174 protein-coding genes, 1 rRNA gene, 1 pseudogene and 2 other annotated features (1 of these 178 only partly in view) are annotated in these 163587 nt (G+C 40.0%); of the genes and pseudogenes, 58 read left to right on the plus strand and 118 right to left on the minus strand.

Going from position 1 to position 163587, the window contains the following annotated elements:
- The 5 genes from ABVF21_RS09760 to ABVF21_RS09780 form a co-directional block, all read right to left on the minus strand.
- A protein-coding gene (locus tag ABVF21_RS09760; RefSeq protein WP_303530210.1) for an SMP-30/gluconolactonase/LRE family protein crosses the window boundary here: on the minus strand, window positions 1-386 show its beginning. The gene continues 487 nt to the left of window position 1, outside the view; only the first 386 of its 873 coding nucleotides appear in the window; its start codon is at window positions 384-386; its stop codon lies off the left edge, out of view.
- A 102-nt stretch (window positions 387-488) separates the two neighbouring features.
- Window positions 489-2474: a hypothetical protein gene (locus ABVF21_RS09765; protein WP_371018127.1), complete on the minus strand. Its 1986-nt coding sequence runs from the start codon at window positions 2472-2474 to the stop codon at window positions 489-491.
- A 279-nt stretch (window positions 2475-2753) separates the two neighbouring features.
- Window positions 2754-4331, minus strand: coding sequence for a glycoside hydrolase family 32 protein (locus tag ABVF21_RS09770; protein WP_371018128.1), 1578 nt, complete (start codon window positions 4329-4331; stop codon window positions 2754-2756).
- Between the two features lie 97 nt (window positions 4332-4428).
- Complete coding sequence (locus ABVF21_RS09775; protein WP_303530214.1) at window positions 4429-5757, minus strand: glycoside hydrolase family 68 protein; 1329 nt, start codon at window positions 5755-5757, stop codon at window positions 4429-4431.
- A gap of 34 nt (window positions 5758-5791) precedes the next feature.
- Window positions 5792-7102, minus strand: a complete 1311-nt coding sequence (locus ABVF21_RS09780; RefSeq protein WP_371018129.1) for a glycoside hydrolase family 68 protein — start codon at window positions 7100-7102, stop codon at window positions 5792-5794.
- Window positions 7103-7501: 399 nt separating this feature from the next.
- Between ABVF21_RS09780 and ABVF21_RS09785 the strand changes: the two genes are divergently transcribed.
- The gene (locus ABVF21_RS09785; RefSeq protein WP_303530218.1) at window positions 7502-8851 is read left to right on the plus strand and encodes a dipeptidase; all 1350 of its coding nucleotides are present in this window, start codon (window positions 7502-7504) and stop codon (window positions 8849-8851) included.
- Window positions 8852-8899: 48 nt separating this feature from the next.
- Here the strand turns inward: ABVF21_RS09785 and ABVF21_RS09790 are convergent, their stop codons facing one another.
- From ABVF21_RS09790 to ABVF21_RS09805, 4 genes are all read right to left on the minus strand, one after another.
- Window positions 8900-9238 carry a hypothetical protein gene (locus ABVF21_RS09790; RefSeq protein ID WP_226616228.1) on the minus strand — a complete coding sequence of 113 codons (339 nt, stop codon included), beginning with the start codon at window positions 9236-9238 and terminating at the stop codon, window positions 8900-8902.
- A gap of 16 nt (window positions 9239-9254) precedes the next feature.
- Window positions 9255-9524 (minus strand): 30S ribosomal protein S14, encoded by a 270-nt coding sequence (gene rpsN, locus ABVF21_RS09795; RefSeq protein WP_303530219.1) that lies wholly within the window; start codon window positions 9522-9524, stop codon window positions 9255-9257.
- 242 nt (window positions 9525-9766) lie between these two features.
- A complete protein-coding gene (locus ABVF21_RS09800) occupies window positions 9767-10099 on the minus strand; it encodes a potassium channel family protein (protein ID WP_194220467.1) in 333 nt (110 codons plus the stop codon).
- Window positions 10100-10275: 176 nt separating this feature from the next.
- The gene (locus tag ABVF21_RS09805) at window positions 10276-11280 is read right to left on the minus strand and encodes an SDR family oxidoreductase (protein ID WP_371018130.1); all 1005 of its coding nucleotides are present in this window, start codon (window positions 11278-11280) and stop codon (window positions 10276-10278) included.
- Between the two features lie 175 nt (window positions 11281-11455).
- Between ABVF21_RS09805 and ABVF21_RS09810 the strand changes: the two genes are divergently transcribed.
- Entirely contained in the window at window positions 11456-11926 is a 471-nt protein-coding gene (locus tag ABVF21_RS09810; protein ID WP_303530224.1) for a nucleoside deaminase, read from the plus strand.
- A gap of 44 nt (window positions 11927-11970) precedes the next feature.
- On the opposite strand, the gene ABVF21_RS09815 is transcribed toward ABVF21_RS09810, so the two are convergent.
- The gene (locus ABVF21_RS09815; RefSeq protein WP_303530226.1) at window positions 11971-12177 is read right to left on the minus strand and encodes a DUF6007 family protein; all 207 of its coding nucleotides are present in this window, start codon (window positions 12175-12177) and stop codon (window positions 11971-11973) included.
- Window positions 12178-12367: 190 nt separating this feature from the next.
- On the opposite strand from ABVF21_RS09815, the gene ABVF21_RS09820 reads away from it, so the two are divergent.
- Both ABVF21_RS09820 and ABVF21_RS09825 read left to right on the plus strand, forming a co-directional pair.
- Window positions 12368-12655 carry a hypothetical protein gene (locus ABVF21_RS09820; protein ID WP_303530228.1) on the plus strand — a complete coding sequence of 96 codons (288 nt, stop codon included), beginning with the start codon at window positions 12368-12370 and terminating at the stop codon, window positions 12653-12655.
- A 272-nt stretch (window positions 12656-12927) separates the two neighbouring features.
- The gene (locus ABVF21_RS09825; protein ID WP_371018131.1) at window positions 12928-13053 is read left to right on the plus strand and encodes a hypothetical protein; all 126 of its coding nucleotides are present in this window, start codon (window positions 12928-12930) and stop codon (window positions 13051-13053) included.
- A gap of 113 nt (window positions 13054-13166) precedes the next feature.
- On the opposite strand, the gene ABVF21_RS09830 is transcribed toward ABVF21_RS09825, so the two are convergent.
- Entirely contained in the window at window positions 13167-14372 is a 1206-nt protein-coding gene (locus ABVF21_RS09830; RefSeq protein ID WP_303530232.1) for an MFS transporter, read from the minus strand.
- A 216-nt stretch (window positions 14373-14588) separates the two neighbouring features.
- Window positions 14589-15011 carry a flavoprotein gene (locus tag ABVF21_RS09835; RefSeq protein ID WP_303530233.1) on the minus strand — a complete coding sequence of 141 codons (423 nt, stop codon included), beginning with the start codon at window positions 15009-15011 and terminating at the stop codon, window positions 14589-14591.
- A 145-nt stretch (window positions 15012-15156) separates the two neighbouring features.
- Between ABVF21_RS09835 and ABVF21_RS09840 the strand changes: the two genes are divergently transcribed.
- Entirely contained in the window at window positions 15157-16731 is a 1575-nt protein-coding gene (locus ABVF21_RS09840; protein WP_194220458.1) for a peptide chain release factor 3, read from the plus strand.
- A 45-nt stretch (window positions 16732-16776) separates the two neighbouring features.
- Here the strand turns inward: ABVF21_RS09840 and ABVF21_RS09845 are convergent, their stop codons facing one another.
- Window positions 16777-17106, minus strand: coding sequence for a winged helix-turn-helix transcriptional regulator (locus tag ABVF21_RS09845; RefSeq protein WP_242057336.1), 330 nt, complete (start codon window positions 17104-17106; stop codon window positions 16777-16779).
- A 124-nt stretch (window positions 17107-17230) separates the two neighbouring features.
- Between ABVF21_RS09845 and ABVF21_RS09850 the strand changes: the two genes are divergently transcribed.
- Window positions 17231-18052 (plus strand): STAS domain-containing protein, encoded by an 822-nt coding sequence (locus ABVF21_RS09850; RefSeq protein WP_303530235.1) that lies wholly within the window; start codon window positions 17231-17233, stop codon window positions 18050-18052.
- Between the two features lie 81 nt (window positions 18053-18133).
- On the opposite strand, the gene ABVF21_RS09855 is transcribed toward ABVF21_RS09850, so the two are convergent.
- The gene (locus tag ABVF21_RS09855; protein WP_371018132.1) at window positions 18134-18832 is read right to left on the minus strand and encodes a Type 1 glutamine amidotransferase-like domain-containing protein; all 699 of its coding nucleotides are present in this window, start codon (window positions 18830-18832) and stop codon (window positions 18134-18136) included.
- Window positions 18833-18954: 122 nt separating this feature from the next.
- Window positions 18955-20472, minus strand: coding sequence for a BCCT family transporter (locus ABVF21_RS09860; RefSeq protein ID WP_194220455.1), 1518 nt, complete (start codon window positions 20470-20472; stop codon window positions 18955-18957).
- Between the two features lie 377 nt (window positions 20473-20849).
- On the opposite strand from ABVF21_RS09860, the gene ABVF21_RS09865 reads away from it, so the two are divergent.
- Window positions 20850-21053 (plus strand): hypothetical protein, encoded by a 204-nt coding sequence (locus tag ABVF21_RS09865; protein WP_194220454.1) that lies wholly within the window; start codon window positions 20850-20852, stop codon window positions 21051-21053.
- Window positions 21054-21062: 9 nt separating this feature from the next.
- On the plus strand, window positions 21063-21692 hold the full coding sequence (locus ABVF21_RS09870) for an STAS domain-containing protein (protein WP_242057335.1): 630 nt from the start codon (window positions 21063-21065) through the stop codon (window positions 21690-21692).
- Between the two features lie 247 nt (window positions 21693-21939).
- On the opposite strand, the gene ABVF21_RS09875 is transcribed toward ABVF21_RS09870, so the two are convergent.
- The gene (locus ABVF21_RS09875) at window positions 21940-24366 is read right to left on the minus strand and encodes an EAL domain-containing protein (protein WP_371018133.1); all 2427 of its coding nucleotides are present in this window, start codon (window positions 24364-24366) and stop codon (window positions 21940-21942) included.
- Between the two features lie 86 nt (window positions 24367-24452).
- Complete coding sequence (locus tag ABVF21_RS09880) at window positions 24453-25451, minus strand: tryptophan--tRNA ligase (RefSeq protein ID WP_194220452.1); 999 nt, start codon at window positions 25449-25451, stop codon at window positions 24453-24455.
- 46 nt (window positions 25452-25497) lie between these two features.
- Window positions 25498-25743, minus strand: a binding site (T-box leader).
- Between the two features lie 163 nt (window positions 25744-25906).
- Between ABVF21_RS09880 and ABVF21_RS09885 the strand changes: the two genes are divergently transcribed.
- Complete coding sequence (locus ABVF21_RS09885) at window positions 25907-26959, plus strand: fatty acid desaturase family protein (RefSeq protein ID WP_303530246.1); 1053 nt, start codon at window positions 25907-25909, stop codon at window positions 26957-26959.
- 130 nt (window positions 26960-27089) lie between these two features.
- Here ABVF21_RS09885 and ABVF21_RS09890 read toward each other — a convergent pair whose 3' ends face one another.
- Window positions 27090-27185: a YjcZ family sporulation protein gene (locus tag ABVF21_RS09890; RefSeq protein ID WP_142329528.1), complete on the minus strand. Its 96-nt coding sequence runs from the start codon at window positions 27183-27185 to the stop codon at window positions 27090-27092.
- A gap of 268 nt (window positions 27186-27453) precedes the next feature.
- On the opposite strand from ABVF21_RS09890, the gene ABVF21_RS09895 reads away from it, so the two are divergent.
- Genes ABVF21_RS09895 through arsC form a run of 3 tightly spaced genes read left to right on the plus strand, consistent with a single transcriptional unit; the run spans window position 27454 to window position 29554 of the window.
- Window positions 27454-27798 carry an ArsR/SmtB family transcription factor gene (locus ABVF21_RS09895; protein WP_194220450.1) on the plus strand — a complete coding sequence of 115 codons (345 nt, stop codon included), beginning with the start codon at window positions 27454-27456 and terminating at the stop codon, window positions 27796-27798.
- 13 nt (window positions 27799-27811) lie between these two features.
- Window positions 27812-29104, plus strand: a complete 1293-nt coding sequence (locus ABVF21_RS09900) for an arsenic transporter (protein ID WP_242057334.1) — start codon at window positions 27812-27814, stop codon at window positions 29102-29104.
- A gap of 27 nt (window positions 29105-29131) precedes the next feature.
- Window positions 29132-29554: an arsenate reductase (thioredoxin) gene (gene arsC / locus ABVF21_RS09905; protein WP_194220449.1), complete on the plus strand. Its 423-nt coding sequence runs from the start codon at window positions 29132-29134 to the stop codon at window positions 29552-29554.
- A gap of 153 nt (window positions 29555-29707) precedes the next feature.
- Here arsC and ABVF21_RS09910 read toward each other — a convergent pair whose 3' ends face one another.
- Both ABVF21_RS09910 and ABVF21_RS09915 read right to left on the minus strand, forming a co-directional pair.
- The gene (locus ABVF21_RS09910; protein ID WP_371018134.1) at window positions 29708-29992 is read right to left on the minus strand and encodes a putative quinol monooxygenase; all 285 of its coding nucleotides are present in this window, start codon (window positions 29990-29992) and stop codon (window positions 29708-29710) included.
- A gap of 79 nt (window positions 29993-30071) precedes the next feature.
- Complete coding sequence (locus tag ABVF21_RS09915; RefSeq protein WP_371018135.1) at window positions 30072-30368, minus strand: hypothetical protein; 297 nt, start codon at window positions 30366-30368, stop codon at window positions 30072-30074.
- A gap of 179 nt (window positions 30369-30547) precedes the next feature.
- Between ABVF21_RS09915 and ABVF21_RS09920 the strand changes: the two genes are divergently transcribed.
- Entirely contained in the window at window positions 30548-30847 is a 300-nt protein-coding gene (locus ABVF21_RS09920) for an MTH1187 family thiamine-binding protein (protein WP_194220447.1), read from the plus strand.
- A 44-nt stretch (window positions 30848-30891) separates the two neighbouring features.
- On the opposite strand, the gene ABVF21_RS09925 is transcribed toward ABVF21_RS09920, so the two are convergent.
- The 3 genes from ABVF21_RS09925 to ABVF21_RS09935 all read right to left on the minus strand — a co-directional run bounded on the left by ABVF21_RS09925 (window position 30892) and on the right by ABVF21_RS09935 (window position 33649).
- Window positions 30892-32019, minus strand: coding sequence for a M14 family metallopeptidase (locus ABVF21_RS09925; RefSeq protein WP_371018136.1), 1128 nt, complete (start codon window positions 32017-32019; stop codon window positions 30892-30894).
- Between the two features lie 173 nt (window positions 32020-32192).
- The gene (locus tag ABVF21_RS09930; RefSeq protein WP_194220445.1) at window positions 32193-32360 is read right to left on the minus strand and encodes a hypothetical protein; all 168 of its coding nucleotides are present in this window, start codon (window positions 32358-32360) and stop codon (window positions 32193-32195) included.
- A gap of 86 nt (window positions 32361-32446) precedes the next feature.
- The gene (locus ABVF21_RS09935; protein ID WP_371018137.1) at window positions 32447-33649 is read right to left on the minus strand and encodes an MFS transporter; all 1203 of its coding nucleotides are present in this window, start codon (window positions 33647-33649) and stop codon (window positions 32447-32449) included.
- 260 nt (window positions 33650-33909) lie between these two features.
- Between ABVF21_RS09935 and spxA the strand changes: the two genes are divergently transcribed.
- Window positions 33910-34305 (plus strand): transcriptional regulator SpxA, encoded by a 396-nt coding sequence (spxA, locus tag ABVF21_RS09940; protein ID WP_194220443.1) that lies wholly within the window; start codon window positions 33910-33912, stop codon window positions 34303-34305.
- 68 nt (window positions 34306-34373) lie between these two features.
- On the opposite strand, the gene lspA is transcribed toward spxA, so the two are convergent.
- On the minus strand, window positions 34374-34835 hold the full coding sequence (gene lspA / locus ABVF21_RS09945; RefSeq protein WP_303530487.1) for a signal peptidase II: 462 nt from the start codon (window positions 34833-34835) through the stop codon (window positions 34374-34376).
- A 165-nt stretch (window positions 34836-35000) separates the two neighbouring features.
- On the opposite strand from lspA, the gene ABVF21_RS09950 reads away from it, so the two are divergent.
- Window positions 35001-35417 (plus strand): universal stress protein, encoded by a 417-nt coding sequence (locus ABVF21_RS09950; protein ID WP_303530261.1) that lies wholly within the window; start codon window positions 35001-35003, stop codon window positions 35415-35417.
- Window positions 35418-35446: 29 nt separating this feature from the next.
- Here ABVF21_RS09950 and ABVF21_RS09955 read toward each other — a convergent pair whose 3' ends face one another.
- Together ABVF21_RS09955 and ABVF21_RS09960 are read right to left on the minus strand one after the other, a co-directional pair.
- Entirely contained in the window at window positions 35447-35854 is a 408-nt protein-coding gene (locus ABVF21_RS09955; protein ID WP_371018138.1) for an NUDIX hydrolase, read from the minus strand.
- A 21-nt stretch (window positions 35855-35875) separates the two neighbouring features.
- Window positions 35876-36028, minus strand: a complete 153-nt coding sequence (locus ABVF21_RS09960) for a hypothetical protein (RefSeq protein WP_371018139.1) — start codon at window positions 36026-36028, stop codon at window positions 35876-35878.
- 276 nt (window positions 36029-36304) lie between these two features.
- Between ABVF21_RS09960 and ABVF21_RS09965 the strand changes: the two genes are divergently transcribed.
- Window positions 36305-36967 carry a DUF4396 domain-containing protein gene (locus ABVF21_RS09965; RefSeq protein WP_371018140.1) on the plus strand — a complete coding sequence of 221 codons (663 nt, stop codon included), beginning with the start codon at window positions 36305-36307 and terminating at the stop codon, window positions 36965-36967.
- 17 nt (window positions 36968-36984) lie between these two features.
- On the opposite strand, the gene ABVF21_RS09970 is transcribed toward ABVF21_RS09965, so the two are convergent.
- Window positions 36985-37908, minus strand: coding sequence for an aminoglycoside phosphotransferase family protein (locus ABVF21_RS09970; protein ID WP_371018141.1), 924 nt, complete (start codon window positions 37906-37908; stop codon window positions 36985-36987).
- Between the two features lie 280 nt (window positions 37909-38188).
- Here ABVF21_RS09970 and ABVF21_RS09975 point away from each other — a divergent pair, with 280 nt between their 5' ends.
- Window positions 38189-39469 carry a histidine--tRNA ligase gene (locus ABVF21_RS09975; RefSeq protein WP_371018142.1) on the plus strand — a complete coding sequence of 427 codons (1281 nt, stop codon included), beginning with the start codon at window positions 38189-38191 and terminating at the stop codon, window positions 39467-39469.
- A 54-nt stretch (window positions 39470-39523) separates the two neighbouring features.
- Here ABVF21_RS09975 and ABVF21_RS09980 read toward each other — a convergent pair whose 3' ends face one another.
- The 4 genes from ABVF21_RS09980 to ABVF21_RS09995 form a co-directional block, all read right to left on the minus strand.
- Entirely contained in the window at window positions 39524-39940 is a 417-nt protein-coding gene (locus ABVF21_RS09980) for an NUDIX hydrolase (protein WP_308809525.1), read from the minus strand.
- Window positions 39941-40043: 103 nt separating this feature from the next.
- Window positions 40044-40823: a TerC family protein gene (locus ABVF21_RS09985; RefSeq protein ID WP_371018143.1), complete on the minus strand. Its 780-nt coding sequence runs from the start codon at window positions 40821-40823 to the stop codon at window positions 40044-40046.
- Between the two features lie 267 nt (window positions 40824-41090).
- A complete protein-coding gene (locus tag ABVF21_RS09990; RefSeq protein WP_303530271.1) occupies window positions 41091-41816 on the minus strand; it encodes a class I SAM-dependent DNA methyltransferase in 726 nt (241 codons plus the stop codon).
- 33 nt (window positions 41817-41849) lie between these two features.
- The gene (locus ABVF21_RS09995; protein WP_371018197.1) at window positions 41850-42629 is read right to left on the minus strand and encodes a class I SAM-dependent methyltransferase; all 780 of its coding nucleotides are present in this window, start codon (window positions 42627-42629) and stop codon (window positions 41850-41852) included.
- Between the two features lie 208 nt (window positions 42630-42837).
- On the opposite strand from ABVF21_RS09995, the gene ABVF21_RS10000 reads away from it, so the two are divergent.
- The 3 genes from ABVF21_RS10000 (at window position 42838) to ABVF21_RS10010 (ending at window position 44753) form a co-directional block, all read left to right on the plus strand.
- Window positions 42838-43377 carry a hypothetical protein gene (locus ABVF21_RS10000; RefSeq protein WP_303530273.1) on the plus strand — a complete coding sequence of 180 codons (540 nt, stop codon included), beginning with the start codon at window positions 42838-42840 and terminating at the stop codon, window positions 43375-43377.
- A 33-nt stretch (window positions 43378-43410) separates the two neighbouring features.
- Entirely contained in the window at window positions 43411-43869 is a 459-nt protein-coding gene (locus ABVF21_RS10005) for a spore coat protein (protein WP_371018144.1), read from the plus strand.
- A 257-nt stretch (window positions 43870-44126) separates the two neighbouring features.
- Complete coding sequence (locus ABVF21_RS10010) at window positions 44127-44753, plus strand: DUF2642 domain-containing protein (protein WP_371018198.1); 627 nt, start codon at window positions 44127-44129, stop codon at window positions 44751-44753.
- A gap of 105 nt (window positions 44754-44858) precedes the next feature.
- On the opposite strand, the gene ABVF21_RS10015 is transcribed toward ABVF21_RS10010, so the two are convergent.
- Window positions 44859-45179, minus strand: coding sequence for a YnfA family protein (locus ABVF21_RS10015; RefSeq protein WP_303530277.1), 321 nt, complete (start codon window positions 45177-45179; stop codon window positions 44859-44861).
- A 32-nt stretch (window positions 45180-45211) separates the two neighbouring features.
- A complete protein-coding gene (locus tag ABVF21_RS10020; RefSeq protein ID WP_371018145.1) occupies window positions 45212-45778 on the minus strand; it encodes a hypothetical protein in 567 nt (188 codons plus the stop codon).
- Window positions 45779-45994: 216 nt separating this feature from the next.
- Here ABVF21_RS10020 and ABVF21_RS10025 point away from each other — a divergent pair, with 216 nt between their 5' ends.
- Window positions 45995-47587, plus strand: a complete 1593-nt coding sequence (locus ABVF21_RS10025; protein WP_303530281.1) for an ATP-binding protein — start codon at window positions 45995-45997, stop codon at window positions 47585-47587.
- A gap of 290 nt (window positions 47588-47877) precedes the next feature.
- Here the strand turns inward: ABVF21_RS10025 and pruA are convergent, their stop codons facing one another.
- From pruA to ABVF21_RS10045, 4 genes are all read right to left on the minus strand, one after another.
- Window positions 47878-49425 (minus strand): L-glutamate gamma-semialdehyde dehydrogenase, encoded by a 1548-nt coding sequence (gene pruA, locus ABVF21_RS10030; RefSeq protein ID WP_194220430.1) that lies wholly within the window; start codon window positions 49423-49425, stop codon window positions 47878-47880.
- A gap of 30 nt (window positions 49426-49455) precedes the next feature.
- Complete coding sequence (locus tag ABVF21_RS10035) at window positions 49456-50373, minus strand: proline dehydrogenase (RefSeq protein ID WP_303530492.1); 918 nt, start codon at window positions 50371-50373, stop codon at window positions 49456-49458.
- A gap of 790 nt (window positions 50374-51163) precedes the next feature.
- The gene (locus ABVF21_RS10040; protein WP_371018147.1) at window positions 51164-52450 is read right to left on the minus strand and encodes a PucR family transcriptional regulator; all 1287 of its coding nucleotides are present in this window, start codon (window positions 52448-52450) and stop codon (window positions 51164-51166) included.
- Window positions 52451-52623: 173 nt separating this feature from the next.
- Window positions 52624-53415, minus strand: a complete 792-nt coding sequence (locus ABVF21_RS10045; RefSeq protein ID WP_303530287.1) for an SDR family oxidoreductase — start codon at window positions 53413-53415, stop codon at window positions 52624-52626.
- Between the two features lie 173 nt (window positions 53416-53588).
- Between ABVF21_RS10045 and ABVF21_RS10050 the strand changes: the two genes are divergently transcribed.
- From ABVF21_RS10050 to ABVF21_RS10060, 3 genes are read left to right on the plus strand one after another with little or no spacing between them, the layout of a single operon-like run.
- A complete protein-coding gene (locus tag ABVF21_RS10050) occupies window positions 53589-53954 on the plus strand; it encodes a hypothetical protein (RefSeq protein ID WP_303530289.1) in 366 nt (121 codons plus the stop codon).
- Window positions 53944-54480 (plus strand): RNA polymerase sigma factor, encoded by a 537-nt coding sequence (locus ABVF21_RS10055; RefSeq protein WP_303530291.1) that lies wholly within the window; start codon window positions 53944-53946, stop codon window positions 54478-54480. Before ABVF21_RS10050 ends, ABVF21_RS10055 begins: the two co-directional genes overlap by 11 nt.
- A complete protein-coding gene (locus ABVF21_RS10060; protein ID WP_371018148.1) occupies window positions 54464-54709 on the plus strand; it encodes a hypothetical protein in 246 nt (81 codons plus the stop codon). Before ABVF21_RS10055 ends, ABVF21_RS10060 begins: the two co-directional genes overlap by 17 nt.
- A gap of 99 nt (window positions 54710-54808) precedes the next feature.
- Here ABVF21_RS10060 and ABVF21_RS10065 read toward each other — a convergent pair whose 3' ends face one another.
- Both ABVF21_RS10065 and ABVF21_RS10070 read right to left on the minus strand, forming a co-directional pair.
- Window positions 54809-55573: an alpha/beta hydrolase gene (locus ABVF21_RS10065; protein WP_371018149.1), complete on the minus strand. Its 765-nt coding sequence runs from the start codon at window positions 55571-55573 to the stop codon at window positions 54809-54811.
- Between the two features lie 144 nt (window positions 55574-55717).
- The gene (locus tag ABVF21_RS10070) at window positions 55718-56320 is read right to left on the minus strand and encodes a TetR/AcrR family transcriptional regulator (protein WP_303530297.1); all 603 of its coding nucleotides are present in this window, start codon (window positions 56318-56320) and stop codon (window positions 55718-55720) included.
- 290 nt (window positions 56321-56610) lie between these two features.
- On the opposite strand from ABVF21_RS10070, the gene ABVF21_RS10075 reads away from it, so the two are divergent.
- Window positions 56611-57774: an MFS transporter gene (locus ABVF21_RS10075; protein ID WP_371018150.1), complete on the plus strand. Its 1164-nt coding sequence runs from the start codon at window positions 56611-56613 to the stop codon at window positions 57772-57774.
- A gap of 40 nt (window positions 57775-57814) precedes the next feature.
- On the opposite strand, the gene ABVF21_RS10080 is transcribed toward ABVF21_RS10075, so the two are convergent.
- Window positions 57815-59224: an MBL fold metallo-hydrolase gene (locus tag ABVF21_RS10080; RefSeq protein WP_371018152.1), complete on the minus strand. Its 1410-nt coding sequence runs from the start codon at window positions 59222-59224 to the stop codon at window positions 57815-57817.
- 545 nt (window positions 59225-59769) lie between these two features.
- On the opposite strand from ABVF21_RS10080, the gene ABVF21_RS10085 reads away from it, so the two are divergent.
- From ABVF21_RS10085 to ABVF21_RS10105, 5 genes are all read left to right on the plus strand, one after another.
- On the plus strand, window positions 59770-61164 hold the full coding sequence (locus tag ABVF21_RS10085) for a sodium:solute symporter family protein (protein ID WP_194220421.1): 1395 nt from the start codon (window positions 59770-59772) through the stop codon (window positions 61162-61164).
- 43 nt (window positions 61165-61207) lie between these two features.
- On the plus strand, window positions 61208-62308 hold the full coding sequence (locus ABVF21_RS10090) for a M24 family metallopeptidase (RefSeq protein ID WP_303530304.1): 1101 nt from the start codon (window positions 61208-61210) through the stop codon (window positions 62306-62308).
- 221 nt (window positions 62309-62529) lie between these two features.
- Window positions 62530-63009 carry a site-2 protease family protein gene (locus ABVF21_RS10095; protein WP_303530305.1) on the plus strand — a complete coding sequence of 160 codons (480 nt, stop codon included), beginning with the start codon at window positions 62530-62532 and terminating at the stop codon, window positions 63007-63009.
- A 307-nt stretch (window positions 63010-63316) separates the two neighbouring features.
- A complete protein-coding gene (locus ABVF21_RS10100; protein WP_371018153.1) occupies window positions 63317-63889 on the plus strand; it encodes a TetR/AcrR family transcriptional regulator in 573 nt (190 codons plus the stop codon).
- A gap of 73 nt (window positions 63890-63962) precedes the next feature.
- On the plus strand, window positions 63963-67130 hold the full coding sequence (locus ABVF21_RS10105) for a bifunctional cytochrome P450/NADPH--P450 reductase (protein ID WP_371018154.1): 3168 nt from the start codon (window positions 63963-63965) through the stop codon (window positions 67128-67130).
- 55 nt (window positions 67131-67185) lie between these two features.
- Here the strand turns inward: ABVF21_RS10105 and dhaM are convergent, their stop codons facing one another.
- From dhaM to ABVF21_RS10130, 5 genes are all read right to left on the minus strand, one after another.
- Entirely contained in the window at window positions 67186-67572 is a 387-nt protein-coding gene (gene dhaM, locus ABVF21_RS10110) for a dihydroxyacetone kinase phosphoryl donor subunit DhaM (RefSeq protein ID WP_371018155.1), read from the minus strand.
- Window positions 67572-68192, minus strand: coding sequence for a dihydroxyacetone kinase subunit DhaL (dhaL, locus tag ABVF21_RS10115; RefSeq protein ID WP_371018156.1), 621 nt, complete (start codon window positions 68190-68192; stop codon window positions 67572-67574). Before dhaL ends, dhaM begins: the two co-directional genes overlap by 1 nt.
- Before the next feature lie 12 nt (window positions 68193-68204).
- Window positions 68205-69203: a dihydroxyacetone kinase subunit DhaK gene (dhaK, locus tag ABVF21_RS10120; RefSeq protein WP_371018157.1), complete on the minus strand. Its 999-nt coding sequence runs from the start codon at window positions 69201-69203 to the stop codon at window positions 68205-68207.
- 127 nt (window positions 69204-69330) lie between these two features.
- A complete protein-coding gene (locus ABVF21_RS10125) occupies window positions 69331-69966 on the minus strand; it encodes a YczE/YyaS/YitT family protein (RefSeq protein ID WP_303530311.1) in 636 nt (211 codons plus the stop codon).
- A gap of 322 nt (window positions 69967-70288) precedes the next feature.
- A complete protein-coding gene (locus ABVF21_RS10130; protein WP_371018158.1) occupies window positions 70289-71101 on the minus strand; it encodes an STAS domain-containing protein in 813 nt (270 codons plus the stop codon).
- A gap of 478 nt (window positions 71102-71579) precedes the next feature.
- Here ABVF21_RS10130 and ABVF21_RS10135 point away from each other — a divergent pair, with 478 nt between their 5' ends.
- Complete coding sequence (locus tag ABVF21_RS10135; RefSeq protein ID WP_098442444.1) at window positions 71580-71780, plus strand: cold-shock protein; 201 nt, start codon at window positions 71580-71582, stop codon at window positions 71778-71780.
- Window positions 71781-71844: 64 nt separating this feature from the next.
- Here ABVF21_RS10135 and ABVF21_RS10140 read toward each other — a convergent pair whose 3' ends face one another.
- The 4 genes from ABVF21_RS10140 to ABVF21_RS10155 form a co-directional block, all read right to left on the minus strand.
- Window positions 71845-72210, minus strand: coding sequence for a cupin (locus tag ABVF21_RS10140; RefSeq protein ID WP_371018159.1), 366 nt, complete (start codon window positions 72208-72210; stop codon window positions 71845-71847).
- 238 nt (window positions 72211-72448) lie between these two features.
- Complete coding sequence (locus tag ABVF21_RS10145) at window positions 72449-73270, minus strand: hypothetical protein (protein WP_371018160.1); 822 nt, start codon at window positions 73268-73270, stop codon at window positions 72449-72451.
- Between the two features lie 213 nt (window positions 73271-73483).
- Complete coding sequence (locus ABVF21_RS10150; protein ID WP_303530320.1) at window positions 73484-75442, minus strand: LTA synthase family protein; 1959 nt, start codon at window positions 75440-75442, stop codon at window positions 73484-73486.
- 436 nt (window positions 75443-75878) lie between these two features.
- Complete coding sequence (locus ABVF21_RS10155; RefSeq protein WP_303530322.1) at window positions 75879-77351, minus strand: MDR family MFS transporter; 1473 nt, start codon at window positions 77349-77351, stop codon at window positions 75879-75881.
- A 327-nt stretch (window positions 77352-77678) separates the two neighbouring features.
- Here ABVF21_RS10155 and ABVF21_RS10160 point away from each other — a divergent pair, with 327 nt between their 5' ends.
- On the plus strand, window positions 77679-77987 hold the full coding sequence (locus ABVF21_RS10160) for a PadR family transcriptional regulator (protein WP_303530323.1): 309 nt from the start codon (window positions 77679-77681) through the stop codon (window positions 77985-77987).
- A 12-nt stretch (window positions 77988-77999) separates the two neighbouring features.
- Window positions 78000-79187 (plus strand): chromate efflux transporter, encoded by a 1188-nt coding sequence (gene chrA, locus ABVF21_RS10165; protein WP_371018161.1) that lies wholly within the window; start codon window positions 78000-78002, stop codon window positions 79185-79187.
- A 67-nt stretch (window positions 79188-79254) separates the two neighbouring features.
- On the opposite strand, the gene ABVF21_RS10170 is transcribed toward chrA, so the two are convergent.
- From ABVF21_RS10170 to ABVF21_RS10245, 16 genes are all read right to left on the minus strand, one after another.
- A complete protein-coding gene (locus ABVF21_RS10170; RefSeq protein WP_371018162.1) occupies window positions 79255-80469 on the minus strand; it encodes a protein phosphatase 2C domain-containing protein in 1215 nt (404 codons plus the stop codon).
- A 75-nt stretch (window positions 80470-80544) separates the two neighbouring features.
- Entirely contained in the window at window positions 80545-80730 is a 186-nt protein-coding gene (locus ABVF21_RS10175; protein WP_194220403.1) for a hypothetical protein, read from the minus strand.
- A 139-nt stretch (window positions 80731-80869) separates the two neighbouring features.
- Window positions 80870-81559 carry a Na-translocating system protein MpsC family protein gene (locus tag ABVF21_RS10180; protein ID WP_303530326.1) on the minus strand — a complete coding sequence of 230 codons (690 nt, stop codon included), beginning with the start codon at window positions 81557-81559 and terminating at the stop codon, window positions 80870-80872.
- A 142-nt stretch (window positions 81560-81701) separates the two neighbouring features.
- The gene (locus ABVF21_RS10185) at window positions 81702-82127 is read right to left on the minus strand and encodes an NUDIX hydrolase (RefSeq protein WP_303530327.1); all 426 of its coding nucleotides are present in this window, start codon (window positions 82125-82127) and stop codon (window positions 81702-81704) included.
- A gap of 6 nt (window positions 82128-82133) precedes the next feature.
- Window positions 82134-82325 (minus strand): hypothetical protein, encoded by a 192-nt coding sequence (locus ABVF21_RS10190; RefSeq protein ID WP_303530328.1) that lies wholly within the window; start codon window positions 82323-82325, stop codon window positions 82134-82136.
- A gap of 131 nt (window positions 82326-82456) precedes the next feature.
- Window positions 82457-83392 carry an aldo/keto reductase gene (locus ABVF21_RS10195; protein WP_303530329.1) on the minus strand — a complete coding sequence of 312 codons (936 nt, stop codon included), beginning with the start codon at window positions 83390-83392 and terminating at the stop codon, window positions 82457-82459.
- A gap of 64 nt (window positions 83393-83456) precedes the next feature.
- Entirely contained in the window at window positions 83457-84476 is a 1020-nt protein-coding gene (locus ABVF21_RS10200) for a phosphotransferase enzyme family protein (protein ID WP_303530330.1), read from the minus strand.
- Between the two features lie 99 nt (window positions 84477-84575).
- Complete coding sequence (rbsB, locus tag ABVF21_RS10205; protein ID WP_303530332.1) at window positions 84576-85499, minus strand: ribose ABC transporter substrate-binding protein RbsB; 924 nt, start codon at window positions 85497-85499, stop codon at window positions 84576-84578.
- A 10-nt stretch (window positions 85500-85509) separates the two neighbouring features.
- Window positions 85510-86463, minus strand: a complete 954-nt coding sequence (gene rbsC, locus ABVF21_RS10210; protein ID WP_303530334.1) for a ribose ABC transporter permease RbsC — start codon at window positions 86461-86463, stop codon at window positions 85510-85512.
- Window positions 86456-87946, minus strand: a complete 1491-nt coding sequence (locus tag ABVF21_RS10215; RefSeq protein WP_371018163.1) for a sugar ABC transporter ATP-binding protein — start codon at window positions 87944-87946, stop codon at window positions 86456-86458. The genes rbsC and ABVF21_RS10215 overlap by 8 nt, the downstream gene beginning before the upstream one ends.
- Before the next feature lie 14 nt (window positions 87947-87960).
- The gene (gene rbsD / locus ABVF21_RS10220) at window positions 87961-88353 is read right to left on the minus strand and encodes a D-ribose pyranase (RefSeq protein WP_303530338.1); all 393 of its coding nucleotides are present in this window, start codon (window positions 88351-88353) and stop codon (window positions 87961-87963) included.
- Window positions 88350-89240 (minus strand): ribokinase, encoded by an 891-nt coding sequence (rbsK, locus tag ABVF21_RS10225; RefSeq protein WP_303530339.1) that lies wholly within the window; start codon window positions 89238-89240, stop codon window positions 88350-88352. Before rbsK ends, rbsD begins: the two co-directional genes overlap by 4 nt.
- Window positions 89233-90222: a LacI family DNA-binding transcriptional regulator gene (locus ABVF21_RS10230; protein WP_303530340.1), complete on the minus strand. Its 990-nt coding sequence runs from the start codon at window positions 90220-90222 to the stop codon at window positions 89233-89235. Before ABVF21_RS10230 ends, rbsK begins: the two co-directional genes overlap by 8 nt.
- A gap of 79 nt (window positions 90223-90301) precedes the next feature.
- Window positions 90302-91126 carry an endonuclease VIII gene (nei, locus tag ABVF21_RS10235; protein ID WP_303530341.1) on the minus strand — a complete coding sequence of 275 codons (825 nt, stop codon included), beginning with the start codon at window positions 91124-91126 and terminating at the stop codon, window positions 90302-90304.
- A gap of 163 nt (window positions 91127-91289) precedes the next feature.
- On the minus strand, window positions 91290-92762 hold the full coding sequence (locus ABVF21_RS10240; RefSeq protein ID WP_303530342.1) for a potassium/proton antiporter: 1473 nt from the start codon (window positions 92760-92762) through the stop codon (window positions 91290-91292).
- Window positions 92763-92777: 15 nt separating this feature from the next.
- Window positions 92778-93335, minus strand: coding sequence for a tyrosine-type recombinase/integrase (locus ABVF21_RS10245; protein WP_303530344.1), 558 nt, complete (start codon window positions 93333-93335; stop codon window positions 92778-92780).
- 153 nt (window positions 93336-93488) lie between these two features.
- Between ABVF21_RS10245 and ABVF21_RS10250 the strand changes: the two genes are divergently transcribed.
- Both ABVF21_RS10250 and ABVF21_RS10255 read left to right on the plus strand, forming a co-directional pair.
- Window positions 93489-94061: a thioredoxin family protein gene (locus ABVF21_RS10250; protein ID WP_303530346.1), complete on the plus strand. Its 573-nt coding sequence runs from the start codon at window positions 93489-93491 to the stop codon at window positions 94059-94061.
- 180 nt (window positions 94062-94241) lie between these two features.
- The gene (locus ABVF21_RS10255) at window positions 94242-95051 is read left to right on the plus strand and encodes a ZIP family metal transporter (protein WP_303530347.1); all 810 of its coding nucleotides are present in this window, start codon (window positions 94242-94244) and stop codon (window positions 95049-95051) included.
- A gap of 83 nt (window positions 95052-95134) precedes the next feature.
- Here the strand turns inward: ABVF21_RS10255 and ABVF21_RS10260 are convergent, their stop codons facing one another.
- From ABVF21_RS10260 to ABVF21_RS10270, 3 genes are all read right to left on the minus strand, one after another.
- Window positions 95135-95488 carry a hypothetical protein gene (locus ABVF21_RS10260; protein WP_303530348.1) on the minus strand — a complete coding sequence of 118 codons (354 nt, stop codon included), beginning with the start codon at window positions 95486-95488 and terminating at the stop codon, window positions 95135-95137.
- A 138-nt stretch (window positions 95489-95626) separates the two neighbouring features.
- Entirely contained in the window at window positions 95627-97216 is a 1590-nt protein-coding gene (locus tag ABVF21_RS10265) for a BCCT family transporter (protein ID WP_303530350.1), read from the minus strand.
- A 198-nt stretch (window positions 97217-97414) separates the two neighbouring features.
- The gene (locus ABVF21_RS10270) at window positions 97415-97648 is read right to left on the minus strand and encodes a hypothetical protein (RefSeq protein ID WP_303530352.1); all 234 of its coding nucleotides are present in this window, start codon (window positions 97646-97648) and stop codon (window positions 97415-97417) included.
- Between the two features lie 248 nt (window positions 97649-97896).
- On the opposite strand from ABVF21_RS10270, the gene ABVF21_RS10275 reads away from it, so the two are divergent.
- Window positions 97897-98736, plus strand: coding sequence for a transporter substrate-binding domain-containing protein (locus tag ABVF21_RS10275; RefSeq protein WP_371018165.1), 840 nt, complete (start codon window positions 97897-97899; stop codon window positions 98734-98736).
- 80 nt (window positions 98737-98816) lie between these two features.
- Here ABVF21_RS10275 and ABVF21_RS10280 read toward each other — a convergent pair whose 3' ends face one another.
- On the minus strand, window positions 98817-99236 hold the full coding sequence (locus ABVF21_RS10280) for an organic hydroperoxide resistance protein (RefSeq protein ID WP_303530354.1): 420 nt from the start codon (window positions 99234-99236) through the stop codon (window positions 98817-98819).
- 175 nt (window positions 99237-99411) lie between these two features.
- Between ABVF21_RS10280 and ABVF21_RS10285 the strand changes: the two genes are divergently transcribed.
- Window positions 99412-99939 carry an isochorismatase family protein gene (locus ABVF21_RS10285; protein WP_371018166.1) on the plus strand — a complete coding sequence of 176 codons (528 nt, stop codon included), beginning with the start codon at window positions 99412-99414 and terminating at the stop codon, window positions 99937-99939.
- 4 nt (window positions 99940-99943) lie between these two features.
- Here ABVF21_RS10285 and ABVF21_RS10290 read toward each other — a convergent pair whose 3' ends face one another.
- Window positions 99944-100615: an HAD family hydrolase gene (locus ABVF21_RS10290; protein WP_371018167.1), complete on the minus strand. Its 672-nt coding sequence runs from the start codon at window positions 100613-100615 to the stop codon at window positions 99944-99946.
- A 124-nt stretch (window positions 100616-100739) separates the two neighbouring features.
- Here ABVF21_RS10290 and ABVF21_RS10295 point away from each other — a divergent pair, with 124 nt between their 5' ends.
- Together ABVF21_RS10295 and ABVF21_RS10300 are read left to right on the plus strand one after the other, a co-directional pair.
- Entirely contained in the window at window positions 100740-101546 is an 807-nt protein-coding gene (locus ABVF21_RS10295; RefSeq protein ID WP_303530358.1) for a GNAT family N-acetyltransferase, read from the plus strand.
- 240 nt (window positions 101547-101786) lie between these two features.
- Window positions 101787-102542 carry a FixH family protein gene (locus tag ABVF21_RS10300; protein WP_303530360.1) on the plus strand — a complete coding sequence of 252 codons (756 nt, stop codon included), beginning with the start codon at window positions 101787-101789 and terminating at the stop codon, window positions 102540-102542.
- A gap of 38 nt (window positions 102543-102580) precedes the next feature.
- On the opposite strand, the gene tyrS is transcribed toward ABVF21_RS10300, so the two are convergent.
- The 6 genes from tyrS to ABVF21_RS10330 form a co-directional block, all read right to left on the minus strand.
- A complete protein-coding gene (tyrS, locus tag ABVF21_RS10305) occupies window positions 102581-103828 on the minus strand; it encodes a tyrosine--tRNA ligase (RefSeq protein ID WP_303530362.1) in 1248 nt (415 codons plus the stop codon).
- Window positions 103829-103885: 57 nt separating this feature from the next.
- Window positions 103886-104109: a binding site (T-box leader), on the minus strand.
- A gap of 130 nt (window positions 104110-104239) precedes the next feature.
- The gene (gene hemH / locus ABVF21_RS10310) at window positions 104240-105175 is read right to left on the minus strand and encodes a ferrochelatase (RefSeq protein ID WP_371018168.1); all 936 of its coding nucleotides are present in this window, start codon (window positions 105173-105175) and stop codon (window positions 104240-104242) included.
- Window positions 105176-105551: 376 nt separating this feature from the next.
- Window positions 105552-105902: a hypothetical protein gene (locus ABVF21_RS10315; protein WP_194220377.1), complete on the minus strand. Its 351-nt coding sequence runs from the start codon at window positions 105900-105902 to the stop codon at window positions 105552-105554.
- Window positions 105903-105978: 76 nt separating this feature from the next.
- Window positions 105979-106353, minus strand: a complete 375-nt coding sequence (locus ABVF21_RS10320; protein ID WP_303530366.1) for a permease — start codon at window positions 106351-106353, stop codon at window positions 105979-105981.
- 2 nt (window positions 106354-106355) lie between these two features.
- Window positions 106356-106559 carry a helix-turn-helix transcriptional regulator gene (locus ABVF21_RS10325; RefSeq protein ID WP_371018169.1) on the minus strand — a complete coding sequence of 68 codons (204 nt, stop codon included), beginning with the start codon at window positions 106557-106559 and terminating at the stop codon, window positions 106356-106358.
- A gap of 369 nt (window positions 106560-106928) precedes the next feature.
- Window positions 106929-108107: an MFS transporter gene (locus ABVF21_RS10330; protein WP_371018170.1), complete on the minus strand. Its 1179-nt coding sequence runs from the start codon at window positions 108105-108107 to the stop codon at window positions 106929-106931.
- 434 nt (window positions 108108-108541) lie between these two features.
- On the opposite strand from ABVF21_RS10330, the gene ABVF21_RS10335 reads away from it, so the two are divergent.
- Genes ABVF21_RS10335 through ABVF21_RS10345 form a run of 3 tightly spaced genes read left to right on the plus strand, consistent with a single transcriptional unit; the run spans window position 108542 to window position 111336 of the window.
- On the plus strand, window positions 108542-109690 hold the full coding sequence (locus ABVF21_RS10335; protein WP_194220372.1) for an NAD-dependent epimerase/dehydratase family protein: 1149 nt from the start codon (window positions 108542-108544) through the stop codon (window positions 109688-109690).
- 31 nt (window positions 109691-109721) lie between these two features.
- Window positions 109722-110864 carry a glycosyltransferase family 4 protein gene (locus ABVF21_RS10340; protein ID WP_303530371.1) on the plus strand — a complete coding sequence of 381 codons (1143 nt, stop codon included), beginning with the start codon at window positions 109722-109724 and terminating at the stop codon, window positions 110862-110864.
- Between the two features lie 16 nt (window positions 110865-110880).
- Window positions 110881-111336 (plus strand): GtrA family protein, encoded by a 456-nt coding sequence (locus tag ABVF21_RS10345; protein WP_371018171.1) that lies wholly within the window; start codon window positions 110881-110883, stop codon window positions 111334-111336.
- A 36-nt stretch (window positions 111337-111372) separates the two neighbouring features.
- On the opposite strand, the gene ABVF21_RS10350 is transcribed toward ABVF21_RS10345, so the two are convergent.
- Complete coding sequence (locus tag ABVF21_RS10350) at window positions 111373-112197, minus strand: DUF368 domain-containing protein (protein WP_371018172.1); 825 nt, start codon at window positions 112195-112197, stop codon at window positions 111373-111375.
- Between the two features lie 242 nt (window positions 112198-112439).
- Here ABVF21_RS10350 and ABVF21_RS10355 point away from each other — a divergent pair, with 242 nt between their 5' ends.
- On the plus strand, window positions 112440-113327 hold the full coding sequence (locus tag ABVF21_RS10355; protein WP_371018173.1) for a DMT family transporter: 888 nt from the start codon (window positions 112440-112442) through the stop codon (window positions 113325-113327).
- 72 nt (window positions 113328-113399) lie between these two features.
- On the opposite strand, the pseudogene ABVF21_RS10360 reads toward ABVF21_RS10355, so the two are convergent.
- Window positions 113400-113896, minus strand: a pseudogene (locus ABVF21_RS10360) (NUDIX hydrolase).
- A gap of 209 nt (window positions 113897-114105) precedes the next feature.
- On the opposite strand from ABVF21_RS10360, the gene ABVF21_RS10365 reads away from it, so the two are divergent.
- Entirely contained in the window at window positions 114106-114699 is a 594-nt protein-coding gene (locus ABVF21_RS10365; RefSeq protein ID WP_371018174.1) for a hypothetical protein, read from the plus strand.
- 177 nt (window positions 114700-114876) lie between these two features.
- Here the strand turns inward: ABVF21_RS10365 and ABVF21_RS10370 are convergent, their stop codons facing one another.
- The 3 genes from ABVF21_RS10370 to fabG form a co-directional block, all read right to left on the minus strand.
- On the minus strand, window positions 114877-115158 hold the full coding sequence (locus ABVF21_RS10370) for a gamma-glutamylcyclotransferase family protein (protein ID WP_371018175.1): 282 nt from the start codon (window positions 115156-115158) through the stop codon (window positions 114877-114879).
- A gap of 71 nt (window positions 115159-115229) precedes the next feature.
- Window positions 115230-116951 (minus strand): pyruvate oxidase, encoded by a 1722-nt coding sequence (locus ABVF21_RS10375; protein WP_303530379.1) that lies wholly within the window; start codon window positions 116949-116951, stop codon window positions 115230-115232.
- Between the two features lie 111 nt (window positions 116952-117062).
- Complete coding sequence (fabG, locus tag ABVF21_RS10380) at window positions 117063-117824, minus strand: 3-oxoacyl-ACP reductase FabG (protein ID WP_303530380.1); 762 nt, start codon at window positions 117822-117824, stop codon at window positions 117063-117065.
- Window positions 117825-117972: 148 nt separating this feature from the next.
- Here fabG and ABVF21_RS10385 point away from each other — a divergent pair, with 148 nt between their 5' ends.
- The 3 genes from ABVF21_RS10385 (at window position 117973) to ABVF21_RS10395 (ending at window position 119891) form a co-directional block, all read left to right on the plus strand.
- On the plus strand, window positions 117973-118350 hold the full coding sequence (locus ABVF21_RS10385) for a thiol-disulfide oxidoreductase DCC family protein (protein WP_371018176.1): 378 nt from the start codon (window positions 117973-117975) through the stop codon (window positions 118348-118350).
- 77 nt (window positions 118351-118427) lie between these two features.
- The gene (locus ABVF21_RS10390) at window positions 118428-119045 is read left to right on the plus strand and encodes an NUDIX hydrolase (protein WP_371018177.1); all 618 of its coding nucleotides are present in this window, start codon (window positions 118428-118430) and stop codon (window positions 119043-119045) included.
- A gap of 21 nt (window positions 119046-119066) precedes the next feature.
- The gene (locus tag ABVF21_RS10395) at window positions 119067-119891 is read left to right on the plus strand and encodes an AraC family transcriptional regulator (protein WP_303530383.1); all 825 of its coding nucleotides are present in this window, start codon (window positions 119067-119069) and stop codon (window positions 119889-119891) included.
- Here ABVF21_RS10395 and ABVF21_RS10400 read toward each other — a convergent pair.
- From ABVF21_RS10400 to ABVF21_RS10415, 4 genes are all read right to left on the minus strand, one after another.
- Window positions 119808-121037: an MFS transporter gene (locus ABVF21_RS10400; protein WP_303530384.1), complete on the minus strand. Its 1230-nt coding sequence runs from the start codon at window positions 121035-121037 to the stop codon at window positions 119808-119810. The genes ABVF21_RS10395 and ABVF21_RS10400 overlap by 84 nt on opposite strands.
- Window positions 121038-121102: 65 nt before the next feature.
- Window positions 121103-121705: an SGNH/GDSL hydrolase family protein gene (locus tag ABVF21_RS10405; protein WP_303530385.1), complete on the minus strand. Its 603-nt coding sequence runs from the start codon at window positions 121703-121705 to the stop codon at window positions 121103-121105.
- Entirely contained in the window at window positions 121702-122079 is a 378-nt protein-coding gene (locus tag ABVF21_RS10410; protein WP_303530493.1) for a DUF4937 domain-containing protein, read from the minus strand. The genes ABVF21_RS10405 and ABVF21_RS10410 overlap by 4 nt, the downstream gene beginning before the upstream one ends.
- A complete protein-coding gene (locus ABVF21_RS10415) occupies window positions 122079-122654 on the minus strand; it encodes a DNA-3-methyladenine glycosylase I (RefSeq protein WP_303530387.1) in 576 nt (191 codons plus the stop codon). Before ABVF21_RS10415 ends, ABVF21_RS10410 begins: the two co-directional genes overlap by 1 nt.
- A gap of 112 nt (window positions 122655-122766) precedes the next feature.
- Here ABVF21_RS10415 and ABVF21_RS10420 point away from each other — a divergent pair, with 112 nt between their 5' ends.
- Entirely contained in the window at window positions 122767-123402 is a 636-nt protein-coding gene (locus ABVF21_RS10420) for an FMN-dependent NADH-azoreductase (RefSeq protein ID WP_283152915.1), read from the plus strand.
- Between the two features lie 71 nt (window positions 123403-123473).
- Here ABVF21_RS10420 and ABVF21_RS10425 read toward each other — a convergent pair whose 3' ends face one another.
- The 3 genes from ABVF21_RS10425 to ABVF21_RS10435 form a co-directional block, all read right to left on the minus strand.
- Window positions 123474-123629 (minus strand): hypothetical protein, encoded by a 156-nt coding sequence (locus ABVF21_RS10425; protein ID WP_194220355.1) that lies wholly within the window; start codon window positions 123627-123629, stop codon window positions 123474-123476.
- A gap of 66 nt (window positions 123630-123695) precedes the next feature.
- Window positions 123696-124193 (minus strand): GNAT family N-acetyltransferase, encoded by a 498-nt coding sequence (locus ABVF21_RS10430; protein WP_371018179.1) that lies wholly within the window; start codon window positions 124191-124193, stop codon window positions 123696-123698.
- An 87-nt stretch (window positions 124194-124280) separates the two neighbouring features.
- A complete protein-coding gene (locus ABVF21_RS10435) occupies window positions 124281-125060 on the minus strand; it encodes a hypothetical protein (protein ID WP_303530391.1) in 780 nt (259 codons plus the stop codon).
- Window positions 125061-125274: 214 nt separating this feature from the next.
- On the opposite strand from ABVF21_RS10435, the gene ABVF21_RS10440 reads away from it, so the two are divergent.
- Window positions 125275-125871: a DedA family protein gene (locus ABVF21_RS10440; protein WP_303530495.1), complete on the plus strand. Its 597-nt coding sequence runs from the start codon at window positions 125275-125277 to the stop codon at window positions 125869-125871.
- Window positions 125872-125979: 108 nt separating this feature from the next.
- On the opposite strand, the gene ABVF21_RS10445 is transcribed toward ABVF21_RS10440, so the two are convergent.
- Together ABVF21_RS10445 and ABVF21_RS10450 are read right to left on the minus strand one after the other, a co-directional pair.
- A complete protein-coding gene (locus tag ABVF21_RS10445) occupies window positions 125980-126387 on the minus strand; it encodes a GNAT family N-acetyltransferase (RefSeq protein ID WP_303530393.1) in 408 nt (135 codons plus the stop codon).
- Between the two features lie 11 nt (window positions 126388-126398).
- Window positions 126399-126887, minus strand: coding sequence for an NUDIX domain-containing protein (locus tag ABVF21_RS10450; RefSeq protein ID WP_242057330.1), 489 nt, complete (start codon window positions 126885-126887; stop codon window positions 126399-126401).
- A gap of 171 nt (window positions 126888-127058) precedes the next feature.
- Here ABVF21_RS10450 and ABVF21_RS10455 point away from each other — a divergent pair, with 171 nt between their 5' ends.
- Window positions 127059-127340 (plus strand): hypothetical protein, encoded by a 282-nt coding sequence (locus ABVF21_RS10455; RefSeq protein ID WP_194220351.1) that lies wholly within the window; start codon window positions 127059-127061, stop codon window positions 127338-127340.
- A gap of 69 nt (window positions 127341-127409) precedes the next feature.
- Here the strand turns inward: ABVF21_RS10455 and ABVF21_RS10460 are convergent, their stop codons facing one another.
- Entirely contained in the window at window positions 127410-129101 is a 1692-nt protein-coding gene (locus ABVF21_RS10460) for a M3 family oligoendopeptidase (RefSeq protein ID WP_303530396.1), read from the minus strand.
- 263 nt (window positions 129102-129364) lie between these two features.
- Window positions 129365-130096 carry an MOSC domain-containing protein gene (locus ABVF21_RS10465; protein WP_303530497.1) on the minus strand — a complete coding sequence of 244 codons (732 nt, stop codon included), beginning with the start codon at window positions 130094-130096 and terminating at the stop codon, window positions 129365-129367.
- 132 nt (window positions 130097-130228) lie between these two features.
- Between ABVF21_RS10465 and ABVF21_RS10470 the strand changes: the two genes are divergently transcribed.
- Complete coding sequence (locus tag ABVF21_RS10470; protein WP_098442379.1) at window positions 130229-130411, plus strand: hypothetical protein; 183 nt, start codon at window positions 130229-130231, stop codon at window positions 130409-130411.
- On the opposite strand, the gene abc-f (ABVF21_RS10475) is transcribed toward ABVF21_RS10470, so the two are convergent.
- Window positions 130408-132090: a ribosomal protection-like ABC-F family protein gene (abc-f, locus tag ABVF21_RS10475; protein WP_371018180.1), complete on the minus strand. Its 1683-nt coding sequence runs from the start codon at window positions 132088-132090 to the stop codon at window positions 130408-130410. The two genes, ABVF21_RS10470 and abc-f (ABVF21_RS10475), sit on opposite strands and share 4 nt — an antisense overlap.
- Before the next feature lie 553 nt (window positions 132091-132643).
- On the opposite strand from abc-f (ABVF21_RS10475), the gene ABVF21_RS10480 reads away from it, so the two are divergent.
- The gene (locus ABVF21_RS10480) at window positions 132644-134395 is read left to right on the plus strand and encodes an N-acetylmuramoyl-L-alanine amidase (RefSeq protein ID WP_371018181.1); all 1752 of its coding nucleotides are present in this window, start codon (window positions 132644-132646) and stop codon (window positions 134393-134395) included.
- 46 nt (window positions 134396-134441) lie between these two features.
- Here the strand turns inward: ABVF21_RS10480 and ABVF21_RS10485 are convergent, their stop codons facing one another.
- The 4 genes from ABVF21_RS10485 to ABVF21_RS10500 form a co-directional block, all read right to left on the minus strand.
- Entirely contained in the window at window positions 134442-134879 is a 438-nt protein-coding gene (locus tag ABVF21_RS10485) for an OsmC family protein (protein ID WP_303530401.1), read from the minus strand.
- Window positions 134872-135450, minus strand: a complete 579-nt coding sequence (locus tag ABVF21_RS10490; RefSeq protein WP_303530402.1) for a TetR/AcrR family transcriptional regulator — start codon at window positions 135448-135450, stop codon at window positions 134872-134874. Before ABVF21_RS10490 ends, ABVF21_RS10485 begins: the two co-directional genes overlap by 8 nt.
- A 79-nt stretch (window positions 135451-135529) precedes the next feature.
- Window positions 135530-136171 carry a DsbA family oxidoreductase gene (locus ABVF21_RS10495; protein WP_371018182.1) on the minus strand — a complete coding sequence of 214 codons (642 nt, stop codon included), beginning with the start codon at window positions 136169-136171 and terminating at the stop codon, window positions 135530-135532.
- Window positions 136172-136287: 116 nt separating this feature from the next.
- Window positions 136288-136788: a carboxymuconolactone decarboxylase family protein gene (locus ABVF21_RS10500; RefSeq protein ID WP_303530405.1), complete on the minus strand. Its 501-nt coding sequence runs from the start codon at window positions 136786-136788 to the stop codon at window positions 136288-136290.
- Between the two features lie 236 nt (window positions 136789-137024).
- Here ABVF21_RS10500 and ABVF21_RS10505 point away from each other — a divergent pair, with 236 nt between their 5' ends.
- On the plus strand, window positions 137025-138137 hold the full coding sequence (locus ABVF21_RS10505) for a diguanylate cyclase (RefSeq protein WP_371018183.1): 1113 nt from the start codon (window positions 137025-137027) through the stop codon (window positions 138135-138137).
- A 60-nt stretch (window positions 138138-138197) separates the two neighbouring features.
- Here the strand turns inward: ABVF21_RS10505 and coaW are convergent, their stop codons facing one another.
- The 8 genes from coaW to ABVF21_RS10545 all read right to left on the minus strand — a co-directional run bounded on the left by coaW (window position 138198) and on the right by ABVF21_RS10545 (window position 145420).
- A complete protein-coding gene (coaW, locus tag ABVF21_RS10510; protein ID WP_303530409.1) occupies window positions 138198-139004 on the minus strand; it encodes a type II pantothenate kinase in 807 nt (268 codons plus the stop codon).
- A gap of 137 nt (window positions 139005-139141) precedes the next feature.
- A complete protein-coding gene (locus ABVF21_RS10515; RefSeq protein WP_303530411.1) occupies window positions 139142-140983 on the minus strand; it encodes a PAS domain-containing sensor histidine kinase in 1842 nt (613 codons plus the stop codon).
- Between the two features lie 152 nt (window positions 140984-141135).
- Window positions 141136-141942, minus strand: coding sequence for an aminoglycoside N(3)-acetyltransferase (locus tag ABVF21_RS10520; protein ID WP_303530413.1), 807 nt, complete (start codon window positions 141940-141942; stop codon window positions 141136-141138).
- The gene (gene abc-f / locus ABVF21_RS10525) at window positions 141939-143795 is read right to left on the minus strand and encodes a ribosomal protection-like ABC-F family protein (RefSeq protein ID WP_425589852.1); all 1857 of its coding nucleotides are present in this window, start codon (window positions 143793-143795) and stop codon (window positions 141939-141941) included. The genes ABVF21_RS10520 and abc-f (ABVF21_RS10525) overlap by 4 nt, the downstream gene beginning before the upstream one ends.
- 200 nt (window positions 143796-143995) lie before the next feature.
- On the minus strand, window positions 143996-144124 hold the full coding sequence (locus tag ABVF21_RS10530; protein ID WP_303530417.1) for an RAxF-45 family protein: 129 nt from the start codon (window positions 144122-144124) through the stop codon (window positions 143996-143998).
- A 56-nt stretch (window positions 144125-144180) separates the two neighbouring features.
- Window positions 144181-144498 (minus strand): DMT family transporter, encoded by a 318-nt coding sequence (locus tag ABVF21_RS10535; RefSeq protein WP_303530418.1) that lies wholly within the window; start codon window positions 144496-144498, stop codon window positions 144181-144183.
- 12 nt (window positions 144499-144510) lie between these two features.
- The gene (locus tag ABVF21_RS10540) at window positions 144511-144834 is read right to left on the minus strand and encodes a DMT family transporter (protein ID WP_303530421.1); all 324 of its coding nucleotides are present in this window, start codon (window positions 144832-144834) and stop codon (window positions 144511-144513) included.
- A 1-nt stretch (window position 144835) separates the two neighbouring features.
- Entirely contained in the window at window positions 144836-145420 is a 585-nt protein-coding gene (locus tag ABVF21_RS10545; protein WP_303530423.1) for a TetR/AcrR family transcriptional regulator, read from the minus strand.
- A 699-nt stretch (window positions 145421-146119) separates the two neighbouring features.
- On the opposite strand from ABVF21_RS10545, the gene ABVF21_RS10550 reads away from it, so the two are divergent.
- Entirely contained in the window at window positions 146120-147277 is a 1158-nt protein-coding gene (locus ABVF21_RS10550; RefSeq protein WP_371018184.1) for a zinc-ribbon domain-containing protein, read from the plus strand.
- 22 nt (window positions 147278-147299) lie between these two features.
- Entirely contained in the window at window positions 147300-148463 is a 1164-nt protein-coding gene (locus tag ABVF21_RS10555; RefSeq protein WP_303530426.1) for a S1C family serine protease, read from the plus strand.
- A 59-nt stretch (window positions 148464-148522) separates the two neighbouring features.
- On the opposite strand, the gene ABVF21_RS10560 is transcribed toward ABVF21_RS10555, so the two are convergent.
- Window positions 148523-149353 (minus strand): SPL family radical SAM protein, encoded by an 831-nt coding sequence (locus ABVF21_RS10560; RefSeq protein WP_371018185.1) that lies wholly within the window; start codon window positions 149351-149353, stop codon window positions 148523-148525.
- 111 nt (window positions 149354-149464) lie between these two features.
- Here ABVF21_RS10560 and ABVF21_RS10565 point away from each other — a divergent pair, with 111 nt between their 5' ends.
- On the plus strand, window positions 149465-149866 hold the full coding sequence (locus ABVF21_RS10565) for a hypothetical protein (RefSeq protein WP_303530428.1): 402 nt from the start codon (window positions 149465-149467) through the stop codon (window positions 149864-149866).
- 140 nt (window positions 149867-150006) lie between these two features.
- Here ABVF21_RS10565 and ABVF21_RS10570 read toward each other — a convergent pair whose 3' ends face one another.
- Window positions 150007-150885 (minus strand): LysR family transcriptional regulator, encoded by an 879-nt coding sequence (locus ABVF21_RS10570; protein ID WP_303530429.1) that lies wholly within the window; start codon window positions 150883-150885, stop codon window positions 150007-150009.
- A gap of 115 nt (window positions 150886-151000) precedes the next feature.
- Here ABVF21_RS10570 and ABVF21_RS10575 point away from each other — a divergent pair, with 115 nt between their 5' ends.
- Window positions 151001-152086, plus strand: coding sequence for a citrate synthase/methylcitrate synthase (locus tag ABVF21_RS10575; RefSeq protein WP_303530430.1), 1086 nt, complete (start codon window positions 151001-151003; stop codon window positions 152084-152086).
- Between the two features lie 127 nt (window positions 152087-152213).
- Here the strand turns inward: ABVF21_RS10575 and queC are convergent, their stop codons facing one another.
- Genes queC through queD form a run of 3 tightly spaced genes read right to left on the minus strand, consistent with a single transcriptional unit; the run spans window position 152214 to window position 154087 of the window.
- Window positions 152214-152888 (minus strand): 7-cyano-7-deazaguanine synthase QueC, encoded by a 675-nt coding sequence (queC, locus tag ABVF21_RS10580; RefSeq protein ID WP_303530431.1) that lies wholly within the window; start codon window positions 152886-152888, stop codon window positions 152214-152216.
- 1 nt (window position 152889) lies between these two features.
- Window positions 152890-153618 carry a 7-carboxy-7-deazaguanine synthase QueE gene (locus tag ABVF21_RS10585; RefSeq protein ID WP_371018186.1) on the minus strand — a complete coding sequence of 243 codons (729 nt, stop codon included), beginning with the start codon at window positions 153616-153618 and terminating at the stop codon, window positions 152890-152892.
- Window positions 153611-154087, minus strand: a complete 477-nt coding sequence (gene queD, locus ABVF21_RS10590) for a 6-carboxytetrahydropterin synthase QueD (RefSeq protein WP_226616375.1) — start codon at window positions 154085-154087, stop codon at window positions 153611-153613. Before queD ends, ABVF21_RS10585 begins: the two co-directional genes overlap by 8 nt.
- Before the next feature lie 262 nt (window positions 154088-154349).
- Between queD and ABVF21_RS10595 the strand changes: the two genes are divergently transcribed.
- Entirely contained in the window at window positions 154350-154592 is a 243-nt protein-coding gene (locus tag ABVF21_RS10595; RefSeq protein WP_194220326.1) for a hypothetical protein, read from the plus strand.
- Window positions 154593-154629: 37 nt separating this feature from the next.
- On the opposite strand, the gene ABVF21_RS10600 is transcribed toward ABVF21_RS10595, so the two are convergent.
- The 8 genes from ABVF21_RS10600 to rrf all read right to left on the minus strand — a co-directional run bounded on the left by ABVF21_RS10600 (window position 154630) and on the right by rrf (window position 163579).
- A complete protein-coding gene (locus tag ABVF21_RS10600; protein ID WP_371018187.1) occupies window positions 154630-155811 on the minus strand; it encodes an aminotransferase in 1182 nt (393 codons plus the stop codon).
- The gene (locus ABVF21_RS10605; RefSeq protein ID WP_194222199.1) at window positions 155808-156308 is read right to left on the minus strand and encodes an Lrp/AsnC family transcriptional regulator; all 501 of its coding nucleotides are present in this window, start codon (window positions 156306-156308) and stop codon (window positions 155808-155810) included. The genes ABVF21_RS10600 and ABVF21_RS10605 overlap by 4 nt, the downstream gene beginning before the upstream one ends.
- Before the next feature lie 82 nt (window positions 156309-156390).
- Window positions 156391-157899: a histidine ammonia-lyase gene (gene hutH, locus ABVF21_RS10610; protein ID WP_303530438.1), complete on the minus strand. Its 1509-nt coding sequence runs from the start codon at window positions 157897-157899 to the stop codon at window positions 156391-156393.
- 136 nt (window positions 157900-158035) lie between these two features.
- Window positions 158036-159097: a Ger(x)C family spore germination protein gene (locus ABVF21_RS10615; protein ID WP_303530439.1), complete on the minus strand. Its 1062-nt coding sequence runs from the start codon at window positions 159095-159097 to the stop codon at window positions 158036-158038.
- A complete protein-coding gene (locus tag ABVF21_RS10620; protein ID WP_303530440.1) occupies window positions 159094-160185 on the minus strand; it encodes a GerAB/ArcD/ProY family transporter in 1092 nt (363 codons plus the stop codon). The genes ABVF21_RS10615 and ABVF21_RS10620 overlap by 4 nt, the downstream gene beginning before the upstream one ends.
- A gap of 12 nt (window positions 160186-160197) precedes the next feature.
- The gene (locus ABVF21_RS10625; protein WP_242057329.1) at window positions 160198-161688 is read right to left on the minus strand and encodes a spore germination protein; all 1491 of its coding nucleotides are present in this window, start codon (window positions 161686-161688) and stop codon (window positions 160198-160200) included.
- Between the two features lie 107 nt (window positions 161689-161795).
- Window positions 161796-163214, minus strand: a complete 1419-nt coding sequence (locus ABVF21_RS10630) for a cryptochrome/photolyase family protein (RefSeq protein ID WP_371018188.1) — start codon at window positions 163212-163214, stop codon at window positions 161796-161798.
- 248 nt (window positions 163215-163462) lie between these two features.
- Window positions 163463-163579: ribosomal RNA gene (gene rrf, locus ABVF21_RS10635) — 5S ribosomal RNA — on the minus strand.
- Window positions 163580-163587: the final 8 nt, after the last annotated feature.

Genomic DNA, 163587 nt, shown 5'->3' on the forward strand with positions numbered 1-163587 from the left:
AGGCAATAAAGCGCTCCTTCTCCTTTTAACCCTTCTAAGTGCATCGTCCCTGCCCAAAACCTGCCTGCAGGATCACACTTGCCATCATTAAATCGGTTATCTGGTAAATGACTTTCGGGATCGGTGATTGCTTCAACGCTCTCCGTAGAAAGGTTCATCGCATAAAAGCCACCGGCCATCGCCATCACAAGTCCGCCTGATTCACGTGGCGCGATTGTGCCAACCATTTGCTCCTGTTGCGTCTCAATATTGCCTGCGGTCATTGGATTGTAGGCGTGAACTTTTTTTCCTTCAATATCAACCCAATAAAGAAGCTGGCTTTGATCATCCCAGCAAGGACCTTCTCCAAGTATCGCGCGTGCATCAATCACTAGTTTTGCTTCCATTCTATGTACCTCCTAATTAGTGAATCATCTATTCTCTCTACTCTACCCCTTAATAAGAAAAGGGTCCACCTTCTATGTAGACGAAGGGAACCCATCAACTCTTTAAATTAAAAACGGATTCGTTAAATCTGCCCACTGGTATTTCTGTCCCCAGCTTTCTTTTGCGAGTGTTGTCACCCGATCAATTAATTCATCTGGAACGACTGCTAAATCGCCCATCTCATTCGGATTATAGTGATAGGCATAAACACGTGACAGGAATTGATCAAATGGAAGGCTCGCTTCCCCTTCCTCTTCACCGTGATTCCGAACCGTTGACTTAATGCCCTGCCCCCAATCTTGACCGCTATCATTGTTCGGATTATAGAAATAAACTCTCATTTCTCCTGATGAATCCGCAGCAATACGCTGGATCGAAATGGCATGCAATCCGAGTAAGTCTGCATTCGCCGTCGTAACGAAAATTCCGACCGGGTTTGGATAAATGAGCTGATGGCCTGCGTTGTAGTCTGGATGATGCGTCGCGTAAAAAAGCCTTGCAAACTGCTCATAATCTGACACGGCACCAGTAACTGGATTGATAACAGAAGAAAACTCTTTAGATATCCACTGACCGTAAAATTCTGGATTCACAAATTTATGACCATCTTCCCCACGAAAGGCACTGCGCTTCATCATTTCATCGTAAACGCGATCAAGATGCGGAACGAGTATAAGGGAAACGGCATCAAGCTCTTTATGAAGATCCGGAGCTAAACCTCCTAAGATGAGAGAAGAATTGATTTCAGCCCCTTCAAACGAAATATCAACCTCACCATCACGACACGCTCTTGCGACAAGTTCTAGTAGGAATCCAGGGTCATGCTGTGACCAAAGGCTGATTCCACGCGCAGATTGACATGTAGGATTCATCCCCTGCCCAATGCCAAGCGGTTGCCCAAGCACACTCAGTAGACCTGAAAGTAAAATTCCTACAGGCGTCACATCATCAGGATGATTCCGTGAAGCCATCAAATCCTTTTCTACTTCTGCTAGCATATCGATTTCAATGATCCTTTCAAGCCCTGGAATCACCGGAGGAGAAGATAAAACCCCACGCTCAAGCATGCGCGCAAGTCCATAGAGGGACTGAGCTGTGACAGGATAGATGGCTAGTAAAATGAGCTCTTTTACTAAAGAAAAATGCTCATTTAAATTAGCTTCACCTTTTTCAGTTAATCCAAGCGTGAGGACGAGTAGATGAGAAGCATCCTCCTCTGCAAGGGTACGAGCAAGTTGTGCGTGAATGGGAGAAACAAGACCTGTATCACGCATAACATCAGCGAACCGTTCCGCCTCTAACTCTTTCTCCATTTCAGATAACGCATTGAATTGATCGCGATAGTCCATGAAGTCTGGATAGGATTGACTCAGTTCCGTCGGAGCATGCACGCTATCAAGGTAGCGCTGAATGCTCGCGCGTCCTTCTGTGCTTAAGTCCTCTGAAGACAAGAGATTTTCAGCGTAACCGATCATTTCTTTAATTCGCTTTACCATGATCGGGCGCTGTGCGGTTAATCGATCAATTTCATCCACAAACGTAGCCGACAGCGAGCCGAGCGACATCTTTTCGGCTAGAAATTGAAAAAGGGACATGCCCCTCTTTTGTTCTTGACCCTGGTTGATTCTTGCTTCCTCCGTCTCAGCTGGGAAAATCATTTGAAGATTTAGCGCCATCACTTTGTTTAGAAAAGTGCGCGCCTGGTCGCTCGTAACATCTGGATGAGTATATTCCTCTTTCGCAATCGCAAGCATACGAAGCTCACTTAGTACTTCAAAGATCGAATAGTTTCCGTCTATTTTAAAAGATCCCCCTACTAGAGGCGGTTGTAATTTACGAGGTTCTTCCCATGGTCCACCTTCAAAAATGCCCGCCTGATCATAGTCACTAGCGAGTTGATAAAGGGATTCGAGATTATTCTGGTCAATGAGAACGGCAGCGTCTGATAATAGTTCTTCTAACACAACGGGATCCTGGCGATTTTCCTTGAATGACTGAAGAGTCCTGACAAACTTTTGCTGTTCTGAATTTGAAAATGATGTTTCCATTTCCATACATCCCCCATTATTTACAAGATAGCTATTTGTACCCCAATCCAGGAAAAGGAAACCACTTCTAAGGACCTATTTATTATCGATTAGCGAGCATTTCGCGGAATTATTAAGAATATCGCTGAATTATCACGTTTTTCGCGGAAAAAAATAAAATATCGCGGATATATTCCAGAATTCGCGGAAATAACGAGATTCACCTCTCAACAAGAAGTCTCCGATACGAAAAAGCGGTCATCTTTATCACAGATGACCGCTCTCAACATGTAACCTTTACTATTTCCCGCCCGTTTTCCACGAAGAATCAAGCTTATACACTTCCAAAGAATCAAGTGTCACTTTGCCATTCATCGCATAGATCTCAAAACCATCACTATCCTCAGGTGGGAAGATCCGATTTGTCATTACGCGCTTTCCATCGTTCGCAAACAATTCAACGGAAGAGCGATCAACAAAAAGATGGAGCTTCACTTTGCCATCTTCCGTTGGTTCTAGCGGTGCTCGATACACGCCAGGAAACTGTTCATGAAATCCTGTATCGCCACTATTTTGCCGATCAACAAACGCGAGATTATTCTTGGAGTCATAACCGACAATCGTTTCCTCTTCATCTCCCTTTCGAACGCGGAAACCGAATTCACCTGACGTGTCTAAATCAAATTCAGCGATCACCTCATACGTATCTGCTCCAAAATGATCGAGAGGAACCCTTCCTTCAATTTCCTCATTAGATAAATCCACTAGTTTCTCAGAACGGTTTGATTCAACGTCACCCGCTGGCTCTTGAATAAGACGCGTTTCACCATTCACATCTTTCAATGAAACTTCACGAGGAAGTGACATCGCACCTTTCCATGGATCCGTTGGCAAATCAGACGCATACATCCAATTGCTCATCCACGCCATCCAAATCGGATTGCCTTCATGATTGCTGAAGGCTTGAGCCGCATAGAAATCAGTTCCATAATCGACCCAGTTAATGTCTTCTTTTGCACCTTCTCTCGTGAACGTCTCTCCATCGAAATCACCGATAAAATACTGTCCACCGGATCCGCCGGCGATGCTGCCTGGATTCATATCCACCTGTAGCACCCATTTTTCATTCGACGAATCGCCATCGACAGGTAGTTTAAATAGCTCTGGCGTTTCCCAAACGCCACCCTGCGCTCCCTGATCGACACCAAATTCACTAAGCTGCTGCCAATCGATCAAATTATCCGAACCGTAAAAGATAACTTTATCTCCAGCAGCGAGAAGCATAATCCACTTTTCAGACTCCTCGTGCCAGATCACTTTTGGATCTCGAAAATCTTTGATTCCTGGATTTGGAAGTATAGGGTTACCACCGTACTTTTTCCATGTATCGCCACCATCTTCACTATAAGCAAGCGCCTGGGTTTGTTCTTCTCCAGCGATTGTATAGAACGCTACGAGACCCCCTTTTCCTTCTTCAAAAAGACCGCTCGTATTGTTCTCGTCATAGACAGCACCACCTGAGAAAATCATCCCCTGATCATCCGCCTTTAGCGCCATTGGCTTCTCTTCCCAATGATACAAATCGCTACTAACCGCATGGCCCCAGCCCATGTTGCCAAATTCATTTCCAGAAGGATTATGTTGATAAAATAAATGGTATTGTTCTTCAAAAAAGACCATTCCATTTGGATCATTCATCCAGTTTTGCATCGGCGTATAGTGAAATTGGGGTCGATACGATTGATTGTAGTCTTCTAGGATCCCCGCATCTTTTACTTCATCTTGTCTAGAAGATTCATTGTTTTCATTCAAGTTCATCATGAGTATAATCATGCCGATTACTAAAATAGCTCCGACAGCTAGCGACCATTTTCTCATCGTATCAAGCTCTCCTGTCCATCGTGTTTACGAATAAGGTATCTCTGAATAAAAAAGTAACTGCCGAAGTGTGTCCCCCGACAGTTACCATAAAAGATTATTTAAATACGCCAGCATCCATTTCTTTCACAATCTTCGTTTCATCATTATGAATGGAAAGTTTAAGAGATGGTGCTAGTGTGCCACCAAAGTGGTCAAATTGGTACTGCTCTGATTGCGCTCCAAGTTCATCGATCGTTAAGCCATTTAGATCATAGAAGTTCGCAAAGCTAACTACTGTGCCATTCGGCATAACCATCCATGAATATGTTTGATATGGTTCATTCTCTGGATTCGCTACAACAAGACCACTACCGTTAAGAGGTTCATAGTCTGCTGTTAGGGAGTTCGATACGAAGCCATAGAGACCATCTGGACCATTCGTTCCAGGAGCGAATTTGTTCTTGTGGGTATCAGTGAAAAGGTAATAGTTATTCCCTTTTGTCACGATATGCGGACGCTCAAGTTCCTGATTCAGGCTGTTCGCTTCCATCAACGGAGGCATGATTTCAAACTCAGTGTAGTCATCGTTCTCTGCTTTGGCGATCCCAATGCTACCGTTAAAGAGCTTTGATACTTCTGGTACTTCATCTACAGTAGCGAAGTCTTCAGAACCGATGTGCTCTTGTTCAACAGAACGTTCTGCAGGTGTACCACCAGAATTCCCTTCAAACAAAATGTAATCTTCACCTGTTTTAGGATCTTCGAAGAACCACGGATCGCGGAATGCATAAGCGATGTCTCCCTGCTTACTTTGTTCCATTGTCTGGTAGTATTCGCCATCCGGCTCAAGAATAACTTCATGATCAGACCAGTTTGTAAATTCGACTCCTTTTTTCGATGCACCCACATCAGCAGAAGCTTTTACAAGACGCTGTTCATAAGTCAATTGCTCTTCCCCTTTACGACCTGTTGCCGTATAGAAGAAATTGATTTCGCCGTCTTCAATCATGGCAGAACCTGCCCATTGACGTGAACCTAGTGCCTGTTCTTCATTGAAAACCGTTCCACCAAGCTCCCAGTCCTTACCGTTCTTTGAAACGAAATAGCGGATTTCAGCGATATCATGACGCTTACCAGGCAATACATCACTTGGTGCTGTCAGTGAGAAGATCACTTTATATCCGTTCACAGTTGCGATGGAGCCATCCTTTTTTCGAAGAGGCCACGTATCCCAGATATGATAATCTGGCGCAATTTGCTCAAGATCTTTTGTATTAATTTCAGGTGCTGTATTATCCTTGTTTTGCACAATCTTTGCTGCATCTTCTCTTGTCCAGTTCGACGTTTCGCTCTCAGCCGCAAAGCCTGTTGCCGGAGCAAAGCTTGAAAACAGGGTAGCGAATCCGAGTACGGAAGTCGCTACTGTTTTTGAAAACTTATTCATGTTTGTAAGTCTCCTTTAGTCTGGTTTCCCAGTTTTAGTGTGATGGCATGATTTGCCCTGGCTTAAGTGCGCCGTTTACTTTTGTTTCGTTACCATGGATCGAAAGTTTAAGCGTTGGTGCAAATGTACCGCCATATTGAAGCTCACCATTTTCATCACGATACTCATTGACAAAGCTAATAACTGTACCGTTCGGCATAACTGCATGAGAGTATGTCATGAAAGGGTCATCTTCAGGATTTGCTACAACAAGACCATTGCCGTTAAGTGGCTCGTAGTCACCGCGAAGAGAATCATTCGTAAAGCCATAAAGACCATCTGGACCAGTTAATCCAGGAGCAAATGTAAATTTATGTGTGATTGTAAAGAGATAGTACTCTCCACCTTTAACAAGAAGGTGTGGACGCTCAAGCTGCTGGTTAACACCGTTTGATTCAAGTAGTGGTGGAAGCAATTCAAAGTCTGTTAGATCTTCATTCTGTGCTTCAGCAATCCCAACGTTCCCGTTGTAATCTTCAGCGCCAGCTGGTACATCGTGCGTTTCACGGAAATCAGCATCACCAATGTTTTCTGGGTCTAGTGATTTGTCGTCTCCAGCTGTATTTCCTTCAAAGATTAAGTATTCTTTTCCTGTCTTAGGATCCTGGAAGAACCATGGGTCACGGAATGAATAAATGATATTACCAGTTTTTTGTTCTTGCGTTTCATAGTACTCACCGTCTGCTTCAGCAAGGATTTCGTGCTCACCAAAGTTGCTTAGCTCAACAGATTTGGATTTTTTATCTGCTTCGATATCAAAGGTTGTTTTCGCAAGACGTTGTTCAAATGTAGTTTGCTCTTCACCTTTACGACCTGAAGCTGTATAGAAAAGATGTACCTTACCATCATCATCCATCATCGCTGAACCAGCCCATTGACGAGAACCTAGGGCATCTTCGGAATCATAAGCGAGCCCGCCCATTTTCCAATCTTTCCCGTTCTTCGAGTAGAAGTAGCGAATTTGAGCTTCGTCATGTCGGCCACCCCATGTATATTCTCTAGATGCCGTAAGGGCAAAAACAACCTGATAACCTTTTACTTGAGCAATTGATCCATCACGGTTACGTAGCGGCCATGTATCCCAAACCCAATAGTCTGGAGCCACTTCCTCTACGTTGTCAATGTTAGGTGCAGTGTTATCTTTTGATAAGTCATAGTCTTGCGCATCTTGACGTGACCATACAGCTGTTTCAGCTTCATTTTCAGCTGCATTCGTTGTTAATGGCGTACCTGCAAATCCACTTACTAGCATAATTGTCGATAGTGCAATCCCCTTAAATACAGAAGACTTTTTCACGTTCCCCATCTGCCACACTCCTCAAAATATTAGTTGATTGTTTCGTTCGCCATAACTGTATGGAAAATATGTGAACACGTCAATAAGCTCGAAAAGTCACATTTCATACACAACTTTTGATACGTAAACCCTAATCCCTCAGAAAAGAAAGCGGTTTGCAATCGTAAATTAAAAAGGTTTCCAAACCGAAAATAAATAGTTCTTTCTTATCAGGAATCGATTCCACATGGAGGTATTTAGACTCATTCAATATGACAACTGATTAATATGAATGTAATATTCTTAATCTTATAATCAAGCCAACGTTATCATTTTACCTTTTTTATCCATTGTTATAATACACCCTGATGTGCAAATAAGCCACACTCGACTATAATAAGGACAACATAATAGAGGAGGAAAACCTATATGCAAAAAACCATCGAACAACATAAAAATACGTTCCTTAATGAACTAGAAGAGTTTCTAAAAATCCAAAGCATTTCAGCCTTGCCAGCCCATAAGTCAGACGTCCAAAAAGGGGCTAAGTGGGTCGCCAGTTCTTTAGAAAAAGCTGGTATGGAAAACATTGAAGTCATCGAAACAGACGGCCATCCGATCGTTTACGCCGACTGGCTTCATGCGGAAGGTCAACCGACGATTCTTATCTATGGCCATTATGATGTACAGCCCGCTGACCCACTCGATCTTTGGGAAACACCGCCATTTGAACCCGTTATTCGTGATAATAAGATCTATGCTCGCGGTGCAACAGATGACAAAGGACAGCTGTTTATTCATATCAAAGCGATGCAACTGTTGATGCAAGAAGATGGCAGGCTACCCGTCAATGTGAAGTTCTGTATAGAAGGTGAGGAAGAAATCGCAAGTCCACATCTTGGACCTTTTATTGAAGAAAACACTAATAAGCTCGCTGCTGACGCTGTTGTGATTTCAGATACTTCTTTTATAAAAGAAGGATTACCTGCCATTTGTACGTCTCTCCGCGGCGCCCTTGCGATGGAGGTGAAGGTAAAAACAGCGAATACTGATCTCCATTCAGGAGTTTATGGTGGCGGTGTTCCAAACGCGGTTCATTCCCTAGTTCGGCTACTCGATAGTCTTCATAACGAAGATGGATCCATTGCTGTAGATGGATTTTACGAAGGGGTACCAGAACTAACAGAAAAATTAAAAGAAGAGATTGCTCGTATTCCATCTGATGATGAAGCGATGAAGCAAGAGCTCGGACTAACTTCTTTATTTGGTGAGAAAGGATTCACCTTCAAGGAACGGACAGGCATTCGGCCGACGCTCGAATTGAATGGCATTTCAGGTGGCTACCAGGGTGATGGGATTAAGACGATTGTTCCATCAGAAGCAACTGGTAAAATTAGCTGTCGTCTCGTTGGTGATCAGGATCCCCAACATATCTATGATTTAATCGAAAAACACCTACTCGAGCATCAACCTGCTGGTACTACGATGACCGTAAATCAATTTATTCAAGCACGTCCAGTGTCGCTTGATTCAAATGATCCGATGATTCAAAAAGCGGCAGATGCTTATGAAAAAGTATACGGCGAGCGCGCTCTCTTCCCTAAAGAAGGTGGATCAATTCCAATCGTAGAAGTGTTCGCTCGCGTTCTCGAAGCACCCGTCGTCCTTATGGGCTTCGGCTTACCATCAGAAAACTTGCATGCTCCAAATGAACATTTTCACATTGAAAATTTCACAAAAGGAATTGAAACGGTTTGTACCTACTTCAAATCACTGTAGTTCCTAAAAAGACGAGAGGCGGCTCAATTGCGAGCCGCCTCTCTTCATTTAGAACGTGAGATAACCTTTTATGACCCTTTTTCCACTCGAAGGTTGCTCCAACCATTTCATACGCTGAAGCTTTTCATCCAATCTTGCGGCAATCTTCCATTCAATCCGATGCATCATTGTTCTCGCCTTATAAGCTGAGATATCAAACTGATTCGCTGCTTCATGATAAGGGGAATACTTTTTCAGAAGGTTAAGGTATTGATCTGGTGTAGCCGCTGATTGTATTAATCTTACTTCCAGTTCATCGATGAACTGATAGAGGGCTTTCTCCTTCTCAGGAAGCTTCGCCACGATATCACGAACGAGCATCTTCAACAAATGTTCATTGCACTCCATATCTTCCCCTACCCTTTTACCAGCTTGACTTCTTTACCCCAGGGATCTGCCCCTTATGAGCATATTCACGAAACGCAATTCTAGACATTTTAAATTTCCTTAAATATCCCTTAGGACGACCAGTCACTTCACACCGATTATTCAAGCGTGTTGGTGATGAATCACGTGGGAGCTTTCGTAACGCTTCAAAATCTCCTTTTGCCTTCAACTCTTGCCTTAGCTCAGCATACTTCATGACGATCTCCTGGCGCTTTTGTTCTTTTACTACCTTCGACTTCTTAGCCAACCTAATTCATCCCTTCATCTATTCTAATTTATGCTATTCGTTTTGGCACCGTGCATAGGGTACTTATCCACAACCTATACCGATAGCTTGCTTTTTACAAATCGTAAACGTTACGGTTTGTATTATATGCTTGTATTCGTTATAACGCAAGGGATGAAACTCCGCATCAAATGCGTCCTAATGAATAATAAAAAAGCCCAACTTCATTTCCAGTTGAGCCCTTTCTTTGTCATCACTACATATTAATCTTGTTTTCTTTTACTTCTCCCCATATGTAAAGCAAGCTTATTAATAAATCCAAGAATAAGACCAACTCCTGTGAACAAATAAATGATCGTGAAAATTTTCCCGAAATCGGTTTGTGGACTAAAATCCCCAAACCCTACAGTTGTTAGCGTGACAACACTAAAGTAAAGCGAATCTAACACGGACCAACTTTCAACAGTGTGATAGAAAATCGTTCCAGAGACGAGTGTAATCGTCGTAAGAAAGAAGAGAACTTGAAATTCTTTATCCTTAATCGCTTTCCATAATGCTGACAACATCCTCTTTAAAGTAAGAAGAAATGATATCATCTTGACCTCCTTCTGTTTCGTTGATAAAATCGAATGTTTTTCCCTCACATCGTTCAACTACATACAATAGATTATTCTAGCATAACAACAAAAACCTGACGGATCGCCGCCAGGCTCTGTCCTTTTCCCTCTATTCACTCAATCAGGTAAGATCGCTACATTTTCGAATGGCAACGTCATCGTGATTCCGCCATACGTAAAAGTGCTTTCTCCTTCTCTCTTGTAAGTCCAGCTTTTAGTGGGGTCTCGTCATTTCGAATGGGTAGCCAATTTAAAACATCGTGAATCGTTTCTTCAAGAGGGCGAAGGCTCAATCCTTCACGAAGCGCCCGATCAACATTCGTCTCAGCTGCACTCATTGATTCAGGAAGCCAGAGCGGTAATTCCGTCCACGGCGCTATTTCATTTTCAAGAAGAAATTCTTCGTTTACCCAACGAAAAACCGCATTACTTCCACTCGCCTTTTTACATGAGGCAAGCACTTCCCCCATTGTACTCATTCTTTCTCTCCCGGTCACATTGTACGCGCCCGCAACCCTTTGTTCCGTCATTCGCAATACCCAATCAGCAAGATCTCGCACATCTATGAATTGTACTGGACGCTCAGGATTTCCTGGCGCTAGAACTTCACCACCCTCGTGAATTCGCTTAACCCAGTAAGTAAAACGATCTGAATAATCGTACGGCCCTACAACGAGTCCAGGTCGAATATGAAGAACCCGACCATTCAAATTCTTTTCTGCAACAGCTTCACACTTCGCTTTTAGTGCACCATAATGCTCGTTGTAAATCGGTCCAGCTGTTCCTGCTGTGATACGTTCCGCTTCCGTATCTGAGATTTCCTGAAGAGGCGAACTTTCTGTACATGGCTTTTCTCCGAAATCTTGATAAGCTGAAACACTCGATATATATGTATAATGATTAACCCTATCTTGTAAAAGCTTCGTCGATTTATTCACTGTTCTCGGAATAAACCCTGACGTATCAATTACAGCATCCCACTTTCTTCCCGCTAAACTGGATAAATCTCCATCACGATCTCCGATAATCGTTTCAACTTCCGAAAATTGTTGCTTATTAGTCCCTCTATTAAATAGCGTAACCGTATGTCCCTTCTCTAAAGCTCTCTCTGTTACATATCTTCCAATAAAACGTGTTCCACCAAGGATTAATAGTTCCATTCTCATTCCCCCTTATTTTGGTAATTACATTAATCAAAAATCCCTCCTCCTCGCTCTTTAGTCGTTAAGAAAACACTTCGCCTTAACATCCCAATCTCCTGTATGGAAATTTATTAGATCTTATAGGGAATGCTGTGGAATATGTCTAATTATTAGGGTACAGGAGTGTGATGAAATGACAGAGAAAGATTGGTTAACACATGCAATCCAGCTAGCATCTAAAAGCGTAACTGAACATGACGGTGGGCCATTTGGTGCAATCGTCGTCAAAAATGGCGTTGTTATAGGCGAAGGATTTAATCAAGTGACAACGGATCATGATCCTACTGCCCATGCAGAAGTCGTTGCGATTCGAAACGCATGTCAAAAACTCGGGACGCATCAGCTTGAAGGCTGTGTCGTTTACGCAAGCTGCGAGCCCTGCCCGATGTGCCTTGGAGCGATCTACTGGTCTCGCCCAGACCGCGTATATTTTGCTGCATCGAGAAATGAAGCAGCCGACGCTGGGTTTGATGATGCCGTGATCTATAACGAAATTGAGAAAAAGCCTGAACAAAGAACCATTCCGTTTCACCATATTGAAATGGATGAGAAGAACGAACCTTTTCAAAGCTGGGAAAAGCATAAGAATCGAATAGACTACTAAAAAGAAGGATGTGCACGATGCGCATCCTCCTTTTTAGTAATTTATTATCTTCTCTTCACAAACCGCTGAACATACTTTGATATCGCAAACAGACCAATTGTACAACAAAAGAAAATGATTATGTTAATAAAGATGTCGATCAGTCCATCATCAGGCAGATAAGAAAACAACAAAATAGCTGGAAGAAACAATACTACTTCCCATATGGCAATGCCCTTTAATAAACCTCGTACATCCAACTGATGATTCATCTATCCTTTCACTTCCTTATAGACACAGTCATTCAATAATCCTTCCACTTCTTCATATCGAATACCTTTTCTTATCGCAATTAGATTGGAGAAATTTCAAATTCAAATGACGTTTTACTTGAAAATCATATTTGTACCCTTCCGTTCATAGCATAATGTTGTATCAAAATTCGCGAAGGAGGGGATTGAGATGTCTGAGGGAAATTCAACGAAAGAAGATAATATTGTGAAGAAGACATCAAAAACCGCAAGTGATCTTGTGAATAAATCCGCTGACACAGCGAACGATATTGTGAAGTCAGTTAGCGGAGAAGGCGGTCTTGTAGGAAAAGCTGCTGACGCTTCTACAGACTTTGTTAAGAATGTGAGTAAAGCAGGAAACAAAGTCGTTGGTAAATCTGTTGATACCGCCTCAAATGTATTTAAAGGAGCGTCTAAAAAAGTTTTCGGTAAGAAAAAAGACAAAGATAAAGAGTAAAAAATATAAACGAAAAGGACTCCGAGATTCGGAGTCCTTTTCGTTTATCTATCTTCTAGGGGATCTTAATCATTAGTGGCTGATTGGGGATTTTGACCAGTAATTAAATTACCGTCTACTTGCATGTGATCTGACCAGTTATCTTCTGTAACAAAATTACACGATATAACATAACCGCCCTAGAAAATAAGGCTAGCCAGTATACATTCACTCCCAAAACGTTAAAAGAAGCGTTTGAAGCTGGCGTTCAAGGAGAAGTTGACAACATAGCCATGTATGAGAAATTAGCGGATCTATCAGACCTGCCGCAGGATGTCCAAACCGTAATGACAAGGCTTGGTGATGCCTCAAAAAATCATCTTGCTGCGTTTCAAAATGGCTTTAGTCAGTATGAATGAATAAACGATCCCTACCACTACATTCGTGAAAGGGATCGCTTTGTTCAGCAACCGTTCAATTGTTTCTTCACTAACTTAGAATTAAACACTAAAGAACTTTCTACATCATCCTCCTATGCTTTTCTCTCCATAGCTCGTAGCCATCCTGTAAGCACGACCGCTCCGACAACCATAATTGCTCCAATCCAAGGCGTGTGAATTAGACCAATGGAATCAACGATGACGCCTCCAACAAATGAGCCAATCGCTATTCCAACGTTAAACGCAGCGATATTAAGTGCAGATGCCACGTTAACGGCAGATGGCACATATTTTTCAGCAAGATTCACTACAAGTACTTGCAAACCAGGAACATTCATAAAGGCAAACAAACCCATGAAGAAAATCGAAATGATGCCGGCCACTTTAAATGGAAGGGCTAACGTCATAATTAAGAGAATGATTGCTTGCATTACGAACATCCAAAACAGTGCTTTTAATGGGTTCTTATCCGACGCTTTCCCACCAATGACATTTCCAATCGCTACGGCAACACCATAAACGAGCAAAATCACACTAACAAATTTCACGCTAAGTCCTGTAACATCTTCAAGAAGTGGGGCTAAATACGTAAAGGCAACGAACGTACCACCGTAACCTAGTGCTGTAATCGCAAATGCTAAGAGTAATTTTCCATTCGTTAAGATCTTCACCTGTTCACTAAATTTCGCTGGCGGTGATTCTTTCAAATCTTTTGGCACGAGAATCGCACTTGCGATAATCCCAATCACACCAAGTAGGGCGACACCAAGGAACGTTGCTCTCCAACCAAAGGCTTGTCCAATAAATGTTCCAAGCGGAACCCCGGTTACGGTCGCGACAGTTAATCCTGTAAACATAAAGGCAATCGCACTTGCTCGCTTATTTTCTGGAACAAGGTCTGCCGCAATCGTTGATCCGATTGAGAAGAAAATCCCGTGTGAAAATGCTGTAATAAATCGGGCAACGAGTAGTAAACCGAATGATGTGGATATTCCAGCTACAAGGTTACCAATGATAAAAACGACCATTAATGACATGAGGAGCGTCTTCCGATTCATTTTTCCCGTTAAAGCAGTTAGAACCGGAGCACCAATTGCTACTCCGATGGCGTAACCTGAAATCAATAGGCCAGCAAGTGTAATCGAAATCGATAGGTCATCTGCAATAGAAGAAAGAAGGCCAACAGGAACAAATTCGGTTGTTCCAATTCCAAATGCACTAATCGCGAGCGCTAAAAGGGCAAGAGTACCACTGGATTTTTCTTTCGAATGTGACATTGTATGTGTTTGAGAACTCATAAAGCGAATTCCTCCTTGAAATTTTTTAAGTGCCAAGCAGAAAGACGTCTTCTCTCTCGGCTGTACAACTGATTATGCAGTCTTCCAAGCCGATATGTAAGTACGCACTTTACTGTAATATAGGTACCTTGAAGTGCCTAATGAGTCATAACAAGCTCTCTGCACAAAAAAATCCTGATAAACGGATCCGTTTATCAGGAGCTTCAAATGTATTAACTATTTTTCTTCCGTCTGAAACGCTGTGATGTGTTCAATCGGAACCCCAGCTTCAATGTAACTTCTCACAAGCTTCCAATTCCCTTGTACCCCTTTTCGAAAAGTATCAAAAAAGACACTCCCAGTTTCACTTTGTTTGCCATCTACCTCAATAGAAGCAAAAATAATTGCAAGCATTTCATTTCTTCGAACCGGTGTAACAGCGAGCTTCTTTAGTACCCATTTCGTTCCGTTTTTTTGAAAAGCCGAAAACGCTTGATCCCAGCCTTGAATCGATTCCTCATACCCAAAATCATATAGCTCAGATTGACTTGAGATTTCTCTCGCCTGATAAGTATCGCTTATTTTATACTTTATTTCATCTAACGAAGACTTCCGCCAGCTTGATAGAAAATCATCTAAATATTCTTCAAATCCACTCATATCGCTCATTCCCCTTTCGCTATTCATTTCGATCTATTTTCACCGAATCCTTTCTCACTATTTTCGTACCCTTCATGCAATAGGAACAACCGTAAGAATATGTTATATTACATAAGAAGTGATATTGAAAGGACTAATTGACATAATGAGTAACCATAAAGAATTACAAGAAGAAATAAAGAAGAGACGGACCTTTGCGATCATCTCTCACCCTGATGCTGGTAAAACGACTTTGACTGAAAAACTTTTGTTCCTTGGCGGCCAGATCCGTTCAACAGGAACAGTTAAATCAAGAAAATCTTCCAAGTACGCGACATCAGATTGGATGGAAATCGAGAAACAGCGTGGTATATCTGTTACATCGAGTGTGATGAATTTTAACTATAAGGGACATACGATTAACATTCTGGATACACCAGGACACGAAGATTTCAGTGAAGATACGTATCGTACGCTCCTAGCCGTAGACAGCGTTGTAATGATTATTGATGCTGCAAAAGGTGTTGAGTCTCAAACAAAGAAGCTTTTTAAAGTTGTTAGTGAGCATGGTATCCCCATCTTCACGTTCATTAACAAAATGGATCGTCAGGGCCGTGAACCTTTAGAACTACTTGAAGAAATTGAAGAAGTTCTTGGCATCGAGTCTTACCCTATGAACTGGCCAATCGGTATTGGTCAATCGTTCCAGGGCGTTTACGATCGTCATCAGAAAGCCGTTGAATTCTACGATACAGAAGGCGACAATAAACAGGCGATCCAAATCTCAGATTTAGATGATCCCGTCCTTAAAGAAAAAGCTGGCGAAGATCTTGTGAATCAACTTCAAGAAGACGTCTTGCTACTTGATGAAGCAGGTGCAACTTATAGTGAAGAAGCATTGCAATCAGGGAAGCAGACACCAGTATTTTTCGGAAGTGCGATTTCAAGCTTCGGCGTTCCAACTTTCTTAAATCACTTTCTTGAACTTGCTCCTTCCCCAGCTCCTCGTGAGAGTTCTGAAGGCGAAGTGAAGCCAGATGAAGAAACGTTCTCAGGCTTTATCTTTAAAATCCAGGCGAACATGAACCCTGCTCACCGTGACCGCGTTGCGTTTTTACGAATCGTATCGGGTACTTTTGAAAAAGGGATGGAAGCATGGCTTGAGCGCACAGGTAAAAGTTTGAAACTCTCTCAAGGTCAGCTTTTCTTTGCCTCCTCCCGAGGTAATGTTGAAAAAGCGTACCCTGGAGATATTGTCGGTCTTTATGATTCAGGAACATATCAAATTGGCGACACGCTCGTAGGCTCTAAAAACGTTTATTCGTTCGGAGCTCTACCAACCTTCCCACCTGAGCACTTTGCGAAAGTACGTGCCCAAAAAGCGATGAAGCAAAAACACTTCTACAAAGGTGTGCAACAGCTTTCTGAAGAAGGTGCAATTCAAGTTTATCGTACCGCTCACTGGGATGAAATTGTTATTGGCGTTGTCGGTCGTCTCCAATTTGAGATTTTTGAATACCGCATGAAAGGTGAGTACAATGTTGATATTCAGTTCGATACAATGCCTCACCAGCATGCACGTTGGATTGAAACGGATAACCCGGAAGATAAAGTAGATAGCGTTCGTAATATGCTTGTCTATGATCAGCTAAAACGCCCTGTTCTTCTATTCCAAAATGACTTTGCGCTAAGATGGTTCCAGGATAAAAATCCGGATATTCCATTAAGAGAATCAAGATAAGCCATAAGATACAAAAAAAAGGAGCGTGCATCTGCACACTCCTTTTTAGTTTGCAATCGTTTCTTCTGAACGAGTGCGATGGGTCTTTCCCCACTTCTCCATCTCGTGAAGCAGTGGTTCAAGTTCATAGCCATAAGACGTCAATGAGTATTCAACTTTGGGTGGGATATCATCTGATTCCTCACGATTCACTAACCCATCCACTTCAAGTTCTTTCAAATGTTTAATAAGCGTTTGATGAGGTATGCGCGGAATCACCTTTTTGATCTCGCTAAACCGAAGAGGCTTCTCCACTAATTCTAGCAGCAAAACAGCTTTCCACTTCCCACAGACAACATCAAGCGTCGTTTTCATATCTTCTACAGACCTGTTCAACTTAACCCTGCACCTCCAGGTATATAGTAATATACTTCTTCACAAAACAGTGCATTGTAGTAAGATAAGCATATAATAAATTTATTTTACCACAAGTATACCGTATTGCTAGAAGGGAGTTTCTATGTCCGAACAATATTCTCACTCTATCCATCGCTTAGGACAATCTATATTACAAAACATAGATGATATCACAGCCAACACTAGACATTTAATTGATATGAACACTCAATTACGGAGCCTACCAGGCAACTCTTATACTTTCACTGAACGCATTCTAGTTTCTCTAGGTGAGTCCATTGAAGCAGGAGAAATTTCTTATCCATCTGAAGATCTCCAAAGATTTGAAGAGGAAGAAAACTTCCCTGCTTATTTAGATACAATTTTAATGAGCATAACAGCAATGAAAAAGTCCTTATTGACTTACATGGAAGATCACCAACATACATTTTCTTTGACAGTGTCTGATGTTATTACTATATCGAAATTAATAGATCCCTTGATCGATCATTCGATTAACCTTTTTACCGAAAGCTACCTTGATAAAAAAACTCGTAGCCTTCAGAAACAGTATATTCAAGATGATGCACTAACTGTCCCAATCATTAAAATCTCCTCTAACGTAGCCATTTGCCCGATCATTGGTGAAATTGATGAACAACGCGCGAATCTCATTCTTGAACGCACGTTAATGGAATCAAGTGCGAAGAAAATCCGCTCGCTGATTCTTGATTTATCAGGCGTAGCCACACTTGATACGATGATGACCCAGCATCTCTTTAAAATCGTTGATTCTCTCGAAGTGATGGGTGTTGAAATTATTGTGACAGGTGTAAGTTCTGATGTTGCTATAGGTGTAGTATCACTAGGACTTGATTTGCAATCTCTGACTATCGAGCAGAACCTAGAAGGGGCATTAAAGTCACTAGGAATGTTGGAGCGTTAACCTCCAGCCTGTAAACAATCCAGAAAAGCCGCACCTCTATCCGTGAGATGCGGCTTTTCTAAGTACAATCGCCTTTTCTCATCATGACCGATCTGCACCAAGGTAGAGGGTTTCAATCTTTTCTTCAATGGACTCATTTTTATTAACCTTATATGCACTCGCTTCTTTTCTTGAACTAATAGCTACTTTAAGCGATTGGTCAAAAAAATGAGCGGCTACTCCATCATCAAGGGCGATTCCTGGTTGCATTTGCGCATTATCAATCATTTGATGATAGGCAGGTTTTCGTTCTTCTTCTCCATCAAAGTGGGGACAGCAACTCCCCTTTAGAAACCCAAGACACTTCAGTGACTCGAGCTTATCTCCATACGAATCCGTGAGTCCTTCTTCAAACCAACAGATTGCCCCTGCACTAATTCCAGCTAAAATGATGCCTTTCTCCCAGGCTTTCTTCAATATATGATCTAAGCCCCATTCTTTCCAGAGCACCATTAGGTTCTTGGTATTTCCACCACCAACGTATATTATGTCTTGATTTAATAGAAACTTTTCAATATTTTCACGCGGCTTAAATAGAGACAAATGAGAAGGAATACAGAGCTGATTTTCAAAGAAGGCATAGAATTTCGCTATGTATCCTTCCGCATCACCGCTTGCGGTTGGTATAAAACATATCTTAGGTTTCGTACACTTTGCTTGATTAAGAATGTATGTATCTAAGAGTGGGTTATCCTGTTCCATCGAAAACCCACCGCCTCCCATGGCTATAATTTGCTTCACGTTGTCTCTTCCTTTCCATACGAACGATAAGACTTACTGTGATCATTAATTCCCGATCCAATAGCTTTATTCCTGCAAAAAAAGCTGTGTACCATTCATCAGGTACACAGCTCTTCAACAAATTACACTGCTTTTTGCTGCATCTTTTCTCGTTTTCTCTTTGATAATACTTCCTTGCTTGCTGCTTTAAAGAAGGAATACCCCATAAGGAGGACAACGATTGAAAATGGCAATGCCGCAAGAATCAGCATATTTTGTAGTCCTTGCGTTCCACCGAAGTACACAATAATGGCAGCCATACCGGAAAGCGTTAAGCCCCAGACAATCTTAATCATCGCAGATGGGTTTAATGACCCCGTCGTACTCAGCATACCTAACACAAACGTTGCTGAATCTGCTGATGTAATGAAGAAGATAGCGATGACGAAAATCGTGATAAAAGACATCAGGGTCCCAAGAGGATACTCTTGTAAAACCGCAAATGTGGCTGTCTCAATCGAATAATCCGAAATCGTTGCAATTCCACTCTGCTGAAGATCGAGCGCCGAGACACCAAAGACTGCAAAGAAAATAAAGCAGACAATAGATGGAACAAATAAAACCCCAAGCATAAACTCTTTTATTGTTCGACCTCTTGAAATTCTCGCAATAAAAATCCCAACAAATGGAGACCAAGAAATCCACCAGGCCCAGTAGAAAATCGTCCAGCTATCGACCCATAAGCGTTGATCATTGTTAATCGGCTCAATGTGGAAACTCATATCAAAAAAGTTTGAGATATAACCGCCTAAAGAACCCGTAAACATGTTCATAATGTAAAGCGTTGGTCCTACAATTAGGAGGAGAATCATAAGGGCAAATCCTAGAAGCATATTAATGTTACTTAAATACTTAATCCCTCTTTTTAATCCTGACCATGCGGAGGCAATAAACAACGCTGTTGAAATAACAAGAATCAGCAGCTGTACAGAGAAGTTTGCTGGTGTGTTAAATAAAAATTTAAGACCCTGATTAATTTGTGCAGACCCGAAGCCTAGGGTAGCTGCAACTCCTACCACTGTAGCGACAACAGCAAGAGTATCGATCATGTACCCAAGCGTCCCCTGCATCCTCTTTTCTCCAAACAAAGGGGTTAGCGTAGCGCTAATTAATCCAGGATATCCTTTATGAAACTTAAAATATGCTAGCACGAGAGCAACGAGCGCGTAGACAGCCCATGCGTGTACACCCCAGTGAAAAAAAGAAAACTGTAGAGATTCCTCAATGGCTCTTTCTGTTCCTAATTCACCACTCGGGCTGCTTTTGAAGGCGTGAGAAATTGGTTCTGCAGTTGTCCAAAACACCATCCCCATTCCCATTCCAGCGCTAAACAACATAGCAAACCACGTTGGCAGGCTGAATTCTGGCTTGTCGTCTTTTCCACCGAGCTTAATATCTTTAAATCTAGAGAAAATCAAATAAATACAGAAGATTAGAATAGCCACAATAATTAGCAGATAGTACCACCCAAATCGACTAGATATGTATGTGGTTGCCGTAGATGTTACTTCCTGTAAATGCTCCGGCCAAATAGCTCCCCATAAAACAACGAGCAAACAGACAATAAGACTATACCAAAAAACTAGTGTAGCATTTTTCATTAACTCACCTCTCGTACTAATATTTACTATGTAAAAGTCCCTATCCTTCTAGAAAACTAAACGCTTTACCTTTATTGATAAAACCATTTAATAGGAGAATAAGACAATACGCATTTTGTTTCCATCTACTTAGATGTCGTGTTTTTTCTGCAATTTCCATGTCCCAATTTTACTGATACCCTAATCATCAAAATCTAATCCAGAAATTGTGAAATGAATGAAAATTTATTTCATATCTTCTATTCTTTCACCTCTATCGAATGTAATCTTTCAACTTACAATCATATTTCATAGTATTTTTTCTATCTATCAGCTTCATGTTAAGTTAGTATAGATATATAAGATTTTTTAGATGAATGAGAAAAGAGGTGTATGAAATGATTCATTCTAATATCCCTACCTATACTTCAATAGAAGATGCATCTCAAGATGTCTTAGAGGTTATGAGTAAATTCGTTGGCGTAAATACATTTTTTGTAGCCAAAAACGATAAGACTGATGTTGACATTATTTCCTCATTCAACCGTGATGAAATTATTCTGGAGTCAGGTTTTGAAACCTTATATCGAGATTCCTACTGACAATTCATCGTGAAAGGCGGTCGTGAACCCCTTATTATTGATGATTTAGCAACTCATGATTCAACCAAAGATATGGAAGTAACCAAAGATCTCGGTGGTGGCTCATTAATTGGGGTGCCCATTTATTATAGAAACGGAGATAACTACGGTACTTTATGTGGTCTTGATCTTAAACCATTTCACTACACCCAAGATCACGTTGATTTATTTAAAGCGATGGCCAACCTTCTTGGAAATGTCCTTGAATTAGAAAGAGCGAATACGGAAATCGAATCACTTTCTGTGCCCATCGTTCCCATTTCCGACGAAGTAGCCATTCTTCCGATCATCGGAGACGTTAATGAAGTTCGGACAGAGCGATTAATGGAACGCGCTCTCGCTGAGAGTGCAAAGAACAACCTTGATTACCTCATTTTCGATTTATCAGGTCTAGTTAAGATTCACAGCCAAAGTGCGACGAATCTTCTTAAAATAGGAGACTCTCTTAAGCTCGTCGGTGTCCAAATGATCGTAACAGGGATTCGGCCAGATCTCGCTATAAAAGCGGTTCAAGCTTCAAGTGACTTTGACCAAATTGTTGTAAAATCAAATCTTCAACAGGCTTTGCACTGGATCGGATATAGTTTAATCAAAACATAAAAACAAAGACTGCCAATTGGCAGTCTTTGTTTTTATGTTGATTTCCTTGAATAAGAAACTTCTTCAATCATTGTAAAATCATGCTGTAAACATTCTGAACATTTTCGGATGACTCCTCATTATTATAAAGCCCATATCTCCAGTATTCATGCCAATCGCCTGAGCCAAAAATCGAGAATCCACAGTAAAAGCTAAAATAAAAAGAAGTTTATCCACTTGTTGATAAACTTCCTGTTCGTTAAATCGATTAAGCTGGTGATGGTGCCAAGTTCAAATAGGTATCTTCAATTAGTTGAGGTGGAACCGGCTTGCTGTAGTAATAGCCCTGAATACTATCACAGCCTTTTGCGGATAGAAAATCAGCTTGTTCAATCGTTTCTACACCTTCTGCAATGACGTGCAGTTTTAATTGCTTGCTCATAGCAATAATCGCACTCGTAATCTGGTCAGACTTCACATTTTGCGTTAGCTCATCAATAAAGGACTTATCGATTTTTACTTGATTGATCGAAAAATCTTTAAGATAGCTTAACGAACTATGACCTGTGCCAAAATCATCTATTGAGATACTCACTCCAAGGTCGCGAAGGGATGTGATCATCCACGACGAGCGCGTGGAGTTTTCCATTGTCATACTCTCTGTTACTTCAAGCTCTAACAACGCTGGATCGAGAGAATACTTGTGTAGCGTTTCTTTAATCGTGGTAATTAGTTCATCACTTTGAAATTGCTTGGCAGAAAGATTAACTGAAACACGAAGCGGATAACCGCTCTCACACCATTTCTTCGCCTGTTCACAAGCCATATCAAGCACTTGACGACCAAGTTCGACGATAAGTCCCGTCTCTTCCGCCAGTGAGATGAATTCGCCCGGAAATCGTAGTTCTCCATTTCCAGATTTCCAGCGAACGAGAGCTTCGACACCTGAAAGTGAACCATCCGTACATTTCACCTGGGGTTGATAATGTAAAATGAATTCCTTGTTGATCAGACCTGTTCGAAGCGAACTTTCTTCTATTAATCTCAATTCACTTTTTTGTCCCATGGATGTTGAATAGAATTGGTATTTCTTGCGATTCCGGCCTTTTGCGGAATACATCGCAATATCGGCATGCTTCATCAATGATTCAACGTTTGTGCCGTCCCCAGGTGAAGCTGCTATGCCGATACTTGCCGAAGTGGACAGTTCGTGAGAGCTAACCTGAAACGGCTTTTCAAATGCTTCAATAATCTGATTTGCAAGCTCATCAGGATAGATATGTTTAAATCCATCGAGTACAATTACGAATTCATCCCCTCCAAGGCGCGCGAGAAAACCATATGGGTCCACGCATTTTTGCAGACGCTCGGATACTGCACAAAGAAAAAGATCACCTGCATTATGACCAAGAGCATCATTAATAACTTTAAAACGATCAAGATCCAGCATCATAACAGCTAGATCTGCTGGTCCATCTACTTTCCTAAGGCAGTTCTCTAGGTATTCAACAAATGAACGACGATTTGGTAATGACGTTAAGGCATCAAAATATGCCATCTGATGTGTTTTTTGCTCTGCTTTTCTTTGCTTCGTTATATCTTTTGTAATGGCGTAGATTCGATCAAGACGATCATTTAAATAAATGGGAACAAACGTCACATTTAAATCGTTAACTTCTCCGTCAAACGTAAAGACCTTTGTATTGAAACTGACAGCCTGCCTCGTTTCATGCACCGAAAGAAAATAGTGACTCACTCTCTCTAATTCTTCAATTTCGAAAAAATCCATTGGATTTACATGGCTTAATTCATCTTTTTTTACCCGAAATAGTTTTTCACCTGCAGGATTGAGCGAACGAATTTTCCCATCTACTGTCAAAGTGAGGATCGCATCAATGCTATATGTCAGCAGTGACCGTAAACGATAGTCATTCCCCTTCATCTCAATTGACTGTTTAATCAATTTTCGTTCAGTCACAACACCAAAAATTAAGATCGTTTGAACGCACAACGTACCTACGGCAATAGCAATGGAAAGAGCGGATGTATCTAGCCCCTCTAGAAGGGGTTGATGATGCGCCATGGCCATATAGAAGGTCGCGGCTTCTAGTCCAACATAATGCATCCCTGCAATGGCAATTCCCATAATACTTGCGCTGCCTAACTTTAGTAAAATTAAGTGACGATATTTTTTTGGTCTAGAAAGGGTAAAAGCTAATTTTAACGCTGTAAATGAAGCACCTATTGCGATAAGGGTTGAAAGAATGAGTAGCCATGGATTGTAAACGATAGTGACGTTCTCCATTGCTTCCATACCTATATAATGCATAGCGATAATAGCTCCAGACATAAAGACCGTTCCAACACCTAACCTTTTAATCGTTAGTTCCTTTCCTCCAACTGCGACAAGAGCAATAAAAGATCCAATGAAGGACGCGCAAATAGACAGAGCAACGAGTGGAACATCATAGGTCATTGGCATCGACATTGAAAAAGCAAGCATGCCGATAAAATGCATCGACCATATTCCAATTCCCATTGCGCCTGCCCCACCTATGACCCATACCCACTTGCGAATCCCTTTCGAATAGGAAACTCTACCTGCGAGATCTAGCGCACTATATGAAGCGAAGACGGCGATCACTACCGATAGTAAGACGATCCACCAATTATATTCTCCTGACATTTCAATCATAGTGTTTTGCCTCCGAAGTTATCATAAAAAATTTATATATGACCTTTATCGGCATATGAGAACAATACGTTAAGGTTTTTAGCATACTATCGTCGAATGCCTAGCTTGCTTTTCACATCTTTCAAAAACGGCTCCGCTTTAGCTCTTGCTTTCCTAGCGCCCTCTTCAAGAATTTGATTAAGCTCATCTCTATGAACCATATAGTAATGGTACTTCTCTCGAGGTTCAGCTAAGAAATCATCCATAACATGAAAAAGTTCTTTTTTCGCTTCCCCCCATCCGATCCCTTCTTTGAATTTTTTTCTCATTTCAATCGTTTCGGCATCACTAGCAAATTCTTTATAAAGTGCAAATACCGTTGATGTATCCGGATCCTTTGGTTCTGATGGGTCAGATGAATCCGTTGTAATGCGATTAATTAACTTTTTAAGCTGATCCGGCTCTTCAAACAATGGAATCGTATTGTGATAGCTTTTACTCATTTTTCTTCCGTCAAGTCCAGGAAGTACGGACGTGTTTTTATCGACAATATAGTCTGGCAACGTGAACGTTTCTCCAAATTGAAAATTAAAAGCAGCGGCTATATCCCTTGCGATTTCCACATGCTGAATCTGGTCCTTCCCTACAGGGACGAAATCGGTTTGAAACATAAGAATATCAGACGCCATTAAAATGGGATAAGTGAATACCCCCATATTCACCCCTTCATCCTCCTCTCGATTTCCCTCACGATTTTTCTCCACAATTGCTTTGTAGGCATGCGCCCGATTCATTAATCCTTTAGGGCTAAAACAAGCCAAAATCCACGATAATTCAAAGATTTCTGGTACATCCGATTGACGATAAAGAATCACCTTTGTTGGATCAAGTCCGAGTGCAAGCCACGTAGCTGCAATCCCATACGATAATTCTTCCATCTGCTGCTGATTTCGTATTTTCGTCAATCCGTGGTAATCTGCGACAAAATAAACAGGGTCAAGGTCCTCATTCTTCGCTTGTTTTAAAGCTGGTTTAATCGCTCCAATGTAATTTCCTAAATGAACTCTTCCAGTCGGCTTAATACCTGTTAAGATCGTCTTTTTCATATGGCCCTCCATCATTTTAGACAACACAAAAAGCCTCTCATCCTCTAAAAAGGACGAGAGACCCGTGGTGCCACCTTTGTTCGTTTACAAGCGTAAACGCGCTTACCCTTACAGAATGAAACCTATTTCAATAAGGTGTCTCTTGTATCGGTAAGACGTTCCGCCGAATCCTACTTTACTGTTCAGTTCGGTAGCTCAGAAGCCCATTCATCTGTTGCGCACACTGGTTTCCACCTACCACCAGCTCTCTAAAGTACGGCTCGAGACTACTCTTCTTCTTCATTGCCTGGTTATTTTTTCTTATTCTACCGTGACCCTTATTTGAAATCAATACATTTCCTGATTTTCATTTGAATATTTCTTCTGAATCAGGTACATGATTGACTTATATGCTTATTTCTTCACTTAAATAACATTTACTCTAAAGCATTCTCGCTTTTCGAAAGGAGATCATGATGAACGATCTACACTCATTCAGCTGGTATGCTGCTCGGATTAAGAAACACCTTCCACCTGAAGCATTTAAGCCTGTTCCAGTTCGACTCTTCGGGGGATTTATATATATCGTCATCACATTGACTTGTTTCTTGATCATTGCATCCAACCCATTACCTACCCTCATATCACTTGTCCTTTCATTTATTATTGGCGCTTGCTTTGCCGGACTTGGTTTTCTTGGCCATGAAATTCTACATGGAACCGTTGTAAGAAATGCCTTGCTCCGGGATATTCTAGGCGCAATTGCGTTCTGGCCATTAAGTACTGGCCCAAAACTTTGGAGAAAATGGCACAACCTAAATCACCACGTACATACTCAGCATGATACTAATGATCCAGATGCATGGCCGACCCTTGAACGTATTTCGAGAATGAAAATGTTCAAATGGATTTACGGACTCCCGTTATTTATCCGTTCGTTCTTTGCCTTTATTTCATTAACTGTTCAATTTACCGCCCATTCGATTAAAATGTTTTTTACTTATGTAAAAGAATTTGCGCCCAACAAGCAACGTGACGTTTTTCTACAAATGATTTTGCCCTGGGTAACATGGATCAGCCTTATCTTCGTGTTCGGGATAAGAAATTGGATATTTGCTTATTTCATTCCACTTCTTATCGCAAACTTCATTGTAATGGCATATATTTCAACAAATCACAGATTAAATCCATTAACACCTATTAATGATCCGCTTGCGAACAGTCTCACCGTTACAGTACCAAAAATAGTGGACATTCTTCATTTCAACTTCTCGTATCACACAGAACATCATCTGTTTCCTGGGATGAATCCGAAATATTATCCACTTGTGAAAGAGAAGATTAAAACAATGTGGCCAGATCGATACCACGAGATGCCAATGACAAGAGCCCTCATCACTCTCTGGCATACGCCTCGTGTTTATCATGAACAGACAAATTTAATTGATCCGAGAACGAGTGAGACCTACGGTTCACTAGGTAACAAGCTATACCCAAAATCCATTCTCCCGAAAAAGACAACTGATTAAATGAGCTTGTTCAATCTTTCTATACAAGAAAAGGCTGATTTAAAGTTAATCAGCCTTCTTGCGCATTTATTATTCAACCCGTGCTTCTTCAACAGAAATTCCCTGTTGAATACAGCTTATGTTCCGAGAATTAGTAGCCTCCTCCAACAAAAGCTGCACCTACGATGATAAGGAGAATAAACAGCACTACAATTAGAGCAAACCCACTGCCGTAACCGTATCCCATGGAGTATGACCTCCTTTCCATCTTGGATTACTTCATACTATGCAGCTTCCTTTTGAATGGATGGGCATTCGTTTAGTTTTATGGAGACTTTTCTAACCTTATCGTTCAACACAAGACAGTTGGCTATGATAAAGAATGCTAATCGAACAAGGATTTGGAAGCAACGATTACCACAAGCTCTTCCTCCGTTTTCTAAACTTCGTAACTTTTTTAAATGCGCTTGATTATATAAGTATATGCTTATATAATGATTTGTGGAGGTGAAGAAATGGAGAACACAATGATTGAAATCGATCAGGCTGCTTCTGTCCTTAAATTACTTGGTGATAAAACGCGCTTAACGATAGTTGGCCTTTTAAAAGATGGTGAATGCTGCGTCTGTGAGTTTGTAGAAGTATTGCAAATGAGCCAACCTTCTATCAGTCAGCACCTAAGAAAATTGAGAGACTCTGGTTTAGTGAAAGAACGCAAAAAGGGCCAGTGGGTATTCTATTCATTAAATGCAGATCATGAAGCCTTTATAGTGATTCAGAGTATTTTAACCTTCATTCCTGAACAAAAGGATAAACTGTATGAGCTAGAACAAAAAGGACTACGCATATGTTGCGATTAATGGAGGTATTAGATTGACAGTCACACTCGCTATTCTTATTTTCATCCTTACTTTAGTACTCGTTATTTGGCAACCTAAGAACCTGGGTATTGGCTGGTCTGCTTGTGGAGGCGCATTGCTTGCTTTATTAGTCGGTGTTGTAGATTTTCAAGATGTTATCACCGTAACAGGGATTGTATGGAATGCTACCTTTGCTTTTATTGCCATCATTCTAATCTCTCTTATTCTTGATGAGATTGGATTCTTTGAATGGGCGGCGCTTCACATGGCACGAATCGCCAAAGGAAACGGACTTCGCATGTTCATTTACGTCTCGTTACTCGGAGCTGTCGTTGCCGCTTTATTTGCAAATGACGGAGCTGCCCTTATTCTCACGCCAATTGTTCTTGCGATGGTACGTAACTTAAACTTTAAGGAAAAGATGATTTTCCCATTCATTATGGCAAGTGGATTTATTGCCGATACAACCTCACTTCCACTTGTTGTGAGTAACCTTGTGAATATCGTTTCCGCTGACTTCTTTGATATCGGATTTGTTGAGTACGCATCACGTATGATTGTTCCGAACTTATTTTCCTTAGGCGCAAGTATACTTGTCCTTTATCTGTTCTTCCGAAAAGATATTCCTGGAAATTATGATGTTAACCAGCTTCGCGTTCCACATGAAGCGATTAAAGACAGCAGAATGTTTAGGCTCTCCTGGTTTGTCCTTGCGATTCTCCTTGTCGGTTATTTCGCCAGTGAATTTATCGGAGTTCCCGTATCGATTATCGCAGGAATCGTCGCGATCTTCTTTCTACTAATGGGTAGACGCAGTAAAGCGGTTGAAACGATGAACGTCATCAAAGGGGCCCCATGGGCGATTGTTTTCTTCTCAATAGGAATGTATGTGGTCGTTTATGGCCTTCGTAACCAGGGACTAACAGATATTCTTGCAAATGTCATCCAATCAGTAGCAGATCAAGGTTTGCTCGTAGGAACCGTCTCGATGGGCTTCATCGCTGCAATCCTATCCTCAATTATGAATAACATGCCAACTGTTATGATTGATGCACTAGCGATTGAAGCAACATCAACGACCGGTACAATGCGCGAAGCCCTTATTTACGCGAATATTATTGGATCTGATTTAGGTCCAAAGATTACGCCAATTGGGTCACTTGCAACACTATTATGGCTTCACGTTCTCTCCCAAAAGGGTGTCAAAATATCGTGGGGATACTACTTTAAAATTGGTGTTATTTTAACAGTACCAACTCTACTCATTACGTTACTAGGCCTTTATTTCTGGCTACTAATCATCTAAATATTAATTTAAAAAGGAGAACAATATATGTCTAACAAAAAATCAATTTATTTCTTATGTACAGGTAATTCATGCAGAAGCCAAATGGCTGAAGGATTCGGTAAAAAACACTTAGGTGATGAATACGATGTTTATTCTGCGGGGATTGAAGCCCATGGTCTCAACCCTAATGCTGTTAAAGCAATGAAAGAGTCAGGGATCGACATTTCATCACAAACATCCGACATGATTGATATGGATCTTCTAAACAATGCGGATCTTGTAGTTACGCTTTGTGGTGATGCGAATGATAAATGCCCGAGAACACCAGCGCATGTAAAGCGTGAACATTGGGGATTTGATGACCCAGCTAAAGCAGAAGGCACAGAAGAAGAGAAATGGGCTTTCTTCCAGCGAGTACGTGATGAAATTGAAGAACGTATCGCACGTTTTGCAAAAGAAGGACGTTAATTTATTAGAAAAGCACCTCGGATTCGGGATCCGAGGTGCTTTTCTAATGCTATTATTATGGCTCATTCAGCGATTTTCGTCATTATTCCTACGAAAAACCAACTATATACGCGATATCTCAGTTATTTCCGCGGAAATGAAAAGGAGGATACTTTAAAGTTTCTTCATTTTATAAACTTCTCGGCTATTAATAAGGTCACCGATATCCTTGCGATACTTCTCATAATGCTCTGAGCTAATGTGCGTTTCAATCGCCTGTTGATTTTCCCACACTTCATAGATCACAAACGTTGTATCTTCTATAGATTGATGAACGTCATATTGAATATTCCCTTCTTCATTCCTTGAATCTCTCCGAACTTCTTGAAGGACACTTAAGACATTCTCTTCTTCACCTGTTTTAGGCTTTAAAATCGCCGTAACCGCAATTTGTTCCATAAGTTTACTACCTCCAATGCTTATTTAAGAATAGGATAAGCATAGTAGCTTCAACTTATTATAGCAATTGAGGTGCTTGTTATGATTTAAGAACCGGCTTTAAGATAGTGCGCTGAAGTGGAACTCCCCCCATGGTGACATTGCGTTCAATAAACACATATCTCTTTCCATCGATCTTGAATTTACGATTCCCTAAATACTCGACCTCTTTTCCTTGCCCACTCAACTCATTCTTAAGTGCCCTTACGTATTCATTGTAGTCAATATAGCGTTCATCTAGATCAATCTGGATATAATTTTTCCGATAGCCCATTAACCAATTGAATCCAGTTAAAGAGGCAACAAAAGCTACCAACATAAGAAAAAAGTTCATCATGCAGCATTCCTCCCGAGCTCTTTTCTATTTATACGAATGAGGTGTCTCTTTCGTTTCGTTTTTTTGAAAATAAAGGAAGTTTCATTAATTCTTTTACATCGTATCCTTCTATTAACGTTTGGATTAGAGAAAATCCGTCAATAGACTACTATGACTACAAGAGAAGGAGAAGATTAAGTATGGCACTATTAGAAATCAGTGTTACACCTGTAGGAACAAGTCAAACGAGCATGAATCATTTTGTAACAGAAGCTGTAAAGTTAGCTGAGAAAGAAGGATTCACTTACCATATTGGACCAACCTCTACTGTCTTTGAAGGAAACGTCGATGAACTCTTTGAATTAGCAAGAGACATTCATACAAGTGCTCTAGGAAAAGGTACAGATCGTGTTATCACAAATATTAAGATTGAACAAAGAGAAGACCGGCCTCTTTCAATTGATGGTCAAGTGAATGAAGTGCGAAGTTCAATTGGGTAATAACAAAAAGGAGGGAGCGAATCATTCGCTCCCTCCTTTTATTTCTAACTTAGAATTTCTTCTTTCTTTAAAACTCCCTCTATTCCATGGCGTGCCTCATTGACAACTGATTCTCTCCATTCGGAATCATCCGGGTAAAACATCGCTTCGAATTCTCCTAGAATCCATTGAATATCATCAACTGATTCTGCCCCTTCAAAATACAAATGATTTTCCAAAATAATCGTCATAAATTCGCGAATTTCAGCCTGTTTGTCTGTTCCAAACGTTCCGAACTCAAACAAAGCCGATAGAAGATATGTTTCTGGGTAAGCTTCTTCTTTTAATTTGTAGAAATGATTCGTAGAATCCCCTTTAACTTTTTCAGGAGTATACTTTTCGACGTTGTTAAGATTGTACGCTTCTTGTAACTCCTTCACGTCTCTTCCATCATTCTCTGAGATCACCATTGTTATTTCATTTGTTGGTCCAAGAGCTGTATGCCAATCCATGTGGACAACACCAGGATAAGTTCCTAACAACATTTCTTGTATATCCTTTAAGAAAAGAGCTGATTCTTCAGCTATTGAACCTCCGTAATAGACACCGCGCTCAAATTCAAATTGGCCCATTCCCTTTGCTTTTTTTAATCCTGCGTATCCTTCCTTTGCTAGCCCTTTAATCAACTGTGCATATAGCTTGTGCTTCTCTGCTTGCAAATCAGTGATTTTACCATTTGGAAGAAATAAGTCGCTTTCCTTAGCATAATTTTTATTCACGTCTCTACGAATTGAATTTTCGTCATAAAAGTAATTTCTGTTTAGATCAACATTATTTTCTGTAACCCGTCGAAAATGCCGCATACCCCACGGATTAAGGGCATGAATCAGGCAAATCCCTGTCGTTGAAGGATCGATTTGATCAAGATATTCTTCTACAAACATATGGATAACCGCTGCTCCAGCATAGCCTTCTATCCCGTGCTCGCCTGAAGTGAAGAATAAAACACGATCGTTTGATGTAAGGGCTTCAGAGTAAATCATATCGATTGTATTATCTTCTTCTTTCCCAATTGACTTTGTTGATAAGGTCGCGGAAGGCCATTTCTTTTGGATTTTCTCAAGGTGACTGCGAAATGTCTCACGTGACTGTTCGTAATTTTTAGCAAAATAGTGATCTGTTTGAAGTGTCATAACGAATAATCTCCTTTGCATTCTATTGTACCGTTGCTAAATTGGTTAACTAACCTTCTCATACCACTATCCGTAATTATCAAACTTCTAAGAGGTCAAACATCAGGAATCTTTCTACCTTTCCATTAAGCAAGATACAAAAAAAGATGAAAACTCGTTTCAGAGTCTCCATCTTATTTGTTCTTCTCGTATTTTGATACTTGATGCGATTGTTCATATTCAGCAAGCTCTAATTCTAAACGCTTTTGTGTACGCTTTTTATCAACGTTGAGAAATAGTGCTGCTACCGCTATAAAGCCTATACTTAACATTAAGAACTGTAGAATTAATTCTAATGACATTATTCATTCCCTCTTTCTATTTTTCCATTTATTCCTTACTTTTCGTTTTTCGTGGGGGTTATATATTTACCCTATATCTCACCACTCTAAACATCTGTGTTGGTTTCAGGCTTAATGGAAACAAAGCAAAGAAGGATTGCAATTGCTGTTACACCTGCTGAAGCATAGAAAACAACTTCATGAGACTGCTTCATAAGCAATGCATATATCGGTGGACCTGCCGCTACGCCAAGAAAGCGAGTCGAGCTATAAAGAGATGTAATTGTTCCACGTTCTTCTTTTTTTACACCTTCTGTGATAAGGGCATCAAGACAAGGTAGAGACATTCCAATCCCAACTCCACCCACAAATAAAATCAGTAACATCAACCAGAGTCGTTCCGTAAATGAGACGGTTAATGTCGATGCTGCCAGAATGAATAAACCAATGAAAATACACCATTTCATCGTTTTCTTATTCTCACCAATACGTTTTCCCGTCACATAGGAAGTTAATGAAAGAGCAACAAGCGGAATAGCAATAACCCCTCCTTTTTTTACACCTACAATTTGAAATTCATTTTCCAAAAACCCGGCAAGATAGAAGAGAATGCCAAAAAGAACAAACATAATCACGCCGCCAATTGCAAAAATCGCCGTTAGCCACTTTCCATCTTTTCGAAAAATGTTTTTTAAGCACGACAAAAAACAGGAAAAAGTTTGTGGTTCCTCTTTTTTTTCTGGTGACTTAACAAGGAATATGACAAGTAATATTGAAATAAGTGAGAAAACAGGTATGGACAAGAAAGGTAAGTACCAGAGAAAGGATGCCAGAAGAGCTCCAAGAATGGGACTCAGCACCTTCCCAACTGTATTTGAAGTTTCAATTAAGCCTAATCCCGCACTTACATCTTTATCATTTTTGAATAAATCTCCTACGAGAGGAAGAACAACAGGGGCTGCTCCAGAAGATCCGATCCCTTGAAGTACCCTTCCTATAAGAATCATGACGTATGGATTTTCTAGAGACCATGATGCCCAGCCTGTGACAAGCCCTCCTATCCCAGCGATAAACAAACTTGGGATGATCACTTTTTTTCTTCCGTATCGATCGGACAAATAACCGGCAATTGGAATTAATAAAATGGCTGCAATAGAATAAACCGTAATGATCATCGAAACCTTAAAGGATGTGATGCTGAGCTTCTTTTCAATTATAGGCAATACTGGAATGAGCATTGAGTTCCCTAGCGTCATCACAAGTGGAATTGAAGCAAGTGATATCAAATCCCACTTCTTTTTATCATCCATGAGCATCCTCCAATAAAACTTAACTTCTTACGTAGTTTGCCTGCTCTCGTTAGCGGGTATACCTTAGTAAAAGCTGGCTATTATTATTAATCATTTAGAAGAAATTCCCACTATTTAGATCGAATAACTTTGACCAAGAGGAATTTAACACATAGATAATCGTCGAAAATGTGTAACATAACTTACAGTCAGGCAACGACTTTTTTTAGTATACTTAACATGGAGATGAACCATGTAAAATCCATTTGGAGGTCAAACATATGATTACACTTTACACATCACCAAGCTGTACTTCGTGCAGAAAGGCAAAAGCGTGGCTGGAAGAGCACAACCTTCCTTATGAACAGCGCAACATGTTCGCAAAGCCGCTCACAGAAGATGAGATTAAAGCTATAATTCGTATGACTGAAAAAGGAACCGAAGAAATCATCTCGAAGCGTTCAAAAGCCTTTGATGCGCTTGATAAAGAGGTTGATGAGCTTACACTTCAGGAACTATACAGCTTGATTAAAGAAAATCCCGGCATTTTAAAACGCCCGATTTTACTTGATACTAAACGACTTCAAGTAGGCTTCCACGAGGACGAAATTAGAAGCTTTCTCCCTAGAAAAGTTCGAGCTTTTCAACTTGAGCAAATTCTTCAAGAAGCAAAATAATAAATTGTCCCTTTAGAGTAAGTGAAACAAAAAGCGAGAGAGGCTTATCCTCTCTCGCTTTTGTTTGGCTATTTCTCCTGATCATCAAATCCTTGAATCGTAAATTTTTTCATAAAATAAAGAACGAGGATTAAAATAAAGCCATATCTGATCTCAGTATCAGCAAGATTAAAAATCCCTTCGCTCCAGCTCACTTTCATAAAATCAATCACATAACCATATTGAATACGATCAATTAAGTTCCCAAGTCCACCACTAATGAGTAAGCCAAAAGCTAGCTGCACAGCAAAGCGTTTTGGGGTGGCACGTATGTATCCATAAATAAGGAGAAGCACGATACTCGCTTGTAGAAAAATCAATAAACCTGTGTATCCTTCTAACAATCCTCTTGTAGCTCCGGTATTGTAATAAAGCTGAAAGGTTAAAAATCCATTGATTATGTCAATTTGTTCATTCAAGTTTAAAATCGAGTCAATCCATCGCTTTGTTACAAGATCCATAACAAGCAAAATGGTCACCATCGTGATCATCCGTTTCACCGCGTCCACATCCTTTTTAAATCTTCAACCATTATCCTTTATGACTGCCTTCTCTGACAATCAATTCGTCTTTTATGCTTGATTGACACACTTCTATACAGGGTAAGGACTTATAGAACCTAGTAACAAGTCAATTACTCTGGAGGTTTTGTAATAATGTATCAACAGATTTTACTTGCATCGGATGGATCCACAGATTCAGTAAAAGCAGCTGAAAAGGCTTTTGAATTAGCCAACCTAACAGGTGGACATGTTGAAATCGTATATGTCATTGATGGTGAAACATCTAAGCACGATGCGTTACGTCATGCTGATTCCTCCGGTCTTGATATGGAGAGAAGAGAGAAACTAAGCTCCACAGAAGCAATTGCTGAAGAAGCTAACGTTTCTTATGACGTGACTATTCTACATGGATCTCCTTCCACTACTCTTATTGATCATGCAAATGAAACGAAAAGTGATCTTGTTGTCATGGGCACAAGAGGACTTAATGTTCTTCAAGAAATGGTGATCGGCAGTGTAAGTCATCAAGTGATTCAAAAGGCAAACTGCCCTGTACTTGTTGTCAAATAATGAACGAAACATAGAAAAGACTCCTTAGCTTAAGGAGTCTTTTCGTATAAATAATTCGTTAAATATGCTGCGTCCTCAGGATAGGCATGTGAAATCCCCTCTACTTCATCAATCGTTTTCCATTCAATTTCTTTCACATCTTCTTCAGAATCGTCAAGAGAAAGCATGCCGTCTACCACATTTACTTCGTAATAATAGGTCGTCACATTCATTCCATTCACATCCTGATCTTTAACGAACAAAGGTTTCTCAATGGCTACTTGATACCCCGTCTCTTCCATCACTTCACGAACACAGCACATCTCAGGCGTCTCTCCTTTCTCGATCTCACCAGAAGGAACGGCCCATTCGTCACTTTCATTACGAATCATTAGTAAATCTCCCTGGTCATTGATACATACAGCAGCTGCTCCAAACCATTCCTGCATTCTACTCATCCTTTAGCTTCCATTATGCATTTAGGGGCTCGTTTGACTTTTAACGTGTTCTGAACTAGAAACCTGATGATTTGTTTCTTCAGGTGCTTTCATTCCATATTTTTTTTGGATGATATAACCAATCATTAGAATCGAAGCGATCAAACCCCAGAAAATCCAACCGATTAACGTCAATTTGTCCCCTCCTCCATTAAACTCTCTCATTATTCTACGATTCACGGCGTCTTATTGTTTCAAATAATTACTAAAAAGTGCCTATTTACTAGAAAAATTTATAAACTCTATAATGGGAATGTTGTAGCTAAAATCGAACACGAATACCCCATTGAACTCGCTCTCTTTCAAAAAGTGCGAGTCTTTTTATGATCATGGATCATTGGAGTTATCCGTTTACCGTATACCCCCAGAGGGTAACGGATATGTACATACTTATTTTCGAGGTGAGATGATTTGACTACTTTACAGCTTATATCCATTCTTGCACTATCAATTGGACTTCTTTCTTCCATCGTCATTCTCATTGACATCATTCGTCATCCTCAAATGATGAAAATCATGAATGTAGTCTGGCCAATAAATGGATGGTTTCTTGGACCTTTCGCTATCTTGGCCTATTTTAAATGGGGGCGTTTGAAAGCGAGGAATTTGGATTATGAAGACAATCGCGGAAACTCTGCCAAGGTGTTTATGTCCACAAGCCATTGCTCTGCCGGTTGTACACTTGGTGATGCGGTAGGCGTGCCGATCGTTGCCTTAACAAGTTTTGCGCTGCTTGGTTCCATTCTCTATACTCATTATCTTGTCGAGTTCATTCTTGCATACGGGTTTGGTATTCTATTTCAATTCTATGCCATTTACCCGATGAACAAAGAGAATGGTGCGTGGAATGCGATTAAAGAAGCTGCGAAAGCCGATACGCTTTCTTTGATCGCTTTTGAAGTTGGCATGTTTGGTTGGATGGCGATCGTTCATTTTGTTTTATTTACCGAGCCACCAAAACCCGACTCAGCTGTCTACTGGTTTATGATGCAAATTGCGATGATTCTTGGATTTGCGACAAGCTATCCTGCAAACTGGTGGTTAGTAAAGAAAGGTATAAAAGAAGCGATGTAACTGAAGAAAGTCAGGCCCTAGGCCTGGCTTTCTTCATACCATTTCGGAATTGTCCGCTCAAAGCCTTCATACATCTCCCATACATACTGAATGGCCTCTTTCGCTTGAGGAAGATCTTCTGGAAAGTAATCCGTTGCCCAATTCATATGGTAGATCAGAAGCTGAGCCATATGAACCGACCGGATTTTCCAAAACAGTTCAGGAACATGACCTTTGAAGTAACCATGAATAACCCCATTTGAGAAAGGAATACTTAAACGACTTGAGAATAATTCTAGCTTATCAAACTCCGAATAGGCCGTATTTACACCGCATCGATTAAAATCAATCACCCCAGCATATTTATTCTTATGGATAATCAAATTCCCTGCATGAAAGTCATGATGAGCAAAGACGAGCCTGCTTTCACCGATAAGGTGGATATTGTTTCTTACATAGTCAATGATCTTTCTACCAAATGGGATTGGTATATCAAGTCTAGAATACCGTTCTACCGCTTTCTCAAATTTCCCTTGAATAAAGGCCATATGTTCAGGCATTGACGCTTCAATTCGAAGTTGGTGCATATAATCGAGATCTAATCCTGCTTCGTAACCAGCAGCATACTGTTCCTCCGTTGTTAATTTCGCTAAAGCAGCTTCGCCATCTTGCCCTTCAAGAAAAGAACAAATCGTATAGCAGAAGTTCTCTTCAGGAACTTCACCGAACGCATATACTTCCTGACAGCGGACTCCAAGTTTCTTAAAAGCCTTCATCTTCTCAACCTTCTCTTGAACCCGCTCACGTAAATCCACCTCATATAATCGAAGCAATACGTCCTTTCCATTCCACTTTGTTACGTATTTCAAATCAAAAGAATACCCCTTAGTAATCTTTCTTAATGTAACATTCGATAGTTCAGGAATATGCGATATGACTTCCTCTTCCGTAAGACTTCTCAAACAATTCCCCACCTTTCTATAGGAAATATTATCCTATCAAATCTTCAAAAAAAAAGAAATATTGCCGAAATAGTTTTCATGTGCTACCATATTTTGAAATAAGAGGTGAGCGATATGAGACAATTATTCATCGTACAACTTCATCATCACAGCTAGCCTTGCTATCCGATTGCAAAATGATCGCGAATAGGAAGGCTATTACTCGTAACCGTATGAATTGAGAAGAACATTTCTCCAGTTCATGCGGTTTTTTGTATTCAAAAACGAAAGGATGAGGACTATGAAAAAGCTGAAAGGTCAGAATGTCAAAGGAACGATGGATTATTTACCTGAAGATGAAATCATACGGCGCAAAGTAAGAAGAACAATAGAAGACACATTTGTTCAATACAACTGTTCTCCACTTGAAACACCGATCCTTAACGATCGGAAATTGATGGCTTCAAAGTATGCGGGTGGCGATGAAATTTTAGAAGAAATGTACTCCCTCTCTGATCGTGGAGAGAGAGATCTCGCCCTTCGATACGATTTAACTATCCCATTCGCCAAAGTTGTTGCGATGAATCCAGCTTTACCTATGCCCTTCAAGCGTTATGAAATCGGAAAGGTGTTTCGAGATGGACCCGTTAAACCCGGGCGGTTTAGAGAATTCACTCAGTGCGATGTGGATATAACCGGCGTGAGTTCACAAATGGCCGAAGCAGAATTAATGGAGATGGCTCTCGATCTTTTCAATCAACTCGAACTTGATGTGACGATTCAGTATAACAACCGTAAACTGCTTGCAGGTATGCTAGAGTCGATCTCTATTCCTACACCTCGCTTAAATGATGTGATTCTCACGATGGATAAGCTCGAGAAAATTGGGATGGAAGGCGTTAAGCAAGAGCTCTTCCAAAAAGATATCTCCTCTAAAGCCATTAATAACGTTGAGCGCTATGCAAAAGAGTGGATCAATCAAGACCTCTCCTATTTTGAACAGTTCGCCTCTGTGAATTCAACTGTACGTGAGGGGTTAAATGAACTTAAAGAACTCACTTCTTACTTGGATGGACTTAACCTCGTTCAAAAATGTCAGTTCAATCCTTTCCTTGCAAGAGGGCTCGATATTTATACAGGGACGATTTATGAGATTTTCTTAAGTAACCAATCCATTACATCCAGCATTGGAAGCGGTGGTCGCTACGATAGTGCGATCGGAGGTTTACTCGGTAGTGAAGAGCCTTTTTCAACAGTTGGGATTTCATTCGGCCTAGATGTAATATTAACCGCATTGAAACAGAGTGGTACTTCACTTGTGACAAATGAAAAGCCTGAATATGTCATTATCCCTATTAGTGCCAAACGTGAAGCCTTGATCGTGGCGTCCGCTTATAGGAAATTAGGATGTCGGATCGAGGTGGATATGAGTGAGAAACGGATTGGTAAATCGATCGAACGCGCAAGTAAAAGAGGAATAGAAAAAGTGATTCTCGTTGGGGATAAGGAAGTTGAAAACAACGAAATTGTCGTAAAAATATTAGATCAAGGAACGGAGGAGCGTATTCCCTTCCAATTTTAAAACTGTTATAAATATAGCCTTAAGATCCCCCAAGGATCTTAAGGCTACTTGACATTATCCCTGTAAGACGTAAGGAATTGAAGTATGAAGTAAGCTCTCAATTCCCCCTTGATGATAAGGCATCCATTTGTCTGCTTCTTTTCTGTTCATCCACTTGACGTCCGCTATTGTTTCCGTATCTTGAATAGATAAATGTCCACGCGATATTTTTCCTTTAAATGTAAAGAAGTGGACATGGTAATTCGTCATAAACGCTTCATTAACACTCAATAAATTTTCTACTTCTACGGTTAATCCTGTTTCTTCTCTCATTTCGCGAATAGCAGCTTGTGCAAGGGTCTCTCCATCTTCCACCGACCCACCTGGTAATGACCAGTTATTATGTTTGATATTTTGAACCATTAACACTTGATCCTCTTTTTCGTTATAAAGTAGCGTATATACCACATCAACTCTTATTATTTTGAACACTCTCCCTTCTAATCAAAAATCAACAAAGCGCAAAACCATTTTTTACCTTTATAGTTTACCAGATCCCTTTCTCACAATGGGAAAAAGATTGAGATGCATGTTTTTACAGTGTTTCTCCCTTTAATGCTTCAGTTTTTTTCGAATTCGATAGAAACCAGCCACCGGCTGCAATCAAAAGTAACACCGTATAAAACGTTATTTTCCATCCTGGAGACTTAGCAAATGCTTCAGGGAGCACCCCTAAATCAGGATGCGAGAGTGTATATACTGATAGTTTAATTCCAACCCATCCTACAATCATAAACGCAGCAACCTCTAAACCTGGCCTTGCTTTTAATAGCTTCACGAAATAATTTGCTGCAAATCGCATTATGACTAATCCAATTAATCCACCAGCGAAAATAACAAGGAATTTCCCACCATCTATACCACCAATTTGCGGTAGAGGTGTATTCGGCAATGTGACGGCTAATGCAACGGCTGCTAAAATGGAATCTACGGCAAAAGCGATATCCGCTAGCTCTACCTTAAAAACAGTCCCCCAGAAGCCTGCCTTTTTCTTATTCTGTTTCTTTGGTGCTTCCTTACCTTTGTGAATCATCTGTTTTCGAACGATATGATTGATCGCAATAAACAAGAGGTAGAACGCACCGATCGCCTGAACTTGCCATACGTTGACTAGAAAAGAAATAGCAAATAATGAAGCAAATCGAAAAACAAATGCACCGGCAAGACCATAAAATAGAGCCTTTTGACGTTCCTCATCTGGTAAATGCTTCACTATAATCGCTAAGACAAGTGCATTATCTGCCGCAAGCAGCCCTTCAAGAGCAATCAGAAGCAGCAAAACCCATCCATATTCTAGTAACATTGAAGCATCCATCTATACATCCCCCTTTTTTCATCCATACTGCTTTGTTCTTCACAAAAAAAACCTTTGCCTAATTGGCAAAGGTTTTTGATGCAAATAAAGACCTCTACCGTAAAAGTAAAGGTCTTGCTAACAACACGAATGTTGCCAACAAAGCCGAGAGCAGTGAAGCTCTGGAATGACGACTTTGCTGTAAAAGCTACTCCCCTTTAGGAGTTGCAGTATGAAATTTTTATTATTTGAAATGATCATAATCTAATATTCTATCACTGTCAATTATTATTTTATACAAGAAAGTAGAAGAAATAGCGGAATGCGCTGTCTTCGTTCATACTCATCCTGATGTTGAAAGTTTTCTCGTTGCGGCGTTCCCTCTCTAAGACCTTGAATCGTAAAACCAGCTCGCTGCAGAAGTAAGAAGTACTCCTCAATCGTGCGATGATATTTCACAACGCTCTCTCCAATCCAGGGCTCTATTCTTCTCCCCGTCTGGAAATAATCATCTACAATCCAATCGGTTCTTTTACCTGTCATACTTTTGAAAGAAGCTGTCATAACCGGATGCAATACGCTAAATACAAATTCTCCACCAGGCTTTAACGTCTCGTATACTTTCTTAACAATGTGATCAAGGTCTTCTATGTAATGAAGAACTAATTGTGAAACGACACAATCGAAAGTCTCTAATGGATAAGCATACGACTCTAGATTTGACTGGACAACGCTCCCCTTCGTTCCCTTTAACTTCAATTCTGCTTGGTGACACATGTTTTGTGAACCATCAATCCCGACATATCGCTCGCACTGCTGCTTTAGTAATTCTTCTCCGAGCGAAGCATCTCCACAACCAAGATCAAGAATGGTCTTCTCCCGAACATCGCCTAGTAATGTCATAAGAGCAGGATACTCGATGACTTTATTCGGGCTTTCTTCCCTATGTCGTCTAGCCATATAGTTCTCAAAAAAATCGTGATCATCATAAACCCGCGAACCGCTATATTCCATTTTCAGTATCTCCTTTATGAATAAGTGACTAGTTCAACCTGTATTTTTTATCGCCTTTGTTGCTATAAAGGTTTTAATATATTGATCGATTAGGCGACTCCCTCCAAAATCATCTTCATAAAAACCGTTAATGACAAATCCTGCATCAATCTGTCCCTGTATTTGATCTTCCAGCGTATGTCCGAACTCTAGGGCCAAGTTACTCTCTTTGTATTTCTGAAGTTCGTCTTTCGTTAACATTTCAAGAGGAGAGTATGGGATGCTATTCTTCACATCGAGAATTCCTTTCTCCTCTTGCTCATCATCAAAAAGATACAATAGTGGATTCGTAAATCCTGAAATAAGTGTGCCCCCTTCCTTCAGTACTCTTGCCGCCTCCTTCCAGACAGGTAATACATTTTCAACAAATACATTTGAAACAGGATGCACAATCACATCAAATGACTCATTTTCTAAAAAGGATAAATCCGTCATGTCTCCTTTAACAACAGTTAACTGCAAGTTATCCCTTTCAGCTACAAATCTGTCCTGTTCTAGCTGTTTCTCAGAAAGATCAACAACAGTCACTTCCGCCCCTGCTGCTGCAAGAATAGGACCTTGTTGACCCCCACCAGATGCTAAGCAGAGAATGCGCAAGCCCTTCAGATCAGCTGGAAACCAATGACGTGGAACAGCTTTCTCCGTCGTAACAGTAATACGCCAATTTCCTTCCTTACTTTCTCTGATCATTTCTTGAGTGACTGGCTTTGTATAAACGACTTGATCTTCAACCTTTTGATCCCAAACTTTACTGTTATACTCATTTGTTTTCATTCTTTCCCCCCACTTAACTAAAATCACTCTCGTTCTCCTATTCTGCTCAACTGGCAAAAAACCTGCTTCTTATTTTCCAATGTTTAGGATTTTATCTAGGTGGACAAACACACATTTTCCAAATGATAGACAAATATACTGATCTTTGTCCCTCCGAGATACATACTATGCCATTACAAGCGTTTATATAAAAAGGAAGAAAGGATGCATGAATGTGCAAATGAACTTTTCACAACTTGAGAGCTATATCGGTAAGAATGTTCGAATTAACCGTGGAGGACCTGAAAGTCAGGAAGGAAAACTTCTTGAGCTTAAAGAGGATTTCTTAACATTGCTTGGACAAAAAAATACCGTTATCTTTTACCAGGGCACTCACATCAAAAGTGTCACAATTAACACGAAAGAGGAAGTAGAAGTTATTGTACCAATCGAAGAACCTGTTTTTGAATTTGTAAGTGGAGAAAGCTTCAGTGAAGTTCTTGATGAATTAGTCTTTAGTACGGTTCAAATTAATCGCGGTGGCCCTGAGAAAGTAGAAGGTGTTTTACTTGAAGTAAACGATGACCACATCATCGTAGGAAAGGAAGCAGAGTTGGTACACATCGCACTGTTTCATGTAAAAAGCGTTAGTAAGGTTGTTAAAATGACTGAACAAGAAGAGTCTAGTAACAATCAAGAAGACAATGCAAAAGAAAACCGAAGAGAAAACCTCTTTTCTAACTACTGGCAGCCTGTTTCAAAAAAATAAAAAGCGAATGCTTATGAAAGGTTAGGATATATGATGGCATATTTAAATAGCGATACGATCGCGCCATTGTTAGGTAAGCAAGTAAAAGTTAATCTAAAAGGCCCTGAAGCAAAAGTAGGCATTCTCTTTCATATTGCAACGGACCACTTTATGCTACAAACAGAGAAAGAAATGATTTATTACAATCTAGATCATGTTAAATCAGTTTCCGTTGATACAACAACTAATCCAGAAAGCATTGTAAATACGTTTCTTGATCCAATCCGAGGAAGCTCTATAACAGAAGTGTTAGGGGCGCTCCATTATAAATGGGTAAAGATTAATCGTGGCGGTCCAGAGCATGTTGAAGGTATTCTCATCAATGTAGCAAGCGACCATATTCTTCTATTAGTAAAAACTGAACTTGTTCGCATTACACTTTTCCATATTAAAAGCTTCAGTACTATCGAAACAATGATTAAGGAAGTTCCTGAAAAAATCGTCGAGGCTTAACTCGTATTCTTGAGAGGAAGAGAGAGCCATGATCGTCTATATCTCTCCTTACGCATTTCAAAAGTTAGTTCATGTGATGAGAAAATGACTCGCCTTTAATTTCATCGTTATCTACGCAGTCATCTTTCTCCTCACACTTATTTTTTTATGTAGATATGATCTCACTTGTTAATATGCCACAGCTGTTCTTCTCATTTGAAAGGAGGTTAATAGTGAGAAATTCATCAGATTTAACGAACGAAACCATTCGATTAAAAATGAACGGCACAAAAGACATTATCGGTGTGCTAATCGACTCTGGAAATGACATTCTTGTCTTATATAACGGCAAAGACTTCATCTATGTCTCTCAATACCATGTTCAGCATTATGATGTGTGTACGAAAGAAGATGAAAAAATTTCACTTCCAAAAGAGTCGCTATTTGAAGAACCTGAAACGTTAAATTCGATTTCGCTTCGTAAAGCACTCCAAGAATCAAAAGGAATGTTTACAGAGATTTATGTTACTGGCCATCACTCTCTTCATGGATACATCACAAGTATTATGAACGATTACGTTGTTTTCGAAAGTCCTATTCACAAAACGATGTATCTATCCATGAAACATCTAAAGTGGCTAATCCCTTATCAAGGTAACGAAAGACCATATCACTTAACGCAATCAGAATTCCCCGTTGTACCGATTGGACTCTCCTTATCACGCACATTAGAAGAGCAGCTAAAAAAAGTAACCAATCAAATAGTGATTTTCGATATATATGAAAATCAAAACAAAATAGGGAAATTAACAAGTATTCAGGAAAACCAGGTCACGTTAATGACGGCAAAAGAGGGTCAAGTTTTTATCAATTTCCACCATGTAAAATGCGTTCATTTCCCTTAAAGTCACGACTTCGATTCTCTCATTCCTTATAAAGGTGCTAGAATGCCAGTCTTACTCGTCCGTTCCATGAAAACGGGCTTTTTATTATGTTTTGATGAAATCCCCCTAGTTCCGCGGTAAGAGCATCACCGTTACACCTACTAAGCAAATGAACGCTCCAATTAAATCATAGCTATCAGGGACTTCCTTATCAATCCCCCATCCCCAAAGGACAGACATCACTATAAATACTCCACCATACGCCGCATAAACGCGACCGAACTCCGGATATACTTGCATAGTCGCAATCACCCCATAAAGAGCTAAAGAGATCCCACCAGCTAGTCCAAATATGCTCGAGTACCCTTCACGAAGCCAAAGCCAAATTAAATAACCACCTCCAATCTCTGCAAGCCCAGCTAAAATAAATAAGAGAATTGTTTTCATTTCACCTAACCTCCTTCACAATGCGATAAATGTTAAAAATACAAATCAAGCGCTAGTGTCATCCCGATCATCACTACCTTTTCTTCATAACTAAGATGACGAATATCAAGAAAATAATGATCTTCTTTTAAAAGATTATCTTTCATGGATTGATAAACAGCAGATCGTTTCTTAATCGTACCAACACACTTAACTGATTCATCGCTATACACAGAAAAATCTGTCGCACCAAACTTTCCAAGGGCTTTCAAAATGGCTCTACCCTTTTTGTCAAAAACCGTCATTTTGGGCGATTTTACTTTTACTTCAGGCTGGATCGTTCCAATCAATTCGCTTGCTGAATAAAGGAAGATGTCTTTGTAGTAACCGCGTGATTTATATAGAAGTAAATCTGGTTCGTTATCACAACGTATATGTACTTTACGACTAACAGCCTGGCGCAAGGTAAGAAACTTTAATAACCAATTCCATGGGCTCTTTGAAGGTATTTCTTCAATTGAACCTATTCCTTTTTTATTGCTCAATACAGTATACAATAGTCCCTTCCCCGTATGATGCGTCTCTTTTCTAACTTCGATTTCTTCTATATACTCGAGCACGATTTATCCTCCCACCTAAATGGCTTCATTATAATGTATCTGCGAATGCGATTACAATTTCCTTCAACCACATCAAGTAGAATCATGTATTACTAATGGTAAAAACTAACCAGCAGGGACCAAAGTATGATAATCTATAAAAAAATGATTCTATTAAATGTAATATAAAAATTTTTTACATAAAAACATCACTACTCCAGGAAAAGAGGATGCCTCATGACGCAACGTGAAATTCAAATCCAATATTCTAAAAACACATGCGAACATGTCTATCAATTGGATCCAAACTCAATTCCTGTTCTTCACGTTTTACTTTCAGAAGAAGAGTTAGCGCTTCGTTTACAAAATTACTCATGTTCCCTCTCCATCATACAAAAATTCATGAAAAAGCTCCTTAGCTTTTTATCTGACACTCCAACCGTCGTGGTAACAACTGATCACGAGGGCTATGTATTAGATTCATATGGCGATGAATCCTTCGAACAAATGACAGCGTCACTCGGCATTCAAAAAGGCGTTAAGTTTGATGAAGCAACGGCTGGTACGAACGCCATTACACTTGCCTTAAAATACCAAGAACCGATTCATCTCATTGGGGATGATCATTATCACTACTGCTTTGAAGATGTGGCTTGCTACTCAGCACCATTCGCTTATCATAATGGGGAAATTATCGGTACGATCTCCCTCATGACAACTAAGAAATATGCGTCTCAATTGCATCTAGGCTTGCTTTCATCTTCTATAGATACGATTGAACGGGAGATCCAGGTTAACAAGCAGAACGAACAGCTCCATCTCTATAATCAGATGCTTATGCGTGCCACTCCAATCGGGATTGTCATTTCTGATCAAGATGGACAAATAAAAGAATTCAATCGAAGCGCTGAAAAACTAACGGGACTTAACAAAACCAAAATGATTGGCTATCCAATTACCGACATCCCTACTCTTAAACCGTTTTTCGATCATGTGCTTTCGAAAAAAAAGGGCATCGAAGACATCGAAATCACTTTTTTCAAAACCGATGAACGTAAATGCTTACTCGATATTTTGCCTCTTTACGATCATAACCAACAGCTAAGCGGAGCTTTCGCTCAATTCCGAGATATGACTTCTTATTATCAACTACAAGAACAGGTCATTCAATCTGAGAAGCTTTCTGCAATCGGAAAACTAGGTGCTGGTTTTGCTCATGAAATCCGCAACCCACTTACATCAATCATTGGCTTCACACAACTTTTGGATGTAGATGAAGAACAAGCCAATTACATTAGTATCATTAGAACTGAACTCGAACGCATGAAAAATCTTGTGAATCAATTTGTTATGATGGGCAAACCGACGATCAGCAAGCGAACGCTCAACGAGTTAAATCCCCTTGTATTTGAAACGGTTGAATTAATGAAAAGCAATGCTCACTTACATAATGTCCAACTTGAATTCGATGCGAACACTGAGAATATTACGGTTTGTATGGATTCCTCACAAATCAAACAAGTGCTTATTAATTTTATCAAGAATGCGATCGAAGCTATGCCTGAAGGCGGGGAAATCTCGGTTCATTTAACAAAAAATGAGGAAAATGCTGTTATCTCTATTGAAGATGATGGCAAAGGAATGAGCGAAGAAGAAGTGAAACAGCTAGGCACCCCTTTCTTTAGTACGAAAAGAAGCGGGCTTGGGATTGGACTATCGATTTGCTTTGATATTATGGAGGCTCATAATGGAGAAATTTCCATTGATTCAGAAATAGGAAAAGGTACAAAAGCCAGGCTCATTCTCCCTTACCATAAAGGAGAGAACTGAGCTTCTCTTTTTTCCTTACATGCTCAACACACCGATAACGTAAGGAGTAAAATCCAAATCACTAGTGCGTCTACTCCATACTTTTCTCATGCTGTTAAGCTCTTGTCTTTTAGTTCTAACCCAGAAGGATAGAACAAGGATAATACCGATCGTGAAGACAATGTCATCCATAGTTTTCAAATAGATACACTCTCTTTTTCACCCACGTTTCACGTCCTAGCTATAACCAAACAAAGGCTGTTCCCCTCTGCTAGGGGGAACAGCCTTTGTAAACTAATCATGTTTCTTAATTAATACATTTCTGAGACAGTTTTTGCTTGCATGTGAAGTCCAAGATAATCCGGTCCACCTGCTTTTGAATCTGTACCAGACATTTTAAATCCTCCAAATGGGTGGTACCCAACAATCGCGCCCGTACAGTTACGGTTAAAGTATAGGTTACCTACGTGGAAGTCCATTTTCGCTTGCTCAATGTGTGCACGATTATTCGTGATCACAGCACCAGTTAAGCCGTACTCCGTATTATTCGCAATTTCAATCGCTTCATCGAAGTTATCTGCTTTCGTTAAGCAAACAACTGGCCCGAAAATTTCTTCCTGCTGCATGCGTGATTTCGGAGCAAGGTCTGCAAATACAGTTGGCTTGATGAAGAACCCTTTCGAATCATCGCCTTCTCCACCAGCAACGAGGCGGCCTTCTTCTTTCCCAATTTCAATGTAGCTCATGATTTTATCAAATGATGCCTGATCAATAACTGGTCCCATGTACACATCTGGACCTGTCGTTTCACCTAGTGTAAGCTCATTTGTTAATTCCACAACGCGATCACGAACCTGATCATATACCTCTTTCAAAATGACCGCACGGGAGCCTGCAGAACATTTCTGACCTGAGAAGCCAAATGCTGAGACAACGATTGCCTGTGCAGCAAGTTCAAGATCAGCATCCTTATCCACAACGATCGTATCTTTACCACCCATCTCAACAATCACTCGCTTCAAGTGTTGTTGACCTGGCTGTACTTTCGCAGCGCGCTCATAAATGCGTGTACCGACTTCACGAGAACCAGTAAATGTGATGATCGATGTTTTTGGATGATCAACGAGATAGTCACCCACTTCAGCTCCGCTACCTGGCACAAAGTTCAATACACCTTTAGGGAGCCCAGCTTCTTCAAGCACTTCAACAAACTTCGCTGCAACAACCGGTGTTGCACTTGCCGGCTTAAGAAGTACTGTGTTTCCTGTAACAAGTGGCGCTACTGCTGTCCCTGCCATAATCGCAAACGCAAAGTTCCATGGAGGGATAACAAGAGCAACTCCGCTTGGTGTATAAACGTAACGGTTTTGCTCACCAGGACGACTTTCAATCGCTTTTCCTTCCCCTAGCTCGATCATTTGACGAGCATAGTATTCCATGAAGTCGATTGCTTCTGCTGTATCAGCATCCGCTTCTTTCCACGGTTTACCTGCTTCATACACGAGGTAAGCAGAGAATTCATGTTTACGGCGACGGACAATCGCAGCTGCGCGGAATAGAAGTTCAGCACGAGAGCGAGCCGACCATTTTCTCCAGCCTTCAAATGCTTCATCTGCTGCTTGAATCGCGCGTTCCGCATGCTCTTTCGTTGCCTTTGATACGCGACCAACGATTTGTTCCTTGTTCGCAGGGTTAATGGAAACAATTTTATCTTCCGTGCTAACACGCTCACCATTGATGAGAAGATCATGGTCTTTTCCAAGTTCTTCTTTCACTAGTTTAAGAGCCTCTTCAAAAGCCTTTTTGTTTTCCTTAACAGTAAAATCAGTAAACGGTTCGTGTTTGTATGGTACTACCATGAGTAAATTCCCCTTTCAAATTTATGAAGTTTATTTTTTAAATAATCCATTGAAAGCAAAGGCGATGTTCGCAGGTCGTTCCGCCAACCGCCGCATAAAATACCCATACCAATCGTTCCCATAAGGTAGGTATACTCTTACCGCATAACCTTCAGCAAGAAGATCTAGCTGACTCTGGCTTCGCATGCCGTAAAGCATTTGAAACTCAAATTGATCTTTCGGAATATCATGTTCTTTCACGAATTCTTTCGTAAAGTTAATAATGGCATCATCATGACTAGCGATGGCTGTAAAATTCCCATTCAATAAATGTTTCTTTATCAGCAGCTTCAAGTTATGATCCACATCTGATTTCGCTGGAAAAGCAACTTTCGCGGCTTCCTTATACGCCCCTTTCACAAGACGTAAATTCGGCTTTACTTCATTTAAATCATCTAAATCTTGTTCAGATCGGTATAAATAGGACTGAACAACCGTTCCAATATTGTCGTACTTTCTCTTCAGGTCCTTATAAAGCTGAAGCGTTGCCTCTGTTCGTGTCGAATCTTCCATATCGATCGTGACGAATACATCATGCTTCACCGCTTCTTCCATAATCTCAATCATGTTACGCCATACAAGATCATGGCTAATATCAAGACCAAGTGAAGTGACTTTCAAAGACATCTGAGAATTTAGTTGATGAGCACTAATCATGCGGATTGAATTGATGCACTCCTGAGTTCGCTCCTTCGCTTCTATTTCAGAAGAAACAAATTCCCCAAGATGATCCACCGTTACCCGAAGCCCCTGACTATTCAAATTCTGAATAAGAGGCACCGCATGCTCAAAAGTCTCACCCCCAACAATCTTATCCGCCCCAAACTTACTACCCCATCGTTTGGCGAGCCGATCAAGCGAGGGCCTACTAGCGAGAAAAAGGAAAAAACTCTTGTTGATGGCTTCCAACTCTACCACGCTCCTTTTAACCCTATATCTCCAATCATTCATAAAGCTTACTCCAAAGAAAGTTTTTGTTTTCTTGTGAAAATTATATCGATTCCAACCCCCATCTGGCAACGTGGTCAAAACACAATAGTTTAGCAGAGATTTTGTGGTTTAAACACAATGAATAAAGCGGAGACGAGCGTTTAGAAACGGAGATATTGGAACTCTTGAACTAGAACACGCCCTTTGTGTTCTGGTGAAAGAGTGAAATATCGCAGTTTCTGCGAGTCGTAGCTGGATCTCAGGAAAAGCGGAGACGAGCGTTTAGAAACGGAGATATTGGAACTCTTGAACTAGAACACGCCCTTTGTGTTCTGGTGAAAGAGTGAAATATCGCAGTTTCTGCGAGTCGTAGCTGGATCTCAGGAAAAGCGAAGACGAGCGTTTAGAAACGGGGATATTGGAACTCTTGAACTAGAACACGCCCTTTGTGTTCTGGTGAAAGAGTGAAATATCGCAGTTTCTGCGAGTCGTAGCTGGATCTCGGGAAAAGCGAAAGTGGGCGTTTAGACACGACAGGCACTGGAGCCGTGAAAAGCGGAGCCCCCGTTTAGTGAGCGGAATTTCCGGTTTGGCCAATATATTTCCGATTTGGACAATATATCTCCATTTTGGCCAATAAACCACTCTCTCCCCCACGAAAACCAGCTATTGCGCCACACTTTCCAGCCCTAAACGACAGAAAAGAAGCTGCACAATGTGCAGCTTCATAGGTTAGTCAATAAACAAGCTCCCAGCCCAATCAAATAGGCTACTTCGCAGTACTTTTCTGTTCCTCTACGGCAGAAAGGTACCGATTATAGTAAGACGGTATGTTGTTTAGCAACAACAACTCGATATATATGTGACTTTTCATATTAAAATCATCAAAATCAATGTCGGTTAGATCCTGAATCTGCTTCATGCGATAGTTCAGCGTGTTTGGGTGGATAAACAGCTCAGCCGCGGTACTTTTCCCCTTACCGTTGTTCGATAAATACACTTCTAGCGTCTTTAACAGACTGGAATGACTAACTGAATCCTTTTCCATCAAGTTAAGCAAATTCTGATTAAAATAATGCTCTGTATTGTTTTTCTCATAAAGGGCAGCAAGATACCGGTAGACGCCAAGCTTTGAGAACTCACGTGGCATGACATCTGGCCTTGGACCAATGAAGTCAGCTGTCTCAATCACTTCTAATGCTTCCAAGAAGCTCTTCCTCATCTCAATGAGCTCCGTATATTCTTTCCCAATCCCAATCAAGAAGGAATAAAATTCTTCATGAGTTAACGCACTCTTTACATACTCTATAAGCTCTCGGCTATTTTCAATCGCTGAGACTTTTCTATTTTTATCACCTGAAATAACAGCAACGATTTGAAGCTCAGTTTTCAGAACTTGAATTTTATGCCTCTTAAAACGGGATAAAAGCTCAAGAACTTCATTTAACAAAGGCTCCTGAGTAGGCTCAGCAATGGACATGACAAGTACGGAAAAGCGCTCAGGTAATGGCAAGCTCGCCACCTGGGCTTTACGCCTCATTTGATTTTCACTTTCATATTCATGAAGGAGTACGTTCCAAAGCAATTTCTCCTGCTTCCCTTCATGTTCTTTCCCTTTTTGATAAGAATCATGAATAAGCTTTCCAATGTGAGGTGTGATTTCAGTAAGAAAAGCAACCTCTTCTTCCGTCAGAGGACTATTCGTTTCTTGCACCCAAAGATATCCCATTGTCCGCTCTTCATAAATGGCTTTCACAACAATACGTTGATAAAAACCAATTTCCTCAATTGGAGCAATCCGGATCGGAGCTTCGTTGTTCTCAAGCTGCTGAACGATCCCTTCTTTTTTCAAACGATCAATAATAAACACTGGACATTTCTTATAGAGAATCGTCTTTTGCTGCGTTTGATCAAAGCTCTCCGATGCCGTGCTATATGAAATGAGTTCAAAGTTTTTGTTTTCAATAATGACCGGCTTATTCGTTGCGACACTGATCATTTCAGTCGCTTTATGAATATCTGTCGCTTCAAGAATGCGCTCTTTTGCTTCTACCATTATTTAACCCTCCCCTGTACCGCCAATTACATTAAAACCAAAGGGTTTAGCAATACCAGAATTAGTAATTCTTCATCTCCTTCTATTATATCGGTTTCTTCCTAAAAGAAAAATGATTAGCGCAGATTCACAAAGAATAAAGAACGCACCAAATGGATGCGTTCTTCTTCCGTTTAAAGTGCTTTTACAAGTCCGCCGTCTACAACGAGCGATTGGCCTGTCATATACGTATTTGCTCCTGAAGCAAGAAAAACAACTGTTTTCGCAAATTCATCAGGCTCCCCATATCGTTTCATTGGGATTGATTGCTCCACCTGTCCTTTGAGATCAGTCACATCCATCCCTAACTGATCTGCCTTGATTTGATCCAACTGTTCAACTCGATCCGTCCCAATACGTCCAGGACCAACCGTATTCACAAGAATATTGTGCTCGGCATATTCTTGTGAAAGACTTTTTGCTAGCCCTACGATACCCGCACGAAATGTATTTGATAAGATCAAATTATCTAGCGATTGCTTTATAGAGGAAGAGGCAATATTAACGATCCGCCCCCAGCCCTGTTCTTCCATAAAAGGAATAGCGGCCCGTGACGTTCGAACGAAGCTTAATAAATTTAGTTCAAAAGCATTCTGCCAATCTTCATCGCTGAAGTCCTCAAACTTACCAGCTGGAGGCCCGCCTGCATTATTAATTAAGACATCTACACTACCGTATGTTTCAGCTGCAAACGTCATCAATCGATTGATCTCATCCGCTTTTGTAACATCACAAACTCGAAATGTGACCTGATCATTTCCCGTCTCTGCAATCATTTCTTCGCACGCTTTCTTAAGTTCTTCTTCACTTCGACTAGAAAGAATAACATTTGCGCCTTCTTTCACAAAAGCCAGTGCTGACGCTTTTCCTAGTCCTTTACTTGCCGCTGTTACAACTACTGTTTTTCCTTCTAGATTGAGATCCATCCCTAACTCACTCCATTTTGAAATGTCATTTTCTACTATTCTAACACTATGAAATCGATGAAGTTAGGCATACACCTTTTATGCCGGAAAATAAATCTCAACAAAAATGAACTTTATCATCCTAATAATTGTATAAATATGTGAAAATAAAGAAATGAGAGGTGTGGATAAACATGGCTATCGGTTGGGTAATGGGGTTAATCGCAGCTGGGGTACTTGGAACTCTGTTTGCCGTCTTAATTGCAACGCTTCAAAAACATGTTCACAAAACGAATGGGAGAATTGACTTTCAAAAAACAAATCTTTATTTCTACTGGTCACGCTGGGATTATGTCATGATTGCATCGTCCATTTACTCATTCCTATGCATTACTGGGCTATTTGTTTTTCTAATTAAAGGTGAGAATATCGAAAATCCATTTGTTCAGTTCTTTCTACATCAAACGTTTGTCTTTCCACTTATTACGTTTCTGTGGTTTATTTTTCGTCTGGCTTACACGTATAAAGGGATAAAAGAGCGCTGGCCGAATGAGTTTTAAGGAAAGTGGCGATTATTCCTTAGAAGCAACCGTATCTATGACATTTGAGACTATTTATCTTATATACAAAGACCCACTTTATCGATTTATCTATCGTTATACGCGGGATGAGCAGTTTAGTATCGACATTGTGCAGGATACATTCGTTAAATTCCATAAATACCAGGATCGCTTTGATGGTACAAGAGCATCGCTTAAAACGTATCTATTTAAAATCGGTTATCAGCTGATGATCAATAAAATTAAACGGAGAAAAAAGTGGCATTCACTCATTCCCTTTCTAGTCAAGGGAGAAGAAAGTTTCTCTAGTGATACTGTTGAGAAAATGACAATTCAGTGGGCTATTAAAGAACTTTCTGAAAAACATCGGTCGGTTATCCTTCTCATCTATTATCATGATATGACTCAAGAAGAAACCGCCAACGTTCTAGATATCCCCGTTGGAACCGTTAAATCAAGATTATCTAAAGCGATCAAACACTTAAGAGAATTATTGGAGGGGCAAAATGATGAAATCACACTATAAGCACGACCTACCTAAAGAACTCCGTGAACAGCTCGACCAGTACACTGTCGATGTTCCTCCTATCCCCTTTAAACAGAAGAAAAGCGATCGTCTAGCTGATTTTTTAGCTACGCCAGTACAAAACCCACTAGAAAATCACTCCATGACACCTGGTCTTTTACTAAAGATTCAATTAGCTCCTATCGTCGTAACCATTGCTTTATCGGCAGGTTTCTTAATCATTCTTTAGATATCAATTCGAAAGGGACCTTCTTTGAAGGTCCCTTTCCTTTACTTCAACAATTTCCGTCTTTTACTAATGAAGTGTTAGATATAACATTCATTCACTTTATCTCTCATTCATAAAAAAACTCATCAAATCAGCCGTTCTGGTACGAAATGATTCATAGTTATGCTCCCCATCCTTTATCAACTGAAATTGCACACATGAAGCTTTCTCCTCGAGCATTTGATATATTCGATCATTTGAATTCAGAAATGCTTTATCAATCCGCTCGTCTCCAGATTCCTTATCACCGCAATCCAAATAAATACAACTACGATCTGTTAGTTCAGACTCCAAGATAAATTTCTCCAACTCTTCTTGGTTTCGAAAAAAAGCGGAAGAGATGCCAGCTCCTTTACTGAAAACAGTAGGATAACGACAGAGGGCATATGTAGTAAGTAATCCCCCTAAAGAAATTCCCGCCATAAAATTTGTGTTTATAAGAGTTCGATATGTAGCGTCGATAGCTGGCTTTAAATCTTTTACGATATATTCGAGATACTCTCGACCCTTCGCTTCTACGATGTCACTTTTACCTGTTAGCTCTTCACTTAACTGGCCATGCTTCCATAAGCCATACTCTTCCATTCGTTTAGCTCCTGAATCAATAGCAACAACAATAAGCTGAAACTTTTTTTGCTCCAAATAGTTTAACAACCTCAGCGAACTTCCACCAACTGCATCCTGATCTTCAAATACGTTTTGTCCATCATGCATATAAAGAACCGGGTAGCTTCTATCTGTATGAGCGTACTCATGAGGCAAATAGACGCGAATGATCCTCTCTTCTTGAAACACCGGAATCCAATATTTACTTTTCACTAACATTTTTCATACACCCCCTCCGCTTCCTTTCCTTTTCTATCAAAATCTAACGGTTCCTCTATTAACACTAAAAAAGCTAGTCTCCTTTTCCAATTGGAAAAGGAGACTAGCTTTACCATGATGTTTAATTTGCTCAGGAAGGTACTCCTACTCTCGCTTCCTCACATGCATCTTCAAAATCCCAGTCGGCCCCTTTTGATTCAACTGAATCATTTGCTCAGCCATTTCTTCCGGTGTGTATGGCATCTCATTTTCTAGCCACCAGGAAATCATTCCTGTATACGCAGAAGCGATATAGCTTGCGATCACCTCACTTGGTAATGGCAAAGGTTCGAACCTCCCCTTTGCAATGCGGTTATCGTAGAAATCAAAAAAGAAGCTGCGCATATGATCCAGAAAATTTGGCATCCCTTTCTTGATTAACATCACGTGGAAAAACTTATCGTATTCGGCAATGCTCGAAAAGATGTGCTCTGCAATATATCGCTGCAATTCATCAATCGGCAAATTGCCAGGTGGAATGGTTAGTGCTTCACCAAACAGCTGACTCAGCATTTCATCAACCGTTTGCAACAGTAATTCTTCTTTATCCTGGTAATGCAAATAAAAGGTAGCTCGGTTAACCGTTGCTTCTGTTGTAATATCTGCAATAGTGATTTTCTCGTATTCTTTTACTGACATCAGGTGAATAAATGCATTCTGCAAAAGCTTTTTTGTTCGTGTTACCCGTGGATCCTCTTTCTCTCTCATGAAAAATCTCCTTCAAAATTAACTTTTTATCAACGTTTATATCACATGTGTTGTTTAGACTACATAACTCAATAACTTGATTATTGCTCATTTTCATCACTCTGTTACACTATTTTACGACACTTGTTGTATAAAGTGAAACTTCCATCAGAGGGGGTTTTTGCTTCTTCCCCTCTGATGGTTAGATGAACCAATCTGACCTTTAGGGGAAGTTGCCCCCCACCTTAAGGTGAGATAGATAACAACCGTTGTTCTTGTTATGAACGATTCGTAATAGGAGGTTAAGTTTAATGAATGAAAAGAAATTCACGAAAGCAAGATGGATAACGATCGCCGCCACCTTCCTTGCGTTTATGGGTATCGGGATTGTCGATCCGATTCTTCCAACGATCGCAGAGCAAATTGGAGCGAACCACTGGCAGGTTGAAATGCTGTTTACTGCTTACATTTTGACAATGGCGATTATGATGATTCCAGCCGGTATTTTTGCAAGTCGATTTGGTGATAAGCGCATGATGGTATTTGGTTTATTTATCGTTACGGTCTTTGCACTGCTTTGCGCTCTTTCAAATGGAATCGCTAGCCTATCTATTTTTAGAGCAGGTTGGGGATTTGGTAATTCTATGTTCTTCGCGACAGCTATGACGCTTTTAATCGCTTTATCTAAAGACCCGCAAAAAGCCGTTGGCTACTATGAGGCAGCTATTGGATTTGGAATGGCGGGCGGACCACTTGTAGGTGGTGTTCTTGGTGGTTATTCATGGAGATTCCCTTTCTTTGCAACGTCCATCTTAATTCTAGCTGCATTCTGCCTTGTTCTATTCTTTGTGTTTGAACCAAATGGCAAACAAAAACGCAAGCCTGTTGGAATGAGTGAGTTAAAAGGACTTTTCTCATACAAGCCATTCCTAACTTCCGCTCTTGCAGCAATGCTTTATTACTATGGATTTTTCGTAGTTCTGGCTTATACGCCACTAATTATCGGACTTAATGCGATTCAAATTGGATTTGTCTTCTTTGGCTGGGGATTAATGCTCGCTTATGGATCAGCCATATTAAGTCACCAGCTTGAGAAGAAGTTTCTACCTAAGAAGATTCTTCCGTATAGCTTATTGATTTTTGCTACCTTACTAGCCTTACTATTTGTTGTTCCATCAACACCTCTTCTGATTACTGTCGTGATCGTCTCAGGTCTTGCTTCCGGACTAAATAATGCGTTATTTACAAGCTACGTTATGGAGGTTTCTCCATATGAAAGAAGCATTACGTCAGGAGGATACAATTTCCTCCGCTGGCTCGGTGCGGCCATTGCTCCTGTTCTTTCCGGTTTGATTGGTCAAGGAGTATCAGCTCACGCACCGTTCCTCGTTGCAGCTGTCCTTAGTGCTGGAGGAATCGGATTAATGCTAATGAAGCCTAAGCCGGCTACGTTAGATACTGAAATGAGTGCATAAAAAAAGCGTAAAGCAGTGTCTGCTTTACGCTTTTTTTTGATTATTTTTCGATTTTATCTCCATCTTTTTCCCACGCAGCAAATCCACCGCTATAGTTTAAAATGTCCTTGAAACCGAGTGATTGTAGTAAGCTTGTTCCGATTGCTGAACGAGTACCAGACTGACAGTGAACGACGATTGTTTTATCTTCTGGAATGTCATTCGCCTGTTCTTCTAAATAGCCAAGCATGTGATGATTAGCTCCAGGAATATGGCCTGCGTTCCATTCATTTTCTTTTCGAATATCTACAACATAAACATCTTCTTTGTCATATACATCATTCAATTGTTCCGTTGAGATAAAGGAATATCCCTCTAGATCGTCCCACTGGGAAAGAAGTTCTGGACTTGCATAGCCACGTATATGGTCGATCCCAATCGAATGGAAGGCCTTCACAATCTCGCCTTTCTGCTCATCGTCTGCAATGAGGAGAAGATCGTGATCATAATCTAGAACCCAGCCTGACCAATTCGTAAAGGCTTTATTAAATGGAAGATTAATCGCTCCATCAATATGTCCTTCTGCAAAATCCTGTGCAGGACGTGTATCAACGATTGTTGTGTTGTCCTTCCGTGCAAGCGCACGGAACTCGTCAACATTCATAATCTTCTCGAGTTCTTCCCCTGATAACACGTTAGGTCCTTCTTTATTGACCTTTTTCATAACGGCAAAGTATGTTGGGGCTTCTGGCTGTTCATTTAATAGTTCTTTAACGAATTCCCCTTCGTTCTCTTCTTTCAAAGCCCAATTATTTCGGAGCTCATAGCCCACTGTTGATTGCGGCACAGCACCAAGAGATTTCCCACAAGCACTACCTGCACCGTGTCCTGGCCAAACCGTTAGATATTCTGGTAGCTCTTTAAATTTTTGAAGTGATTGGAACATCGCCTTCGCTCCAGTTTCCGCTGTGCCTACAGCACCTGCGGCTTTTTCAAGCAAATCCGGACGACCAATATCCCCAACAAAGACAAAGTCTCCTGTGAAAATGCCCATTGGTACTTCTGAGCCACCACCGCGATCAGTGAGTTCGAACGAAATACTTTCCGGGGTATGGCCTGGGGTATGCATCACGCGAAGTTCTACATTACCAACGCTAATAATTGAACCGTCCGTTACTAGTTCGACATTTAATCCTTCTAGATAACCGTATTTCCAGTCTTGATCTCCTTCATCTGATAAATATAATTTCACATCATGCTTTTCAGCTAATTGTCTCGCGCCTGATACAAAATCGGCGTGTATATGCGTTTCAGCTGCGGCCGCAAGATGAAACCCTTCTTTTTTCGCTGTTTCTAAATACGGTGTCACGTCACGCGCAGGGTCAATCACAAGCGCTTCACCAGTTCGTTGACAACCGATCATATAAGAATACTGTGCCAATTTCTCATCAAAGAAAGTACGTAAATACATGATTTAATCCTCCCGAAAACGTATTATTAATTACCCCACAGGGTATTTGATTTCATCATAAACTTTTTTAAACTTTTCATCAACCTTCTTGCTTTATACCCTGAATAACTAGTTCTCTAAAACATCATTTTCCCCTTCTAAAGAAAAAGAGAGTGCTCTTTATTATTTTCAATCTTGAACACAATAAATAGCTCTTAACAGAACGCCATTTTCTAGTGTTTACTTCAATTCACATGTTTATCGATCTTTAAATTGTTTAAATTATAGTAAAAATCCAAATAATAGCGCTTTTATTTAATCTACAAAGTTTTTCGATTCAGTACTATATAACTATTTTAATTGAATTATTTTCTACTAAATACAAATAATAACCAATAATACGCGAATAAAGTAGTGTGTATTTAGATTCTCATCCGTTATATTCCCAAAGTATTCCACATAGATTATTTCCCGCTTTTTTTATTACACAATTTGTTGTGATAGCATATTTAACGGTGCGCACCTAAGAAAAAACACAACTAAGACAAGGAAGTGACGTTTACGTAATGGAAATTACACACAATCCTAACCTTCTATGGTTTGTTATTGCTTATGGCATTCTCATGGTGGGACTTGGAATTTATTTCTCTAAAAAAGTGTCAAATAGTGAGGATTTTATTCTCGCTGGTAAAGGACTTGGTGCTCTAGTATTAACGGGTACACTGCTAGCAACTTGGACAGGTAGTGGAAGCATCTCAGGTGGCGAAACATCCATGGCCTACAGCTATGGCATTATTCCTGCGTTTCTTATGGCCATTCCAACGATAGTAGGTATCTTGATTCTTTATATCATTGCTCCAAGAATCCGAGCATTTGGGAAATATACAGTTTCTTCTATTCTTGAAGAAAAATACGGTTCATTCGCGAGGACGCTGGCAGGCATTATCATTATTCTTGCCTATGTAGGAATTGTTTCCTATCAAATGAAAGGGTTTGGTTTCATTCTGAATCTGACAACAGGTATTTCAGTTGAAACAGGTACTATTATCGGTGCCGCTCTTATCATCTTCCTAGCAACGATTGGTGGATTACGCTCGGTAGCTCCTACTGATGCTGTAAGTGCCATTTTGATGGTTGTAGGGCTAGGAATCACGTTACCAACCATATTTATTATTGCTGGTGGTTGGGACAGCATCCTGGCGAATGTACCAAAAGAACACTTAACATTTAGCGGTCAGTTATCGAACATTCAATTATTAGGTTATTTATTACCTTCTCTCTTTCTATTATTGGCTGACCAGAACATGTACCAACGGTTGGCTTCATCAAGTGGAGATCGTTCATCGAAAAAAGCTCAAATTGGTTGGCTTGTGGCGATGCTCCTGATTTCTCCAACAATTAGTTTAATCGCTTTTGCAGCACGTTCTATCTTCCCTGATATCGATCCAGGGATGGCACTGATGGCAACAACTGTCGTGATGCCAACGTTTGTCGGGGGAATTTTATTAACAGCAGCAACAGCATTTATCATCACTACAGGTAACTCTTACCTTCTTTCTGCCGCTACAAACGTCACGTATGATCTGTACGGAAAATATTTAAAAAAGGATGCGACTGATAAACAGTTGTTAGTCATGACCAAATGGTTCATCGTCATCCTCGGGGTTCTTGCTTATGTCATTATTAGCTTCTTCCCTACAGTATTATCTGTTCAAATGTATGCTTATACCGTTTACGGAGCTGGTATTACTCCTGCCGTATTAGCTGTCTTCTTCTGGAAACGAGTTAACCTTTATGGCGGTGTATCCTCTATGATCGCCGGTGTGGTGACAACGCTTGTTTGGGAAATCCCACTTGCAAAACCATTTGAACTAAATAGTGTTCTTTTCGCTGTTCCAGTAGCTGTTATCGTATTAATTGTCGTTACATTATTAACAACAAATAAAACAAAGTCTGTATAAATCAGTAGTCATATAAATTTTAAAGAACAGGTTGTGAGAAAAAATGAATCATCGTTTAGAGAACTTTTCGAATTGGCTAGAAGAAACTGGACAAACCTTTGCGTTTGTTCATTCTTCTTCCAATGTATTCTATCTTTCCAACTTTGAATGTGAACCACATGAACGACTATTAGGTTTATTTATTTTCCCGGATGCAGAGCCATTTCTAGTTTGTCCGGGAATGGAAGTATCTCAAGCAAGAGATGCAGGATGGAAACATGAGATTATCGGACATGGAGATGCCGATGATCCATGGGAATTTATCCATAATGCCTTGAAGAGTCGTGGTATTAAAGAAGCGAATCAGGTAGCTATAGAGAAAGAGACCCTCTCTTATGGACGCGCTGAACAAATTATGAAACGTTATCCATCTGTTTCATTTACAAGTGCTGAAGAGAAACTTCACGAACTACGTTTGATTAAAGATGAGCAAGAATTAGAGATCCTAAGAAGAGCTGCTGAACTAGCAGACTTCGGAGTTGAGACGGGAGTTAAAGCGCTCCAAGAAGGTTGTACTGAGATGGAAGTTCTTGCAACGATTGAGTACGAACTTAAGAAAAAAGGAATTCGTGAAATGTCCTTTTCAACAATGGTGCTTTTCGGTGAAAAAGCAGGACAGCCACACGGTAACCCTGGCGATCGTAAGCTAAAAAGAGGCGACCTTGTTTTATTCGACCTTGGTGTGGTGCTAGATGGTTATTGTTCAGACATTACGCGAACAGTTGCTTACAAAGAAGTGAATGAAAAGCAAAAAGAAATTTATGATGTCGTATTGAACGCGCAGCTTGAAACGCTCAATATCTCTCAACCTGGAACAAGACTTGGGGATCTTGATAAAACGGCGAGACGAATCATTGCAGACGCTGGATATGGAGACCAGTTCCCTCATCGCATCGGTCATGGAATTGGAATTGAAGTTCATGAATATCCATCTATGAGTGAAAACAACGACTCTCTTCTAGTTGAAGGAATGACATATACGATCGAACCAGGCATCTATGTACCTGAAGTAGGCGGAGTTCGAATTGAAGATGATGTTCTTGTTACGAAAACAGGGTATGAAACATTAACAAAGTATCCGAAAGAACTTCAAATTATTGAATAAGCTCCCAAGGAACGCCTTTCATAGGGCGTTCCTTTTTATATGATGAATTCCTTCTCGTACATATGATTGTTTTCTAACCTCCATCATTTACGTAAGCTAAACTTTTTGATAAATAGAACATCTTCTAATCGTGTTACAAACACATCAGATACGGGAACGCTCTTCTTACAGCACTTTATATTTGGTCATAACTCACCACAATACTACTTTGGAGGTTTTAAATGTTTACCTTAAGCGATATCCCAATGTTCTTCGTGAACTTTTTCATCATATTACCGATCATTACTCTACTACATGAAGCTGGTCACGTTCTTGTTGCAAGGATTTTCGGAGGAAAAATTAAATTCTGTATCGGCACTGGCAAGACCATTTTTAATATCGGACCTCTAGAAGTTAAAAAGAAGTACTTTATGGAAGGATGGTGTCAGTACGAGGACCTCACTTACAACAAGACATGGGCACACGTTGCCATCTATGCGGCAGGTAGTTTATTTAACATCATTGTCGTTCTTATTATGAACGCATTGATTTATGCGGAAGTCCTTCCAGTAGACCTATTCTTCTATCAATTCACTTACTTCTCCATCTACTTTATCTTCTTCTCTCTCATGCCTTATCGAAATGATTCTGGTAAACCAAGCGACGGCATGGCTATTATTGATGTACTTCGCTACGGAAAAGCAGAAGATCCAATCGATTGATCGATGACATAACTTTCATAGAAATAGCCACTTTTCGTCCGAAGAGTGGCTCTTTCTTTGACTTGAGAACCTTCCTTCTATGATGAGGGGCATTAAAGGAAAAATAATCCTCTTTAAATATCACATCATGATTTCAAAAGATTGTTTTTCCAATCATTTGCATATTCATGGGTTTTAAGACCCTTTAGTTAACAAGATCTTCAATCTTTTTAGGTCCTCTGCTTTATTGTTAAGCTTTTCCAATAGGTTTAAAATAGAAAGGGAATGAATGTTCATTCCGTATGTTGTGTAAGAAAGGGGGATGCTTGTGACGACCCAAAATAAACGGGAAAACATTATGACAAGCGCTCTTGCTTTATTTGCCGAGCGAGGTTTTGATGCGACTACCGTGCCAATGATTGCCACCTCAGCTAATGTGGGTGCTGGCACGATCTACCGTTATTTTGAGAATAAAGAGGTGCTCGTTAACACCCTTTTTCAAGATTATGTTCGAACATTTACAAAGACGATTGAGGATCAATTTCCTTATCATCAGTCCGTTCGTGATCAGTTTCATCATATATTTAAAGCCATGATTTTGTTTACAAATCAAAATGAACATGCGCTCTATTTTATTAAAAAGCATAGTGCCGCATACTTTCTAGACAGTCAAAGTCAGGAAGATTTCACACAGCTGCTTAATCTATTAAGAAGCTTCTTTGATATTGGTAAACAACAATCAGTAATTCGAAACCTGCCTTCTGAAGCCTTAATCGCCATCCTTTATGGAGCTTTTCTAGAACTTCAGAATCTTGTAAGAGCAGGTGAACTTCATCCCGACCCAGAGCTTCTTTCAGGTATTGAGAATAGCTTATGGGATTCCGTAAGATCACATTCGTGAAGAGCATTTGCTCTTCATAAAGCGAAATGAATGAACGTTCATTCCGCTAATTAACAGATGAGGTGATTTAAACATGACTACTAAGAAATCGTTCCCACACCCCCGAACATATGGACCTTTAGGAAGCATTCCTCTTATTGATAAAGAAAAACCTATTCAATCGTTTATGAGACTAGCAAAAGAATTTGGTCCAATCTACCAATTTCAATTTCCTGGCCGCACAAGTACATTCGTGTCCAGCGCAGATCTTGTCGCTGAAATTACCGATGAGAAGCGGTTTGACAAAAAAGTAGGACCCGCCCTCCAAAAAGTTCGTGCTTTCGGTGGAGATGGTCTATTTACAAGCGAAACGGAAGAACCAAATTGGAAAAAAGCCCATAATATTCTTCTACCAAGCTTTAGCCAACAGGCCATGAAAGGCTACCATAACAAAATGGTTGATATTGCTACACAGCTTATTCAAAAATGGGCACGATTAAATCCAGATGAAGAAGTCGATGTATCTGAAGACATGACTCGCTTAACGCTTGATACTATTGGTCTTTGTGGATTCGACTTTCGTTTTAATAGCTTCTACAGAGAGAATAATCATGAGTTTGTCGATGCTATGGTTCGTGCGCTAGATGAAGCAATGAATCAATCACAACGTCTCGGCGTTCAAGATAAGCTAATGGTAAGATCTAAAAAGCAATTTCGAGAAGACATTGACTATATGTTCAATCTTGTCGATGACTTAATCGCCGATCGTAAGAAAAACGGTGATCAGGGTGAAGATGATCTTCTATCTCATATGTTAAAAGGAAAAGACCCAGAGACAGGTGAACCTCTTGATGATAAAAACATTCGTTTCCAAATTATTACCTTTTTAATAGCTGGGCACGAAACTACCAGCGGTCTGCTTTCATTTACCCTTTACTATTTAATGAACAATCCTGACAAACTAGCCAAAGCACAGGAAGAAGTCGATCGCGTTGTTGGAGATGGCATTCCTGACTATAAGCAAGTGAAACAGCTTAAATATGTCCGAATGATTTTAAATGAAACGCTTCGGTTATGGCCAACGGCTCCCGCGTTTACTCTTTATGCGAAAGAAGACACCACGTTAAACGGTGAATATGATGTGAAAAAAGGGGATGATTTCACCCTTCTCCTACCAGAACTTCACCGTGATAAATCCATCTGGGGTGAAGATGTCGAATCATTTATTCCAGAGCGTTTTGAAGACCCATCTTCTATCCCGGCCCATGCTTTTAAACCATTTGGTAATGGACAGCGTGCTTGTATCGGACAACAGTTCTCTCTTCACGAATCTACGCTTTTGCTTGGTATGATCATCCAGAATTTCGAACTGATTGATCATGCAAATTATCAGCTAGATGTGAAAGAAACATTAACATTAAAACCTGACGGCATGAAAATGAAGGTGAAACCACGAAAAGAATCGATTTCTTTTGTAACTCAAGCTTCTGAGCCTGTTCAAAAAGATAAGAAAACTGCGCCAACACCCGTTGAAAATGCGCATGGCACTCCTCTTCTTGTCTTATATGGTTCAAACCTCGGATCAGCTGAAGGTATTGCACGTGACCTTGCTGAGACTGGTCGACAACAAGGCTTTAGCTCTCAAGTTGGACCACTGAACGATTATGTGAATGAACTTCCACAGGAAGGGGCTGTTCTGATTGTGTCTGCTTCCTATAACGGAAATCCTCCAGACAATGCGGATGAATTTGTACAGTGGCTCGATGAGATGGAAGATGGAGCAGTAAATGGTGTGCAATATGCTGTATTTGGTTGCGGTGACCGTAACTGGGCAAACACTTATCAACGTATCCCTTCTTTCATCGACGAGCAATTATCTCAAAAAGGTGCAAAGCGAATGGCTGAAACTGGATTTGGTGATGCAAGTGATGACTTTGAAGGCGATTATGAGAAATGGGAAGCAACGCTTTGGCCAAATCTCGCAGAAGCGATGAATATAGAATTAAATGAAAATAATGCAGAAAACAGCGCGATCTCTATGAGCTTCGTGAGTGGCGTAAGTGATACGCCTCTCGCTAGAACACATCATGCTTTCACTGCTATTATTAATCGAAATGTAGAATTACAGCATACAGAGAGCGGTAGAAGCACGCGTCACATTGAACTTATGCTTCCTGATGGCGCTTCATACCAGGAAGGTGATCATGTTGGTATACTTCCACAAAACAGTGATAACATGGTTAATCGCGTCCTCGAGCGCTTCTCTTTAAATGGTCATGATCACGTTCTACTGACTGGAGATTCTGGTAAAGCAGCGCATCTTCCTACTGACAAACCAGTGAAACTCCAGGAACTTCTTTCTTCTTATGTAGAGCTTCAAGAACCAGCAACCCGTTCTCAAATACGTGCGCTCGCTGCACATACAGTTTGCCCACCGCATGTTGTGGAGCTCGAGCAATTACTTGAAGATGACACATATAAAAAAGAAGTTCTTGAGAAACGCGTTACGATGCTTGAACTCGTTGAGGAGTACATGGCTTGTGAGATTCCATTTGAGCGATTCATTGCACTGCTTCCACCATTGAAAGCTCGCTACTACTCCATTTCTAGTTCTCCGCTTTACAAAGAGCGAGAAGCGAGCATGACTGTTAGTGTCGTTCGAGACACCGCATGGAATGGCAAAGGAGAGTACAAAGGTGTTGCCTCTAACTACCTGGCAACGCGTGAATTTGGTGACAAAGTGGCCTGCTTCATTAACACGCCACAGTCCAACTTCCAGCTTCCAGAAGATCCAGAAACGCCAATGGTCTTAATTGGACCTGGAACTGGCATTGCGCCATTTAGAGGGTTCATTCAAGCACGTCGCGAATTAAGCAAGCAGGGCGTCAAGCTTGGTGCTGCTCACCTCTACTTCGGCTGTCGTAATCCTGAACATGATTACTTATACCAGGAAGAGCTAGAGCAAGCTGAAAAAGATGGACTTGTTACCCTTCACACTGCTTTCTCTCGTTGCCCTGGAAAAGAAAAAACGTATGTTCAACACCTTGTATCCGATAACGCTACAGATGTTATCCCACTTCTAAAAGATGGTGGACGCTTGTACGTTTGCGGCGACGGTAGCCACATGGCTCCTGAAGTTGAACAAACGATGATCGCAAGCTATCAATCGATGTATGAAACAACTGAGCAAGAAGCAATTCAATGGCTAGAGGAACTTGAGCGAGACGGCCGATATGCGAAAGACGTATGGGCTGGCGCTTAAAATACAGAAAAACAGCGCATCCAGGCGGATGCGCTGTTTTTTTCAACTTCTCATTTCACTGCACTTTCTTCATATCTTTTGCATGAACTGCTGATTCCACCACTTCATCTAGTGACTTGCCAAATCCAGCTTCCATAACCGCACTATAGGCGCCCTCAATCAATGGCGCATCTGCAATCTTGACGGAATGAGCATCTTCTATTAACTCGACCGCCATCTCTGCATTCATGACTGAGCTTCCGAAATCCACGAGAATAACAACGCCATCCCCATGATCCGCCTTTTCAATAGAGGTTTGAATCTTAATAGCACTCGTTCCCATTTCACCATCATCTGTTCCTCCAGCATCGAGCACAGTAACTTCAGGCTGTGCTTCATCAAGCATCTTTTTCAATCCCTTTGAAATATCAGGACTATGTGATACCAGGACAAGACTGACCATTAAGCTTCACCGTCCTTATCGAGAACTGTCGCAAGGGATTCTATGAGATAATAAGAAGACTGCGCCCCCGCATCCTGTTTACCTTTTGATTTTTCTTTGTAGTAAGCCGCTCTGCCTTTCTTGGCTTCATACTCTTTTACATGCTCAAGCGCTGCCTTCGCCTTTTCGATCAAATGAGTAGGTGTAAGTTCATTTCCCTTCTCTTCCATTAACTCAATGACAGGTTCTAGTAAGTCGATCATCGTCTTCTCTTCACGCTCAGCCTTACCTCGTTTCTTCATTCCATTCACGCCAACTCGAAGACTTGAAGAAAGGTCGCTAAGCTGCACTTCTGTTCCTTCTAACTGATTTCCAGCTTTCATGAAAAGAGTGCCGTAAAGCGGTCCTGAAGCACCGCCTATCTTAGACAACAGACTCGTTCCAACAGCCTTCAGTACTTTCCCTGGTTCATCCGTCTCTTCATTCAGCTGTTCGACAGCCGCCTTAAAGCCTCTTATCATGTTAAGCCCATGATCTCCATCTCCAAGCACCTGGTCAAGATCAGTTAGCTCTTCTTTATTCGATTCTATCTTTTTAGCAGACTCTTTGATCCATTGTCTAGCCATCTCTGCTGTAAACATACATGATCCTCCTTAGTCGTTTATCGTCCATGCAATCGTCTGACATGGATTTGTCACGTATTTCTTTAGTTCATTCGTTAATTTTAGAACTGTTAAAGAAGCACCTGCCATTTCAAGGGCAGTCATATAGTTGCCAACTAACGTCAATTCCGATTTAATGCCTTTTTCCTTTAAGAGATCATGAATACGATTATTTAGAATGTACAGCTCCATTAAAGGAGTTGCTCCCATTCCGTTCACAATGACCGCTGTTTCATCGCCTTGTTTTAGTTGTAGTTCGGGTAGTACTTCTTCTACAAGACGCTCTGCCAATTCATCTGCCGAAACCAGTCCGATCGTTTCCATCCCAGGCTCACCATGAATACCAATCCCAAGCTCCATTTCATTTTCTTTAATATCAAATCCTGGATTTCCTGAGCCCGGAACCTGGGCCGGATGAAGCGCTGCCCCCATTGATCTAACGTTTTGAATCACTTCCTCAGCAAGCGCTTTCACTTCTTTCAGTGTTTTACCTTCTTGTGCAGCTGCCCCTGCAATCTTATGAACGAAAATAGTTCCTGCTACGCCTCTTCGACCTGTCGTATGAGTACTATCCTCTACCGCAACGTCATCATTAACAATCACCTGTTCGACATTTATGCCTTCGTCCTCCGCCATCTCGGCTGCCATTTCAAAGTTCATAACATCACCAGTGTAATTCTTTGTAATAAGGAGAACTCCAGCCCCCTGATCAACCGCCTTAATCGCTTCTAACATCTGATCTGGTGTAGGGGACGTAAACACTTCTCCACTAACAGCTGCATCAAGCATACCTTCTCCAACGAATCCCGCATGTGCAGGTTCATGTCCACTTCCTCCACCGCTAACAATACCTACTTTGTTATCCGAAAGATTTTTTCTGACGAGGACAGTTGTACCTTCCAGTCTTTGATAAGATTCGGGATGTGCTTTCACCATTCCGTCTAGCATTTGGCTTACAACGTCATCTGGTTGATTAATTATTTTCTTCATCAGTTTATCCCTCCCAGAATGGTTATACCCGTGTTTTAGATTTCGCAAAAGTCGAAATAAAAGGAAAGGCCTCTATCTATAAAAAAGACGCTTCTGTTTTTCACAAAAGCGCCTTTAACATATGATTTTATAAATATTCTTCATGTGGTGCTTGCGCTGGGTATAGCACGTAATACAGCGGATAAGCTCTTTCATACCAGAACTGAATGATTGGGCCAAGCAAAAATACAAGTGCAATGGTCCCAACGCCGACAGGACCTCCGATCATTAGAGCAAGCGAAGCCATAACAACGGCGACAATTGTCTGTCCCATTTGTAAGCTAAGATTAAATCTAGAGCTAATAACGAGAAATAGCTGATCAAACGGTGCACGTGGAAACTGTGGCAATATATAGATGGCCACTCCTAGCCCAATCGCTCCCATCCCTGCAATAAGAATCGCTATTTTTGCCATCAGCGGTGCTGATGCTAACTGAACGGATGAAAATACAATCTCTAACCAGAAATCCAAAATAAAACTTTCTAAAATAATTGGTAGGATCGCTCCATACTCTGGCTTTTGTTTCATTAAATTCCCATTTAGGAATATAACCAGTATTTGAAATAAACCATACCAGAAACCAACAGTTAACCCAGCTAAATCGGAAAGACCTATAAAGAACGAAGTCCAAAATCCTGCGCCAAGCGTTGCATGAATAACTAGTGCAACACCAAAGAAGTTAATAAACATACCTAGAAGATAAACCGTAATTCGATAAACCATTACGACCTCCTCCCTTCCACTAAAAATAAAGAAAATCTGATAGCATGACGCTTAGAGAAAGCATCTTAATTCCCTCTTCTGACTGGCTAAGCCAATCAGGCGTTGCATACCGCCTGTCCTTTGAGACGACATGTTCATACTTTTTGGAAGAGAGGATCTTACTAAGATTTTTCGAGACCATTTTATTAGCGATTGACTTCAACGTCAATCGCTTTTACTTTAAAAAAACATTCCAATTTTTTCGTTAGTTACAAAAAAATACTGCCCGTATTGGACAGCATTACATTATGGATTATTTTAGTATGATCTTGCTCATCTATTCTTAAAAAATATGCTTGGCTAGAGCCTGTTTTAACGTACTGTGAGTTTGGATAGAAGAAAAATCGATTCCGAGATGGATCATTGTTTGAGCGACTTCTGGTCTTATACCTGCTAAAATCCCCTTGACTCCTAGAAGTTCAAGTGAATAAATAATGTTAAAGATGTTATTTGCGACCATTGTATCCACGATGGTTACGCCAGAAAGATCAATAAATAAATGCGTTAATCGTTTTTCCGTTGATTCTCTTAGAGCTGTTTCCATCAGAAGACTCGCACGATGTGTATCAATATCGCCAACAATTGGTAATACTGCAACACCATCAAGAATCGGAACAACCGGTACAGAAAGCTCAAGAAAAACTTCCTGTGCATGGCTAAGCGTACTCTTAAATGATGCCACGTATGCTGTGCTATAGGCATAAACAGCATGATCAAGCAAGCTATCTATGATTTTCCCTACTCTAAAAACACTTTGGACAGTATGATTCGCTTCGATCGTAACAAGTTCAACCACCGCCCAAATAGCCTGTCGAACTTCTGAAGTATTTTTTAGTGACTGATCTAACTCAGAGCCGTATTGAACGGCAAGCTCCCCTGTTTCTCTTCCCCACTTTGTTAAACGCGGCATTGTTGTTTCTAAACCACTTAGAATCGCATCAGCGCAAAGCTGAACAAGCTCAGTATGTAATTGCAATGCTTCTGCGTTATCAGCTCCTGGCTTAAGTAAGCCTTTGGCAATATCTAACTTTCTTGCTTCTAGCTGCTTCCCAATCATTTGAACTTCCTGTTCAATGATCGATTCTTGAACTGGCATATTTTAACCTCCGATAATAAATCGAATTTCTTCTTTATAATAGATGAACCTATTTCATTTTACATTAAAAACTTCATTCCATCTTCATTAATCTTTAAGGGTACGATCAATATTCACAGTTGATTGGAGTTTCTTTTAAAACCCGTGACAATTAATTGCTTCACACAAATAATTTTCAAATGGGGATTTCCATCAAATCTTCAATGCTAGAACGACACTAACCCCCTGTTTAATCACTGTTTTTCAATACCTACAAGTATTCAAACTTATTGATACGAACCTTTGTATGGAAGTTAAAAAGAACGATTTTTCAGAAGAGGTTTGCTTTTTTTGGGAGACGTGTTATACTAAGGTTAATTATTGTTGTTCGGTACTGATTATTAAAGAGCAGGCTACTTTAGGAAGTACTTACATCTCAAATGATTATGTAGAGCAGTAATAGTAATATTTGTGCAAAATGCACTTGGAGGATACACACATGAACAAAGGTACAGTAAAATGGTTTAACGCAGAAAAAGGTTTTGGCTTCATCGAAGTTGAAGGCGGAGACGACGTATTCGTACATTTCTCAGCTATTCAAGGCGAAGGTTTCAAAACTCTTGAAGAAGGTCAAACAGTTACTTTTGACACTGAGCAAGGTAACCGCGGACCACAAGCTACTAACGTAGTTAAAGCGTAAATCATATAGAAAAAGCTCTTCCCCGGTGGAAGAGCTTTTTTATTATCTTTTTTGTTGTTCTTCCTTACGCTTCCGGTTGCTCCATCTCCTTCATAAATAACTCTGGATCCACTTCTCCTTCAATCGCAATGGCAGTCAATCCGTTCTCTGATGTGGTCTCATGCCATTCATCTTTATTCCAAAAAACAGCATCTCCTTCTCGTACTTTTATTAACTCATCCTCCTCTCCTCTCACAATACCTTCCCCTTTGATAATTAACAATAATTGAGGCGTCACAGCTTGATGGAACCCTATTATGCCTTCTTTGTCTAAATACATAACTCCAATATGTACACTTCCATCTGTTTGTGAAATTCGGGACATAATGAAGTTTGATCCGAACTTCGTTATTTCTTTTCCTGCCGATTTCCCAAAATGATAAATTTTCATATGCGCTACCTCCTCATATAGACCTAGCACCTTCATTTTCTCTACAGTAGCTTTGAAGGATTGTTCTATATTACCATAGTAATGTTTCATTTCCACTTATTCCTATTTCGAAACCTTCTTAGATTACTCATTTCCCTCCTCAATCAGTCATTCTTCTAACCGTATTCGATTTATAATGAGATTTCCCTGCTAATTTGTTTTCACAAAAGAAACCCTCCTTTATAAGGAGGGTTTCTCTTCACGTATGAAACAGTTTACCTTCAAGCGCTTTTATATATCGAGTCGCGGATAGCTGAACAGATTGATCAGCATTGAATTTCACACTACGATGAAACGCATTGTATAGTCGATCATATTTTAGCAAATTCACCTTTCGCGCCATCTCTTCCACCTTTGATGCAGGCAATGGGATTAGATTTGGATAGCTATACATAAAGCTTACCCACTCCTGATCAGCTACAACTTGTATAATGTCACCTGTTAATAGCAAGCCCCTTCCTTCATTACCTTCTGGTACATGAAGAACTGCTCCTCCTTGGAAATGGCCGCCAAGGCGATAAATTGTTAAATTGGACGTTAGCTTTAATTCCTCCCCACTCCAAAAACGAATCATTTCAGACTCTCTCATCACCCACTCAGAGTCATCTTCATGAATGTAAATGGGAACGTTAAAGGCTTCAGCCCATTCGACTTGCGCAGAGTAATAATGGGGATGCGAAAGAGCAATTGCATCTAAGCCACCAATATCATTGATCTTTTGGATAGTATCCGCATCAATGTAAGAAATGCAATCCCAAAGCAGATTAAAATCTTTACTCTGAATGTGGTAAGCTGTTTGTCCAATCCCAAAGGTAGGTGCTGTCGTCACACTATGTAGTCCTTTTTCTTCCTCAATGATCTGGTTTTGGAATTGAGCTGCTTGCATTTCCTCCAGCGTTGTCCACTCTTGCCCTTCAGGGTTAACGTATTGCCTTTCTTCTTTACATATGAGGCATGTATCTGGATTCTTTTCCATCAGCTCATATTGCGTCCCACAAGTGATACAGATCGGTCGCTTCATTCCTATCTCCCTCTTTCCAAAGATTGATATCTATATGGAAATGATAACCTACTTAAAGAAACAAAAACTCTAGCTATTTACTTATTTTCATCTACAACTTTAGATGGAGATAGGCTATGTTTAACTTGAATAAGCCAAAATTGTGATTCACCAGCATGCACTAATCTTGCATATAAAAAAGCAACCCGCCACATTAGGCAGGTTGCTTTGCGATTATTTCTGTTCTTTTTCTTGAGCTGGATCTTCTTGTACTGGTTCCATTTGATCCACAGTATAGTTGTAATCGTTACGATCAACAGGAGTGAAGCCTTCAGGTTCATAGAAACGAAGTAGGTCACCATAGACGACTTTGTCTGATAGTTCCAGTGACTCTTCGACAAACTGTCCTGCCTGCTCACATGCCTCTGCGTCTACTTTTTCTCCTGTAGGATTCGCATAGCACTTCTCGTTGACAGATGTTACTTCTGGTGTTACAAAATCGCCATTTCGGAAAGGTACAATCTCACGGTGATCTTCTGACAGAAGATCAGATCCAAATGAGATGAAATCATCTGTTTCAACACCTAATAGGTGAAGAACGGTATCACGAACGTCCATATGACCACCATATTCATGTACTTGCTTTCCTTCTACACCAGGGGCCGTAATGAAAAGAGGGACTCGCTGTAATTGAGCATTTTCATATGCGCCAACCTCTTCTCCCATTACTTCTGACATTGCCGTATTATGGTTATTAGAAATACCATAATGGTCACCATACATGACGATCATTGTATTATCGTACAGACCTGATTCTTTCAGATCATTAAAGAATTGTTCAATCGACTCATCCATATATTTTGCTGTTTGGAAATAGCCATTTACGACTGAGTCATTTGTTTCAGGTGTTGGGAAATCCACATCACCTTCGTCCATTGTAAACGGAAAGTGGTTTGATAAAGTAAGCATTTTCGCTTCAAACGGTTGTTCTAGACTTTCAAGATATGGAATGGATTGTTCAAAGAACGGCTTATCTTTAAGACCATAGTTATGAACATCTTCTTCATTCATATCGTAATAACTTGAATCAAAGAATTTCTGAATACCAAATGACTTATACATTTCATCACGGTTCCAGAATGTTTTCCCATTACCGTGTAGGGAAGCTGTTGAGTAGCCTTTTTGTTCAAGAATCGCAGGCTGTGCCTGGTAAGTGTTACGCGCTTTTTCCATAGCTACAGATCCACTTGGTAATGGATAAAGAGAATTCGCCATCATAAATTCTGCATCAGACGTTTTCCCCTGCCCAACCTGGTGGAAGAAATTATCAAAATAGAACGTATTCTGATCTTCAATAAGACTATTTAAGAATGGTGTTACTTCTTGACCATCAATTTCTTTCCCGATCACGAAGTTTTGAAGTGATTCTAATGAAATGTAAATCACATTCATCCCTTCAGCCTTACCGAAATACTCAGGGTTTGGTTCTGTACGGTTTGCCTCTACGAAGTTTCTTACATCTGTTAAATCATCGCTACTTGCGAAAGCACTCTGAGAGCTTGATTTAACAGTCGTAACGACGTCAAAAATTTGATAATTAAATTGTCCAAGGTACTTTACAATGTACGTGCGGTCAAAAGCACGCGTTAGAAGTTCAGGACGATCGGCTTCAGCAAGCCCAAGGTTCACTGTAAAAAACACAGCTGCTGACGCGAATACAAGCGCGATTTTTTTCTTCTTCATTGCTACTTGTGGTTTGATAACTTTAAACAAAATCAAGCTAAGGATAATCAATGTATCAATAAAATAGAAAGCATCTGAGAACTGCATTAAAGCAAAAGCACTATCTTTTAATTCACCTGCATCGTTTGTATGCATCACAGTCGGTAGTGTAATAAAGTCATTAAAGAATCGGTAGTACACAACGTTTGCATAAAGAATAAATGAAAGTACAAAATCAATAATGAGGATCGCCCATGCTCGTTTACGTCCTTTAAAGAACAGCGCAAATCCAAAGAATAGAAGTAATGAACTAATTGGGTTTAAGACTAATAGGAACGATTGCATACCATTTTGAATTCCAAGATCAAATTCAGTCTGATAGACAGTGTACATTTTTAACCAGAATAATAGAATCACGCCAAAGAACAATGTCCATGGCTTATTAATCTGACTGCTTAGTTTATTTCGCATGTCAGTTGAAGACCTCCTTATATGTGATACAAATAACTTTTTTATCTATTTTAATTGTAAATTTGTAAATTCTTTTTAAATCCTAATACTTGAGTATAATACTCCCTAGAAAATTTAATGTCAACTTCCACTACAGGAGAGCATAAATCATTGTCTTTCTATGAAAACGTTCTTTTAACACATTAGTAAAGTTATTTTGCGAATCGTAACCCTACTGTTAAAGATTAGAGAAAATAAGGGAAAATACATACATTATTTGGAATTTAAATGAAAGATATCTCCATTAATTTCCCTCTCTTTCTTATACCCATTTTTTTCACCAACATCTTTTCAATTATATTACATTTAACTTTTTCTCGAAAAAGCATAAAGTAGGATATTTCGTTACAGAGTTGTGACAAATAAAAAAAGCGTCCCATTAAAGAGACGCTTTTTCTTATTCATTCACAGCTCGACCTGTTTGATCTTCAGGTAGTGCTTTTCGAATAAAGAGTGACACAAGAAAACCAACTATAGCAAACCCAAATGCTACAAGGTAGACAAGCTCAACTCCTGATACGAGAGATTCGCTAATCGTCTGTGCGTTTGCTGGATTTGAAGCATTATTAAGATATGTTTGTTGTCGTGTTGTCATGATACTAATGAAAACAGAAACACCGATCGCTCCTGAAACAGGTTGGAGCGTGTTCATAATGGCTGTGCCATGCGGATAAAGTTTTTTCGGAAGACCGTTTAATCCATTCGTTTGAGCTGGCATCATGATCGCTGAAATGGATAGCATTAATAACATGTAAGTTACAACGATTAACGCAATCGATGTATTGATCCCTACTTTACTAAATGTAAACATGACTCCTACCAAAACAAAAGCTGCTGGAATGATGAGTTTTCTTGGACCAAACTTATCAAACAATTTCCCCATAACCGGTGACATTAACCCATTTAACAGTGCGCCGGGAAGAAGAATTAACCCTGCTGTTTGAGGAGATAATGCTAGCGGCCCTTGCATGTACATCGGAAGGATAATTTCAGATGAGAACATGGCCATAATGATGATGATAAACAATAATACGGCTACAGTGAACATCGGATATTTAAAAACCCGCACATCCAGCATCGGCTCTTCTAATTTCAGCTGCCTGATCACAAAAATAACGAGGGAGATAACTCCAATAACGAGAGGATAAAAGACTTGTGGTGCTAAATAGCCAACCTCTCCCTCTCCGGCAAAGCTAAACGCTAGAACAATTCCCCCAAATCCAATAGTAGATAAAAGGATGGAAAGCACATCTACTTTTGGCTTTGTTACTTCTCCAACATTCTTCAGGAATTTATAGCCAAATGCGATTGAAAATAACGCAAAAGGAATAACCGTAATAAAGAGATAACGCCAGCCGAGCTGATCGACGATAATGCCTGAAAGAGTTGGCCCAATTGCAGGAGCAAACATAATAACAAGCCCAACTGTCCCCATTACAGTACCGCGTCGTTCTGGCGGGAATATAAGAAGAAAGGTGTTAAAAATAATTGGAATTAATAATCCAGTACCAACTGCTTGTAAAAGTCGTCCGCTTAAGAGAACTCCGAAAGTTGGTGCGATCGCACATACGAGCGTTCCTATTGTAAATACGGTCATCGTACCGATAAACATCTGTCTCGTTGTAAACGACTGAAGAAGAAGAGCCGAGATCGGAGTTAATATCCCCATCACTAGCAAGAATCCAGTAGCCATCCATTGAACAGTGGCAGGCGTTACACTAAATTTCTCCATTAAAGTGGTTAACGCGATATTCAAAAGTGTTTCATTTAAGATGGCAAAAAACGCTCCAATAATAAGAGAGATCATGACTGGTTTGACGTTGAAATTCGGATCGTCAGCCAAAAATTCGTATGTTTGTTTTTCCTCCATCTATTCCCCTCCTTTTTCTATGACGGTTGCGTACTAAAAGCTGTATTTCTATTAGGATTTACCGTTCAAATGTCTTCTAAACAACAGTCCATATCTTACTATACCTGAAGAAGTAATAAAAGAAATTAGCTTATTTTTTCCTTTAAGGTTAGGATTCATTGCATCACCTTACTGCGCCATCACTCCTACTCTCATCAAAACGAAATATTAAAGGTTTGTAAATAAGATCGGCAAGTGCTTGTTTAACTTTCTACTCCACTATACAATAATACCGATATCAATATCGTAATTCGATATCGACTTTAGATATCAGAGAGGTGGCTGCTTTTGAATAATAAAATTCTACGAAAGCTTTTTCTAGGCTTCATTCAAATCCATATTCTCCATCATGCAAAGGAAGAACCGATATATGGAACGTGGATGCTTGAAGAACTGCGTGAACATGGCTATGAAATGAGCTCAGGGACCTTATATCCGATCCTTCACAGTATGGAGAAGGACGAACTGCTGACCAAAGCTGAAAGCAACGTAAATGGGAAAATTCGAAAATACTATCGCACGACTGATAAAGGTGAACTAGTCTTAGCAGAAGCTCAAGCAAAAGCCTATGAGCTATTTAAAGAAATTAAAGACTAACGGAGGACCAACATGCCTGGTAAACATAGCTTCAAAACATTTATTGAAATACTTCTTGTATCATCGCGACTTGGTCTTACTTCATTTGGAGGACCAGTTGCTCACCTTGCCTATTTTAAAGATGAATATGTCGATCGAAAAAAATGGCTTGATGATAAAATGTACGCTGACATTCTAGCTCTTTGTCAATTTTTGCCAGGACCTGCTAGTAGTCAGGTAGGAATAGCAATTGGAATGATGCGCGGAGGTATGCTCGGTGGCTTTCTATCCTGGTTTGGCTTCACGATGCCATCTATCCTTATTCTTGTCACTTTCGCCATGCTTTATCAGACCTTCTCACTCGGAGATGGGACATTTATTCATAGTTTAAAAATTGTCGCGGCTGCTGTCGTTCTACATGCCATCATTGGCCTAGGAAAGAAACTCACACCTGACCGAACGAGAATCGCGATTGCATTAGCGGCAGCACTTATTATGCTCCTCTATCCCTCAGCATGGATGCAACTACTTATTATCGGAGGCGCTGGACTGCTTGGGTTACGTCTTTTCAATGATAAGACAGAAACTAACGTAAAACCGTTTCCTGTTTCTTTATCAAAAAAAGTTGGTGCATGTGCTTTTGTCCTTTTAGTAACGCTATTAATCGCTTTGCCTATACTCAACCAGTTTACTGATAACGCCCTGCTTCATTTATTTGATATGTTCTTTCGAGTTGGAGCACTTGTATTCGGAGGTGGCCATGTTGTGCTTCCGATGATCGAACGCCAAATTGTTCCCCAGGGACTCCTCTCAGCTGATCAATTTCTAGCTGGTTATGGAATGGCCCAGGCTGTTCCAGGTCCACTATTTACGTTCGCTAGCTACCTAGGTACGATGTTAGAAGGGTTTACAGGTGCTATTGTCGTCACAGTGGCGATTTTCTTACCGTCTTTCCTTTTGATCACGGCAGCACTCCCTTTTCTAAACGAGTTACGAAAACGCGCTGCTTTTCAAAAAATATTAATCGGCGTTAACGCGAGCGTTGTTGGAATACTATTGGCTGCCTTTTATGATCCCGTTTTCAAAAGTGCCATAATAAAAGGAGAAGACTTTGCCCTTGCAGCGATTTTATTCGCACTTCTTTCAATTTGGAAACTCCCAGCATGGATGATAGTTTTAATCGGAGTTTTCGGTGGTTATGTGATTCAGCTTATAAGTTAATGAAAGAAGACGTCGCAATAGCGACGTCTTCTTTCATTAACCATCGTTACTTCCATGATAGCCTTTATTAATCACTTGGCATCAAACCATCTTCAACTATGGTAACGTCCCACGCTAAAATCGTCGTACTATCTCTTACATTCTTTTTCTTTATTTCCTGTAATAACCTATGGATATCCTCCTTAATCAAATCGCTCTTCAATCGATCGGTCACTTCCACCGGTTGATGAAAATTCGATTCCGGACATTCAAGTAGTCCATCCGTTGTTAAAAAGATACGATTTATACCTTTTCTCAGCTCCTTTGTTCCTGTGCTAAAGCATGGAACGATTGTATCAAAAGTGTTCACCTCACCAACCCACTCATAGAAACTGCGATGGTTTTGAACCGCTTCCCCAAGCCCCACTAAATCTGCATGCATCAGAAACAACAAACAATCACCAACTGAGAACCACCATAAATACTTGCCTTTTCTAACAACGAGTAAACATGCCGTTTCTCCTTCTACTTCCCTGCATTTTTGTTTAAAATCTTCATCTTGGAAAAGCGCTAAGACTGCTGGCTGCAATTCACTCATCGCTTCTCTCGTTTCTTTGCCTATAATGCTTGAGATAATCGAACGGTTTCGCTCAAACTCATCTAGAATAAGCACTGCACTACTGGCGGTTTTATGCGCATCTAAAACCATGGCTAATTCCCAATCACCGCCACTCCAAACAAGACATCCATCTTCGTTCTTCGTTTGTCCAGCTGATGAACTTCCACCAAATCGCCCTACATGAACGCACCCAACCTGAGAACACGATGGCTCGTCTAGATATGCTTTCTCACTTCCTACCCATCGTAAATGGTTTCCTTCCCTCCCGTTTTTCTCAAGTTGCTCCGTCTCACCCTTATTGATCTCAAGAGATTGGACCAGTTCTTCCGGATATACATTCAAAGTCTTTAATTTATCTAACGATACCCAAACAGCCTTAAACGTTCCACGATGATGAGCACCCGTCGTAAATTCATCGCCTGTTCCGCTTCCAAAACCACCCTGAATGATACTAGCTTTATAGTAATAATCTTCTCTATCCTGAAGGGTACAGTATAGCTCTGACAGCTGCACCTCCACCCCAAGCTCTTCAACAGCTTCTCTTCTTGCAGCTTGTTCAGGCGTTTCGTTAGTCTCAATCCCGCCACCTGGAATCACATAATATACTTTCCCATTTCGCTTTCGCTCTATTAACGCGATCTGATTATTCTCGATAAGAATAACTCCCGCTCTTTTTCTTAACACTAATGTTCCCCCTTAATCCGACTGCTTTAACATACTTACAACATTCGTAACTCAAGGGGGAACCTCCTTCTTTCTTTATTGAAGACTCCCCTTACAAAAACTGCATATTTCATAAGATTTTTTTTCAACCAGTTTTCGAAGATACAAAGGGTCATGTGTCCCCTCCCTTTCTTGAACAGGAGTAGTATGGAATTCACATTGATCTCCAGCGAAAGGTGTGCGGTGAATCACTCGTTTTGAGTGATCAATTAAATATTTCATCATTTTCCTCCTTGAATAATTTTCGGATGATGAGTACTTAACAAACTAGAAAGAAAATAAAAAAAGCCGAAAAGAACCAGGGACCTGGTTCTTTTCGGCTTATCACTGGTTCTATCGCCCAGTTTATTTCCACCTAATCTTAATTTGGTTTCATAATAATTGTAATGTAGCTTTTATCTAAATTAAAATCCCAGTCTACAAAGATATCCTCCACTTTTGCGGAAAGAATTGATTCGAATTGGTGATCATGAAGCAACCCTTTTTCAAGCCGCCTTTTTGTTAGCTTTAGTTCCTCTTCAAAACCGTCGCGAATTAACTCTTTTTCAATCCGGACGAGAATACCTTCACGAAGAACAACTAACGTACGATCATTCAGCTTACAAGAGTCTACGTTTTCAGGCGCTTTTTCTGCAAGCTTACTAACGCGAATGATCTCATCATGAACTCGTTCTTTTTCTTTATATCCTTCAAGTTCGCGTCCTTCAAATGAGTTTACGTCTTTCATCACACCAATAATGATGCCTGATCGGTTATGAAGCGACCAATCATGGTAGAATAACTCGATTTCAAGATCTGCCATCACCCGGATGGACGCCTTAATCTCAGGTATTAATCCCTGCATGAGAAGATCTCTTGTTTCTTCAACACGCATATCTTCTTTCTGATCGACTAGAACACGCTCCATTGGTGCTAGAAAGTCACGAAAGTAGATTGTCATATATGGCTCTTGGATCGACACATATACGGACGCTGGCCCTTTACCAAAATTATCTCTTAGCAGTTTGCCAACATAGCTTGCAATCTCAGCTTCATTTGATTTACGTTCCATAATGTTCATCCTTTGTTTAGACAGAGACATATTATTCCCCGTCCATTAATCATTATAGTAGTCTTTCCTAACCAATGAAAGAATATGGATTGATTTTGATATTTCAATTAGATGACAAAGCGTTGTGGACGAAAGACAATTCCTATCTCAACTGATTCAACACATGATCTAATCCATTAGGATAACAGTATTCTTTATCATTTAGTATGTCTTCGACCGCTAGCCACTCTGCCACGGCTTCTTGTTCGATAAAGGAGAATTTTTCTTTCATATAATGAGCCTCATCTATAAACGATACCGTATACAATTGAATCACTTCATGAGTCCATTTCTGATCGATTTGATACCTATTTTCGAGACAAGTTATGTATTTCTCCACTTTTATATCGATACCTAGCTCTTCTTTAAATTCTCTCACAACCGTTTCATTGGAGGGCTCTCCTAATTCTATATTCCCACCTAATGGACGAAAGTAACCTCCTAAACCATTTGAATGATTTCCATAAAATGCTTCAACAAGGATCTTATCTTCTCTAAATAGAAGGCCGAGCGCTTTCACTTTAATCACATCGAGTTACCTCCTTTTTTGATTCTTCTTTTTCCTCTTCATCACTAACCAGACGACGCGCTGAAATACCACAGCAAGGGCACCGAGAGACATGATCATCCCAGGACGTGCCGCTCGATCATCTTCAAATAGGAAAATAAGCAGGATAGCAATGAGAACGAGAGAAAGAGTAAGAGTAAAGAGCACGCCTCTTTTCAATTCGAAGTCCTCCTTTTAGGTGAGTAAGGTGACCGCAGAAAGAATCCACTTTCACATAAACATTACCACTTAAAGCACCTTAATGACACTGAAAAACCAGAGGACATTATATCCTCTGGTTAATCCCTCTCTTACTTAAAAATTTGATCGATTCGCTGTACTTCTTCACTCGTTAACTTCACATCAAGAGTTTTCAAGTTATCAACGACCTGCTCTTGACGTTTGGCTCCTGGTATCAGGACATCAATGCTATCACGAGTTAAGTACCATGCCAGCACCATATGAGGAACCTCAACGCCTTTTGCGTTTGCAATTTCGCGAACCTGGTCAACCTTTCTAAGATTCTCTTTAAATGCCTCTCCCTGGAATAAAGGATCCTTAGCACGAATATCATCGAAGGTTGTATTCTCATCATACTTACCAGCTAGAAGTCCTGAGGCAAGTGGGAAATATGGAACGAAAGAAATGCCCTGTTCTGCCGTATAAGGAAGGAGATCCTTCTCAGCTTCGCGATGGAATAAGTTATAGTGACTCTGAAGAACGTCAACATATCCATCTTTATTCGCTTCTTTCAACTGCTCCAAGTTGAAGTTAGATACACCAATTGATTTAATTTTGCCTTGATCTTTCAACTCCTTTAGAGCTCCTACTGCTTCGGCTTTCGGAGTATCTTCGTCAGGAAAATGAATGTAAAATAAGTCGATGTAATCTGTTTGGAGACGATTCAAGCTATTCTCAACGGATTGCTTCAAGAAGGCTGGTGAATTATTTAAAATAACCTCTTCACCCTTAAATTCATGAGCCCCTTTCGTAGCGAGGACGATATCGTCGCGACTGCCTCGCTCTTTAATAACTTGACCAACGAGCTCTTCTGATCGCTCTGGTCCATATATATAGGCAGTATCAAGTAAGTTAATGCCATTATCAAGTGCTGCCCTTACGAGATCTTTCCCAGTTTCTTCATTTAAGTTCGGATAAATGTTATGTCCACCAACCGCGTTCGTACCTAATCCGATCGGATTTGCTTGTAAACCTGATTTTCCAATTTGTACTTTTGCCACTTTCATTCATCCTTTCTATTAAAAGCTTCGCAAAAGTACATTACCACTTCTTACTAATTGGAAAACATCGCTACGTGTTTTCAATACGATTTTCTAATTCTTCAAAAGCTGGTTTCGCGATTAATTCAGATCGCATCAAACGCGAACGAATCCCATCCAACATCCCTTTCTCCTTTACACTCATCAGTTCAACATCAAACTTTTTATGAAACACAGTATAAAGCTCAAAGTCTCTTAATCGCAGGAAGTAAGGAATGGTCTTGAGCCACTCGTCTGAGACATGAACTTCTTCTCGATATCCTCTCAAAAATGAACTTAAAAATTCAGTCGCAAAGGTTGAACGCTCCGTAAGCGAAGCTGTTCCACACTTTTGCCAGACAGCATAATAAACAGGGATCGCAATATCACTAATATAGTAGTGATACATACTATCGTCGAAATCGAATAGATGAATACTCTTACCATCAAAATGAAAATTGCCATGATGGACATCTGAGTGAATGAGACCAAACGTTTTTCCCGTTTCATGAAAGGTTTGTATCTCTTCGATTAATCTCTTACCTTCTATAATGATTCGGGCATCCTCTGTTTTTGAAAGATACCGATCGAATTGAAGCAGGTCACCTGCATCCCACCTCTGTCTCTTAACTGAAACCTTATTTCTCATCGAAATGTCGTGCAGTTTCCCAATTTCCTTTCCCCATGCTTCGAACAAGGGAGATCCAAATATAGGATCCTCAACTTTAACCGCTCTTCCAGGTACTTTATTAAATAGACAGGCAAAGAACTGCCCATTTTCTGACGAAAAGATCTCAATCATTTTATTATATTTTGAAGGATAAGCGCGCGCTACATGAGCGCCTTCATCGTATAAATGATTGACCCATACGAGTTCCGACTTCACTTCTTCTATTGTGCGATGTGAGCTATGAGTAAAGCGAAGGATCCAGGAGATGTTTTTTTCTTCTACTTCAAAGACATAGTTTTCGAAATCCCCTAGCTTTTTCACACCTATCTTCTGAATACCAAACCGATCAATCGCTTCATCGACAAACGTTTGGGAGAACATTGCTTCAATCCACGCTTCCATCTCCACAACCTCCTTGTTTTCTACTATAAACAATTTCGACTCTCGTCTCACATTTCCTTTTAAACAGAATAACGCCCCCACTAGTGGGAGCGTTAACTGTTATTCTGTCTCTTCTGTAACAAGTTTCAAAGGCACTGGTCTCGTCTCGTCTACTTCGTTTCCTTTTAGTACGTCGACGCCAGCCTGAACAGCAAGGGAACCGATCTCTTCAGGTTGCTGTGCCACTGTTGCAGATAGCTTCCCATCTTTAATGCTATTAATCGCATCTTCGTTTCCATCAAATCCAACAACTAGAACATCTTTACCTGAACTTTGAATTGCCTGAATAGCGCCTAACGCCATCTCATCGTTATGAGCAAAAACGGCTTTAATATCCGGATTACCCTGAAGCAAGTTTTCCATCGTATTTAACCCTTCCGTACGATCGAAGTTCGCTGTTTGTTTTGCCACAACATCAAGCTTTTCATCCGCAATATTATGGAATCCTTGACCACGTTCACGAGTAGCGGAAGCACCCGGTACACCTTCAAGCTCAGCTACTTTAGCGCCTTCACCCAGTTGTTCAACAAGAAACTCTCCAGCCATCTCTCCTCCTTTTTCATTATCAGAGGATACTAGAGTCGCCACATCACCTTTTTCAGCTGAGCGATCAAGAGTAACGACGGGAATACCGAGGCTATTCGCTGATTGTACAGCTGTTGAAATCGCAGCTGAGTCAGTTGGATTAATTAATAGAACGTCGACTCCTTGTTGAATAAGGTCTTCTACATCGTTAATCTGTTTTGCCGCATCATTTTGCGCATCGACAACAACAACATCCATTCCATTTTCCTTTGCTTCTGCTTCGACACCATCTTTCATCGAAACGAAAAATGGATTATTTAACGTTGAAACAGATAAACCAATTTTAATATCTTCTATATCCGTTTCCTGACTCGGTTTGGCCCATTCAGGTGGCTGAAGCGAACACGCTCCAAGCACAAGCAGTGACAAACTAAGCAGAAGTGGCAATAGCTTTTTCATAGTAATCCTCCTAAGCTGCTTTTTTACGATCAATTAGCACAGCAATGATAATAACAATACCCTTAACAACCATCTGGAAGAATGAAGATACTCCAAGTAGATTTAAACCATTGTTTAACGTACCGATAATTAAGGCACCGATTAACGTACCAACAATTAATCCTCGTCCTCCGGAAAGGCTTGTCCCCCCTAGCACTACGGCCGCAATAGCATCAAGCTCATAAGATGTACCTGCCGTCGGTTGTGCCGAATTCAATCTAGACGTTAGAATCGCCCCCGCAAGAGCTGACAATAAACCTGCAAGTGAGTAGATCATCACTTTAATTTTATCGACTTTAATGCCTGAAATAAGGGCAGCTTTCTCATTACCACCAATGGCATAAGTTTTTCTTCCAAATGGTGTTTTATGAAGGATAATCCAAAGCACGGCGAAAGAAAACAGCATCGTAATCGCTGGAACCGGAATACCGAGGAAATAACCTCTTCCAAAAAGTTGGAAAGCATAGCTATCGCCAAGACCTGTAATCGGATTTCCATCCGTGTACACTAGCGTTAACCCTCTGAACATCGTCATCGTTGCAAGCGTTGCAATAAATGGTGCCATCTTTCCCTTTGTAATCAATAGTCCGTTAACCATACCCATTAAAGCACCAAGCAATGAACCAATGAGAATAGCTAGAATCGGATCAATTCCGGATACCATCATCCCTGCCATAAGCGCACTTGATAGCGCTAGAATCGAACCAACAGATAAATCAATCCCACCTGTTAAAATAACAAACGTCATACCATAAGCAATTAAAGCATTGATCGCTACTTGTCTAAGTAAATTCAATAGGTTCAGTGGTTCTAAAAAACTCGGGTTCATGATGGAAACGGTTACAACTAAAACGAGTAAACCTAATAGCGGTCCAAGTTTCTGCATGATATTCCCAACATGGTTTGTTTTTAGCGCATTATTCATCTTCCTGACCTCCTGTTGCCAGCGTCATTATTTTCTCTTGCGTTGCTTCTTCTTTTGATACTTCGCCTGTCATATGACCTTCACGGAAAACAAGAATGCGATCGCTCATTCCGAGCACTTCAGGTAACTCTGAGGAAACCATGATAATCGCTACTCCTCTATCAGTTAACTCATTCATTAACTGATAGATTTCTCGTTTGGCCCCGACGTCAACACCTCGTGTTGGTTCATCAAGAATGAGGACTTTTGGACCGATACCAATCCATTTCGCAATAACTACTTTTTGCTGGTTACCTCCAGAAAGGTTTTTGGCGCTTGTTTTAGCTGAATCCGTCTTAATCGTTAGTCGTTTAATCAACAGCTCAACAAAATCTTCTTCACTTTTCTCATTGATTAACCCTTTTGGTGCGAAGCTATAGAGGCTTGGTAAAGCAATGTTATCTTTTAGCGAGAAATCGAGCACAAGACCTTCTTCTTTCCGATCCTCCGTAATAAAACCTAGCCCCAACTGAACAGCCTGGTGAGGACTTTTAATAACAACTGGTTTTCCATTCAGTAGAATGTCACCAGTGTATTTCCCATCCAGTCCAAAAATGGTACGCATGATTTCCGTTCTTCCTGCACCCATTAGTCCAGATACACCAACAATTTCCCCTGATCTTACTGAGAAACTAACATTCTCAAACACACCTTTTCTGGATAAACCCTTTACTTCCAACATCGTTTCTCCTAGCTCAGGTGACCGTTCAGGGAAACGATCCGTTAATTCTCGTCCTACCATTTTGCGAACTACCTCGTCAAAGCTCGTTTCTGAAATAGGCTTTGTATCGACTGTTTTTCCATCTCGCATAACCGTAATGCTGTCACAAATGGTGAAAATCTCTTCCATTCTGTGAGAAATGTAGACGATGGAAACACCGCTTTTCTTTAGAGACCGAATAACCTGGAACAACGTTTGTATTTCGCGTTCTGTTAACGCTGCAGTCGGCTCATCCATAATAATTACTTTTGCATCTGTCATTAACGCTTTGGCAATTTCAATCATTTGCTGTTGCCCAACCGAGCATTTCCCAGCTTCCTGCTGAAGAGGAATCGAAATCGCTAACTTCTTAAATTGCTCATTCGCAATCGCTTTCATTTTTTTCGTATGAATGAGTCCAAAAGATGTAACCGGTTCCTTATTGATGAATAAGTTCTCCAACACCGTTAACTCTGGCCAAATGTTCAGTTCTTGATGAATAAAAGCGACACCGTTTTCTTCTGCTTCTTTCGGGTTATCAAAAACGCGTTCTTGTCCATCTATCACGATTGTTCCGCTGTCTTTCTTATGAAGTCCTGTAAGAATGTTCATGAGCGTCGACTTCCCTGCTCCATTCTCTCCCATGAGCGCATGAACTTCGGCATCCTGGATGTCAATGTTCACACCTTCAAGTACTTTATTTGCGCCAAATGCTTTATGAATTTCCTTCATGCTAATTTGCATGCTGCTCACCTCGTTTAAAAGATTACCCCTGAATGAAGAATACAGTTGGCATATGGCGTTGTCTCGCCTGTTCGGATGACAACTTTTGCTTGCTTCGTCTTCTCCTTAAATACTTCATGATCCACATAATCTTGTTCTGTATCTTGAAGCTTACCTTTTAGCCAATGATATACCTTCTGATTGCCTTCTATTTCTTTAGCAAGCGTGACACGTTCAACAACCATTTCATTAAGAAGTTCGTTCACAACGTCAGTAAAAGCAGGCATCCCTGGTTTTAAGGCCAGATCGATTTTCTTCACACCGGCAGGTACCGGGAGACCAGCATCTGCAATGACAATCTGATCTGTATGCCCAAGATCTGCAAGTACTTTCGAAATATGACTATTTAACATTCCTCTTCGTTTCATTCTGATAGCTTCCTTTCAACTTCTTCACGGGTAGGCATGCCACCCTGTGCTCCAAAACTAGTAACTGATAGAGAAGCAGCACGATTGCCAAACGTAATGCTTTCTGTCAAATCCTTGCCTTCTGCGATCGCTGTACCAAACGCTGCGTTGAACGTATCCCCTGCCCCTGTCGTATCAACAGCTTTCACTTTAAAGGAAGGAACTAGAACCTCTTCTTTTCCATTGAAATAGCGTACGCCAGCTGCCCCTTCCGTAATGAACACTTTTCCAGGATAAGTACGTAACGATTCACTAAGAGGCTGACCATTAAAAAGAACGTCCGCTTCATGTTCGTTAGGTGTGATATAGGTTGCACCGTCAATCACTTTTTGTGAGATTTCCCTTGCAGGTGCTGGATTAAGTAGCAACGGAACTTGCTTTTCCTCACATAGCTCTGCCACATATTCCACCGTTTCTTCAGGTATTTCTTGCTGTATCATCACTAGATCACAGCTATCAATGAGCTTAGCTGCTTTAGTGATATATGAAGGGGTAATATGATCATTCGCTCCTTTGACAACAACAATACTGTTATCACCTTCTGCAAGAATGATATGAGCTGTTCCACTCTCGACTCCTGTAACCGGTTCCACATAGTCCGTTTTAACACCATTCTTCTTAAAGTTATTTAAGATTGCCTCACCGTAATGGTCATCTCCTACACAGCCAATCATATAAACTTCTGCACCAAGACGTGCTGCAGCAACGGCCTGGTTAGCCCCTTTCCCACCTGGAACAGTTTTGAATGATTCTCCTAATACCGTTTCTCCCGCTCCTGGACGTTTCTTAGAAGTAACTACTAGATCCATAGATGAGCTTCCGATGACGGCTATTTTAGCTTTACGCATTTGGATCAACCTTTCTTGTCGTATTTCGTTCTATTAATGTCACTGGTAATTGAATCGTTTGATCAATTTCTTTTTCTTTGCGGATCATTCGCAAAAGTAACTTTGCTGCTTCTTTTCCCATTTCGTATGCAGGCTGCCTGATCGTTGATAATGACGGATAGGACAGGCTACTGAATGGAATATCATCGTAACCAATCAATTGTAAGTCGTCAGGTATGCTTCTTCCGAGACGAAGAGCTTCATGCAAAATCGCAATGGCAACAATATCATTACTTGCGATCACTCCGTCCGTATCTGGATGTTTTGCAAAAAGCTCTTCAGCCCATGTGCCCGCATCATCAAATGCATAAGACGTTGTCGAGAGAACAGAGAAATCAACTTCCGCTTCACTTAATTCTGCAAGTGCTCCTTGAAATCGATCCATCGCAGGCTTTACATGTGCAGGCCCTTTAATAAGAGTAATTCTTTTCGAGCCTCTCTCAACTAGTGCTCTCGCTGCAAGCCGCCCTCCTTCGATTCCATCAGCATAAACAGATGGATGTTGTGTTGACACACGATCTAGAAAGACGACAGGTAGATCAAGATTTGTATAATTCTCATTGTCTGTATTGTTTGTTGCTGAAATCATGCCAACAACTTGATTTTGTAAAAAGGTTTGAATGTAATCCAACTCTTTCGTTGCTTCTTCATCGCTATTTCCAAGTAATAACCTAAATCCTGCTCGATTAACTTCATCCTCTATACCCCGCGCTAGCTGAGGGAAAAAAGGATTCGTAATATCTGGTAGAAGCAGTCCGATTAGTCGTGATTCTCGTTTAAAGAGTGAGCGCGCTACTTCATTTGGACTGTAGTTCAAGCTTTTGATTGCATCCATCACGCGTTTTCTCGTATCTGCACCAACGTAACCATTATCGTTTAATACACGAGAGACGGTAGCAACAGATACGCCTGCTTGCTCTGCTACATCTCGAATTGTAGCCATTTGCTTCACTCCTTCAACATTGTGTAACCGGTTACAGATAATTTACCACAAGCATGAATCCGCTTGCAAGTTTTTTTTCTTATATTTTCGACTGACACGTAGGACAGAAGTATAATCTTCTTGATCCCGCTTTGATTTTTTGAATCTCTGTTCCATCATTTCGGCACGGCTCTCCTTCACGATTAAAGACCCAGTGCCTGTATTTCGAACGCGTCTGTCCTTTTTCTTTTAACTTCATAGCAAGATCAATATCGTTTGTAATCCCGTTATGCCTATATGACCGTTCAACAAGAGTGATCGTTGCCTCAGCAGCTTTTTCTAATTGCTGATCTGTGCAGTCCATTGGACGTAAATCAGGATGAATTCCTGCAAGAAAGAGAATTTCACTTCTTAAATAGTTACCAATTCCACCTATAAATGATTGATCTAATAATAACGATATCCACTTTTTTCTACGAAACTCCTTTGATTCAAATCGTTCCTTCAATTGTTCAGCGCTTACTTCCTCACTAAGCAAATCCGGTCCAACTTTTGCTATAAATGGATGAAGAGGCACTTCTTCATCGCGTAGAACTTCAATATCCGATGCACTATAAAGCAAAGCTGACTTCTTCTCATTATGTAGCGCTAAGCGAAGCTGCCGATTTGTTTTTGGATAGTTGTAGGCATTACGGATCACCCATTTTCCATATAGCTGGTTATGGGAATATATTGTATAGCCGTTATCGAAACGAATAAGCATTGCCTTTCCTTTCGTATCGACCCTCTTTACTTCCGCTCCACTTAATAAGGATTCATAGCCCTTCAGCTGTTCGAATGCAAAGAAAACCTCCATCACGCGTCCTTTCATTAATGCTTTTTCCACCTGATCTGCAGCTCTTCTAATTTCTGGACCTTCAGGCATAATCTATGACCTTCTTTCTGAATTCGTAGATTTTTTCATTTGATTTAAAGAGGGATGGTTTAGGAACAAAATCCTTCAATGATAAAAATTTTCCCCTTCCTTCTATAAACTAAACGGCTGAAGGGGCTCTCCAATGGAGAACCCCTTCAGCCGTTTAGTTTTTTTATCCACCAATGGTCTTTCTGATCCCTAATACTTTTTCTAACTCTGATTTCTTTTGATTCTCCACGAGAATATAAAGCACATCGTTGACTTTGATTTTAGTATCTCCAGATGGCGCAATCAGCTCATCTCTTCGAATAATCGCACTAACGAGCACTTTATCCGGGAAGGATATATCTGATAGTTCTTCTCCAATCAATTTAGAAGAAGAAGTAATCGTATAGGGAATCATTTCTGCATTTACCGTTGTCGATGAAACCAGTTCTAGAGAATGAGAAGGCACATGTACCTCAGGACCTGTTAAACCTAACTTTTTTCCCACAAATGGAATGGTTGCCCCTTGAACAAGAGCTGATGTAAGGACAATAAAGAATATGAGATTAAAGAAAAGCTGGCTATTTTCTAACCCTTCAAGTAGTGGGAAGGTTGCTAACACAATGGGTACAGCCCCTCTTAATCCCGCCCAAGCAAGGAAGCTTTTTTCTTTAATTGTAAATTTAAACGGAAGACTTGAAAGAAATACGGCAATCGGACGAGCAATAAAAATCAAGATGAGAGAAAGAGCTAATCCTTTTAATACAATCCAAGTTGAAAATAATTCAGAAGGATTTACAAGGAGACCTAGCATAATAAACATCAATATTTGCATCATCCATGCGATCCCATCATGAAACCGGAAAATCGCTTGCCCATACGGAAGGCTTTTCGTATTACCAAGTACAAGGGCAGCAGCATAAACGGCAAGCAGACCGCTTGCGTTAATCAAATCTGTCGCACTGTATGTAATTAAGGCAATGGCAATCGAAAGAACAGGATATAAACCGTTCGATCCCAACTCGACTTTCTTCATTGCCCATGATGCTAAATATCCAAACAGCACGCCTAATAAGAGTCCAGCTCCCATTTGCCAGAAAAATGAAAGAATCACGGATGCACCAAATGTTTTCTCTCCGATGGCAAGTTGTAATAAAGCAAGTGTTAGAAACATCGCCATCGGATCATTCGAACCCGATTCAGCTTCGAGCGTAGATTGTAGTTTCCGCTTAATGTTTTTCCCCTTCAATACGGCAAAAACGGCGGCAGCATCTGTTGAGCCTACAATCGCACCTAGCAGCAGCGCTTCATTCCAATTAACATCCAGAATCATTTTGGCAGCTACACCAAATAAGCCTGAAGTCACAAGAACCCCTACTGTTGCCAATGATAATGAAATGGGAAGAACAGCCTTTGTACGACGCCATTCGGTTTGCAAACCACCATCAAATAGAATGAGTACGAGTGCTAATATCCCAAGTGACTGCGTGAGTGACGCGTTATCAAAATAAATATACCCCAGTCCGTCGCTACCAAATATCATTCCAACGATAATAAATAATACGAGTGCCGGTACGCCTAAGCGAGAAGAAAACTTCGCCATGAAAACTCCGCCAATTAAAAAGATGGCGCTAAATAAAATGACTATATTCGTCTCCATCGATTTCCCTCCCTTCTATAAATGAACATCAATTTTCAGTTTCGGAATCTGAGCAGAATTTATACCAATATATTTTAATGTTTCACTTCTAGTTGCATGGCCATATATCTTCTGAATTAATGACACAGCAACTCCCTGTTGAAAGGCATGATAACCAAATGTTTTCCTTAAACTATGGAAGCTAATCGGTTGATCTAAGCCCGCCTCTTTCCCAGCTTGAGATAAGATTCTATGAACTTGCTGTCTTGTAATGGGGTGTGTCGGGTCTTTTTTCGTATGAAATAGATAATAGTTTGTCTTTTGAGATTGATTATCCATGTAGCGTGTAAGCGCCCGCTTCACTTCAGTATTAATATAAATGTCTGTTGTTTCGGTGATAGAGGATTCAAGATAATCTTTGAAAGACTCATTGTCCATAACATCATGAAGAGTGAGATGTAAAAGAGGTGTTAAACGAATACCGGTATTAATACTGAGTATGAAAAGCAAATAATCTCGTTTTGATCGATTTATTAACGCTTCTTTTAAATGATAGATCTGTTTTGTATTTTGAATAGCTTCGACGGCATTCACTCTTATCACATCCTTTAATGTGACTCAATTGTATCACAGCATAGGTTATGTCACTATTGATATGCTTCTTTTAAAGAAAGCTCCACTGTAAAAAAAGGAATTCGTGTCTCTTTCGTAGTATAATAACTGTGTAGGAATAAAGGAGGGATCTCAATGAATCTAACAAATTGGTTTGACCAGGGTATGACGATGCAACAATACATTCATAGTATGGACGAGCACAAAGATGATCTATTAACCATCTACAACCATTTCGAGCTCGAAAAATCCAATTTTGAATTTCTTCATTCTCTTCAATCTGAGAAACTTCGTGCCCTTGTGATAACAGCTGACTGGTGCGGTGATGCGATGGTAAACCTTCCTATTTTCATGAGAATGGCTAATGAGGCCTTAATAGAATGCAAATATTTTATCCGCGATAACTATCTTGAATTGATGGATCTCTATTTAACGAATGGAACAGCGAGATCGATTCCAATCATCGTATTAATTAATTCAGAGGGTAATGAAGTTGGAAGATGGGGACCACGTGCTCCTGAAGTTCAAGCATATGTGGACCAAGCCAAACAGGCCCTTCCTCCAAAAGGAGATCCGAACTTTAAAAAGGCCTTTCTTTCATTTATAAGCGAAACGACTGAACGTTTTACGACTGATCATGACATGTGGACACATATAAAGGATGATATGCTCGCAATGCTGAGTCAATCGGTAACTGTCACAAAATAATAACTCTAAAGCCCGGCAAATGCCGGGTTTTTTTCATGCCATTACAAAATGCTCTATACAATTCACTAATGTTGACAGTTGACACCAGTCGCATTAGACTTGAGGGTATAGATTTTTCCTGAAGGCAAAAAATATGACGATAGGAAATAATAGATAGATTCTTAGAAGGAGAGTTTACTCATGGGTGATTGGATTGTTGGATTAAGCCCTGTAACACAGGCATTCTTATTTACGTTATTTACATGGGGCGCCACAGCACTTGGGGCATCTTTTGTATTCTTTACTAGAACCGTCAATCAGAAAGTCTTTGATGGTATGCTCGCATTCGCAGGCGGAGTTATGATCGCTGCAAGTTTTTGGTCCCTTCTCAGTCCCGGAATTGAAATGGCTGAACAACAAGGAGTACCAGGCTATATTCCTGCAGTTGTTGGTTTTCTATTAGGAGGTTTTTTCCTTCTTCTCGTAGATCGCCTCTTGCCTCACATTAATGAGGATTTATACTTTAAAGAAATTAAAGATAAAAAAGCAAAACACCGCACAGCGATGCTTGTTTTCTCCATTACAATGCACAATATTCCAGAAGGTCTAGCTATTGGTGTAGCGTTCGGAGCTGTGGCTGCAGAATTTTCAACCTCCACACTTGCTGGCGCCATTGCGCTTGCAATCGGTATTGGGATACAAAATATCCCTGAAGGAACCGCTGTTGCTGTTCCACTTCGAGGTGACGGCATGTCCAGAGCCAAGAGCTTTTTCTACGGACAGCTATCAGGAATTGTTGAGCCAATTGCTGCCGTAGTGGGCGCCTTAGCAGTTATCTACATTCAACCTTTACTACCGTATGCACTAAGCTTTGCTGCTGGAGCAATGATTTTCGTAGTAGCAAAAGAAATCATCCCTGGCTCACAAGAAAAAGGGAATGTGCAGATCGCATCTATCTCATTAATGATTGGTTTTTCAGTCATGATGGTCCTTGACGTAGCACTAGGTTAAGAAAGAAAGGCGCATCATCCTTAATAGGATGACGCGCCTTTTCTAATACCTTTAGTAGATGTTTCTGGTTTTAGCACAGCAATTCAAAATGCGTAGCGAAATAGTCCATAATAGAGAGGAATAAGCATTATGATCGAAAAGATAACGGTTGTCATCTTTACTGTTTTCTCACTCATTCCCTCGATCGCTTCATCACTTTGATCAAAGTAGAGTACAAATAGAAGATCCCAAAGTAAACCAAGGAAAAAAACAAATTTCCATAATAGCGCTGGTCCTATGCTTATTTCAGTAACATATCCAAATAACCCTGTCCAAGTTGTTGCTGACACGAGAAAGTCTATCTTCATTGAAGCGGTCTTATACTTTCCTTTTAACAAAAACCCGATCGCTGGTGCTCCAAGTACTCCAAGATACAAAATCCATAAAATATCCGACATTCTCAATCCTCTTTCGTTCACAAGTTCGTGACGTAGGAGCCTTAGTCTACCTCGAAACTAGGCACACACACCCTTAGTCTACAAGAAACATAGGCAACATGGATATAGTTACTTTTTACTTTCTGAGGAAATCAGAGTTTAAGAAGATTGTTTTTGACGATTTTCTTTTTTCTCTTTAGAAGCTTCGGCTAATTTTTTTAGTAACGTTTTTTCTCTTTTTCCTTCTGCTTCTTTCGCTTCATTACGTAATGATTTAAACAGATTAACACACATGATAATCAAGATCACTGTAAACGGTAACGCAGCAACAAGCGAAGCTGTTTGAAGTCCCTGAAGACCACTACTAATAATCAATACTGCTGAAATAGCAGCAATTAGCGTTCCCCAAACAAGCTTTGAAAATAAAGAAGGATTCAAATCACCGTCAGAGGTCATCATACCGAGAACAAAAGTAGCCGAGTCCGCAGAAGTAACAAGAAAGACGCAAATCAAAAAGATAGATAGCGTCGATAACACTTGAGTTAACGGAAATTGTTCAAGCGTCACGAATAATGCACTTGTCACATCCTCATTAACAGCATCGGCAATCGCTGTTCCTTGAAATAGATCGAGATGGAAAGCTGCTCCTCCAAATACAGCTATCCACACCATAGCAATAAATGGGGGGACAATCAGCACCCCAAAAATCATTTCGCGAATGGAACGTCCTTTAGAGACACGAGCAACGAAAGCTCCAATAAATGGCGACCACGCAATGACCCATGCCCAATAAAACACGGTCCATTCTTTCACCCATGTTCCACCTTGATAAGGAGTCATAAAGAAACTCATCTCAATAAACTTCTGAATATACCCACCTAATGCTAATGTAAAGCTCTCAAGTATAAAAACAGTTGGTCCAAGAAAAAGAACGAATAGCATTAAGATAAGAGCTAAAGCCAAATTTAAATTACTTAAGTACTTGATACCTTTGTTTAATCCTGTTGTTGAAGATGCCATATACAATACGAAAAGAATGGCTGTAATGCTAATTTGAACAATCGCATTTTGTGGAAGTCCGTACATATAATCCAGCCCACCATTGATTTGCAGAATACCAAATCCAAGTGAGGTGGCTACACCCATCACCGTTGCAATGACCGCAAGAATGTTAATAATCTTCTTCCACGAAGCATTACTTCCTGATTTAGACTTACTTGAAATCGTTTCACTGATTAGGCTTTTACGACCTTTTCTATATTGAAAATAAGCCATCACAAGTCCGACAACTGTAAAGACCGACCACTGATGAATTCCCCAATGGAAAAAAGAATAGCGCATAGCAAGCTTTGCTGCCTGCTCTGTCTCTCCTTCAACACCAAAACCTGCTGGTGGATTAGCGAAATGCGTCATTGGCTCTGCGACACCCCAGAAAACAAGACCAACTCCAAATCCAGCACTAAACAGCATACCAATCCAGGTGAAGAATGGATATTGAGGTTTCTCATCATCAGGACCTAAGCGAATTTTACCGTATTTACTAATAGCTAAATAGAAACAAAAAACTACGAAGAAAATAACCGCTATTAAGTAAAACCAGCCAAATGCATTCGTTGTAAACGAGTACACGGAACTTGCTACGGATGCAAATGACTTAGGTACCACAGCTCCCCAAATCACCAGTAACAATACAACTATCCCCGACACCCAAAAGACCGGGTTCTTTCTTTGACTTTCCTTTTCTTTCATAGATCTCTCCTTTCAGATTGGTAGCAAAATCAAATTCGACTTACTCCAATCATTTTTTCACTAGTCTGACTACATTATCATTTACCCTTATAAAATTCAAACTAACCAGATTCATCCTTTTTCCACCAATTTTTTACCAAACAAAAAAATCGACTTGAGCAGTCGATTTCAATCAAACATCATTTATGTGCTCTTCTATTAAACGTCCAAATAAAGAGTTTGCTTCGGAAGAGTTGGACGAGAAACTTTTACATTTGGGTCACTGAACTCCATCGATTCTAGAATTTGTTCTTCAGAAAAACCAGTCATTTGAGAAAGCTTCCGAATATCTATCTTCTTCTTAGATAATCGTTTCGAATGTTGAATCGCAACCTGTGTTTGATGTTGCACAACGGAATACCGATGCGTAAAAGTCCCCACAGAATGTTTCACAGCTAATCCCCTTCCGTTAATGAATTTAAGACATTACTTCCAAAAAAATTTAATTAAGGTTCAGTTACCCCCTATTCTATAAACTAAACTGGGTATTACGTCTCACCCGAATCATCCTCCTCATCCAAACCTATACGGTAGTGCCTCTCATCAGTTTTATAACTAGAAATATTTAGGACAAATGGTTTGCTTAAGCGGAAGATACTTTGCTATGGTAATGTTCTGATTTAAAAAAGGGGGACATGCTCATGAAATCGAATCGTTTTTTACTGTTGCTCGTTTTGATAGCCGTTTCAGTTTTAGCAGCGTGCAACAATAGTCATCTTGAAGAAGAAAAGAAAACAGCTTGGGAAGAGATCCAAGATGCTGAGTCAATTAAAATAGCGACTTCTGGTACACTTTATCCAACATCTTATCACGAGCAAGAAACAAACGATTTAACCGGATTTGATGTAGAAATCGTGAAAGAACTGGCCAACCGTTTGGATTTGGAAGTGGAATTTGTTGAAATGGGCTTTGATGGAATGCTGACAGCTGTTCAAACAGGGAAAGTTGATATGGCTGCTAATGATATCGGCATTACAGAAGAGCGCAAAGAAAAATTCGCTCTTTCTACGCCTTACAAACATTCTTACGGCACAGCTATCGTTCGTGCGGATGATCTATCCGGTATTAAATCAATTGACGATTTAGAAGGAAAGAAAGCAGCCGGTGCAGCTACAACGAACTTCATGAAACTCGCAAAGGAAAAAGGCGCTGAAGAAGTAATCTATGATAATGCGACAAATGAGCAATACCTTCGCGATGTTGACAATGGAAGAACCGACGTCATTTTAAATGATGTTTACTTGCAGCGATTGGCTCTAGCGGCATTTCCTGAACTTGATCTTACCATTCATCCTAATATTCAATATATGCCAAGTGAAGGCGGGCTTTTGATGAATAAGGAAAACGAAAAGCTTATTACTGAAGTGAATGAAGTAATTGAAGAGATGCTTGAAGATGGAACGATTCGTGATCTATCAAAGACGTTCTTTAACGGGGCTGATGTAACAGAACTCCCAGAAGATATAGAATTCCAGAAATAACTTACTTCTCTTATAGTTTAAAAACAGATTTTAGATAAGAAAAAAGCCGTTCTCCTCTGTTGGAGAACGGCTTTCATATATTACACAGCTTTTGCATTAATTTCTACATCAATGTTGCCTCGCGTTGCCTTGGAGTAAGGGCATACTTTGTGAGCTTCTTCTGCGAGCATTTCAGCATCTTCTTGGCTTACACCTTTAATTTCTACATTTAAAGCTGCGCCGATTTTGAAGCCATTGTCAGCTTCATCTTTCAATAAGCTAACATCTGCTGTGATTTTGGAATCAATATCCATCTTCTTCTTAGATGCCACAAGATTTAATGCACCATCATAACAAGCCGCATAAGCAGCAGCAAACAGTTGCTCAGGGTTTGAGCCAGTTTCGCTTGATTTCTCTGTTGGCATAACAAGATTTAAGTCAATTAAACCGTCCGAAGATTTAACTTGTCCATTACGTCCGCCTTCTGCAGTTGCTTGTGAAGTAAACATTACATTACTCATTGAATATCAGCTCCTTCTAATTTGCATACAACTAAAATGTCCCCGTTTCTCCTCCCTTTTAAACGTCCTACTTTTACAAAAGCATGCTTTCATTCCATATTTCGGTTGATTTTCGTTCAAATACGGAGTATGATAGCATAAGAACGTTTGTTCGTTTATTTAAGGGGGAATATGATTGAACTCTACTGCTCTGCTTCTCATTGATGTCCAAAATGGAATGTTTCACCGAGGGTCTTCCGTCTACCAAGATGCCAGGCTACTATACAACTTAAAGAAAATCACCGCCTCCGCCAAATCAGAACGCATACCAGTTTACTATATTCAGCATGAAACAATTGGAAAGCACCTAAAGCGGAACACGGTTGATTGGCAGCTTCACCCCTTTTTCACCATCGAAAGGGATGATGAAGTAATTTACAAAACCACACCAGATGCCTTTCATCTCACTCGCCTGGAAGAAAAACTCTATTCCAAAAACATCAATCATTTAGTTATATCTGGTATTCAAACAGAATTATGTGTGGATTCAACATGTAGGAGCGCCTATAATAAAGGATTTTCTATCAGTTTAATTGAAGATGCTCACAGTACTTGGGATACGTCTCTACTAAACGCTAAAAAAATCATTCACCATCATAACCAGACACTTCAATGGTTTGCAAATACGATCTCAACAGATCAATTTGTTGATAGATTACGCTGAAATTCTACATACCTAATCGCTTCCACTCATTCATCACTTGTGGAATTTCTAGTAACGATTGAATCGAGGCGTCTCCTAACTCTTTGGATGTATTAAACCGTTTCTTCCATATTGTTTTCATTCCAGCGTCACTAGCCCCCTTTACATCATTTATCTCATGATCCCCAATAAAGACGGTTTGAGAAGCATTTAAATCAAGCCGCTCAAGTGCACGCTGGAAAATCACTTTCTCAGGTTTTTTGACGCCCTCTTGTTCTGAAATAAGGATGACATCAAAATAGTTTTTGATTCCCAGAGCGCCGATATTTCTATACTGAAATTCTGTTTTTCCATTAGTGATTAAACCTAGTAAATATCCACTGGTTTTTAAGCTATCTAGCATTTCGATCAAACCATTGAAAGGTTTACAATGAAGGTGAAAAGAACAAATATAATCCTCTAGAAGCGCTTCTGAAGATATCGTTAGCTCATATTCATCTACTAGCTGTTCGTAAACGCGATCTTTCCACGTATACCCATTGTTATCTAAAGCAATGAAACGTGAGCAAAACTGTTCTTCCTCTACGTCTACTAAAGATGTGAGATAGCGTTTATATTGGTCATGTACAAAGGCATCCACTGAGTGTTTTCTATTCATAAGGGTTTCATCAAAATCAAAAAGAATGCCTTTTATCAATTGCCTCATTTCCTTTCCAATTTTTGTATCATTTCTAGATTAGCATAAATTTTCATAATCTATTTACTTTTGTAAAATTTTATGTAAAATTGGATGTTAGAATTAGAAAAGGGGGAAATGTCAATTGATTAGAAGATTAACTGAAAACGATCATCTTCAATGCCTCTCCTTATTAACACCACACGCCGCAGAGAACTTGTTCATTTTAGGAGATATCGAAGCTTATGGATATGATCAACCTTTCCAGAAGCTGTGGGGTGATTTCTTAGAGAATGGTACATTGCGAGCTGTTTTATTAAAATATGAAAAAAACTATATTCCGTTTGCACCTGAGGATTTTGACGCAAAAGGTTTTGCAGAAGTGATTTCAGAAGACAGCGATTTCCTTATGATGTCAGGAATTAAACGGGTCACAAGTCAAATACAACCCTTTGTTTCCCATTCTTTTCGTTCAAGTCGTGAATTGTTCTATGCGAAATGCGAGAGTACTAACGAACTTGCCCTCGATAACAACAGCAATGTACAGGTCGCTTCATCGCTTGACCTAAGTCACATCCATTCTCTTCATGAACAAATTGGTGAGTTTGACTCATCAGAAACCGTAGAAGAAAAGCGACGAAATCAGGAAAAAGGAGTATCGAGAACATACTTTATTGAGGAAGATGGGAAGCCTGTATCAGCAGCTTCTACCGCAGCAGAAAATTCTCAATCAGCGATGATCGTTGGTGTTTGTACATTGCCAAATTATAAACGAAAAGGCTATGCTTCAAAATGTACAAGTAAGCTTTGTTATGATGTCCTTAAAGAAGGAAAAGTCCTATGTCTTTTCTATGATAATCCAGAGGCCGGAAACATTTACAAGCGAATAGGCTTTCAAGATATTGAGAAATGGATGATGATTCATTTTGAAACAAAAGAAGCTCTTGTTTAATCTCTGCGATCCTTGCTTCAATAAGGATCGTTTTTTTATTGTCTCTTTTAAATTCAATCGTATAACACCTCTATCAATCTCTTTTGTCGTCAGCTTGACACAACTATTCGCGAATTAACCTTGAGATTAGATCAGAACTTTCTTACTATTGAAGTGTGGAATAAGGTTTACAAGATTACTGAAATGGCCATACTGTTTATTCAGAAATGGACGTAAGGAATGAAGGGAAGAAAAAATGTTATGAAAAAAATCGGATCATGGGTATCTATCCTTAGCATTTCTATGGTGCTAGCAGCGTGCGGACAGGATAATGCTAATGAGTCTAACGCCTCGACGGCAGAGGAATCTCAGGTCGAAACGCTTGATGTTGCACTAGATACTCCTGAAAAAGCAGAAAAAGGGGAAGAAATTACATTTTCCGCCACTGTTACTCAGGGTGATGAAAAGGTAGACGATGCTGACGAAGTTATGTTTGAAGTATGGAAAGAAGGCTCTAAAGAAGATAGTGAAATGATCGAAGCTTCTCATGATGGTGAAGGCGTTTATACTGCTGAAAAGGAACTCGACGATGCTGGTAAATACTTCGTTCAATCTCACGTGACAGCTCGTGATCTACATACGATGCCGAAAAATGAAATTATGGTCGGTTCTGAAGAAGAAGCTGCTTCTGAAACTGATGAACACGCGCACGAACACGAAAGCGACGTATCCATCCATCTTATGAAGCCCGAAGAGATGAAAGCGAATGAAGATGTTTCGTTCATGGTACATCTTCAAAAAGACGAAGAAGCTTTAACTGGCGCTGACGTTCGCTTTGAAATTTCGAAAGTAGATGAAGAAAAAGCTGAGTGGGTTGACGCTGAAGAAATGAAGGATGGCGAATACGAAGGAGTGACTTCTTTTAAAGAAGCTGGTGACTACACCTTTACCATCCATGTAGAGAACGATGAAGGTCTTCATGAACATACCGAAGAAAGTGTCACCATTACAGAATAATAAAATCCTCTCCCTCTATTCGAGGGGGAGGATTTTTACTATGCTAGTTTTATTTTCTTGAATTTTCTTTTGCCCACTTGAATGACCAATCCATTTTTCACTTCAATTTCCTCATTCACTTCTGTTACTTTTACCTCATTTAGCTTAATACCGCCATTCTTCACCATTCGTCTAGCTTCACTTGTTGAAGGTAGCATGCCTAGTTTAGCGATCAATGTTGGCACAGTTACCATTCGATCTCCATCCCATATGACTTCCTCAATATCGGTTGGAAGCTGCTTTTGCTGAAAGATTTGTTGAAACTCCACTTCTGCTTTTTCAGAAGCATTTTGTCCATGAAACATGCGAACGATCGTCTTAGCTAGATTCATTTTAGCTGTTCTTGGATGGATTTCTTCTTGTTCAATTTCTTTTCGAAGCGCAAGCTTTTCCTCTAGAGATAGATCCGTGATTAATTCGGTATATTTGACGACCAGCTCATCAGGAATCGACATCGCTTTTCCATACATCTCTGATGGCTTCTCTGTAATTCCAATGTAATTCCCTTTGGATTTAGACATTTTTTCAACCCCGTCTAATCCTTCTAGAAGAGGCATCATTAAGACAACTTGCTTCTCTTTTCCAAACTGCTCTTGAAGGTGACGCCCCATTAAAACGTTGAAATACTGATCATTTCCACCGAGCTCAATATCACTTTCAAGATGAACAGAATCATAGCCCTGCATTAAAGGGTAAAAGAACTCATGAAGCGAAACAGGCTTATTCGCCTTCATTCGGTTTTCAAAATCATCGCGCTCAAGTAAACGAGCAACCGTTATTTTTCCAGCGAGTTCAATAACGTCTTCAAACTTTAGTTCAGATAGCCACGCCGCATTGTAGTGGAGCTCCACTTTGCTTTGATCAAGAACCTTACCAAACTGCTCAAGATAAGTTCCAGCATTTCGTTTCACCTCTTCATCCGTAAGCTGCACTCTTGCTGTTGATTTTCCAGTAGGATCACCAATTTTACCTGTAAAGTCTCCAATAATGAGTTGGATGATATGGCCATTTTCTTGAAACTGCCTTAACTTATTTAACACAACGGTGTGACCAATATGGACATCTGGCGCAGAAGGATCAAGACCCAATTTCACTTTAATTGGCTGATTCTTAATAATCGAAGTGGCTATTTTATGCTTAAGTTCATCTCCAGGAATGACTTGACTCGTTCCATGTGTATAAACCGCATATTGCCTTTCCATTTCCTTTCTTTGTTCATCTGTTAATTGATCCATGATTGAGTTCATTCCTGTCGACCTCCTAATTATTAAATTTCATATAAAAAGCCACGTCCCTCTCTATATAGTAGGGACGTGGCTTACACGCGATACCACCCTGATTGAAGAAATAACTTCTTCCGGCTCGAATACGATAACGGTTTTCCCGTTCCTGACTAATTAGATCACTCTGTTCATCAAGAAGGCTCTGAGGGGTAATTCACGGTTAGACTGTACCAGTTCACACCAACCACTGGTTCTCTGACACTACTCGTCCTAACACGCTACTGCTTCCTCTTCCTAGCCTATTGTTATTTACGATGCATGAATTTCTCATTACTTTATCTTCTTTTACGCTAGTTGTCAATTTGTTTCTTCAAGAGCAGTTAGGAATTTCTCACAAAAAAAGAACGCAGCCTTGCAAGGCTGCGTTCTTTTTCATTATTGTTTATTCAATTCTTTTAACACGACAGTTGAAAGAATATCAATGAATTCTTCCTGTGCGTTTGGCATCTCTGGTCGATAATAATTTGCACCGATTTCATCTGTTACAACTTTACATTCATAGTCGTTATCAAATAATACTTCCAAGTGATCGGCTACGAATCCAACTGGAGCATAAACAAACGATGTAAAACCTTGTTTTTCATAAAGATCTCTTGTTAAATCCTGTACGTCTGGGCCAATCCATGGATCTGGAGTGTTCCCTTCACTTTGCCAACCAATCGCCACGTTCTTCACACCTGACTCTGCTACGATAAGATCTGCCGTTTCTTTCAATTGATCTGGATAAGGATCTCCATTAGCAATGATTTTTTCAGGTAAACTGTGAGCGGAAACGATTAGGACTGATTTCTCGCGTTCTTGGTCTGCCATTCCCTCAAATATCTCTTTAATACGCTTCGCCCAATAAGAGATAAATTTAGGCTCATCATACCAGCTCTCAACAGAATGAATAACTGGACCACCTAGCTTTCCAGCTTCTTCTTTTGCTCGTCCATTATAAGATTTGATACTAAATGTAGAGAAGTGAGGCGCCAGCACAATACTAACAGCTTCTTCAATACCATCATTGTGCATTTGCTGTACCGCATCTTCTACAAAAGGTTCGATATGCTTTAATCCGATATAAAGCTTAAACTCAATTTCATCTTGAATTTCATTAAGGTGAGCTTCAAGCCCTCTCGCCTGATCTTCCGTAATTTTGGCAAGTGGTGATATTCCACCGATTGCTTTGTAACGGTCCTGAAGATCTTTTAACTGCTCGTCAGATGGCTTGCGGCCTCTTCTAATATGTGTGTAATAACGTTCAATATCCTCTTCTTTATAAGGCGTTCCATACGCCATTACAAGTAATCCCATTGTCTTCTTAGCCATGAATGTGTTCCCCTCTCATACAGTGATTAATTAAATAAACTATCTTTTTATAATCATTATCATCTAGGTATCAGTATACCTTTTTTTCTCCCCTGAATCAAAGGAATCTGACTATAAATTCGTAACGTTTTGTGTCAGTCCTATTGAAGCAAACCTTTATGTATTTTGCCACTTCCGATGCGCTTCCTATCACAGTATAGCGAACATTAAGCGTTCTGTCTTTCTCTTCCTCCACTTCTATTTCATCCTATCCACCATTTTCAGATTTCATACTGTGGTTGAATAACCCGGTAATCAAGCGGGTGGCAGGTGCGTTACCCCCGCTTCACCCATAAAAAAAGCTGCGCATCATTTTGCGCAGCTTTTTCCAATTTATCTATTTTTCCATTGCGCCATTATGCTTCGATACAACTTCACGCAGATCCGTATCGTCTTGCTCTTCTGTATTAAAAGCTAACACATAGCGAAACTCTCTGTCCGCCTGCTCAGATGGATCAGCATTTTCTTCTTGCTTGCCTGTTGGCGTTTCATTAGAGAAAAACAAATCGTTATTCGCTCCAGCCGGGGTAGCTGTTCCCTGTCCCTGAACTGGTGTATCGATACTAAGCTTTTGATCTTCTGGAATATGTTCAACTGACAATTGACTTACCGAATAAGCCTGCAAATCAGCTTTTGCACTCTCTGCATCGTTCTCTGTTGTAAAATAAGCTTGTAATGATTTACTCATGTCAATCCAACTCCTTTTTATGATCTCACAAAAGGGGTTTCCCGATTCTTGCCATCTTTAATCATTGTGATAAAAATTAATGTCTTTTAGCGACGATCACCATGGAAACAAAGACTGTGCTAATCAGCATGGCGGCTAATGCACTCAGCACTGTTACTGAGCTAATGTTCACTATGTTGAATTGTAGAAGAAAAAGAAACACCATGATATAACCTAGTACAGCAAAGTACGAATAAAACATCCCCTTCTCTCGAATCATTCGACTTCGCTCGTCCCGTGCCTTAAACTGCGGCTGAAGATAGCTTAAGCAAAAGGTCATAATAGACATGCCAACCATCATATAACTGACAGGAATAGGCTCATTTCCTGTGCTAAGGCCAACACTAATCAGTAATAAAGCATTCAACGCAAAAAAGACGCCGAATCCGATATACGTTTTATTCATTGCCACTTCTAATCCTCCTCAGAATCCAAATAAAAAATCTCCTCCACAATCGTTCCAAACAACCTCGCCATTTCAAGTGCGAGCGGTAGAGATGGATTGTACTTACCTTTCTCAATTGGAATAATCGTTTGCCTTGATACGCCAAGTATTTCTGCTAGGCGATCCTGGGAATATCCCTTTTCTGTTCTTTTCTCACGGAGTACATTTTTCAACTAAAAAGCCTCCTCACTTCTCATCTTCCATTATAAGGTAAAGTGAACTTTACGTATAGCTCACTTTACATCATGATGAATTAAAATCCTCTTGTAACAACACTTGATAGAAAGATCCTAACGAAATCAGGATGTAAAAAAATGACGAGAGAGACCAAACAAACAACAAGATAAACGATTCATTCTCCAAAGGACAAGCACCTGTCAATGTTGATGAAAAGATCAATGAAGACTTCTACGGCGAAGAGCCAGCTCAATCCACAAGTTACCTTGGCAACAATACACCCGCCATTAATGTAACGGGAAATAAGGACAAAAAGCCATAACCAACTTAAACTGCCCCTTTGCTAGCAAAGGGGCTCTACCTTATTATTCTGTTAAGAAGTGCATGCTCTTCATTAAGTAAAAAGCCGATGCTAATAGTAAAATTCCTGATAAAGCAAAAACAAATGGAACACTAATCGTCTCAGCAAGAAAACCGTATAGCAAAGAGCCAAGACCAAAAGTAATGGATATCAAAGCGCTTTGAGCGCTAAAAACTTCAGGAAGTGAATCTTTCGGGCATTTCTTTTGGATAAATGTCACCATCGCAATTGATTTTATTTGTTCCACCATTCCTGAGAGCACAGTTAACAGAAGTGCAATCACAGGAACACTTATTAACCCAAAAACAAACGTTGTGATACTAATCGCGAAGCACGTGGCAAGAAGGGTTTCTTTCATATAACGTTCAAACCAATTCGTGTATTTGGATACAGCCATTCCACCTGCTATCAAGCCGATAAAAAAACTCGCATTAAGATATCCCCACCACGCTTCTGATTTCATAAGAACTTCTTCAACAAAAATATAAAGGATAGCAGCAATCCAAACGACATTTGCTATCGCTTCAATAAAAATCATAACGTGAAAGATACGCAGAACAGGATGCTTCCAAATCAACCTCCATCCGCTCATCATATGAATTTTCGTCTTCCTTTCTCTGTAATCCCTCACAACAATTAATCCCATCATCAGTGTGGATATCACGTACAACACAAAGGTAACCCATATAACGAAGGAGCCTGACGTTGCTGCTACAAGAATACCACCAAGTGCCCAACCGCCGAATTGAATGGACTGATCAACAACCGCTACAAAACTATTCGCTTTCGCAAGCTCATCCTCTGTAACGAGTTGAGGTAGCATGGCATTTCGAGCAGGAGCGGCCCACCCATCAAGAAACGCGATGATAAAAACAAGAACTAAAATAATCAGTATTGAAGGATCAAAAAGCCATAAAGACAAGCCAAGCATCCCCAACAACCCCGTCTTTATACTTTGTGATCCGACTAGTAATCCTTTTAACGAAAAGCGGTTCAAAACTAGCGGTGCACACATTCCACTCATAAATCGAGCGATCGTTATAGTAAATGGTAACAGGGAAAGATAAAGTACTGAACCTGTTGATTGATAAAGAACAGCTATTAGCGCAACAATATATAAAACATCTCCCATGTTGGCAAACCCCTGCCCAATCCACAAGAAACGAAATGAACGTAATCTCATCATAACTACCCCTTTTTATTTTGGTCTTACAAAAGAACTAAAGGGTAGTCAGTTTACATAGGGAAAATCACTCCTATTCTTCAGTGTCTTTTAATGTCCAGATAACAGTTGCTAGTACGAATGAAAAAAATAGTAGGCGTTATGATGAGGTAATTCGTTTAATAGCGTTTTTTATCATTTTACCATATACCTAAAACGATCGTTTTGAATTTTCTAAATTAATTAATTGTTTTTATGAAGCGTTTCATGCAAACTAAAAGGTGTAGTGATACTCTTTTTAGGGAAAGAAATAATGATACATTTTCGGATTGGTTTAAAGATTTCGTAAATTGATTGTTGCGAGTTGAATGCCATCTTGAGGAATGCTATCGTAAATATTTGTTAAAGCAAGGATTTCTACAACTAAATCGACCATTGTGATGGAGGTAAAATCTATGAGAATTATTGTAGCAGGCGGAGATGGTTTCTGTGGATGGCCAACCGCACTTTACTTATCAAAACAGGGCCATGAGGTTACGATCATTGATAACATGGTACGCCGTAAATGGGATGATGAGCTTCGATCGAACTCACTAACTCCCATCTTACCCCTTGAAGAACGCGTGAAATTATGGGAAGAAAAATCAGGTAAGCATATCGCAACGTATGATTGTGATTTGATGCACTATGACTTCTTAAAAGAAATCTTCAAGCAAGTACAGCCTGAAGCATTTGTTCACTTTGCTGAACAGCGCTCAGCACCATATTCTATGATCGATCGTGAGCATGCGGTATTTACACAAACGAATAACGTTGTTGGTAACTTGAACGTGCTCTATGCAATTAAAGAAGTTACACCTGATTGTCACTTAATTAAATTGGGCACAATGGGTGAGTATGGACAGCCTAACATAGATATCGAAGAAGGATACATAAAGATAGAACATAAAGGACGTGAAGACGTTCTTCCATTCCCGAAACAACCAGGATCGTTCTATCATTTATCAAAAGTTCATGATAGCCATAACATTCAGTTTGCCTGCAAAATTTGGGGCATTCGTGCAACAGACTTAAATCAAGGAATTGTTTATGGACTTCATACAGATGAAGATGAACTTGATGAAGGTTTAATCAATCGCCTGGATTACGATGGTGTATTTGGTACAGCCCTTAACCGTTTCATCATTCAAGCAGCAATTGGCCATAACTTAACAGTATACGGATCTGGTAAACAAACGCGCGCTTTCTTAAACATTAAGGACACGATTCGCTGTGTAGAAATTGCAGCGGAAAACCCGGCCGACAAAGGTGAATTCCGCGTGTTCAATCAGTTTACTGAAGAGTTTTCTGTACTTGAACTGGCTGAGAAAGTTCAGCGTGTAGCTGAAGCGAAAGGACTCAATGTGAACATCGATCACCTTGAGAACCCTCGTGTTGAGAAAGAAGAGCACTACTATCACGCTGTAAACACGAGCCTAATTGATCTTGGTCTTGAGCCTTCTCTTTTAACAGATGAACACATTTCGAGAACGCTTGATACAGCTCTCAAATACAAAGACCGCGTATTGAAAGAAAACGTTCTTCCTAACGTGACCTGGAAGTAAAGCGATGCACAATACTAACTGAGGTGTTCTTATGAAAATATCCATCGTAACAGAGACATTCCTTCCTTCAACAGATGGCGTGGTGACAAGACTTCGTGCATCGATCGATTATTTAATTGATCAAGGGCATGATATACAGGTCATTGCTCCAGATTTAGGAGTGCGCAGCTATCGGAATATTCGTTTTGATGGAGTTCAGCCTCGTACATTCTTTCTATATAAACATCGGAAATTCGGCATGCCAACTCGTGTGATTAAAACCTATTTAGAGGAGTTTGATCCTGATCTTGTACATGTCGTTAATCCGGCTTTTATGGGCTATTCTGGTATCAAGTATGGTAAGAAACTAGGGGTTCCGCTAATTGCTTCTTATCATACTCACGTTCCTAAATACGCTGATCACTACAATATGTCATGGTCGGAACCTTTACTCTGGTGGCACTTCAGAAGAATGCACAACAAAGCGGATATTAACCTCTGTACATCACAAGCCATATTAGAAGAGTTAAATGAACAAAACTTCTATAACATGCATTTATGGAAACGCGGTGTTGATACTGAACGGTTTAATCCTGAACTTCGAGACAGCGACATGAGACGACGGTTATCAAATGACAATCCAGATAAAACCCTTCTACTCTTTGTCGGAAGACTTGCATTCGAGAAAGAAATCGATTCGCTCGTTCCGATGCTTGAAGAAAAGCCAGATGCTCACCTGGCAATTGTTGGGGATGGCCCTTATCGAGATGAACTTGAAAAGAACTTCGGTCATCTTGACAACGTATCTTTTACTGGTTTTCTACACGGTGAAGAGCTAGCAAGGGCTTATGCTTCTGCAGATGCGTTTATGTTTCCCTCAACGACCGAAACGCTTGGACTTGTCATACTCGAAGCGATGGCAAGTGGCCTTCCTGTTATTGCCGCAGAATCCGGCCCAACGAACGAACAGGTTGAGGATGGTTCAACAGGTTTACTCTATCGTTCAGGAACGAACGGTAACCTCACTGAAGTCATTAATCGCCTTCAGGAAAAAGGGCTATTAGAAAAAATGTCAAAAGAAGCGTACGAGCATTCTAGAGATTACGGTTGGCGAGGTCCAGCACAGCAGCTACTTGATTTCTATGAGTCCGCCATTGAGCAAAGGCAAGAAGCACAGCAGCAGGCGATCCAATAGATAGAAGGATGAGTATATGAAGCAGCGGAGAATTGGCAAGGGTTCTAAACAGGTGATGAGTTTCAGTGTAATTGGTGTGATGAATGCACTAGTTGATATCGGTGCATTAAACCTGCTCATGCTGTTATTCCCAACAGATGATCGAATCCAGCTTATTATGTACAACACAATTTCATACGTTCTGGCGATCATTAACAGCTATTTCTGGAATGCCAAGCTCACGTTCCCTTCAAAAGCGATCCATGACAAAAAACAGGTGCTGTTATTTTTAGTTCAGGCCATCATCGCACTTGGTATTAGCAACCTTGTCTTTTATGGCGCTCTTTTGATATTCGAATGGATTACGCTGCCACGCTACATTGAACGTAATATTTCAAAAGGACTTGCCATGTTCCTCTCTTCTGCTTCAAGCTTCTTTATGATGAAACATCTTGTGTTTCCTCGTACAAAACCAAAGCAAGAAGAGCAATAAAACACACAAAAACCGCAGGCTTTCCTGCGGTTTTTGTTATTCTTCCTTATGTTCAATTTTTCCAAGTACACTAGCCGCGCCAAGTCCACCCAATAATGTTAAGATGCTCGCTACCGCAAGTCCAACATCTGACTGAAATCCTGGATACAACACAACGACTGAGCCGATCACCAACCCAATCATAACGGCATAAGTGGAAATCGTATATTTTGAAAGTAAGTGAGCAATGACCTTTCCTGTTAAGCTTAATCCAATAATAATTCCTGCTCCTACCGTTAGTAAAAGGGGAATTTGAAACGATGAAAGACCGTGGATAACAGTCTGATATGACCCAAGCAGTAATAAGACAAAAGAGCCGCTTACACCAGGGAGAATCATAGCTGTACTAGCTAACCACCCAGAGAAAAATAAAATGATGTAATCAACCATACTTAACGATTTCATCACCTCTCCTGATCCATCCCCTTTTAGAAACAAAGTGGAAGCAATTAAGATTGCCGCTACAATTAACAATCCATAATGGAAAGGCTCGAACGTTTTCTTATAGTCTACTTTTTTTAATAAATACGGGACAACACCAATAATTAAGCCAATAAAGAAAAAGAACGTAGGCTGTGGATAATGCTCGAGCAATTTCTCCATAAGCTGACTAACGAGCAGTAATGCAAGTCCTACTCCTATTAAAAGAGGAATAAAAAACCCAAGTTCTTTTTTCCAATTCTTACTCATCAATCCATTAATACCGCTAATCAGTCTTCTATAAATACCAAGCACCATGGCAATCGTACCACCACTTACGCCAGGGATTAAATCACTTACGCCCATTAATAATCCTCGATAAATATTGCGCCACACAAACATGTTCACGTTTCTCCTTTTGCTTTCTGTCTAGTACCTACATTACCCATATATACCCTCTCATTAACCGAACATTTTTATCAACACGATTTCGGAAAGGTTCAATCACCCTTCTACTATGCCACAATCCCTCCTAGAAAGAATGAATCAATTTTGTGACATTTCTTACTTTAAGCTCTGTAGTTGAAAAAGAGGATTCCTTTGCAGTAAAGTGATAGAAGTGATTGACAAACTGGAGGAATTTGATGAGTGACCGAAATAAAGGAATTATCCTATTGCTAATATCATCATTTGGATTTGCGATGATGGCTGCTTTTGTAAAGCTATCAGGTGACGTGCCAACGATTCAAAAAACGATGTTTCGAAATGCCGTCTCTGCCATCATTTCATTTGGCTTTGTGATGCACTACAAAGAAAGACTATTCGGTAAAAAGGAGAACCAGAAATTCTTGCTCCTGCGATCAGCACTTGGGACACTAGGAATCATATTCTACTTCTACGCAATTGATAACCTTGTACTATCTGATGCCGACATGCTCAATAAGCTTAGTCCTTTCTTATTAATTATTTTTTCCGCTCTTTTCTTAAAGGAAAAAGCGAAACGGTTCCAAATCATCGCGATCATCATCGCTTTCATCGGAACGCTATTAATTATAAAGCCACAGTTTTCAGTCGAGACAGTGCCGTATATTTCCGGACTGCTTTCTGCTATTTTTGCTGCAGGTGCCTATACGGTACTCAGAGTTCTTGGACAGCGTGAAAAGTTCTATACAGTTGTTTTCTATTTCTCCTTCTTCTCAACTGTAGTATTATTGCCATTCGTGATTATCTTCTATGAACCAATGGAAACGAAACAGCTGATCTATCTATTATTAGCAGGCGTATTCGCAACGCTTGGACAATTTGGGCTCACCGTAGCCTATAAATTTGCACCTGCTCGAGAAATCTCGATTTTCTTCTACTCGACCGTCGTTTACTCTGCTTTAATCAGCATTGTACTATTCGGTCAAATACCTGATGCCTGGAGTATTATTGGCTATATTATCATTTTCTCAGCTTCGTTCTATATGTTTATACGTAACAACCGTGAAGCGAAAAAGGTTGAGAAGAGACAACCACAAACCTCGCATTAATTCACGTAATTAAAAGAACGCCAAACTTCCATTTAAGTTTGGCGTTCTTTTTTTTGTTTTCCTATGACAGATTTATTTGTGAACAGTTTTGACTTCATTCTCTACTAGTGAAGAGACCGAATAAGATTGCATTTGATGATCGTGATAGATAAATTTGTGCTCCTGTAAATAGTTCCCTCCAAGTACTTCGGGCAAAAACTTCTGCAGATTGCTTACTACACCCTGATTATCTTCATCTAGAATCCAATCTATTCGTTTCCAGTCTAGTATTCCTTCTGCCGTATTTATAGGAGTCGTAAGAACCATTCCTTCTGGTAAATCCGCGATAAAAATGTACATACCTGAGTTGCCCTGCTCACTATAAAAAAGAGCATTCCCTGCATATGTAACGCTCTCTAATTCAATCCCTGTCTCTTCATAGGTTTCTCTTATTATACACTCAAACGGCGTTTCATTCTGTTGTAGCTTCCCACCAACGCCGTTCCAGAGACCCATTGTTGGGGCTTTGCGTCCATTTAATAAGAGAAAATCTTGATTTCTTTTGATAAACAAATCGTATATTGAAGCATGTACCGTCACCTAGTTTCTCATAATTTGATCCAATTATATAAGTTTGATAATAACCTAAAGCAATCACCTATCTATTTTACTAAACATTCACTCCATATGGATAAAACAGTTAAATTACTGTTACAATGATCAAGTCATCTTAAAACGATAGTAGAGTTGAATAAAAGGAACAATTAATGTTTCTCTGACATTCAGGAGGAAAGTAAGCATGCCAACAATCAATCAAGTCATTGAAAGCTATAATGAAGTGGAAAAGCTCTCAGATGCTCCACTCGCCATCATATCCGAGGTATTATGGATCATCGTTGGACTCATTTTCATTATGCACCTGATCCGTAACCGTAACATCTTATCCCCATCAAAATTTCTATTTAGAGGAGCCTTCCTGTTCATCATCTTACTCATCATAGTGTATTTATCGTACACGTTAAACAGCTATGATTTTTCAATGGACGAGAAATCATGGAAAGAAAATACACTCGCACCTTATCTTCAGTCTTTACATGAGCACAACGAACAAGTAGAGGATTTTTCTCAATTACTGAAAGACCCTAATAACGGCATAGAATCAAATTATGTAGATGATGACATATCTCCAATTTGGATCGAGTTAGTCACCACTACGGATACAGATGAAAACCAAGAAAAAATCGTTGAAGCGACGATTGTAAAAGAACCGATTCAACAGCCCTATTTAACTTACAGGATGATTGACAAAAACATTTCAGATCACTACTCAGATGAGGCTTACTATGAAACAACCCTTCACATTCCTGAAGATTATATGATTCTAACGGACTAATTGTTCAAAAAAGCACACGCTCCATTTTTGGAGGGGTGCTTTTTTTTATTTTTTTGTTTCAATTAGTTACCTTTTATCTTTCCGATACGCTATCCAATCCCCACATGATATTTCGATAAAACGCTTTTCAGGATTTTTCATGATATAAGTAATGGCTTCAAAACTCCCTTGCTCACTTTAGATTTCCTGCATGACACGGTCATATAAGTTATGATCGCGCCCTTCCTGATAACCTTCGAGAATATTAATTCTTTCAAGTAACTGATTATCGACCTCATAGACTTCTCCATATACGTTATGCTCCTCGTCCTCGCTTTGAACTAAAGCAGGGTAGCCATCCTGTGTGTCATACAGCTCTCCCTTTGTCCAACAGAAGCTTTCTTTTAGAGGAGCTCCTTTTATGACACCATGATTGCTTTCTCCTAATCGTAATGTTCCATAACAAAACACAAGATGCATGATGCTCTCTCCTTTTATCTCCATAGCTATAACGAAAAGCCCGCCAATAAGCGGGCTCCACAGTAACTTTATTAAAAAATTCGCTTCAATGCCTTTTTCAATGGTGGCATATCAATTTCCTGTTCTTCAAATGCTTTTTTGAGCATGTATTTCGAATAGCTTGCTGCCTGTTCATACGTGATTTTACCTGGAAGAGGCGGCTGCTCTTCAATCACAATGTCGACAATAACAGGCTTCGGTGATTTCGCAGCTCGTTCAAAAGCTGGAAGCAATTCTTCATACTTTTCGACGCGATAACCTTCCCCGCCAGCTGTTTCAGCAAATGCGGCAAAGTTAAAGTCTTTTAATTCCGTTTCATAATCTATGTTCCCTATTTCCTGCTGTTCATATTTAATCATACCAAGACGTTCGTTGTTAAAGACGACAACCATCATAGGTAGCTTATATTTCACAGCTGTTAAGAAATCTTGCATCACCATCGTAAAACCACCGTCACCGCAAATCGCTACGGCCTGACGATCTGGATGAGCTATCTTACCTGCAATCGCTCCTGGAAGACCGCATCCCATCGTCGCCATCCATGAGGAAATGATGAATTTTTGATTCGTGATGCGTAAATGCCTTGCTGACCAAACTGTCACATTCCCTACATCGATTGACAAGACGGCATCATCATCCAAAACTTTTTGAAGTTGTGGCATGATTTGCTGTGGTTTAATTGGTGTAGACTGTTCCGATTCAATCTTTTCAAGATGAGCCCACCAGTTTTTCATGTTGTCCTGACATTTTTCAATAAATTCACGGTCTTCCTGGTAGGTAGTATGCTCGGTTAAATAAGATAACGTCCACTTGGCATCTCCTATTAATCCTACCGTTACAGGATAACGTTTCCCGATTTGAGTTGGGTCAATATCAACCTGGATCGCCCTTGCTTTATCAGGTAAATAATCGCGATACGGGAATGACGTACCGACCATGATGAGTAAATCAGTTTCTTCCATTGCTTCATAAGCAGGCTTCGTTCCAATTTGACCGAGTTGACCAAGGTTATAAGGATGAACGTCTGGAATAGCTCCTTTTCCTGGTAAACTTAAAATAACCGGGGCTCCTGCTTTTTCTGCAAAGCTTAAAAGTTCTTCTCTCGCATGTTTAGAGCCTTTTCCTGCTAAGATGACCGGTCGCTTCGCTTCATTTAACATAGCGACAGCTTCGTTTAAATTGGAGTCATGTGGATGAACGACTGCTTTCGAGCGAATGAGGGACGTATTCTCCACCTTTTGTTTTACTTTCTCTGCTGCAAGGTCATCTGGAATTGTAAGGATCGCTACGCCCTTTTTCTCAACAGCTGTTCGTATAGCTTGATGAGTTAAGTCAGGTAACGATGCCGCTGTTTCCACCCTGCGATTAAATACAGATACATCATCAAACATTCGTTCAAGGTTAATTTCTTGGAATTGATCCGTTCCAAGTTGGTCGCTTGCGACTTGTCCAGCAATAACGAGAACTGGTGCACCGTCAGCCTTCGCATCATATAGACCATTCATCAAATGAACTGCTCCTGGTCCTGCAATGGAAAGGCAGACACCTATTTTGCCTGTTATTTTCGCGTACGATGCTGCTGCAAGGGCACCTACCTCTTCATGGCGCACTTGAATGAACTTCATACGATCTTGAGCATTCCGCAAATTTTCCACGAAATGGTTAATCGAATCTCCTGGTAAACCATACACATGGTCTACTCCCCATTCAGAAAGTGTATTCAGTAAAATCTCACCAGCATTTTTATCAAACATCATGACTCCTCCTTCGTTTCCTTATCCATAATGGGAAAGTACCCCTCTATAGTGTCAGTGAAACGTCAGAGAAAAGAATAAAGCAGCCCAGTTGGACTGCTTTCATTGATATTACGTTCGTGGTCCACCTGCAACATAAAGAACTTGTCCACTAACAAAGGATGAGTTTTCATCTGCAAAAAAGAGTGCAGCATTCGCAATGTCTTCAGGTTTCCCTGTTCTAGCAACTGGAATCTGCTTTTTGTTGTATTCAATAAACTGATTAAATTCAACACCGAGTCGTTCGGCCGTTGCTTTTGTCATATCACTTTCAATAAATCCTGGCGCAATAGCATTGGCCGTAATGCCATATTTACCAAGCTCGAGTGAGAGCGTTTTGGTTAACCCCTGAATGCCCGCTTTGGCAGCTGCATAGTTCGTTTGTCCACGATTACCAAGTGCAGAAGTAGAGGATAGACTTATGATACGACCGTAACCTTGATCAACCATATACTTTTGTGCCGCTCTTGAAGCATAAAAACTCCCAGTAAGATGTACCTGCATGACCGTCATCCAGTCTTCATCGCTCATTTTAAATAATAGATTATCTCGAATAACTCCAGCGTTGTTTACAAGAATATCAATTGACCCGTATGCTTCTGCCGCTTCTTTCATACTGGACTCTACCTGCTCTCGCTGTGTAACGTCCACAACTCCTATCATAACCGAGAAGCCTTTCTCTTCTAATTTCTTTCTTGTTATCGAAAGGGCTTCTTCGTTCACATCGGCAAGGTATACCTTAGCCCCTTCATCTGCAAACTTTTCTGCAATGCTCGCACCGATTCCTCTACTCCCACCAGTTATGTATGCCACTCTACCTTCAAGTCGTTTCACTCAACTTCACTCCTGTAAGCGATTTCTTAAGATTAATTAAACTATAATAATATTAAAATTTTCTGTCAACTATTGTCATCCAGTTTAAAATCGGGATAATAAGTGAAAAGGATAGAAGAATGAATTATTTATATTGGAGGCTATCGCGATGAAACATCTCGTTTTCTATGATGCTGAATGTCCTTTTTGTTTTTATGTTAAGAAATCACTTCGCAAACTGGATTGGTTTAATAAGATCGAATGGATACCGGTCCAAGAAGTTGAGAAGCACCCGGAAGACTATCCCTATATGCAGTTTCGCCACAAACGAATGTATGATGAAATTCATATGCTCACGACATCTGGGAACCTTCATGCAGGCTATTATACGGTAAGACGACTGTTAATGGCACTTCCTGTAACGGTACCTCTCTCTTTACTACTATACTTACCTTTTATTGATAAGCTTGGTTCACCATTCTATATATGGTTTTCAAAAAACCGTTATGATTGGTTTGGACGTTATTCAGAGCCCCGTTTTGAATAACTTTTTTAAAAGCAGGGGTTAATACTTTTTTCTAGAATACTATTTGTCAGAGAATTAGTTTGGAAGGATGCTTTGATATGGAAGAAAAATGGCTTACCTGGGCGAAACAAATTCAATCCATTGCTCAAGCAGGGCTAACTTATACGCAGGATAACTATGATTATGAAAGATATATTGAACTGAGACAGCTAAGTGCAGAAATGATGGAAACCTACACGGAATATGATATGAAAACAATTAGCGAACTTTTCACGAATGAAACTGGTTATCAAACGCCTAAAGCAGACGTTCGTGCAGCTGTTTTTCATGAAGGTAAATTGCTTTTCGTTAAAGAAAAAGCGGATGGCAAGTGGTCTCTTCCCGGCGGCTGGGGTGATGTGGGCTTTACACCAGGAGAAGTAGCGGTAAAAGAAGTTCAGGAAGAGGCAGGATACATTGTAGAAGCACGGCGACTTCTTGCCGTGCTCGATCACAAAAAACACCCTCACCCACCATCGCCTTATCATATTTATAAGGTGATGATTGAGTGTGAGCTAGTCGGTGGAGTTGCGGCCGAAAGTATCGAAACAAGTGACTGTGGTTTTTTCGCTCAAGACGAGCTTCCCCCTTTGTCGACTGGCAGAATAACTGAATCTCAGGTTGGGATGCTTTATAATCTCCATAACAACGTTACCCTTCCCCCTGTTTTTGATTAAGTGAGATGAGGAGCTATCACAATGATTAAACCATTTAACAATGGGCTTCTTCTTATGAGGAAGGACAAATTACAAGAACGAAGCTGGAGAAGTGATGAGTGTTATAAGTTTATATTCTCTCACCAGGGGTCAGGGCTTTACGAAACACCACGTGGTGATATTACAATTGATAAAGGACAGTTCTATGTCCTTAACCCAGGTGACACCCACCGCCAACTTAACGTTACGGATGAAAAATTTCTAATCGAACTGGATGAAACGATATTTCAAGAAGTAGCAAAAGATCTTAATCTCAGTGCACGTTTTCCTGAATTCGCGTCTATTCCTTATCATCATCCACAGCTTCAGCAGTGGGCTTCTTTTGTACGAGATTGTATGGGGAACGGTTTGCAATCCGAAGAAAGTACTTACTTCCTTGAGCACAGTGCGGTACAACTCGTTATCCTTATGCTCAAACATGCTCCAGGATTGCATCAACAGGAGCTCCCTATCCCTTCAGCGAAATTCCCGCTAACTACTGCTATTACAGCTATGAAAGAAGGGTTTCAAGAAGAATGGTCGCTTGAGCAGCTCGCAAACCTGACAGGTCTCTCGAAATATCAATTCGCTCACTCCTTTAAAGAAACGTTTGGTATTTCGCCTTATTCATTCCTGCAACTTTATCGCATTATGAAAAGTCAGGAAAAGCTTCTTCACTCTAGTGAATCAATTCTATCAATTGCTTTTTCATCAGGATTCAAGAATCTTTCTTCTTACAATCATCTATTTAAAAAGTTGTATGGAAAATCTCCTTCTCAAATCCGTAGTAGTTCCTATAAGATAGAAGATACTAATGATCATCATTAGCATTCCACTAACAACCATTATAACTTGAATTGGCAGAAGAACAGCGAATGCACCAAATAGAGCCAATGAAAGAGTATTAGCAAGATAGAGTAGAACAGCGTTCGTGCTAAACCCTCTTCCAAGCTGCTCTTTCGGTACGATGGTTTGCAGGAGATAAACTCTTGCAAGTCCAGCTATCGGAATCCCTATTCCTACTAGAATAGCACCTACAAAAAAATGTTCTAACTCGTATAATACGCCATAATAAAATACGCCCGCTCCCCAAATGAAAGCACCAATCATATATGTTTTTAAATCCATTTCCTTTACAATATAAGGAATGACTAAATTCGTTCCAATCACAACTGCACCAAACAAACCTAGTATCAAACTATAAATCTCTTCACTCCTTGAGGTCATATCTGAAAGCGCAAGTAGGAGCCCCACTTCCCAAACCCAGGTATTAAGAAATACAATTACAAAAGTACTTAGAAACAAATGCTTCAGGGTGATATTCCCCCCAGCCCATTTAGTAAACGATCCGATTGAGCGCCAGACTCCGCTCAAGGATTTTTCCCCACTATAAGTGGTTTCTTTCACTTGTAATTTCATAAGAAAGAATGCACTCAATCCATAAGTTATGGCGTCAATAGTAAAAAAATGGACAGCACCATGCGTTGTAAGAATCCATATTGAAAGAAAAGGACTTATGACCGTAACGCCTCTTTGAAGTGTATCATTCAATCCATTAACCATTGTTCGTTCTTTCTCTTCTGTCATAAGCGGCAGCAAAGCACGATGAGCTGGGTTAAAGAAGCAACCAATCGATTGAATAAGAAAACTAACAAGCAGTAAATAAGCATATCCTAACAAATCTGCGTAATAGAACAAAACAATAGATCCAATTAATGGAATTCTGACAAAATCTAAAATAATGAGCATTCTCTTCTTCTGTACCCAATCAGAGATCACCCCTCCTATTAACCCAAAGAGTAAATAAGGGAGAGTTTCCGCGATCGCCATTCCAGTCGTCAATACCTTAGATTCGGTTATCTCATAAGCAAGAAAAAGAAATGCCATACCTGAAAGGACATCGCCTAGCTTTGAAATCCCTCCTCCAAGCAAGTAGTACCTTATGTTTTGATTGAACATTAATTTGATATACATAGAATCACCTCTCTCTTTATCATAAAAAGAAAGAGGTGATTTATCTTATAAGATCTTGCTACAATTTAGCGCAATAAATTGTCTTTATATGATTTCAGCCATGTATCAGCCATAAGACGATTGCCTACTGAAGTCATATGAACGCCATCCGTTGTGAGAGTATCTTTCTTATCCCTTAGCGCTTGTAGGAAAGTTTCATGAGTAGGAACAACAATTGCGTCAAACTTAGCTCCCAACTTCCGAACGATTTCAACATAAGGCATAAGCAGCTGATTTCCTTTTGAAGAGATATTTTCTTCAATAATCGTTGGTTCCATTAAGACAATTTGCACGATACCATCATTTACTTCTATTAAAAGTCGTTCATATATCTCCTCAAACTCACTTGGCAACACCTGCTCCATCTCAGAATGATCCAATTGTCTCCACACATCGTTTATGCCAATGGAAATGGAAATCAGATCAGGTTCCAATGCTAAAACCTCCCGTTTCCATCTACTTTCAAGATCAGTGATTCGATTACCACTCACGCCTTTATTGATGATCTCCACATGGAATTCCTTTATTATCTCTTCCTTAATCATCCTTACATATCCATAACCAAGTCCTTCAGTGTCCTGGTTTCTGCCTGAATCCGTAATACTATCCCCGATAAACAACCACTTCATATAAGCTCCTCCAGGTTCTCAGTCGTAATGGTCCATCGCTCATTTACCTTACTATGCTGCTCTAACATCCAGCTTTTTGCGTATTGTTCAATATCCCTCACATCGGTTTCCTCAAGTTGAACATCAATCGATTCAATACTTCCCTGTTGATTTGTTTTTAGATAGATGGCATCATGATCATCATTCATGAAATGGTTATAGGATTGGGTACTTTTCCAAAAACCAATAATAATCGCCATGTTCTCTTCTGTCCAGCCGCCGTACTGAGCTATAAATCCTTCGTCATTTCGCAATTCAATCCAACGTTCTTGCCCTCTAGAAAAAGTTGCTTCCTGACCTTCTCGCACGTTGCAAACTATTTTTTTAATCACCATCACTGTTGAGCCTTTTCACTAAAATCAGGATGTCTGAAGCAGTCAGTTGTATGATCATTGACTAAACCAACAGCTTGCAAGAAGCTATATATAATAACAGGACCTACAAACGTAAAACCGCGCTTTTTCATATCTTTACTAATCTTCTTGCTAAGTTCTGTTTCTGCTGGTACTTCCTCTATCGATTTCCAGTCGTTAATGATCGGAGTGTCTTGAGTAAAACCCCATATGTATGATGAAAAGCTTCCGAACTCTTCTTGAATCTCCATAAATGCTTTCGCATTCTTTACCGTTCCGCGCACCTTTAATTTATTACGTATAATGCCTTCATTATGGAGTAGCTCTTGTATTTTATCCTCATCATAAGCCGCTACTTTCTCAACAATAAATTGATCAAAAGCAGCTCGATAATTCTCTCGTCTTTTTAAAATCGTAATCCAACTTAACCCCGCCTGCGCTCCTTCTAAAATAAGCATTTCAAAAAGTTTTTGATCGTCATAAACAGGAACTCCCCACTCATGATCATGATACTCCTTATAAACTTCTTCTTCATTCACCCATGCACAACGGTTCATTATGTTACCTCCAATAAAGGCTAGTTGCCTACAATTTCTTAACGCTAATCCAGTTGAATACTTTCTCCTACGCTAGCCATACTAAGTGGCGATAACAAAGGAGATGATCGTGATGGCTAGATTGCTTTATATTACCGTGAATCCAAAACCAGTAAAAGAATCTTTCAGTTTAAGTATAGGGGAAGTTTTCCTCGAAACCTACCAAGAAAAACATCAGAATGATGACGTCGTAAAGCTAGATCTTTATAATATCGATCTTCCTTATATTGATACTGACGTTTTTAACGGATGGGGAAAGCTGCAACAGGGAAATGCATTTGATCATTTATCAGGAGACGAACAGCTTAAAGTCAGTAAAATTAACGACCTTACAGATCAATTCATATCAGCAGATAAATATGTCTTTGTTACGCCATTCTGGAATTTCAGCTTTCCCCCTAAATTAAAAGCTTACATTGATACAGTGGCTATTGCTGGTAAGACTTTTAAATATACAGAAGAAGGCCCAGTTGGTCTCCTAACTGATAAGAAAGCCCTTCACATCCAAGCGAGAGGTGGCATCTATTCAGAAGGGCCTGCAAAAGAAATGGAATTCGGAGATCGGTACTTACATGCCGTACTTGGATTCCTAGGCATCCCTTCTGTTGAATCAGTCATTGCTGAAGGAATGGCACAAATGCCTGAGAAAGCTGAAGAAATCAAGAAAAAGGCGATGGAAGAAGCGAAACAAGCTGCAAAGACTTTCTAAAGAATACACTATTCGTTCGTGCCTCTGAAATAGCATTTCCCCAAAATAAAAAAAGCGCACATTGCGCTTTTTTATTCATCCCTTAACGAGTGGTCGAGCGGGATCATTAAACTGTAATCAAAAGGGAAACTCATCTCAGCGATCTCCTCATTCTGTTGTGGGACTTCACTCACGTTCATTTCTCCTGGTATACCCTCTAGCGGGATATGTTTTGTATGATCAAACATTTCATCGTCTCCTTCCATTTCTAGTATGGTTGAAGAACGATCTAATTATGAGATCTAGTTGCAATTCTATAGCAGCTTCGACATATAGTATTCATCAACAAATTCATCAGCTATGAACAGTGAGTGACGTTTCAAGCCCTCCACTTCAAAACCTGCCTTCCGGTAAAGAGCTAATCCACCTTCATTTCGTGTGACCACATTTAATTCGAGACGGTGTAGGTTTTGAGTCACTGCCCACTTCTCTAATTCAATAAATAACTCGGACCCCACTCCCTGTCCCCGATACTCTTCTTCAATTCCTATCACTACATAGGCACTATGTTGATTGCGCTTCGCCTGTCCGCCCACCGCAATTAGATAGCCGATCAATTCACCAGCATTCTCAGCTACGAATATACGAGAATGACGATCACTCTCCATTTTTTCAATACGTTCACGCTGCTCAGCTATTGTCGTCTTTCTCTCGCCGTCTTCAAAGAGCATAAATGGGGAGTCGCTCTCCACACCTTTTATTAGCTTCACAAATGCTTCGGCATCATCTGGGCTAATTTGTCTAATTTTCATTTGTTTGTCCTCATTTCCTATAACTGGTCTTTACAGCTTACCATAAGAAAAACGCGTATAAAGGATTATACGCGTTTTTCCCTGGTTTTACTGCTCAACAACCGGCCTTGTCTTCTTTTCTAGCTTTCTTACTTCTTTCATAAGTTCTTTATATCCGAGTCTCGTTAATTCAAACTCATCGTTCACTAGCTCATACTCGATTAAAGTATTCCGCTTTGATTCTGGAATGTCGTTATAAATGAGTCGAAGCTCTTCATTTAACTCAACAAATGAACTAGATTCAACAGAATCAATCCCAATTAACTCAGCAACCAGCTTCATATCAGGGGTTTCTTTAATGAAAAGTCCCTTCTTATCAATGACTGCTTTTTGAATTTTATCTTTAAACAGAAGCACTTCTTGCTTGATCCGATTGCTTTCAGATTCCTTATGCTGCATTCTGTTACGATAGCTTTCTTTCTCTATTTCATCGAGATCCGCTTTAGAAAGAAGCTCTTCAAAAAGCATCGTTTTATCACTATTGATCTGCTCAAGTTCACGCTCTTTCTCAGCTTCCTCCATCGATTCTGCCTCGATAGCCGTGTTTTCAAGTGAAAATGAAAGCTGATCATCTGCTGTAGTAGTTGAAGTGGCCGTATCCTCTACCTGCTCACCCTTTAGCTTTGCATCAAAATCATGAATTTTTTTAATAACATATAGTGAAACTCCGACGCTAAGACACGTTAAGAACAACCTGAACATAAATGGGGAAAACGCCACAAGATATAATAATAAAATGAATCCAATAATGGAAAGAACCGTTAGTACTTTTTCTTTTCCCGTTTTCGCTTGCATAGGCTGATCTAGTGTCGCAAGAAATTTCTTCATGGATGTTAACATCCTGACTTTTCACCTCTCTACTCTATTGTCATCCTCTTCTGAGAACGAACATTACCCGGATTGCTTACATTCCGGGTTCTATAATTGTTCGAAAGCACCTTCTATTTTACGAGGATAGCTATTTTCGAAGGTCTAACAATCCTATGTGGACAATACACTTGAAAACAAGTCATTCGTTTGTCCATGAAAGGAGTTGTTAACTATAGAAACCCTTATTCATCAATGTTTAGAGTGGCTGCTACAGCTTGGTTACCCTGGCATCGCCCTTGCTTTAATGATTGAAATTATTCCGAGTGAGCTCGTACTCGCTTATGGAGGATATATGGTATCTGAAGGAACGATTCGTTTTACTGGTGCTGTTATTGCTGGAACGATCGGTGGCACAGTCGCTCAGCTCTTTTTATACTGGCTAGGCCGTTTTGGTGGACGTTCGTTCTTAGAGCGCTATGGAAAATTCCTGTTTATTTCTCAAAAGCATCTTGCCATTGCTGAAACCTGGTTCGATCGGAATGGAGTGAGCGTCATCTTTACAGCTCGCTTTATTCCTGTCGTTCGTCACGCGATCTCTATTCCAGCAGGTATTGCCAAAATGTCGATCATGCGATTTACCTTCTATACGATCCTGGCTATGATTCCGTGGTCCATTCTCTTCCTATATATCGGAATACAGCTCGGTGACAACTGGTCCCAGATTCATTCTGCTGCAAGAATTTATACGTTACCAGTTAGTCTCGGAGCAGGATTCTTTCTTATCTGTTACATATTTCTACTTATTATGAAGAGGCGACGCATTCGCTAATTCTAACAAAAACTGCCCACCCTAAGTATACTAAGCAATCGTTCAAGCAATGTTGACCTATACACCTAATCCCATTCTCTTACGACTAATGATGAGGCACTTAGTGCACTAGCTAAGTTTTTTTTGCAAGAAATATTGGGTATGACCTTGAGGATGATTTTCTACTTTACCACAAATTTCATACCCTTCCTTTAGATAAAATCCAGGTGCTTGAAAACTGAATGTATCAAGCAATATAAGTCGACATTCCTTTTCCTCTGCAAGTCTTTCAACTTGTTGGAGAAGTTTCCTTCCAACACCGTTCCCTCTCTTCTCATCTGTCACCCAAAGAAAATCGATATGAAGGTGCTGCCAGAACAATGTTGCCGAAATCCCGCCAATCACTTCATCCTCTTCTTTCATAACGAATGCGATTTCTTCAAGCGGAGTTTTAACTGCAGATGAAAGCTTCTGTTTGTTATATTCAACAACGTTCTTTCGAATGAAATCTCGTGACTCATCTCTTCTTTGTATCATTCAAATCCTCCTCATCCGAGCGTTCTTCTTGTTTCCTTAACTGGAATCTCGCTTCCTCTCTCGTATTCTACGGAAACTTCAAACGTTCCCTCCTCAAAGAACTTTGGCAGTCTCTGCTTAAACCAATCTTGCATAGGAAGCGTATGAACTAAATTTCTCTTCACCCACATTAATTCACCTTCTGGTGGATCGGGGTGCTTACTACCAGAGTAGGAAGTAGCTACATAATTAAACACGATGTACCGAAACTCTTCATCTGGAATAATAAATTCATCGACTCCCTTATATGTAAGATCGCAAGGATGAACAATAAATCCCGTTTCTTCATAAAGTTCTCTTGCAGCACCTTCGGCAAAGCTTTCTGAGAGTTCAATCTTCCCGCCTGGACCGATATAGCCAGGAAACCCGGCTTCAGGAGGTCGATTCAGTAAGAGAATTTCATCTTTTTCTCTATTATGTAAAATAACCATGGATAGTAAAGTAGCTTTTATCGTTGTCATCCATTCCACCTCCAGCCAATCCTATCTTCGTCTATGATGACAGTATATATCATTCTGAGTTAGGAACCTACTATACTATGATGAATGATTTTTAAGAAAAAGGGTAACATCCAATATAGAAAGCATGATCGCGTAAGTCATACCGCCCAAGTTAGGAAAAGGAGTGATACCATGTTAACCCGCACACATTACAAAGAACGCAATCCAATGAATGAGCGATTAATCAACTGGTCAGTTGAAAATACGAAAGAAGATGACTATCAAGAGTCACAGCTTGCGATTGTGGAATGCACCTGTACGAATAGCGATGGAGACGAATTGCAAACAGTTAAAACGCTTGAAATGTCACCTGAGCATAACTCCTGGGAAGAGTGGATGGATGAACTGAAAAAAGATCGTTTTGAAATCATCCAGTGCCCAAGCTGCAAAGTATGGACGATTGATGACAAGTAAAGAAGCGTTTATAAATGTAGACGATAGCGAAAAGCCCTTCTCTAACATAGAGAAGGGCTTCCTTATTTATTACGATAGTGCATCTAATTCAGTTGAAATAAAATCCATCAATCCTTTGATCATCGTTTCAGAGAAATCAAAATGGATACCTGCCGCTTCATACACTTCGGATAACGACACAGAGCTTCCAAGTGATAAGGCACGGTTGTAATTCTCTAGAGCCTGTTCTGGATTTTCTCTATACTGGCGATACATTTGGATCGCACCAAGTTGGGCGATAACATATTCAATATAGTAGAACGGTACTTCAAAAATATGCAGAATCAACTGCCAGTTATTCTGAATCCATTCTTCCTGCCCTGTCCAATCTACATAGGAGGAATCATATGTGCGCGATAGCTCCATATATTTCTCGCTACGTTCTTTGCTCGTATGATTTGGATTCTCATACATCCAGTGCTGAAACTGATCCACTACAATACCACTAGGAAGGAAGAGGATTAACCCTTCAAGCTGATCTTTCTTAGCTCTTAGCAATTCCTTTTCATCCTGATACATCAGATTCCAGTAGTCCATCGTTAAGAGTTCCATCGACATGCTTGCTAGCTCAGCTGACTCCATAGGCGTATCTTGATAAGCTGATAGCATTTGATTACGCTTGAAATCGTTATGAATGCAGTGACCCATCTCATGAAGAAGCGTAATAAAATCGTCATGTGACTTTGTACTATTCATAAAGATAAAGGAAAGCTCAGAAACCGGAAGATACTCACAAAAACCTCCCTGCGCTTTTCCTTTCCGACTTTCGAGATCAAGTGCACCTTTCTCATTCATCTCGTTTAAAAGATAAGAGAAGCGCGGAGAAAGCTTATCGAAAATATCAGATGTGCCTTTGATTAGCTCTTCGATTTTATTAAATGGACGAAGCGGCTGCTTATCTTTCGGGACAGCCCTCGTATCCCATGGTTTATACTCTTCAACACCAAGCTCTTGCTGATGCTTTTTCTGCAGCTTTTCTTTTAGAGGAACAACGTGCTTTCGAACTGCCTCAGCTAGAGATTTACAATCCTCTGGTGTGTAATCGAACCGCTCGTATTTCTTAAACATATAATCTCTGTAATTATCGAGATTCACATTCTCAGCTTTTTTCTGACGGAGCTGGATCAGCTCGTCCATAATTTCCTGTAAGTCGTCTTTTTTCGTTAAGAGCGTCGTGAAGATTTCTTCCATAGCGCTTTTGCGAACTTCCCGATCCCCGTCTTGCATCATTAAAAACATTTCACTAAGTGTTTTTTCTTCGCCATCCCAATGAAATGAGAGACTACCTGTATGCTCAAAATAACGATTAACGATGCGATCTTCTTCAACTTCTAAGTTAATATTTTCCTCATTAAAAAGCGTCATTGCATTTTCTTTCCGAAGAAGAAATTGTTTATAATACTCTTGGTTCAGCTGCGACTTGTAAGGCGACTCCTGAAACTTTTCATCAAAAAGCCCCTCATATCGCTTTACCATAGGTTCTATGTATTCTTGATCGTGCTCGATTGTCTTTTTTGCTTCTTCACTGCTGCTATGACACTGGAAATCAATATAATGTCCGGCAAGTCCTTCTGCCACACCATCCATTAATGAAGATAAGCTCATCACCCATTTTTCTAATTCATCAGCAGAATGAATCGACTGATTGAGGAGCGATTTAAACTCTTCTTCAAGAATAGAAGGATTTTTAAAATCATACTTTTCAACATAAAACGTACTCATCAGCTTCCCCCTTAAGATGCTTTTATGTACCATTTCATAGTTTACCACAGAATTTTCTGACAGGATATGTCATATCCTTTCTCATGTATCCACATTTATGAAAGGCTTAAACCAGAAGACACAAAAATGGGACCCCACCCCGTGGATGGGACCCCTCCTGTGTGGAAAACGAAGCATCCCATCCAAGGACGGGGCTTCATTCATGCTTGTACCCGTATCATTATGATCTATAACGTAAAAACGCCAATTCATTGATTGAAATATTATCCTTCTTTCTGATCGACTATCCACACTTCATCATTCGCACTGATTTTTCCAGCTTGAATCACTTTCGCATACATCCCAAATAAATTACGCCGTTCTATGGCAACCTTTTTCAAGAGGTCCGGATGTTTCGCTCCAGTCTCAGGATCAACGGTAATAATCATACATCGCTCACAAGGTTTTACGACTTCAACCATCACTTCTTTTCCGATTTGTAGAACTTTTCCTTCCCACGTTTCTTCTACAAATGGCGTTTTCTCCAATAAAGAGATCTGCAGGTTTGGTCGAAAACGTCTTTCATCTGTTATTTTCCCCCAGGATGATGATAACGCATCAAGAGAAGCATCCGTCACAATTAAAAGATGCTCTTCTTCAATCGGTCCTATTGGAACATTTTCCGGATGATAAACTTTTTTTGTTAGCTGCTTTGAAGATTCTTCTTCTATTTCACGTAGCCAGGTCGAATCAGACCATTTATAGGTATCTCCTTCTGGTGTCGTGATGATCGGTTCAGGATATGCATCAAGTGATTCCGGTGCACTGAACGATGCTTGATAACGCACGAGTGGTGGAAATTGTGTAATCGTAAAAAACGATTCTTTCTCATCTAAAATCACATGACTTCGATCGCCATAAAGACCATAGTTCATCACCATTGTCTGAGTAACGCGTTCTCCTGTCATCGACTTCACAGGATGACGCATCATCTCACTAATTATTCCAATTTGAATGATCATCAGCTCCCTTCTTCCTCCTTAGTATATCCAAAGAGAAAGAATCTCATTTTTTCCTATAAGTCTAGTATAAACAATAAGAGATTTGCATAAAACTAGTAGAAACAAAGGAAAAAAGGAGAGATCCGAATGGAAATAAAAGAATACTACTCCATTACCCTCTATAATGAAAGGCGAAGAGCGATCTTTCATTCAGAAGATGAATATGATAATTTCGAAGAGGCACAGCGTGAAGGATATGTTCTTCTTCGCAATCATCCGAAAGCAGACTTATATTCGGTAGAACGTTTTTTTGCAGTAGAAGACGTCTAAAGAGACCTTTTCTTTTCAAGTAAAAGGGCCAGTTTTTGATCAAACTCAGCTATTTTAGGATCACCAGGTAATAATAGACTAATCTTACTAATTAGCGCAGATATTTCGTTATCAAGAAGCATCTTTTGTTCTTCTTTCTTTTTTGAAGAAACAGAAGAGCTTTTTTCTTGCATTCTTGTTCGATATTCTGCTAAATTCCTCTCCACCCTTTTAATTTGTTGATCTTCAAATACAAGAAGCTGATCACACATTTTCTCCATAAAATAGACATCATGCGAAACAATGAGAAGAGTTCCCGTAAACTCTTGCAGTGTATCTTCCAATTGCTCTCGTGAAGGCAAATCTAAATGGTTAGTCGGCTCATCGAGTATCAAAAGATCATATTTATTCATCAACATACGCGTCAGTTTCAGTTTTGTTCTCTCCCCAAGACTGAGTTGATTAATGGTGGAATGGATTCGATCTCTCCCCATCCCCATCGAAGCAAAAATCGATTTTGCCCGAAAGATCTCTTTCTTCGTTGCTACGTTTAAAACTTCAAGCGGCGTTTTTTCTTCAGGAAGATCGTGCACATCCTGTGACAGATAGCCAATCTGAAGCGTTGGACTTTTCCACAGTTCTCCCTCGCTAAGCGCCTCCATTCCAAGCAGCATTCGCAATAAGGTGGTTTTCCCACAACCATTTTCACCAACAATCCCCACTCGTTCCCCAGACTTCATGTAGAAAGAACTTTTTTGAAATAACCATCGTTCTTCAAAACGTTTTCCGGCATTATTCGCTTCTAATACGCGTTTACCTCGTGTATCATTCGCCTGAAATTGAAAACGCACTTCTTTCTCCTGATCAGGTTCTTCCACTTTATTTTTCTGCAGTTCCTTCTCGAGTCTCTTCTGTTTCGACTTCACCTGACGATCCATTTTCTTTGCTTTCATGCGGTAATGTTCCTTATATCCTTCCTGTTTTGTTGACTCACCGTGTGCCTTTTCAGACCAATTCGTTAATCCTGCAAGCTGACCTTCTATTCGCTTTATTTCTTTTTGCTGCGCGCCATAATGATGGAGCTGGTCTTCGTATCTTCTTTGCTTTTCGGCTCGGTATGCCGTGTAGTTTCCTTGATAATTACTAATGATACTATTTTCAACTTCAAGGATTCTATCAACCGTCTGATCGAGAAAGTAACGGTCATGAGATATAACAAGAACAGCTCCCTTAAAAGAGTGAAGCTCTCGAATTAACCAACTTACCCCTTTTCTATCTAAGTGATTTGTTGGTTCATCTAGTATTAATAAATCCGGATGAGTCGACCAAATCTCTGTGAGCGCTAGTTTCAACTTTTCTCCACCGCTTAAATATTCTGCTCCGTCATTAGTTAGAATAGGGCGTATCCCTAATTCCTTTTTCCTTTTTAAATCAGAAGAATCGACTTCCATCCCATATTGCTCAACCACCCCTGTCTGGTCAATCGACTGCTTCAGATAGCCGATATCACCTTTGAGTGTAATTCCCCCTTCATCTGGCTCTATCTCTTTTACGATTATTCTTGCTAAAGTTGTTTTACCAGCACCGTTAGGTCCAACAATTCCAATGCGCTCTCCCTTATGAATATCAAGGTTCACTTGATTAAATAACGTGTTCTCATGATAACTTTTTTTCAATCCTCTTATCGATATAACGTTCACGGTATCTCCCCCAAATTTTCAGTTCATTGCTTTGAGGAGAAAAAAACCTCCCCATCACCTGGAGAGGCCTGTCATTCCAATTTCCTATACTACCGAAAAAAGTGCATCACAAAGAAGCACATTTTCGCTAGCACAAGTGATTAAAAAGGGCAGACTAATCCTATTCTCCAGAAAATCCATTTCACAATTTGAAATTAGATCTGAATAAATAAGATTAGTTCTTCATTGCTTCTTAACCATTCCCTTCGTCTTTAGTTGCCATTATTTTAAAGAATTATGTAAGCGATGTCAAATTCTTTTTTAGCCATTTTTATAATGAATCCTCTTTAAAAAATCGAATTTTGTAGAGTACTTTTGGAAAATTAGTCGATTTTTATCCTTTTTTAGTACAAAAGGACCCTATAATGTCTGTTATTCCAGACCGATATTAGAAATAGTTAAGAAATACTTTCCATTTGAGACTAATTTTGAAGGGAGGCCGTTTCGTCTGTTGTTGTGACGTCACTGCGTACATAAGAAAAATAGAAACATAGAATATGGGGGAATACACATCGTGCGGAGTAAAATTCTTGCGTTTATGATGATCGTTATTTTAATTTTTACAGGAATGAGTTTTCCAGAAAAAACATCAGCAAGTGGTGAAATCGAACGTATTAGTGGTGCAAACAGAATTGATACTGCTCTTGAAATTTCTAAGAAGGTATCACCAGGTAAGCTTGCAACAGCTGAGAAGTCTGTTATCCTCACTCGTTCAGATATGCCATTCGATGCTTTAGCAAGTTCTGGTCTTGCAGGAGTAAAACAAGCACCGATATTATTAACAGGCTCATCTAAACTTGATGACAAAGTATCGGATGAACTCGCCCGTCTTGGCGCGAAAAAGGTTTATATCCTTGGAGGAACAACTGCCATCAGTCAGGGGATTGAAAATGAATTAAAAAGGACATATACAGTAGCGAGAGTTGAGGGATCAAACCGTTACGAGACGGCCAACGCTATTAATAAAGCATCAGGCCTTGATCACTCATCTACAGCTATTGTGGTAAATGGAAATCAAGTAGCAGACTCCCTTTCAGCATCCAGCGTAGCTGCTATGAAAAATTATCCAATCTATTTAACAACAGAGACAAAAGCGCCATCGCTTCCTACAAATATTAAGACTGTTTATGTAATTGGAGGAAATGCTGTTCTCTCAGACACTGTTATAAAGAATTTAGAACAACAAGGTAAGAAGGTTGTTCGCCTTGCTGGTGACGATCGCTTCCTAACAAACATTGCAGTTAATAAAGCCTTCTTCACATCAAACTCTTCTTATATTTTAGCAAGAGGAACTTCGGTGCAACAAGATAAAGAAGATTATCCAGATGCTGTAGCTGCCGCTTCCTTAGCAGAGAAATTTAAAGCACCAGTTGTATTAGCTCACAATACGAGACCAATTCCAGACGTTCAAACTTATCTCTATCAAAACGCTTCTTCCTTGATGGTGTTAGGTGGAGAAGCAGCTATTCCTTCTAGTATTGTAGATTCTTATAAAATAAAAGACAAAGTTGAAGAAGTTGTTCTAGAAACTGGCATTGTTACAGCTTCAAGCTTGAATGTTCGAACTTCACCAGAAATGAATGGAACTAGAATCGGTGCATTGCCACGTAACGCTGAAGTTGACATTTATGGCTATTCAGGTGATTGGGCTAAAATTAAATATCAAGGTCAAGTAGCTTACGTACATAGTGGTTACTTAATCCTTAAAAGCAGTAACCTTTTAAACAACTTAACGATCGTAGTCGATGCAGGACATGGAGATCATGATCCAGGCGCAAGTAATGGAAAACTCCTTGAGAAAGACATCAATCTTGATGTATCTCTTTATCTCGAGAAGCAGCTTAAATCAGCAGGGGCTAATGTTGTCATGACGCGAAGAGATGATTCATTCCTTGAGCTTAGAGAACGATCAAATATCGCAAACAATTTGAATGCAGATGCTTTTATTAGTGTGCATACGAATTCTGCCACAGAAGCAGCTCATGGCATTGAAACATATTGGTACGACAAATACAGTTCTGCAGAAAGCAAGGCCTTAGCAGAAAGCATCCAAAAACGTTTGATTGAAGTAACGGAAGCAAGAGATCGCGGTGTCAAAAATCAAAGCTTCTCTGTTATTCGCGAATCTAGGATGGCAAGTGTACTTGTTGAAGTTGGTTTCTTAACAAACAATGAAGAATACCAACTCCTTCTGACACAGTCTTATCGTGAAGAGCTTGCTGATGGGATTTACCAAGGCGTTTTAGATTACTATAAAACAAATTAGATTTTAAGAAAGGGAGTTCTTCTTTACGAGAACTCCCTTTCTTGTGTTATGCTTTTATCCAATTTGGAACCATTTCAACATCAGCTGCTTTTAACGTTGTAAATACTGGGCAACGGGCATCAACAATTTCTTTCAATTCTTGAACACGCTCTTCCGTCTCAGAAGTATTCACTTGGGCATTAACAGTAACTTTTTGGAAATAAGGACGCACTCCGTCTGCTCCCATCATTCCGCTCGGATCTAGTTCACCACGAACATCAAACTCAATACCCTGAAGATCAAAATTAATTTCTTTAGCTACCATGTTGGCAATGGCATTTTCACAACCTGCTAGAGAGATTAGTAGAGTAGCTAGTGGATTAGCTCCTTCGTCTGTACCACCCATTTGAGCTGGCTCATCAATGATTACCTTGTGCCCTTTAGAATCACCTGTTGTATTCATTCCTTTTGATACTGCTGTAATTTTTTCAATCATTTTAGACATTGTAATGTCCTCCTTTGTTATTTAAATAATGAAATCGTATTGTATCTGTAATGTTTTTTAAAATCATGATATCCTGATAATTTTTCATTAACAGAATTCCACCTTCAAGTTGTGCTACGATCGTTTGCGCATGTTTGTAAGGTTCTTCTACCATAAGATCCTCTAAAACATCTGAAAGTCGAGCAATCCATTGATCCAAAAGCCCATTAATTTTTTCACGGAAAACCTCATCATGTTCACTCATCTCTAGTGCAAGGTTCCCGAAAGGACACCCATGCATATTAGCCTCAGTTTCATGATAGTGAATTGCCCATGACAGCATTTTGTTTAACTTCACTTCAGGAGACTCATTCGTACTTAAGATATTCTGTATAAGATCTCGCTCCCATTTTTCTACAAAGTGATCAACAACTGCAATACCAAGATCTCTTTTAGAAGAGAAATAATGATAAAACTGTCCTTTTCCGATCTGCGCTTCTGACAATATGTCGCTTAACTTCGTGCTCTCATATCCCTTAGCATGAATAACCCCTGCAGTCGTTTTTATAATTTCACGCTTTCGATTTGCCATGTTATCACCTTCCGCTATTTATAACCGACCAGTTGGTACAGTTATAAGATAACACATTTCAAAAACGTAACTCAAGAAATTAACAGCCTTCAGGACCGCAAGTCAAGCCCATTTGGTTATTCAACTGTTCTTTATCGTTTTGAATCTCCACCATCTTTTTCAAGTTCTCTAGTGGCTGGGCACCTACCGTTTCCATGTCTCCGTACCTATATGTTGGTACTCCCGTGATGCCGTTTGCGTGAGCCTCATGAATCGATGCACGCAATTTATTATGATATACAGGATTTTCAATGGCTTCTAATAATTTGACTGGATCAAGATTTACTTGTTTAGCCACTTCACGGAGCACATGATCTTCAGCGATATCTTTTCCTTCTACCCAATAAGCATGGAAAACAGCATCTCGATATGACCCTTCAGCGCCATGTTCTTTTGCAAATTCGAAACCGAGCAAAGCTTTGCGAGAATCACTCGTCACCTCAGTTAGGACTTCTGGTCTCATCTCAATACCATACTCCTTAGCAAGGTATTTCACGTTCTCAAGGGCCTGTTTCATATACGGACCTTTTGCATCAGGTTGTCCCTCTGGATGAAGCTCAAACTCCTTCCACTCAAGCTCTAATCCAGGAATTTCTTGTTGGAGTCTCTCAGCATTTACTTTCCCAATGTAGCAAAAAGGACAAATAAAATCTGAATAAACAACTAATTTCTGTTCCTGCACAATCTCACCTCTGAACCCATATTTAAAACCAACCAGTTGGTACAGAAACAATATAACACCACTTAATTATTCTTGCCAAGCAAAACGCTCATCTGAAGTGATGAGCGTTAGCAAATCTATAATCCTAAACCGATCGACGTTTGATTAGTATAGGACGTATATGCAATAAGTTGGTTAATCTCCACAATTTCCTTTTCACTATAGTCATGTTCTTTTAATTTCTCTAAATCCGCTTTCTCTAGACTCTTTGGGCTTCTGACAAGTTTCTCAGCATAGCTAAGAATACTTTTTAAATGATCTTCAAAAGCATCTGAACTTTCATATCCTTCAAGCTTCTCAAGAATAGAGTCATCTCCACTGATTTCTTTTAATAAGCTTCCATGTCCTGTATAACAATAATCACACCCATTCAAATGAGACACAAAAACGACAACTGCTTCCGTTTCAAATTCATTCAATACGCCTGCTTTAACAGAAGCTGCTAAAGGCATAAACGCTGAAAAAATGTCCGGACTTTTTGCAATAAGTCGATTAAAAACAGGAACAGGGTGTTCAAGATCTTTGTAGATTTCAAGCTCCTTTAAATCTGACTGTTTGGCCGGTTTAATCCATGGCATTTTCTATCATCCTTTCTTGATCCATTCTTTATCATAACAAATAGTTCTGATATGTATAAAAAAACACTGTGCTAAGAAACACAATGGGGCGAGCCAGCTTTAAAACGTTTCTTTTTTATTCGACGATACTTTCCGATCATTACGTAAAAGATCTTGAGGAAATCTTGACCCGATTATTTATTGAAAATGGTAAAATAAAGGCAAAAGAAATCACCAGAAATTCGAGGTGTAGTCGAATGCAGTTAATACATGACTTTTTTGTAAATATGATGATTATACTAGCTCTACTGTTTATTTATTATCAATTTTTTAAAGAAGAAAATCTAGCGCCGACATCTTCTTTGAAAAGAAAATTCCTTAGTGGTTTGTATGCAGGAATAATCGGGGTTTTCCTGATGATTTATAGCATTCAAGTTGATGCAACGACCATTGTCGATCTAAGACATATCCCTCTTTTACTAGTCACCTTATATGGAGGTCCTGTTCCTGGAGTTATTGCTCTTATTGTGATCCAAATAACGCGATTTATCATTGGAATAAATCTTTCTTCCTTTGTTTCACTTGGTTTGCTAACTTCTCTTTATATCGGTTACCTTCTCTTTAGAGAATGGAAGATTGGGATTTTCATCAAAGCTCTCTGGATGCTCCTTTATTCCAATCTCGTCTTCAGTATCTTAATCGTCTACTTGCTACTTGATATAAAAAGCTTATTTAGTGAAATCAACGTTCTCTTCTGGCTTACATCCACTGTGACAGGAGTAATGGCGCTTTACACAACAGAGCATTTACGAAAAATAAATCATCTGTTTAAAGAATACAAAAAGAGTGCTACTATCGATCCCCTTACCGGGTTAAACAACGTAAGAAGTTTTGATGAAGCATTAAATCGCGCCATACAGGAAACATCTACGAACGATGAAAAGCCCTTATCACTGCTAGTGATTGATATCGATCATTTCAAAAATGTGAACGATACATACGGCCATGCATCTGGGGATACCGTTTTGACACAGTTTGGTAAGACGCTAAGAAGTGCCGCCAGATTGAACGATATTGTATCTCGAAACGGTGGAGAAGAATTCACCATCTTATTAGGGGATTGCACTAATAGAGAGGCTTTGGAGATTGGAGAACGGGTCCGATCCATGATTGAGGAAAATTCTTTTGCAATCAATAAGGATATAAGTATTCATATCACTGCTTCACTCGGTGCAAGTACTTTTCCCGAAACTGTTTCATCTCCTGCTCAGCTTTATCGAGAAGCAGATGAAGCCCTTTATCACGCAAAGCGAAGTGGACGGAATCGCATCTGTTCAAACGAACAAACAATGAAAGTCTATGAGTATTAAAAAAAGGGGCTTCCTGCCCCTTCTTCAAATTCCAATCTTATTATTCTGTATGAACCCCGTTTAACGATACAACAATGCTCCGACTGCTCCACTAAACTGCCCCCGATGTGGAAAGTAAGCTTTGATATCAAATAATTCTTCATAACGTTCAAGCTGCTCTCTAATTAATGGATTCGATTGAAAAGTAGAACCGATAAATACTATGTTTGACGTAGAAATGGTTTTCGCAAATGGGATAGCCATCATTAAAATCGATTCAGAAATCATTCCAATTAAGCATGCTAACACATCTTCATCCTTTACTTCTTGCTTCTTAATCCGATCAATGAAACCAAAATTACTGGCAGTTAAATCACCGCCAATGGGGGAGGCCTCTCCATAAATATCCTTCACCTTTAAATCGATACCATTTCGATCGCCTTTTTCTGCTAGTCGGGTAATCTCTTGAAAATCTGTTCGTCCTGTCAATAAGTAAGCAAGTCCCATGAGCATCCCACCCCCTACTCCAGTTCCTCCAAGTCTTTCAGCACTCTGGCCATTAACAGAGTGAATTGATGTACCTGTGCCAACGTTCACTACTAAATAGTTATCAGGTAAAGGAAGCTTTGCTCGATCCACTAGCGCTCGGATGCCTGATGTAGTCGCTTCAAATTCCGGAACCATTTCGACATCATTTTCCACAAGCTTAGCAAGAGCCATTTGCTTCCCACCAGTAATCATTAACTTTGCTTCCCCATGGTTTTTCACCCATGACGCAACATCATTTATATCACTCGTTGCAAAAGTCTGATAGCAGTATTTTTCATTCTTAAGGTGCACCGTTTTAATTAATGTCCCACCAGCATCGATGCCTATTTTGTTTGCCATACTCACCCCTTCTTTCCCTATTTTAATGAGATAGTTTTATTCTATCCCAGTTCGTTTGAACAAGTAAAACATAGTCAGCCAGAATCAAAGCCCCTCTATCCTTTGAAAGGATAGAGGGGCTTTGCACGAATGAATGGTCACTCTTTCGGTAGTTGAATTAATACCTTAGTACCCTGTCCTGGCTTACTCTCAATTTTAAGTCGTCCTCTATGCTCGGTTATGATTTTGTTACTAACGGTCATTCCAAGCCCAATTCCTTTTTCTTTATTGGTATAGAAAGGGACCCCGATCCGCTCGAGACGTTCTTCGTCAATTCCCATGCCATTGTCATGAATCTCAATGATAACGCCGTTCTGATTTTCTTCAAGAATCACATCAATTTGTCCATCTTGCTCAATGGCTTCAACCGAATTTTTAAGAATATTGATAAATACTTGTTTCATTTGGTTTCTCTGACATCGAATAACAATTGACTTGAGCTGACTACTTATATTAATTCTTATGTTTTTTGATGAAGCTTGTGGTGTAAGGACTGTAATCGCGTTTTTTATTAGCTTCAGCAAACTTACTTCAGCTACTTCAGAAGCCTCAGGCTTACCAAGAGAAATAAAGCCATTCACAACTTCTTCGATATTGGTAAGCTCATCTTCAATGATTTGGTGATACGTACGATCACTTTCCTCCTGCCTTGCTAGAAGCTTTACGAACCCCTTTATGGAAGTAAGAGGATTCCGAATTTCATGGGCAAATCCTGCTGCTACATCCCCTATCAATGCAAGCTTCTCAATATTTTCACGGTATTGTTGAAGCTGAATCTTTTCAGTGATATCTCTTGAAATAAACACGAAATGATTGACGTTTCCCTCTTCATCAATAACGGCCATTCCTTTTGCTTCAAGTATAATATCATGTCCAGAAGCATGCAGTTTACGATAAATAGTCGTAATAGGCTGTTTGGTTTCAGTTAATTTCTGAATAGATCTCTGACACTTTTCAAAATCATCAGGATGGATAAATGTTAAAATATCTTTTCCTACAACTTCATTTTGTTCATATCCTAATACTTCCTTATAAGAAGGTGATGCATAAACAGATGTTCCTTCATTATTCATCATACAAATTAAATCATTGCTATGTTCTAGAATCATACGATGCTTTTTTTCATTCCAATGAAGCAACATTTCGGCCTCATGTCTCTCCGTAACATCTCTTGAAACGACAACATAAGATCGCTTATTTTCATTAGAAATACATGTCCCCTGTGATTCAATGTAACGATATACCCCATCCTTACGCTGCATGCGGTATTGAATGATAAGTGGCTGTCGATATTTGACTAATTTAAAAAATTCTTTTCTAACACGTTCCTTGTCTTCTTCATGCACATATCGAATTGAACTACGTCCAATTTCATCTTCAATTCCTTCTCTTGCGTAGGCTCTATATGAAGGTGAAACGTATAGTAGATTTCCTTTAGGGTCAAGTAAGCTTATAATTTCATTCATATTCTCTGTAATGAGTTGATAGTTTTCAAGAGTATTTTGTACATTGGCACGATCATAATCAACCATTTTAATAATGGCTGTCGTTTGCCCAAGAAAATTCTCCACAGGAATCCCAGTAACTTCAACAGGGATATAGGATCCGTCCTTTTTCAACCACCTTTGAACGAGAACTCCAGGATTAACACCATTAATAGAAGCTTCGATCCGTTTTGAAACAACCTCTCTATTTTCTGGATGAACCGTCTCCCAAATTGACTTACCTTCGAGTTCACTAAAGTGATCAAACCCGAGAAGATGAACGGCCGCATCATTTAAATAGAGCCACTTTTCTTCTTTTTGAACCACTAGTGCTGTAGTAGAACTTTCGTAGTACTTAACTAATCCTGCTAATTTATCATCCCTCGGTTCCTTAGTTTCATTCTCAGGAGGAGGGCCCGAACGTCTATAGATAGCTGTATTCTCGTTATGATTCATAGCTTCTCCTTCTAAAATATGATATTCGTGCAGCGGGTCTTTTGAGGGATATGAATACTTACATATCTTCTTTAAAAATAGTCGTTTTCCTGCAACTATTCTTTAATTCCAAAAAAGAAGATAACAAATGACGTTATCTTCTCCTCCTTTATTCAATTAGAACGTTCTTCGTACCACCTACGTCCAAAATCAACGAGATCTCGTTGATTAAAAAGCTTGCATATAGCAGCACCTATCTTCATTCTTCTAAAGTGTTCATTATTTTCAAATTGAAACCCAATTTGATCAAAGCAATCTGAATCATAATCAATCTCCGTATATGTTTTCCATACTCGTTTATCATTTTCGATTAATGCTGCAGACTTTTCTGAGCGTTCCTTCTTGGTTGAAGCGTGTTCAGAAAGGTGAAATGAAGTGTTACTATCATGACCTACTCCAAGCATAAGAATTTTTCCATCAAGCTTATATATCTTTCCAAGAGGTGAGTTCTCTCCAAAACCATCCTCAATTGATTGGTCCTTTGTAATGAAGTATTTATGTTTGCCCCAGGCAGCAAATGAGTACATCGGATGATAACTGCGCACGACACCTGGGAATGTTCTAAACAACTCCGCTACCGCTCCCATGCCGCGCGTAGGAGTGGTATCACAGCAAAATGCTGGCATATTCTCTCGAATAATAGGCCACCACTCTTCTGGAACTGGCGGATTCATCCACTCTGCTGGCTCTGAATTACTCGCTGACTGCGCTGGCATGACAAGCGTTCCATCTTCTCCAACAGCTCTTATCAATGCTAATATAAGAGCTTCTGCACCCCCGCATACCCATCCTAACGAGCTTAAAGATGTATGAACGATTAATGTCATTCCGTCCTTTACCCCAAGCTCTTTCAAATCTTTTTCAAGACTATCGATTGTAAGGGGAAAACATACCTTATTCATTACATTTCTCTCTGTCATGATTCTTCCTCCAGTAAAATATCATAGTATAATTCTCGTTTGATGCTCAGCTTCTCTTTTTCATCAAATAAGGTTTGAAGCTCTGTAAGATCCTTCATTTCATTAAGCTTCTGATCGATTTGATCAATCTGGGATTCAATTTCCTCAAGCTCCCATTCTATTGAATTCGATTTCGGTTTATTTTCCACCTTCTTAATGGGAGGTGACGGGACTATACTCTTCCATGACCTCCAACCATCAATCATTTCCTCGTGCTTTATCTTAGCTTCTGAATAGCTATATAAATGCTGGTAAAGGTGTTGATTTTCAATCCAATATGTCACTGGAAAACACTTATTCAGAAAATAGCGATCATGCGAGACACAAACGATCGTCCCAGGGAAACGCTCAATGGCATCCTCTAATACCTCTCTGGAGTCAATATCGAGATGATTTGTTGGCTCATCAAGAACTAATAAATTTAGATCCTTACTCATCAATTCAGCAAGACGTAAACGCATCTTCTCGCCGCCACTTAAGAAAGAAATCTTAGCAAAAACGTCATATCCGTAAAATAAAAATCGAGCTAATTCATGTCGAGCATCTCCTTCTGATACTTTCGCTGATTCACGATAAACATCAATGACACGTTCTTCTCCACGATCTTCTAGGACATGTTGAGAAAGGTAACCAATTTTCACACTTCCGCCTACCTTTACTTGTCCAATAGAAGGATCTACATTTCCGAGCAAAACATTGAGAAGCGTTGTCTTTCCACTTCCGTTTCTCCCTACAATAGCGACCCGCTCACCGTACCTTACGTGCAAATCAACTTCAGTAAATAATACGTTTTGTTTATAACCCGCTGTAACATTTTCGAAAGTGAGAACATCTTCTCCACTGCGCTCCTTCACGTCAAAGTCCAGGCCAATTTTCTTCCGATCTAAAACCGGACGTCTCAATTTGACCATACGCTCTAAAGCACGCTCCATATTTCTTGCACGCTTATGAAGTGCGGCATTCGGAGGATTAGCTTGATTAGCCCACTCTCTTAAACGTTTGATCGCTTCTCTCATTTTTTTGATTTTCTTTTGCTGTTCCTGATAGGCAGCAAACTCTGTGAGCAACAGCTCTTCTTTTTTCTTTACAAACTCACTATAAGATCCGTGATAGACAGTTAACGCACCATCTTCAAGATCCATGATTTTCGTAACCACTTCATCAAGAAAATACCGATCATGTGAGATCATTAAGACCGTTCCACTATATTGCTTCAAAAAGCTTTCAAGCCACTCAACCGCTTCCACATCAAGATGATTTGTTGGCTCATCAAGTAAGAGCAAATCTGGTTCTTTTAATAACAGTAACCCTAGACTTATCTTTGTCTTTTCTCCTCCACTCAAACGATCGAATGATGCATTCAACAAATGCGCAATACCAAGTCCATTCGCTACACTTTGAATAGATGAATCTATTTCATATCCTCCCATACGAGTAAAACTCTCAAGCAATTGCCCATATTCTTTGAGTTCACGTTCGGTTTCTTGTCCAATCGCCATTTGAGATTCAAGTACGTTCATTCGTTCTTGCATTTCTACAAGATCACTAAAAGCTTTTCTTAAGACATCTTCTACCAGTACCCCTGGATAGTTTGGAATTTGGGCTAAGTATCCGATCTCTGTCCCTTTTTTATAGTAAATCATTCCATCATCTACCTGCTCAACACCTGCTAACAATTGAAAAAGAGTCGTCTTTCCACAACCATTCCTTCCAACAATACCTACACGTTCCTTCGCATTTATCTCAAAAGATATATCTTCAAAAATAAGAGTTCCACCAAGCATCTTACTAATTGATTGTGCTGTAACGATCATTATAATCAGTCCTTTCATTCAGATAAGCATACAAAAAACCACAGATAAGGATACACCTCACCTGTGGTTGAATCTGGCATCATTTCACTTTAAGTCTACTAAAACCTTAAGATACTTAAAGCAAATAAAAAAGAGCGACAAATTTGCCGCTCTCTTTCCAGTAAATTTATACATTCCGCCTGAAGCAGGGTAAGAGAGCCTTACGCTTTGTTTCCTATGAAGTTGCTGTTTTTGGACACACCTGTCCCCTCGGCAGCTACTTCATGAAAAATCGCACGGCAAATTGATACATAATCCATAAATTCCGTACGTACAAAAGCGTTAGACATCCCTTCCTCACCTCCTTAAATTAATACTTCCATTCTATCTGAATGCTCTGACAAAATCAACCTTCAGCTACGCGAAGACCAATGACAGAAATGACCACACAAGATATTAACACTAATTGCATTCTATTTTTGGGTTCTTTAAACCAATACATACCGATCAATACACTGCCCGCTGACCCTATGCCAGTCCATATCGCATAGGCTGTACCTACCGGTAGAGCTTTTAATGATAAAGACAACATAAAAAAGCTCATGCTTCCGAAAAGAATTGTAAAAATAGAAGGCTTTAATTTTGTAAATCCTTCTGATAACTTCAAGCTAATAACACCGCCAATTTCACCTAGACCAGCGATTAACAATGCAATCCATGCCATTTTGCTTCCCTCCTAAGCTTCCTTTGCATTTAACTTCAAACCGATAATAGAAGAAATAAGCAATAAGATAAAAAATAGTTTTATGAAACTAATCGATTCATTTAAGAACATCATTCCAACCACAGCTGTCCCCGCTGCGCCTAATCCTGTAAATATGGCGTATGCTGTACCTACAGGTAAATATTTTAATGCCCTAGCGAAAAAGTAAAAGCTTGTTGCAATACCTACGATCGTTAACAAGCTTATAAGTGGTTTCGTAAAGCCATCTGAATATTTTAATCCAATAGCCCATAATACTTCCATCAGACCACCGATCACAAGATAGATCCATGCCATCTTATTTCTCCTCCTTACTATGAACGCCTCTAATAAATAGTGACCAGGAATTTTCTAACCGTTTATTATGTTCTTCAGGTGAATAGTAGAAAATTTGTTCAAACATGCCGTCAAGTAAACATAAATAAGCATCAAAAACTCGTTCCCATTCCTCATTTGGGAGCATCTGCTCGAGAATAGACTTAATCACTCTCTTCATCACATTCTCCGTTTTTTCAAACATTTGAGCGATTTCCTTCCGTAACGACTCTGGTGGAAATAGCATCATTCTTTTGAAAATAAGACCCATTTCATCATTCCGTAGATACTCTGTATTTTCACGAAGAAGGTCATATAATTGTTTCTCAGGTGATTGATTGCTTAATCGTTCAGCCGTCTTTACAAAAAACGCATTGTAATCAACTGATACTTTATGAATCACACCTAAAAATAAATCTTCTTTACTTTTATAATGCGCATATAAGGAAGGTTTTTTTATGCCTACTCCTTTAGCAATATCTGAAAGGGAAGTCCCTTCAAATCCATTACGTGCAAATAGAATGAGGGCAACCTCTTTAATTCGATCCTGTGTCGATTCTTTTTTCATATATCATTACCTACCGATCGTTAGTTATTGATAAATAAAAAACGCAGGCATTTGCCTACCACTCGTTAGTTATTATATCAACATTACCTATCATATGCAACTATCACAAAAAAAGCAGCCACTAGGTAAATATCGTAGTGGCTACATCTAAGGGAATAAGGGTTTTCAACTAATTAGACGAGCAACTACCTCATGAGGTTTCAAAAAAAGAAGTTTTTTTCATTTCATTCTTATTCTAGGTTTATCGACAAAAAAGAGAGTGATTAGTCATTGATTGATTATAGTTAAAATGAATGCTACACAGATATCGAGGCAAAAAAAAGGACCGGCAAATGCCGGTCTTCCTGGTAACGGAATATTTGAAAGGGGGTCTTAGGATCATCTTATCAAAGGGGTATAGGTGTGAACAGGTCCTTCAATACCGGTACAATCGAACGAAGTAACTTCTTTTTTATCATTTAATGTCCTTTGAACTAGTACAATCTATTCACTTTTAATCATAGCAAGAAAAAATATGTCTTTTGAATCAATCCCCCCCCCCCACTTTATAGGCTATTTTATAAGTAAGCTCTTACTCGATTTGAGCGAAAATTGCTTTATATTTCAATTCCCCAACAACCTACTGAAAAATATTTCCCTTACAAGGGAAATGTGTCAAAATATAACTAGCAATTGAGATTGAAAGCAGGTGGAATAAGGATGTACTGTCCACATTGTGGAAAAAAAAGAGGCGATGATGAGCAATTTTGCTTCTCTTGTGGAAAAGAACTAGTCACTCAAAATAAATCTAAGCATAGCCTTTCCATTCTGTGGCGTTGGTTACCAGTGATCGTGTTTTTTCTTCTTTCTAGCACACTTGCCGGCTATTATTTTTATGAAGAATCAACGTCAAAGGCAGCGATTCGCTCATTTGAAAAGGGAGAGGAATTAGCTAAAAACGGCAAGCTCGAAGCAGCACAAAAAGAATTTAATGAGGCTCAACAAAAACGACCTCGTTTCCCAGCTGCCCAAAAAAACGAGAATATTGTAACGATCGCATTAAACGTTGAAAAGACTTTAAAACAGGCGGAAACCGCAAGAAAAAAAGATAACTACAGTAAAGCCTTAGATTTGATTAAAGAAGCTGAGCAAACCTCAGCATCCTATAAAGGAGATCTATTCTCTACTTTACAAGAAGACATCGGAATGGTTCGGACAACTGTGATGGTTGCCGAATTAAAGTATGATATGAAAGGAAAAAAATCCATTGATGAATTGAAACCTGTGTTAACAAGGGCTGAAAGTTTACAAGTGGATGAAGCCCAAGACATAGCCGGACAAATTCGTAATCAAATTGTCGACTTTTCAATTAATGAAGCAAATGGTTATTTGGAAGAGAACCACTTTACGGAAGCATTAAACTCAGTAGAAGAAGGCTTAGAAATCAATAAAGGTAACGAAAAGCTATCAAACCTTCAAACCGTAATCGAAAAGAGACGAAATTCGTTTGAGGAGGAGCAACAGAAGCGAATTGAACATGCTATGGTTGCTGCAGCAAAAGAAGAAGAGATGAATCGTACAAGCGCGATTGAGCTCAATGAATTAGAAACAAAGGTGACAGATTACAATGAATTAAAAATAACAGGTACGGTCACAAGCAAAGCCACTGTTCCCGTCAATTCGATCGGGGCTTCTTATAAAGTATTGGACGGAGATGGAAAAGAGTTTGATAAAGGGGAGGTTTATATTAACCCCGACAAACTTTATCCTGACGATACAGGTAAATTTGACTTTATAATCTACGATGTAGGTGAAGACGTGAAGGATCTTGATCAATTCACAGTCGAAATTGATCATTTCACATGGTACTTGGATTAGCAGAAAGGAGTATTCAAGACGGATGTCTAAGAAATTGGCTTTGCTACTATCCCTTGCAAGCTCCCTCTTTATTCTGATTGGGGGCGGCGCAGGTTTTTATTTTTTACATGATTACTATTCAAATACAACCGTTGAAGCAACATCTTCTCTAGGAGAGAAAACAAATGCTCCAGAGAACCAAAAGAATGATTCAGACTTAAAATCCGTCATTCATGAGACACAAAAAAGCGTTGTGCAAATTGAAGTCGCCTTAAAAGATGGCACTTCTTCTGGATCAGGCTTCCTCTATAATACGAACGGAGACGTCATTACGAACGCTCATGTTATCGAAGGTGCACAAAAAATTACCGTTAAAACCTCTGATGCTAAACAATTCGAAGCTCAAATCATTGGTATGGGTGATACGATAGATGTTGCGGTGATTCGCGTTCCAGGATTAGAGGGAAATGATCCCCTCCCTGTTGCAGAAGAGCGCATGGCGGAAGTTGGGGACAATATCATTGCTCTTGGTAGCCCACTCGGACTTCAGAATACCGTTACAACAGGGATTGTCAGTGGTCTCGATCGAGAATTCATCTTAGAGCCCTATCGCTATGAGCATATCTATCAAATCTCTGCCCCCATTACAAAAGGGAACAGCGGAGGTCCCCTTATTGATGCTAATACTGGAGAGGCGATCGCCATTAATTCCGCAGGAACAGACTCAGGGGCAATCGGCTTTAGCATTCCGCTCCCCAACGTTATTGAGCAAATTAAAAATTGGTCTGATGACCCAGTAGAAATAACGGTAGATGATGAAAGTAAGGAAGAAGTATCAACACCACAAGGACTCACAGGAGAAGACTTTAAGAATAATGCTACCTATCTTATTGGATATTTCTATGAAAGCTTGTCTACTCAAGACTATGTCACTGGCTACTCCTTACTTGGCAGTCGCTGGCAGAGTGAAATGCTGTATGAAGATTTTCGAAGTGGCTATATCCATACCCTTGACGTTGAAGTTTCAAATATGACCGGAAGTTTAAATCAAACGAATGATCAAGTAAAGGTAACAGCTACTATTAAAGCACAAGAACGAACCGAGGATAAGAAGACAACAACTTCTCTATACAACGTCACTTACCAGGTTGGCTATGAAAATGACCAATTGAAAATTCTAAGTGGTAAGGCTGAAAAATTAAAGTAAAATAGGCAACATAAGGCTAGAGATACATTCTCTAGCCTTTTTTTCGTTTATTATTTATACTATCCCTCGTCTGGAGGTAAAAAACCTTCTTGAGAAATATAAATGGCGCTTTCAGGAAAAAAGGCCTGTAATCTCTTCTTTATTTTCAAATAGGCTTTACGTTGATACCAATCTTCTAGGCCCGCGTCTTCAAAGAGCTTACGAATGCCAAGCTGCTCTGTTCTTTTTCCACCGCTCCCATCACCCATGAAAAAGTCATCTAGCGTGAGGCGATCCGTTACTTCAGCTAACTTCTTAGGGAAATGTTCAGAACACGGGAGAAGTGGCGCCACTGCCGCTTGTACAGGAATACCGTTTGCTCGTAACGTTTGTAGCGCCTTTAACCTTGCTGCAATTGGCGGTGCTGATGGCGCAAAAATTTTGCGCACTGAATCAAGGTCTGTTTCTACTGTCATACTGACCAGAACCTTTTTGCCGAATTTTTTTAACAAATCAATATCTCTAGTGACGAGTGGAGAGCGGGTTTGAAGAAATAGAAAATCAGGCATTTCTTCTACCATAGCTTCAAGTAATCTTCTTGTTAAATTAGTCTTAAATTCAATAGGCTGATAAGGATCTGTCGAAGAAGACATAAAAATCGATACTTCTCCTTTTTTCCGAGCTTTCGGGATCTCTTTTTTCACAAGATCCACAGCATTTTCTTTAATATCTACCCATTCTCCCCAATCCTCTTCCCTAAAAAGGGCAATCGGCATTCTTCTGACATAGCAATACGAACAACCGAAGGCACATCCAGCGTAAGGGTTCAGAGTGTGACTATATCCATTAAGAAATCCACTACCTTTTGTTAAAATAGACCGAGATGTTCGCTTCTTAATTGAAGGCTGCAATGGCTATCCCTCCTTCTTCCATTAGTGTACCACAAACCGAACATACATTCGATTATTACGAATAATTTTTCACTAAGCGGGCACGGTAAAGGTGAAAGGTGGTATAAATTGATGAAGCGTACTGTAAGCTGTCTCCTTTTCTTACTTCTTCTTTTACCAATTCATACTTATGCAGCTGGTCCGATTCAGCTCATTCAAGGAAAGTGTCCAACTTCACTAGATCAATCGGCATCAAAAAAAGGCCTTACAATGAAAGCTACAACGATTCTTTCAGGGTTAATGGCCAACACTCCGGGTACAAATTCATGGCAGATCATTAGCATGTCACCTTTAAAAAAGAAGTCACCCTATTACGCGCCAGCCGTTAAAACCTGTGAAAAAAAAGTCGCAAACCACACTTACCTCATTGATGTCCTCGTAACAAAGAAATCTTCTCAGCTCCCCGTACGCATGCACCTTTTTGCTTCTAAAGAGGAAAAGGGTTGGAAAGTTTGGGGACTAACTACTTACTAAATGTGTATATTTTCTTTTACATCGCACATACTACTCAAGCGTGTAAGCTAGCCGTCAGGATCTATGACACGCTACCATCCCACACTCTTATTTCACACTCGGAAAATAAGAGTATAGCCCGATCAGGACGCTGATCGGGCTTAATTCATGCTTTTCTCAATAAATTGTTTAAATATTTCTGTTTCCTCCGAAAGATGTTGATAGACCATGTATGTGTGAACCTCAGGCAGTTTGATTTCTACAGTATCCACTTGAAGAATTCTCCCTTCAAATACCTCACGCCGAACAGATGACCATGGTAAAAAAGAGAACCCAAGCCCTTCCTCAATAAATCGCTTTGTAATGTGTACTTGCGATACCACCATCGTTCGAACACCTTCATATTTAGAACGTAGCTCAACTAAAAGATCTTCCCAATAATCAGGATGATTATGCGTGAGTAACGTTGATCTCAAACAAAACTCACTTAAAGATAAAGGCAGACTCGTTTCCGCATCTCCCCCATCGTGTGGCACAACTAAAACAATCGGATCGGCTCCAATTTGTTCATTTTTCACATATGCCTGCAAAGATTTCATTCTTGAAAGACCGAAATCTGCATCATTCTTGGTGATCATCTCTCCAATTTCATTAGACTCACTTACTTTTACAACGACCTCAATCGATGGATAAGCTTTCATAAATTGCTGAAGGACGTTAGGTAGAACCGTAGCAGCAATTAAAGGGGATACAGCAATCGACAACTTTCGATGGTACCCCTGCCTCCACCCGTTCATATGACGTAAGCTTGTCTCATACTGTTCAACTAACTCCCTCGCATGCGGAAGGAATTGTCTTCCTGCTTCAGAGAGCATCACTCTTCTACCGCTCTTCATAAATAGCTTACTGCCAATCTGCTTTTCAAGTTGTTGAATGTGAACCGTAACAGTAGGTTGAGCAAGATAGAGTTTTTCCGATGTTTCCCTGAAATTTTCATACGAAGCAGCTGTGACAAATGTTTTCAACCAGTTTAGATTCATTCTTATCACCCTTATTGATAGCGTTTCTCTATTAATTATTTAGTAATTATTTATTAGTCATAATCATATCGAATCGATACACTAGATACAAGACGAATGAAATGGAGTTGAGTTTATGATTCATGCCGGATTAGAAGGAATCATTGCGGCTGATTCCAATATCAGCCTTGTAGACGGAGAGAACGGTTTGCTTGTCTATCGAGGACACTGGGCAAAAGAAATTGCGAAAGAAAAATCATTCGAAGAAGCCGCCTACTTCCTATGGAATGGTTCATTTCCTACTGAAAAACAGCTAACTGCTTTCACCTCCGCACTTGGTGAAGCAAGACACTTATCACCAAACCAGAAGGAAATCATAAATCGTTTACCTGAAAAAATGGAGATGATGAGCGTTATTCGAACGGTCTTATCTTCCATGGGAGATCACTCATATCAGTTCCCAGCGACACAGGAACAGGGAATTCACCTACTGAGTATCGTTCCAACTATTATTGCCTATCGCTACCGCACTCAAAATGGATTATCTCAGATCGAGCCAGACGTAACGTTGTCTCACGTTGGGAACTATTTATATATGTTGACAGGAGAACGTCCTCAGGAAAATCACATTAAAGCGTTAACTGCCTACTTCATTTTAACGATGGAGCATGGATTAAACGCCTCTACCTTTACAGCTAGGGTGATTTCATCAACTGAAAGTGATCTCGCATCAGCTATTACAGGTGCTATCGGCGCTATGAAAGGACCTCTTCATGGCGGGGCGCCAACTGGGGTTATTGATTTATTAGAAGAAATTAAGCGTGACGGCGATGCTGAAAAAGTATTGCGACGTAAACTTGAAAATCGTGAGAAGTTAATGGGCTTTGGACATCGGGTTTATAAAACGCGCGATCCCCGTGCCGCCGCTTTAAGCGAGATTACATCAAATTTCTATGACGATGCTGAGTTTAAACTTGCACATGAAGTAGAAGACACGGCCGTACGCCTTCTCCAGGAGTACAAACCTGACCGAAAACTTTATGCGAATGTGGAGTACTATGCAGCGGCCATCTTAAGAGCAATCGAGCTACCAACAGAACTGTTTACCCCAACATTTACAGCAGCCAGAACGGCAGGTTGGATCGCACACGTGTACGAGCAAAATGACAATAACCGAATCATCCGCCCATCTTCTGTTTATAGCGGAGAAATGCCTGAGTAAGCGGGGGTGCGGGTTCTGCGGTCGGCGCAGGTGCCTGTCACCCGCGCTATATGTCGAACCACTCCTCCGCTGGAAGTTTATTGGCCAAACCAAAAAAGCTGTCGGAGTATCCTCCGGCAGCTTTTCATTATACTTTATAAGGTATCGGATCTACCGCTCCAGCTTCTTCAAAGCCTTTCAGACGCAGACGACAGCTATCACACTCGCCGCATGCTTCTACTTCACCATTGTAGCAAGATGTCGTTAGTTCATAAGGAACGCTTAAACGTAAGCCTTCACTAACCGTATCTGCTTTCGTCAAGTTAATTAACGGAGTATCAATCTTCATTTCACTACCTGTTGCTCCAGCTTTTGTAGCTAGATTAACCGTTTCATTCATGCTTTCAATAAACTCTGGTCGGCAATCCGGGTATCCACTGTAGTCAACGGCAGATACACCGATGTAGATCGCTTCAGCTCCAATCACTTCTGCATATGCAGAGGCAAGAGAAAGAAAGATCATATTACGAGCTGGCACGTAAGTAACTGGAATTTCATCTTCATCCATATCTGTTGGTACATCAATGGAATCATCCGTAAGGGCACTGCCCCCAATTTGATTTAGAAAACTAATGTTCACAATGCGATGATCGGGCGCATTGTAATATTCCGCTACTTTCTTCGCCTGCTCTACTTCTCGGTTATGCTTTTGGCCGTAGTGGAATGTAATCGGATAAAGCTCATAGCCTTTTTCCTTCGCGATTCCCATGCATGTTGTACTATCTAAACCACCGCTCAATACAATCACTGCTTTTTTATTCACGTTACACACCTCTTCTATTAGGATCCCAAATAATCTTATGAAGCTGCATACTTAGCTTCACTTTGCTTAGTCCTGCTTCTAGAATTTTTTCAACAAGTTTGTGTGGAGGCATCGTTTCCCACACTGGACTATACAATACCTGACCTTTTTGATGATTTTCTGAGACAACTTCAGTCGCTACTGTGAAATCTTCATCAGAGCCGATCACGAACTTAATTTCATCTTGTGTATCAAGAAGTTTAAAGTTCTCGTGAAGCATGCGATGCTGTTCACCAGAATCAGGCAGCTTATAGTCCATCACAAAACGAACTTTCTCCTGCCAGGCTTCATCGCCTTTTCGAACCGCTTCATATGGCGTAAGATCAATCGCTCCGTTCGTTTCGATATGAATGTCTTCAATATGCGGAAGATCTACCATCGCTTGAATAAGCGCCATTGATTTCTCACGATGAATTAACGGCTCCCCACCTGTAAAACAGATGTGACGGCTATTATATTGTTTGATTTGATCAATAATTGAGGCAATTGAACCTGTGTATTCTGCTTTATCCGGTGCATAGCTATAAGGCGTGTCACACCAGCTACAGCGCAAGTTACAGTGAAAGACGCGTACGAATACTGTTGGAAAACCAGCGCGCGTTCCCTCTCCTTCTACTGTCTCAAATACCTCCACCATCGGTAATTCCCACTTCATATATTCGGATTGTTCCGGTAGCACCCATTTACTCATTTTCTTCCATCCATTCCCGCTTCAGCGTTGCGTAGCTTGTTGGTGTTTCATAGAGAACTAGTTCTTCGATGCGCTGACCAAGATCTTTCATATTGCGCTCAGTCAGAGCTTGATCTAACTGCTCCCACATCCAAACAATCATATTTTCAGCTGTCGTGTTCATGTTCGGAAGCACTTCATTTAAATAATGATGATCCAATTTCGAATCAATCACTTCTTTAAACAGGGTTTTAATTTCACCAAAATCAACTGAAATGCCGATTTCATTCACAAATCCGCTAATTGTGATGACCACTTTATACGTATGACCATGCATGCTTTTGCACTTACCTTCGTAGCAGTGCAAATGATGCGCAGCATCAAATGTAAATTCCTTTGTTACCGCTACTCGTTTATGATGATACTTTAATTCGCTTTTCTGAATATCTTCTCCAAGTACTTCAACTTTCTTTGGAATCATAAAAGACATAAAAAAAGCCCCCTTCTTTATTCAGTAAGGGAGACGCATGAAAAACCCCATCTCCAATCAGAGAACTGGGCTACACTTTTCACGGTCCCTAGTTTTGTTTTACGAGAGGAGGGAATTACGAACTCTCCAACTTGATAATAATATCATAACACGTCATATTAGAAAAGGAGACGTATGCTTAAGCTCTTCTATTGAAGGAAAATACCGCGTTTGGAATTTAGGAAATAGTGGTAAAATTAACATCAGATGAGGAGGTGATTTGATGATGTCTAATAGTGGTGGCATGGATGGATTTGGCATGCTTTTTGGATTATTTGGTTTTCTATATATGGTCATTATTTTATTTATCGTTGTATTAACGATCGTATTCTTATTTAAAGCGATGAGCTATATGAAAAGAAAGAACGCTGCTGATCAAGAGCAGAATGAATTGCTCAGACAGTTACTTTCCAAACAAACGTCTTCAAGTATTTCAACAAGCAAAGAGGATCCCACTTCCTATTAATACATAACGCCGTCCTCAGTGAGGACGGCGTTCCTAATTATCCCTTTGAATTGTGACGGTTAACAAACCGTTCGATTCGCTTAACAGCTTCCTGCAAAGAATCGATTGACGTTGCGTAAGAACAGCGCACATAGCCTTCTCCACCAGCACCAAAGACATGCCCTGGCACAACAGCGACCTGCTCTTCTTCTAATAACTTTTCAGCAAATTCATCTGATGTCATCCCAGTTGCCTGTACGGATGGAAATGCGTAGAATGCACCACCTGGCATATGACAGGAAAGTCCGATGTTGTTAAATGCTTTAACAAGAAAGTTTCTTCGCTGACGATAGCTTTTCTTCATTCTCTCAAGATCGTCTCTTCCACTTTTCAAAGCTTCGAGTGCCCCGTGCTGAGCGATTGTCGGCGCACACATCATTGTATATTGATGGATTTTCAACATCGCCGCAATGATTTCTTCAGGACCCGTCACGTAACCAAGTCTCCAACCTGTCATAGCAAATGCCTTCGAGAAACCTGAAATAAGAATTGTACGCTCTTTCATGCCATCAGCTCGGACAATGCTATAATGCGTCTCATCATACGTTAATTCCGCATAGATCTCATCCGAAAGTACGAGTAGGTCATGTTCTTCAATGATGTCTGTTACGTTTTTCAATTCCGCTTCAGACATTGTGGCACCAGTAGGGTTACTCGGGAAACACAGAAGGATCGCTTTTGTTCGCTTCGTAATCACTTTTTCAAGCGACTCACGCGTTATTTTAAACTCGTCCTCTGCCTTTGTTTCCAAAGAGACAGGTTTCCCACCTGCGAGCGTTACAGCTGGTGAATAAGCAACAAAGCCTGGTTCGACAATAATAACCTCATCACCCGGATCAATCACCGCTCGAAAAGCCAGATCAATCGCCTGACTCGCTCCAACAGTTAATATGATTTGTGATTCAGCTGAATAGCTCAGTGAAAATTGTTCATCTAAGTAAGACGAAATTTCTTCCCTTAGCTCTAGCAGACCTGCATTTGCCGTATAAGCAGTATAGCCGCTTTCAAGTGAAGCGTAGCCCGCTTCACATACATTCCACGGTGTAACAAAATCTGGCTCACCAACACCAAGTGAAATAACATTATCCATTTGGGAAGCAAGATCAAAGAATTTTCGGATACCTGAAGGTTTTAATTGAGAAGCTGTTTTAGAAATATACTGCTGTTGAACTTCCTTCATGGTGACACCACAATCCGCTTATCCTTCTGTTCCGGTTCAAAAATCACACCGTCGTGTTTATATTTTTTAAGTAAGAAATGCGTTGTTGTCGACAAAACTGAATCAAGTGTTGAAAGCTTGTTAGAAACAAAGAAAGCAACTTCCTTCATTGTTTTCCCTTCGATCTGAACAGACAAATCAAACGCTCCTGACATTAAGTACACTGCTTTCACTTCCGGAAAACGATAAATACGCTCAGCAATCTCATCAAAGCCAACATCTCTTTTTGGGGTTACCTTCACATCAATCATGGCTGCAACACCGTCTTTGCCAGAAGTTTTATCCCAATTAATAACGGATGAATAGCTTAAAATAATATCCTGTTCTTCAAGTTTCTTAATGATTTTCTCTACTTCTTCAACTGATAATTCAACCATATCAGCTAAAACATCCATTGGTACACGTGCATTATCCTCTAAAATTTCTAGGATTTCGATTTCTTTTTCATTCACTGTAATGCCCCCTGCTTTCCATCTATTTCATTTACTATATCATTCTTCTACTTTTATTTCATTTTGTTATTTGCACTGAAGGGTATTCCTACACACCTACCACAATTTTCTCGATATCCCCATTTTCCTTTAACCAATCGGTCAATCGTTCGATATCATATGAAAAAATCCGATCGCAGTCTATTTCTCGAACAATGCCTCTTCCTGCTTCATATATTTTTTTCGTTTTTGGTGCAAGCTTCGTGGGATCTCGATAGGTAATTCCTTGCATTGCACAAATCGCTTCAATTGCTAGAATTCTTCTCACATTTGTTGTGATTTGGGCAGCGTGACGAGAACCAATCGTTCCCATACTAACGTGATCCTCCTGATTGGCTGAGGATGGAATAGAATCAACTGAAGCCGGATGGGCAAGGGTTTTGTTTTCTGAGACAAGAGATGCTGCTGCGTATTGCATAATCATTGCGCCTGATTGTAACCCTGGTTTGGGACTTAAGAATGCAGGAAGATCATTCAATTGCGGGTTCACGAGTCGTTCAATACGACGTTCTGCAATACTCCCAAATTCAGCCATCGCAATCGAAAGAAAATCCATTGCTAGGGCAATGGGCTGTCCATGAAAATTCCCTCCAGATAGTACTTTCGCGCCCCCATCAAAAATAAGTGGGTTGTCCGTGGCCGCGTTCATTTCAATTTCAAGTTTTTCTTTTACATAAGCAAGGGCTTGCCAGGAAGCACCATGAACTTGAGGAATACATCTGAGGGAATAAGCATCCTGAACCCTTATCTCTCCTTGCCTCGTTGTTAACTGACTCCCTTTTAATAGCTTTCTTAACCTTCTAGCCACATCCACTTGTTCTGGGTAACCTCTAACCATATGAATGTCCTCATCGAAGGCGTCTGTAATAGCTCTCAAGGCTTCTAATGTAAGAGATGAGATACCATCCGCTTCATAGGCGAGTTTTTCTGCTTCAAGATAAGTGACAGCGCCCATCGCCGTCATTGCCTGTGTGCCATTAATAAGCGCAAGACCTTCCTTAGCGGTTAATTTAATCGGTTCGATTCCTTTCTCTTTCATTGGAACAGTCGCGTTTTCTCGCTTTCCCCGGTAGAATACCTCTCCTTCACCTAATAACGGAAGAACAAGATGAGCTAAAGGGGCCAGGTCACCGCTTGCTCCAAGTGATCCTTGCTGAGGTACAACTGGTAGAATTTCTTCGTTGGCATAAAGCAATAGTCTTTCAATCACTTCACGCCTAATCCCTGAAAATCCTTTCAGTAAAGCATTCGCTCGAAGCAAAAGCATAGCTTTTGATACAAGAGGTGGAAAGGGTTCACCGATACCACATGCATGGGAATAAATAAGGTTCAACTGAAGCTGATCAACATCTGAAGTTTGAATATGGACATCACTTAACTTGCCAAATCCTGTTGTAATACCGTACACTGTCTCCCCGTTTGCAACAATCGTTTCCACTGCTTTTCTGTTTTGATCAACACGCTTTAGACTCTCTTTCGAACAGCTAGCACGCGCACCGTTAAATAAAAGCTTTCTAAGATTATTTAATGATAACTGATAACCATCGAGTAAAATCATTTACTACCACTCCTCTACCATATTATTTAAGTAAAGGTACATAAAAAACTCGTTTTAAAAATCGAATCGATTTTTAAAACGAGTTTTTTTATTCCTATATTGTGTGTAATTGCTCATGAGCCCTTCACACCTTTCCTCAATCAATGATTCCTGATTCTCCAATATTCACTTTAACATCAATCGTTACAGGAACATCAGGATATCGGTCATACCATTTTTTAAAATCAAAATTTCTAGTCTGACTACGAGCATGATCACCGATTGAGAAAGGATCTATCCCTAATTCTTGAAATTTCTTAACCATCTCATCACCATGCGCTTTCACTTTACGTTCAAGCGCTTTTGCAATTTCTTGTTTTGTCTCTTTACTCAACTTATCCCCTGTGTACTCTACAATATTTCCATTTAACTTAATTGATATGTTTACTGAAGGATTGGTATTCCCATTTTTCACCTTATACTTTACTTTTGATTTGATCTTTTGTAGATTGGCATACTCTCCATCTGGAAGTTCTAACTCATATAAACCTGCGCTAAAACTTTTATTAATCAATGCGAACATAAACATTTCGTCCAAGTTCAGTTTTCCAACCATTTTCTCATCTTCAAACAAAGCTAAACCAGTTATTTTTACTTCAGTCTTTTCCTTCTTAAGTATAGGAACGACTGGATCCATCCCATCGCCATAATATTTATAATCAAACAAGTGAATATTATTTTGTGGCATATTTCCATACTCAATCGATTGTTTAATAAGATTCTGTAGAAATGGACCGATTCCCTGTAAATATTGAAACTCATTTTTGATGAGTTCGCCTGCACTCCCTTCTACTACACCAACATAAATGAGACGACCGGCTGCTGGGTCTCTTAGAAAACTATCTAGCACATCTATGATTCCCTCTTCAGCCATATCTTCACTAAATAACAATACCGCCATCTTCCCTATCGAAATGGGCTTAGGTAAACCGCTTAATTGATTGCGAAGTCCTTTACTCGTATATGCTTCAGCTTCAAATGATCTTGTCTCAACTTCTTGATTTGGATCAAACGTTTGGAGAGAGATCGTTCCTTTGATTTTTTCTTCTTCTCCCTTGTCATAGCCAACGATAAATAGGATAGGCACTTCATCAATTATTTCTTCTGCTACACATCCTGTCAGAAGCATACAAAGGAGCATTAAGCTGCAATATTTCATGTTCGCCTTTTCACTCTCCTCCAAATCATGCTGTATAGGAAAATAAATGGAATATAAAAGTAATACACGTAGGTTCCTATTATAGAAGTTATCGTATTAAGATAGTCCACCTGGTCACGATTCGTAACCATCACACATGCTGTAAAAACAAACGCAATCAAAATGAAAACAAAGTACTTTTGTTTTATATGTAACACCTTTTTTCCAACTCGACTTGCTCCCCACATCGTTAAGCATATATTAGGAAAAACAACGAAACACCAGAATGTAATTCCAATATACTCAAACCGCTCTACAAATGGTAACTCTACAACTTTCCACGCAATCAACGTAGACCATATAGACTGCTGAAGTTGCCCCTCACTATAAAATGCAAGCGAAACTACCATAACCATTGTATAAATCAATGTTGTTAATAAAACGCCCATGTGCGCCCATATGCGAGAGCTTTTCGGATTTTTCAAGAATGGATAAGCGAGAAGTAAGATATCTATTCCAACATAGCTTAGCGTCATCTGCCTTGTTCCAAGAGCAAATTCCTGTAATGTATGATCCATAATGGGAAACAAATTGCTAAATGTAGAGAATTTCAGAGGAGCCGTTGCCGTAAATACTAACCAAATTGGGATGATCACTCCAAAGAAACAGATTCCTGCTACCGTTCGAAATCCCCCAGCAAGCACATAATACGTTAACAACAAATACATTCCTACAGGTATCCAAGTGGCTAGTTCAGGAAACATCCAGGCCTGAATGACTTCTATAAACGTACGAAGAATAACAATCGTCCCTAACAGTAAATACATCATTAGTGCAATGTTAAAAAACGATCCAATCCACTTCCCAAACCACTTATTATGAAGGTCAATAATGTCGTAAGAACCATCACTAAGAATTCGATACATCATCCATATGAACACATGAAAAACAACACCCGTAATAATAACGACAATCCAGGCATCATTTCCTGCATAAGCCGCGATATATCTAGGAAAGCCTAGTATCCCAACTCCCACCTGATTACTGTGAATAATAAACATGATCAGGAAGGGAGATATAAGAAGATCATTTCGCTTGCTCTGTTCCATGCAACTCACCCTCTACTGCTCATCGAAATCCAGATGATGCTTTTGGCGTTTTTTCTTATCCTCAAATCGTTTCGTCTGTTTCCCTCGAAAAAATTGAAATCTGTTTTTTTGCATGACATAAGGTAAACGAAAGAAAGAATCGTACCAATCTTTTACCCTCGGAGGATAAAGCGGTGCGAGATATGGGTTTCCAAATGACGTTAACCTGATCATATGCGTTAGAATAAATAGTCCAAACAGCGCTACACCGATTAAGCCAAGAAATTGTGCGAACACAATTAAAGGATAGCGTAAAAAACGAATCGTATTAGTCATGCGATATACTGGTGTTGTAAAAGAAGCAAGAGCTGATAAGGCAACCAAAATCAACAGAATATTACTAGTTAATGAAGCCTCAACGGCAGCCGTTCCAATTACAATACCTCCTACAATACCGAGTGTTTGCCCAACCTTCGTCGGCATCCTTGCCCCCGCCTCTCGTAACAAATCGATTGTCACTTCAAGAAAAAACACTTCAATGACAGGAGAGAAAGGGATGTCACTCCTTGATGAAATTAACGTTGCTAATAACTTAGAAGGAAATAATTCATAATGATACGTTAAAACTGCAACGTACAAAGGAGTAGCGATAATCGACGCTAGAATGGCAATCATACGGACGACACGAAAAAAGGAAGCAATATTCCATCCAAGATAGTAATCTTCAAAGGAAACTAACAATTGACCAAAATTGATGGGGCCAATTAAAGCATTAGAAGAGCCTTCTGTTAAGATTGCAAATGCACCAAAATTCATATGTCCTGTAATACGATCCGTTCGTTCCGTATCAATCATTTGCGGAAAAACAGACAGAGAATTGTCTTCTAACATCTGACCAATAAAAGAAGAATCGGAAATGATGTCAAAATCAAGATCTTCGAGACGCTGCATAACCGTATTAATATTCTGTTCACTAGCCACACCCTCAATAAAGGCAACGACAACTTTCGTTTTACTTATCGTTCCAACGGTAATCTCTTTCATTCTCAATCTTGGATGCGGGATTCTTCTACGAATTAAATTCATATTTGTATGAAGATCTTCGACTAGACCTTCTTTCGGTCCCATCACACTAAATTCAATTTCAGGAGCAGATAAATCTCTTGATTTGCGAAGACTAATGTTTACAAGGAGAACCTTTTGACCTCGTGAAAGTTGGATGGCAAGATAACCTTCTAACAACCGTTCTTGGATGACTGATAGCTCTGATGAAATCTCAATATTCTCGATTGGAAGAATGCCTTTTAAGTCTTCAAGTGATTTTGACTTACATTCTTTAATCACTGGCAATATGTCACGGTGTAGCTGTTCAGAATCAACAAGCGACGCAAAATAGATTAACCGATAAGGCTGATCGCTCGCTTTATTTTCATATGCCACAAAATCGATCGATTGTTTAAGGTCTTTTATCATTTCCTCTAACGTAGATGGCTTTTCAGAAGCGCCTTTCTTAAACCATTTCACATGAATCAGCTCCGCACTTAGCATTCTCTTCCAATTAGCATGCGCATTTCTTGTCCTCTTATCCATCAAAAAAAGATCAGGCGCATATATAGCACCAGACCTTTTTATCACGTTCTTTCTCTATAAACACTTAGCACCTTTTGGCGCTGTACTTTATGATCCACCGTTGGAAGTGGGTAATCTTTCCCAATGACACAGTTATTTTCCTTTTGCTCTTCTTCAGTCATTTTTGATGGTTGATGGATATACTTCTTAGGCACATCTTTTAACTCTTCAACGTACTTCTTAATATAAACACCGTCCGGATCAAATCGTTCTGCCTGAGTCGTCGGATTAAAGATACGGAAATAAGGGACAGCATCTGTACCAGTTGAAGATGCCCACTGCCACCCTCCAGTATTGGAAGACTCATCATAATCAATCAGCTTTTCCTCAAAGTAACGCTCACCAAGTCTCCAATCGATAAGGTAATCTTTTGTAAGAAATGAAGCTGTAATCATACGAAGTCGATTATGCATCCAGCCTTCCTGATTTAGTTGCCTCATTCCAGCATCAACGATTGGAAAGCCGGTTTTACCCTCTTTCCACTTCTGCAATTTTTCTTCATCGTCATTCCACGGAATGCCTCGATATTTGGACTGAAATTCACGTTCTCGAAATTCAGGAAACTCCGAATGAACCATTCCATAAAAATCACGCCAGGAAAGTTCCTGAATAAACGTTTCTGCCCCTTTATGATCATATTCCGCTACCATATGAAAAAGGGTACGGACAGAGAGAGCACCTGTTTTTAAATACGGTGATAACTTACTTGTCCCCACAAGTGAAGGAACATCTCGATGATTGTCATAATCCTTGATTCTTTCCTTTACAAAACGCTTCGCCCGTTGAGTTGCACTCTTTTCACCAATCGCTTGCCAATTTGCTTCACACTTATTTAAAATGTTTGCAAATTCGGCTTCAGATTCAGGGTCAAGTGTAAGATCTAACGAATGAGCATACTTCTTAATCTTCTTAAAATCATTCTGAATGACTGGTGGCTTTCTTAGCGTGCGCCATTGCTTATAATAGGGCGTAAATATCTTATACATCGTATCATCATGTTTCCTAACTTCTTTGGAACCATGAAGGTAGTAATCTTTATAAGAAAATACTTTAATACCCTTCTCTTTCAGCAAGTCACTCACTTCACTATCGCGCCTCGCTCCATATCCTGCTTCATCTTCATTAAAGAAAATGGCCGTTACCTTTAAACGAGCCGTTACCTTATCAAATACGTCTTTTGGAGTGCCATAGCTAATTTGAAAGGGAAGTTTCTCATTTTTACAGCGTTCTTGAAATTCAGCCACCGTCTGAAAGAAATAATCGTGGTGGAGATTGATTGTATTCGTAAAATGGGGATCAAGCTGGAAAAGCCCTACCCAGTTAGCATCATTTTCTTCACAATAGGCGATAGCCTTTTCAAGAGCAGTTTGGTCGTTGAAACGAAAATCCCGTCTAAACCAAACGATAACGATTTCACTCATCACATTCACCTCTACCATCATTTTAGTTCGAAGAAGAGATGGTTTACAGTTTGAATGTGCTATAGATACGAACTAACGATACTGTAGCTACTAAATAAGTGATCTACCTATAAGACAAATGAATAATTTGTTCGAATCTCTTAAAAGCTATATGTAACACTTTAATTATTAACAAAATAATTTCGCGAACGTGAATAAAAAACATACAAAAAAGCGAGAAACCATTTGGTCTCTCGCTTTTCTTCATTGCCCAGCGACGTCCTACTCTTGCAGGGGGAGATCCCCCAACTACCATCGGCGCTGAAGAGCTTAACTTCCGTGTTCGGCATGGGAACGGGTGTGACCTCTTCGCCATCATCACTAGACTAACAGG

Origin of the sequence: Pseudalkalibacillus sp. JSM 102089, assembly GCF_041366475.1 — a bacterium.
In the GTDB taxonomy this organism is placed as follows: Bacteria; Bacillota; Bacilli; order Bacillales; family Guptibacillaceae; genus Guptibacillus; species Guptibacillus hwajinpoensis_B.

Bases quoted from the DNA above. Each gene is read 5' to 3' on its own strand.
- ABVF21_RS09765 (WP_371018127.1), bottom strand. From the start codon at position 2,474: ATGGAAACATCATTTTCAAATTCAGAACAGCAAAAGTTTGTCAGGACT.
- ABVF21_RS09770 (WP_371018128.1), bottom strand. From the start codon at position 4,331: ATGAGAAAATGGTCGCTAGCTGTCGGAGCTATTTTAGTAATCGGCATG.
- ABVF21_RS09775 (WP_303530214.1), bottom strand. From the start codon at position 5,757: ATGAATAAGTTTTCAAAAACAGTAGCGACTTCCGTACTCGGATTCGCT.
- ABVF21_RS09780 (WP_371018129.1), bottom strand. From the start codon at position 7,102: ATGGGGAACGTGAAAAAGTCTTCTGTATTTAAGGGGATTGCACTATCG.
- ABVF21_RS09785 (WP_303530218.1), top strand. From the start codon at position 7,502: ATGCAAAAAACCATCGAACAACATAAAAATACGTTCCTTAATGAACTA.
- ABVF21_RS09790 (WP_226616228.1), bottom strand. From the start codon at position 9,238: ATGGAGTGCAATGAACATTTGTTGAAGATGCTCGTTCGTGATATCGTG.
- ABVF21_RS09800 (WP_194220467.1), bottom strand. From the start codon at position 10,099: ATGATATCATTTCTTCTTACTTTAAAGAGGATGTTGTCAGCATTATGG.
- ABVF21_RS09805 (WP_371018130.1), bottom strand. From the start codon at position 11,280: ATGGAACTATTAATCCTTGGTGGAACACGTTTTATTGGAAGATATGTA.
- ABVF21_RS09810 (WP_303530224.1), top strand. From the start codon at position 11,456: ATGACAGAGAAAGATTGGTTAACACATGCAATCCAGCTAGCATCTAAA.
- ABVF21_RS09815 (WP_303530226.1), bottom strand. From the start codon at position 12,177: ATGAATCATCAGTTGGATGTACGAGGTTTATTAAAGGGCATTGCCATA.
- ABVF21_RS09820 (WP_303530228.1), top strand. From the start codon at position 12,368: ATGTCTGAGGGAAATTCAACGAAAGAAGATAATATTGTGAAGAAGACA.
- ABVF21_RS09825 (WP_371018131.1), top strand. From the start codon at position 12,928: ATGTATGAGAAATTAGCGGATCTATCAGACCTGCCGCAGGATGTCCAA.
- ABVF21_RS09830 (WP_303530232.1), bottom strand. From the start codon at position 14,372: ATGAGTTCTCAAACACATACAATGTCACATTCGAAAGAAAAATCCAGT.
- ABVF21_RS09835 (WP_303530233.1), bottom strand. From the start codon at position 15,011: ATGAGTGGATTTGAAGAATATTTAGATGATTTTCTATCAAGCTGGCGG.
- ABVF21_RS09840 (WP_194220458.1), top strand. From the start codon at position 15,157: ATGAGTAACCATAAAGAATTACAAGAAGAAATAAAGAAGAGACGGACC.
- ABVF21_RS09850 (WP_303530235.1), top strand. From the start codon at position 17,231: ATGTCCGAACAATATTCTCACTCTATCCATCGCTTAGGACAATCTATA.
- ABVF21_RS09860 (WP_194220455.1), bottom strand. From the start codon at position 20,472: ATGAAAAATGCTACACTAGTTTTTTGGTATAGTCTTATTGTCTGTTTG.
- ABVF21_RS09865 (WP_194220454.1), top strand. From the start codon at position 20,850: ATGATTCATTCTAATATCCCTACCTATACTTCAATAGAAGATGCATCT.
- ABVF21_RS09875 (WP_371018133.1), bottom strand. From the start codon at position 24,366: ATGATTGAAATGTCAGGAGAATATAATTGGTGGATCGTCTTACTATCG.
- ABVF21_RS09880 (WP_194220452.1), bottom strand. From the start codon at position 25,451: ATGAAAAAGACGATCTTAACAGGTATTAAGCCGACTGGAAGAGTTCAT.
- ABVF21_RS09885 (WP_303530246.1), top strand. From the start codon at position 25,907: ATGAACGATCTACACTCATTCAGCTGGTATGCTGCTCGGATTAAGAAA.
- ABVF21_RS09890 (WP_142329528.1), bottom strand. From the start codon at position 27,185: ATGGGATACGGTTACGGCAGTGGGTTTGCTCTAATTGTAGTGCTGTTT.
- ABVF21_RS09895 (WP_194220450.1), top strand. From the start codon at position 27,454: ATGGAGAACACAATGATTGAAATCGATCAGGCTGCTTCTGTCCTTAAA.
- arsC (WP_194220449.1), top strand. From the start codon at position 29,132: ATGTCTAACAAAAAATCAATTTATTTCTTATGTACAGGTAATTCATGC.
- ABVF21_RS09910 (WP_371018134.1), bottom strand. From the start codon at position 29,992: ATGGAACAAATTGCGGTTACGGCGATTTTAAAGCCTAAAACAGGTGAA.
- ABVF21_RS09915 (WP_371018135.1), bottom strand. From the start codon at position 30,368: ATGATGAACTTTTTTCTTATGTTGGTAGCTTTTGTTGCCTCTTTAACT.
- ABVF21_RS09920 (WP_194220447.1), top strand. From the start codon at position 30,548: ATGGCACTATTAGAAATCAGTGTTACACCTGTAGGAACAAGTCAAACG.
- ABVF21_RS09925 (WP_371018136.1), bottom strand. From the start codon at position 32,019: ATGACACTTCAAACAGATCACTATTTTGCTAAAAATTACGAACAGTCA.
- ABVF21_RS09930 (WP_194220445.1), bottom strand. From the start codon at position 32,360: ATGTCATTAGAATTAATTCTACAGTTCTTAATGTTAAGTATAGGCTTT.
- ABVF21_RS09935 (WP_371018137.1), bottom strand. From the start codon at position 33,649: ATGGATGATAAAAAGAAGTGGGATTTGATATCACTTGCTTCAATTCCA.
- spxA (WP_194220443.1), top strand. From the start codon at position 33,910: ATGATTACACTTTACACATCACCAAGCTGTACTTCGTGCAGAAAGGCA.
- lspA (WP_303530487.1), bottom strand. From the start codon at position 34,835: ATGATCACGATGGTGACCATTTTGCTTGTTATGGATCTTGTAACAAAG.
- ABVF21_RS09950 (WP_303530261.1), top strand. From the start codon at position 35,001: ATGTATCAACAGATTTTACTTGCATCGGATGGATCCACAGATTCAGTA.
- ABVF21_RS09955 (WP_371018138.1), bottom strand. From the start codon at position 35,854: ATGAGTAGAATGCAGGAATGGTTTGGAGCAGCTGCTGTATGTATCAAT.
- ABVF21_RS09975 (WP_371018142.1), top strand. From the start codon at position 38,189: ATGAAAAAGCTGAAAGGTCAGAATGTCAAAGGAACGATGGATTATTTA.
- ABVF21_RS09985 (WP_371018143.1), bottom strand. From the start codon at position 40,823: ATGGATGCTTCAATGTTACTAGAATATGGATGGGTTTTGCTGCTTCTG.
- ABVF21_RS09990 (WP_303530271.1), bottom strand. From the start codon at position 41,816: ATGGAATATAGCGGTTCGCGGGTTTATGATGATCACGATTTTTTTGAG.
- ABVF21_RS09995 (WP_371018197.1), bottom strand. From the start codon at position 42,629: ATGAAAACAAATGAGTATAACAGTAAAGTTTGGGATCAAAAGGTTGAA.
- ABVF21_RS10000 (WP_303530273.1), top strand. From the start codon at position 42,838: ATGAATGTGCAAATGAACTTTTCACAACTTGAGAGCTATATCGGTAAG.
- ABVF21_RS10005 (WP_371018144.1), top strand. From the start codon at position 43,411: ATGGCATATTTAAATAGCGATACGATCGCGCCATTGTTAGGTAAGCAA.
- ABVF21_RS10010 (WP_371018198.1), top strand. From the start codon at position 44,127: ATGAACGGCACAAAAGACATTATCGGTGTGCTAATCGACTCTGGAAAT.
- ABVF21_RS10015 (WP_303530277.1), bottom strand. From the start codon at position 45,179: ATGAAAACAATTCTCTTATTTATTTTAGCTGGGCTTGCAGAGATTGGA.
- ABVF21_RS10025 (WP_303530281.1), top strand. From the start codon at position 45,995: ATGACGCAACGTGAAATTCAAATCCAATATTCTAAAAACACATGCGAA.
- pruA (WP_194220430.1), bottom strand. From the start codon at position 49,425: ATGGTAGTACCATACAAACACGAACCGTTTACTGATTTTACTGTTAAG.
- ABVF21_RS10040 (WP_371018147.1), bottom strand. From the start codon at position 52,450: ATGGTAGAAGCAAAAGAGCGCATTCTTGAAGCGACAGATATTCATAAA.
- ABVF21_RS10045 (WP_303530287.1), bottom strand. From the start codon at position 53,415: ATGGATCTCAATCTAGAAGGAAAAACAGTAGTTGTAACAGCGGCAAGT.
- ABVF21_RS10050 (WP_303530289.1), top strand. From the start codon at position 53,589: ATGGCTATCGGTTGGGTAATGGGGTTAATCGCAGCTGGGGTACTTGGA.
- ABVF21_RS10055 (WP_303530291.1), top strand. From the start codon at position 53,944: ATGAGTTTTAAGGAAAGTGGCGATTATTCCTTAGAAGCAACCGTATCT.
- ABVF21_RS10060 (WP_371018148.1), top strand. From the start codon at position 54,464: ATGAAATCACACTATAAGCACGACCTACCTAAAGAACTCCGTGAACAG.
- ABVF21_RS10065 (WP_371018149.1), bottom strand. From the start codon at position 55,573: ATGTTAGTGAAAAGTAAATATTGGATTCCGGTGTTTCAAGAAGAGAGG.
- ABVF21_RS10070 (WP_303530297.1), bottom strand. From the start codon at position 56,320: ATGAGAGAGAAAGAGGATCCACGGGTAACACGAACAAAAAAGCTTTTG.
- ABVF21_RS10075 (WP_371018150.1), top strand. From the start codon at position 56,611: ATGAATGAAAAGAAATTCACGAAAGCAAGATGGATAACGATCGCCGCC.
- ABVF21_RS10080 (WP_371018152.1), bottom strand. From the start codon at position 59,224: ATGTATTTACGTACTTTCTTTGATGAGAAATTGGCACAGTATTCTTAT.
- ABVF21_RS10085 (WP_194220421.1), top strand. From the start codon at position 59,770: ATGGAAATTACACACAATCCTAACCTTCTATGGTTTGTTATTGCTTAT.
- ABVF21_RS10090 (WP_303530304.1), top strand. From the start codon at position 61,208: ATGAATCATCGTTTAGAGAACTTTTCGAATTGGCTAGAAGAAACTGGA.
- ABVF21_RS10095 (WP_303530305.1), top strand. From the start codon at position 62,530: ATGTTTACCTTAAGCGATATCCCAATGTTCTTCGTGAACTTTTTCATC.
- ABVF21_RS10105 (WP_371018154.1), top strand. From the start codon at position 63,963: ATGACTACTAAGAAATCGTTCCCACACCCCCGAACATATGGACCTTTA.
- dhaM (WP_371018155.1), bottom strand. From the start codon at position 67,572: ATGGTCAGTCTTGTCCTGGTATCACATAGTCCTGATATTTCAAAGGGA.
- dhaL (WP_371018156.1), bottom strand. From the start codon at position 68,192: ATGTTTACAGCAGAGATGGCTAGACAATGGATCAAAGAGTCTGCTAAA.
- dhaK (WP_371018157.1), bottom strand. From the start codon at position 69,203: ATGAAGAAAATAATTAATCAACCAGATGACGTTGTAAGCCAAATGCTA.
- ABVF21_RS10125 (WP_303530311.1), bottom strand. From the start codon at position 69,966: ATGGTTTATCGAATTACGGTTTATCTTCTAGGTATGTTTATTAACTTC.
- ABVF21_RS10130 (WP_371018158.1), bottom strand. From the start codon at position 71,101: ATGCCAGTTCAAGAATCGATCATTGAACAGGAAGTTCAAATGATTGGG.
- ABVF21_RS10135 (WP_098442444.1), top strand. From the start codon at position 71,580: ATGAACAAAGGTACAGTAAAATGGTTTAACGCAGAAAAAGGTTTTGGC.
- ABVF21_RS10140 (WP_371018159.1), bottom strand. From the start codon at position 72,210: ATGAAAATTTATCATTTTGGGAAATCGGCAGGAAAAGAAATAACGAAG.
- ABVF21_RS10145 (WP_371018160.1), bottom strand. From the start codon at position 73,270: ATGAAGCGACCGATCTGTATCACTTGTGGGACGCAATATGAGCTGATG.
- ABVF21_RS10150 (WP_303530320.1), bottom strand. From the start codon at position 75,442: ATGCGAAATAAACTAAGCAGTCAGATTAATAAGCCATGGACATTGTTC.
- ABVF21_RS10155 (WP_303530322.1), bottom strand. From the start codon at position 77,351: ATGGAGGAAAAACAAACATACGAATTTTTGGCTGACGATCCGAATTTC.
- chrA (WP_371018161.1), top strand. From the start codon at position 78,000: ATGCCTGGTAAACATAGCTTCAAAACATTTATTGAAATACTTCTTGTA.
- ABVF21_RS10175 (WP_194220403.1), bottom strand. From the start codon at position 80,730: ATGAAATATTTAATTGATCACTCAAAACGAGTGATTCACCGCACACCT.
- ABVF21_RS10180 (WP_303530326.1), bottom strand. From the start codon at position 81,559: ATGGAACGTAAATCAAATGAAGCTGAGATTGCAAGCTATGTTGGCAAA.
- ABVF21_RS10195 (WP_303530329.1), bottom strand. From the start codon at position 83,392: ATGAAAGTGGCAAAAGTACAAATTGGAAAATCAGGTTTACAAGCAAAT.
- ABVF21_RS10200 (WP_303530330.1), bottom strand. From the start codon at position 84,476: ATGGAAGCGTGGATTGAAGCAATGTTCTCCCAAACGTTTGTCGATGAA.
- rbsB (WP_303530332.1), bottom strand. From the start codon at position 85,499: ATGAAAAAGCTATTGCCACTTCTGCTTAGTTTGTCACTGCTTGTGCTT.
- rbsC (WP_303530334.1), bottom strand. From the start codon at position 86,463: ATGAATAATGCGCTAAAAACAAACCATGTTGGGAATATCATGCAGAAA.
- ABVF21_RS10215 (WP_371018163.1), bottom strand. From the start codon at position 87,946: ATGCAAATTAGCATGAAGGAAATTCATAAAGCATTTGGCGCAAATAAA.
- rbsD (WP_303530338.1), bottom strand. From the start codon at position 88,353: ATGAAACGAAGAGGAATGTTAAATAGTCATATTTCGAAAGTACTTGCA.
- rbsK (WP_303530339.1), bottom strand. From the start codon at position 89,240: ATGCGTAAAGCTAAAATAGCCGTCATCGGAAGCTCATCTATGGATCTA.
- ABVF21_RS10230 (WP_303530340.1), bottom strand. From the start codon at position 90,222: ATGGCTACAATTCGAGATGTAGCAGAGCAAGCAGGCGTATCTGTTGCT.
- nei (WP_303530341.1), bottom strand. From the start codon at position 91,126: ATGCCTGAAGGTCCAGAAATTAGAAGAGCTGCAGATCAGGTGGAAAAA.
- ABVF21_RS10240 (WP_303530342.1), bottom strand. From the start codon at position 92,762: ATGGAGACGAATATAGTCATTTTATTTAGCGCCATCTTTTTAATTGGC.
- ABVF21_RS10250 (WP_303530346.1), top strand. From the start codon at position 93,489: ATGAATCTAACAAATTGGTTTGACCAGGGTATGACGATGCAACAATAC.
- ABVF21_RS10255 (WP_303530347.1), top strand. From the start codon at position 94,242: ATGGGTGATTGGATTGTTGGATTAAGCCCTGTAACACAGGCATTCTTA.
- ABVF21_RS10260 (WP_303530348.1), bottom strand. From the start codon at position 95,488: ATGTCGGATATTTTATGGATTTTGTATCTTGGAGTACTTGGAGCACCA.
- ABVF21_RS10265 (WP_303530350.1), bottom strand. From the start codon at position 97,216: ATGAAAGAAAAGGAAAGTCAAAGAAAGAACCCGGTCTTTTGGGTGTCG.
- ABVF21_RS10275 (WP_371018165.1), top strand. From the start codon at position 97,897: ATGAAATCGAATCGTTTTTTACTGTTGCTCGTTTTGATAGCCGTTTCA.
- ABVF21_RS10280 (WP_303530354.1), bottom strand. From the start codon at position 99,236: ATGAGTAATGTAATGTTTACTTCACAAGCAACTGCAGAAGGCGGACGT.
- ABVF21_RS10300 (WP_303530360.1), top strand. From the start codon at position 101,787: ATGAAAAAAATCGGATCATGGGTATCTATCCTTAGCATTTCTATGGTG.
- tyrS (WP_303530362.1), bottom strand. From the start codon at position 103,828: ATGAACTCAATCATGGATCAATTAACAGATGAACAAAGAAAGGAAATG.
- hemH (WP_371018168.1), bottom strand. From the start codon at position 105,175: ATGGCTAAGAAGACAATGGGATTACTTGTAATGGCGTATGGAACGCCT.
- ABVF21_RS10315 (WP_194220377.1), bottom strand. From the start codon at position 105,902: ATGAGTAAATCATTACAAGCTTATTTTACAACAGAGAACGATGCAGAG.
- ABVF21_RS10330 (WP_371018170.1), bottom strand. From the start codon at position 108,107: ATGAGATTACGTTCATTTCGTTTCTTGTGGATTGGGCAGGGGTTTGCC.
- ABVF21_RS10335 (WP_194220372.1), top strand. From the start codon at position 108,542: ATGAGAATTATTGTAGCAGGCGGAGATGGTTTCTGTGGATGGCCAACC.
- ABVF21_RS10340 (WP_303530371.1), top strand. From the start codon at position 109,722: ATGAAAATATCCATCGTAACAGAGACATTCCTTCCTTCAACAGATGGC.
- ABVF21_RS10345 (WP_371018171.1), top strand. From the start codon at position 110,881: ATGAAGCAGCGGAGAATTGGCAAGGGTTCTAAACAGGTGATGAGTTTC.
- ABVF21_RS10350 (WP_371018172.1), bottom strand. From the start codon at position 112,197: ATGTTTGTGTGGCGCAATATTTATCGAGGATTATTAATGGGCGTAAGT.
- ABVF21_RS10355 (WP_371018173.1), top strand. From the start codon at position 112,440: ATGAGTGACCGAAATAAAGGAATTATCCTATTGCTAATATCATCATTT.
- ABVF21_RS10365 (WP_371018174.1), top strand. From the start codon at position 114,106: ATGCCAACAATCAATCAAGTCATTGAAAGCTATAATGAAGTGGAAAAG.
- ABVF21_RS10370 (WP_371018175.1), bottom strand. From the start codon at position 115,158: ATGCATCTTGTGTTTTGTTATGGAACATTACGATTAGGAGAAAGCAAT.
- ABVF21_RS10375 (WP_303530379.1), bottom strand. From the start codon at position 116,951: ATGTTTGATAAAAATGCTGGTGAGATTTTACTGAATACACTTTCTGAA.
- ABVF21_RS10385 (WP_371018176.1), top strand. From the start codon at position 117,973: ATGAAACATCTCGTTTTCTATGATGCTGAATGTCCTTTTTGTTTTTAT.
- ABVF21_RS10390 (WP_371018177.1), top strand. From the start codon at position 118,428: ATGGAAGAAAAATGGCTTACCTGGGCGAAACAAATTCAATCCATTGCT.
- ABVF21_RS10395 (WP_303530383.1), top strand. From the start codon at position 119,067: ATGATTAAACCATTTAACAATGGGCTTCTTCTTATGAGGAAGGACAAA.
- ABVF21_RS10400 (WP_303530384.1), bottom strand. From the start codon at position 121,037: ATGTATATCAAATTAATGTTCAATCAAAACATAAGGTACTACTTGCTT.
- ABVF21_RS10405 (WP_303530385.1), bottom strand. From the start codon at position 121,705: ATGAAGTGGTTGTTTATCGGGGATAGTATTACGGATTCAGGCAGAAAC.
- ABVF21_RS10410 (WP_303530493.1), bottom strand. From the start codon at position 122,079: ATGGTGATTAAAAAAATAGTTTGCAACGTGCGAGAAGGTCAGGAAGCA.
- ABVF21_RS10415 (WP_303530387.1), bottom strand. From the start codon at position 122,654: ATGAACCGTTGTGCATGGGTGAATGAAGAAGAAGTTTATAAGGAGTAT.
- ABVF21_RS10420 (WP_283152915.1), top strand. From the start codon at position 122,767: ATGGCTAGATTGCTTTATATTACCGTGAATCCAAAACCAGTAAAAGAA.
- ABVF21_RS10425 (WP_194220355.1), bottom strand. From the start codon at position 123,629: ATGTTTGATCATACAAAACATATCCCGCTAGAGGGTATACCAGGAGAA.
- ABVF21_RS10430 (WP_371018179.1), bottom strand. From the start codon at position 124,193: ATGAAAATTAGACAAATTAGCCCAGATGATGCCGAAGCATTTGTGAAG.
- ABVF21_RS10435 (WP_303530391.1), bottom strand. From the start codon at position 125,060: ATGAAGAAATTTCTTGCGACACTAGATCAGCCTATGCAAGCGAAAACG.
- ABVF21_RS10445 (WP_303530393.1), bottom strand. From the start codon at position 126,387: ATGATACAAAGAAGAGATGAGTCACGAGATTTCATTCGAAAGAACGTT.
- ABVF21_RS10450 (WP_242057330.1), bottom strand. From the start codon at position 126,887: ATGACAACGATAAAAGCTACTTTACTATCCATGGTTATTTTACATAAT.
- ABVF21_RS10455 (WP_194220351.1), top strand. From the start codon at position 127,059: ATGTTAACCCGCACACATTACAAAGAACGCAATCCAATGAATGAGCGA.
- ABVF21_RS10460 (WP_303530396.1), bottom strand. From the start codon at position 129,101: ATGAGTACGTTTTATGTTGAAAAGTATGATTTTAAAAATCCTTCTATT.
- ABVF21_RS10470 (WP_098442379.1), top strand. From the start codon at position 130,229: ATGGAAATAAAAGAATACTACTCCATTACCCTCTATAATGAAAGGCGA.
- ABVF21_RS10485 (WP_303530401.1), bottom strand. From the start codon at position 134,879: ATGTCTAAAATGATTGAAAAAATTACAGCAGTATCAAAAGGAATGAAT.
- ABVF21_RS10490 (WP_303530402.1), bottom strand. From the start codon at position 135,450: ATGGCAAATCGAAAGCGTGAAATTATAAAAACGACTGCAGGGGTTATT.
- ABVF21_RS10500 (WP_303530405.1), bottom strand. From the start codon at position 136,788: ATGCCATGGATTAAACCGGCCAAACAGTCAGATTTAAAGGAGCTTGAA.
- ABVF21_RS10505 (WP_371018183.1), top strand. From the start codon at position 137,025: ATGCAGTTAATACATGACTTTTTTGTAAATATGATGATTATACTAGCT.
- coaW (WP_303530409.1), bottom strand. From the start codon at position 139,004: ATGGCAAACAAAATAGGCATCGATGCTGGTGGGACATTAATTAAAACG.
- ABVF21_RS10515 (WP_303530411.1), bottom strand. From the start codon at position 140,983: ATGAATCATAACGAGAATACAGCTATCTATAGACGTTCGGGCCCTCCT.
- ABVF21_RS10520 (WP_303530413.1), bottom strand. From the start codon at position 141,942: ATGACAGAGAGAAATGTAATGAATAAGGTATGTTTTCCCCTTACAATC.
- abc-f (WP_425589852.1), bottom strand. From the start codon at position 143,795: ATGATCGTTACAGCACAATCAATTAGTAAGATGCTTGGTGGAACTCTT.
- ABVF21_RS10530 (WP_303530417.1), bottom strand. From the start codon at position 144,124: ATGTCTAACGCTTTTGTACGTACGGAATTTATGGATTATGTATCAATT.
- ABVF21_RS10535 (WP_303530418.1), bottom strand. From the start codon at position 144,498: ATGGCATGGATTGCATTGTTAATCGCTGGTCTAGGTGAAATTGGCGGT.
- ABVF21_RS10540 (WP_303530421.1), bottom strand. From the start codon at position 144,834: ATGGCATGGATCTATCTTGTGATCGGTGGTCTGATGGAAGTATTATGG.
- ABVF21_RS10545 (WP_303530423.1), bottom strand. From the start codon at position 145,420: ATGAAAAAAGAATCGACACAGGATCGAATTAAAGAGGTTGCCCTCATT.
- ABVF21_RS10550 (WP_371018184.1), top strand. From the start codon at position 146,120: ATGTACTGTCCACATTGTGGAAAAAAAAGAGGCGATGATGAGCAATTT.
- ABVF21_RS10555 (WP_303530426.1), top strand. From the start codon at position 147,300: ATGTCTAAGAAATTGGCTTTGCTACTATCCCTTGCAAGCTCCCTCTTT.
- ABVF21_RS10565 (WP_303530428.1), top strand. From the start codon at position 149,465: ATGAAGCGTACTGTAAGCTGTCTCCTTTTCTTACTTCTTCTTTTACCA.
- ABVF21_RS10570 (WP_303530429.1), bottom strand. From the start codon at position 150,885: ATGAATCTAAACTGGTTGAAAACATTTGTCACAGCTGCTTCGTATGAA.
- ABVF21_RS10575 (WP_303530430.1), top strand. From the start codon at position 151,001: ATGATTCATGCCGGATTAGAAGGAATCATTGCGGCTGATTCCAATATC.
- ABVF21_RS10585 (WP_371018186.1), bottom strand. From the start codon at position 153,618: ATGAGTAAATGGGTGCTACCGGAACAATCCGAATATATGAAGTGGGAA.
- queD (WP_226616375.1), bottom strand. From the start codon at position 154,087: ATGTCTTTTATGATTCCAAAGAAAGTTGAAGTACTTGGAGAAGATATT.
- ABVF21_RS10595 (WP_194220326.1), top strand. From the start codon at position 154,350: ATGATGTCTAATAGTGGTGGCATGGATGGATTTGGCATGCTTTTTGGA.
- ABVF21_RS10600 (WP_371018187.1), bottom strand. From the start codon at position 155,811: ATGAAGGAAGTTCAACAGCAGTATATTTCTAAAACAGCTTCTCAATTA.
- hutH (WP_303530438.1), bottom strand. From the start codon at position 157,899: ATGATTTTACTCGATGGTTATCAGTTATCATTAAATAATCTTAGAAAG.
- ABVF21_RS10615 (WP_303530439.1), bottom strand. From the start codon at position 159,097: ATGAAATATTGCAGCTTAATGCTCCTTTGTATGCTTCTGACAGGATGT.
- ABVF21_RS10620 (WP_303530440.1), bottom strand. From the start codon at position 160,185: ATGGAACAGAGCAAGCGAAATGATCTTCTTATATCTCCCTTCCTGATC.
- ABVF21_RS10630 (WP_371018188.1), bottom strand. From the start codon at position 163,214: ATGAGTGAAATCGTTATCGTTTGGTTTAGACGGGATTTTCGTTTCAAC.